The following is a 225,826-nucleotide window of genomic DNA, read 5'->3' on the forward strand; positions in this document are numbered from 1 at the left end:
CGGTGGTGCGCTGCTGATAGTCGGCCTTCTTCGCCGCGTGGCCCGCCAATGCCTTTGCATTGAAGGTCTGGAACTTGACGATGTCGGCGCCGGCATCTGCCGCCGCTTCGACCAGGGCCAATGCCTTTTCCAGGCTGCCGTCGTGATTGACGCCGGCTTCTGCGATAATCAGCGTGTGCGTCGTCATGGCCGCGCTCCGCTTGCGGGAGGTTCGTAGAAGCCCTTTTTCAGAAGCTGTCCGAAATCCGGGATACCGGCGATGATTTCCGCAAACCTCCGGCTCGATTCGCCGTCGCCGTAGGGGTTGATGGTGGCTTGGCGGCCGCGCTGGAGTCCCGCCGAGATGGCGGCGGCAATCGCGCTCCGTTCGGACGCTGCATGAAATACAGAGGCCGCGCGCTCGCGACCCTTCTGGCGGTCACCGATATCCACCGTGGGAACGCCGAAGGAGGGCGCTTCGAGCACGCCACTCGAGGAGTTGCCGATCACCAAGTCCACCTGGCTCATCAGGCTGAGATAGCGAAGCTGCCCGAGCGAGGCGACCGCGATCGTGTTCGGCCGGCCAGCTGCGAAAGCCTTGGTTCGGTCGTTCAGCGCGCGCCCTTCGGCATCGGCATTGGCTAGCGTGAAGACGAGACGGAAGGTGGGATCGAGCGTCGACAGTGCGGCGAACAACTCCTCCAGCTCGGCCACCGACCGCCCCGCTTCGACCGTGACGGGGTGGAACGTGACGAGCGCATTGCGTTCGCCGAGCGGCATGCCGATCGCGGTGCCTATGTCGTCGCGGTTCATCAGATCGAGATGCCTGATGGCGTCGATCCCAACCGAGCCGATGGTATGGATACGGGACGGGTGCTCACCAAGCTGCATCAACCGCCGCGTCGAGCTCTGATTGCTGGTGAAGTGCAGATGCGACATCTTGCTGATGGCATGGCGCGTGCATTCGTCGATCGCGCCCTCGGTGACGTCGCCTCCGAACAGATGCGCCATCGGCAGCCGCATGAACATCGCGGCCTGCGCAGCCGCGAACATTTCGAAACGGTCGCCGAGCACGACGACGAGATCTGGTTGCAGCCGCGTGAAGGCGTCGGCAAAACCGATCACGCCGAGCCCGACCGATTTGGCGACGCCGGCTCCGGTGTCGCTGCTGAGCAGCGTCTCGACGCGCTCGTCAACCTCGAAACCTTCCTCGCGGATGGCGTTGAAGGTGTAGCCGAACTCTGGCGCGAGATGCATGCCGGTGGCAACGAGCTGGAGCGTCAGGCCGGATGTCTCGCGTATCGCGCGCATCGGCCAGACCAGCAGCCCGAAATCGGCGCGGCTGCCGGTGACGAAACAGATTTTTCGTGCGCCACTACTCATCGCGGGGCCTGATGCTGGCGCTGCTAGGCAGGTTGATCAGCCGGCGTTCTATGGATTCCGCGGCGGAAAGATCGCCGCGGGGGTTTTGCGCGAACATCGGCAGCCTGTGCATCAACGTCCAGGCCGGGCGCGCGCCGAAGCCGGCTTCGTTGAGCGCCGCGAGCACGTTGTCCCGCTGCCCGGCATTAGCCTCGTTGAGCAGGATCGCGTTCAGCCAGTAATTGCTCGTGGTGCCCTTGGGCTCGCGCGAGAACTGGACGCCGGGAACATCCGCAAAAGCGCTCTGATAGGCTGCAGCCAACTTCCGTTTGCTGGCCAGGAAGCCGTCGAGCTGCTCGAGCTGCGCGCAGCCGAGCGCGGCGTTCAGGTTGGGCAGGCGGTAGTTGAAGCCGATCTCGTCGTGGATGAAGGCCCATTTGTGCGGCAATTTTGCCGTCGTCGTGAGGTGCTTGGCGCGGCGCCCCAGCTCCTCGTCGTTGGTGAGGATGGCGCCGCCGCCACCGGTGGTGACGATCTTGTTGCCGTTGAAGCTCAATGCTGCGAGGCGTGCCTGCGATCCGACGGCGTGGCCCTTGTAGGTCGAGCCGAGCGATTCCGCGGCATCCTCGACCAGCGCAATACCCCAGCCCCGCGCGACCGCGGTGATCTCGTCGAGCTCGACAGGGTGCCCAAACGTGTGCATCGGGGCGATCGCCGCGATGCGGCGGCCAGTCTCGCGATTGATGGTGCCGGTCGCAGTTTTCTGCGCGATCGCATCGAGGCGCACCGCGAGTGCGTGAGCGTCCATGCCGAGCGTGGCAAGCGAGCTGTCGACGAAATGCGGCGTTGCGCCGCAATAAGCGATCGCGTTCGTGGTCGCGATGAAAGTCAACGCCGGCGAGACGACCTCGTCGCCGGGCTCGACGCCGGCGAGCCTGAAGCAGGTATGCAATGCGGCCGTGCCGTTGACGACGGCTACGGCGCGCTTGGCGCCGGTGATCTCCTCCAGCATGCGTTCAAACCGATCGACGAAGGGGCCGACCGAGGAGACGAAGGTGCTCTTGATGCACTCCTCGAGGTAGGAGATCTCGTTTCCGGCGAACACCGGCTCATGCAGGCCGAGGATGCCATTAGGCGTTCCCACGGCGTGCCGCACGGCGTCGACGATCGCCCCCGGCTTGAATCGTGAGTTGTCCACCGTTTCAGACATTGTAGACGTCGGCCTTGTAGCGGCTGAGATTGGCCGGGTTGGTGAACCATTTCACCGTCTCGGCCATGCCGCGGCGCATGCCCTCGACACCGGCGTATTCCGGGCGCCAGCCGAGCTGTTGGCATGCCTTGGAATTGTCGGCCCAGAGCCGCTCGACCTCGCTGTTGGCGGGACGCAGTCGCGCCTCGTCGGTCTCGATCTCGATCGTGGTTCCCATCACGTCGGCGATCATCTGCGCGGTCGCGCCGACCGAGATCTCAAAGCCGCTGCCTAGATTGATGGTCTGGCCGACGCATTGCTCGGCCGGCGCGGTGAGGCCCGCGATCAGGCCGCGCGCGGTGTCGGTGACGAAGGAGAAATCGCGCGTCGGGCTGACGGCGCCGAGACGGATCTTGCGCTTGCCGGTCGCGATCTGGCTGATGATTGTGGGAATCACCGCGCGCGCCGACTGCCGCGGGCCGAACGTATTGAACGGCCTGATGACGATGACCGGCATGTCGAAGGAGGCATGGAACGACAGCGCCATCTGGTCGGAGGCGATCTTCGAGGCCGAGTAGGGCGATTGGCCGACCAGCGGATGGCTCTCCTTGATCGGAACGGTTTGCGCCGTGCCGTAGACCTCGCTGGTCGAGGTCTGCACGAAGCGCCGTACGCCGGCCATGCGCGCGGCCTGGAGCACGTTCACCGTGCCCTTCACGTTGGTGTCGACGTAGGAGTCGGGCGCGACGTAGGAGAAGGGGATGGCAATCAGCGCCGCCAGGTGCAGCACGTCGGTGCAGCCGGCGGTCGTCTGGATCATGAAATGCGGATCGCGAATGTCGCCGGCGACGACCTCCACGGACTGCATGATGTCGGCGGGAACCGTGTCGAGCCAACCCCAGGAGTTGAAGGAGTTGTAGTAGACGATCGCCTTGACGCGGGCCCCGGCCTTTACCAGCTCCTCGACGACATGCGAACCGATGAAGCCGTCGCTGCCGGTAACGAGGACGCGGGCGTCCCTCAGATCTGCCATGCCGGACCCCAGAAGGCGATTAAGCCAGTGTTCGCAACGAGATGGCGCTATAGCACACTGGCGGTTGCGCGCAACAGAGCAGCGTCCGATAGCTGCCAAATGTCCGGGGATGCAGCAGTTTTCGTGACGCGCGCCTGGGTCTAGCCGTCCAGGCTGAGGCACTGTCTCACGAAGGTCTCCAGATTGCCGCCTTCGAACAAATAGCCGGGCAGGCCGGCCGCGCGAGCGGCTTCGATGTCGCTGGGCTTGTCGCCGATCACCATGCTGCGCGTCATGTCGACCGGAAAACGCCGTGCGAGATCGGTGATCATGCCCGGGGCCGGCTTGCGGCGGTCGCTCGTTCGGCAATAGCGTGCGACGGTTCCGTCGGGGTGATCGGGGCAATATTCGAAGGCATCGACATGTGCACCGATCAGGGCCATCTGGTCTGCCATCCAGCGGTGCAGCGCGACAACGTGATGCTCCTCGTAATAGCCTCGTGCGACGCCGGATTGATTGGTGATGACGAAGGCAAAATAGCCGGCGTCGTTGACAGCCTTCACGGCCTCGCGCGCACCAGCGATCCATTCGAGTTTGTGCGTCTCGAAAGTGTATCCTGAATCATGATTGAGCACGCCGTCGCGATCGAAAAATACGGCCGGTCGCCGCAGCTTGTCCTGTAATTCGCGGTCGGCGCGCGCAAAATCGTCGGGAATGCCGATGTCAATGAAGTAGCCGCGATAGGCCGTGCCGCGCAGCTCGCCGGACCGGGCCAGGCCGGGGAACACGTCCTGCTCGAGCGAAGCGGGGAGCTTCGCGATGTCTGCGACGACGGATTTGTCGACGACGTAGATCCCGGCATTGACGGGGCCGGTGGCGCCTGCACCCGGAGCGATGAAATCGCGCACGACGGTGCCGTCGAGGACGACGCGCCCGTAGCGATCTCCGACAACGCCGTCGCGCAGTGCCATGTGAACGCGTCCGCTCTGCGCTCGCGCGATCAGGTCGAGAAAGTTGAAGTCGAACAGCGAGTCGCCGTTGAGCAGCAGGAAACGATCGTGCAGCAGGTCGCGTGCATGCACGAGCGCCCCGCCGGTGCCGAGCGGCTCGGTCTCGCGCGAGACCAGGATCTTTGCCCGGCCCGTGAACGCGCCGGCATAATGGCTCTCGACGATCTCGGCCTTGTGGCCGGCAAGCAAAAGGATTTCGTCGAAAACGTGATAGCGCGCGAGTTCATCGATCAGCGTGTCGAGAAACGGCCGGCCGCCGATCTCGAGCATCGGCTTCGGCACCGCCTTGGTACGCGCGCCAAGCCGCGTACCCAACCCTCCGACGAGGATGACGGCCTGTCTCAACATGAAGGTTCCTTTTCACACCGTGAGCGCTGGAGCGTGACGCCAATCTGCGACAATGCAAAGGGCATTGTTTACTCCATATCAGTGCGAGCAGGGAATGCGAACGACGACGGTCTGCCTGTTGGCGAACAGGACCGGAAACGGGCTGGCGCGAAGCGCGTCAGTGATACCTGGCTCCATCGGCTCCGACGGAGGAAAGTAGCTGAGACGCTGGTCGGCTGCGAGATGGGTCCACTCGATCGTGCGGGGCGTGATGATCGCGACCAGCTTCCAGGCGCTTTCGCCGGTCCCCAGAAGACTCTGGATCGTGGATATGGCCTGCTCAGGCGGAATTTCAGAGCCGATTAGGTCGGAAGGGGGCTGGGCCGCTTCCAGGCTCGTCGCCGGCACGCCGCGGACGGATCGCATGATTCCGCCCAATGCATCGGTCCTGCGCATCTGGAAGAAGGTCTCCGAGTTGATTGCCCCCACTAGGGGGGCGATCAGGCTGCAAGTGTTTGCAAGCCGCTGATCGCCCTCGGTCGGCTGCAGAATCGTGCGCACAACCGACTTTGCCCGGTTTGCAACCGTCTCGTTCACAGTATCCAGATTGGAGAACAGATACACGGCCGGCGCGCCCGTGACCGCCTGGACTATGCCCAACGTATACGGATCCGAGAGGATGACTCCATTCTGCAGATTTTCGCGGAGCCAACGAGCCAATTCAAGTTCTTCGGCGTTGTAGTGTGACACCACCGCAGTGCGATCGGGAATCGCACCGTAACTGTAGCTCCTGATGATGCCGGACAGACCAACTTTATCGACGGCCATGCCCAAGCCCACGATCCCCACCAGAGCGTAGGTGTAGACTCGTTGCGACTGGATCGGGGTCAATAGCGCGAGCGTGATGAGTAGCGCGACGCCTGAAATTTCCATCGGTCGCAGGAACGTCTGATAGCGGGCAAAGGGCAGGTCCGTTCGCCAAGCAAACGCGTAGACCAGAACCACGAGAACGGTCGCAAGCAGCGTGACCGTCGTGGCAACGAGGACCCGCCGATATCGAGAGGGTCTGAAATCGATCAGCAGCTGACAAAAAACCTCAGTCGCCGTGATCGCGAACAGCGACAATATGATTGCGCTGGTGCGATACAAGAATGGGAAGCCGGAGAGCACGGCAAGGCTCATCCCGCAGCCGCCGATCCAGGACCACACCAGCGTCACGAAACCTTCGGGTTGCGAACCGATCGCACCCGACGCATCCCGACGCACAGGTCGGGTCATCCACCACCAGGCAACGCCCAGCGTGACGCAGATGGAGAAGAGGGGGCCTATCGCCCGGCCAAGTTCGATCGTGGCGACGAGCGGTCCAGAGCCCAGGAACAGCTCTTCTCCCCCTTGGATCCTTCTGCCCAGGATCAGTTCCGTAATCGAGGAAAAGGTATCGTTGGCGCTCATTGGCGCAATGTAGCCGAAGCGCATTCCCGCAACGCAGACGACAACTCCGAGAATTATCGGGGGCATCACGAAAGACAGAAATCGCAGGCCCGCGATGCTGGACGCCGGCCAGACGGAAATCATCCGCACGACGGCAAGATACAGAAGCCAGCCGACCAGAACGGTCGGGACGAACAGGTAGGAGCCTCGATGAGCAAGCAGGAGCGTCGCCGGCCAGATGCAACCAAGAAAGATAGCCCCGCCATACCTTCCGGTGCCGCTCAGCATCCTGAGCAGGAACAGCCCGGCTAAAAGTAGCGCAAGCACGAGCGTGTTGTTGTTGAAGGCGAAAGCGAGCAGCAGCGTTGTGCCGGCGCTAACGGTCAGCAGCAGAGCGGATCGCGTCGACCCGCCGTTTGTGCCATGCTGCGCATTGCCTATCAGCACGCCAAGAAACACAACACTGCTGGCGACGGCGAGGCTGCCGTTTGTCATCAAGACGGCGGCGTTGCTGGTCGCGGCGAAGAAGAAGGCGATCCATTTCCGTTGGGAAGTGGGATAGAAGCCCTGCACGAAGGCATAGGAGGCCAACAGGAAGAACAGGATCGAGCAGAGGCGATAGGTCCAGCTAAATCTCAGGAGATCGAGGCCGAGCGTTCCAGCGAGGGCGCCTGCGACCGCCGAACGAAGATCGACATAGGACTGGGCCGCGTACGGATTGATGACACCGCCGTCGGCGTACTCCTGCGCAGTCTTCATCCAGTGAACATCCGCGCCGATGTCCGCATAAGGAAAGCTGGAAAATGCGCCGAACGACCACCACCATGTCATGAGGGCAATCGGTATCGACAGAATGCACCAGGTGGCCGCCGTGCGCGCTTCGTCGAGGCCTGGGCACCAGTTGCGCCATGAGCAGGCAAGTCCGAAGCAGGACACGACAACCATCGTCGCGAATTGAAGCCATATATCGCTCACCAATAGCGATAGTGCTCCGAGCAGGATGCCGGCTGCAGAGGCGCCGACGGTAAACCCGAGAACAACGAACTGCGTCTTCGTGAGCCGACATTCCGTGACGAGTTTCGCCGGCGCAATGGCCAAAATCGAAAGCCCGGTGCCGAGCTGGATCAGGAAGAACAGCAAGGTGAGGGCAAATGTGGTGGTCCACATCGCGAGATCTCTAGTGTGGGGGCCGCCCGGGCGGCCGAGAATTGGCGATCTTCAATTTCCTTTCGATGGATCGGCGGGGCGGCCGACAATCAGGGATCCCAGCGTGAACAGATCCTCGGGGGAGAAGCTTCTGAAGCGCGGTGCCAATCGTTCCAGGATCTGCTGCTCCGGCGGCCGGCGGTCTGGTTGGTCGCTGAGCAGCTCAAACCCGGCCTCTCGGAGCAGCTGGAGATACTCGCTGTGGCGCAAACGATTGACGTATTGAAAGCGCGACTGGAAGGGCGCCCAATCATCGTCGGAATAGGTCAGGAAGTTGAATGAGCTGATCGACGGATCGAAGCCCTTGAAGTGGTCGCCGTAGTCGATTTGCATGAGTACCACTCCGTCAGGACGCATGATGCGCCGCAGCTCCTTCAAGATGGCGGCGATGTCGCCTTTGGGAATGTGCTCGAGCGTTTCGACTGAGACTGCGCAGTCGATCGAACCGGCCGGCAGCCCCGTACTCCGGGCATCTCCCGGTGCGCGGTAGTCGATCCGCCAGTAACGCTCGAGGTCCTCCAGGGAGTTCAGATCGGGGTGGTCGGTCCCGCTCAGTCGAGAAATGACGGTTGCGTTGGAGCGGATCAGCTCCAGCTTGGCCAGGCGTTCGATGTCGACAGTGATGAAGCGCTCGGCCCCATGTGCGCTGAAGGCGAGTGGAACGATCAGATCTCGTCCGGTGCCGAACTCGAAGCAAGTCGACTCTCGCAACGGTCGAAGGCTGAACCTCTCGTGGACGCCTAGCAGCCGCCGCGCAAGGGTGTAGATGGATCTGACCTGCTTTTCGGGGCGCGGCAGTCGTCGTGTGACGTAGCGTTGCAGGGCGTAGTGCAGGTCTTCGCCCCCTGGGATCCTCGACAACACCGAGAACGCTCGCGCCTTTGTTTGCCAGCGCACGTCAGCATTTCCTCGCCGGAATGGTCGTGATCGAAGTGATGCTGACGAGCGATGGTTGAAGCACGATGCAGGTCCAGGAAGGCCGATGTTCCGGCATGTTTCGGGCGTTTACCAGGTCACGCAGCCGGCTCGGTCATACGGGAGCCGCAGCGGCAATGCAAGGTTTCCAGGGCAGGCAGGATCGCGTGCACTCGTAGAGGTAGCATAGAGTGTCCTCATGTCTGGATGTACTGCGACCGAGGGCTGCTCTCGAGCATTGACCACGGACTGGTGGCCTGACGCTTTGCGAATCGCTGGGTACGGCGTCGTTCCCGGTTGATTCCCTTGTGGGCTCAGCGTAAACAGGCGCTGAATCGCGTCGACGTTTTGGCATGCGGGCAAGAACATCGCGTCTGATTTGTGAAAAGCCGCCGGCCGGCTCGGTTTGTGCCGATCCCTTGTCTCCCGCCGAGTCTTTTCGAATGCCCGGTGATTTGCTGATTGGCGAGGCTGTCGCAAGAGGCTATCCGCCCGCTGTGCTCTACCTGCGCAACGACGAGACCGTCACGACGGAAGTCTGCGCATTCAACTACTTCTCGATCTTCATGAAGGATCATCCCGACGTGGATGCGCATGTCTGGTTCTTCGATGGAGCGGGTACGCCAGCCGGGTACTTCCATAGGGAACTCGGCATCAACGGACAGCTGCAATTACAGACTTCGGAGCTGTGTCCGCGGGTTTCCGGAACCGTGGCCATGACGCTGATCCCGAAGCATGAGACCAAGCTTCGTCCGGGCCGGAAGGTGACCACTGGCTATTACGCACAATATTTCTCGCAACGCGGCGCGGTGACCTTGTCGCACGAGCGCGAGCCAGTCGCGGCAGCGCCGTTCCCCACTTCTGCCTGGATGCAATCCTATCTCACGCGACTCCTGAAGGAGTCGGGCGTGGTACTCGTGAACTCCTGCATGGCCTCCGAAGGCGTCTCGGTTGGCACGGCCCGGCTCATGGCCCTGAACGGCATGGAATTGGGTCAGAGTGCGTTGCCGGAGATCGCTCCGATGGGTGCCGCGCGCATCGGCACGCTGGACCTTTTCCCCGAGGCCGAAAGGTTGATTGGCGCAGCCGAAGGTTTTGCCCTGGAGTTCAAGGGCACCAACATCGCCAGCCCGTTCAGCTACTATGAGTTCGCCAACGGCAAGTTCAGCTTGCATCACTTTTAGGGCGCATCCGTGACCCGTTTTCCCTCCAGTCCCTGGAAGCCGTATGAGCCCAGATTCATGTTCCCGACATTTGCGGGCATCGAGTCGCGTATGGGTTTTTCGATCCCTGCTTGGTATCGTCCGGTCGACATCAGGTATCTCCGCAGCCTTGTCGCCGGCAGCCTTCGAAAGAATTTTCGCGAAACCGTCAAGGATCTCGTTCCCGAGCTCGCCAGCCTGGTTGCTTCGGGCTTCAGCAAGAAGCTGAGGTTCAAGCTGCACATTCTCTCGCGCGACGGCGACTACCGCGCGACCTACGATTTTCCGGAGGACTACGCGCCGGGCGCTTCCGTCGAGGTCGAGCTGTCGCGTCTTTTTGCCTCGCTCAAGCTGCCGCAGGACGATTATCTGGTCATCGCCGTGATGTCGCGCGGACGTATGGACGGCTTCCGGTCCTCGCCTGCCAGCTATTCGATGACCTATATCGATCAGGATAACGTCGCGATCTACCGCACCGGTGCGTTTGCCCGGCCCTTGAACGAGGGCCGACTCAAAGCGCATGTCGGATTCACCGGCATCAATCCGAAGATCATCGCGACCAGCGACATCGTCAGCAGCGTGATGCTGATCAATCACTCCTCCGATCCTGAATATGCTCATTCGGCGCGGCCGACGTCGAAGCTGATCCGCGGAGACGGCGAGCAGATCGAGGCCGACTTCGGCGAGATCCCGCCGCTCGGGGCGCGTGAGATGTCGGTCGTCGACATGTTCGGCGGTCGCGTCTTCGACTTTCTAAAGCCGTTTGGAGGCCGCGGATCCACAGTCACAACCTGCGCCGGCGTGACGCTCGCGAGCCTGCATTTGCAGCGTACGAACGATAATCGGCGGACGTTGCTGGGTATCGAGCACTCGCGACCTGCGCACATGAATCTCGCTGGTATTTTGCAGCATTAGCTGGGTGGCCAATTTTCGGGCAAGGGTGATGCCGTCATGGAATGGCGCACTTGGACGATGTGGAGCTCCAACGAGGGCACGAAGACCCCACCTCTCGGATTGGTGCTGGGGTTCTGGATCGTCTCGAACGTTCTGGTCGTCGCCTGGTGGTGGGCGGACATTTCCGACAGGTTTGTCCCGGGCGTGCTGCAGTATGGCCAGATTGCCTTCATTGTCTTTGCGGCGATTGCACCGCTGGTGCTACTATATAGAGGCAGAAGAGTTTTTCTCGATCCAGTCGTGCTGGGATTGCTCGTTAGCTGCTGTCTCGCCTTGTCCGTCACGGCACATGAAGCCAATTTGCTGCGAGACCAAACGCAATACAGCCTCGATCGCGAGATTCAGTTCGGCAGATCCAATGCTGTCGAAGGCCTTATCCGACCGCTGATCGCGAGGATCACGGAGACTTACGTTGAGATCCTCGGCGACGACCACACCGAAGGTGGGTCGGGCTTCTATACTCACATCGTCATCAACTACATGTTCGATTCCCTGTCGTTCCTCGCGGTGTTTGCGTTGGCGACGTTGCTTCTTTCACCGATTTCGGCGTGGCTGTGTCTTATTACCTTTGCGTTCTATGCACAGATGGCAATATATCCGGGTCGAGTGGGCGCTCTCTTTATCGCCGGCGGATTGTTCTGGCAGCTGTTTCTGTTGGCTTCGCGACGATATCCAGCGGCGATCATTTCAGGGCTAATCATCAGCTTCGGGCGAGCCGACATCGTGTTTGCTTCGACCTTTGCGCTCATCGGCATTGCGGCGTTCGAGAGGCGATGGCCAACACTGATCGAAGCCTGTGTGCTCGCCTTGCTGATCATCTTTTCGCTGCTGGTGCCGCAGATGTTGATCTGGATGCGTCCCGACGCGGATTTCTCATCCTTCTTGGTCACCGATGGCGACTTCAGCAAGCTGGTCGGCAATCTTAAAGGCATGAAGCTTGTAGTCGCTATTGCAAGTCCGGTGCTCGCGATCGCAATCGTGAGACTAGCTCCGCTCACCCGGACGACTGCAGTCGTCGTTCCAACTGCGCTGATTCATGTCGGGCTTGTCTTGCTCATAGCGGACTTTTCCGAGACACGCCTCGTCATACCTGCACTGGGTGGACTTGCTTTCGTAGCCAGCGAAGCACTCGGGAATCTGTTGGAGCGCAAGGGTGACGTTCAGGCCGGAAGCAACTGAGATGGGGCGATCACGCGCCGCTCGATACGTATTATTCTCTCGACCACGCAGCCAGCTGGACTGCACACGAAGAATGACTGCCGGAGCTTGCGTTTACTTCCCAGAGGGCGTGTCCCTCATAAGGAGCGCCTTCAGGTATCTTCCAATGATGCGTTCCCCGCAGACACTGAGATGGTCGAGATCTCTGTACATTAGGCAATCGCCCTCCAGAAGGCCCATCGCGGCCTGATCTACGACAGTTGAGAATGATATGTAACGGAAGTCCTGGCTTCGCCGGTCAATTTTACTATGAAGATGCTTCTCGAGTGCGGAGAAGATGTCCACCGTCACAGCATTGAGGTGGAACCCTCGCCGGGCAACTCGTTTCATGTTCTCGAGATCGCGGAAATCCATTCGTGGCTCAACAAAAGGACCCAGCCAGATTGTATTGGTCATTTTGGACATGGCTTGGAGATAATCGATCGTCATGGCGATCGGACGATCGTTGAAGTGGTATTTGCCTCCAAACCTCAAGACGTCCGCAGGCTCCTGCCGATCATGCTCGTCGACCACGAGGTGCGATCCGGAGAAATGCAGAATCGCCGTCCCGACAACGTCTCGGTGAGAGTCCATGAACTTGTCGAATTCAAGATAGGGACATTCGGGAATCCTGGCCCAGGGCCGACATCCAGGGCCGACCAAGCCTACGACGAACTTGGCATAGTTGTTCCTGAACAGCGCATTGTAGATATTCATCGCATGTGAATCGCCGAGAACAATGGTTGCAGGTCCGAATCTTTTCGAACAATCGATGATCCGGTTCCATGCGGCAGGTTCCAATTGCGTTGTCCAAAATACGCAATCGCCGTCTGAACCCATGTCCCTGATGAAATCGCCCCCAGTGTTGCGCTCCAGCAATTCGGATAGACGGCGAGTTTCGTCGCTGCTGAAGTATGGTCGTTGTTCTTCGAATCCGTTCGTGGCGATCGCGGCGATGCCGATGCCGGCAAGGCAGGACATTCCGAGCGAGCAAAGTGCAACCAGTGTCGGCCCTCTCAACCACTTCCGATCTCTGGCCGGCTGCTCGATAAAGCGGTAGGTCGCGACGGCAAGCACGAGAGAGATCGCGGTCAGCGCCAAAGACAGCTCGACGCTAGGCCGGTCGAAGCCGCTCAATCGAGCGAAAACAAACACCGGCTGATGCCACAAATAGGCGCTGTAGCTAATGAGGCCGATCGATACCGGAATTCGACTTCCCAGGAGCTTGCCGGTTCTCGTCTCGGCGCTTGCAAATGCGATGATTAGGGAAGCCCCAAGGACTGGTGGCAGCGCGCGGAACCCGGGGTATCGAACTTCCCCATGGTCAAGAAGGCTGTAACCGATAAGCGCGATGCCGACGACAACGAAAATGTCGAGCGCGGTATTTGGCAGCTCAGCCCTTAGTTTCGTCACTGGCCATAACGCCAGAACGGCGCCAATGAGCAACTCCCAGAGCCGGCTCGGAATCAGATAGAACGTAGCTTCCTTGGTCTGAGGGCCCCATTGGGCATAGGCAATGCTCGCGAGCGCAATCGCGGCGAACAGCATGCCTGCTCGCCTGCGGCCAAATCGCAAGGCGCCCATCAGTACAATGGGGAACGCCAGGTAAAACTGCTCTTCGACGCCGAGGCTCCACGTATGCAACAGCGGCTTCAGTTCGGCGGCCCTGTCGAAGTAACCACTCTGCGCCCAGAAAAAGACGTTCGACGCGAATGCGCACACCGCGATCACGCTTTTCGAGAATTCGGTCACCTCGCGTGGAAGCATGAAGATGAGAACGAAAGGAACGCAGGCGAGTAGAACCACGATGAGTGCGGGCAATATTCTCCGGACCCGCCTTTCGTAGAAGGCTGCGAACGTGAATCTGCCGTCCTCCATCTCCGTGCTGATGATGGATGTGATCAGATAGCCGCTGATGACGAAGAATATGTCGACGCCGAGGTAGCCTCCCGGGATCGCATTCAGTCCGGCGTGGAAGAGAATAACCGAAAGAACGGCGATCGCTCTAAGGCCATCGATTTCGGGACGATAATGCACTTGGTGCCGCTACCACACGCTTCGTCCGCCGTCCATGACGAGGTTCTGGCCCGTCATGTAGCTCGAGGCATCCGAGCACAGGAATTGCACGGCGGCGCGGTACTCGTCGACATCGGCCATGCGGCCCATCGGGATCAGGCGCGTCAGTCGCTCAACGAAGGCGGGATCCTGGTTGTTGAAGACGCCGCCGGGAGAGATCGCATTGACGCGGACGCCGTGATCGGCCCAGTAGGTCGCCAGATACTTCGTCAGCCCGATCAAACCGTGCTTGATCACGGAGTAGGTTACCGGTTTCACCGGCTGTTCCTCCTCGCGCGTCACCTGCGGCTGGCGGTAGAGCCGCTGGTCCGGCGCGATCACGCCGAGATCGGAGGCGATGTTGAGGATCACGCCGCGGCCGCGCGTTGCCATCGCGCCGCCGAACACCTGGGCGCACAGCATCGCACCGGTCAGGCCCACGGCGATCTCGGTCTGCCATTGCGGCACCGGAAACGCCTCGAAGCGGGAAGAATGCATCACGCCGGGCGCGGAGGTCACCTTGGGGTCGATCGCCGCGTTGTTGACGAGGATGTCGACGGATACGCCGCGGCCGGAAAGCTGCTCGTTTGCAGCCCGCACCGAGTCGAGTGTGGTGACGTCGATCGCAAGCGCGATCAGGTCGGCGGACGGCGCGTTCTGCTTGAGCGCGGCAACCGCTGCTTCGGCCTGCTTAAGTCCGACGTCAGTGACGACGACGCGCGCGCCGGCCTCTGCCAGCGCGGCGACATGCTGCCGCCCGAGCAGGCCGCCTGCGCCGGTCACGAGGGCGGTGCGGCCGGTCAGGTCATAGCGTGAGGACGGGCTTGCCATCGGAAGGCTCCTGTTCAACTGCGCAACTGACCGCCGTCGGCGACCATCACGCTGCCGGTGATGAACGAAGCTCGGGGCGAGGCGAGAAAAGCCACGAGGTCGGCGATCTCTTCCGGCTTACCCAGCCGGCGCAGCGCCACATCACGGACGAGCATCTCCTCGACCGCAGCACTGTCCTCGGCGAGCTTGCGCGCCCAGGTGCCGTCCACGGCCAGGATGTTGCCCGGCGCTACCGCATTGATGCGGATGCCTTCGAGCGCCAGCGGCCGGGCCAGGCCGCGCACGGTCGCATTCAGCGCGGCTTTCGCTGCGGAGTAGGTGACGGGCGCGCCAAGCGCTGCCATGCCCGCGATCGAAGAGATGCAGACGATGGCCCGATCGCCGCCGCCGCGTGCCATCAGCGGCCGGCCCGCCTCGATCATGTTGGTTGTGGCGAAGAGATTGAGGTCCATCACCCGCGACCACTCCGCCGCAGTTTCCTTCCCGGGGGGTACGGAGGTGCCGCTACCGACGTTGCAGACCAGGATGTCGAGGCGCCCCCACTGCCGTTCGACCTCGTGCATCAGCGTCGCGACAACAGCCGGATCGGTGACATCGGCCACGTGTACCGATGTGCTGCCGCCGACTGCAGCCCGTGCGGCATCCAGCGCGTCTGTGCCTCGCGCGGCGAGCGCGACCTTGGCGCCTTCCCCGGCGAGCGTCGTCGCGATCGCAAGGCCGATCCCACGGCTGGCGCCGGTGACGAGAGCGACGCGATCGTTCAGCTCGAGCTTCATCGCGCCGCGTCCTCGATCCAGCGAACCGTCATGTCGCGATATTTCGCGAGCGCGCCTGCGTGATCGCCATCGCTGGCTCGTGCGGTTTGCAGGATGTACTGGCCCTTGTAGCCGGATCGCTCGATCAGCCGGATCGTGTTCGCCAGATCGGCATCGCCGGTGCCGAGCGGAACGGTGGTGCCGCCCCTGACACGGTCCTTCACGTGCACGTTGAGAATGCGCGGCGCGTAAGCGTCGATCTCCTCGGCGCTGTCGTAGCCGAGCGAAGCGCTGTTGCCGCTGTCGTAGTTGATTCCGAAGACCTCTGCCGGAAACGACGTCATGAAGTGCGCGAGCTCGCGCGGGGGCAGATCGGACTCGAAGACGATCCTGACATTGCGCCTTGCAAGTGTCTCCGATCGCGCGAGCAGCACGCGCTTCAACGTGTCGCTCTCCCTCTGGCGCTCGATCTTGCCGTTGTCGACCAGTGGGACCACGACGAACTCGATGCCGACGCGGCTACAGGCGGCGATCAGGAGGTCGAGGTCGGCGACGAGCGCGTCGCGCACGACGGCGTCGACCTTCCAGAACGGCGCCTGCATGAAACAGTCGCCGGTCAAGCTCGGGATCCGCACGGTGTTCTCCCGCGACAGTGCCAGAATCTCCTGCTGTCCCGGCTCGGTCATCAACGGATTTTCGCGAAGCCGCTCCTGATCGATGGTCCACTCCATCTGCGTCAGGCCGAGCGCCTTGGCGCGAGGAAATTCCTCGCGCCATTCATTCCACGGGAATGCCTGGATCTTGCCGTCGACCAGTGCCGACAGGCGTCCCTGCATGAAACCGATGCGTTGCAGTGTTGCGGTCACGATGTGCTGTCCGAGCTGATGGCGAGACCCTTGCTGGTCCAGCCGCCGTCGACGAAGATCTCCTGGCCGGTCACATAGGCGGAGGCTTCCGACGCCAGAAAAACGGCGGCGCCGACCATGTCGGCCGGCTGCCCCCAGCGGCCGAGCATGGTGTGGCGGCGCCTCGCCTCGTGCATGACGGGGTCGGCAAAGCTCTTCGCGGTCATCTCGGTCGCGACGTAGCCCGGCGCGAGCGCGTTGACGCGGATGCCGTCGGCGGCATAGTCGGCGGCGAGTGCGCGCGTCAGCCCGGCAAGACCCGCCTTCGCCGCCACGTAGCCGGGATTGCCGGGAAAGCCGCGGACAGAGTTGATGCTGGTGACGTTGACGATCGCCGCAGAGCCCGCGTTCTTCAGAAGCGGATAGGCGGCAAGGATGGTGGCGTAGACGCCGGTGAGGTCGGTTGCGACCGTGGCGCGGAAGCGCGCGAGCTCGCTTTCGGTGCTCTGCACCGGAAGACTGATGCCGGCGGCATTCACGAGTGCGTCGATGCGCTCGCCCTTTGCCGCAATGGTGCGGAACGCGTGTTCGATTGCTCCGTCATCGGAAAGGTCGCAGCCAATGGCGGTGACGCCCTGCGGCGCGGTTCCGGACCGGCTGAGGCCGAACACCATGGCACCCGCATCCTGCAGGCCGCTCGCAATCGCCGCGCCAATCCCGCGCGAGGCGCCGGTGACGACCGCGATCTTGCCTGCGAGAGAGAACGCGCTGAGATCAGGCATAGCCGTAACTGCGCATGATGGCGGCGCACAGCTTGACGTCTTCAGGGCGGTCGATCTGGAACATCTTGTGACGCTCCATCACGTGAAAGCCGATCTTGCCGCCGAGACGATTGTTGTGCTCGCGCAGGAGGGATGGGATCAGGACGTAGAACGAGCCGTTCTCGAGATAGCGCTTCTCGATCTGCTGTCGCATCCGGCGGTTGCGATAGTCGTAGTTGATCGGCTCCGGTCCGCTCGCACCGATCCGCCAGTTGAAGTAGTCCTCGACCTCACAGACCGAGAGCAGGCTGTCGAGTTGGTCGCGATCGAAGGTCGCAAGCGCGCTCTCTATGTCGCCGGGCTCGCGGATCGGCGATGTGGCCTGAAGTGCGACGATGCGCTCAAACCGTCCCATTCGCGCCTCGGTCGCGTCAAGGGCATGCAGCCAGGCGGATTCGGAGGAGGCGAGGTCACCCGAAATGTCATCCGGACGCCGCACGCCGACCGCTCCTGCGGCCTCGGCGGCGGCGAGGATATTGTCGCTGTCCGACGAGACCGCCACAACGTCGACGCCACGCGCGGCGCGTGCCTGCTCGACCGTCCAGGCGATCAGCGGCTTGCCGCAGAGATCAAGCAGGTTCTTGTGCGGGATGCCCTTGGAGCCGCCGCGCGCAGCGATCACGGCCAGCGTCTTGCGCGCCATCAGATGTGTCCCTCGAGACGCTCGAGCGCGGTCCAGAAGCCTTCACCCATGTTCTTGTGGCCCTGCCATATTTCGGGAATGAACGACGCCGTCGGCGCATGCTTGCGCAGCACCTGTCCGATCTCGTCGAAATCGATCTCGCCTTCGCCGATCTGGAGACCTTCGCCGTCGAGCCCCTTGGCGTCGCCGAAATGCAGATGCGCGGTGTGCGGCCCGAGTTGGGCCAGGCCTTGCGCAAAGTCGAAGCCGAAATGGTTGGCGGCGAGCTTGGTGTGGGAGATGTCGACGCACATGCGCAGATCATGCTTGGCGCAGAACGCGGCCGATTCCTCCGGAAAGATGAAGATGTTCTGATGACGCTGGCCGCCGAAATGCCAGGGGAACGGCGCCATGGTCTGCGGCGTCAGCTCGACGCCGTCCATGTCGAGCTCGGTCAAGCTCTGGGCAAAGATGCGGTAACGCTCGGCTTTCTCCTCCGGCGACAGCGGCTCGTCCATGGTGAAGCCGCCGATATTGGCGACGATGGGTGGACGCCCGGTCTTGGGAAAGAACTTCTTGAGTCCGCGGGTGATGTCGATCACCGCCTGCGTCTGCTCCAGCGAGTAGCGACGCAGCGCCTCGTCGGGAGTGGCGAGATCCATGAGCTTGGAGCCGGCAAACAGCTCCGGCGCATGCACGACGAAGCCGAGATCATAGGTGCCGGACAGATAGGTTGCGGGATCGCGTTCCATGTCGCTGTAGCTGAGATGGAATTCGATAATGTCGGGCTCGCAGATGTCCAGGAAGCGTGCGGTGTCGTGATAGCGCACCGGCACACCCCAAGGGCGGTCGAAGCGGTAGCGCCGTGCCTTTGCGACGCCCTCGTCGAGATCGCTCTGGAAGAAATAGTCATCCGCAGCCATCGTTCGCGTCAGCTTGCGGCCGAGCAGTGCCGGCATCTTCAGCGGCGACAGTCCCTGTCCCGGGCTCTTCACGGCGATGTCGCCTTCGGAGATCACCGTGCCGGCCGAGAGGTCGCGCGCGGCCACCAGGCTCTTGGCGAGGTTTTCGCGGTTGATCAGCTCGCCCTGGCTCAGTGCACGTTCCGCGAGCTTCTCGCCGCGCGCCGCCTCGACCTCGCGGATGCCGGAGACGAGTGCCTTGAACTCCTCCGGCTCCAGGCTCGCGGCATGGTCCGGGCCTTCCATCTCGCGGTCGAGCGTGATGTGGCGTTCGATGACGACGGCGCCGAGCGCGACAGCCGCAATCGAAACGGCAATGCCGCGCTCGTGACCCGAATAACCGACGACAGGGTGGATCTCGCGCAGCGTCTCCATGAAACGCAGATGGATGTTGTGGAGCGCTGCCGGATAGGTGCTCTGGCAGTGCAGGAGCACGTAGCTGGCATTCCGGTCGTCGAGGAATTTCGCGGCGGCCTTGATCTCGTCCGTCGTGCTCATGCCGGTCGAGACGATCAGCGTCTTGCCAGTCGCGGTGAGGCGAGCGAGCAGCGGCAGGTTGGTGAGGTCGGCCGAGGCGACCTTGTAGGCCTGTACGCCGAAGCCTTCGAGTACGGCGACGCTCTTCGCGTCCCAGGGCGTGCAGAGGTACTGGATACCCTTCGTTGCGCAATACTCGGCGATCTTCTTCTGTTGCGCGGTCGGCAGCTCGAAGCGGCGCAAGAGATCCAGCGTATACTCGACCGCGAGGTCGTCATCCTTCCCCGACAGGCTCGAGGCGCGATAGACCTCGTCGAGCTTGCGCATCTGGAATTTGGCGCAATCGGCGCCGGCGGCGACCGCGGCATCGACCAGCGCAATGGCGCGCTCGAAATCGCCATTATGGTTGTTGCCGATTTCGGCGATGACGTAGCAGGGCTCATCGTCGCCCAGAAGACGGTTGCCGATGCGAACCAAGGCGGGCTGTTTGGGCGATGTCATCAACATTCTCGTCTCATATGCGTCAGGCCAGCCGCGCGGGAAAACGCGACTTCCACGTGCGCAGCCCGTTCTCCTCGAACATGATGCGCGAGCAGCTATGCCCCTCCTGTTCCAGCGCCGCAATGAGCTGGTAGCGCTCGAACGGACGTACGAAGAACAGGAAGTATCCGCCGCCGCCGGCGCCCAGCAGCTTGCCGCCGACCGCGCCGTGCTGCTTGGCGAAATCGTAGATCGCGTCGATCGCGTCCGACGAGATCTTCGAGCTCAGCTTCCGCTTGGCGTGCCAGGCCTCGTCGATCAGCCGGCCGCATTCCAGGAGCTGGCCGCGCAGCAGATGACGCCTTATGTCGCGCGTCACTTCCTTCTGCTTGGCGGCCGCGGCGACGGCGTCGCTGGTCTCGTGCTGGGCCTTCTGGTCGCGGTGAATGGCGCCGGAATCGCGGCCGGAGCCGGTGTAGCAGAGCACCAGGCTTTCCTCGAGCTCGGCGATGATGTTGGGATCGAGGCGAAGCGGCACGATCGTGTTCTGGTCGGAGAAGAACTCCATGTGGTTGAAGCCGCCGAACACGGTGGCGTACTGATCCTGCCAGCCGCCGGGAATGTTGAGCATCAGCCGCTCGGCCTGGAACGCCATCTCCGCGATCTCGTGGCGGTCCCACTGATCCCCGCGGAATTCGTTGAAGCAGCCGATGATCGCGGACGAGACCACCGCCGAGCCGCCGAGACCGGAGCCGACCGGGAAATCGGCGGACACCTCGAGCTCGAATCCGTAAGTCGGCTTGATCAGGCGCACGACCGACTTGATCAGCGCGAGATCTCCGCCCGTTTCGAGTTCTGCGAGATTGTCGGCCTCGACCGTGCAGCGGAAGTCGTGCGAGTAGATGCGGATGCTCGGATCGCTCCGGCGCCGCAGCGTCGCGTGAGCGTACATCTTGATCGTGGCGCTGATCACCGCGCCTCCGTCATTGGCCACGAAGTAGTGCGTCAGGTCGGTGCCGCCGCCGGAGAAGCTGATCCGCACCGGCGAGCGCGCGCGGGCGAACACCTCGCTCTCTTCCGACAGGTTGAACAGCTCGCGGCTGAAGACGTCGACCAGCCGCCCGTCGCCATCGAGGATCGGCACGACGTGCACGCGCTGGTCGAGCAGCTTGAGGATCTGCTCGCGCGGCCCGCCGGTCGGCGCCCAGACGAAGTTGCGATTGACGCAAGTCGCAACCCGGTCGTGGATCGTGATGCCGGTCAGCATGCGCCTGCGGATGTCGCCGTCCGTCACGGCACCGACGATTCGTCCGCTCGCGTCCTGCGCGAACAGGATGCCGAGCATGTTGGCATTCAGGCGCCGGAAGGCTTCCTCAATGGTCTCGGTCTCGGCGATGGTGACGAGGGTTCGTTCAAGCACGTTTTGGGGTCCAGGAAGGGCCAATTCCAGGCCATATCGCAGCAGGTTGGTAATACGGGAGCCGCAGGGTCGATGCAAGGTTCCTGCGCCCCGGGGCATCGCGCCAGTATGACTGCCGTCAAGCACTCCGGCCGGGCCGTAGCCGATTTACATTGGCGGTGGTTTCTATAGAAGGCTCCGCAAGGGGTCTACACGACATGTATGTGATCGGAATCAGCTCGGGGATCAAGCACGGGCACCATGACGGTGCGGCGGTGCTGTTGCGGGACGGCGAGTTGATCGCAGCCGCGGAGGAGGAGCGCTTCACGCTGGCGAAACACGCGCGCGGCGAGCTGCCGCGCGGCGCGATCGGATTCTGCCTGAAGCAGGCCGGCATCACCATGCGTGAGGTCGACTGGATCTGCTCGCCGCTGAAGACCTATACGAACTACGCGCAACGCCTCACCGATTATTTCAAATACCAGTTCGGCCACAGCCCGAAGATCGAACTCTACGACCATCATCTCTGTCATGCCGCGAGCTCGTTCTACGGCTCCGGTTTTTCGGAGGCGACCGTCGCCTGCTTCGATTTCTCGGGCGATTCCAGCTCCGGCCTCGTGGCGCATGCGCGCGGCAATGATTTCCGCGTGCTGACCCGATTTGGTCGCCACAACAGTCTTGGTCTCTATTACGGGATGTTGACGCAGTATCTCGGCTATCAGATGACCAATGACGAGTACAAGGTCATGGGCCTGTCGTCCTATGGCAGCCCGGACTATCTCGACAAGTTCGCCAAGCTCCTGCGCCCATGCGGCATCAGCTACGAGCTGGATCCCGATCTCGACAAGCGCAGGCGCGACGCGGGCATCTTCACCAGCGATTTCTCGACGCGGCAGGAGCGCATCTTCACCGAGAAGATGGAGGAGATTCTGGGTCCTCGGCGGCTGCGCGGCGAGCCGCTCGACCAGCGGCTCACCAACATCGCCGCGAGCGGCCAGAAACAGCTCGAGATCGTCACCACCGAGGTAATCCGGTCCGCGATCGCCGAGACCGGCTGCGCGGACGTCTGCATCGCCGGTGGTGTCGGCCTGAATTGCAAGATGAACATGGAGATTGCGGCCGAGCCGTCCGTGAAGCGTCTTTACGTGCCTCCGGTGCCGCACGATGCGGGCGTGGCGCTCGGTGCCGCGATGATGAAATGCGCCGAGGCGGGCCACGCAATTGCGCCGCTGACCCATGCTTACTGGGGACCGGAATATTCCAACGACACGATCCGGGAGACTCTGGACAAGATCGGCGCGCGGTTCGAGCGGCTCGACGATCCCGTGTCGCGCTGCGTCGCAGACCTGACGGAGCAGAAGACGGTGGGCTGGTTCCAGGGACGGATGGAGTATGGTCCGCGGGCGCTCGGCAACCGCTCGATCCTGGCCGACCCGCGCCAAGCGGGCATGAAGGACCGCATCAATCTCACCATCAAATACCGCGAGGAGTTCCGTCCGTTCTGCCCTTCGGTGCTGTATGAACGCCAGGCCGACTACTTCGAGGACACGTTCGACGCGCCGTTCATGGTGGTGACGTTCCCGGTCAACGAGAAGGTCGCCGAGACCATGCCTGCGGTGGTCCATGTCGACAACACCGCGCGCATCCAGAGCGTCCATGCGAACACCAATCCGCTCTACAGCCGCCTGATCGGCGAATTCGCGAAGGCGACCTCTCTGCCGGTTCTGATCAACACCAGCCTAAACATCAACGAGCAGCCGACGGTGAACGCTCCGTTGGAGGCGTTGCACACGTATTTCTGCTCCGGTCTGGACGTGCTCTATCTCGGCAATTACCGGCTGTCGAAATCGAATTGACCTTAAGTGGAATATCGCCCCGAAATAGATGGACTTAGAGCGATCGCCGTTCTCTCGGTCATGCTCTTCCATGCGGGCATCAAGGCGCTGCCGGGCGGCTATCTCGGTGTCGACATATTCTTCGTCATCAGCGGCTATCTGATCACCTCCATCATCAGCACCGAGATGGAGCAGGGCAGGTTTACATTCGCGGCATTTTACGAAAGACGGGCGCGGAGAATATTGCCGGCACTCATCGTGGTTGTGCTGGTGTGCACCCCTCTCGTTGTCATTCTCATGCTTCCGCGCGAGGTGCTCGAGTTCTCGAAGAGCGTGATCGCGGTGTGCGCGTTCGTGTCGAATGTATTTTTCTGGTCGCAGAGCGGCTACTTCGACCGGATAGCCGAACTGAAGCCGCTGTTGCATACGTGGAGCCTCGGCGTCGAAGAGCAGTTCTACCTGATCTTCCCCATTCTCCTGATGGGCGCTCTGAAGTTCGGTCGGAAGTGGGCCGGAGTGCTGCTCGCCGCGATCGCCGTTGCAAGCATCAGCTACGCCCAATGGGGACCCCAGACCAAGGAAGCCACCTTCTATTTGATTCCGAGCCGCCTCTGGGAACTGCTAATGGGCGCTGTTCTGGCCTTGTGGCCCGTCACGAAGTTGCGGGCCCGGCTGTCAAACGCAACGCTCGACACTTTGGTCCTCGTCGGCATCGGGCTTATTGCGTTCGGCCTTTTTGAGCGCGGCGGATTCAAATATCCGGGTTTTCGCGCTCTGACCCCCGTGGCCGGAGCCTGGCTCGTCATTGCGTTCGCGACCACTCGGACGACGGTCGGAAGGGTGCTCGGAAGTCGGATCCCGGTCGCGATCGGGCTCGTCAGCTACAGCGCCTATCTGTGGCATCAGCCGGTGTTGGTGTTCGCCAGATTGAGCGGCTTTGATCGCCCCAGTATAGGTGTCGCGCTTGCGCTGACGGCTGGTTCTTTCGTGCTTGCCGTCTTGACCTATCGCCTGGTCGAGCAGCCGGCCAGAGATCGCAAATGGCTGAGAAAGCCGGCGCTGATTGCGGCTTGCTCGCTCGGCATATTCTCTCTCGCCGGCACCAGTATCGCTGCGATCGCCACCAACGGATTCGAAAAGCAAGGTCTTTACTTCAGCGGAGACGATACGCGTCGTCTCTACCAACTGCTCATGCGTGACACCGGGGGCGAGCTCACGCGCGACATGGCCACGGATGGCAATTGCGTTTTCTGGATGACGCAGCTCGAACCTGCCGCCTGGGGCCGGCTCGTCGATTGCTCGAAGAGGTTTGGACCCGGGACAGTCGTTATCGGCGACTCCCACGCGATGAACATCTACAACGCACTGTCCAGGAACAACTATGGCAAGTTCGTCGTTGGGCTGGTCAACCCTGGCTGCCGCCCTTGGGACAACACGAGACGTGAATGTCCCTATATTGGATTCGGCGAATTCATGGATGCGCATCGGGAAGTTGTCGGGACGGTCATCCTGCATTTCTCCGGATCCCATCTCGTGCTCGACGAAAATGATCAGGAAGAGCCCGGCGAGGTGCTGAAATTTGACGGCAAGTACCATTTCAACGATAACGCGATCACCCAGACCATCGGCTATCTGCAAGCCATGTCTGGGATGACCAGGACAATCTGGCTTGGTCCCTTCGTCGAACCGAGACTCAATTTCGCCGACTTTGAAGGGATGAAGAAGGTCGCGCGAGAGGGGTATCCCGTCAGTCCCGTGACGGCGGGTATCTTTTCGGCGCTCGAGAAGCACTTGCGTAGCACCGTTGACCTGCGACGCAGGAACTTCGACTACGTATCGTTCTTCGATATCATCAATCCCGATGCGATGAATCTGCTGAGCGGCGATTGCTTGATGTACAGGGATTTCGATCATCTCAGCGTTTGCGGCGAGACCGTCGTCGGCAAGGATTTGAAGGCGCGCCTTTCGCGATATGCCTCTCCGGAGCGGTGAGCGGGGACGGGCGGCTTCAGACGCCTCTCAGGGATGCTACCGCTCGTCCGCGATCACCTTGCCGTCGTTCGGCAGCACGCCGGGGCTGACCAGTTCGACGGTGCCGCCGAGTTTCGTTACGGCGCGCAAAGTGTCTGCGACCTCTTCGCGTAGCGTTTCGTTCGCTGCCGCCGTCTCCGCTCTCAACGTCATTGCGTCGGTCTCGCCTTGGCGTGTGACGACGAGGCGTAGCCTTCCGAGCGCAGAGTGGCGCTTGCCGATCTCGGCGACCTGCTCGGGCCGGACGAACATGCCCTTCACCTTGGTGGTCTGGTCGGCGCGTCCCATCCAGCCCTTGATGCGCATATTGGTGCGCCCGCATGGGCTCGTACCCGGCAAAGCCGCGGTGAGGTCGCCGAGGGCGAGCCGGATCCAGGGATGGTGCGGATCGAGCGAGGTCACCACGATCTCGCCGACATCGCCCGGCACTACCGGATCCCCGGTGCCGGGCTTGACGATCTCCAGGATCAAGTCCTCGTTCACGACCATGCCTTCGTGCGCCTCGGTCTCGAAAGCGATGAGGCCGAGATCGGCGGTGCCGAAGGCCTGGTAGGCATCGATGCCGCGCGCCTTGATCTCGGCCTGGAGCGAGGGCGGAAACGCGGCGCCCGAAACCAGCGCGCGCTTGATCGAGGAAATGTCGCGCCCCGAGCTTGCTGCAGCGTCGAGCAGGATTTTCAGGAAATCCGGTGTGCCGCTGTAGCCGACCGGCCGGTAGGCTTCGATCAGCTCGAATTGCTGCTCGGCATTGCCCGGACCCGCCGGGATCACCGCGCAGCCCAGGGCGCGCGCGGACGAGTCGAAGATGAAGCCGCCGGGGGTCAGGTGGTAACTGAAGGTGTTGAGGACGATGTCGTCGGGACGGAACCCGGCTGCGAACAGCGCCCTTGCACCGCGCCAGGGATCGGCCTGCCGCCCTTCCGGCTCGAAGATCGGGCCGGGGGAGGTGAAGAGGCGGGCGAACGAGCCGGGGGCGCCCGCCACGAAGCCTCCGAAGGGCGCAGAGGCCTTGTGCAGGGCGGGCAGTTCCGACTTGCGCAACACCGGCAGGCCTGCCAGAGCCGCCCTGGAGGTCACGGCGGCGGGATCGAAACCTCTGAGCCGCTCGGCATAGGCCGGGGCGGCCGTCGCGGCGCGCAGCACCTCCGGAAGGCGGGAGAACAGGTCGGCCTCGCGCGCGGCCTGCTCACGCGTCTCGCGGGCGTCGTAATGGGCGGTCATGGCTGTTCTTTCCGTGTTGGCATCCGTTGCGCGCCGCCGCCGGCATGGCTATCAGACCGCGATGGGCGAGGCTTGAAGAGGACGCGATGGCGGACGAAGGAATCATTGCGGCGGACGAGGCGCCGGGTGTCGTCGCACGCCTGAAGCGCCGCATGATCGACGAGGCGCTGCCGCTGTGGTCGACGGTCGGCTGGGATCACGCCGCGGGCGGCTTCATCGACAGGCTGCACCCTGACGGCGCGGCGGATGCGGCCGCGCCCCGGCGCGTGTTCGTGCAGGCGCGCCAGATCTGGTGCTATGCCAAGGCCGCTCAGATGGGCTGGTACCCTGAGGGGCGCGCCATCGCGCTGAAGGGGCTGGAGCATCTGCTGGCCCGTGCGAAGGCGCCCGATGGCCGGCCCGGCTACGTCCACCGGCTGACGTCGGAAGGATCGGTGCTGGATGCCCGGCGCGATGCCTATGACCACGCCTTCATCCTGTTTGCACTCGCGAGCGTCTACGCGCTCGACCAGGACGCGCAGGTGCGCGCCGAGATTGATGCGCTGCTCGCCTTCCTCGACGGCCATCTGCGTTCGCCGCATGGCGGCGTTCACGAAGGCCTTCCGGTCTCGCTGCCGCGCCGGCAGAACCCGCACATGCATCTGTTCGAGGCGATGATCGCGTGCTTCGAGGCGACTCACGACCTGTCGTTCCAGAACCGAGCCGGAGAGTTCTTCGCACTGTTCCTGGCCAGTCTCTACGACAAGCAGAAGCGCATCCTGACAGAGTATTTCGAGGAGGACTGGTCGAAGATCGAGCCTGTCAGCGTCGAGCCGGGCCACCAGGCGGAATGGGTGTGGCTGCTGAAGGGTTTCGAGCGCATCACAGGCTGTCCGACCGGGCCGCGGCGCGCCGAACTGCTGGCGACCGCGCTGCGCTATCGCGACGAGGCCACCGGCTGCCTGTTCGACGAGGGGGACGACGCCGGCAACATCCGCCGCAGCACGCGCCGGTTGTGGCCGCAGACCGAGATCGCGAAGGCGTGGATCGCGCAAGCCGAGTCCGGGGAGGCGGGTGCGGCGGATGAGGCGCGCGCATCGCTGGTGCGGCTCGAACGGCATTATCTCAGCCATCCCGTGAAGGGCGGCTGGTATGACCAGTTCGATCGCGACGGCAGATCGCTGATCGACACCATTCCTGCGTCGTCGTTCTATCATGTTCTCTGCGCAGTCACGGAAGCGGAGCAGGTGCTCGAAAGCTAGAGCTCTTTTGTATCGACGCGTCTTCTTCACGCGAACCGGTCCTACTTCGCTTGAAAATGCTACAGCCAGCGCTTGCGCCGCTTGAAGCTCTTGAGGTTCTTGAAGCTCTTGCGCTGGTCGCCGGCGCCGCCGAGATAGAACTCCTTGACGTCCTCGTTGTCGCGCAATTCGTCCGCGCTGCCGTCGAGCACGACCTTGCCCTGTTCCATGATGTAGCCGTGGCTTGCCACCGAAAGCGCAGCGCGCGCGTTCTGCTCGACCAGCAGGATGGTGACGCCGAGGTCGCGGTTGATCTTCTGGATGATCGAGAACACCTCCTTCACCAGCAGCGGCGACAGGCCCATCGAAGGCTCGTCCATCAAAATCATCTTCGGGCGCGCCATCAGCGCGCGGCCGATCGCGAGCATCTGCTGCTCGCCGCCGGAGAGATAGCCGGCAAGGCCAGTGCGCTCCTTCAGGCGCGGGAAGTAGTTGAAGACCATGTCGAGATCGGCATCGACCTCGCGGTCCCTGCGGGTGAAGGCACCGAGCTTGAGGTTCTCCAGCGACGTCATGTCGGCGATGATGCGGCGGCCCTCCATCACCTGGAAGATGCCGCGGCGGACGATCTTGTCGGGGTCGATGCCGTTGATCCGGTCACCTTCGAACAGGATCTCGCCGCGGGTAACCTCGCCGTCTTCGGTCTTGAGCAGCCCGGAAATCGCCTTCAGCGTCGTCGACTTGCCGGCGCCGTTGGCGCCCAGGAGCGCCACGATCGCACCCTTGGGCACGTCCAGGCTCAGGCCCCGCAGCACCAGGATGACGTCGTCATAGACGACCTCGATGTTGCGCACGGCGAGGAGGGACGGGGCGGGGAGGACCGTAGGCGAGGGACGGGCTGCTTCAATGGTCGGGGACATGCGTCTTCGTTCTCCGCTGTCGTCACCCGCGAAGACGGGTGACCCGGTATTCCACAGCCGCCGGAGATTCATCGAGAAGCTGCGGCGCGCTGGATCCCCCGCTCCAGCGCGCATTGCGCACAAGGCGGGGGATCACAGTTGTGCGTCAGGAAATACTGAGGCTCACCACCCCAGCAATTCCGGCTTGCGCGGCAGTTCGACGGTCTTGACCTTCTCGAGCTTGATCGTGCCCTTGGTCATGAGGTCGTTGAGGTCGCCGTCGGTCGGGCCGGATACCTTGGTACGATAGAGATCGACCTTCAGCGTGCCGCGATGGTCCTTCTCGGTCCAGGTCGACGCATTGCAGACGCCTTCCATTCCGGCCGGCACCCAGTCCTTCTTCTGGTGAAAGCCCTTGGCGACGTTCTCGCCGGTGGCGCCGCCGTTCTTGGCGGCCCACTCGACCGCCTCCTTCATGTACAGCGACGAGCAGACGGCCGCGACGTAATGCACGGGGCGGTAGACCTTGCCGGTGGGATCGGACATCTTCGAGATCTCCATCAGCGTCTTCATGCCCGGCGCGTCGCCGCCCCAGCTCACCGCGGTGCGCAGCGGGAAGATCACGCCGTTGGCGGCATCGCCCGCGGTCTTGGCGGCGTTCTCGTCCATGCCCCAGACGTTGCCGAGGAACTGGATTTCGACGCCGGCGGTCTTGCAGGCCTTCATCACCGAGATGTTGGAGGCGGCGGTGTTGCCGAGATAGGCGTAGTTGGCGCCCGACGATTTCAGGCTCAGGCACTGTGCGCTGTAGTCACCCGGCGCGAGCGCGAACACCAGCGGCGGCAGCACCTCGAAGCCGAGCTCCTGCGCCATCGCTTCACCGGCGGCCTTCGGCGCGTTCGGATAAGGATGGTTGGCGCCCATGTGCACGAATTTCGGTTTGCCGGGCTTGCCCTTGGCCTTCCAGTCCTCGGCTGCCCACATCAGCATCGCGCGCAGAGCGTCGGAATAGCTGGGGCCGTAGAAGAAGTTGTAAGGCGCAGGCTTGGCCTTGCCGCTGACGCCCTGGGGATCGGTGAGGGCGGCGGCATAGGAGCCGGACATGTCGGGGATCTTGTCCTGCGCAAGGAAGCCGGTCAGCGCCTCGGTGTCCGCGGTGCCCCAGCCCATGATCGCAGCGACCTTGCTGTCCGGCGCCGACCACTTCTTGTAGAGCGCGATCGCACGGGGGACCTGGTAGCCATAGTCGTTGGTGTCGACGTTGAGCTGCTTGCCGCCGACGCCGCCGTTCTTGTTGACCCAGGCGAACGTATCCGCGACGGCCTGGCCGTACGGCGTGCCGACGTCGGAGGTGCCGCCGGAGTAGTCGGCGAGATGCCCGATCGCGATCTGCGCCTGCGCGCCCGCCGAGAATGCGGCGATCGCAAGCGCGAGCGATGCGGTGCTCAAAAGGGATTTTGTCTTCATGGTTCGCTTCCTCCTGTTTTATTGTTTAAGTGAAGTTGCCCGCACTCAATGCGAGAACGGGTAGAGTTTCCAATACGCCTTGATCTGCCGCCAACGATGAGCGAGCCCGTCGGGCTCGAACATCAGGAATGCGATGATGATAACCCCGATCGCGATCTCGCGCAGGAAAGTGATGTTGGTGTTGAGCGAGAGCGCCTGGTCGATCGCGCCGCCCTTCAGATGATGGCTCAGCCACTCCATCGATTCCGGCAGCAGCACCACGAAGGCGGTTCCCATCAGTGTGCCCATGATCGAGCCGGTGCCGCCGATGATGATCATGGCGAGGAACAGGATCGAGCGCTCAATGCCGAAGCCCTCCTGCGACACCACGAGCTGGTAATGCGCGTAGAGCGCGCCGGCGATGCCGGCGAAGAAGGCGGCAAGACCGAACGACAGCGTCCGGTACTTGGTGAGGTTGATGCCCATGATCTCGGCGGAGAGATAATGGTCGCGGATCGCCACCAGCGCGCGGCCGTCTCTGGTGCGCATCAGATTGGTGACGAGGACGTAGCTCACGAGCACGTAGGCCAGCACGACATAGAAGTACTGCCTGTCGCCGCGCAGCGTATAGCCGAAGATCGAAAAAGGCGCGGCGCTTGCCGGCACCGAGCCGCCGGAGAACCATTCGGCGCGCGAGAAGAAGTCGAGCAGGATGTATTGCGCGGCCAGCGTAGCGATGACGAGGTAGAGGCCCTTCAGCCGCGCCGCCGGAATGCCGAAGATCAGCCCGACCAGCGCGGTCACGACTCCGGCAAGCGGGATCGCGAAGAACACCGGGATCGGCGCGTTGTTGGAGATGTAGGCCGAGGTGAAGGCACCGAGCAGGAAGAAGGCGGCGTGGCCGATCGAGATCTGGCCGGTGAAGCCGACCAGGATGTTGAGGCCGAGCGCCGCGATCGAAAAGATGCCGATCTGGATCAGGATGCTCAGCCAGTAACCGCTGAAGAATTGCGGCGCAAGACAGAGCAACAGCACGCCTGCGATGGCGAAGTTGCGGCTCGTCGCGGTCGGGAAGATTGTGGTGTCGGCCGCGTAGGAGGTGCGGAAATCACCAGCAGGAATGAGGGCAGGGCCGGCCATGGTCAGATCCGTTCGATGTCGTGAGTGCCGAACAGCCCGTAGGGCTTGATCATCAGCACGATGATGAGGACGTAGAACGGCGCGATCTCGTAGAGATTGCCCCAGTGCAGATACTCGCTGTCGACGTATTGGGCGACGTTCTCGAGCAGCCCGATGATGATGCCGCCGAGCACGGCGCCGCCGATGGAATCGAGGCCGCCGAGGATCGCTGCCGGGAATACCTTGATGCCGTAGGCGGCAAGGCCTGACGACACGCCGTTCACGACGGCAACGACGACGCCGGCCACGGCCGACACCGTCGCCGAGATCGCCCAGGCCATCGCGAACACGCTCTTGACGGAGATGCCGAGCGACTGCGCGACCTGCTGGTTGAAGGCGGTGGCGCGCATCGCGAGGCCGTATTTCGAGGCGCGGAAGAACCAGGCCATCCCGATCATCATGGCGACGGAGACGACGAGGCTCATGACATAGACGGTCTGGATCTGGAGCCCGAACGCGCTGACGGATTGGCTTTCGAACACGCGCGGGAACGGCTGCGGATTGACGCCGAACATCCACTTCAACGTCGCCTGCAGCACGGTGGAGAGGCCGATCGTCACCATGATCACCGAGATGATGGGCTCGCCGATCATCGGACGCAGGATGAGCACCTGGATCGCGATGCCGAACACGAACATGAACACGAGCGTGATCGGCATGCCGATCCAGAACGGCACCTGGTACTTCGCCAGCAGCGCCCAGCACACCCAGGCACCGACCAGCAGCAATTCACCTTGCGCGAAATTGACGACCTGCGTCGCCTTGTAGATCAGCACGAACGACATCGCGACCACGCCATAGAGCGTGCCCACCACGAGGCCGTTGACCAGGAGCTGGATGAGGAAGGCGGTGTTCATTCAATGATGCTCGCTGACAAATCCGGCGCGCTCTTCCTCTCTCCCCTTGTGGGAGAGGGTGGCTTCGCGAAGCGGAGACGGGTGAGGGGGTCTCTCGGCGGCGACGGCAGGGAGAGAGGATCCCTCACCCGAGCGAGCGTGTGGTTGGCTGCGGAGATGCCCTCTTCCAAAAGGGGAGAGGGCGCATCGGCTGGCATCGCGCGCTCGGCCGGAAGGCTCATTCCGCCGCCTCCGCCATGTGGCCGTGACCGCCGAGGTCCACCACGCGCAGCGTGGTGCGCACCCGTTGCGTGGTGCCGTCCTGGAAGCGGATCACGGTGTCGACGGGAATATCCGCGACGCCGCGGTAGATGGCGTCGATGATCCCTTCGTATTTCTCGTTGATGACGCTGCGGCGGACCTTTCTGGTCCGCGTGAGCTCTCCATCGTCGGCATCGAGCTCCTTGTAGAGCAGCAGGAAGCGCGAGATGCGCTGGGCCGGCGGCAGCGTGGCGTTGACGGTCTCGACCTCCTTCTGCAGCAGCGCGTAGACCTCGGGCCGCGAGGCGAGGTCGCTGTAGGTGGTGAACGAGAGCCGGTTCTTCTCCGCCCATTTCGAGATGATGGAGTAGCGGATGCAGATCATCGCCGCGAGCGTATCGCGACCGGCGCCTAGCACCACGGCCTCCGCGATATAGGGCGAGAATTTCAGCTTGTTCTCGATGAACTGCGGCGAGAAGCGCTCGCCGCGAGAGGTTTCGGCGAGATCCTTGATGCGGTCGATGACGACGAGTTGCTGGTCGGCGTTGAAGTAACCGGCGTCGCCGGAGCACATCCAGCCGTCCTTGATGTCGGCAACGCTGGCCTCGGGACTCTTGTAATAGCCGAGAAACATGTTGGGATGCCGCACCACGATTTCACCGACGCCGTGGACGTCGGCGTTGTCGATGCGGATTTCGATGCTGTCGGCCATCGGCACGCCCGTTGTGTCGGGATCGACCTTGCCCTCGGGATGCAGCGTGTAGGCCCCCAGCAGCTCGGTCTGGCCGTAGAGCGTGCGCAGCGGGACGCCCATGGCCTGGAAGAACTTGAAGGTTTCGGGGCCGAGCGCTGCGCCACCGGTGGCGGCCGACCGCAGGCGGGAGAAGCCGAGGCGGTCGCGCAGCGCGCGGAACAGGATCGCGTCGGCGAAGCCGGAGCGCTTGCCCTGTTGGAGTGAGGCGAGGCCGCTCTTCATGCCGATGTCGAACAGGCGCTGCTTGAAGGGCGTTGCGTCCATCACCTTGGCGCGGACGTCGGCCGCGATCGATTCCCAAACCCGCGGCGCAAACAGCACGAAGGTCGGCGCGATCTCGCGCAGATCGTTCATCATGGTGTCGGGCTCTTCGACGAAGTTGATCTTCATCCGGCACAAGAGGCCTTTGCCGAGCACGTAGACCTGCTCCATGATCCAGGGCAGCGGCAACACCGAGACGTATTCGTCATCGGGTCCCTTCGGATCGAAAGCAAGATAGGTCGCGCAATGGCCGAGCACGCGGCCGGCGGCGAGCATCGCGAGCTTCGGATGCGAGGTGGTGCCTGACGTCGTGCAGAGGATCGCGACGTCCTCGCCCTTGGTGGCATCGACCAGCCTGTCGTAAAGCTCCGGCTCCCGCGCAGCACGTGCCCGGCCGAGTTCGGCAAACTTCTCGGCCGACATCAGGCGCGGGTCGTCATATTTCCGCATGCCGCGCGGATCGGAATAGATGATGTGCTTCAGCTTCGGGACGCGGTCGGCCAGCGTGAGCACCTTGTCGACCTGTTCCTCGTCCTCGGCGAAGACGAGCTGTGCCTCGCCGTAGTTGAGGAGATAGGAGGCCTCTTCGTCCAGCACGTCGCGATAGAGCCCGAGGCTCAATCCGCCGATCGCGTGGGTTGCGACTTCGGCCGCGACCCAGTCCGGACGGTTGTCGCCGATGATGCCGACGACGTCGCCGCGGCCAAGGCCGAGCTCGACGAGACCGAGCGCGAAATCGCGCACGCGGATCTGGTAGTCATTCCAGGTGAAAATGCGCCAGAGCCCGAGATCCTTCTCCCGCAAAGCGATCTCGTTGCCATGCTCCCCGGCGTTGAGCCGAAGCATCTTGGGATAGGTGTCGGCCTGCGCGACGCGGCCTGCATAATCCATCATGCCGCGCTCTCCTGCGCCGGCGGCGCGTCGTCAGGATCGACCAGCACCTCGTCCTCTTCGCCGAGATAGGCGCGCCTGACGTGGGGATCGGCGAGCACGGCAGCCGGATCGCCCTCGGCAATCTTCTTGCCGAAATCCAGCACCATGACGCGGTGAGAGATGTCCATCACCACGCCCATGTCGTGCTCGATCATCACCACCGTCATCCCGAACTCTTCGTTGAGATCGACGATGTAGCGGGCCATGTCCTCCTTCTCCTCGAAGTTCATGCCGGCCATGGGTTCGTCGAGGAGAATGAGACGCGGCTCCAGCGCCATGGCGCGGGCGAGCTCGACGCGCTTGCGCAGGCCGTAGGAGAGAGTGCCGGCGGTGGCCTTTCGTACCGACTGGAGATCCAGGAAGTCGATGATCTCCTCGACCTTGCGACGGTGCTCGAGTTCTTCCTTGCGCGCGCCGGTGAGCCAGTACAGCGAGCCCGTGAGGAAATTGTTCTTCAGCAGGTGATGGCGCCCGACCATGATGTTGTCGAGCACGCTCATATGGTGGAACAGGGCCAGGTTTTGGAAGGTGCGGCCGATGCCGAGCGAGGCGCGAGCATTCGGCGTCAAACCGGTGATGTCGCGGCCTCGGTAGAAGAGCTGGCCTTCGGTCGGCTTGTAGCGACCGGAAATACAGTTCACGATCGAGGTCTTCCCGGCGCCGTTGGGGCCGATGATCGAGAACAGCTCGCCCTCTCTAATGGCGAAGCCGACGTCGGTCAGCGCTCGGACACCGCCGAATCGCAAGGACACGCCGCGCACTTCAAGACTGGTAGCCACCAAACGAATCCCTCCCGGTCATGGCGCATTTTAGCGGCGCTCTTCGTCCGTTCTGTCGAGCGATCCTAGTACGGCGGTGACGGTGAGGCCATGCAGCAGATGGTCTCGACCGGAGCCGCGCACTCCCGTTCCCGTCCGGGATCGAAAGCCGTATCGCCCAAGGTGGTCCTCAATAGGGGAAAGCGCTATTTTGAAATGTCTCCCGGCTGACAATTCTGCGACAAAGTTTGCAGGGCGGCAGCGGCGTTCATCTTTGGTCGAATGGCGGTCGAAACCATCATGTTGCAGTGCAGTAGACGGCGGAGTGAGGAAACCGTGCGGCCGGCCGCGAGATCATGATTTCAGAAGATCATCTGAAACGCGTCGCCGCCTGGTCGCGCGAGCTCACGCAGGCGGAGATCGAGGTCGCGCGAGCCGGAATCACGGAGCGGTCCTACGGCACCGGCGAGACCGTGTTCATGCGCGGTGATATTTTTGCCTATTGGGCCGGCATGGTGGGCGGCTTGGCCCGCATGGGCGGGGTCTCGCGCGACGGCAAGGAGACCAGCCTTGCCGGGCTGACGGCAGGGGCCTGGTTTGGCGAGGGCAGCGTGCTCAAGAACGAGCCGCGCCGCTATGATGTGGTTGCACTGCGCGACAGCCGCGTCGCGCTGATGGAGCGCAGCGCCTTCATGTGGCTGTTCGAGAACAGCGTCGGCTTCAACCGCTTTCTGGTGCGCCAGCTCAACGAGCGGCTCGGCCAGTTCATCGGCATGCTCGAGGTCAACCGCACCCTGGATGCCACCGCACGCCTCGCCCGCAGCATTGCCTCGCTGTTCAACCCGATCCTCTATCCCGAATCGACCACGCATTTGGAGATCACTCAGGAGGAGATCGGGGCGCTCTCCGGCATGTCCCGGCAGAACGCCAACCGCGCGCTGAACCGGCTGGAGAAAGAGGGGCTGCTGCGGCTGGAATATGGCGGCGTCACCATCCTCGATATCGAGCGGCTGCGCGGGTACGGGGACTAGGCGGTTATTTCCTCATCGCTCATTGGCGGGGGCATGGACTGGCCAGAGGTCGGCGCGCCAGCGCACGGCGATCGCCAGCATCGCGATGAAGCCCGCGGCAGCATAGAGCGAGCCAGTCGCGGAATAGCCGATGATGTCGATCAGGCTGCCGGCCGCGAGCAGTCCGATCGGCAAGCCATAGATGACCATCATGCGCACGCCCATGACGCGGCCGCGCAGATGCGCGCTGGCCGTCCGCATCAGGATCACCGCTGCCGAGATCATCGACATGCTCTGGGCGATGCCGGCGAGAACGAGGCAGGCCATCGCCACCGGCATGGTCCCGGCCCCGACGAAGACCAGCAGCATGGCGTACCAGGCCAGCGTCGCGCCTATCAGGAGCCGGGCAATGCGCACTCCGCTGACCAGGCTGAGCGTGACGGAGCCGATCAGCGAGCCGACGGCGAAGCTCGCCGAGAGATAACCGAGGCCGGTCTGGTCGGTATGAAAGATCTCCCGCGCGATGTAGGGCAACAGTCCGCCGGTAAAGGGAAAAGCGGTGAGATTGGCCAGAAAGGCGACGCAGAGCGCGGCCCGCATTCCCGCGCCAGTCCAGGCGTAGACGAGCCCCTCCTTGAGGTCGCCAAGTAACCGCGAAATGGCGTGGCTGTTCGCCGGAAGGTTCGTCATCGTGACAGTGCGCTTCGGCCGGGTCAGGCAGAGCATGAGAAGCGCAGCCGCGAGGTAGAGGGAGGCAATCGCCACATAGACGAGGCCAATGCCGAGCACAGCGAACAATCCGGCGCCCGTCAACGCTCCGGCGATGCGGGCGCTGTCCTGGGTCGTGCGCGCAACGCTGATGGCGCCGACCAGCTGCTCGGCCGGCATGATCTCGGCAAGCAGCGCGCCCCGGACGCCGAGATCCGAAGGGCGGATCAGGCCCATGATCGCGACGATGACCATGACGCTCAGCGGCGACAGGTGACCGGTCAGCGCCAGAACCATGATGGTCGACGACAGCACCGTGTAGGCAAGACGCATCGCGACCAGGAGATCGCGATGACCGATGCGGTCGCCGATCATGCCGAACACAGGCGCGACCAGCGTGCCGACGAACTGGAGGGAGGCAAGGACGGTGAGCAGCAGCACCGAGCCGGTCTCGACCAGGATGTACCAGCCGAGCACCAGCGTCTCGACCTCGAAGGCCCAGGACGTGAGCAGGTCGGACGGCCACTGGAAGCGATAGTTGCGGATGCGGAATGGCGCGAGCGCCGAAGGTCGCGTAGTGGCGCTCACGACGCGATGACGCGTATCACGGCGATTCCCTTGCCCTTGTTGTTTCTTCTTGCGGTCGCGGGCAACCTAGCGCCGGCGATGCTTGTGTCAATCGCAGCCGCCGCAGGTCGCCCCCGCGCTCCGCTCTTACCTTCCGGCGGTTCTCGGCTTTCGCTCCGCGAGCGCAGCGGCCATCGCGGAGATCAGCGGACGCATGAAATACGCTTCATCCGCCGGCGAGACGTCCGTGCGCAGACCGTGCGCGGCGAGCTCACCGGAGACCGCAGGTCCCACCGAGGCGATCAGCGTCCGCTCCAAGCCGCTGCGAAGGCGCAGCTCGCTGCCATGCGCCTTCGCGGCCTCGATCAGGCGGCGAACCTGGCCGAGATTGGTCAGTGCAAGGGAGTCGATCCGCCCCTCGGCCATGTCGTCGATGGCGGCGACGATGTTCGCATCCGCCGCCTTGGAATCGTAGACATAGGGCAGCACGCTATCGACCTCGGCGCCTTGCGTGGCAAGCGCGCCTGTCAGGGCGCTGTGGTCCTTGTCCGGATAGAGCTGGAGACCGAGGCGATGTCCTCCGAGGTCGAGCCTGCCCAGCATCTCGATCATCCCTTCGGTGGTCGGCTTCTCGGTGGTCTGCTGCGCCTCGAGGCCGATCTCGCGCAGTGCCTTGCCGGGCTTCGGGCCACGGGTGAACTTTCGCGCTTTGGCGAGTGCCGCGACAAGGGCGGTGTCGAGCCCGCGGGCGCGGGCCAGCTTCATGATCCGACGCAGGCCTTCGCCCGTCATCAGCACGAGATCGTCGAAGGGCTTGTCGATGGCACGGCGGATCCAGGCCTCCACCGGAGCCGGGTCCGGTGCATCATGGATGGTGAACATCGGGCACTGCACGACTTCGGCCCCTTGCTCGACCAGAAGCTTCGAAAACTGCGCCTCCTCCCGCGTTTCCAGAATTAAGATGCGGTAGCCGTTCAAGCGGTCGGCCATGGGTATGCTCCGGTCATGAATTGCAATCGTCCGTTCATCCTGACTCTGCGCGCGGGATTGGCGCAAGGGCGGGGTCGGTGCTAGAGCAGGGCGCAAATCGCGGATAGTTCCGCTGCACAAACCTTCATCAAGAGCCAAGCCTGTTCATCAAATGCCCGACCATCAATATGTCCTGACCCTGTCCTGTCCGGATCGCCCTGGCATCGTCTCGGCGGTGTCGACGTTTCTTGCCCACAACGGACAGAACATCCTCGACGCCCAGCAATTCGACGACGTCGAGACCAGGAAATTCTTCATGCGGGTTGTGTTCACCGCGGCCGATCTCGCCGTGGAACTGTCGGCGCTCCAGACCGGCTTCGCCGCGATCGCCGAGCGTTTCGGCATGGAATGGCAGATGCGCGACCGGGCTGCGCATCGCAAGGTGATGCTGCTGGTGTCGAAGTCCGACCACTGCCTGGTCGACATCCTCTATCGCTGGCGCATCGGCGAATTGCCGATGATTCCGACCGCGGTCGTCTCCAACCATCCCCGCGAGGTCTATGCCGGGCTCGATTTCGGCGGCATCCCGTTCCACCATCTGCCCGTGACCAGGGAGACCAAGCGCGAGCAGGAGGCGCAGATCATGGACCTCGTCGGCAAGACGAAGACCGATCTGGTGGTGCTCGCCCGCTACATGCAGATCCTGTCGGACGACCTGTCGGCAAAGCTGTCGGGGCGCTGCATCAACATCCACCACTCGTTCCTGCCGGGCTTCAAGGGCGCCAAGCCCTATCACCAGGCGCATGAGCGCGGCGTCAAGCTGATCGGCGCCACCGCTCATTACGTCACGCGCGACCTCGACGAGGGCCCGATCATCGACCAGGACGTCGAGCGCATCAGCCATCGCGACACGCCCGAAGATCTGGTCCGCAAGGGCCGCGACATCGAACGCCGCGTGCTGGCACGCGCCATCCGCTACCATCTCGACGACCGCGTCATCCTCAACGGCCGCAAGACCGTGGTGTTTGTGGATTGATGCGCTGTCATTCCGGGGCGCCTCAAAGAGGCGAACCCGGAATCTCGATATTCTCAGGGGCGCAATTGCGCCCCATAGTTCGATGCTGACGCATCGCCCCGGAATGACGGCCTAGCGCACCGCGTTGCCCGACGCCGTTCCCGTTGCGCCCTTCTGGGCCTGCTCCTCCTTCTCGCGATCAGCCGCCGGCAGCAGGCGTTTGCGTTCGCGCTCCTTCATGTAAGCGTCGTATTGCGGCGTGCCCGGTCGCGGCGGAGCATCGGCGGGCAGGCCACCGGCCCATTGCGGGACGTAGTCGCCCACGCCGGTCGAGAGCCTCTCGTTGACAGTGCCGCAGCCGGCCAGCCCCGCAGCGAGCGCAACAAGGGCGAGGACGGAACGGAATGGCTTGGGCATTATGGGCGCGCGTGGGTTCGGTCGTTGGACACCAGATCGATCTGGCGGGAGGAGCCTAGCCTTCAACAAGGTAAAATAGGCTTATTCGAGGGCGGGTATTTTATTACCAGGTTGCGGCCGGGTGAGACGCGCTGGTGTACAAATTCTCCAAATGAATGGTGAAATCCTCCATCAACGCGATCGCCTGGCATTTCTAGACTCGGGGCGAAGCTCGCGACAACATGGCTTGTTCCGCGGCGGGTTTTCGTTGACAGGTCCATTTTCTTTGTACATTCGTACAAATTAGTGGGTCGCGGCGAGTTGCGGGTACCCCGACGTAAGCGCGGCACCGCTCCCGGTCACGGGCATTCGGAACGCTCGGGTTGAGCTGAAGGGCCGCCGAACGTCCGATTGACAAGCAGGGCGCGAAAGACGCCCATGAGGCGCCCGAGAGCACTCGCGCGCAGTCTAAGATCAAGGCAAGGGCCGGGCACTCGGTCCAGGGCACAAAAGTTAGGAATGAAGGGGAGGGACATCTGATGTTCGAACGCAAACAACTGCCGCATAAGGCGACTTGGGCCGCTGCCGCCATTGTAAGTCTTGCCGGCCTCGCATCTGCCAAGGCCGCGGACAGCGTCAAGGTGGGCTTGATTCTGCCGATGACCGGCGGCCAGGCCTCGACCGGCAAGCAGATCGAGAACGCGATCAAACTCTACATGCAGCAGAAGGGCGATACCGTCGCCGGCAAGAAGATCGAGATCATCCTCAAGGACGATGCTGCGATCCCAGACAAGACCAAGACCGCCGCGCAGGAGTTGATCGTCAACGACAAGGTCAACTTCATCGCCGGCTTCGGCGTGACGCCGGCCGCGCTTGCCGCCGCGCCGCTCGCCACGCAAGCCAAGATTCCGGAAGTCGTGATGGCGGCTGGCACTTCCATCATCACCGAGCGCTCGCCCTATATCGTGCGCACCAGCTTCACGCTGGCGCAGTCCTCGACCATCATCGGCGATTGGGCGGTCAAGAACGGCGTCAAGAAGGTCGCGACGCTGACTTCGGACTACGCGCCGGGCAATGACGCGCTCAACTTCTTCAAGCAGCATTTCACGGCCGGCGGCGGCGAGGTGGTCGAGGAGGTCAAGGTGCCCTTGCAGAACCCCGACTTCGCGCCGTTCCTCCAGCGCATGAAGGACGCCAAGCCCGACGCGATCTTCGTCTTCGTGCCGGCCGGCCAGGGCGGCAATTTCATGAAGCAATATGCCGAGCGCGGCCTCGACAAGGCCGGCATCAAGGTGATCGGGCCGGGCGACGTCACCGACGACGACCTGCTCAACAACATGGGCGATGCGGTGCTCGGCACCGTCACTGCGCATCTCTACTCCGCGGCGCATCCCTCGCAGATGAACAAGGATTTCGTTGCGGCCTACAAGAAGGCCTTCGGCAACCGTCCCGGCTTCATGGCCGTGGGCGGCTATGACGGCATCCACCTGATCTACGAGGCACTGAAGAAGACGGGCGGCGACACCAACGGCGACAAGCTGATCGAAGCCATGAAGGGCCAGAAGTGGGAGAGCCCGCGCGGCCCGATCTCGATCGATCCCGAGACCCGCGACATCGTGCAGAATATCTACATCCGCAAGGTCGAGAAGGTCGACGGCGAACTCTACAACGTCGAGTTCGCGACCTTCGAAGCCGTCAAGGACCTCGGCAAGACCAAGAAGTGACGCGCGAAAGCGTGTCATCCCGGAGCGCGCTTAGCGCGCATCCGGGATCTCGCGCCGGCTCTCGTCATGCCCGGGCTTGACCCGGGCATCCACGCGAGAGCCGAGACAAGAACGAGGATGGCCGGGACAAGCCCGGCCATGACGATAACACCAAGCTGAGACGATGACCGCAATCCTCACCAATCTGTTCGACGGCGTCGCCTACGGCATGCTGTTGTTCGTGCTCGCCTGCGGGCTCGCGGTCACGCTCGGCCTGATGAACTTCGTCAATCTCGCCCATGGCGCTTTCGCCATGGCCGGCGGCTATGTCTGCATGGTGCTGGTCAACCGGATGGGCTGGCCGTTCTTCGCCGCCTTGCCGCTCGCTTTCGTCTCCTCTGCTGCAATCGGCATCGCGCTCGAGCGCACGCTGTACCGCCACCTCTATGCGCGCAGCCATCTCGACCAGGTTCTATTCACGATCGGCCTGACCTTCATGTCGGTGGCGGCCGTGGACTACATCCAGGGCTCCTCGCGCGTCTTCATCAATCTGCCAGCGGCTCTCCAGGGCCAATTCGACGTGTTCGGCGTCGGCATCGGCCGCTATCGGCTGATGATCATCGTGATCTGCGGCCTGCTCACCATCGCGCTTCAGATGGTGCTGGCCAAGACGCGCTTCGGCAGCCGCCTGCGCGCCGCGGTCGACGATCCGCGCGCCGCCAGCGGCCTCGGCATCAACGTGCCGCAGGTGTTCGCCTTCACCTTCGCCTTCGGATGCGGGCTCGCCGGCCTCGGCGGGGCGCTCAGCGCCGAGATCCTCGGCCTCGACCCGTATTTCCCGCTGAAGTTCATGATCTACTTCCTGATCGTGGTTACCGTCGGCGGATCGTCTTCGATCACCGGGCCGTTCCTGGCCTCGCTCCTGCTCGGCATCGGTGATGTCGCCGGCAAATATTACGTGCCGAAGATGGGCCCCTTCGTGATCTACACCATCATGATCGTGATCCTGATCTGGCGCCCGAACGGCCTGTTCGGCCGCACGGCTGCGCGTTGAGGACGCCGATGAGCGCTGCTACCGAGGTCGGCTATCATGCCCAGCGCCAGGCGCGCTGGCACTACGGCGAAATCGCGTTCTGGCTCATCGTGCTGGCCTGCGGCTTCGCATTTCCCTCGCGCTACCTGATCATGACCGACATCCTGCGGCTGGCGCTGTTCACGATGTCGCTCGATCTCATCCTCGGCTATGCCGGCATCGTCTCGCTCGGCCATGCCGCCTTCTTTGGCGTCGGTGCCTATGCGGCGGGACTTCTTGCGTTGCACGGCATCGTCACCGAGCCCGTGCTGGCACTGATCGTCGCCGGCCTTGCCGCGATGGTGCTCGGCTTTGCGACCAGCTTCCTCGTGATCCGCGGCGTCGATCTGACGCGTCTGATGGTGACGCTCGGCATCGCGCTGCTGCTGGAGGCGCTCGCCGAGCGCTTCTCCAACATCACCGGCGGCACCGACGGCCTGCAGGGCATCGAGATGCAGCCGATCTTCGGCGAGATCCCGTTCGACATGTTCGGCAAGACCGGCTTCTTCTATTCGCTGGCTGTCCTGTTCCTGCTGTTCCTGTTCGCCCGCCGCGTCGTGCACTCGCCGTTCGGCCTGTCGCTGCGCGCGATCAAGAACAATCCGCTCCGGGCCGCCGCCATCGGCATCCCGGTCAACCGCCGCCTGATCGCGATCTATACGCTGGCGGCGTTCTATGCCGGCATCGCGGGCGCGCTGTTCACCCAGACCACCGCGATCGCCTCGCTCGACGTGTTCGCCTTCGAGCGATCCGCAGACCTGATGCTGGTGCTGGTCATCGGCGGCACCGGCTATCTCTATGGCGGGCTGATCGGCGCGGTCGTGTTCCGCATGCTGCAGGAATTGTTCTCCACCATCACCCCGCAATATTGGCAGTTCTGGATCGGCCTCGTGCTGGTCGTGATCGTGCTGGTCGGCCGCCAGCGCCTGCACCGCTGGGTGCTCTATGTGCCCAACCTGATCATCAGGCAGGTCGCCGGGCGCAAGGCCGTGGTCGCCGTGCCGGAGGGCGATGCATGACCATCGCGCTCGAAACGAAGAATCTCGAAAAGCAGTTCGGCGGCCTTCGCGTCACCCGCGATCTGTCCTTGAGGATCGAGCAGGGCGCCCGCCACGCGCTGATCGGCCCGAACGGCGCGGGCAAGACCACCGTCATCAACCAGCTCACCGGGGTGCTCAAGCCGAACTGCGGCCGCATCCTGCTCGAAGGCCAGGACATCACCGATTTGCCCGTGCACAAGCGCGTGCTGCGCGGGCTGTCGCGCACCTTCCAGATCAACCAGCTCTATCCCGACCTGACTCCGCTCGAGACCATTGGCCTTGCCGTCTCCGAGCGCCTCGGTCATGGCGGCGACTGGTGGCGACGCATGGGCACGCGCAATGACGTCAATGACGAGCTTGCCGATCTGCTCTCGCGATTCCATCTGCTCGACGTCATGAACGAGCAGACAGTGACGCTGCCTTACGGCAAGCAGCGCCTGCTCGAGATCGCGGTCGCCATCGCCGCCAAGCCGCGCGTGCTGCTGCTGGACGAGCCCGCCGCCGGCGTACCCGAGAGCGAACGCCACGACATTCTGGCGGTGGTCGGCGCGCTGCCGCGGGACGTCACCGTGCTCCTGATCGAGCACGACATGGACCTCGTGTTCTCCTTTGCCGACCGCATCTCGGTTCTGGTCTCGGGCGCGCTGCTCACCGAAGGACCGCCCGAGCAGGTCGCGCGCGACCCGCAGGTGAAGGCGGTCTATCTCGGCGAGGAGGCGGTCAATGTCTGACCTGCTCGCGATCGAGTCACTTCGTGCCGGCTATGGCGAGGCGGTGGTCCTGCCCAACATGTCCTTGCGCCTCGCGGAAGGACAGGTGCTGGCGCTACTCGGCCGCAACGGCACCGGGAAGACCACCCTGATCAATTCCATCGTCGGCGTCACCCGCCGTTTCGCAGGCTCGATCGCGCTCGCTGGCACCGACGTCACGATGCTGCGTCCTGACCAGCGGGCACGTGCCGGCATCGGCTGGGTGCCGCAGGAGCGCAACATCTTCCGCTCGTTGACGGTCGAGGAGAACATGACCGCGGTGGCGCAGCCCGGCCCCTGGACGGTCGAGAAGGTGTACGAGATGTTCCCGCGGCTGGAGGAGCGGCGAAGCAATTTCGGCAACCAGCTCTCCGGCGGCGAGCAGCAGATGCTCGCGATCGGCCGCGCGCTCACGCTCAACCCGAAAGTCCTGCTGCTGGACGAGCCAACCGAAGGCCTTGCCCCCATCATCGTCGAGGAGCTGCTGAAGGCGATCGGGACCATCACCCGGGCGGGCGGCATCTGCTCGATCATCGTCGAGCAGAATGCCCAAAAGATTCTGGGGCTGGCCGACCGCGTTGTGATATTGGAGCGCGGAACGATCGTCCACGACGCCCCGAGCGCCGCGCTGAAGTCCGACCCCTCGGTCCTCGAGCGCCACCTCGGCGTCGCAGGGGCGGCGGCCCACTAAAACATTTCGGGAGTAACACATGCAGCGAACCAGAGCCCCCTTCCGCGCCGACGAGGTCGGCAGCCTTCTGCGTCCGGCCAAGATCAAGGAAGCCCGCGCCAGGCTGGAGAAGGGCGAGATCTCCGCCGACGATCTGCGCAAGATCGAGGACATGGAGATCGAGAAGGTCGTGCATAAGCAGGCCTCGATCGGGCTGAAGCTCGCAACCGACGGCGAATTCCGCCGCTCCTGGTGGCATTTCGACTTCCTGGCCAAGCTCACCGGCTGCGAGCTGTTCCACCCCGACAGCGGCATTCAGTTTGCGGGCGTGCAAACCCGTCACGACGCGGTGCGCGTGATCGGCCAGCTCGATTTCCCCGACGACCACCCGATGCTGGACCACTTCCGCTTCCTGAAGAAGTACGCCGACCAGGCCCACGTCACCGCCAAGATGACGATCCCGTCGCCGGCGGTGCTCCACTTCCGCGGCGGCCGCAAGTCGATCTCCAAGGACGTCTATCCGGATCTCGACGCCTTCTACGAGGACCTCGGCAAGACCTACCGCAAGGCCGTGAAGGCGTTCTACGATGCCGGCTGCCGCTATCTTCAGTTCGACGATACCGTCTGGGCCTATCTGTGCTCGCAGGACGAATTGCAGAAGGCGCGCGAGCGCGGCGACAATCCCGATGGCCTCCAGCAGATCTATGCCCGCATCATCAACTACGCGCTGGCCGAGAAGCCCGCCGACATGGTGGTGACGACGCATGTCTGCCGCGGCAATTTCCGCTCCACCTGGATCTCGTCGGGCGGCTACGAGCCGGTGGCCGAGACCATGCTCGCGGGCACCAATTACGACGGCTATTTCCTCGAATACGACAGCGACCGCGCCGGCGGCTTCGAGCCGTTGCGCTTCCTGCCCAAGGGCAACAAGGTTGTCGTGGTCGGCGTCATCACCTCGAAGTTCGGCGAGCTCGAGAAGAAGGACGACATCAAGCGTCGCCTCGAAGAAGCCGCCAAGTTCGCTCCCCTGGAGCAGCTCGCACTCTCGCCGCAATGCGGGTTTGCCTCGACGGAAGAGGGCAACGTCCTCTCCGAGGAGGAGCAATGGGCCAAGCTCAGCCTGGCGGTGGAGATCGCCAAGGAAGTGTGGGGTAACTAGCCCCACGCGCTCCGCCAAGTATGGCGAGGCCTCCCCGCATGCACACGGTCATTCCTCGCGAAGGCGGGGAATCCAGTATGCCGTGACTTTGTCGGCTCAATCACGGACGCCACAGAGTGCTGAATTGCCCGGTCAAGCCGGGCGATGACGGCTGAGGGTTGAGCGAGAGCCGCGGGTCACCGGAAGCCCGCCCTCACTTTTCCGGCCAAGTAACCTCGCTCAGCAGCGACGAGTTCGAGCCCGGCACCTGCTTGTTCGTCGTGCCCGACACGACCTCAGCCCTGCCCAGGCCAGCACACCTCCTGCACCTCGAGGCCTCGCACGCGATAGTGGCCGCCTCGTGAGGGTCGGATCGATCCGCGCTTCCCAGGGTGGGCAGAGTTTGCTAGGACGTGGGTACCCAATCGGTCTGCCCACCGCTTCCCACTCATGAAAAACGACGAAATCCTGAGCCAGATCACCGAGTTCTGCCGCAAGGCGGACATGGCGGAATCGACCTTCGGCCGCCGCGCGGTGAACGATGGGAAGCTGGTGCATCGCCTGCGCGAGGGAAAGCGCATCACCATCGACACCCTGGACCGGATCCAGGCCTATATGGCCGCGTCGATGGCCGGCGGCGTGCCGCCGCCGCGGGGCCTCCAGGTGCCGCCGGAAAAGCGCGACCCGCGCGGCAATTTCCGGTTCTTCGAGAACCGCCAGAAATATTTGCTGTTCGTCCACACCTGCAGCGAAAAGCGGGTGATCGCGGATCGGGTTGCGCTGGAGCTTGCCTCGATCCATCCGCGGCCGCCGGCGCTGCGCCTGTTCGACGCGGGCGTCGGCGATGGCACGGTGCTGGCGCGGGTGCTGCGTGCAACGCACCAGCGCTTTCCACACATGCCGTTCTATGTCGCCGGCAAGGAGCTCAGCCTCGAGGACCTGCGCCTGACGCTCGAGAAGGTGCCGGATCGCATTTTCGAGCATCCTGCCTCGGTGTTCGTCTTCACCAACATGTTCTACGCGGAGGCGCCCTGGCTCACGCCGGCATCGCCTGCGGCGGCGGCTGCGACCGTCTGGCATGAGGTGCCGCTGCGCGGTGCGTCATCGGGCGAGTTCGAGCAGCAGATCGCCGAGCTGAGGCCGTTCCTGGAGCAGAACTGGCGCGCCGCGATCAGCCCACGCACGGCCATGCCGCTCTACGAGCGGCCCGTCGTCCTCGTGCTCTATCGAGAAGACCACAGGTTCCTGCTCGATTCGACCATTCCGCGGCCGGGCCAGACCGAGGCCAATTTCGACCTCGTCATCGCATCCCAGCCCTACCGGGCCCTGTCCTCGGTCAATTTCCGGGCCAAGCGGATCATCGCACCGCTGGCGCGGGCGCTTAGGCCCGGCGGCAGGCTGATCGGAATCCACTCCCACGGCCAGGATCCGGGCATGGAAATGATCCAGGCGATCTGGCCGGGAGAAAATCCTTTCTCGGTCAGCCGTCATGAGCTACTGCGTGCAGTTAAGTATGAACTTGGATCGGTGGGCCGCGACTTAAATTTTAATGCCTACGCGGATAACCGTTCGATCTTCCGGTATGATATGGAAGCGCTGCCCAACGAGGTCACCGGTACCATCGGGACCTCGACGGCCTTTGCAGCGTGGAATGCGGCGGTGTATGTCGCTCAGATTGAGGACGACCGGTTGACGGAAATGACTCAAAACGGCCGCACTCTGGATGCCGCCAGGGACGTGCTGCGAAAGTACAACGGGCTTTGGTTTCTCGACGAATCCTACGTCATCTCGCGTCGGCGTGATTGACATCATCCAAAGTAAACATCGCAAACGCCCGCCGGGTAGCGGCGGAACAAGGGGTTACTGATGCGCGCGTCCTATCTCTTCACCAGCGAGTCCGTGTCCGAGGGCCATCCGGACAAGGTCTGTGACCGGATCTCCGATGAGATCGTCGACCTGTTCTATCGTGAAGGGCCGAAGGCCGGCATCGATCCCTGGGCCATCCGCGCCGCCTGCGAGACGCTCGCGACCACCAACAAGGTGGTGATCGCCGGTGAGACCCGCGGTCCGAAGTCGGTGGACAACGAGCAGATCGAGAGCGTCGTCCGCGGCGCGATCAAGGACATCGGCTACGAGCAGGAAGGCTTCCACTGGAAGACCTGCGATATCGAGATCCTCTTGCACCCGCAGTCGGCCGACATCGCCCAGGGTGTGGATGCGCTGCAGCCGGGCGAGGTCAAGGAAGAAGGCGCGGGCGACCAGGGCATCATGTTCGGTTACGCCACCAACGAGACGCCCGACCTGATGCCGGCGCCGATCTTCTACGCCCACAAGATCCTGCGCCTGATCTCCGAAGCCCGTCATTCCGGCAAGGAGAAGGTGCTCGGTCCGGATTCCAAGAGCCAGGTCACCGTGCAGTACGAGAACGGCAAGCCGGTCGCCGTGCGCGAGATCGTGGTCTCGCACCAGCATCTGGTCGAGGACCTCACCTCCCAGCAAATCCGCGACATCGTCGAGCCCTATGTGCGCGAGGCGTTGCCGAAGGACTGGATCACGCCGAAGACGATCTGGCACATCAATCCGACCGGCAAGTTCTTCATCGGCGGTCCCGACGGCGACACCGGCCTCACTGGCCGCAAGATCATCGTCGACACCTATGGCGGCGCGGCCCCTCACGGCGGCGGCGCGTTCTCCGGCAAGGATCCGACCAAGGTGGACCGCTCGGCGGCCTACGCTGCGCGCTACGTCGCCAAGAATATCGTCGCCGCCGGTCTTGCCGACCGCTGCACGCTACAGCTCGCCTACGCCATCGGCGTCGCGCGTCCGCTGTCGATCTACATCGACACCCACGGCACTGGTAAGGTGTCGGAGGACCAGCTCGAGAAGGCCGCCGCCAAGGCGATGGACCTCACGCCGCGCGGCATCCGCACCCATCTCGACCTCAATCGCCCGATCTACGCGCGCACCTCGGCCTACGGCCATTTCGGCCGCACGCCCGACAATGAGGGCGGCTTCTCCTGGGAGAAGACCGATCTCGTCGAGCAGCTCAAGCGCGCGCTCTAGTTTTCTCTTGCGTCGTTCCGGGGCGCCGCGACAGCGGCGAACCCGGAATCTCGAACCTCCGGATTCCGGGGTCGCTCGTTTCAGAAGCGCACCGGGACGACGGCCAAACAGACAGGAACCCCCAATGAACGCGAAGCCCGGCTTCAACGATTACATCGTCAAGGACATTTCGCTGGCCGATTTCGGCCGCAAGGAACTCTCACTGGCCGAGACCGAGATGCCCGGCCTGATGGCCACCCGCGAGGAGTACGGCCCGAAGCAGCCGCTGAAGGGCGCGCGTATCGCCGGCTCGCTGCACATGACGATCCAGACCGGCGTGCTGATCGAGACGCTGGCAGCCCTCGGCGCCGACATTCGCTGGGTCTCCTGCAACATCTATTCGACGCAGGATCACGCCGCCGCCGCGATCGCGGCAGCCGGCATTCCCGTCTTCGCCGTCAAGGGCGAGACGCTGACCGAGTACTGGGATTACACCGCGAAACTGTTCGACTGGCACGGCGGCGGTCACCCCAACATGATCCTCGACGACGGCGGTGACGCCACCATGTATGTCCATCTCGGCCTGCGCGCCGAGAATGGCGACACCGCTTTCCTCGACAAGCCCGGCTCCGAGGAAGAGGAAGTCTTCTTCGCGCTTCTCAAGAAGCAGCTCAAGGAAAAGCCGAAGGGCTACTTCGCCGCGATTGCCAAGAGCATCAAGGGCGTTTCCGAAGAGACCACGACCGGCGTGCATCGTCTCTACGACATGCAGAAGGCAGGCACGCTGCTGTGGCCGGCCATCAACGTCAACGACAGCGTCACCAAGTCGAAGTTCGACAACCTCTATGGCTGCCGTGAATCGCTGGTCGACGGCATCCGCCGCGGCACCGACGTGATGCTGTCGGGCAAGGTCGCGATGGTCGCGGGCTTCGGCGATGTCGGCAAGGGCTCGGCTGCTTCGCTGCGCCAGGCCGGCTGCCGCGTCATGGTCTCCGAAGTCGATCCGATCTGCGCGCTCCAGGCGGCGATGGAAGGCTACGAGGTCGTGACCATGGAAGACGCCGCGCCCCGCGCCGACATCTTCGTGACCGCCACCGGCAACAAGGACATCATCACCATCGAGCACATGCGCGCGATGAAGGATCGTGCCATCGTCTGCAACATCGGTCATTTCGACAACGAGATCCAGATCGCGTCGCTGCGCAATCTGAAGTGGACCAACATCAAGCCGCAGGTCGACGAGATCGAGTTCCCCGACAAGCACCGCATCATCCTGCTGTCGGAAGGCCGTCTCGTGAACCTCGGCAACGCCATGGGCCACCCGTCCTTCGTGATGTCGGCGTCCTTCACCAACCAGACGCTGGCGCAGATCGAGCTGTTCGCCAACAACAAGGACGGCAAGTACGAGAAGAAGGTCTACGTGTTGCCCAAGTCTCTCGACGAGAAGGTCGCCCGCCTGCACCTCGCCAAGATCGGCGTCAAGCTCACCGAGCTGCGCAAGGACCAGGCCGAGTACATCGGCGTGAAGCCGGAAGGCCCGTACAAGAGCGATCACTATCGCTACTGAGCCATCGGTTCACAGGCCGTCGACGCGAAGCCCCGGAGCGATCCGGGGCTTTGTTGTTTCGGCGCATGGAATTAGCTCGCTTTGCAGTTGCTGCCCGGCTGATTGTCAATTGACGGCCAGCAGCGAGGAGCGGACAATTGTCGGTGGCGGAGGAAACCATGCAACCAGAACATTTCGACGTGCTGATCGTCGGCGCCGGCTTGTCCGGCATCGGTGCGGGCTATCATCTTCAGACCAGGTGCCCCAGCAAGAGCTACGTCATCCTCGAGGGCCGAGACTGTATCGGCGGCACCTGGGACCTGTTCCGCTATCCCGGCATCCGCTCCGACAGCGACATGTTCACGCTCGGCTATTCCTTCAAGCCGTGGACCGATCCGAAGGCGATCGCCGACGGTCCGCAGATCCTGAACTATGTGCGCGAAGCAGCGAGCGAGAACGGCATCGAGAAGCACGTTCGTTTCCGTCACCGCGTCAAGCGCGCGTCGTGGTCGACGCCTGATGCACGCTGGACCGTCGAGGCCGAGCGCATGACGGGCGAGGGGGCGATCGAGATGGTGCGCTTCACCTGCAATTTCTTGTTTCTGTGCTCGGGCTACTACAAATACGAGGAAGGCTACACGCCGGAGTTCAAGGGCACGCCGGATTTCGCCGGCCGGATCGTGCATCCGCAAAAGTGGACCGAGGACATCGACTACGCGGGCAAGCGCGTCGTCGTGATCGGCTCCGGCGCGACCGCGGTGACTCTGGTGCCGGAACTCGCCAAGAAGGCCGCGCAGGTCACCATGCTCCAGCGTTCGCCGACCTACGTGGTGTCGCGCCCGGCGCAGGATCCCCTCGCCAACAAGCTGCGCCGCAACCTGCCGGCACGGCTTGCGTATCATCTGATCCGCTGGCGCAACGTGATGTGGGGGATGTTCTTCTTCCAGCTCAGCCGGCGCCGGCCCGCGAAGGTGAGGGACCTCATCCTCGACGGCGTCCGCATGGCGCTCGGCCCCGACTACGACGTCGCGACCCATTTCACGCCGCGCTACAACCCCTGGGACCAGCGGCTGTGCCTCGTGCCTGACGGCGATCTCTTCAAGGCGATCCGCGAGCAGCGCGCCAGCGTCGTCACCAGCGAGATCGACACGTTTACAAGCGAGGGCATCCGCCTGAAGGACGGCCGCGAGCTTGCCGCCGACATCATCGTCACTGCGACCGGGCTGGTGCTCCAGGTCGTCGGCGGCCTCGAGATCAGTGTCGACGGCCGCGTCGTCGATTTCGCCAGTACGCTGACCTACAAGGGCATGATGTATGCCGACGTGCCGAACATGGCCTCAGCCTTCGGCTACACCAACGCGTCCTGGACGCTGAAATGCGATCTCACCTGCGAGTACGTTTGCCGGCTCATCAACTACATGGACCGGCACAATTTCCGCCAGTGCATGCCGCACAACGACGACCCGGATGTCTCTCTTCAGCCTTCGCTCGACTTCACCTCGGGTTACGTGCAGCGCTCGATTGCGAAGATGCCGAAACAAGGCTCAAAGCGGCCCTGGCGGCTGTACCAGAACTATGCGCTCGACATCGTTTCCCTGCGCTTCGGCCGGATTGACGACGGCGTGATGCAATATTCGTGATCGCGCCGCTGGCCTCTATGCCGTGCGCGTGGTGAGCGCGAGCAGGTTGTTCGTGAGGCCGAGCCCGCCGCGGTTGGGGACGAGTATCAACGTGTCGCTTCGTGTCTGGCTTGGTCATGTCATCCTCCTGCGGGCAAGGGGGCGCGGATCATCCGGTCCGGGCCGCGCGGCGGCGCCTGAATTCCTGCACCGGCAGGCCGCCCCAGCCCCAATTGTCGGTGTCCACTTCCTCGATCACCACAAAGGTGGAATCGAGCGGCTTGCCGAGCACGTCCAGCAGGAGCTGGCTCGAACCATTGATCAGCGCGGCCTTCTCCGCCGCAGTGAGCGACGCCGCTCCCGGCGTCGTTCCCTCGCGGGTGACTTGAATGGTGACGATGGGCATCGTGCTTCTCCTCGTCTCAATGGCCGGCGCTCTGGCCGCCGTCGACATGCAGGATCTCGCCGGTGACGAAGGAGGCCCCCTCGAGATAGAGGACCGCATCGACGATGTCGGACATCTCGCCCATGTGACCGACCGGGTGCAGCGCACTGAGCTGCGCATGCGTCGCGACCGGATGCATTGGCGACTTGATGATGCCGGGTGAGACCGCGTTCACGCGGATGCCGCGCTTGGCATATTCGATTGCGAGCGATTTGGTCGCAGCGTTCAGCCCGCCCTTGCTCAGCGAGGCCAGCACAGATGGTACGTTGGAATTGGCCTGATCCGCCAGCGTGGTCGTGATCTGCACCACGTGGCCGGACCCCTGCTTCTCCATCTCGGCGATGGCGAGCTGCGTGATGTTGAAGAAGCCCACGACGTTCGTTCCCATCACCGCCGCATAGTCCTCGGCCGTGTACTGCGTGAACGGCTTTGCGACGAAGATGCCGGCGTTGTTGACCAGCGTGTCGACCCGGCCGAAGCGGGCGAGCGCCTGCGAGACTACGCGCTCTGCGGTGGAACGGTCGGCGATGTCGCCGGGAACGGCGAGGACGTCGTCGTCGCCCGACGGCTTGATGGAGCGCGCCGTGGCGACGACGCGGTAGTTGCGATCGCGAAAACCCTGGACCAGGCCCGCACCGATACCCTGGGATGCACCGGTGACGATGGCGACCTTCTGCTCGATACCCATGATGGGCTCCTGTTGTTGGCTTTGAGAACCTGCGCCAGCAGCGGCTGGCTTGCGTGCTGAGGTACGCCGCGGCGGCCCGGGCGCGAATATCCGCTGTCCGGCAGACACTCTTTCGCCGCGCGAACGAATGCGGGGTCGGCGCCCGGCGGTAGTTGTCGAGATTGCGGCGGACGCCTAGCCTGCGAGCGGGAGCTCAGGGTGCGACGGAAAGCAAATGGATCGCCTGGATGCGATGAAAGTGTTCGTTCTGGCAGTGGACGAGGGCAGCTTGGCTGCCGCAGGACGCAAGCTCGGCCGCTCGCCGGCGGCGGTGAGCCGGGCAATCGCCTTTCTGGAAGAACGCGTCGGCGCCGAACTGCTGCACCGGACCACGCGCTCGATCAAGCTGAGCGAGGAGGGGGAGCGCTATGCCGCGGTCTGCCGCCGAGTGCTCACCGAGCTCGAGGAAGCCGACGACATCGCGGCTGGACCGCGCACGGCGCCGCGCGGCCTGCTCACGATCACGGCCCCCGTGGTCTCGGGGGAGATGGTCTTGCGGCCGATCCTCGATGCATTTCTCGATGCGTATCCCACCGTGTCGTCGAAGCTCCTGCTGTTCGATCGCGCGGTCAATCTGATCGAGGAGGGCATCGACGTCGCGCTTCGCATCGGTCCCTTGGCGGATTCGGCGATGATCGCCATGCGGGTCGGCGAGATCAGCCGTGTCGTGGTGGCAGCGCCGCGCTATCTGAAGCAGCATCCGCGCATCGCCGAGCCCGGCGATCTCGCCAAGCACCAGATCGTCGCCATGGCACATCTGCCCAATTCCTGGACCTTCGCGCCGCAGGCGGGTTCATCGGTGCCGCGCTCGGTGCAATTCACCCCGCGGCTCCTCGTCAACAGCACCTATGCGGCAGTGGCCTCTGCCGTCGCCGGACGCGGTGTGGCGCGGATGTATTCGTACCAGGTGGCCGAGCAGGTCGCGCGCGGCGAGCTCGAGATCGTGCTGGCCGGTGACGAGGACCCGGAGATGCCCGCGCATTTGATCTGCCCGCAGGGCCGGCTCTCAGTGCCGAAGGTGCGGGCCTTCACCGACTTCGCGGTGCCCCGGCTGAAGAAGCAGTTTGCGCTGCTGAAGGAGAGCATCAAGGCGCGCTGAACCGCTTCGCGCCCCCGCAATGCGTTATTTTGCGTATACGGCGGCGGGGCTGAATCGGCGATGGTTCCAAAACGGTTAACGCCGATTTAACGGATGAGTCCTAGCCTGTCTCGGCCGGGGTTACTCGTAAGGCCGAGGTAAGCCCAATGGAAGCCCAGAGAATCGCAGTGGACGCGGTCGTCGCGCTGACCGATTGCGACCGCGATGCCGTCATCGCCTTCATCCGCCGTCTCTATCTCGCTGGCATCACCGATCCCAAGCGCCTGACCTTCAAGGGCCTTCAGGCTCTGTCCCGGGCCTGATCGGGCGGTTCCGGCCCTATCGGCCCAGGTTCCTCTGTGCGTTCTCCCCAACGCGATTTGCAACCCCCCGGTGAAAATCTTGTCGCTCGAACCGGGCGGGAGTAGATGACGTCCCCGGCTGGGTTCACTCGGGAACTGGGGAAATGCTGAAACAGCTTTTTGCGCCGCAACTTGTCATTCTCTATGTGCTGGCGGCCTCGACGATCTACGTTCACTTCCGCGGCAAGCAACGGCTGCGCTTCGCGCGCCAGCTCGGCGATCACTCCACCTACCTCGCACCCTACAATGTACTGATGTATGCGGGCTCGGCCGTGCCGAACAGGCCGGTGATCTCGGTCGATCAGTTTCCCGAGCTGAAGCCGCTCAGCGAGAACTGGGAGATGATTCGCGAGGAGGCCGTCCGGCTGTTCGACGAAGGCTTCATCCGCGCCGCCGCCAAGAACAACGACTGGGGCTTCTACTCGTTCTTCAAGAGCGGCTGGAAACGCTTTTACCTGAAATGGTACGACGACTTCCTGCCCTCGGCACGCACACTGTGTCCGAAGACGGTGGATCTTCTCAACTCCATCCCGAGCGTGCATGGCGCGATGTTCGCGATGCTGCCGCCGGGCGGCAAGTTAGGCGCCCATCGCGATCCCTTCGCCGGCTCGCTGCGCTATCACCTCGGCCTCGTCACACCGAACTCGAACAAGTGCCGGATCCTGGTCGACGGCGTCGAATGCGTCTGGCGCGACGGCGAAGCCTTCATGTTCGACGAGACGTTCATCCACAGCGCGGAGAATGCGACCGACGTCAACCGCATCATCCTGTTCTGCGACGTCGAGCGCCCGATGAAGTTCGGCTTCATGACCGCGATCAACCGCTGGGTCAGCCACCACATCGTCAAGGCGTCGGCGACCCAGAATGTCGACGGCGAGAACGTCGGCGTTCTCAACAAGGTGTTCGGCAAGCTCTACGAGATCCATCTCGCCAGCCGCAAGGTGAAGGAGTGGAATCGGAACGTCTACTACACGCTGAAATACTCGCTGACGGCGCTGATCCTCGGTCTCATCGTGCTGTCGGCGTTGCGGTGATCGGAGCGGTGCGATGAGCTCCTTGCCGGTCGCGAAGACGGAAATCCTGCAGTTCTTTCGCGGCTGGCTGGAGACTTTCGCGGGCCATGTCCGCGAGGTCGATTATGCTGCGGCGCGTCCGCTCTTCCATCCGGACGTGCTGGCCTTCGGCACGCACAACGATGTCATCCCGGGCCTCGATCAATGGGTCGCGACGCAATGGGACAACGTCTGGCCGAAGACGACCGACTTTCGTTTCGTCCTGGAACAGACGTCCGTTCTGGCGTCCGCTGACGGCATGATGGCGACGGTGATCGCGCCATGGACGAGCACCGGCTATCATCCCGATGGCAGCGCGTTTCCACGTCCAGGCCGGGCCACCATGGTGTTTGCCAGGAATGCCGACGGTTGGCTGTGCGTGCATTCCCACATGTCGCTCAACCGCGGTGTGCCGCAGGCAAGCCACGCCAACCGGCCGGTGAGGGCCCGGTAGATGAGCGCAGGGTGATCGAAATGCAAAAGGCCCCGGACAGAGCCGGGCCTTTCGATTTGAAACGCCGCATGGCTACTCGGGCTGGCCGATGCTCACCTTCAGCGTGCCGACGCCGTCGACGCCACATTCGAGCTTGTCGCCGGGTTGGAGCTGCGACACGCCGGCGGGCGTGCCGGTCATGATGATGTCGCCGGCGGCGAGCTTCACCTGCTGCGAGAGTTGCCAGATGATCTCCGGCACGTTCCAGATCAGCTCGGTGAGGTCGCCCTTCTGCGCTTCCTTGCCGTTGACCGTCAGCCAGATCTTGCCCTTGGAAGGATGACCAATCTTCGAGGCCGGCTGCACCGCGGAGCAGGGCGCCGAATAGTCGAACGACTTGCCGATCTCCCAGGGACGCTCCTTCTTGCGCGAGGCGATCTGGAGATCGCGGCGGGTCAGGTCGATGCCGACGGCGTAGCCGTAAACGTGGTCCAGCGCCTTGTCGGCGGGGATGTTGAGGCCGCCGCTCTTCATCGCGACGATCAGCTCGACCTCGTGATGCAGGTCCTTGGTCAGCGGCGGATAGGGAATGGTGGCGCCGTCGGGCACCAGCATGTCGGCGTGCTTGGCGAAGAAGAACGGCGGGGCGCGCTCGTCATTGCCCATCTCGCGGATGTGCTCGAGATAATTGCGGCCGACGCACCAGATGCGGCGCACAGGATAACGGCCGCTCTCTCCGGCGACGGGAAGCGAAGCCTGGGGCGGAAGCGGGATGACGTAGGGGGCGGCGTTCATGCAGGGTCTCGCTGCTCTTGAGGTGGAACGAACTCTATGCGGTCGCACTGATCGGCGCCAGAGCGCCGGAACCGTGGTGTTGCAGACGGAAGAACGAGGCGTAGCGGCCGGAGCGGCGCAGCAGATCGTCATGCCGTCCCTGCTCGACGATCTCGCCGCCCTCGACGACCAGGATGGCGTCGGCGTGCATGATGGTGTGCAGACGATGCGCGATCACGATGGTGGTGCGGTTCTGGCAGAGATGCTCGATCGCCTCCTGCACTTGCCGCTCGGACTCCGAATCGAGCGCGGCCGTGGCTTCGTCGAGGAGGATGATCGGCGCGTTCTTGATCAGCGCGCGCGCAACCGCGATGCGCTGGCGCTGACCGCCGGAGAGCTGCGTGCCGTGCTCGCCGACCGGCGTGTCGTAGCCGAGCGGGAAGCTCATGATGAAATCATGCGCGCAGGCGGCCTTGGCGGCGTCGACGATTTCGTCCTCGCCCGCGCCCGGCCGGCCGAAGGCGATGTTGTTGCGGATGGTGTCGCGGAACAGATAGACGTCCTGGCCGACATAGGCGGTCTGCGCGCGCAGCGATTTGCGCGAGACCGAAGAGATCGACTGGCCGTCGATCACGATGTCGCCCTGCGTCACCTCGTAGAAGCGCAAGAGCAACGCCAGCACGGTCGACTTGCCGCCGCCGGAGGGGCCGACCAGCGCGGTGACCTTGCCGGGTTCGGCCGTGAAGCTCATGCGGTTGAGCACGGTCTCGCCGTTGCGATAGGAGAAGCTGACGTCGCGCAGCTCGATGCGGGCATCTGACAGCTTCAGCGACGGCTTGTCGTCGTCGGACTTTTCGCTCGCCGGGCTGTCGACGACTTCGAGCAGCATGCGCGCACCAACCAATTGGCTGTTGAGGTCGATGTTGAGCCGCGCCAGCCGCTTGGCCGGCTCGGTCGCCATCAGGAACGCGGTCATGAAAGAGAAGAACGCGCCGGGCGTGGCGTTGAGCGCGACCACGGCATAGCCGCCATACATCAGGCAGCCGGCGACCGCGAAGCCGCCGAGCATTTCCATCAGTGGGTTGGAACGGTTGGCGACACGGGCCATCTTGTTGGCGTTGCGCTCGACGACCGCGATATTCTCGTCGATGCGCTTCTGCATGGTCTCTTCGAGCGTGAACGCCTTGACGGTGCGGATGCCTTGCAGCGATTCCTGCATCGTCTCCATGATGTCGGCGGTGCCGGTGAACTGGTTGTAGGCGAGGCCCTTGATGCGCTTGACCAGCCTGCGCAGCACCAGCATTGCCGGCGGCACCGCGACGAGGCCGATGAACGACATCAGCGGGTCCTGCCACACCATCACGCCGATCATGGCGAGCAGCATCAAGAGGTCACGCCCGACGGCGTTGACCAGCATGTTGAGGACGTCGGTGATCGATTTCGCGCCGGCGGTCAGGCGCGCCAGGAATTCGGAGGAGTGCCGCTCGGAGAAGAAGCCGACGCTCTCGCGCATCAGCTTGGCGAACAGTTGGCGCTGGTTGGTGGCGAGGATGGCGTTCGAGATCTTGGTCAGTATCACCATGTGGCCGTAGGTCGCCACGCCCTTGATGAACAGCAACACGACCGTGATGCCCGAGAACATAGCGATGCCCGGGATGTTCTTGTCCACATAGGCCTGGTTGATGACCTGGCCGAGCACATAGGTCGCGCCTGCGGTCGCGCCTGCGGCCAGCGCCATCAGCGCGAAGGCGACGAGATAGCGCCGCCAGTAGACGATGCCCTGTTCCGTGACCAGGCGGCGAATCAGGACCGCCGCCGCGTAGGGATCGTCGGTAATTTTCTTTGGAAACTGGGCCATCCGGTGTCCATTGACGGCGCGGGACAAAGCCTGCCCGCGCGTCAGGGATCGATGGGCCTCTGTGCCCGCTCAAGCCGGGTTTTTCAAGCCCAATTGAGGGCTTGCGCTTGGGATGATTCTAGGCCGAAGCGGCGTGGCGGAGGTCGCCGTCGCGCTCGCGGTACAGCTTGTCTTCCCAGGCCAGCGCGTGCGCCGCGATGGTCTCGAGGTCGTCATATTGCGGCCGCCAGTCGAGCAGGCCGCGGATGCGGCTGGTGTCGGCGACCATGGTCATGATGTCGCCGGGCCGGCGCGGGGCGTATTGCACGGCGAAGCTGCGTCCCGACACCCGGCGCACGGCGTCGATGGTCTCCAGCACCGAATAGCCGCGGCCATAGCCGCAATTCAGCGTCGTGGAGGCGCCGCCATTGCGCAGGTAGGCGAGCGCCGAACGATGCGCCTGCGAAAGGTCGGTGACGTGAATGAAATCGCGAATGCAGCTGCCGTCGGGGGTCGGATAGTCGGTGCCGAACACGTCGATCTTGGCGCGCTGCCCGGTGGCGGCTTCCACCGCGATCTTGAGCAGATGCGTGGCGCCGGCGGTGGCGAGCCCGATGCGGGCCTGCGGATCGGCGCCGGCGACGTTGAAGTAACGCAATGTCACGTATTGCATGCCGTAGGCGGCGGCGACGTCATGCAGCATGATCTCGGTCATCAGCTTCGACGAGCCGTAGGGCGACAGTGGCCGCGTCGGCGCGTGCTCGGGCACTGGCACCTGGTCCGGATTGCCGTAGACGGCGGCGGTCGAGGAGAAGATGAAGCGGCCAATGCCGCGCTTCACGGCGACATTGAGCAGATTGCGCGCGGTCGTAAAATTGTTGCGGTAATAGCCGAGCGGATCGCGCATCGAATCCGGCACGACGACCGAGCCCGCGAAATGGATGATGCTCTCGATGTCGTGCTGGGCGATCACACCTTCGAGCAGGTTTTCATCGCCCGCATCGCCGATGAACAGCGGCACGCCTTCGGGCAGGTAAGTGGAGAAACCGGTGGAGAGATCGTCGATCACGACCACGTCCTCGCCGGCTTCCGCCAGCGCCAGGACCGTGTGACTTCCAATGTAGCCGGCGCCGCCGGTGACTAGCACAGTCATGATCTCACCCGTCTTCGATCAACGCGCGAAACTAGCGTTTGCGTGGTGAAGAGGGGGTATCGGCGCGGCTGAACTGGTCACTATGCTTAATGTTGCGTATAGGGACTTTGCGAAACGGAGCATGACGTGGCGAATTCCCCTGATGATCTCGACGTGATCGTGCCAAATCTGCACAGGCGCTATTCCGGGGTCACCGCGACCAACCGGATGGTGGCGCCGCGGCTGGCGAAACTGTACCGCGCCGCCTGGTTCGGCTCGGACGCGCCGGAGGGAATTGCTCGGCTGAGCGTTGCCGATCTTCTGAAGCTGTGGCGCCGCAAGCGGCCCGTGATCTGGCATGCGCGCCGGAACAACGAGATGATCGCCGGCGTCGTGTTGCGCGCGCTCGGCTTGCCGCTCAAACTCGTGTTCACCTCGGCGGCGCAGCGGCATCATAGCTGGATCACGCGCTGGCTGATCCGGCGCATGGACGCGATCATCGCGACATCAGACATCTCGGCCTCGTTCCTGAAAGTGAACGCGACGGTGATCCCGCACGGCGTCGACACCGACGTCTACGCGCCGCCGACCGATCGGGCCGCGGCCTTCGCGGAAGCCGCGCTGCCGGGCCGCTACGCCATCGGCTGCTTCGGCCGCGTGCGGGCGCAGAAGGGGACCGATGTGTTCGTCGATGCGATGTGCCGCCTCTTGCCGCGCCATCCCGATTTCACCGCCGTCATCGTCGGTCAGGTCACGCCGGAACAGACTGGCTTTGCCAATGACCTGAAGAGGCGGATCGAAGCCGCCGGGCTGCAATCGCGCATCGTCATCACCGGCGAGCTGCCGATCGAAGCGGTGCAACGCTGGTATCAGCGATTGACGATCTACGCCTTCACCTCGCGCAACGAAGGCTTCGGCCTGACCCTGATCGAGGCGATGGCGGCCGGCAGCGCGCTGGTCGCCGCACGTGCCGGTGCGGCCGAACTCGTGGTGGAGGATGGCGTCACCGGTGTGCTGATCCCGACGGGTGATGCCGACGCGCTCGCCGCGGCGCTCGAGCCGATGATGCGCGATGTGGCCGCTGCGACGGCGATGGGCGAGCGGGGGCGAGCACGGGTGCTCGAACGCTTCAGCCTCGATGCCGAAGCCGCTCGGATCGGCGAGGTCTATCGGCCGCTGCTCTGACGCGGTTTTCGCCGGTCGCAAACAAGACTGCGAAAACAACCCCATGCACAGTAGCCGGGGTCAACAAAATCAATGACTTGGCGGGAGCGTCGATTTCATTGCGGATTTTTCGAATTCCGTTTTGACTTGTCGGGCAAAACACCGGCATGATGCGACCATCGGCGCTGCCCGGGTCGCTTCACGTCATCGCCTTGCCTCCGCCTCTCGCAGCACCCGCTCCGCGATCCCCACCACGTCCGCTGCCGCGATGTTCCGCATGCACCTGTGGTCGTTCATTTTGCAGATCGTGCTCTGGCAAGGCTGGCAGGACAGCACTTCCTGGTCCTGCACCACCGTCGCGGCGAGGCCGTTCAGCGGGGCCCAAAGGTAGGGGCTGGTGGGACCGAATATCCCCATCGTGGGCGTGCCCAGGGCGGCTGCGATGTGCATCAGGCCGGAATCGTTGGAGATCGCGACGCCGGCTGCGGCCATGGCCAGCACGCCGTTGCGCAGATCGGTGCCGGTGAGGTCGCGCACCCCAAGGCCACCGGCGGCGGCGATCTCCTGGGCGAGCCCCTTCTCGCCGGGGCCGCCGACCACCCAGACCTCCAACCCGCGCTCGACCAGCAGCCGCGCGGCCTCTGGATAATAGGTCCAGCGCTTTGAGACCCCGACCGACCCCGGGGCGAGCGCCACGGCGGTTCCGGCGCTGAGGCCGTTGGCCTGGCGCCAGCGGACGATCTCCTCGGCCGGGACGCGCAATTGCGGCACCGGCCATTCGGGGGGAAGGGGCGCGCCGTCCGGTTGGGCCAGGGCAGCGTTCTTGTCGATGAAACGGGGCAGTTTCTTCTCGCCCCAGCGCCAGCGGTTGATGAGGCCGAAGCGAAACTCGCCGACGAAGCCGACCCGTTCAGGAATACCGGCCAAGGCCGGCGCAATGGCCGCCTTCCAGGTCCGGGGCAGCACCAGGGCGGTGCCGTAGTTCCGCTTCCGCAGGAGCTTTCCCAGACCGAACTGGCGGCCAATTGCGAGCTGGCCGCGCGGCAGGTCCCAAGCGATGCCCTCGCGCACGCCGGGCATGTAGTCGATCAGGGGGGCGCACAGCGACGTGGTCAGGAGATCGACCGGCCGGTTGGGCCAGCGCTCCTTCAGGACCCGCACCACGGTGTGATTTCGCACGAAGTCGCCGATCCACATGTAGGGAATGATCAGGATCGGGCGGGTATCGCTCCGGTCTGCATCTCCAACAAGTTGCGAATCAATATTCATTCGTTATTAGACTGAAATCGTGCTGCGGTTGGCGGTTCGGTAGCCGCTCCCGGCCGGCAGGTAAAGCCGGCAGAAGCAACGATCCCAAAACCGCTTACACTTTGGTGGATCATGCGCTACGGCAGGGCCGGGCATTAAGAAAATCGGGCAGGTAGTTGGAATGTTGCTGGTGACCGGCGGGGCCGGTTTTATCGGGTCGAATGTCGTGGCCGCGCTGAACGAGGCCGGCCGCAGCGACGTCGCGGTCTGCGACCTGCTCGGCACCGAGGGCAAATGGCGCAACCTCGCCAAGCGGCAGCTTGTGGATATCGTTCCCCCGGCCGAGCTGCCCGATTGGCTGACGGGCCGCAAGCTCGACGCCATGATCCATCTCGGGGCGATTTCCGAGACCACCGCGACCGACGGCGACCTCGTGTTCGAGACCAATTTCCGCCTGTCGATGCGCCTCCTGGACTGGTGCACGATGAACGCGGTGCCGTTCATCTATGCCTCCTCGGCCGCGACCTATGGCGACGGCGAGGCCGGCTTCGGCGACGACGCTTCGTTACCGGCACTGAAGAAATTGCGGCCGATGAATCTCTACGGCTGGAGCAAGCACATGTTCGATCTCGCGGTCGCCGGTCGCGTGGCGAACGGTCATCCGCTGCCGCCGCAATGGGCCGGGCTGAAGTTCTTCAACGTGTTCGGCCCCAACGAATACCACAAGGGTTCGATGATGAGCGTGCTGGCGCGGCGCTTCGACGACGTCAAAGCCGGCCGCGTCGTGCAGCTGTTCAAGTCGCATCGCGAGGGCATCGAAGACGGCGACCAGCGCCGCGACTTCATCTATGTCGACGACGTCGTGCGCGTCGTCATGTGGCTGCTGGCGACGCCGTCGGTGTCCGGCCTGTTCAACGTCGGCACCGGCAAGGCGCGCAGCTTCAAGGATCTGATGCTGGCTGCCTACGCCGCGCTCGGCACCAGGCCCAACATCGAATACATCGACATGCCCGAGAGCATCCGCAACAGCTACCAGTACTTCACCCAGAGCGAGGTCGATCGCCTCTGCCGCGCCGGCTATAACGGCGGCTTCACGACGCTCGAGGACGCGGTGAAAGCCTATGTCGGGAATCATCTCGACCGGCCCGACCGTTTCCGCTGAGGCCCTTGATCATGGCGACCCCCATTCTCGATTTCGACGCGCTCGCGCAAACCATCTCAGGCCGCACGGTTCTCTGCATCGGCGACATCATGCTGGACGAGTTCGTCTATGGCGAGGTGTCGCGGATATCGCCGGAAGCGCCGACGCCGGTCATCGTCGCCCAGCACAGCGAGATTCACATCGGCGGCGCCGGCAACGTCGCGCGCAACGTCGCTTCGCTCGGCGCGAGCTGCATCTTCGTCGGCCTCGTCGGCGAGGACGATGCAGGCAGGCGGCTGGCATCGGCGTTGGGTGGGCAAGCCGGCATCGAAAGCGTTCTGGTGTGCGATCCCTCGCGGCCGACCACGCGAAAAACCCGCTTCGTCTCCGAGCATTTTTCCACGCACATGCTGCGCGCAGATTGGGAGCAGGCGGCGCCTGCCTCCGATGACATCGAAACGAGATTGATCGACGCGATCCTGCCGCAGATCGTGCGCGCCGACATCGTGCTGCTGTCCGACTACGCCAAGGGCGTGCTGACCGCGCGCGTGATCCGCCACACCATCAATGCCGCACGAAAGCACGGCAAGCCGGTGGTGGTCGATCCCAAGAGCCTGAACTGGGCGATCTATCGCGGCGCCACGCTGCTCACGCCCAATCGCAAGGAATTCTCGGAAGCGACCCGCAGCCGTGCCGAGACGGTGCAGAGCATCGTCGAGGCCAGCGAGGACGTGATGCGGCTCGCCGACTGCGAGGCGATCCTGGTCACGCAAGGCGAGCACGGCATGACGCTGGTGCCGCGCAATGGAGCGGCCGTGCACGTTCCGGCCTTCCCGGTGAAGGTGCGCGACGTCTCTGGTGCCGGTGACACCGTCGCCGCCGCGCTCGCAGTATCGCTTGCGGCCGGCGCGGACTGGGATACGGCGCTGCGCGTGGCCAATGCCGCCGCCGCCGTCGCGGTCGGCAAGCAGGGCACCGCCAGCGTGAGCGCGGCCGAGCTGCGCCGAAAGATCCTGCCGCACGCCACTCTCGCGGCCGAGGAGAAGATCGTGCTCGATCCGGCCGCGCTCGATGCCCAGCTCGCCGAATGGAAGAGGCAAGGCCAGCGCGTCGGCTTCACCAATGGCTGTTTCGACATCCTTCATCCCGGTCACGTCAAGGTGCTGACCGCGGCGCGCGCCGCCTGTGATCGCCTGATCGTCGGACTCAACAGCGACGCCTCGGTGCGCCGGCTGAAGGGCGCCGATCGTCCGGTGCAGGACGAGCGCGCGCGCGCCGAGGTGCTCGCGGCCTTGGAGGCGGTCGATCTCGTCGTCATCTTCGCGGAGGACACGCCGATCGACCTGATCACCAGGATCAAGCCGGGCGTGCTGGTGAAAGGCGGCGACTACACCCGCGAGCAGGTCGTCGGCCACGAGGTCGTCGAGGCCGCCGGCGGAACGGTCGTGCTGGTGGACATTCTCCAGGGCTTCAGCACCACGGCGCTGGTTCATCGCGCCCGGGGAGGGGGCAAGTGACGGCGCTGGTCCGGGAGACCTCCGGCCAGATGCTGAGGCGGCGCCTGCGCAGCCCGGCAGCCTGGCGCGAGACCGTCGATCTGTTTGCGATCCTGACCGCGGCCTCGCTGCCCTGGTCGACGTCGCTCGCGGGGATATTCAACGCGCTGATGCTGCTCTGCATGGTGCCGTTCCTCGACGTGCGCGCCTTCCTGGAATCGCTGAAGCGTCCGATCTGTGTGGCGCCGATCGCGCTTGTGCTGCTCGCGCTGGCGGGGACGCTGTGGTCGGATGCGTCGTGGGGCGCGCGCTTCTATGCGGTCAACCCGACGGTCAAGCTGCTCGTGCTGCCGGTCCTGCTCTACCATTTCGAGCGCTCGCCGCGCGGCCAATGGGTCTTCGTCGCCTTCCTGGTATCCTGCGCCCTGTTGTCGGTGATGTCCTGGCTGGTCGCCTTCTATCCGAACCTCACGCTCAAGACCGATCCCATGGAGCGCGGCATCTTCGTCAAGAACTATATCGACCAGAGCCAGGAATTCGCGCTCTGCGCCGTCGCGCTCGCCTATCCGATCGTGATGCTGCTGCGCGAGAAGCGCTACTGGTTCGCCGGGCTGCTCACCGCGCTTGCGCTCAGCTTCGTCGTCAACATGGCCTTCGTCGTCGTATCGCGCACCGCGCTCGTCACCATCCCCATCATGTTCGGCGTGTTCGCGCTGCTTCACCTCAAATGGCGCAACATTGGGATCCTGGCCGCCGCGCTTCTCACCGGTGCCTTTCTCGCCTGGCAGATATCGCCGCAATTGCGACATACTGCCGAGCGGTTTTCCGACGACTACACGCGCTATGTGGAAAAGGGCGAGCCGACCTCGCTGGGTCTGCGGCTCGAATTCTGGCGGAAGTCGCTCGGCTTCTTCGCGGAGGCCCCGATCGTGGGACACGGCACCGGCTCGACCCGTGGATTGTTCGAACGCGTCGCGACCCCCAGCGGCCTGTACCAGGCCTCCGCCGAAGTGGTTGGCAACCCCCATAACCAGACGCTGAACGTCGCCGTGCAATGGGGCGTGATCGGGATCATCATCCTCTACGCGATCTGGATCCTGCATCTGCTGTTGTTTCGCGGCGACGGGCTTGCCCATTGGATCGGGCTCCTGGTCGTGGTGCAGAACGTCTTCACCTCGCTCTTCAACTCGCATCTGTTCGACTTCCACGAGGGCTGGATGTACGTCATCGGCGTCGGCGTCGCCGGCGGCATGGTGATCCGCGCACAACAGGCCGGGGCGAAGATGGGGGAAGCCGGTTCCTGAGCGGTCGCGCGGCTGGCAAGTCTTGTCCAGATGGGCTATCAGCGCGGTCAGGTTGCATCTAACTGGGTTTCCATCGGTCGGCGGATGACGCGACTTTCGCATCTCACCTTGCGCAATTTCCTGATCGCGCTCCACGACCTGCTGGCGACAACGGCGGCGCTTTTTGCCGCCTTCTATCTGCGATTCGAGGGTGGCGACGGCTTCTTCGACCGCTTGCCCCTGCTGTTCCAGATCCTGCCCTACTTCCTCGCCTTCAGCGTGGTCGTGTTCTTCATCTTCAACCTGACCACGACGAAGTGGCGCTTCATCTCGCTGCCCGACGCGCTGAACATCATCCGCGTCGCGACCGTGCTGACCGTCACGCTGCTCGTGCTCGACTACATCTTCGTTTCCCCCAACGTCCGCGGCGCCTTTTTTCTCGGCAAGGTGACGATCGTCCTCTACTGGTTTCTCGAGATCTCCTTCCTCAGCGCCCTGCGCATGGCCTACCGCTACTTCCGCTATACGCGAGTGCGCCGTCATGCGAGGACCGAGGATGCCGCGCCGACGCTGCTGATCGGCCGCGCCGCGGATGCCGAGGTGCTGCTCCGCGGAATCGAGAGCGGGGCGATCAAGCGCATCTGGCCGGTCGGCGTGCTGTCGCCGTCGAGCTCCGACCGGGGCCAGTTCATCCGCAACGTGCCGGTGCTGGGCGGCATCGACGACGTCGAGGACGTCATCGCCGACTTCGCCAAGCGCAACAAGCCGATCGCGCGCCTCGTCATGACGCCGTCGGCATTCGAGCCGGAGGCCCATCCGGAATCGATCCTGATGCGGGCGCGCAAGCTGGGTGTGATCGTCAACCGCATGCCCTCGCTCGAGAGCGGCGACACGCCGCGGCTCACGGCCGTCGCGGTCGAGGACCTCCTGCTGCGGCCGAGCGAGAGGATCGACTATGGGCGCCTGGAAGCGCTGATCAACGGCAAGGCGGTGATCGTCACCGGCGGCGGCGGCTCGATCGGTTCGGAGATCTGCGAGCGCGTCGTCGCCTTCGGCGCGGCGCGGCTCCTGATCGTGGAAAACTCCGAGCCGGCGCTCTATGCGATCACGGAATCGCTCGTCGCGCACGGAGCGGCAGCCGAGATCGAAGGGCGGATCGCCGACATTCGCGACCGCGAGCGCATCATGCGCCTGATGGCGGAGTTCAAGCCGGACATCGTGTTCCACGCCGCGGCGCTCAAGCACGTTCCGATCCTCGAACGCGACTGGAGCGAAGGCGTCAAGACCAATATCTTCGGCTCGATCAACGTCGCGGATGCCGCCGTGGCGGCCGGCGCCGAGGCGATGGTGATGATCTCGACCGACAAGGCGATCGAGCCGGTGTCGATGCTCGGCCTGACCAAGCGTTTTGCCGAGATGTATTGCCAGGCGCTGGATCACGACCTCGCAGCCGGGGTGCGCGGGGGCAAGCCGCCAATGCGGCTGATCTCGGTCCGGTTCGGTAACGTGCTGGCCTCGAACGGCTCGGTGGTGCCGAAATTCAAGGCGCAGATCGAGGCCGGCGGCCCGGTGACGGTGACGCATCCCGACATGGTCCGCTACTTCATGACCATCCGCGAGGCCTGCGATCTCGTCATTACCGCGGCCACACATGCGCTCGGAACGCAGCGTCCCGACGTCTCGGTCTACGTGCTCAACATGGGCCAGCCGGTCAAGATCGTCGATCTCGCCGAGCGCATGATCCGCCTTTCCGGACTGCAACCCGGCTACGACATCGAGATCGTTTTCACCGGCATGCGGCCGGGCGAACGCCTGCACGAGATCCTGTTCGCCTCGGAGGAGCCGACCCGCGAGATCGGCGTCGCCGGGATCATGGCCGCGCAGCCGAATGAACCGCCGATGCAGACGCTGCGCAAATGGATCGCGGCGCTGGAGCAGGCGATCGCGCGCGACGATCGCGCCACCATCAGGACCATCCTGAAGGATGCGGTGCCCGAATTCGGGTCGACCGCGGCTTGACCATGGAGCCCTCCGGCAAGATCGTCGTCGCGAGCCAGCATTATCCGCCTGATCCGAGCACGACGGCGGCGATCATGGCCGAGATCGCCTGCCGTCTCGCCATCGAGCATGAGGTCCTCGTGCTCTCGGGCTCGCCGGGCGCGTTGCCGGCCGCGCAGACTGACCCGGGCAAGCCGCGCGTCCTCATGATCAGGAACCGCATGGCAGGCAAGGCGGCGCTGGTGCGGCGCGGTGTCTCCGAGCTTTTGTTCGCGGCGCGCACGTTCTTCGCGTTGGTGCGGGAGCTGAGGCGAGGAGACGTCGTGCTCACCGTGACCGCGCCGTTCATGCTGCCGTACGCGGTGGCGGCGGCAGCGAGGGTCAAGGGCGCGCGCTCGGCACTGATCATGCACGACCTCTTTCCCGACGTGCTGGTGATGGCGGGCCTGCTGAAGCCCGGCTCGTTCGTGACGCGGACGATGCGCGCCGCCAACAGCCTGATGTTCCGCGCGCTGAATGCCGTCATTACCATCGGACGAGACGCGGAGCGGCCGCTGCTCAGCTATTCCGGGATGAGGCGGAGCAAGATCCGCTTCATTCCGAACTGGGCGACGCTGGTGCCGGCGCCCCGGCCGGTCACGCCGGACAATCCGTTCCGCAAGGCGCTCTCCGCGCGCTTCATCGTTGGCCTGTCGGGCAATCTCGGCTTCACACATGACCCGGAGGTCGTGTTCGAGGCTGCGCGGCTCCTGAAGGACGAGGCGGACATTCACTTCCTGCTGTCCGGATGGGGCATCGGCTTCGAACGGCTGAAGCAGTTGCAGGCGGCGGCGAACCTCTGCAATGTCTCCTTTGTCGGGCGCGTCGAGGATGGCGAGCTCGAAGCGTTTCTGGCCGCTGCCGATCTCTGGATCATTCCCTACCGGAAGAACGTTGCCGGGGTGTCGGTACCGAGCCGGTTCTACAATCTGCTGGCGGTCGGCCGTCCCGTGGTGCTGGTGTCCGAGCCGGAGGCGGAGGCCGCGCTGACGGTCGTGGAGAGCAGGCTCGGCTGGGTCGTGCCGCCGGGCCGCGCCGATCGGCTCGCTGAAGCGATCCGCGCCGCGTCCCGTTCCGACGACGGCACCATGGCGGCGCGCGCGGTGAAGGCGGCGTCGCGGTTCGACAGAACGACCGCGATGAACGCCTATGCCGCGCTGATCGACGAATTATTGCGCAACCCCGATCTTTCGGAGCAACGATGAGCGAGCGCAGGCCGATCGTGCTGGTGACGGGAGCGAACGGCTTCGTCGGCCGTCATCTCGTGCCGGCGCTCGTGCGCGGGGGGTGGTCGGTCCGCCGCGCGGTCCGCAGTCCGGAAGGCGTCGACGGCGAGGCCTTGATCGAATCGATCGGTCCCGAGACCGACTGGCATGCTGCGCTGGAAGGCGTCGATGCCGTCATCCATCTCGCCGCGCGGGTGCACCACAAGAACGAGGAGCACGCCGTCCAGCTCTACCGCAACGTCAACATCGCCGGCACGCTGCATCTGGCGCGCTGCGCGGCGACGGCCGGCGTGCGCCAATTCATCTTCATCAGCACCGTTCTCGTTCACGGCCGCAGCAATGAAGGCCGTGCACCCTTCAGCGAAAACGACGTCCTGACTCCGCGCGGCCTCTACGGCATGTCCAAGGCCGCGGCCGAGGCTGGCCTGAGGAGCCTGGCGCGCGAGAGCGACATGAAGATCTCGGTGATCCGGCCGCCGCTGGTCTATGGCGCGGGTGCCAAGGGCAATTTCGCGCTGCTGACGCGTGCGGTAAGCCTGGGGCTGCCGCTGCCCTTTGCGGCGATCGGCAACCAGCGCGCCTTCCTTGCCGTGCAGAACCTCTCGTCGTTCGTCCTGCATCGGCTCGGCCATCCCGATCCCGCGAGCAATTTCGAGATCTTCCTGGTGGCCGACAGGGAACAGGTCTCGACGCCCGAATTCATCAGGCGCCTCGCCGCCGCGTCCGGCAAGAGCCCGCGTCTGTTCGGCGTGCCGCTGCGCCTGCTCTCCACGCTGCTCAGCGCGATGGGGCGGCAGGATACGCATGACAGCCTGATCGGCTCGCTCGAGCTCAATATCTCCAAGGCGCTCGCGACCGGCTGGCAGCCGCAGGTCTCCCTGGACGAGGGGTTGCAGCGCGCGCTCGCGGTTCAGGATCCCTGAGCGCGGGCGAAGCGCCGCAGCACGAGTGCGACCGCGCCCGCGCCCGCGAACAAGCAGACGATCGTGATCGCCGTCGAGCCGGCGCGGACGGTGGCGATGGCGAGCAAGGCCAGCACGAGATTGAGCGCGAACGTCTCGCCGACCACCCGCTTGACCGTGAATCCGTTGTCGGTTGCGCGCTGATAAAAGTGCGTCCGGTGAGCCGACCAGAACGGCTCGCGCCTGATGATGCGCCGAAACAGCGTGATGGTGGAATCCGCAAGATAATAGGCGGGCAACAGCAGCGCCGCGGCCGATTGGCCCCGAAAGGCGAGCTCCAGCAGGCACCAGCCGAGCAAGAGGCCGATCGGCAGGCTGCCGACATCGCCCAGGAAGACCTTTGCGACGGGACGGTTGAACGGCGCAAAGCCGAGCATGGCGCCGCACAGCGCCGTGGCGATCAGCACGGCCGGCCATGAGAGGTCGCCGAGCCATCCGAGCAGCAGCAGCGCAGCGGTGACCGGCACGACTTCCGCCACCGTCATCAGGTCGAGCCCGTCCATGAAGTTGACGAGGTTCACGAACCAGACTCCGGCAAGGACGATGAGGCCGCGCTCCAGCGGAAGCGGCAGCGCCGGCACGATGCGCGCGGTCTCGGGCGCTGTGAACACGATTGCACCGACGCAGGCCGCCTGCAGCACCAGCCGCACGAGCACCGGCAGCGACACGATGTCGTCGGCGAAGCCGACCAGCGCGATCACGACCGTCGCAGCAACCAGCGCCGGCGGGATCGCGACATTGGCCGAGGCTGCCCAGAGCGAGGCGACGATCAGCGTCGCGGCGATCACCGCGATGCCCGCGCCCTGCGGGGTCGGGATGCGATGCGAGGACCGGGCATTCGGCCGCGCCAGCGCATAGCGCTGGAGCAGGGGCCGGCTGATCCAGGTGACGAGTGCCGAGATCAGTGCGGCGATCGCAAGAGCAAGCAGCAAGGGCGCGCCGGCGAGCGCATCGGCGGCCAGGCTCACTCCGGCACTCCGATCGGAGCCGACCCTTGCGCGGCCTTCTCGGCGCTGAGGATCCAGACCAGTCCGCCGAATGCGCCGACAATGAAGAACACGGCGCCGAACAGCAGCGAGACGTTGACGCCCTCGTTGGGGGCAAGCCCGGCGAAACCGAACGCAAGGCTCATCGTGGCTTCGCGCACGCCCCAGCCGGCGATCGAGATCGGCATCATCGTGATCAGCATCACCGGCGGCACGAGCAGAAAGACGTCGCTGAAGCGGACCGGGGCCGCGATCGACTGCACGACGCACCAGGCGATGACGACGGCCAGCACGTGAACGAGGACCGAGAGGATTGCTATGATCGGCCCACGGGTGCGGCTGAAGATCACGCGGTTGGCGATGACGGCGCAGGCGTGAATGTGATGCGTCGCCCACCAGGTCTTCAGCCAGCGCCATTTCAGTGCGCCGAAAATCAGGAAGCCGAGGCCGCCGGCGAGCGCCAGGAGGTCGATCAGCAGCAGCGCCGAGCGCCCGTGCGGATCGGTGATGAGGGTGTAGCTCCAGGGCAGGCTTGCGACGATGACGATCGCGAGCGCGATCAAGCCGATCGCGCGGTCGACGAAGATCGAGTAGGTCGCCGCACGCCATCCGGCGCCGGCGCGCGCGACCAGCCACAGCCGGACCGCATCGCCGCCGATCGCCGAGGGCAGGGTCTGGTTGAAGAACGAGCCGATCACGTTGTAGCGCATGGCGCGGCCGAGCTCGAGCGGCGCGCCGCAGACCGCGCTGATCTCGCGCCAGCGCAGCACGCCGACGAAGAGCTGGAGGAACGTGACCGCGATCGCGACGCCGATCCAGAGCAGGCTGGTCACGGTGAAGCGCGAAAACAATTCGGACAGATCGACCTTGCGCAGCGCCAGATAGAGCAGCGCCGCGGAAATCATGATCTTGGCCGTCGACAGCAGGATTCGGCGCATCTCGTCCGCATGACAGGGTTTGCGAAGATTTGAGGCAACCCGACGCGAGGCGCCGAATTCGGTCGCTTTGGTATGGTTTTGGCGCCGATCTTGCAATAGCCGTCGTTGGAGCGTGAAGAGGTGGCGCTCACGAGGCCGGAGGGCCTATTGCGACCCCGTCGAGGGGGCGGCTAAACAGGCCCGGGCCAGGAACCCCAGGGGAACAGGATGACGGATCAGGCGATTTTGGTGACGGGGGCGGCCGGCTTCATCGGCTTCCACGTCGCCCGCCAGCTTCTCGGCGAAGGCCGCTCCGTCGTCGGGCTCGACAATCTCAACAGCTATTACGATCCGGCGCTGAAGAAAGCGCGGCTCGCCCTGCTCAGGGACGACTCCGGCTTCTCCTTCGTCGAGGCCGATCTCGCCGACCGCGAGACGATGGCGGCGCTGTTCGCGCAACATCGTTTTGCCAAAGTCGTGCACCTGGCGGCGCAAGCCGGCGTGCGCCACTCGATCGAGCAGCCGCACGCCTACGCTGATTCCAATCTCCACGGCTTTCTCAACGTGCTGGAGGGCTGCCGCAACAACGGCTGTCGTCATCTCGTCTACGCCTCGTCATCCTCCGTTTATGGCGCCAACACAAAACTGCCATTTGCGGTTGCGGACCGTACCGATCACCCCGTGAGCTTCTATGCCGCGACCAAGAAGGCGAACGAGGTGATGGCGCAGTCCTACAGCCACCTCTATCGCCTGCCGGTCACGGGACTGCGCTTCTTTACCATTTACGGCCCGTGGGGCCGGCCCGACATGGCCATGTTTCTGTTCGTGAACGCCATCATGGCCGGCAGGCCGATCCGGCTCTTTAACCACGGCAAGATGCGTCGCGACTTCACCTATATCGATGATGTGACCCGAGTCGTATCCAAGCTGGTCGATCTTGTGCCTGCGGACGATCCGGCTGCCGCAAATGCGCCGTTTAAGCTCTACAATGTCGGCAATCATCATCCGGAGGAACTGATGCACGTCGTCGGTCTTCTGGAGCGGGAGCTGGACCGGACGGCGATCAAAGAATTGCTGCCGATGCAACCGGGAGATGTGCTGGAAACGTTCGCGGATGTCGAGGATTTGATGCGCGACACCGGCTTTGCACCGTCAACGCCGATCGAGCATGGGGTCCATAATTTCGTCACCTGGTATCGCGACTACTTCAAGGTTTGAGATCACGATGGACAAACGCATAATCCCCCTGATCATGTGCGGCGGTGCCGGCACGCGGCTGTGGCCCGCTTCGCGCGAAGTGCGCCCCAAGCAATTCCTGCCGCTCTTCGGCACACGCTCGACGTTCCAGGACACGCTGCTGCGCGTGTCAGATCCCTCGCTGTTCGATCGTCCGATCGTCATCACCAATGCGGCCTATCGCTTCGTGGTGCTGGAGCAGCTCGCAGAGATCGGCATCGAGGCGGACGTGCTCCTCGAGCCGATGCGGCGCGATTCCGGCCCCGCGATCGCCGCGGGCGCGGTGTTCGCGCAGAACCGCGACAGCGAAGCGATCGTGCTCGCGCTCGCCGCCGACCACGTGGTGCAGGACAATGCGGCCTTCGTCGCGGCCTGCCGCGAGGGCCTTGCAGCCGCGAGCACCGGGCGCATCGTCACCTTCGGCGTCAAGCCGGAGCGGCCGGCGACCGAATACGGCTACATCAATCCGGGTGAGGTGATTTCCGGCGAGGTGCATGCGGTTGCGCGCTTCGTCGAGAAGCCGGACGCGGTGAAGGCATCCGACTACGTCAATTCGGGCTATCTCTGGAACAGCGGCAACTTCATGTTTCCCGCCAGCGTGCTGCTCGACGAATATCGCAGGGTCGATGCTGCGAGTGTCGAGGCCGTCACGAGCGCCGTCAACAATGCCGGCCGCGATCTCGGCTTCGTCACGCTGGAGCCGCAGGCCTTCAGTTCGGCGAAGGCGATCTCGATCGATTACGCCGTGATGGAGAAGACCGCGCGCGCGGCCGTGGTGCCGGTGTCGTGCGGCTGGTCCGACGTCGGCTCCTGGCTCGCGGTGTGGGAGCTGTCGGAGAAGGACGCGCAAGGCAATGCGGCGCATGGCACCGCCGTGTTCGAGGACTCCCGCAACTGCAACGTCACTACCGATTCCGCGCTGGTTGCGCTCGAAGGCGTCGACGATCTTGTCGTGGTCGCCACTGCCGACGCGATCCTGGTCTCGCGCCAGAAGGATGCCAACGGCCTGAAGCGCCTCGTGACCAAGCTGAAGGCGGTCGCGCCGAAGGTCACCGAGGAGCATCTGAAGGTGCACAGGCCCTGGGGCAGCTATCAGTCCGTCGACAATGGCGAGCGTCACCAGGTCAAGCGCATCGTGGTGAAGCCGGGCGGGCGGTTATCGCTGCAGAAGCACCATCATCGCGCCGAGCACTGGATCGTGGTGCGCGGCACGGCTCAGGTCACCGTCAACGAGACCGTGAAGACGGTCCACGAGAACGAGTCGATCTACATCCCGATGGGCGCCGTCCACCGGATGGAGAACCCCGGCAAGATCCAGCTGGAGCTGATCGAGGTCCAGACCGGCTCTTATCTCGGGGAAGACGACATCATCCGGATTGAAGACGACTATCAAAGGTCGTAACCAGCAAGCTCCGAATCACGCGACCCGGGCCGCGAAGGCGGTATCTTGTGCGGCTTAAGGCCCGGGGAACGTGTAACTTTTTGAATCAAATCGTGTCCGGACTGCCAGTTCCGCATTCGCCACAAATGTGGCGGCCGTGCTAGGAGAGGCGCCGGGGATTTGGGTTGAATCGGGGTTTGCTCAGATGAGTTCGAAAGGGTCTGCGCCGGCAAAGGCCGGTTTGCGCGTCGGCGTGATCGGCGCCGGCGTGATGGGCAGCAACCACGCGCGGGTGCTTGCGGGGCTCCCCGGCATCAGCCTTGTCGGCGTCGTCGATCCCTCGCCGGCACATCGCACGCGGGCAACGGAACTTGCCAATTGCGAAAGCTTCGAGACGCTCGACCAGCTCTTCGCCGAAGGCGTCGATGCCGTCACCATCGCTGCTCCCACCCATCTGCATCACGAGCTCGCGCTCGCCTGCATCGCCAAGAACATTCACGTGCTGGTCGAGAAGCCGATCGCATCCACAGTGGAGGAGGGCCGCGACATCGTCGCCGCGGCTCGGAAGGCCGGCGTGACGCTGATGGTCGGCCATGTCGAGCGCTTCAATCCGGCGGTCGCCGCGGTCAAGCAGGCCATCGCGGGCGAGGACATTCTCTCCATCGCGATCACGCGCGTCGGCCCGTTCCCGCCGCGCATGTCCAATGTCGGCGTCGTCATCGATCTCGCCGTGCACGACATCGATCTGATCCGCTGGTTCACCGAATCGGACATCGTCGAGGTTCAGCCGCAATTGTCGAGCGCGGTCGCCGAGCGTGAGGACATCGCGCTGTTGCAGTTCCGCACCGCCAACGGCGTGCTCGCCCACATCAACACCAACTGGCTGACGCCGTTCAAGGCGCGCAGCGTCACGGTCGCGACCCGCGGCAAATACGTGATGGGCGATCTGCTCACGCGCCAGGTCACCGAATGCTTCGGTTTCAAGCCGGATGGCAGCTATTCGATGCGGCATCTTCCGGTTGGCCATGACGAGCCGCTGCGCGCCGAACTGATCGCGTTCCTGAAGGCCGTGCGCAACGGCGAGACGCCGGCGGTCACCGGCGACGAGGGCGTCGCCAGCCTCGAGATCGCGACGCAGTGCCTGGAGACACCGTCGCGGCCTGCGGCCACCGCGCCCGCCCGGAAGGCTCCGCGCCGCGTCGCGGTCTGATCCCTCTCCATGTCGACCACTCCAGAAGTGCAAGGCGCCATGAACCAGCATCTGCGTTCCGATCCCATTCCCTTCATCGACGTCGGCACGCAGCGGCGCCGGCTCGGTGCTTCGCTCGATGCGGCCGTGACGCGGGTTCTCGATCATTGCCAGTTCGTGAACGGCCCCGAGGTCTTCGAGCTCGAGAAGCAGCTTGCGGCCTATTGCGGCGCCAAGCACGTGATCGGCTGCGCCAGCGGCACCGACGCGATCCTGATGGTGATGATGGCGAAGAAGTTCGGTCCCGGCGATGCCGTATTGTGTCCATCCTTCACCTTCATCGCGACGGCCTCGCCGGTGGCGCGGACCGGCGCGACGCCGGTCTATGTCGACGTGGACGAAGCAACCTTCAACATGAGCCCGGAGTCGCTGAAGCGCGGCATCGCGAGCGCCCGCAAGGCCGGCCTCAAGCCCGTCGCAGTGATTCCTGTCGACCTGTTCGGCCAGCCCGCCGACCACGATTCCATCGCCGAGATCGCGAAGGCCGAAGGCCTGTTCGTGCTCGACGACGCCGCGCAAGGCTTTGGCGCGAGCTACAAGGGCCGCAAGCTCGGCACCATCGGGCATGCCACCGCGACCAGCTTCTTCCCGGCCAAACCGCTCGGCTGCTTCGGCGACGGCGGCGCGATCTTCACCGATGACGACGAACTCGCAACCACGCTGCGCAGCATCCGCGTGCACGGGCAGGGCGTCGACAAATACGACAACGTCCGCCTCGGCCTGACCGGTCGGCTGGACACCATGCAGGCCGCGATCCTGATCGAGAAGCTGAAGATCTTCGACGACGAGATCGCCGCCCGCAACAGGGTCGCGGAACGCTATGCGCGCGGCCTGTCCAATGTCGTCACCGTGCCGCGGCTGGCGGCCGACAACACGTCGGTCTGGGCGCAATACACCATCCGCCTCCCCAAAGGCACCGATCGCGACGGCTTCGCGGCCGCGCTGAAAGCCCAGGGCGTGCCGACCGCGATCTATTACGGCAAGTCGATGCATCAGCAGACCGCCTACAAGCACTATCCGGTCGCCGAGGGCGGGCTGCCGGGTTGCGAGAGCCTGTCGCAGGACGTCATCAGCCTGCCGATGCATGCCTATTTGACCGAAGCCGACCAGGAGCGGGTGATCGCCGCCGTCCGCGGCGCACTGGCGGGCTGAGGTCCACCTCTCCCGCGTGAAGCGGAACAGGTCGCGGCGAAGGCGCGGGTGAGGGCTATGTCCTCTGGGGGAGTCTTCGTCGTCGAGACACCCTCTCCCCGACCCTCCCCCGCAAGCGGAGGAGGGAGCACACCTTCCCCGCCGCTTGCACCTAGACCTAATCGCGCCATGCTCTAAAACAGGCGCATGCTCGGACGCATCTTCACGGTTGGTGGCTTTACGCTGCTCTCGCGGGTGACGGGATTTGCCCGCGACATCATGCTCGCGGCGATTCTCGGCGCCGGCCCCGTGGCCGACGCCTTTTTCGTGGCGCTGCGGCTGCCCAATCATTTCCGCGCGATCTTCGCCGAGGGCGCCTTCAACGCGGCCTGGGTGCCGGCCTATGCGCACGTCAATGGCGAGAAGGGCCCGGCCGCGGCAAGCCTGTTCGCCGACCGCATCTTCACGCTGCTCCTGGCCTCGCAGGTGGTGCTGCTGGTTGCCGCCTGGCTGTTCATGCCGCAGGCCATGAGCATTTTGGCGCCGGGCTTTTCCGAGGACGCCGAGCAGCGCAAGCTCGCGATCGAGCTGACCCGGATCACCTTTCCCTACCTCCTGCTGATCACGCTGGTGACGCTCTATGGCGGCATGCTCAACGTGATGCAGCGTTTCGCCAGCGCGGCGGCGGCGTCGATCTTCCTCAACGTCGCGATGATGATGACGCTGGCGCTCGCCGCCTGGTTTCCGACCGCGGGCCACGCCGCCGCCTGGGGCGTGCTCATCTCCGGCTTCCTGCAATATTTCCTGCTGGCCGGCGATCTCGCGCGCCATGGCGGCCTGCCGCGCTTTGCACCGCTCAAGCTGGACGAAGACGTCCGCGGCTTCTTCAAGGCGCTCGGGCCTGCGACGCTGGGTTCTATGGGCACGCAGGTGGCAATGTTCGCCGACACCATTATTGCGACGTTCCTTCCCGCAGGTGCCCTTTCGGCGCTCTATTATGCCGACCGGCTGTATCAGTTGCCGATCGGCGTGATCGGCATCGCCATCGGCACGGTACTTCTGCCGGAGATGTCGCGGCGGATCACGGCGAATGACCAGGACGGCGCGATGAAATCGCAGCGCCGTGCCTTCGATTTCACGCTCCTCTTCTCGGTGCCGTTCGTCGCGGCTTTTCTCACGGTCCCTGGCGAGATCATGCGCGCCCTGTTCGCCCACGGCGCTTTCTCCAAAGCGGACGCAGCCGCGGCCGGCGCAACGCTCGCGGCCTATGCGATTGCCTTGATCCCGGCCGTGCTGATCCGCAGCGCGATCGCGACCTTCTATGCGCGCAAGGATACCGCGACGCCGGTCCGCGCCTCACTGACGGGCATCGCCGTCAACGTCGCGTTAAAGTTCGCATTGATGGGCTCTCTTGCCCAGATCGGTCTTGCGCTGGCGACCGCCGTTGGGATCTGGACGAATCTCCTGCTCGTGCTCTTTTTTGCCGTGCGGCGAGGCTTTCTCGTGCTGGACCGCGCCTGGCTGTTGTCGCTCGCCAAATTCCTGCTGACCGGACTGATCCTGGCTGCCGCGTTCTGGCTGATCGCGCACTTCAGTCCTTCTTGGCTGGGCCCGATGCACTTCCGGGACGAGGCGACGCTGCTCCTGCTGGCTGTCGGCGGCACCATCGTCTACGCGCTTGCAATCTTCGTGCTGTTCGGTCGAAGCTGGTTGATCGCACTGATACGCGGATAAGTCTCGGAGCGAAGCGCTCGCCCTTAGGATGCAGTGGGCATCCGCACATCTCTTGATTTTGCGCGGCGGTTGTGGTACATGCGGCTCATGATCAAATCGTCGCGCAAACTCAACCGCAACCACGTCACCCGCTTCGGCTGGGCGGTGGGAGGAGTCGTGCGCTAGGAATTCGACGACGACATCTTTTCCACCAGGCCCCGCCGGCATCGGACGGGGCCTTTTCTTTGGCCACGCTCCCTGCCGGCTCAACAGCAGGAGCATCCGATGCCACCCCAACAGACGAACACCGTGGCTGCGACGGAGCGCGATGCCGCGAGACTTCGCCTCGACCTCTCCGTCGTCCTGAGCCTGCTCAGGCGATACTGGCGCGCGCTTCGGGAGCGGCGGCAGCGCTCACGGGTCACCTTGCAGGACCTGAATGACAGGGAGTTGATGGACGTCGGCCTGACTCGTGGCGAGATCGACCACATCACGCCTGAACGCGCGATCGAGAGGCTGAGAGATCGCGCCGCGGATATTTGGAGCCGTGGTGGGATGTAAGTGAGCTTGGCGGGGTGTTTCTTTGCGGCCGATCCTCCGAGACGCCCGCCTTTGGCGGGCTCCCCAGGATGAGGTCTTGTTTGCGGCGCAATTCTGTATCCACAAGGTAAGGGGCGCGGCGCGTTCCCGGGCCAGCGGCCAATGCGCATGCCCAAACCCGTTTGCCTTGCCAGTTTTTCCACGGCAATATGGCCCGCAAAACAACCATGAGAACGGGAAAACAAAATGGCGGCTCCCATCAAGTTCGGCGTTGGCCAAAGCGTGCTGCGCAAGGAGGATGACGCGCTCATCCGCGGCAAGGGCCGCTATACCGACGATTACGCGCCGCAAGCTGCGCTCCGCTGCCTGATGCTGCGCTCGCCGCATGCGCATGCCAAATACAGCATCGATGTGAGCCGCGCCCGCGGGCTCCCCGGCGTCGCGCTGATCCTGACCGCCGAGGACGTTGCGGATCTCGGCAATCTGCCTTGCCTGTTCAATCTCGAGACCGATCCGTTCACCGGACCGCCTTACCCGATCCTCGCCAAGGACGAGGTGCGCCATGTCGGCGATGCCATCGCCTTCGTGGTCGCCGAGACCATCGACCAGGCCCGCGACGCGATCGAGGCGATCGAGGTCAAATGGAGCCCGCTTCCGGCGGTGACCGGCGTCGTCAACGCCGTGAAGAAGGGCGCACCGCAGGTCTGGCCGGACAAGCCGGGCAACGTGCTGTTCGACGTCTCGATCGGCGACAAGGCGGCGACGGAAGCTGCCTTCGCCAAGGCGCATGCGGTGGCCGAGATCTCCATCGTCAATCCGCGCGTGGTCGCGAACTTCCTGGAGACGCGCGCCGCGGTCTGCGAATACGATGCCAAGCGCGACCATCTGACGCTGACGATCGGCAGCCAAGGCAGCCATCGCCTGCGCGATATCCTCTGCCAGAACGTGCTCAACATCCCCACCGACAAGATGCGGATCATCTGCCCCGACGTCGGCGGCGGCTTTGGCACAAAACTGTTTCCCTATCGGGAATACGCCCTGATGGCGGTCGCGGCGCGGCAGCTGAAGAAGGCGGTGAAGTGGGCGGCCGATCGCACCGAGCATTTCGTGGGTGATGCGCAGGGCCGCGACAATGTCACCACCGCGAAGATGGCGCTGGCCGAGGACGGCAAATTCCTCGCCATGGACTGCGACCTGATGGGCGACATGGGCGCGTATCTCTCGACCTTCGGGCCCTACATCCCCCACGGCGGCGCCGGCATGCTGCCGGGCCTCTATGACATCCAGGCCTTTCACTGCCGGGTGCGCACCATCTTCACCAACAGCGTGCCGGTCGATGCCTATCGCGGCGCGGGCCGGCCTGAGGCGGCCTACGTCATCGAGCGTCTGGTCGATGCCTGCGCGCGAAAACTCGACATGACGCCGGACGCGGTCCGCCGCAAGAACTTCATCCAGCCGAAGGCGCTGCCGTACAAGACCGCCACCGGCAAGGTCTACGATTCCGGCGACTTCGCCGCGCATCTGAAGCGCGCGATGGAGATCGCCGAGTGGAAGGAGTTTCCGAAGCGCGCGAAACTCGCCAAGAAGCATGGCCTGATCCGCGGCATCGGTCTTGCGAGCTATGTCGAGGTGTGCGGCACCATGGGCGAGGAGACCGCCAATGTGCGGCTCGATCCCAATGGCGACGTCACCGTCCTGATCGGCACGCAATCGAGTGGGCAGGGGCACCAGACCGCCTATGCGCAGATCGTCGCCGAGCAGTTCGGCGTCGCACCCGAGCGCGTCCACATCCACCAGGGCGACACCGACGAGATCGCAACGGGCCTCGGCACCGGCGGCTCGGCCTCGATTCCCTCGGGCGGCGTCAGCGTCGAGCGTGCCACGCGCGAACTCGGCCAGAAACTAAAGGAGATCGCGGCGCAGGCGCTGGAAGCCAGCGCGGGCGACCTCGAGATCTCCGAGGGTGTGGTGCGCATCGCCGGTACGGACCGCTCGATCTCGTTCGCCGATCTCGCCAAGCGGCCGGGCGTCGATCCATCGAAGCTGAACGGCAGCGCGACCTTTGCCAGCGCCGACGGCACCTATCCGAACGGCACCCATGTCGCGGAGGTCGAGATCGATCCGGCCACCGGCATCATCAAAATCGTCAACTACGTGATCGTGGACGATTTCGGCAAGACGCTCAATCCGCTGCTGCTGGCGGGACAGGTGCATGGCGGCGCCATGCAGGGCATCGGCCAAGCGCTGATGGAGCAGGTGGTGTATGGCGCCACCGACGGCCAGCTCATCACCGCGACCTTCATGGACTACGCGCTGCCGCGCGCGGCGGACGGGCCGGCCTTCGTGTTCGAGACCAACAACGTCCCCTGCAAGACCAATCCGATGGGTGTGAAGGGGGCGGGCGAGGCCGGTGCGATCGGCTCCTGCCCGGCGATCGTCAACGCCATCGTCGACGGGCTCTGGCGCGAATACAAGATCGACCACATCGACATGCCAGCAACGCCGGAGCGGGTGTGGATCGCGATCAACGAGCATCACCGGCGTCATAGCCTGTGATGCCCCAGCAAACGCGGAACGCGTTTTAGGGGCGAACGCAAGCGCGTTTGCAGGACATGATGTTCCACCAACAATCCCAAGCGCGACGATCTGTCGTCGCGCTCGGATGGAATGAAATCTGTCAAGCGGTGTTGGCCACATCGAGGGGTCGGCACGATCCTGCATCAGAAAAAGGATTTGCGAATGAAGCGAGTGTTGGTTGTTGGGGCCGCGCTGTTGCTCGGCATGGGCGCCGTTTGGGCGCAGCAGGACTCCGCCAAGGAAGTCCAGACCCTGATGAAGGGCAATGGCAAGAACGCCGGCGCGATGTCGGCGATGGTCAAGGGCGACAAGCCCTACGACCAGGCCACGGTGGACAGCGCGCTGGCGCAGTTCGAGGATACCGCCAAGAAGCTGCCGAACCTGTTTCCGGCCAGCGCCAAGGGCGTCAAGCTCGACGGCGACTACAGCGCTTCGCCGAAGGTCTGGGAGGACAAGGCGGGCTTTGATGCGAAGGTCGCGAGCTTCGCCAAGGTCGTCGGCGAAGCCAAAGGCAAGATCAAGGATCTCGACTCGCTCAAGGCGAGTATGCCGGCGATCGGCAAAGAATGCGGCGGCTGCCACGAAACCTATCGCATCAAGAACGGCTGAGTTCGAGCCACTGGAATGATGACGGGCGGTTGCGAAGGCAACCGCCCATTTCCGTTGCGTAATCGTAGCCCGGATGAGCGAAGCGAGATCCGGGGACTCCAGCTGAGCTGACAGTTGCCCCGGATGTCGCTTCGCTCATCCGGGCTACAAGCCTCGTGATCAGTCCATGGGAGCCTTGCAGCTCGACGGGAAATACTGTTCGCAAGGTCTGACGGATCGCAGGCGGAGCGGTTATCTTGGCTTCAGTTACCGCGGCGTTGACGGGAGCTGTCGGAACCGGCGCATCCGCTTCAGATTGCCTCATCATCGCGAGTGATCAGAGCGCCGCGAGCGAATCAACAACGAGGCAGGCCATGGTAAAACCGTTCCCGTCCAAGACCCATATCGGCAACCATATGCTGCATCCGGAAACCTTGATGCTGACCTATGGCTATGATCCGCAATTGTCGGAAGGCGCCATCAAGCCGCCGGTGTTCCTGACTTCCACCTTCGTGTTCAAGACGGCCGAAGACGGGCAGGATTTCTTCGACTACGTCGCCGGCCGGCGCGAGCCGCCGGAAGGCATGGGCGCGGGCCTCGTCTATTCGCGCTTCAATCATCCCAACAGCGAGATCGTCGAGGACAGGCTCGCGATCTACGAGCGCACGGAGAGTTGCGCGCTGTTCTCATCCGGCATGGCGGCCATCTCAACCACCATCCTGGCGTTCGTTCGCCCCGGCGACGTCATCCTGCACTCCCAGCCGCTCTATGGCGGAACGGAAACCCTGCTGACGAACACGCTTGCACGCCTGTCGATCGGCGCCGTCGGCTTTGCCGACGGAATCGACGAAACGGCGGTCAAGCAGGCGTCGGAGGAGGCCATGGGGAAAGGGCGGGTTTCGATGATCCTGATCGAGACGCCGGCCAATCCGACCAACGGCCTTGTCGACATCGCGATGATCCGCCGTGTTGCCGACGCGATCGGAAAGGCGCAGGGGCACACACCGATCATCGCCTGCGACAATACCCTGCTCGGACCGGTGTTTCAGCGGCCGATCGAGCACGGTGCGGACCTCTCGCTGTACTCGCTGACCAAATATGTCGGCGGTCATTCCGATTTGATCGCGGGCGCAGCGCTCGGCTCGAAGGCGTTCATGAAGGGGATCAAGGCTCTGCGCGGCGCCATTGGGACCCAGCTCGATCCGCATTCCTGCTGGATGATCAACCGTTCGCTGGAGACGCTGAGCCTGCGGATGGAGAAGGCCAACGACAATGCGCGCCTCGTGGCGGACTTCTTGCGCGATCATCCGAAGGTCGCCAAGGTCCATTACCTCGGTCATCATGAGGAGGCATCGCCAGCCGGGCGCGCATTTGCGAGGCAGTGTCTCGGTGCGGGATCCACCTTCTCCTTCGACATCGAAGGCGGCAAGGAGGCGGCGGTGAAGTTCCTCAACGCGCTGCAGATCCTCAAGCTGGCGGTGAGCCTCGGCGGAACGGAATCGCTTGCCAGCCTGCCCGCAACCATGACCCATTCCGGCGTCCCCGCCGACATCCGCCGGAAAATCGGCGTCCTCGATTCCACGATCCGACTATCGATCGGCATCGAAAATCCGTCGGACCTGATCGCCGACCTCGCGCAGGCGCTGAACGCGGCCTGAGCGCCCTCTGGAATCGAAGAGGCCGGACGTCCGCTCCTGCGTCCGGTCTTCCCCGACGAAGCAGCCTTGATTCCTACTTCGTCACCTGACCGCGGATCTCGCCGCCCGGGTTCGCCGCCGTGTGGATGTTGATGTAGTACTTGCCGCCGAGCAGATCGGCGGCCTGCGCGTCAGTCAGGGTCGCTTCGCCCTTGACCGGGCTTGAGGCCGCGTTCGGGATCGGGACAGCAACGCCTGCGTTCTTGCCGGCCTCGGCCGGCCCGTGGAAATGCGCGGCGGTGGCGGGCCCGGAGAGGCCGGAATAAGTGACGGTCCAGGACAGTTTCTTGCTGGCGGCATCGTAGTTGAGATCGGCCGTTCCCGTGGCGCTGCTGGTCGTCGCCGGCACCTCGGCCTTGCCGTCCAGCGTTGCCTTCAGCTTTTCAGCGTTCGCGGACCCTGCAAAGGCAACGGCGCCGAGCGCGAACACGGCAATGACGGACTTGTTCATGACATTCTCCCTGTTGAATCCGACGGGGCTGCCAAACTTCCAACAGCCGGCTTTTCAGTTTATTCCCGTCTTCGGCCAGGGCGGGCTAAAATCTTCGTGGCTGGAGCCGCGACGACTTCGGTCATAAGTTCGCCGTAACGAGTGAATGGGTGCGCATGTTGCAACGAACAATTTTCGTGGCGCTGCTCGTCGCGATCGCCGCTGCCGGCCTCTACTGGTGGCTCAGTGCGCCCGTGGTGGCGGCTGCGAGCGCCATCCCGGCCCGTTCGCCTGATCTCGCCAATGGCGAGGCGATGTTCAACGCCGGCGGCTGCGCATCCTGCCATGCCGTTCCCAATCAACCCGATCGTCTCAGGCTTGGTGGCGGCGTCGCGATCAAGTCGCCGTTCGGAACGTTCCACGCACCGAACATCTCGCCGGATCCGAACGACGGCATCGGCAAATGGACGGACGCCGATTTCATCAACGCGGTGATCCACGGGGTCTCGCCGTCCGGGCAGCACTACTTTCCGGCGTTTCCCTACACCTCGTACCAGCACGCCAGGCGGGAGGACGTGCTCGATCTCTTTGCGTATCTGAAGACGCTGCCGGCCGTTGCGGGCAAGGTGCGTGACCACGATGTCGGCTTTCCCTTCCACATCCGCCGCAACATCGGGATCTGGAAGTTCCTGTTCATGGACGGCAAGCCTTTCGTTGCCGACGGCAGCAAGTCGCCGCAGTGGAATCGCGGTGCGTATCTCGTCAGCAGTTTCGGCCATTGCGCCGAATGCCACAGCCCGCGCAATGCGCTCGGCGGCATCATCTCCGGCGAGCGCTTTGCCGGCGGGCCAAATCCGGAAGGTGAGGGCTGGGTTCCGAACATCACCCAGAAGCGGCTCGGCGAGTGGAGCGCGAAGGACCTCGCCTATTTCCTCAAGACGGGGGAATTGCCTGATGGCGACAGTGTCGGCGGCGCGATGACGCGCGTGATCAAGAACACCTCGCACTTGCCGGACGAGGATCTCGCGGCGATGGCGGAGTACCTCAAATCGCTGCCGCCGGTGGACGGACCGACGCCGCCGAAGCGCAAGCAGGGGAGCTAGGACAGCTCGAGCTAGCCGGTACCGAACGCCTTGAAGGTGATGATGGTGAGGGTGTCCTGGATGCCCGGCAGCACCTGCACCTTCTCGTTCACGAAATGGCCGATGTCGGTGTCCTTGTCGACGTAGAACTTCACCAGGAGGTCGTATTGGCCGGCCGTGGAGTAGATCTCGGAGGCGATCTCGGCTTCGGCAAGCGCATTGGCCACCGTGTAGGACTGGCCGAGCTTGCATTTGATCTGGACGAAGAAAGGGACCATCGCGGGCACTCCGAAAGCGTATCTGGCGACTAATAGGCCAAAACCGCCCGGATTTAGCAAGCGAACTTGCTGGGGTCGGCGCGGGCTTGCTAAAATGGTTCATGGCTCGAGAACGCGGAAAACCGTCATGACGACCCCGGTCGCACTCACCATCGCAGGCTCCGATTCGAGCGGCGGCGCCGGCATCCAGGCGGACTTGAAGACCTTTGCCGCGCTCGGCGTCTACGGCGCCTCCGTGATCACGGCGCTGACGGCGCAGAACACGCGCGGCGTCACCGGCATCCACGCGGTGCCGGCCACGTTCGTGACCGAACAGATCGACGCGGTGTTCTCCGATCTCGAAATCGGCGCGGTGAAGATCGGCATGGTGGCCCAGGTCGCCAGCATCGATGCCATCGCGGCCGCACTGTCACGCTGGGCGCCCCGGCACGTCGTGCTCGATCCCGTCATGGTGGCGACCTCGGGCGACCGCCTGCTGGCCGCCGAAGCCGTCGACGCCCTGCGCACCAGGCTGATCCCGCTGGCCGCCGTGATCACGCCGAACCTGCCGGAGGCCGCGGCTCTGCTCGAGGAGCCGGTGGCGGCAAGCGAGGCGGAGATCGAAGGGCAGGGGCGCCGCCTGCTGGCGCTCGGCTGCCGTGCCGTCCTGATCAAGGGCGGGCATGGCGAGGGCGCGGAGAGCATCGACTATCTGGTCGACGCCGAAAGCACGATCGCGCTCGCTGCGCCGCGCGTCCCCACCCGCAACACCCATGGCACTGGCTGCTCGCTATCGTCGGCGATCGCGGCGGGGCTCGCCAAGGGCGAGGATCTGGACAACGCCGTGCGCAATGCCAAGGCCTGGATCAGCGCTGCGATCGGCGCCGCGGACCGCTTCAGCGTCGGCCACGGCCACGGGCCGATCCATCATTTCCACAGGTTCTACTGACGCAGGCCGCCCGCGGCAGCGCGGCCGTCCATCCGTTCAACGCTGGCTTTCACCCTCCCCCCTCCCGGGGTTCCTCCAGGGGGAGGGTAGTTTCTTGCGATGCCCCGCGGCACCATGTCGCCTGATTGTCGCATGCGACTGATATTCGCGGGGAGGGCGAGGCGAAGTTTGATTCGTATCTGAGGTGCCTCAAGGTTCAATCGGTCATCCCCCTGTCACGGGACATTGTTACAGGCTGGCGCATGGGAAGTTACGCTGTGAGTGACGAGAGCCCTGAGCGGCGCTTTCGCACCTTGTTCATCTCCGACGTTCATCTCGGAGCCCGCGGTTCTCAAGCCGACCTTCTGCTCGACTTCCTGCGCTACCACGACGCCGACACGATCTATCTCGTCGGCGACATCGTGGACGGCTGGGCGCTGAAATCGAGCTGGCACTGGCCGCAATCGCACAACGACCTCGTCCAGAAGCTGCTGCGCAAGGCGCGCAAGGGCGCCAAGATCATCTACATTCCCGGCAATCACGACGAGTTCCTGCGCAACTATTACGGCACGCATTTCGGCGGCATCGACGTCGTCGAGAACACGGTTCACGCCGGCGCCGACGGCAAGCGCTATCTCGTCATCCACGGCGACATCTTCGATCTCGTGGTGCAGAACGCGCGCTGGCTCGCCCACCTCGGCGACAAGGCCTACGACTTCGCGATCCAGATGAATCGCTTCGTCAACTTCTTTCGCCGCCTGTTCAAGGTGCCCTATTGGTCGCTGTCGCAATGGGCCAAGCAGAAGGTCAAGAACGCCGTCAATTACATCGGCGCGTTTGAGCAGGCGCTCGCCGCCGAGGCGCGACGCTACGATGCCGATGGCGTGATCTGCGGCCACATCCATTATGCCGTAATCCGCGAAGAGTCCGGCATCCGCTACATGAATTGCGGCGACTGGGTCGAGAGCTGCACCGCGCTGGTCGAGCACGACGACGGCCATTTCGAGATCATCACCTGGGCGGACCAGGTGCAGAAGCCGGCAACCGTCCCGCAGGTCGCGGCAAGGGCTGCCTGATGCGCATCCTGGTCGCGACCGACGCCTGGCACCCGCAAGTCAACGGTGTGGTTCGGACGCTGACCAAGCTTGCTGATGCCGGCAAAAGCCTCGACCTCGAGTTCGCCTTTCTGACCCCGCAATCGTTTCGTACCTTCGCGATGCCGAGCTATCGGGACGTGCGGCTCGCCATGCCGCGCCCGGCGCGGATTGCAGAGCTGATCGAGGAGGCGCGTCCCGACAGCATCCACATCGCGACGGAAGGGCCCATCGGCCTGATGGTCCGCCGCTACTGCCGCCAGCGCAAGCTGCCGTTCACGACCAGCTTCCACACCCGTTTCCCCGAATATGTGCGGGCCCGCGTTCCGGTTCCGGGCTCGCTGATCTGGCGGGCGCTGCGCCGTTTCCATGGCACCAGCAGTGCCGTGATGGCGGCAACGCCCGCGCTTGCCCGCGAGCTGACCGAGCGTGGTTTCGACAATGTCGTGCTGTGGCCGCGTGGCGTCGACACCCATCTGTTCCATCCTCGGTCGATCGATCTCTGCCTGCCGGCACCGGTGTTTCTGTCGGTCGGGCGAGTGGCGGTGGAGAAGAATCTCGAAGCTTTCCTCGATCTCGACCTGCCCGGCACCAAGGTGATCGTCGGCGACGGCCCGGACCGGGCCGGGCTCGAAGAAGCCTATCCCGATGCGATCTTCCTCGGCGAGAGGCACGGCGAGGAGCTGGCGGAAATCTATGCCGCCGCCGACGTCTTCGTGTTCCCGAGCAGGACCGACACGTTCGGCCTGGTCCTGCTGGAAGCGCTCGCGAGCGGCCTGCCGGTGGCGGCCTTCCCGGTGAAGGGTCCTCGCGACGTGATCGGCGATGCCCCCGTCGGCGCGCTCGACTGCGATCTGCGCAATGCCTGCTTTGCCGCGCTCGACATCTCCCGGCAGGACTGTGTCGCTTTCGCTGCCAACTATACCTGGGAGGCCTCGGCCCGGGCTTTCGTGGCCAGCATCGAGGCGGTCGGCGCCGTGCTGCCGGGCCGGAACGAGGCGGAACAGCCGCGCTTCGTCGCCTGAAACGGGTGTTTTTCTGCTTTGACGCGCCTTCTTGACGCGAACCGGTATCCTCTTCGCTCGAAAACGCTTCCGATCCTCGCGCGGAGGTGTCTTGCCCGCGGCGCAATCGCCGCGATAATGTCTGACATGACAGAACAGCTCCTCCCGATCGGCCCTGCCGACATCGATGCCGCAGCGCGCGTGATCGCGCCCTACGCCATCCGCACCCCGCTGTTGTCCTTTCCCGTGCTCAACGAGCGCGTCGGTGCGAAGGTCTTCCTGAAGCCGGAAATGCTCCAGCGCACCGGCTCGTTCAAGTTCCGCGGCGCCTTCAACAAGGTGTTCTCGATCCCGCAGGACAAGCGCGCCGGCGGCGTCGTCGCGTTTTCCTCCGGCAACCACGCCCAGGGCGTGGCGGCCGCGGCAAAGATCCTGGACATGCAGGCGACCATCGTGATGCCTGCGGATGCGCCGCTGTCGAAGCGTGAGCGCACCAAATCCTACGGCGCCGAGGTCGTGCTGTACGATCGCGACAAGGACGATCGCGAGGCGATCTCGCGCGGCATTGCCGAGAAGCGCGGTGCGACGCTGGTCAAGCCCTATGACGATCCCTTCGTGATAGCAGGGCAGGGCACCGCCGGTCGCGAGATCGCCGAGGACATGGCGAGCCTCGGCCTCGCCCCTGATATCGTGGTGGCACCGGCCTCCGGCGGCGGCCTGATCGCCGGGGTCGCGACCGCCGTGAAGGCGCGCTATCCGCTGGCCGAGATCGTGGTGGCCGAGCCCGAGGCATTCGACGATCACGGCATTTCGCTGAGCGCCGGCCATCGTGAGCCGCATCGGCCCGCAGGCCGCACCATCTGCGATGCGCTGATGGCCCTGATGCCCGGCGAGATGACGTTTGCGATCAACAGCAAGCTGCTCGCGCGCGGCGTGACCGCCTCGGACAAGGAAGTCGGCGCGGCCGTCGCCTTCGCCTATCGCGAGCTCAAGCTCGTGGTGGAGCCCGGCGGCGCCGTCGGCCTCGCCGCGCTGCTCGCCGGACGCCTCGACGTCGCGGGCAAGAACGTCGTCATCGTGCTCTCGGGCGGCAATGTCGATGCGGACCTGTTCGCCGAGCTGGTGGCCTAGCCGTCATTCCGGGGCTCCCGAAGCGAGAGCCCGGAATCCATTGCTCCGCCGAATCTGCCGCTTCCGGGCCTGCGCCTTTCTGCGCATCCCGGAATGACGGTGCTCAAGAGCTGACATGGAGAAAAGGAGCGGAGCATCGCTGCTCCGCCCTTTTGTCGTGTGCGCTTTCCGCGCGATCAGCGCATGAAGCCGCCGCGGCGATTGCCGCCGCCGTTCATGCTCGGCGCCTGGTTCATGGACTGGCGGAAGTTGCTGTTGCTGCTGCTGCTGACCATGCGGCTCGGCATCGTGTTGAGCTGCGGACGATGCACGTTGGTCTGCACCTGCACCTTGTTGACCGGATTGTTGTTGAGCTTCACGATGCCGGTGTTGCCGTTGTTGACGCGGATCGGGCGGTTCTGCGTCTGAACGTTGATCGGCTTCCCGTCGATCTTCGTGCCGCCCTTGCCGACATTCACCGGCATGGTCACGATCTTCCCCGGCTTGACGCCGCTGGCGTCCGGCTTGTTGTTGGTCGCCGGCAGGGTCACGATCTTGCCGATGCCGCCATTGCCGTTGGTCGTGTTGGTCGGCGCAGGCAGTGTGACGATCTTCCCCGGGGTCTGCGACGGCGTGCCGTTCTGCTGGTTCGGCTGGTTGCTGCCCGAGGGCAGGTTGATGATGTGGCCGCCATTGCCGAGCTTGCCGATGACGTTGCCGTCGATCGGTTTCTGCACGAGGGGCAGGTTGCCGTTCGCCTGCGCGCCGTTGCCCTGCTGCATCAGCGGCATGTATTTGGGCTGGCCGAGATTACCGATCTTGAGGATCGGGGCAATGTTCTGGGGCGCGAGGAACTTGGTCGCCTGCATCAGGGGGATCTGCTTCGGCTGCTCCTGCAGCTTCAGCGCCACTTGCGCGTAGGGGCTGTTGCCATAGCTGTCATGGAAGCTCTTGTAGGCAAGCGGCGAGTTCGTGAGCACGGCCTTGTGCCAGGCCTGTGAGATCAGGATATTCTTGAGCAGCCAGCGCACGTGATCGCACAGCGGATCGTGCGGATACATCCGGATGAACTCCTGATAGTATTCCGGACGGCCCTCGGACACGACGTAGTCATAGGCCTGGCGCGTCGAGCGGCTCGGCAGGTTGGAGGCCATCTGCACCACCGGCGCCTTGATCGGCGCGCGGTTGGCGGCAACCGCGGTGTCACCGAAGAAGGTGAAGTCGCTCGTCAGCGACGAGCTCTCCCACGGGATCTGCGCGCCGCTGGTGGTCTGGTTCACTTGAAGGCGCACGCGCTTGAACAGCTGCTCGATCGGCACGTTGGGCTCGCGCGCGACGTTCAGGAAGGCCTGCGTGTAAGGGCTGTGACCGTTGGTGCCGTCCAGCGCTTCGGCGCCCGGCGCGGTCGAGTAGCCGACGATCGAGCCGTTTGGTGCGTCCACGATGGCAAGGCCCCGGCCGGCGTCATTGACCTGAGGGAACGGGTTGTTGCGGCAGGCATCGAGGATGACGATACGCATGCGGCTCGGGATCGTCTCCAGGGTCGCCATCACGTCGACGAGGCGCACCGAATTGTTGACGAGCTCGGTGGGGCTGGAGATCTTCGCGTCCACGGGAACGAGATAATTCTCGCCGGCGAGCTGCACGCCGTGACCGGCATAGTAGACCATCGCGACGGTGTTCGGACCGCGCGAGGCGACCTTGGCGGAAAAGTCCTGGACGACGCGGAGCATGTCGTTCTGGGTCAAATCGGTCGCGGCGACCACTTCGAAGCCGGCGGAATTCAAGAACTGCGCCATCGATTGCGCGTCATCGTCAGGGTTCGCAAGCTGCGGCGCGTTCAGGTAGTTCGCATTGCCGATCACCAGCGCCACCCGCTGCTCCGGCCCTTGCAGCGCGGTGGGAGCCGGGGCAACCGGGGCGACTTGCGCGGAAACGGGCCCGCAGGTGAAGCCGAACAGGCTTCCCAACAGGCTCGCCGTCATCAGGAAAGGCTTTAGGCGGAACATGGCGTGCTCCTTTGGCACTGATCTCGATGCGAGATTGGTTGCGAGGAAGCTTGGCCGCGTTCGAGCTCGTGGTCCGTGATCCCTATCACCATGGCCGCGTACGTGATCTGAATCACGCTTGGAACCTGCTATGGTTGGCGATTGATTGGGAGGATAGTCCGCCACATGCTGAAAACGATCGATCCGATCCTGACGCCCGATCTGCTCTGGCTGCTCGCCGCGATGGGCCATGGCGACGACCTCGTCTTCGTCGATGCCAATCACCCGGCCACCCGCATCGCGCAAAGCACGCCGTCGCAGCGTCTGATCCAGCTGCCGGGCATGAGCATGGAGACCGCCATCCGCGCCATCATGTCGGTCTATCCGCTCGACGATTTCGACCCGGATCCGGTGCGTGTGATGGCGCCGGTGGACGATCCCGACCGCGTGCCCGAGGTGCAGCATGCGGTGCTGGCGGAGATCGCGCGCGCAGTTGGCCGCACCGTCAGTCCCGGCAAGCTCGCGCGGACGGATTTTTATCGCGTGGCGGCGGCGGGCTTTGGCGTGGTGCAGGTGGGAGACAGCAGGGGCTATGGCTGCTTCCTGATCAGGAAGGGCGTGATCAGCTAGGTGATCGCATCAGCGCTGAGGGCCAGCCGATCCGGACGAGCAGACCGTCAGGTCCGTTGATGCCGACTTCATACATGCCCCATTCGCGGTGGCGCAGAACGCCGCCGGGACGGATGATCAGGTCGTCCACGCGCGCGGCGATGGCCTCGACATCAGGCGTGCGAATGAAAACGCCGAAGGGGTTGTGCTCAGGCACCCGCCACGGGTCGTCGCCAGCTTGCGTGAGATGCACTTCGCATCCCCAACCGGTCATGATGACGTAGCCGGCATCGCCGCCCGTGGGCGCGAAGCCGAGACGTTCCCAAAACGGAATCGCGGCGGCAAGATCGTTGCTTGGAATGATCGCGAAGGCGCCGATGCGCGGGGGCTCAGACATGGGTCCACTCCGGAACTTGTTATGCGTCCGCGCAGCTCTCGTGGCGCGCCTCGGCAGACTATCGAGAGAGGCAACTGAGCAGAAGCGGCGAAAAGCCTCGCATTCGAATTTGAGTGGCCTTCTCGCATTCGCCTGTTTATGGTCGATCCATGTCTCGCCTTGTGTGTCTATTCGTTGCTGCCATCCTGTCGCTGCTGCCCGCTATCGCGCCCGCTGAGCCCGTGCAAAAGCGTCCCAAGCCGGTCTGGAAAGGCTACGGCTTCCTGCCGGGCTATCGGCAGCCGCTGAGCAACAGCATTCCGCTCTACAAGCAGAAGGACGCGATGCGGCGAATGTCGCGCGCCGACCGACGTCACTGGTACATCGACCCGGTTCCGCAATATTACCGATGGAACGGCGAGTGGCATTATTTCGGCAGGCCAGGCTTCAACGGGGGCCGCTACAATGGCGGCAGTTTCGGTCCGTGTTGGACGCGAACGCCGATCGGGCCGATCTGGAATTGCGGGTGATGTTGCAGTTGCACTCATGATTTCTGGGTCCCGGATCTGCGCTTCGCTTGTCCGGGACACGAGAGCGAACGGCGCGGCAAGAAACTTGCCCCTTACGAGAAGAACGCGATCTTCTCGGCCTGGGTCATGCGGCGGATCGGCGCGAGCGGGTCGTTGGCCGGTGCGCGGGGCTTTTGCAGGATGCCGCTGGCAAGGATGGTGGCGCCGAGCGAGCGCTCGGACAGGGGTGAGGGCATCGGCAGCGTTGCGGTCGGCGCTGCGGCGAATGTAGCCGTGGCGGCCATGGCCGGCTGTTCCATCACCTCGGCGGCGGCCTCCGCAATGGCGTCGGTGAGGCGGGCGAGCGAATCCATCGCGATCGGCGCGTCCGCGGCGGGCTCGTCCGCGACCGCTGCGACGACCGGCTCGGGCGCGACCGGCTCCGCGGCAACGGGAGGTGCCATTTCCGCAGCCATCGGCTCCGGCATGGCCGCCTCCATCTCCACCGGCTCGATGATCTCGTCGAATTCCGGATCGGGCGCGGCCATCTCCAGCGCGATGGCATCGAGGATCGCTTCGTCTTCGGCTTCCGCGGCGGGGTCGAGCGAGAACTCGTCGGTCACTTCTGCGAAAGCAGCCGGCTCAGGCTCTGCGATCAGCGCTTCGTGAGCGACGTCGTCACCCGCGGAATTGCCGCGCGCGGCATCATGGAGCGCAGTATCTTCAGAGGCAGTGTGGCTTTCGAGCGCGCTCTCCGGCGCGGCGGCGGCGTTCATTCCCTGCTCGGCAGCGGCAAACGTGTCAGCGACGCCAGCTGCTTCGGCTTCCTGAGCCACCGCGATGTCCTGCGGCGTCTCCGCAGAAGCCCCGGGGGTTTCGTTTGCCATCGCGCCAAGCGCAATCTCCGCACGCGGCACGTCCGCCGTTGAAGACGGTGCCTCCTGCCTCGGAGAAGGCGCCGCCTGCGGCGTTGCGCCGCCGTCGAGCTGCTCGACCCGATCCTTCAGCAGATCGAAGGCGGCCTTGAGCTCGGCGCGGGGGTCGATCGTCGAAATCTGTTCGCAGGCGGCCTCGATCGAGGCGAGCTGCGAATCAATGAGGTCGCAGATTCGCCCGTCGGCGCCGATCTCGCGCCAGCGCCACGAGATCTCCTTGATGATTCGCACCCCGCGCGGGATCGGTGCGAGGCTCGCCTCGATCGCAGCGGGATCGACCGCCGCGATCGCGATCGCCTCGGCCTCGCCGATGGCGCGGCGGATCTCGACCAGCGCCTCGGGCAGACGGTCCTCGACGACGGGTTGACGCTGTGCCGCAAGGGTTTCTTCGATCCTTGCGACCGCGTCCAAGACCATGCGGGTGTCGGCATTGCGGTTGCGCTTGGCGTATTCGCCGAGGAACCAGCGGCCGCGCGCGGTCTCCATGAAGGCTTCGCGGATCGCGTCGTAATCCTGCTCGTTCGGCTCGGCCGCGCGGGCAGACATGGGCGAGAGGGCGAATGCTTCGTTGGCCATGACAATCTCGTCGCGCAAATCAGTACGCGTTACTGTAACGATCACCACGATATCGACCGAATCGCAATTGGTTTGATGGCAGGCGAATCACAAATCCCCATCGCAACGGCGCAGAGGCGGCGATTCGCCGTGAGCCTTGCGGTGTTCTATTCGGCCGTCTTCGCGGTTTCGGGCACGCATCTGCCGTTCTTCCCCGTCTGGCTGAAGGCGATCGGCATCGACGCGGCCTGGATCGGGCTCATCAATGCGTTGCCAGCGATCACGCGATTCACCACGCTGCCGCAAGTGACCGCGTTCGCCGAAAAGCGACAGGCCATTCGCGCCGCCATGATGGCGTCGGTGCTGGCGACGGCGATCGGCTTCACCGCCGTCGGCCTGCAGCAGCAGCCGCTCGCGCTGTTCCTGATCTATGCGCTGACCTGCATGATGTGGACGCCGACGATGCCGCTGACCGATGCCTACGCGCTGCGAGGCGTCGCGCGTTACGGACTCGATTACGGGCCTTTGCGGCTGTGGGGCTCGGCGGCGTTCGCCGCGGGCTCGCTCGCCTGCGGTTATATCGTCGACGTCATCGCATCGCGCGACCTGATCTGGGTCATTGTCGCATGGGCCGTCGTTGCGGTTCTCGCCAGCCTGCTGCTCCAGCCGCTCGACGATGTCAGGCGCAGGACTGCGGAGACGCATGCCGGCAAGGCGCTGCTGCGCGACGCTGGCTTCTGGGCGATCATCGCCTCGGCGGCACTGATCCAGGGCAGCCACGTCGCCTATTACACGTTCTCGGCCATCAACTGGCAGCTCCATGGGATCAGCGGGCTGACGATCGCCGGCCTGTGGACACTCGGCGTGATCGCCGAGATCGTCGTGTTCGCGCTGTCGCCGCGCTTCACGCTGCATCCGTCCACGATGATGGCGATCGGGGGGCTCAGCGCCGTCGTACGCTGGATCGTCACGGCGAGCGAGCCGCCGCTGGGACTGCTCGCGATCGCCCAACTCGGCCACGGCTTCAGCTTCGGCATGACCATCCTCGGCACCATGAACTTGCTGGTGCAGCGCGTGCCGCCGCACCAGATCGCGCGCGGGCAGGGCTATTACGCCGCGTGCAACGGTCTCCTGGGCGCCGCGACGTCGATCGCGTCGGGCGCGATCTACGCCCGCATGGGCGAGGGCCTGTATTACGTGATGGCCGCGATGGCAGCCGCCGGTGCGTTCGTGATCTGGTCGGCGCGGCGGCGCCTCACGGCTCATCCCCAGAGCGAAGAATCCGGCGGATAGACCAGACTGCCATCGTAACGCAGCCCATGGTCGCGGTCGCGCGCCAGCAGCAGCGGGCCGTCGAGATCGACGAAGCGGGCCTGCGGGGTGATCAGCATGGCCGGGGCCATCGACAGCGAGGTCGCGACCATGCAGCCGATCATGATCTCGAAGCCGAGCGCCTGGGCAGCGTCGGCCATGGCGAGAGCCTCGGTGAGGCCGCCGGACTTGTCGAGCTTGATGTTCACGGCGTCGTATCGGTCCCGAAGCGGCGCCAGCGATGAGCGGTCATGCACGCTCTCATCGGCGCAGACCGCAAGCGGGCGCCTGATCCGCGCCAGCGCCTCGTCTTGGCCTGATGGCAGCGGCTGCTCCACCAGGGTCACGCCCGCTGCGGCGCAGGCGGCGAGATTGTGCGCCAGATTGGTCTCGGTCCAGGCCTCGTTGGCATCGACGATCAGCTCGGATTCGGGAGCGGCCTTGCGCACCGCCGCGATCCTCTCCGGATCGCCGTCGCCGCCGAGCTTGATCTTGAGCAGCGGCCGGTGCGCCGCCTTGGCGGTTGCCGCCGCCATGGCCTCGGGGGCCGCCAACGAGATCGTGTAGGCGGTGGTGCGCTCTCCGGGCGTCGGGCGGCCCAGCAGGTTCCAGGCCCGCAGGCCTGCCGCCTTGGCCTCGAGATCGATCAGGGCGCAGTCCAGGGCGTTGCGAGCGGCGCCGGGCGGCATGGCGGCCTGGAGGGCCTGCCGCGTGAGCCCGCCCGCCACGGCTTCCCGCATGCCCAGGATGGCGGCCAGCGTCGCCTCGGGCGTCTCGCCGTATCGGGGATAGGGTACGCACTCGCCGCGGCCGGTCAGGCCTTCCCGGCTTACCTCTGCCACGACGGTCACCGCCTCGGTTTTGGCCCCTCGGCTGATGGTGAAGCTGCCCGCGATCGGGAAGCGCTCGATTCGCGCCGCCAGGGCTGCAAGTTTCATGGAAGTCATTTTGAACTCTGGCGAAATCTGAACCTGCTAGTTACCTGTATCAACTAACATTAACCACTTGGGGATACCTTTTCTGGGTAAGGGCGCGTGCGCAACCATCTGATTTTCTCCGCCCCGGTACGGGAGCGGACATCTTGAGCAGCGATCCGAAGCTGGAGCGGATTGCCAAGGGCAACGCGCTGGCACTTTGCGCTACCGGCACCTGGACCGCGAGCTTTGCGCCGGTCCTGGAGCGAATGGTGGCCGATGCCGAGAAACTCGCAGGTAGCCCGCAAAGCATCTTCATCGACGTCTCCGAGGTCGCCAAGCTCGACACGTTCGGCGCCTGGCTGATCGAGCGGCTGCGCCGCAGCCTCACCCAAGGCGCTGTCGAGGCGCAGATCGCGGGCCTTTCCGCCAATTATTCCAGCCTCGTGGACGAGGTGCGGCGGGTCAGGGCGGCGCCCGTGGCCGACAGCAACACGATCACCATCACCGGCATGCTGGAGCAGATCGGCCGGGGCGTGGCCGGCGTCGCCGGGACCGTGGCTGGTCTCGTCGACATGCTCGGCGCGGTGCTCGCGGCCGGCTTTCGCGTCCTGATCCATCCGAGCTCGTTCCGCCTGACCTCGACGGTCCACCACATGGAGCAGGTCTGCTGGCGGGCGGTGCCGATCGTCGTGCTGATCACGTTCCTGATCGGCTGCATCATCGCGCAACAAGGTATTTTCCATTTCCGCCGCTTCGGCGCCGACATCTTCGTCGTCGACATGCTCGGCGTCCTGGTGCTGCGCGAGATCGGCGTGCTGCTGGTCGCGATCATGGTCGCGGGCCGCTCGGGCAGCGCCTATACCGCCGAGCTCGGTTCGATGAAGATGCGCGAGGAGATCGACGCGCTACGCACCATGGGCTTCGACCCGATCGAGGTTCTGGTGCTGCCGCGCATGCTGGCACTGATCCTGGCGCTGCCGATCCTCGCCTTTCTCGGCGCGATGGCGGCGCTCTATGGCGGAGGCCTCGTCGCCTGGCTCTATGGCGGCGTCCAACCCGAGGCATTCCTGCTGCGCTTGCGCGACGCCATCTCGATTGATCATTTCATCGTCGGCATCGTCAAGGCACCCGTGATGGCGGCCGTGATCGGCATCGTCGCCTGCGTTGAGGGGCTCGCCGTGCAGGGCAGCGCCGAGTCGCTGGGCCAGCACACCACGGCATCGGTGGTGAAGGGCATCTTCTTCGTCATCGTCATGGACGGCGTGTTCGCCATCTTCTTCGCCTCGATCGGGATGTGACGATGGCAGGCGAAATTCAAAATCCCATCATCCGTGTCCGCGACATCACCGTGCAGTTCGGTACGACGCGGGTGCTCGACGGGCTCAATCTCGACGTCAAGCGCGGCGAGATCCTTGGCTTCGTCGGCCCCTCGGGCGCGGGCAAGTCGGTGCTGACGCGCACCATCATCGGCCTTGTGCCCAAGGTCGCAGGCTCCATCGAAGTGTTCGGCGTCGATCTCGATTCCTCCAGCACGTCGCAGCGGCGAAGCGTCGAGCGGCGCTGGGGCGTGCTGTTTCAGCAAGGCGCGCTGTTCTCCTCGCTCACCGTACGGCAGAACATCCAGTTTCCGATGCGCGAATATTTGCGCGTTTCGCAGCGGCTGATGGACGAGATCACCATGGCCAAGCTGACCATGGTCGGGCTCAAGCCCGAGGTCGCCGAACGTTTTCCGTCCGAGCTCTCCGGCGGCATGATCAAGCGCGTGGCGCTGGCGCGCGCGCTGTCGCTCGATCCGGACCTCGTCTTTTTGGACGAGCCGACCTCGGGCCTCGACCCGATCGGCGCCGGCGACTTCGACGAGTTGGTACGGACCCTCCAGCGCACTTTGGGGCTGACGGTTTTCATGGTAACGCACGACCTCGACAGCCTATACACAGCATGCGACCGCATCGCCGTTTTAGGGAACGGTAAGATCATTGCGGCAGGGTCGATCGCCGACATGCAGGCCTCGCAGCATCCCTGGCTGAGGCAGTATTTTCATGGCAAGCGCGCCCGCGCGGTCATGGGTTGAGTAGCTGGGTCGAGTAGCCGGAGCACCTGATGGAAACGCGGGCGAATTACGTCCTGATCGGATCGTTCACGCTAGCGGTGATCGCCGCCGCGATCGGCTTCGTGCTGTGGTTCCAGTCGCTGCACACCACCAAGCAGCGCAGCCCCTTGCGCGTCGTGTTCGAGGGGCCTGCGGCAGGCCTGCGCAACGGCGGCAGCGTCAATTTCAACGGTATCAGGGTGGGCGAGGTGGTCTCGGTGAAGCTCGACAACCCGCGGCGGGTTGTCGCGCTCGCGATGATCGAGAACAACGCCCCGATCCGCAAGGACACGCTGGTCGGTCTGGAGTTCCAGGGCCTGACGGGCGTCGCCGCGATCTCGCTCAAGGGCGGCGAGGAGGCCGCGGCGCCGCCGCCGCTCGACCAGGACGGCATCCCGACGCTGACGGCGGACCCGAACAAGCTCCAGGACGTCACCGAGGCGATCCGCGGCACGCTGCAGAACATCAACAAGATCGTCGCCGACAATCAGGAAACGGTGAAGAACTCGCTGAAGAATCTCGAGACCTTCACCAACTCGCTGGCGCGCAATTCCGAGAAGATCGACGGCGTGATGGCCAAGGTCGACGGCGTGATGCTCAAGGCCGACAATCTCATGGTCGGCCTCAACACGCTGGCCGGTGGCAAGGACGGTGGCGAGCTGTTCCAGGCGGTGAAGTCGATCCGCGAGCTCGCCGAGGACTTCGACAAGCGCTCCGGCGCATTGATGGCCGACGGCCGCCGCACCCTCGGCGACATCAGCCGCGCCGTGAACAATTTCGACCGCAACCCGACCCGCGTGCTGTTCGGCGCCAGCAACAGCAGCGCGCCGCCGGCGCCGCCACCCGAGCCGCCAAAGCCGGCCGCCGCACCCGCGCCCAGGCGGCAGTAGGCGGAGAGTCTTTCCTCGTCATTGCGAGCGAAGCGAAGCAATGACGACTATTTCCGAGGAGGCGGTCTGGCTGCGCTCCTCCCGGCTCGGCCGCCACGTTAAGGATTATACGGCGAGGGATCTCCGATCTCGTGACGTTGGAGCCTCCTGCAAGCATTTCAACGCAGCGCGGACGTGGCGGGCGGCTTCTTGCTTGCCTGCTTTTTCGATTTCCTCGACAGCCCAGCACAAATACTGAATCGCGGCCTTGCGGTGGGGATTATCTTGGTCTGACATCGAGTACCTTGGACAGCACGGGTGGTCGCCTCTACCTTCAACCAAACCGTAACGCTCCAACGCGGCAGTCGGATCAGCTTCGGACTTGCTCAAACCCGCCAATCATCCGCTTTCGCAGCCGTGCGGAGCCGGTGGAGGTGCTCACGGTGGAGCCGGGAGCAGACGCGGCCAACGATGGCCGGGATCCAAGGTATGTGGATGCTTCCCTAGCGGAGAATGTGCCGCGAAGCGCCGGTGAAGGGTTGCATCCTCATACTCGACTGAGAGACATGCGAGCCGCGACAGACCCATATCCGGCGCGCTGCGCACTTATCACAGCTGCGATTGCTCTTTGCGGGGACAGCCTGGATTGCTCATCGCTTACGATCTCGCATCCAATGAGAAGCTCAAACAAAACGGAGGCCATGAGGCCTCCGTTCTCGTCTGCGTTTCGCTGAAGCTATCCGCCTGTCACCCCAGCCGGCCCGCCGCGTGCGCGAGTAGCGTGTACACCAGCCCCGTCTCGGAGGTCAGGTGGCTGCGCAGCTCGTGCGGGCCGCGGCCGTCGCGGGCGACTTCGTCGAGCAGGCGCTCGAACTCGGCGACGTAGCGGTCGACCGTGCCCTTGAAGCTGCGGTCGGCGCGGTACTTGCGGGCGACCTCGTCAAAGGCCTTCTGGCCGGCGGGCGTGTAGAGGCGCTTGGTGAAGGCCTTGTTCTCGCCGCGCTGGTAGCGGTCCCACATCTCGGCAGCAAGGTTGCGGTCCATCAGCCGGCCGATGTCGAGCGACAGCGATTCCAGCGGATTGCCGCCACCTTGCGGTGCCTGCGGCTGCGGAGCGGGAGCGGGTGCAGCGCGGCCACGGGGAGCCTCACGTCCGGTCGGAGCGCCCTGGTTTGCGTCCGTGCGGTTCAACAGATCCGACAGCCAGCCGTCGCGGGCCTGGTCGTTGGTGCTGGGGGCGACCGGCGGCGCGTCGGTGCGGCGCGCGGCCGGCATGCCGAGGTCCGGCGGCGGCAGCGTCGAGGCGCTGCCGGTGTCGCGCACGCGGGTCTCGGTGACGCGGCCGCCGACGGCTGCCAGCACCGGCTCCTCCTGGCGCTGCACGCTGGCGCGGCCCGCCGTGGTGACGTCGAGCCCGCGGCCATGCTGGGCCACGATGCGGTTGAGCTCGGCGAGGGCCTCGATCTGGTCGACGATCACCTTGCGCATCTGCGCCGTGCTCTCGGCGGCCTCTTGCGGCATCTCGAGCACGCCGCGGCGCAGCTCGTTGCGGGTGGCTTCGAGCTCGTTGTGCATCTCGAAGGCCATCTGCTTCATGCTGGAGACGAGGTTGGTGAACTTCTCGGTCGACTGCTTGAACATCGCATCCGCCTCGTCGGTGGTCTGGCGGTAGATGTCGTGCATCGCCTCGACGGTCTGCCGGTGCTCCTCCTCGGACGCCGCGCGCACCGCCTCGAACTGGCGGGTGATCGCGGCGGAGCCTGCGCCGGCGGTCTCCGCGACGACGCGGGCGATGTCGCGGGCGCGCTCTTCGGCCGCGGCAAGGGATTCATCGAGCAGACCGGTGAAGCGCGACAGCCGCTGGTCGAGATCGGCCGTGCGCAGGTCGATCGTGGTGACGAGGGATTCCAGCGCCTGCTTGCGTTCGGCGAGCGAAGCAGTGGTGTTCTTGTTGCTCTGCTCGACGACCTGCGCGGCCTCGACCAGCGCCTGGCCGTGCTTGTCGAACTGGGTCGACAGCTCGCCGAGATCCTGGAGCGCCTTCGTGGTCTTGCTGTTGAAGACGTTGAGCTGTTCTTCCAGGTTCTGCGTCGCAGCGCCGTTGCGCGAGGTGACGTCGTTCATGGCCGAGACGAAGTCGGCGACACGCGTCACCAGCGCCCGCTCGAGCGAGTTGAGATTGTCGTGCGCACCGGTCAGCACCTCCTGGAGCAGGATGTTGCCTTCGCGCAGACGCTCGAACAGAGCCACCGTGTCGGTGCGCAGGATCTTGCTGGTCTCCTGCATCTCGGTGACGGCCGCGATCGAGACCTGCCGCGACTGATCGATCGCGGAACGCGAGGCCTGCTCGAGGTCCTTGAGGGATTTGCCGACCGCGTTCGTGGCGATCTCGCTCGCCGCGTTGATGGTGCGGGCGACTTCCGAGCCGTTGCCCATCATGGTCTGCGAGAAGGCCTGGCCGCGCGTCTCGATCGACTTCAGCGCGTCGGAGGTGACGCGGTCGATGTCGAGGGTGAGCTGGCTGGCCTTGGACCCGATCGCATCGACCAGCGTGCCGCGCTTGGCGTCGATCATATTCGACAGACGGTCGGCCTGTTGCTGCACATAGGTGACGATCTCGTCGGTCTTGCCGGTCATGGCCTGGCCGAAGCTGCTGCTTGCGGCGAGCACCGAGCGTTCGACGTCGGACGAACTCGACTTGACCCGCGAGCTCGCCTCGTTGGAGGCGGATACCAGCGCGTTCTGGGCGTTGAGCGCGCTGGTCTGAATGTCGTTGGTCGCGTTGGCGGCGGCCGCGCTCAGCGTACGCTCGATCTCGCTCGAGATCGTGCGGATCTGACTTGCGGCGTCGGCCGAGGTCGAGGTCAGCGAGATCTGCGCCTCACGTGCGCTGTTGAGGATGGTCGAGGCGGTATCGGCGCCGACCGCGGTCAGCGTGCGCTCGATGTCCGTCGTCAGCGACTTGATCTGGCTCGCCGCATCCGTCGAGGCGGAGATCAGCGTGCCCTGGGCCTCGCGGACGCCGCTGGTGAGCGCCTCGATGGTGGCGCCGCCGGCGGTCGCCAGCGCGCGCTGCATCTCGGCCGCGAGCGAACGGACCTGGCTGGTCTGTTCGGCCGAGACTGCGAGCAGGGTGCTCTGGGCGTCCCGGGCGCTGGTGGTGATCGTCTCGGCGGTGGACTGGCCGACCTGCGAGAGCGAACGATGCACTTCGGCCGCGAGCGACTTGACCTGGCTCGCCGCATCCGAGGACGCCGTGACCAGCGTGTTCTGGGCCTCGCGGGCGCCGCTGACGATGGTCTCGGCCGTCGAGGTACCCGCCATCGTGAGCGAGCGCTGCACGTCCGAGGACAGCGTCTTGATCTGGTTGGCGGTTTCGGTCGACGCCGCGATCAGCGCGCTCTGCGCATCGCGGGCGCCGGCGGTGATCGATTCCGCCGTGGTGGTGCCGGCCATGGTGAGCGAACGCTGCACGTCGGCGGTGAGCGTCTTGACCTGGTTGGCAGCATCCGAGGATGCCGTGACGAGGGTGGTCTGCACCTCGCGGGCGCCGGCCAGGATCGAGGCTGCGGTGGCAGCGCCTGCCGACGACAGCGTGCGTTCGACGTCGGCCGCGAGCCCCTTGATCTGGGTGGAGGCATCGCCCGACGCCGCAACCAGCGTCGATTGCGCTTCGCGGGCGCTGGTCAGGATCGAGTTTGCCGCGCCGGTGCCGACCGCGGTCAGCGCGTGCTCGACTTCTGCAGCAGTCATCTTGAGCTGGGCGTTGACGTCGGAGGAGACCGTCATCAGCGACTGCTGAGCGGTGCGCGCGCCGGTCTGGATCGTCTCGCTGGTGTTGACGACGAGGTTGGTGAGCGAGCGCTCGGCGTCCTCGACATGCGAGCGGATCGCGGTCGAGATCATCTCGGCGCGGGACATCATGTCCTCGCTGGCCTGGCGTCCGCTGCTTTCGATGCGGCCGGCGACGGCCTCGACGCGCGAGCCGAGCAGGTCCTCGAACTGCGCCACGCGCACGTCGATGTCGTTTGCGACAGAGCCGACCTTGGTCTCGATCGCCTGGTGGATCTCCTGGAAGCGCGCGGTGACCGTGTCGGTCAGGTGCGCGCTGCGGCCGTCGATGATCTCGGTGACGCCGGTGATGCGGCGATCGACCGCCTCGATCGCCTGCGCGGTGCCGTCCGTGAGCGTCGAGCCCAGCAGCGTCAGGCGCATGTCGATCGACTGCACGGCCTGCGTGGCGCCGTTCGTCACGGCGGTGGTCAGGTAGGTGAGGCGGGAGTCGATGGATTCGAGCGCCTGCGTCGCGCCGCCGGTGAGCGTCGTCGTGAGGTGCGTCAGCCTGGTGTCGATCGACTGGATCGTCTGGGATGCACCGTCGGTCAGCGACGTCGTGAGATAGTTGAGGCGCGAGTCGATCGTTTCGATGGCCTGCGTTGCGCCGCTGGTGAGCGACATCGTGAGGTGGGTGAGACGGGAGTCGATCGACTGGATCGCCTGCGCGGCGCCGTCGGTCAGCGACGTCGCCAGCGTGTTGATGCGGCCGTCGATGGTCTCGGTCATGGAGTGGGCGCGGTTGTCGAGCGACTGCTCCAGCGCGGCGACCCGGCCGACCAGCTGCTCGTCGAAGGTCCTGATGTGGCCTTCGATCGTGCCGTCGAGGCTGGCGATCTTGCCGTTCAGCGAGGTGTCGAGGTTGGAGACGCGTTCGCCGATCGTGGTCTCGAACTGCACCAGCCGCTGGTCCAGAACGGCGGTGATCTGGCCGCCGTTCGACGTGAAGCGCGTGTCGAAATTGTCGACGTAGGTCTTCAGCGTCTCGGCGATGTCCTGCGTGCGCTGGCCCATGCGCTCGACGATCTCGCCGCCGAAGGTCTTCACGGTGCGGTCGAACTCGGAGATGTGGCGCGTGATCAGCGCGCCCAGCGTGCCGGAATCGCGGGCGAACTTCTCGACCAGCTCGGTGCCCTGATTCCTGACGAGCTCGTCGAAGGCGCTCATCTGCAGCGACAGCGAGTCGTGCGCGGTCTCGGTCTGGCTGACGACCTTGGCGACCAGGGTGTTGACGGTGGCGTCGAGCGCATCGCTCGCCTTGTCGCCGCTCGTCATGATGTGGCTGGCGAGCCGGTTGCCGGCGTCGTCGATCTTGGCCGAGAGGTCGTTGGAGCGCAGCTCGAGCTCGAGTAGCAGCGAATCCGACGAGTTCTTCAGGCTGTCATGCACCTGCTCGGTGCGCTCGGAGATGCCGTCGACGATCGCGGCGGAGCGCTGCTCGAATTCGCCGGTGATGCGGTCGATGCGCTCGTTCAGCATCTCATGCACGCGATCGGCGAGATCGACGAACTCGTCGTGGACGTGGCCGGTCTTGAAGTTGAGGCTGGTGGTCAGCCGCTCGCTGGCATCGAGCACGGCGCGCGTGGTCTCGGAGCTGGCTTCCTCCAGGCGGTCGAGCAGATCGCCGCCGCGCTCGCCGAGCGCGAGAATCATGTTGTCGCCGGCATTGCTCAGCGCCTGGGTGATGTGGGCGCCGCGCTCTTCCAGTGCGCCGGTGATGGACTTCGCGACTTCGTCGACGCGCGAGGCGATCGCGTCGGAAATCAGAGCGATGTCGTGGCGAAGGTCGATCTGCACGCCGGAAATGGCGCTGCGGACCTGCTCGGCCTGGCCGACCAGGTTGTCGCGCTGATGCGCGATGTCCTGGAGGAGGGCGCGGATACGCACCTCGTTGTCGGAATAGGCGCGTTCGAGCGCGGCGACCTCATTGGCGACCAGAGTCTCGAGCTCGCCGGCGCGCGCGATCGCGCGCTCGATGCCATCGCCCATCGCCGCAACCTCGCGGCGAATGGCCTGGCCCACCGTGACCATGGAATCGGAGGCAGAGCCTTCCGGCTCGGAGAAGCGGATTGCGACCTGCGCCATCGCCTGCGCGATCATGCGCATTTCCTGGCCGCGCCAGACGAGGCTGGCGAGGAAATAGAACAGCATGATCGGCGCGAAGAACATCGCGACGAGACCGGCGATGACGAGCACGCCGCCGCTCTGGCCCATGGCGGCCTGGATCGAGGGCAGGAAGCCGACGGTGAGCGCGGCGCAGGCGGCGAGCCAGATGCCGGCGAAGATGGTGGCGAAGGTGTAGACGCTGCGGGCGGGGCGGCCCTTCTGAAGCGCCTGGAGCAGCTGGCCGATGGTCTCGCGGTCGTCGTTGGCGGCGCGGCGCGAGGTCCGCGGCTCCTCGACCGGGTCGAACACGGTTGCCCGCTCATTGGCGGCCGGTCGCGGCTCGAAGTTCGGCTCGTCGAAGATCGGAGGCGCAGGCGGCGCCACTGCGGGCGCCGTTTCGTTGCGCATCGTGGCGTTGCGGCTCGTATCCGCAGCGGTGTCGCTGATGTTCAGGGCTTCCTGGATCGCAGAAAGCGCAACTTCTGTGGGGTCTTTGACCTTTTTCGGAGTGTTCGCCATGTTCAGTCCGAGCCCTCGTTACTTGTACGCGTCCCCCCGCGAGCCCTGCGCGCGGCGCAAGCCCACAGACCGGATCATGCCGCTTGCGCGGATCTCCGAGCCGTCCCCACCCGGACGGCTTGTCCGCCAATTTCCGCAACATCCTATTGGCAGAGCGTCGCGAATGAAATGCCCGCGATTAAGACAATCTTAATCATCGTTAACAGGATCGCGCCGTAACGCCTTAGCAATAAATGCAATTCTCCACCGGACTCGGCCGATTGCGGCAACTTTTCGTCAATAAGCAGGCATATCTACGTCAAACAGCGCGAACATTTCGTTAACCATTTCCATGCTTGGGTGAGGGGAACTGACCGCCGGACCGGCGGCCGCCGCGCGATGCCGGGGCCTGCGCCATGACGCCTGAACTGCAACGGATGGACTGGATGCCTTCGCCCCCGCTTGCTCCCATCGATCGTCCGCTCGACCTCGATCATCTCGCCCGGATGACGCTCGGCGACACTGAACTGGAACAGGAAGTTTTGGCGATGTTCGCCGAGCAGGCGGTCCGCCTGCTGGCAGCAATGGCAGCGATGCCCGCCGAGACCGGCGCGCTTGCACACAAGCTCAAGGGTTCGGCGCGAGGGATTGGTGCCTTTGCCGTGGCCGATGCCGCCGCCAGCCTCGAGACCGCGATCCGGACCGGGCATGGCCGGCCCCATGCTCTCGCCGCGCTGAAGGAGGCGGTGACGGACGCCCGCGCCGCAATCGCGGCGATCCTGAAGCCGTAAGCCGGTACGGTCGGAATCGGCCTCTACTCTCTTGTTTTGACGCTTTTTCTTCCCGCAAAGCGGGATTCATTTCGCATCAAAACGCTATGGCGCCGGGCTAATCGACCCGTTATAGGACAGCCGGACCCTCCTTCATTCCAAGCACCGCGGCAGCACGAGCAGACATGGCCAAGATTCACTTTGTCGACCACAAGGGCGAAACCCGCACGGTGGAAATCGAGAACGGCGCAACCGTGATGGAAGCCGCGATCCGCAACAGCATCCCCGGCATCGAAGCCGAATGCGGCGGCGCCTGCGCTTGCGCGACGTGCCATGTCTATGTCGACGAAGCCTGGCGCGAGAAGGTCGGCAGCCCGACGCCGATGGAAGAGGACATGCTCGACTTCGGCTTCGACGTGCGTCCGAATTCGCGTCTGTCCTGTCAGATCAAGGTCTCTGACGATCTCGACGGGCTGGTGGTGGCGACGCCGGAACGCCAGGCCTGATCCTCACAGACCTGATCTCTTACGACTGAATCATGCGCTCGGCGGCGCGACCTCGATGCCGCGCTTGTGCCAGGGTTTGAGCCTCGCGATCACCTCCGCAGTGAGCGGCGTCGGCCGCCGCGAGGCTTCGTCGATCATGACGCCGACCGAATTCGCCGACGCGATGCACTTTCCTTGCGAGAACACCGCCTGCTCGAACGTGACTGACGTTCGCCCCAGCTTGACCACGCCGAGGCCGAGCTCGATCGTGTTCGGCCAATGCAACTCGGCGCGGAAATGGATGTCGAGCCGCACCATGATCCAGGCAAGGCCCGGCGGCGTCAGTCCGTACTCGGGGAGCTTCATCAGCGTGACACGGCCGGTCTCGAAATAGGTGGCGTAGACCGCGTTGTTGACGTGCTGATTGGGATCGAGATCGCCGAAGCGGACGTTGTCGCTGAGGCGGTAGGGGTAGTCCTCCAGGCGCGGCGTCGTATCGAGGCGGCTTGGTGCGTTCACCGATTGATCTCCGTCATATCCCTGCTCGTTACAGCCCAGTTATTATGGCCCGGCAAGTGGGTGCGGCTGCGGGGCGCTCCCGCTTTTATGCCTTCCCTGATCCATCCCCGTTGGCTAGACAGGCAGGGTCACCTCTGCCCGCCGGGCGCCGTCCAACCGATAAAGAGACGACATGAGCGACGTGATCAAAACCGATGTGCTGATTATTGGCGCCGGCCCTTGCGGTCTGTTCGCCGCCTTCGAGCTCGGCCTTCTCGACATGAAGGCGCACTTCGTCGACATCCTCGACAAGGTCGGCGGACAATGCGCCGAGCTCTATCCGGAAAAACCGATCTACGACATTCCCGGCATTCCGCAGGTGTCGGGCCAGGGGCTGACCGATGCGCTGATGGAGCAGATCAAGCCGTTCCATCCGACCTTCCATCTCGGCGAGATGATCGAGACCGTGGAGAAGATCGGCGATCCCGCCTTTCGCTGCACCACCGATACCGGCAAGGTGTTCGAATGCAAGGTGGTGGTGATCGCGGCCGGTGGCGGCTCGTTCCAGCCCAAGCGCCCGCCGGTGCCCGGGATCGAGGCCTATGAAGGCACCTCGGTGCATTACGCCGTGCGCAAGATGGAGACGTTCAGGGACAAGAGCGTGCTGATCGTCGGTGGCGGCGATTCAGCGCTCGACTGGACGCTCAATCTGCATCCGCTGGCCAAGCGCATCACGCTGTTGCACCGACGCGACGAGTTTCGCGCCGCGCCCCACAGCGTCGAGCAGATGCGCGCGCTGGTCGCCAGCGGCAAGATGGATCTCAGGCTTGGCCAGGTCACCGCGCTCTCGGGTGCCGACGGCAAGCTCACAGGTGCGACCGTCAAGGGCAATGACAACAGCATCACCGAGGTCGCCTGCGACACCATGCTGCCATTCTTCGGGCTGACCATGAAACTCGGCCCGGTCGCGAACTGGGGCATTGCGCTCGAGAACAATCTGGTGCCGGTCGAGACGTCCGCGTTCGAGACCAACGTGCCGGGCATTTTCGCGATCGGCGACATCAACACCTACCCCGGCAAGATCAAGCTGATCCTGTGCGGCTTCCACGAGGGCGCGCTGATGTCGCAAAAAGCCCATCGTTACGTCTATCCGGAGAAGCGGCTCGTGTTCCAGTACACGACTTCGTCCTCCAGCCTGCAAAAGAAGCTCGGTGTCAACTGACGCAGGCGGGGCTGGAATGCGATGCCCCATGTTTCTGGTGCTGGAGCCGTTCGCGAAATCGCCGTAGTCTGTGGCCATTCCGGTCGCGGCTAGCAATTGATTGGCATAGCAAGGTGATGATTATGCGGACACTTCTTTCCAGCTTTCGGCTGCTCCCCTTCGTCACGCTCGCCTTGTCGCTCGCGACGGTGACGCCGTGTGCGGCGCAGACCGCCGAGCCCACGGCGGCGGGACTCTGGCAGAAGGTCGAAGACGGCAAGACGGTCGGATGGTTCCTCTTCATCGACCGCAACGGCATCTTCGAAGGTGTGATCGCAAAGACCTTCCCGCGGCCAACCGACGATCCGAACGAGGTTTGCAGCAAGTGCACCGACGATCGCAAGAACGCGCCCGTTCTCGGCATCTCCTTCGTCCGCAACATGAAGCGCGAAGGATTGAAGTACGAAGGCGGCAACGTGCTCAATCCGCGCGACGGCCAGATCTGGAAGGCCAACATGAAGGTCAGTCCTGATGGCCAGACCCTGACCCTGCGCGGCTATCTCGGCATCGCGTTGCTCGGCAAGGACGAGACCTGGACGCGCCTGCCGGATGCCTACATCGCCCAGGTGGATCCTGCCATCGTCGCAAAATACCTGCCCGCGCAGGCAGCAGCCACCAAGCCGCCGGCACCCGCGGCGAAGAAGGGGGGCGGGATGATGGCGCCCGCGCCCAAGCAGTAAGGTCAGCGGCGACCATCCCGCCGAAAGACGAACGCGGGCCCGGTCCGCTTCAGTCATTGCCCGGAATGCATGCTGGCGCCGGATTTGCATAGCTGTCCGCAAGCGGCGGGAGAAGGAGTCGCTGCCCTTCAACCCTTTCGCTGAGCCGCGGAAGGCGGGCGCGGCGCGTTGTCCCTCGCGACGATCACTTCGATCCGCGGAGACGATATGCGATCTGCAAGATTGTGTGCGGCGCCACTGCTCGCACTGACGGCGCTGGTGGCGACGTCGGCGCTGGCGCGCGACGACGGGCGTTTCGCCAACTCGCCGCTCAAACCCTGGTTCGAGAGCCTGCACAGCGAATTCGGGCAGTGCTGCTCGGATGCCGACGGCTATGTCGTCGCCGACGTCGACTGGGAGTCCAATCAGGGACGTTACCGCGTGCATCTCGACGGCGAGTGGGTCGTCGTCCCTGACGGTGCCGTCATCACCGTGCCGAACAAGATCGGCCGCACGATGGTGTGGAAGCACTATATCGACGGCCATCCGCGCGTACGCTGCTTCATGCCGGGCAGCATGACGTAAGCGCAGCAAGTCCTGCGATCTCATTCCGGGGCGACGCGCGAGCGTTGCACCCGGAATCTGGAGGTCGCTATGCGGGATTCTCGGGCGCGCAAATGCGCACCAGGGTCCGCACTGCGACCCGGAATGACGATGAGCGGCTCAACGCGCCTCGCTGTCCGAACTCGCACGCGCGAGCCGCTTGACCCGCGGCGACAGCACCGAAACCTGTGTGGGTGAGGCGGGCATGCCGGCGACCATCATCGCGGGCGCGGCCGACTGCTCCTGGACCCCTGCGCCGCCGAGCACCTGCACCTGCGTCGCCGAGATCGGGAACGACGTCACTTCGTAAGAGGGAAGCTCGTTGGCGAAGGCGCCAGTCGAACTCGCAATCATGGCGCCGGCAACGGCAAACATCGAGAGAATGCGCATTGGAAAATCTCCGTGGAGGATGTCAATCGGAGGTTTGGTCGCATCGATGCCGGAACAGGTTCGCTCCTGTGCGAGCATTCCGATTGCCTTCGGCGAAGATACTTGGTTGCGCAATGCGAACGCGATGAAGCGAAGACGAGACTTTCTGCGGTTCTGTTTCAGAACGGTTTCGTCGCGCTCGCCTCGCTCAGGTCACCGGCGCCGGATTGAAAAGCGTGAGATCGTTGTGGATGCCCCAGCGGTCCGACCATGGCTTGGTGCGACCGCTGGCGACGTCGAGGATGAGGCGGAACAGGTCCCAGCCGCATTCCTCGATGGTCTTCTCGCCGGTGGCGATGCGACCGGCATCGAAGTCGATCAGGTCCTTCCAGCGGCGGGCGAGCTCGCTGCGGGTGGCAACCTTGATCACAGGTGCGGCCGCGAGGCCATAGGGCGTGCCGCGGCCGGTGGTGAACACCTGCAGCGTCATGCCGGAGGCGAGCTGGAGCGTGCCGCAGATGAAGTCCGATGCCGGGGTTGCCGCGAACAGCATGCCCTTCTGCGTGGCCTTCTCGCCGGGCGAGAGCACGCCGGTGATGGCGCTCGAGCCCGACTTGACGATCGAGCCCAGCGACTTCTCGACGATGTTGGCGAGTCCGCCCTTCTTGTTGCCGGGCGTGGTGTTGGCGCTGCGATCGGCGCCGCCGCGGGCGAGGTAAGCGTCGTACCAGGCCATCTCGCGCACCAGCGCCCGGCCGACATCCTCGTTGATGGCGCGGCGCGTCAGAAGCTGGATGGCGTCGCGCACCTCGGTGACTTCCGAGAACATCACGGTGGCGCCGGCGCGCACCAGCAGGTCCGCGGCGAAGCCGACGGCCGGGTTCGCAGTGACACCGGAGAAGGCGTCGCTGCCGCCGCATTGCAGGCCGATGACGAGATCGGAGGCCGGGCAGGTCTCGCGCGTGCGGGTGTTGAGCACCTTCAGCCGCGCCTCGGCCTGGGTCATGATCGCGTCGACGATGGCGCCAAAGCCGTCGAAGGCTTCGTCCTGCATGCGGACGATGGCATCGCGCATGCCTTCCGGTACCAGACGCTCGGGCGCGAGCTTCTCGCAGCCGAGGCCGACGACCAGGATCTCGCCGCCGAAATTGGGATTGAGCGCGAGGTTCTGCAGGGTGCGGATCGGCACCACCGCGTCGGGGGCATTGATGGCGACGCCGCAGCCATAGGCATGGGTCAGCGGCACGACGTCATCGACGTTCGGATATTTCGGCAACAACTCGGCGCGGATGCGCTTGACCGCATATTCCATCGTGCCCTTGACGCATTGCACGGAGGAGGAGATGCCGAGGATGTTCTTGGTGCCGACCGAGCCGTCCGGATTGCGATAACCCTCGAAGGTGAAACCTTCGAGCGGCGGCAACGGCGCGGGGACGGCGGTCGAGATTTCCAGCCTGTCGAGGGCAGGGGCCTCCGGCATGCGGATGCGGGCTTCATCCACCCATTCGCCGGCCTGGATCGGCGACAGCGCATAGCCGATCACCTCGCCGTAGCGGACGATCGGCGCGTCTTGCGCGATGTCGACCAGCGCGGTCTTGTGGCCTTGCGGCACGAAGGCGCGCAGCCTCAGTCCGCAGGCGAAGCGGGAGCCGGCCGGAAGCCCGAAATCATTGACCACGATCGCGACGTTGTCGCGCTCGTTGAGCTTGATGTAGCGGGGCTGCTCTTTCGCCGTGACGTCCTGGTCCATGCGGACTCCGAAATGTAGGGTGGGTTAGCGCAGCGTAACCCACCACAGTCTGCATCCGTCGAACCAGAGGAGGTGGGTTACGCTGCGCTAACCCACCCTACGATACCTGCCCATCAGCCGGGATACGTATAGGCGGTCTTCACCGTGGTGTAGAACTCGCGCGCATAGGAACCCTGCTCGCGGGCGCCGTAGCTCGATCCCTTCCGGCCGCCGAACGGGACGTGATAGTCGACGCCGGCGGTCGGCAGGTTGACCATGACCATGCCGGACTCGCTGTTGCGCTTGTAGTGCGAGGCGTATTTCAGGCTGGTGGTGCAGATGCCGGAGGCGAGGCCGAACTCGGTGTCGTTGGAGATCGCCAGCGCCTCCTCGTAGTTCTTGGCGCGGATGACGGCGGCGACGGGGCCGAAGATCTCCTCGCGCGCGATGCGCATGTTGTTGCTGGCTTCGGTGAACAGCGCCGGCTGGAGATAATGACCGGGGTTCTCCCGCTTGAGCAACTCGCCGCCGAAGGCGAGCTTGGCGCCCTCGTCCTGGCCGATCTTGATGTAGCGCAGGTCCTGGTCAAGCTGGCTCTGATCGACGACGGGGCCGATATGCACGCCGGCCTTGAGCGCGTCGTCCACCGACAGGGCCTTCAGCCGCTCTGCCATCGCCGCGACGAAGCGGTCATGGATGCCTTCGGTAACGATCAGGCGGGAGGAGGCCGTGCAGCGCTGGCCGGTGGAGAAATAGGCGCCGTTGACGGCGACTTCGACGGCGGTCTTGAGATCCGCGTCGTCGAGCACGACCAGCGGATTCTTGCCGCCCATCTCGAGCTGGAATTTCTTCATCGGGTTCGAGAGCACGCAGGCTTGCGCGATCTTGCGGCCGGTCTGCACCGAGCCGGTGAAGGAGATCGCCGCGACGTCGGGATGCTCGAGCAGCGTCTGGCCGACCACGGAGCCGGAGCCGACCACGAGATTGAACACGCCGGCCGGAATGCCCGAGCGGGTGATGATCTCGGATAGCGCATGCGCCGAGCCCGGCACCAGCTCGGCTGGTTTGAACACCACGGTGTTGCCGTAGCAGAGCGCGGGCGCGATCTTCCAGGCCGGAATCGCGATCGGGAAATTCCAGGGCGTGATCATGCCGACGATGCCGACCGGCTCCCGGGTGAGCTCGACGTCGAGGCCGGGACGGACCGAGGCGCCCTTCTCGCCCATCAGGCGCAGCGCTTCGCCGGCGAAGAACGCAAAGATCTGGCCGGCGCGGGCGACCTCGCCGATCCCTTCCGGCAGGGTCTTGCCTTCCTCGCGGGCGAGCAGGCGGCCGAGCTCTTCCTTGCGGGAGAGGATCTCGGCAGAGATCTTGTTCAGCGCGTCATAGCGCTCCTGCGGCGTCGAACGTGCCCAGGCCGGGAAGGCGGCTTTTGCGGCGGCGATCGCCTTCTCGGTCTGCGCCTTGTCGGCCTTGGCATATTCGCCGACGACGTCGTTGGTGTTGGAGGGGTTGATGTTCCTGGTGACGCCGGAGCCGTCGACCCATTCGCCGCCGATGAAGTTCTTCAGGATCGCTGTCATCTTTTTCCTCCTTGTTCAAGGAGCATGATCCTATCGGAAAACCGGTGTCCACTTTTCCGGGATCATGCTCGACGTTCTTATCGCACGAGGCAGGGACGCTTGTCGTCGAAGGTCCAGCCCGGGATCAGGTCCTGCATGGCCATAGCGTCATCCCGGGCGCCAAGTCCATGCTTCTTGTAGAGCTCATGCGCAGCCTCGATGGCGGCGCGGTCGATCTCGATGCCGAGGCCCGGCCTGTCGGGGACGGCGATCTTGCCGCCCTTGATCCGGAGCGGCGCCTTGGTGAGCGCCTGGCCGTCCTGCCATATCCAGTGGGTATCGATCGCAGTGACCTTGCCGGGGGCGGCGGCGCCGACATGGGTGAACATGGCGAGCGAGATGTCGAAATGGTTGTTGGAGTGCGATCCCCAGGTCAGGCCGTTGTCACGGCAGGTCTGGGCAACGCGCACCGAGCCTTGCATGGTCCAGAAATGGGGATCGGCGAGCGGAATGTCCACCGATCCCAAGCGCAGCGCGTGGGAGAGCTGCCGCCAGTCGGTCGCGATCATGTTGGTGGCTGTAGGCAGTCCCGTGGCGCGTCGGAACTCGGCCATGATCTCGCGGCCGGAGAAGCCGGCCTCGGCGCCGCAGGGGTCCTCGGCATAAGCGAGGATGCCGTGCATACCCTTGCAGAGACTGATCGCTTCATCCAGCGACCAGGCGCCGTTGGGGTCCAGCGTGACGCGTGCCTTGGGGAAGCACCTGGCGAGGGCGGTGACCGCCTCGATCTCCTGCTCGCCGCGAAGCACGCCGCCTTTCAGCTTGAAGTCGGCGAAGCCGTAATGGTCGTGGGTGGCTTCCGCGAGCCGCACCACAGCCGCTGGCGTCATCGCCTCCTGATGGCGGAGGTTGAACCATTCCGCCTTGCCGGTTTCGCCCGCGACATAGTCGAGCTTCGACTTGCGCCGGTCGCCGACGAAGAAGAGATAGCCGAGCGTCTCGACGCTGGTGCGCTGCTGGCCTTCGCCGAGCAAGGCCGCGACGGGCAGGTCGAGATGCTGGCCGAGCAGATCGAGCAGCGCGGACTCGATCGCCGTGACCGCGTGGATCATCACCCGGAGGTCGAAGGTCTGCTTGCCGCGGCCGCCGGCGTCGCGGTCGGCGAAGGCGGCGCGGATGTCGGCGAGGATGTTGTTCATCGCGCCGACGGTCTTGCCGATGACGAGATCGCGGGCGTCCTGCAGGGTCTGCCAGATCTTCTGGCCGCCCGGCACCTCGCCAACGCCGGTGTGACCGGCATTGTCGGCGAGGATAACGATGTTGCGGGTGAAGAACGGGGCGTGCGCACCGCTGAGGTTGAGGAGCATGCTGTCACGGCCCGCGACCGGGATCACCTGCATCGCCGTGACGACAGGTGCGCCAGAGATATCAGTCCGGGCCATCGCACGCTCCTCCCGTTGTCGTCCGTTATTCTGCCGCCTGTTGTGTCGATCGGATGGCGGGCAGATTCTTCACCAGCGCCGTCAGTTCCGCCATCTCCCGTTCGGTGAGATCGGTGAGCGGCGGGCGGACCGGACCGGAGTCGCGGCCGATCACTTTCATGCCGGCCTTGATGATCGAGACCGCATAGCCCTTCTTGCGGTTGCGGATCGCGAGCAGCGGCAGGATGAAGTTCTTCAGGCCTGCATGGATCGTCTCATGGTCGCGTTGGCGTACGGCGGCGTAGAAGTTGGTGGCGAACTCCGGGACGAAGTTGAACACCGCCGAGGAATAGGTCGTCACGCCCATGTCGAGATAGGGCAGCGCAAAAGTCTCCGCGGTCGGCAGGCCACCGATATAGGTCAGGCGATCGCCGAGCTTGGTGTGGACGCGGGTCATCAGCTCGATATCGCCGATGCCGTCCTTGTAGCCGACGAGATTCGGGCAGCGCTCGGCGAGGCGGGCCAGCGTGTCCGGCTGGAGGATGGCGTTGTCGCGGTTGTAGACGATGACGCCGATCTTCACGGAGGCGCAGACGGCCTCGACATGGGCGGCAAGGCCGTCCTGCTCGGAATGGGTGAGGTAAGGCGGCAATAGCAGCAGGCCGTCAGCGCCGGCCTTCTCGGCACCGACGGCAATCTCGCGCGCGATCGCGGTGCCGTAGCCGGTGCCGGCAAGCACCGGCACGCGGTCCTTGGTCTCCTCCACGGCGACCTTGACGATCTCGGGAACCTCGACCGGAGTCAGCGAGAAGAACTCGCCGGTGCCGCCGGCTGCGAAAAGGCCGGCAACGTCATAGCCGCACAGCCAGTCCATGTTGGCGCGGTAGGCCGTCTCGTCGAAGGAGTAGTCAGCCCTGAACGGCGTGACGGGGAAAGACAGGAGGCCGGATCCGATCTTTCGGGCCATCTCCTGCGGGGTCATCTTGCTCACGGGCGCTGCTCCCTTGGTGCGTGTTGTGGAGGACGCAAGCCTGCGCGTCCATGCGCCGTGGTTTAGGAGACCGTTCGATGCGCGTCCAAGCCAAAGCCTATATCGACCGATGCGGATTGAGCATCAATCGTCCGTCGCCTCCGCGGAGGACAGTTCGCCGGCGATCTTGACCAGTGCCGGCAGCAGCGGGTTCTCGTCGTCGCGGCGCCACACCATGAACAGCTCGACGGGCACGCGGGTGCGCAACTTCAGGGGCCGAAGCCGCACGTCGGAGATCTTCAGGTTGGCGGCTGCGGCCGGCACGATGGCGAGGCCGAGGCCCGCGCGCACCATCGCGAGGATCGAGTGGATCTGGCTGAGATGCTGGACGTAGCGCGGCAGCACGTCGGCGCGGGTGAACAGCGCCACCAGCAGGTCGTGGAAATAGCGGCTCTCATAGGGCGAGTACATCACGAAGGGCTGGTCGTCGAAGTCCTTGATGGTGATGCTGTCGGCGCTGGCGAGCGGATGCTTCTTCGGAATCGCCGCGAGCAAGGGCTCGGCGACGACGCGGCGGCTGGCAAGTTCGGGGCGCGCGATCGGCGGTCTCAGCAGGCCGGCGTCGATCTGGCCCGAGGTCAGCGCCTCGAACTGATCGCCGGACACCATCTCCTTCAGCGAGAAATCGACCTCAGGCAGCTTGGCGCGGCAGGCGGCGACGAGCTCGGGCAGGAAGCCGTAAGCAGCGGCCGCCGTAAATCCGATCTTCAGCGATCCGATCTTGCCGAGCGCGATGCGGCGGGCGACCTGAGAGGCGCTTTCCGCAAGCTTGAGGATGCGTCGGGCCTCGGGCAGGAAGCTGCGCCCCGCAGGCGTCAGCCGCACCGAGCGGCTGGTGCGCTCCAGGAGCGGCGCATCGATGATGTGCTCGAGCACCTGGATCTGCCGGGACAATGGCGGCTGGGTCATGTTCAGCCGCGCGGCGGCGCGGCCGAAGTGCAGTTCTTCCGCCACCGTGACGAAACAGCGGAGCTGGTTGAGATCGAACATCGATACATGCCTTAGATGGATAAGGCGTTTCCCCGGCACTTCTAACATCGGTTACCTCCCAAACAAAGACGGCGGCCGTGGGCCGCCGTTGAGTTACCTGGTCAAGCTCCATGGGAGCTCTCAGGAGGAACGCTGTGTCACCCGCTCGATCTTGCCGACGACCTGGGCCGTAGTCGTAGAGGCGCGCGCAGCGAGGTGTCCAAGTTCAATGAAGCATCGATCGATGCCGTTTTTGAATTGATGAAACGCGGCTCACGCGACGATGAGCGCGCCTGTGGAGGCAGCGCGACCTACTGCTGGGCGCTCGGCAGCAGCTGCGGCAGGAATCCGCGCGTCACGTTCGGCGGCACCGCATCGAGCCCCAGCACGGTGCTCGCGGCCGGCAATGCGGCATCCGCCATTGCGGCGTGGCCTTCGGCGCTGGGATGCACGGCGCCGCCATAGACGGCGGAGAGCACGCCCCAGGTCGCATCGTGAATGTCAGTGGGCTGGCTCGCTGCCGGCAAGCCTTGCGGATAGGTCATCGCAGCGAAATAGCTGTCGTTGGCGTCGCGGATCCAGCGCGCGCGCGGCAGGTAGGCGCGATATTCAGAGGCGCCGCGGCCGCACAGCATCGGCTGGCTCGCCGCGCTGACGATGTCCGGATTGAAGCTCTGGCCGTTCTCGGCAAAGCAGGCCCGGTCGAATTCGGGATCGTTGCCCGAATGGGCGCAGAAGCCGTGATCGGCGAACGCGGCCTGGTGCGCGTCGACGAAGGTCATGCGGTCGGCTTCGGGATCGCGGCACAGCGCACCGCGGGTGCAGGTGGCGAGCCCTTTCAGCTGCGGCAGGAATTCCGTGTCGACGTAGGTGGAGACCCGGGCGAGGCGCTGCGGATCGGCGCTGAAGGCCGGATGGATGTCGAATCCGGCGCGGCCGCCGCGGCAGGGCACGCCGCCCTCGGCGAGCGCGGGATTGGCGTAAGAGACATAGACCACGCGCGAGAGGTCGCCGCCGACGAGCGGTTTCAGCGTCTCGCGCAGCTTGGCGAAATTCTGCGGCAGCTCGCGCGTCAGCGCGTCCCGGGAATCGTCGACGCTCGCCATCACGCCGGAGCGGCGGAACAGCGCCCGCTCGGTCGCGGTGTCAACGATGACGTCGGCGACGAGACCGGAGAAGTAGACGTCGTTGGCGCCGACCGAAAGCAGAACGAGGTCGAGCGTGCGGTCGGGTTGACGTTTCTTCGCTGCGGTAAGCGCCTCGCGCAGTTCGGCAACCTGGGCATTGACGCTGGTGTTGCAGACGCCGGTCTTGCCGGGCGGGCATTCGCGGGCGCGCTGCGACCCGAGCAGCCCGTCGCTGATGCTGGCGCCGGTGCAGGCTAGCGGCAGGAAGGTCACCGCGATGTGGGTGTAGCGCACCGCGAGCGCCAGCGCGGCGCGGGCCTGATAGCTGTAGAGCGAACGGTGGCAGGGCGCGTTGAACCAGAGCGCGCTGTAGCGTTGCCAGTTGGCGAGCGTATCCGGCGCCTCGCAGGCGCGGCCGCCCTTGAAGCCGGCGCGGCTCGGCCGGTAGTACTGCGCGCCGGCGGTGCCGAGATAGGAGCGGAAGCAAAATCCGTCGTCCGACAGCGCCAGCGGCCGGTCCGGATTGCCCTCGCCGGAGGCGATGCTGTCCCCGAGGCCTGCGACGAAGATGTCGCGAACCTTGATCTCGGTCTGGATGCGCTGGGTCGGATCGGAGCCGGAGGAGACGTCGACGGTCGCGACCGTCTGCCTGCCGTAGCGGACGCGCAAATTGATCGGCTCGGCGCAGTCGAACGTCGATTGTTGCGGGCCGTCGCCGTCGTCGAACGACCAGGCGCAGGTGGCGCCGACCGGCACTGCCCCCGCGAGGCGCACCGTGACGGGATGGTCTATCGGGGTGATGTAGTTCTCTTTGACGTTATCGCGGGTGCAGGGCTGGTTGACCCGGCCCTGGAGGTCGATGCAGAGCCGGTTGACCATGTTGCGGGCCCAGCCGCGGCCCTCGCTCTGAAGCTCCAGCGATTGCTCGGCGGCGAGGATGCTGCGATTACGCGCGTTCTCGACATGGAGCAGGAAGTCGCGTTCCTCGCGAAACAGACGGAAGCGGTTACGCACCTCCCAACTGATCTGCATCGCGCCGGCGTCCTGCGCGGCGGACGGCTCGGGCAGTAAAGCGGTCAGAATGCCGGCAAGCAGCAGCGCGGCTGCAGGGAGGGTGCGAAATAGGAGAGGGATCATGGCCCGGCTCTTCAACGGCAAAGTTGAGGCGGAAATAAGAGATGATTGCACCTCCGCCTGCAACCTTCGTCTGACGGCTTCGTGGTTCGGTCCTACCGCTTGCCGGCCTGCCGCAGTGTCCGTTCGCGCTCCATTGTGGCCACCTGCTTGGGCAGGTTGGCCTGAGCGCAGGCCTCCGCCAGCCGTCGCCGTTCCTGCCAGGGCTCGACCACGTTCATCCAGAGTTCGCGCGCGCCCATGATGGAGATGGCGAGGCCGAAGGGGATCACGAAATAGAGGATGCGGAACACCAGCAGCGTCGCCAGAAGCTGCTCGCGGCCGAATTCGGGCAGCGCCACCAGCATCGCGGCATCGAATACGCCGATCGAGCCGGGCGCATGGCTGGCAAAGCCGATCAGGGTCGCCAGGATGAACACCACGGCGAGCGACATGAAGTCGATCGGCGGATTGGCAGGCATCAGCAGGTACATTGCCATGGCGCAGAAGCCGAGATCGACCACGCCGATCAGGATCTGCACCAGCGTCAGCGGCGCCGAGGGCAGCACCACCTTCCAGCCCTTCTGGCCGAGCTCGCGCCGCTTCTCGCCCATGCATAGCCAGATGAGATAGGCCCCGATCGAGGCAAGGCCGCCGAGCGCGATCAGCCGGTTGATCGATGGGGGCAGCTGATCCATCGAGGACGCCGCATCCGGATGGATGGCCAAGCCGATCGAGAGCACGAAGATGTTACCGAGCCAGAAGGTCAGGCCTGACAGGAAGCAGATTTTCGCGACGTCGATCGCGTTCAACCCGTAATCCGAATAGATCCGGAAACGGATCGCGCCGCCGGTGAAGACGGTGGCGCCGATGTTGTGGCCGATCGAGTAGGACGTGAAGCTCGAGAGCGCAGCGATGCGATAGGGCACGTGCTTCTTGCCGATCGTTCGCAGTGCAAAAAAGTCGTAGAAGGTCAGCGTGCAGAACGCGAAGAAGACGCAGATCGCCGCCAGCCCGATGCTCCCGCGGGGAATCTCGGTCAACGCGGTCAGGATGACGCCGGTGTCGATACCCTTGAGGGTCCGCACCAGCGTGGTGATCGCGAAGGCGATGATGAAGATGCTCGCGGCAATTCCGAGCCGTCGCCAGCCGATCCATCTCTTGAAGCCGCGTTTCAGCGCAGGCAGCAGTCCGTGCATTCATCCTCCCGGCGGGGGGCAAAAGCCGACCGGGCCAGGCATTGGCCGGTCGGGCGCGATCACGGCCAAAGGCAGGCATCGATCGCTAGGCATGATCCAGCTCATTTAAGGCAAAACCAGCGGCTTGTGCAGCCCTTGACAAGAATAGGTTCTGCATCGGACCGCCACTTTTGTCATACGCGGTTCATATCGGCGGCGCGTTAAGCATATGAGTCGTGAAACCCGCTCCGCTCGCGCATCTGTGTGCCGACATGAATTCATATCCTGGCGCCGTCCGCCTTGTTCCAGCGCAAATGGTCATAGGCGATTTTTGGAACGTCGATGCCGCGTGCTCGTTAGGCTCCATCAGCAATCGAACATGGCGGAATATGCGGCTTCTCATGCAAGCCGACGCTCCCGTGTTCCCCAAAACCCTTAGAGGATTCGAACGATGGGACTGTTCACAAAAGACATCAAAACCATGAACGACCTGTTCGTGCACCAGCTCCAGGACATCTACTACGCCGAGCAGCAGCTCACCAAGGCGCTGCCGAAGATGGCAAGCAAGGCCACCGATCCGCAGCTGAAACAGGGCTTTTTGACGCACCTTGAGGAAACCAAGCAGCACGTCGCTCGACTTGAGGAAGTGTTCAAGATGCACGGCGTCCCCGTGAAGGCGGTCGATTGCCCGGCCATCGACGGCATCATTGAGGAAGCCGACGAAACCGCCGGGGAAGTCGCCGACAAGGCGGTGCTCGACGCTGCTCTGATCAACGCAGCGCAGGCCGCCGAACATTACGAGATCGTCCGCTACGGCAGCCTGATCGCCTGGGCCAAGCAGCTCGGCCGCAACGACTGCGCCAGCGTCCTTGCAAAGACGCTGGAGGAGGAGAAGGCGACCGACAAGAAGCTGACGACGCTCGCCGAGAGCAAGGTGAACCTGCGCGCGGCGAGCTAGCAGTCGCAGTGAAAGCCGGGAAGCGCCGCGCGGCCAACGCGCGGCGCTTTCCTTTTGAAGTGGATCATTGGCCACCCTTGGTGAGTCTCGGCGGCGGCTCGGCGCAATAAGGTCAGCCGCGCCTTAACGCGAAATGCGCGCCGCAGAATGCCATCACCGCACCGAGACACAGCGCGGCAAGCCCGGCGAGCATACCCGAGACGGTGGGGATCGGGCTCGGCGCCGAGGCCGTCTGGCCGGCTCCCGCAAGCAGCAGCACGCCGACCGCGATCAGGAATTGCCGCATCCGTTGCGGGATCTGCCCGGAGACGGCGCTCTGCATCAATGTCGCCGTGAAATAGCCGCCGGAGAATCCAACCGTGGCGATCAGCCACCACGCGATCGCCGCGCCTGCGGGTATGAACTCATGTGTGTCGGAGCGCCAGAGGCCGCCGAGATCGAGCCCGTAGCGTGCGCCGAGCATGTGCACCGCGAGGGCGAGCAGCACACCGGAGATCACGGCGGCGCCGAGGATCAGGCGGCGCGGAAAATAGGTCGTCTCAGCCATGTCCCGCTTGTAGGATGGGCGAGGGCGTCCGCGCAAGCGGATCGCGAATGGGACCTGTGATCGATATGCCGGGAGCCGAAGCCGATGCGGCCACGCGCTACGCCTACAAGGCCTCGCTGATCGGCTCGGCGCATCGCTTCGAGCTCACGGACGAAGGGCTGTCTTGGCACACTCCAGGACGCTCCGGCCTGTGGCGCTACGACGAGATCTCGGCGGTCCGGCTGTCGTTCCGCCCGGTCTCGATGCAGCAGCACCGCTTTCGTGCCGACGTCAGCCGCGCCGGCGGCGGCCGTATCGCGATCCTGTCGACGAGTTGGCAGACGGCGGCCCTGATGGCGCCGCAGGACAACGGCTTTCGCCAGTTCATCGTCGCGCTTCATGAGCGTTTGGCGAAGGCGGACAGCCGGGCGACGCTGACTGCAGGGCTTGGCCGCAAGACCTATGCGGCAGTGCTGGCGTTCCTGGCGATGCTGACGGTGGCCATGACGGGGCTGCTGATCCGCGCCCTCATGATCGGCGAGTTCGCGGGCGTGCTGTTCATCCTCGGCTTTGCCGCTCTGTTCGCCTGGCAGGTCGGCGGCTTCGTGTGGCGCAACCGGCCGCGGAGCTACAGCTTCGGTCGATTGCCCCGATCCTTGTTGCCATAGAGCGGTCGCTACTCCGTCGAGTCGAAATCCTCTTCCTTGGTGCCGAGCAGCGAGGCGATCGTGCGCAGGCCGGAATCGAGCTGCTCGGGCGTGGGCGGGGCGAGCGCGAGCCGCACCGCATTCGGCGCATGACCGTGGGCAATGGCGAAGGTCGAGGACGGCGTCAGCGCGATGCCGCGCCTTGCTGCTGCGGCGACGAAGGTCTGCGAGCGCCAGTGCGGGGGCAGCGTCAGCCAGAGATGATAGGCGCGCGGGTCGGCGGCGAGCTGGTAGCCGGACAAGAGCCTTGCGGCGGTCTGCTGGCGGCGCGCGGCGTCGATGCGCTTCAGTCGGGTCAGCTCGGCGACAGTGCCGTCGGCCATCAGCCGTTGCCCGGCCGCCAGCGCGTGGCCGGAGGCGATCCAGCCGCCGGTGCGCACCGCGCTCATCACGCTCTCGCGCAGATGCGATGGCGCGACGAGGATACCGAGCGCGAGGCCGGGCGCGACCTTCTTGGACAGGCTGTCGATCACGATGCAGCGGTCCGGCCCGAGCGCCGCGAGCGGCGTGTCGTCGGCGAGGAAGCCGTAGACGGCGTCCTCGACGATGGTGAGATCGAGCTTCTCGGCGACGCGCATGATGTCGCCGCGCCGCGTCGCGTTCATGGTGACGCCGAGCGGATTCTGGATGATGGGCTGGAGATACAGCGCCGACAGGTGGGCCTCGCGATGCGCCTTCTGGATGGCGTCGGGCCGCGCGCCGTGCTCGTCCATCGGAATCGGGACCAGCGTCACACCCAACCGCGCGGCGATGCTCTTGACGTAGGGATAGGTCAGCGCCTCGACGCCGCAGCGGCCGCCGGTGGGAACGAGCGCCGCAAGCGCGGCCGCGAGCGATTGCTTGCCATTGGCAGTGAAGAAGATCTGTTCGGCCTGTGGCGCGAAATCCTTGCGCGCGAGATAGGCGGCCGCCGCATGGCGCGCGCTCCTGGTGCCCGTGCTGGTCGAGACGCGCAACGCGGATTCGAGCGCGTCGACGCGTTCGAGTCCTGCAAGGCTCTTGGCGATCATCGCCCATTGCTGCGGCAGCAGCGGGTAATTGACCTCGAAATTGATGCGCGCCTCGGCCGGCTCGCTGAGCGTCTGCACTTCGCGCCTGACGTCGCCCGAGATGAACGTACCGCGTCCGACCTCGCCGACCACGAGCCCGCGGCGGAGCAATTCCGTATAAACCCGGCTCGCGGTCGAGACCGCAATGCCACGGTCATAGGCAAAATTGCGCTGCGGCGGCAGCCGGTCGCCGGGCCTTAACGTGCCGTTAGTGATATCGGCCGCAATGGCATCGGCAAGCTTCACGTACTCGAACTTGGACATTATTGCACCGAGAGCAATGTTTTACTTGCTCCGAGTAGTGTACTGGAGCATTTAAGTTCCATCAAGTTCCGCGATTGAGCCGAGGTGAGCGAGAGCAATCCGACGGCAAATGAGGTGCAGGCGCTGACAGCGCCCGCGCCAACGGCATCGGCTGCGCCGCGCGGAACGACACGCCGGAGAAGAAGAAAATGATCACGATCTCCCAAACTGCCGGGCGGAGTTTACGCCCATCCTCATCGGGCCGATTTTTCACTGCGATTGCCAACGCTGCCTCTGCCCTGTTCAACCGCCTGGAGCGCCGCTCCGCCGTCAAGACGCTGAACGAGCTCGACGACCGCGCCTTGCGCGACATCGGCATCACGCGCAGCCAGATCGAGGATGCGGTATACGGGCAGTTCAAGGCCGAACTGACGCGGTACCTGTGAGCTTGCTGTCTTGTGGACAATGCCGTCTAGAGCCTTTCCCGTTCCGATGAAATCGGAACGGGGCTCTAGATTCTTGTTTTGACGCGTTTTCTTGACGCGAACCGGTGTCCACTTCGGTCGAAAACGCTCTAATGCAATGTCTCGGCAGCGGCTTCGTCGATGGCCGCCATCAGGTCCGGTGTCGCAGATTGATGGATCATGTGACCTACTCCGGCGATCCGATGCAATTTGCTCTGCTTGATCTTCTCGTGGAGTCTGACGGACTGCTTGTCGATGTCGATCAGACGGTCGTCAGCCCCCCCGATGATGATCGTGGGCATCCTAAGTTCGCTGTAGGTCTTCGCAGCTGCAAAGGCCGCGGGGACCATCAAGGCCGCTTCCGCAGCACTGGCATGCATCTGTGCTGGCCGTACGGCCATTTCCTTGGGAAAATCAGCGAACTTCTCGGGGACTTCGCGCGGGCCGAATAATTTGCGCAACATCGCAGGCCACATCAGCCGCCCGAAGATCGGGGATACGGTGTAACTGATGATATCTCCGAGCCCGGGTATTGCAGATGGAAAAGAGGCCACGGCGTCGGTGCGGGCGGTTGGGAAATAGTATCCCGACGCCAGCACCAATGCTTCGACGAACGAGGGATGCCTGATCGCCAGCGCCACTGCGACCGACGCTCCCCACGAATGCCCCAGCACAATCGCGCGCTGAACGCCCAGATGAGCGAGTGCTTCCTTGAACAGATCTGCTTGCGCCTCGGGCGTCCAAACGGCACTCCGGGGTCGCAAGCTATGTCCGAATCCGGGGCGATCGAACACGATGACGCGGTAACTCTGCTCTGCCAGATCAATCAAGCCGCTCGACTCGAAATCCTGGATCATGCTGCCGTTGCCGTGAAAGAGAACCAGCGGTCGACCGTTGCCCCGCTCCACATAGTGCAGACGTACGCCGTTGACCTCGATGAATCGTCCCTGCGGGGGATTATCGCGTTGCGCCTTCCTGGCAAGCTGCCGATTGACGAGAGCCGCCCCCGCCATGACCGTTACTGCACCAGCAATGGCGGTGAGCGTAGGATATCGCCTGAAGGCGGTCAGGCAGCGGGAAAGAAGCGAGGGGAAGCGAGCTTGCAGAAAGGCCATTGGCAGTACCTCGGGCGGGTCTGCACGATACCTCACAGCAGAATGAGAAATGTTGCAGCTGATCTAAACGAGGGCGAGGTGCGTTCGTTCCTGTCTCAGCAGATGCTGGCCTGGTGTTAGTTCGGGCCCGCGGGATCGTCCTTCGGAGGTCGCAAGCCAGGAGAGGCGAGCCAATCATCCATGTGAGCCGCTATCTCGGCCTGCCGGGCCCTTTTGGTGACAGCTTCCCGCAGAGGGCCATGCGGTAGCAACTTCGCTTCCTCTGCAAGCCTTTTGGCCTCTTCGAGGAGTCGGTCTTTGAGTGATTTCGTGTGCGTCAACGGGCGGCGCTGCATGCGGCGTTCCTTTCCGTGAGGGCGGGAGCGCGATCAGGCGTTCTCATCACCGATAGAAAAGCCGAGGGCCGAGCGGCGACGATCATTAACGTTCCAACCCGGGAACGGTTCCATGGGGTCGGACGGACGTCGTATGCAGTACGAACTCGCCGACAGGAATGAACTGCAAGGCCGATGCTACCAAACAAGCCGCGTGGACTCGCGTCGATGAGGTTGCGGTTGCGCCTTGCTGTTGCTGTACCTTGCTGAGTCCGCGCGCCCTAGTGCCTGACCACCAGCACGGAGCACTTGGCATAGCGCACCACGTGTCCGGCGTTGGAGCCGAGGAAATAGGTGCGCATCGCCGGCCGGTGCGAGGTCATCACGATCAGGTCGGCCTTCATATGCACCGCTTCCTCCAGGATCTCGTGGTAGATGCCGCCCTGGCGCACCACGCTGGAGATGCGACCTGGCTCGATGCCCGATTCGCGCGCGACGATGGCGAGGGCTTCCTCCGAGGTCTGGCGCTGCTGCTCGTCGAAATCCGCCGGCACGTATTCGGCGAGCATCACCGGCGTCATCGGCAGCACGTTGAGCAGGCGCACCGTGCCGCTCCAGGTCTGCGACAACGTCGCCGCGGTTGCGATCGCCGGCTTGGCCAGATCGGTATCGGCGAGGTCGATGGGCACGAGGATGGACTTGAACATCTGCGCCTCCAAATCTTTCGGTCAGCACGTCTTGCCGGTAGGTCCCGCGATCATCCCGGTCGAAGCAGCTTGGGGCTGACGAACAGCACCAGCTTGCCGCGGCGGTACGCCACGTCACCCCAATCCTTGACGTCAAAGTCGAAGATCGCAAGCCCTGCGGTGGGCAGATTGTCGCCGAGTGCCCTGGCACCGGCCGGATCGCCGCTGCCCATCAGCATCAGCGCGACCTCGTGCATGCCGGGATTGTGGCCGATCAGCAGCAACTGCTTTGGGTCGGCCGGCGCGGTCGCCGTGCGAATCGCTGCCAGGATCTCCGCAGGATCGGCGCCATAGAGTTCCGGCAGGACCTCGACCTGCGGCGCTGCGACGCGGTCCTTCATCGCCTCCCAGGCGATGTCCCAGGTCTGCCGGGCGCGGACGGCATGCGACACCAGCACGGTATCGGGGAAGGGCGGATGAGCGGCGATCCAGTCGCCAATTCGCGCTGCATCCTTGTGGCCGCGCTCGTCGAGGCGGCGATCCTGGTCACGGCCGCTCGGCGCGTCGGTCTCGGTCTTGGCGTGACGCAGCAGCATCAAACGGCGCATGGCATTCTCGAATCGCTCCACGTCCAGAATAATCTAGGGGCGCCGGTTGAGGACAAGGTGACAGGCGCCCGGTTGGTATCTTAAGAAACGCCATGAGCGAGACTTTCACAAGCGTGTCCCAGGAAGAGGCCGGCTTTCGCGAGCGGCTGTCGTTCGATCTGGACGCAGACATCTGCGTCATCGGAGCGGGGCTTGCCGGCCTTTCCGTCGCGCTGGAAGCCGCCCGGCTCGGGGCCAGCGTTGCGGTGCTCGAGGGCCGGCATATCGGCTGGAACGCCTCCGGCAACCAACTCGGCACCGTGATGCCGGGCTTTGCATTGCCGCTCACCGACCTGATCGAGCGCATCGGCTTCGACGACGCGCGCGAGTTGTGGACGCTGTCGAAGGAGGGGGCCGAGATCGTCCGGGCAAACGTCACGGAAGAGAACATGCCGGGAATTGCCCTGAGCGAGGGCGTGCTGGAAGTCTCCAACGTCGATGCCGGCGACCGGCTGATCAGCCGGTTGCAGATGCTGAACGAGGATTTCGATACCGAGGTCGAGGGCTGGCAGGCCGAACGCGTGCGCGAGTTGCTCAAGACCGATCGCTACTTCCACGGCGTGTACTATCCCAGGGCGTTCCAAGTCGACGGCCGCAAATATGTGCACGGCCTTGCGGCGCTGGCGCGGCGGGCCGGGGCCCGCATCTTCGAGGATACGCCAGTCGTCAGCATCGATCATTCCGGCATCCGCAAGCGCATCGTCACGCCCTCGGCGCGCCTGCGGGCAAGCCATATCGTGCTCGCAGGCAACATTCATCTCGGTGCGCCCTTGGAGCGTCTGTCGGACACGCTCCTGCCGGTCTGGCGCTACGCCGGCGTGACCGCGCCGCTGGGCGAGCGCCTTCACGAGATCATCGCCTTCAAGGGATCGGTGACGGATTCCGACGGTGTCGACCATTTCCGGATCGTCGATGGCGACCGGCTGATGTGGGAGAGCCCGGAGACCACCTGGGCGGCACGTCCGCAGCGCTTCGCGGGCGCCGTTAGACGCCGGATCCGCACGATTTTTCCTGCGCTCGGCAACGTCGAGATCACGGACATGTTCGGCGGCGCCACCGGCCAGACTGTGCACGGCATGCCGCAGATCGGCCAGCTGCGGAAAGGCCTGTGGGTCGCGAGCGGGTTCGGCCGCCAGGGCATGAACACCGCCGCCTTGGCCGGACAGATGATCGCGCGCAGCATTTTGCGCGGCGATGAGCGCTGGCGGTTGTTTTCGCCATTCGAACTGGTCTGGGCGGGCGGCACCACGGGCCGCGTTGCGGGCCAACTGGTCGGGATCTGGAGCAGGGCGAGTTCCGCCGCCGCAGGCTCGCTCGCCCGCTACCGCGAGCGAGCTCGCGTCAAGGACAGGAAGCGCGAGGCGCGCCTCGCCGAAGCCAATCGGGCCGCCGGCACGGGCCCGCGCCGCGCGCCGTCCGGCGTCCGGCCACGACAGGCTCCGCCGCCAAGAGCGGCGGCACAGAGCGTGGAACCAGCCTCGCAAGGCGACGGCGTACCGCAATAGACCCTGAGAAAAATTCCGCCCGGACGTGTAACGTCGGCCGTTAGAACCCGTATCTCAGGGCGTGGGAGCTCCCACACGGAGAATGAGATGTTTGACCGCCGCATCCTGCTATCGACCGTCGCCGGCCTGTTTGGCCTTTCGGCCTTCCGCTGGCTGACAGCATCCCCCGCCGAGGCTGGCGAGAAGGCCGCGGGAAAGTTCGAAATCGTGAAGACGGAGGCCGAATGGCGTGCCCAGCTCACGCCGCAGCAATATGAGATCCTGCGCAACCACGGCACCGAGCGGCCCGGCTCCAGCCCGCTGCTCAAGGAGAAGCGCAAGGGCATTTTCGCCTGTGCCGGCTGCGACCTGCCGCTGTTTTCGTCCGAGACCAAGTTCGAGAGCGGCACGGGATGGCCGAGCTTCTATGCGCCCATCGAGGGCAATATCGGTAAGACCGAGGACCGCGCCTATGGAATGGTCCGCACTGAGGTGCATTGCCGCCGCTGCGGCGGTCATCTCGGCCATGTCTTCGACGATGGCCCGAAGCCGACCGGATTGCGCTACTGCATCGATGGCTTCGGGCTGGTCTTCCACCCGGCTGCGGCGTCGGCGACTTGAGGTGTCGTTCCGGAGCGATGCGTCAGGACCGAATCCGGAATCTCGAGATTCCGGATTCGGTCCTGCGGACCGCTCCGGAATGACATCATGCCCCGGCAATTGTTGCCGGCCCGGCAATTGTGCCCCGGTCATCCGACCGGGGCATGTCTATTTAAGTCATTGATTTCCTGAGAATACCTGCATTGGCATAGCCTTTGCGACGTCTCTCCCGATTGCGGCCATGGTCGACCGGCCGCCGAGATCGGATTTGGAGACAAAGTTATGGGTATCTTCGATGCAATGAACACCTCGGTGGGTGGCCTGCAGGCGCAGTCCTTCGCGCTTCAGAACATCTCGGGCAACATCGCGAACTCGTCCACCACCGGTTACAAGGGCATCGGCACCAGCTTCGTCGACCTCATTCCCGACTCTTCCGTCCCCAGCAAACAGGTCGCCGGCGGCGTGACCGCCAATGCGAAGGCCACCATCACCACGCAGGGCACGATCTCGTCCTCCACCGTCGCCACCAACATGGCGATCACCGGCGACGGCTTCTTCTCGATCCAGAAGGCGAGCGGCGTCGTCGACAACGTGCCGGTGTTCACTGGCGTCACCTACTATACGAGGCGCGGCGACTTCCAGCTCAATGCCAACGGCAATCTGGTCAATGGCGCCGGCTATTACCTGATGGGCGTCACGGTCGACCCGAAGACCGGCAACCCGACCGGCAGCGTGGCAAACGTGCTGCAATTCCAGAACAACTTCATTCCGGCGCAGGCGACCACCTCGATCCAGTACGCTGCGAACCTGCCGACGCAGCCGAACACGGTGGCGAAAACGACAGCGGCGGCCGGCACGCTGCTGGCGGCGGGCGGACTGAACCCGTCCGACTTCACCGCGAATCCGCTGCCGGTCGGCACACCGCCCGCGCCCTATGCCAACGCCACGGTGTCAGGCGCAGCCGCCACCGGCAACATCCGTTCCGCGTATTCGTCGACCACGGCCACCGGCACGGTCGCGCTCCAGAACAATTCGTCTGCGGTCGCCTCGACCACCACCTCCCTCGACAATACCGTCGGCACGCATCTCGCCTCCAGCATTCTCACCGCGTTGAGCGGCCAGACGCTGACGATCAATGGCAACACGATCACCTTCAACGCCGGCACGACGGTTTCGACGGTCGGCAACAACACCACGATCGGTCTGGGCGCGGGCACGACGGCGACGGTTGCGGACATCCTGAACGCGATCCAGACCGCGGGCGGCGCCGGCGTCACGGCTTCGCTCTCCGCCAGCGGCAATATCCAGATCTCGAGCGGCACCGGCACCGACGTGGCCGTCGGCAGCGGCACGGCCGCCACCGCACTCGGCATCAGCAGCGTGACCCGCGGCGGCAACGTGCTGTCCTCGCCCGCGATCTCGGGCGCAACGGTGCTGAGCGGCTCGGCGACCGCCGGCGGCGCCCAGGTGCTCACGTCCAGCTTCGCCGCCGGCGATACCATCACGGTCAACGGTCAGACGCTGACCTTCATGGCCTCGGGCGCCTCGGGTCCCAACCAGATCAACATCACCGACAACATCACGACCCTGCTCGGCAAGATCGACGCGCTGTCCGGCGCGTCGGGATCGTCGATCAGCAGCGGCGGCGTGATCACGCTGAACACCGGCACCGTGTCCAACCTGTCGGTGTCGAGCTCGAACAGCGCCGCCTTCGCCGCGCTCGGCTTCACCTCGACCATCACCAAGAACCGCGACGGCGGCGGTACGGCCGGCACCGGCGGCGTGATCGGCAACGACATCGCCACCTTCACCAAGGAATCGATCAGCGGCGGCGCGGTGACCGCCTACAACGCCGCCGGCACGCCGGTGAACCTGCAATTGCGCTGGGCCAAGACCGACAGCGCCTCGCTGGGCGCCGGCCATTCCGACACCTGGAACCTGTTCTACCAGACCGATCCCAATGCGACCGGCACGACGGTCGGCTGGGTCAATACCGGCCAGGCCTTCACCTTTGCCGCCGACGGCTCGCTGACTTCGCCGAGCGGCTCGGGCATCACCATCAACAACGTCAGCGTCAGCGGCCAGTCGCTCGGCTCCGTCGCCTTCAACATCTCCTCTGGCGGACTGACGCAATATGCCAGCACCAGCGGCGCGGTGACCATCAACACCATCACGCAGAACGGCTATGCCGCCGGTCAGCTTCGCTCGGTTGCCGTCAACAACAACGGCATCGTGGTCGGCACCTTCTCGAATGGCCAGAACCTCAACCTCGCGCAGGTTCAGCTGTCGCACTTCAATGGCACCAACTATCTGAAGGCGATGGACGGCGGCGCCTATGCTGCGACCGAGCAGTCGGGAGACGCCATCGACGGCGCCTCGGGCACCATCAGCGGTTCGTCGCTGGAGGGATCCAATACCGACATCGCCGACGAATTCACTAAGCTGATCGTGACCCAACAGGCCTATTCGGCCAACACCAAGGTGATCACGACCGCGAATTCGATGGTGCAGGACCTCTTGAACGTGTTGCGCTGATCGGCGCGCAACGTAACCAAAGGCGGCCAGTGATATGGGTTTGAGTTCAGCCCTCGCCAGTGCGATGAGCGGCCTGCGTGCCAACCAGGCCGCGCTCTCTATCGTCTCCTCGAACGTCGCGAATTCGCAGACGCCGGGTTACGTCGTCCAGAGGGCGAACCAGATCGAGGTCACCACCGGCGAGTTCGGCGCGACGGCGATGACCACCGGTGTCACCCGTGAGCTCGACACCTACGTGCTGAACCAGCTGCGTACCGAGACCGGCGGCAGCGGCTATGCCGACCAGATGGCCAACATCCTGAAGCAGCTTCAGAATGTCTATGGCACGCCCGGCAATGCCGGCACGCTCGAAACTGCGCTGAACAAGTTCACCAGCGCGCTTCAGGCGCTTTCGACCAGCTCGGGCGCGTCCTCGGCGCAGACCGTCGCGCTTGGGGCGGCGCAGGCGCTGGCGCGGCAGCTCAACGTCACCACCACGGGTATCCAGTCGCTTCGCTCCAATGTCGAGCAGGATCTCAGCAACTCCGCGCAAGCCGCCAATGCCGCGATGAAGCAGATCGCCGATATCAATACCAGGCTCCAGGGCCTGTCGGCGACCGATCCATCGGCCGCCACACTGATGGACCAGCGCGACCAGGCCATCAACACGCTGTCGAACTATGTCGACGTCCGCGTCACCACCGACGGCTCGAATCAGGCCAACATCTACACCACGACCGGTATTCAGCTGGTCGGCGCAGGGCTCGCCTCGGAATTCTCCTTTGCTTCCGCCGGCGCGCTGTCGGCGACCTCGCTCTACAACATCGACCCGGCCAAGTCCGGCGTCGGTGCGTTCAACATCAAGCTGCCGAACGGCTCGCAAGTCGACGTCGTCGCCAACAACGTGGTTTCGTCCGGCCAGATCGCGGCCGACCTGAAGCTGCGCGACGAGCTGCTGGTGCAGGCGCAGAACCAGATCGACCAGCTCGCCGCCACGATGTCGAGCGCGCTGTCCGATAGGACCACGTCGGGCAGCACGGTCTCCGGTCCGCCGGCCGGGTTCGATCTCGAGCTCGCGGGTTCGCTGCCTGGCAACACGGTCAACATCACCTACACGGACACGACCACCAACACGCAGCGCCAGATCACGCTGGTCAACGTGACCGATCCGGCGGCGCTGCCGCTCCAGAATGCGACCAATGCCAATCCGATGCGGATCGGCATCGACTTCGCCGGCGGCATGGGGGCGATCGCCTCCGCGCTCAATACCGCGCTTGCCGGCACGCATCTTTCGTTCGCCGCCGCTCCGTCGCCGGCGACGGCGACGACGCTGCGGGTGACCGACGACAACACCGGCCTTGCCAAGGTCAGTTCGGCCGCGACCACCAAGACCATCTCGTCACTGACCTCGGGCAACCCGCAACTGGCGGTGTTCACCGACGGCGGGCAGGCGCTCTACACTGGCGCAATCACCGCGTCGGGCTCGCAGATGACCGGGCTTGCCGGGCGCATCGCCGTGAACACGCAGCTGGTCAACGATCCGACGAGGCTGTCGATCTACAACACGTCTCCGGTGACGCCCGCGGGCGACACCACGCGTTCGGATTATCTCTATTCGCAGCTCACCAATGCGGTGTTCTCCTATTCCCCGCAGAGCGGCCTCGGCTCGGCAAACCAGCCCTTCTCCGGCAGCGTTTCGAACTTTCTCCAGCAATTCCTGAGCGTGCAGGCCAATGCCGCGACCCAGGCGACCCAGCTCCAGCAGGGCCAGAGCGTCGTGGTCTCGACGCTCCAGGCCAAGTTCGACTCGACCGCCAGCGTCAATCTGGACTCGGAGATGTCGAGCCTGATCCAGCTTCAGAATGCCTATGCCGCCAACGCCCACGTCATGTCGGTGGTGCAGAGCATGATGAACACGTTGCTCCAGGCTCAAGTGTAACAAGTAACAGGGCTCTGACAGATGTCGATCAGCAGCATCAACTACTCTTCGTCGGTTCTCGGCGCGCAGATTCGCAACATCAATCAGCAGCTCACCGATCTGTCGACGCAGCTTTCGACCGGCAAGCTGTCGCAGAACTATGCCGGCATGGGCACCAACGAGGGCTTTGCGATCGCCGGCCGCGCGCAGCTCTCCAACATCGCCGCCTATACCGACACGATCACCAACGTCAACGTCAGCATCAACCTCGCCAACACGGCGCTGCAGTCGCTGACGAAGATCCGCAGCACGGTGCAGACGGGCTCCGCCAACACCGCGCAGGATCTCAACGTCAACGGCCAGACCATCGCGCAGAACACCGCCGCCGCCCAGTTCGGCTCGATGGTCGGCGTCCTCAACACGCAGACCGGCAGCCGCTATCTGTTCTCGGGAACGGCCGTCAACACGCAGTCGGTCGCGGATGCCGGCGACATCATCAACGGCACCACGACGCAGGCAGGGTTCAAGACCGTGATGGCGGAACGCCAGGCCGCCGATCTCGGCGCCAACGGCATGGGTCGCCTGGTGCAGACGCAGCCGACGCCGAGTTCGGTGCAGGTGTCCGAGGACGTCGCCGGATCGCCGTTCGGGCTTAAGCTCAAGGCGGTGTCCTCGACCTTGACGGGCGCGACCGTCACCGGCCCGAGCGGCTCGCCGGTGTCGTTCTCGGTCGATCTCAACGGCATCAATCCGAACAATGGCGACAAGCTCAGCATTCAGTTCACCCTGCCGGACGGCACGACCGAGCAGATCGACCTGACCGCGTCCACGGCGACGCCGACTCCGCTCGGCAGCTTCGCGATCGATGCGAGCGTCCCGGTCAACCCGAACAATACCGCCGCGAACCTCAACACCGCGCTGAACACCGCGATCACCAAGTTGGCCAACACGTCGCTGGTGGCCGCATCCGCGATCGTCGCCGGCGACAACTTCTTCAACACCGCCAGCTCTGCGATCGGCACGCCCGTCAACAACCAGGCAGCGCCGCCGACTCCCGTCACGGGCGCGACGGCGCTGTCGGGCGCGAGCCCTTCGGACTCGATCTCGCCAGGCTTCGTCGCGGGCGACACGATCACCGTCAACGGCACCACGCTGACCTTCGTCAGCTCGGGCGCGACCGGCAATCAGCTCAACGTCACCGACAGCATCCAGACCCTGCTGAACAAGGTCGACCAGATCACGGGGACGTCGAAGCCGTCGACCGTCCATGGCGGTTCGATCACGATCAACACCGACGATGCGGCGAGCCTCAACATCACGACCTCGAACACGGGGGCGCTGAGCTCGCTCGGTTTCAGCGCGACGCCCGTGACCGCCACGCAGCCGCCGTTACGGGTCGGCTCGTCACCGGCGAGTTCGGCAACCACGCTGGTGAACGGTTCGGCCACCACCGTGAAGTGGTACCTGGGCAATGACGAGCCCGGCTCGGCGCGCTCGACCGCGATGGCGCGGGTCGACGATGCCGTCACGGTGCAATATGGCGCCCAGGCCAATGAGGATGCGATCCGCCGGCAATTGCAGGCGATCGCGGTTTTCGGGACGTTCTCGACCTCGCCGACCGGGCAGTATTCGGGCGGGCAGGTGTCGGCGCTGAGCCTGCGGGTGACGCAGGCGCTGACCCAGCAGCCCGGCCAGCAGCGCATCGAGGACATCCAGACCGACATCGCGATGGCCCAGAACACGATGAAGGACGCGACCACGCGGCAGACCCAGGCGAAGGCGCAGCTCCAGGGCATCATCGACCAGGCGGAATCGGCCTCGCCGGACCAGGTCGCGAGCGAGATCCTTGCGCTCCAGAACGCCCTCCAGGCGTCCTACCAGGTGACCTCGAACCTCGCGCAGCTCTCGCTCGTCAAGTTCCTGTAAAGCCGCGTTAAGACGCCGTTAACCATGCCTCTTTACGTCTTGGTGAGGATTGGAGCGGGGCGGAGCTGCCGATGTCGGACAAGATGCAATTGGTGGTGGCCACGCCGTGCTTCGGCGGGCAGGTGTCGAGCATCTATGCGAGCTCGATCTTTGCGCTCCAGCGCGCCGTACACGGCATGTCCAATCTCGAGCTCAAGGTGCACTTGCGCGATGGCGACGCCCTGATCACGCGAGCGCGGGCCAACCTTGTCGCGATGTTCCTGGACGATCCCAAGGCGACGCATTTCCTGTTCATCGATGCCGATATCGGCTTCAAGTCGGAGCAGGTATTCCGGCTGATCGAATGCGGCGCGGACGTCGTCGCCGGCTGTTACCCGATCAAGCGGGTCAACTGGGACAAGGCGAAGCGCGCGATCGAGGCCGGCCGCGCCGACGTGCCGGCGGCCTCGCTCGACTACGTGCTCGAGATCGAGGATCCCGACCGCATCGTCGTGGTGAACGGCTTCACCCGCGTGCGCTATGCCGGCACCGGCTTCCTGATGATCCGTCGCCACGCGCTGGAGGCGATGTGCCGCCACCCGGCCTATGCGGGCCTGCAATTCATCCGCGAGCATTCGCACGATACGCTGGCGGCGAGCCAGAACCGGTTCGCGCTGTTCGAATGCATGATCGACCCGGCCACCGGCACGTATCTTTCCGAGGACTTCGCCTTCTGCAAGCGCTGGACCGACATCGGCGGCGAGATCTGGGCCGACATCCAGAGCTCGCTCGATCACGTCGGACCATCGGTGTTCCACGGCGACATCGCCTCGCAATTCGCACCGGCGCCCGTGGCGGCAGCCAATGCCGCGGCGTGAGCCTTCCGGGATGAGCGGCGGCGCATCCCGTTTGTCTGAGCCGGAACGCGCGTCCGACGCGTGCCAACAAAGCCCGCGCTGGAGGTGTGAGATGCAGCATCCAGTTTCCGCGCCGATCAGCTTGACCGCGGCGAATTATGCCGACCGCATCGGCTTTGCTCAGCTGACGCGCCAGGCCTTCGAAGGCGTCGATCTGCACCCGCTGCGCGACCAGCTCGTGGCGCGGATCGCGGCGGGGACCGCGCTGGCGGGCGAAGGGCTGGATCTGTCGTTGATCACCCAGCTTCTGGGCGACAAGGATCAGGGCCTTGCGATCCAATCCGAGGTGCTCGGCTTCCACCAGCTGTTCCGCACGCCCAGCGCAACCCCGGAAGCCGGCTTACGCGTGCTCGCGCTTGCAGCCGACATCGACATGGGCGGCAATACGCCGATCGATTTCCTGCTCGAAGGCTCCGACATCGAACTGCTGACCCTTTACGTGGTCAAGGGCGTCGGGCTGCCGGAAACCTTGCCCGAGCACGACGTTGCCATCGTCGTCGCTTCCGACTCCGAGGAATGCCGCGAGGCGCTCGCGCTGATCGAAGAGGCCGCGCCGCATTGGCCGCGGCCGCTGCTCAATCGTCCGGATCGCATCGGCAACCTGGATCGCGACAAGCTGTATCGGCTGCTGGCTGGCGTGCCTGGTCTGGACATTCCCGCGACCATCCATGCAACGCGTGCGCAATTGTCCGATCTCGCCCAAGGCCAGATCGCCTGCGAGGACATCGCAGGCGAACTGCACTTTCCGATCATCGCGCGGCCGCGTGGCTCGCATGCCGGCGTCGGACTCGCGAAGCTCGACGATGCGGCGGGGCTCGCGGCCTACCTCGCCGAACGGAACGAGCAGGATTTCTTCGTCGCACGCTTCGTCGACTATGTCAGTCCCGACGGGCTCTACCGCAAGTATCGTCTCGCCATGGTCGCCGGCAAGCCGTACGCCTGCCACATGGCGATCGCCGACCGATGGGACATCTGGTATCTCAACGCCTACATGGCATTCAGCGAGGAGAAGCGGGCCGAGGAAGCCGTCTTCATGCGCGATTTCGATCACGCCTTCGCCGCGCGCCACGAGCGTGCGCTCGACGAGTTGAGCCGGCGCGTCGGCCTCGATTATTTCATCGTCGATTGCGCCGAGAACGAGAAACGCGAGCTCCTGGTTTTCGAGGCCGACAACACCGCCGTCGTGCACAACATGGATTCGCCGGTCGTGTTCCCTTACAAGCCGCCGCAGATGCGTAAGATCTTTGCCGCGTTCACTGCGATGCTGTCGCGGTACGCACAGACGGGCAGGGAGAGCGCGGCATGAACGAGATCATCCGCAACACGAAGGCCGCCGTCACGAGCACCTCGCTCGATCCGCAGGACTGGAGCGAATTTCGCGCGCTGGCCCATCGCATGCTGGACGAGGCGATCGACGGCATTGCCAACGTTCGGTCGCGCCCGGTCTGGCGGCCGATCCCCGATGAGGTCCGAGCGGCATTCAGGGCCGACGTGCCGCGCGAGGAGGGCGACCTCGCCGAAGTCTACCGCGAGTTCAGTGAGCATATCGCTCCGTATGCGACCGGCAACGTCCATCCCGGCTTCATGGGCTGGGTGCATGGCGGCGGCACGGCGGTCGGGATGCTTGCGGAAATGCTCGCGGCAGGCCTCAACGCCAATCTCGGCGGGCGCGATCACATGCCCATCGAGGTCGAGCGGCAGATCGTCGATTGGATGCGCCGCCTGTTCCTTTTTCCCGACAGCGCGAGCGGCATCTTCGTCACGGGCACGTCGATGGCAAACCTGATGGCAGTGCTGGTGGCGCGCACAGCTGCGCTCGGCGCGCTGGCGCGGCAGCACGGCATCGGCAACGACGGTGCGCTGCTCACGGCCTACACGTCGCAGGCTGCGCATGGCTGCGTCTCCAGGGCGATGGACGCTGCCGGGCTCGGCACCGATGCGCTGCGCAAGATCGATGTCGATGCCGATCATCGTATCGGCGTCGCGGCGTTGCGTGCGCAGATCGCCATTGATCGCGAGGTCGGCTTCAAGCCTTTCCTGGTCGTCGCGTCCGCCGGCACGGTCGATATCGGTGCGATCGATGATCTCAGGGCAGTCGCTGAGCTGTGCCGGGAGGAAGGAATCTGGTTTCACGTCGACGGCGCTTTCGGTGCGCTCGCGGTCCTGTCGCCCGAGCTGGCGCCGCTACTCGCCGGCATCGAGCTCGCGGATTCCATTGCGCTCGACTTCCACAAATGGGGACAGGTGCCCTACGACGCGGGCTTCCTCCTTGTGCGCGACGGCGAGCGGCATCGGCAGGCTTTTGCGCAGCCGGCGGCCTATCTGCGCCGCGAGGCGAGGGGGCTTGCAGCGGGCGCCGTCTGGCCTTGCGATCTCGGCCCCGATCTGTCGCGCGGCTTTCGCGCGTTGAAGACGTGGTTCACGCTGAAGACGTTCGGTACCGATCGACTTGGCGCGGCAATCGCGCGAAGCTGCGCGCTTGCAAAATATCTCGAGGCGCGCGTGCTGGCCGAACCCCGGCTGGAATTGCTGGCGCCGGTCAATCTCAACATCGTTTGCTTCCGCTACCGCGCCGACGATGCGGTCAATCGCGAGATCGTCGCCGATGTCCAGGAGTCCGGCATCGCAGCGCCGTCGAGCACGACGCTGGACGGCCGGTTTGCGATCCGCGCCGCGATCGTCAATCACCGCACCGAGGAGTCCGATATCGATGCGCTGGTCGGGGCCGTGCTGGAGTTAGGTGGACGGCGGAGCAGTTGCGGACTGATCGAGGTCGAGGCGCCGCCGCTTGCGGCGCAGTAGCATTGATGCATGCCTGAAACGACAACGGCCCCGGAGGCGATCCGGGGCCGTTGTCGTTCGGGCGGCTCGAGCGCGTGAAAGCGTATTGTCAGGCGGCGGAGCTCACGTCGGCTGTGTCCGCGTCCGCCTTGGGATGCGTGGCCGCGTACTGATCCCGCAGCTTCTCTTCATAGGCAATCAGCTTGCGGGCGTCCTTCAGCGCCCGGTAGAGGTCGCCGTTCAGGATGTTGTTGTTGATGGCTTCGATGATCGGCCAGGAGCTCGGCACTGCGGTGACGATGTCGCGCACCAGGTTGAAATAGGTGCCGTGCTGGGTCTGCGGATCCGGCGAGATGTACATGAGCTGGACCGCCAGATAGACGAGCTTGGCGGGCGTATCGGCGGTCTCCGGCGTGAGGATGTCGCGCTCGCGCAGGATCGGCACGTTGTCGCCGTCGATCAGGAGGCGGGCGCGCTGGTCCGTGTTGGTAATCACGCAGTTGCCGACGATGATGCGTTCGTGCGGTCTGAGCTCGACCTTGAGGGCCATTGCCTGTTCTCCATCAACGCTTTCGTAACCGAGCGTTCGTTGCGGCTCATCAAGTCCCGATTCTCGCTCGGAATAAGTTAACGAGTTGTAAATTCCGCGCCTTTGCCAGAAAAAGCTCAATGCTTTCAATGCCGCGCTTGTGTAGCGCTGCGGCGATGCGCGCACCTTCCGTGCCCGAATCACGCGCGAGCCGACAAAAGCGCGGATTTCATTTCATGTTTCGTTAGAGGTCTCGGCGCCACGGTCCGCCGGTCGCTGGGTCAATCTCGATCCAAGCAGACGCGTAACAGTAGCGTCGTTTACCAGAAAGGTAACAGAGTCATGTCCGGTATCGTCCTCTCCTCGTCGGTTCGTCAGAACCTGCTCTCCCTCCAGTCCACCGCTGACCTTCTCGCCACCACGCAGAACCGTCTGTCGACCGGCAAGAGCGTCAACTCGGCCCTGGACAATCCCACCAACTTCTTCACGGCACAGTCGCTCGACAACCGCGCCAGCGACATCAACAACCTGCTCGACGGCATCGCCAACGGCGTCCAGGTGCTGCAGGCTGCCAACACCGGCATCACCTCGCTGCAGAAGCTGATCGACAGCGCCAAGTCGATCGCCAACCAGGCGCTGCAGACCACCGTCGGTTACTCCACCAAGTCCAACGTCTCCACCACGATCTCGGGTGCGACCGCGGCCGACCTGCGCGGCACGACGTCCTATGCCAGCAACACGGCGCTCAGCAACGTGCTCTACAGCGGCGCTGCCGGTGGCGCGACCGCTGCAACCGGTACGACCACCCTCGGCGCGACCCAGGGCACGTTCTCGAACGCGGTGGCCGTGACCGCCGCCGACGGCACCACCGCCGTGACCGGCACGATGACCCTGATCGGCACCACCGCCGCCTCGAAGATCGGCTCGGCTCCCGCCGACGGCGACACGCTGACGGTGAACGGCAAGACCATCACCTTCCGGTCCGGCTCAGCGCCGGCCGCCAGCGCGGTCCCGACTGGCTCGGGCGTCAGCGGCAACCTCGTGACCGACGGCAGCGGCAACACCACCGTCTATCTCGGCACTGCCGGCACCCCGGCTGCGACCGTCAACGACCTGCTGACCGCGATCGATCTCGCCAGCGGCGTGAAGACCTCGACGATCACCAGCGGTGCTGCGACCATCGGCGTTGCCTCCGGTGCGACGGCGTCGTCGATTGCCGCAGGTATCGTGACGCTGAAGAGCTCGGCGGGTGCGGACGTGTCCGTGACCGGCAAGGCTGACCTGCTCAAGGCGGTGGGCCTGACCACCGCGACGGGTGGCGGCAACGTCACGGCGACGGCGACCCGCACGACCAGCTCGGGCTCGCTGGGCGCTCTGATCACGGACGGTTCGACGCTGAACGTCGACGGTCACGTCATCACCTTCAAGAACGCGCCGGTCCCCGGCTCGACCAACGCCCCCTCGATCCCGACCGGCTTCGGCAAGAGCGGCAACGTGATCACCGACGGTAACGGCAACTCGACGGTCTACCTCCAGGCCGGCACCGTGGCCGACGTGCTCAACGCGGTCGACCTTGCCACCGGCGTGCAGACAGCCACCATTGACGCCAACGGCGCCGCGACGCTTGCGGCCGCCTCAGGTCAGATCGCCTCGTCGATCAACGCCTCGGGCCAGCTCAAGCTCTCGACGGGCGTCAATGCCGATCTGTCGATCACCGGCACCGGCAACGCGCTGAATGCGCTTGGCCTTGCCGGCAACACCGGCACCGCCACCGCGTTCTCGGCGGCCCGCACCTCCGGCATCGGCGGCATCAGCGGCAAGACCCTGACCTTCACCTCCTTCAACGGCGGTACGGCGGTTGACGTCACATTCGGCGACGGCACCAACGGCACGGTCAAGACGCTGGATCAGCTCAACTCGAAGCTTCAGGCCAACAACCTGTCGGCGACGATCGACGCCAACGGCCTGCTGACGATCTCGACCACCAACGACTACGCGTCCTCGACCATCGGTTCGAGCGCCGCGGGCGGTGCGATCGGCGGCACGCTGACCTCGTCGCTCACGTTCTCGACGGCTTCCACCCCCGTCCAGGATACGGTTGCGCAGACCTCGCGTGCCAATCTGGTCTCTCAGTACAACAACATCCTGAACCAGATCGACACGACAGCGCAGGACTCCTCGTTCAACGGCGTCAACCTGTTGAACGGCGACCAGCTCAAGCTGGTGTTCGACGAGACCGGCAAGTCGAACCTGAGCATCACGGGCGTGACCTACAACTCCAAGGGTCTGGGCCTTGCTGCGCTGACCAGCGGTGTCGACTTCATCGACAACGCGGCCACCAACAAGGTGCTCACGAACCTGAACGCTGCGTCGAGCACGCTGCGCTCGGAGGCGTCGAGCCTCGGTTCGAACCTCTCGGTGGTGCAGGTGCGCCAGGACTTCAACAAGAGCCTGATCAACGTGCTGCAGACCGGTTCGGCCAACCTCACGCTGGCCGACACCAACGTCGAAGCGGCCAACAGCCAGGCGCTCTCGACCCGCCAGTCGATCGCGGTCTCCGCGCTCTCGCTGGCCAACCAGTCGCAGCAGAGCGTGCTCCAGCTGCTCCGCTAACAAGCGGAAGACATAAGACGATCATGGCGGCGGGGCTTCGGCCCCGCCGCTTTTTTCTGCGCCAGCGTTCAATGGTGGTAAGGGGCGACGCCAGGTGATGCATTCGAATGCAGCCAATTGCCCACTCTGAGTTATGGTTGACAAGTGGCAAATGCGCGGCGACTGCCTGAAAAAGCACCGCCCAATCATGACGATACGCGCAGGCACGATTTTCCTTCGACGACTCTTATGGTGAATCCGCGCAAGGACTGGCGCGACACGCTTCATGCTTTGTTAGCCCTCAACGTTCACCGTCCCGCACATCGATTAATCCTAATCGAAGTTTGTTGCGTTGCGTACCAGAAGGGTAACACTCAATGTCCGGTATCGTCCTCTCCTCGTCGGTTCGTCAGAACCTGCTCTCCCTCCAGTCCACCGCTGACCTTCTCGCCACCACGCAGAGCCGCCTGTCGACCGGCAAGAGCGTCAACTCGGCCCTGGACAATCCCACCAACTTCTTCACGGCCCAGTCGCTCGACAACCGCGCCAGCGACATCAACAACCTGCTCGACGGCATCGCCAACGGCGTTCAGGTGCTGCAGGCTGCCAACACCGGCATCACCTCGCTGCAGAAGCTGATCGACAGCGCCAAGTCGATCGCCAACCAGGCGCTGCAGACCACCGTCGGTTACTCCACCAAGTCCAACGTCTCCACCACGATCTCGGGTGCGACCGCGGCCGACCTGCGCGGCACGACGTCCTATGCCAGCAACACGGCGCTCAGCAACGTGCTCTACAGCGGCGCTGCCGGTGGCGCGACCGCTGCAACCGGTACGACCACCCTCGGCGCGACCCAGGGCACGTTCTCGAACGCGGTGGCCGTGACCGCCGCCGACGGCACCACCGCCGTGACCGGCACGATGACCCTGATCGGCACCACCGCCGCCTCGAAGATCGGCTCGGCTCCCGCCGACGGCGACACGCTGACGGTGAACGGCAAGACCATCACCTTCCGGTCCGGCTCAGCGCCGGCCGCCAGCGCGGTCCCGACTGGCTCGGGCGTCAGCGGCAACCTCGTGACCGACGGCAGCGGCAACACCACCGTCTATCTCGGCACTGCCGGCACCCCGGCTGCGACCGTCAACGACCTGCTGACCGCGATCGATCTCGCCAGCGGCGTGAAGACCTCGACGATCACCAGCGGTGCTGCGACCATCGGCGTTGCCTCCGGTGCGACGGCGTCGTCGATTGCCGCAGGTATCGTGACGCTGAAGAGCTCGGCGGGTGCGGACGTGTCCGTGACCGGCAAGGCTGACCTGCTCAAGGCGGTGGGCCTGACCACCGCGACGGGTGGCGGCAACGTCACGGCGACGGCGACCCGCACGACCAGCTCGGGCTCGCTGGGCGCTCTGATCACGGACGGTTCGACGCTGAACGTCGACGGTCACGTCATCACCTTCAAGAACGCGCCGGTCCCCGGCTCGACCAACGCCCCCTCGATCCCGACCGGCTTCGGCAAGAGCGGCAACGTGATCACCGACGGTAACGGCAACTCGACGGTCTACCTCCAGGCCGGCACCGTGGCCGACGTGCTCAACGCGGTCGACCTTGCCACCGGCGTGCAGACAGCCACCATTGACGCCAACGGCGCCGCGACGCTTGCGGCCGCCTCAGGTCAGATCGCCTCGTCGATCAACGCCTCGGGCCAGCTCAAGCTCTCGACGGGCGTCAATGCCGATCTGTCGATCACCGGCACCGGCAACGCGCTGAATGCGCTTGGCCTTGCCGGCAACACCGGCACCGCCACCGCGTTCTCGGCGGCCCGCACCTCCGGCATCGGCGGCATCAGCGGCAAGACCCTGACCTTCACCTCCTTCAACGGCGGTACGGCGGTTGACGTCACATTCGGCGACGGCACCAACGGCACGGTCAAGACGCTGGATCAGCTCAACTCGAAGCTTCAGGCCAACAACCTGTCGGCGACGATCGACGCCAACGGCCTGCTGACGATCTCGACCACCAACGACTACGCGTCCTCGACCATCGGTTCGAGCACCGCGGGTGCTGCGATCGGCGGCACGCTGACCTCGTCACTGACGTTCTCGACGGCTTCCACCCCCGTCCAGGATACGGTTGCGCAGACCTCGCGTGCCAATCTGGTCAACCAGTACAACAATATCCTCCAGCAGATCGACTCGACTGCGCAGGACTCCTCGTTCAACGGCGTCAACCTGTTGAACGGCGACCAGCTCAAGCTGGTGTTCGACGAGACTGCCAAGTCGAGCCTGAGCATCACCGGCGTGACCTACAACTCCAAGGGTCTGGGCCTTGCTGCGCTGACCAGCGGTGTCGACTTCATCGACAACGCGGCCACCAACAAGGTGCTCACCAACCTGAACACGGCCTCGAGCACGCTGCGCTCGGAGGCCTCCGCTCTGGGTTCGAACCTGACCATCGTGCAGGTTCGTCAGGACTTCAACAAGAACCTGATCAACGTGCTGCAGACCGGTTCGGCCAACCTCACGCTGGCCGACACCAACGTCGAAGCGGCGAACAGCCAGGCGCTGTCGACCCGCCAGTCCATCGCGGTCTCCGCGCTCTCGCTGGCCAACCAGTCGCAGCAGAGCGTGCTGCAGCTGCTCCGCTAAATCGCGGACAACATCGCAAGCAAGATCCGGCGGCGGGGCTTCGGCCCCGCCGTTTTGTTTTTGAAGAGCGAGGTTCCATTTTTAACATTTGTTAGAAGATCGAGGGCAAGGTCCTACAGTCGGTTCGATCAGTTGCGATCGTGAGTGTAGACGCGTTCCCAGAAGGGCGAGTATGTCTGGAATTGTTCTTTCTGCGTCGGTTCGCCAGAACCTGTTGTCGCTGCAGTCGACTGCCGATCTTCTCGCCACCACCCAGAGCCGCCTGTCGACCGGCAAGAGCGTCAACTCGGCTCTCGACAATCCCACCAACTTCTTCACGGCGCAGTCGCTCGACAGCCGTGCCAGCGACATCAACAACCTGCTCGATGGCATCGCCAACGGCGTGCAGGTGCTGCAGGCCGCCAACACCGGCATCACCTCGTTGCAGAAGCTGATCGACAGCGCCAAGTCGATCGCCAACCAGGCCCTGCAGACCACCGTCGGCTATTCCTCGAAGTCGAACGTCTCCACCACGATCTCGGGTGCGACGGCGTCCGACCTGCGCGGCACGACCAGCTACACCAGCGAGGGCGCCTTGGGCAACGTGCTCTATAGCGGTGCTGCAGGTGGCGCGACTGCCGCTGCTAGCGGCACCACGCTGGGCGGCATTTTGGGCACTTACACGGGGTCGGTCATCAGCGGGACGACGACTGCGGGCAAGCAACTGAATGGTTCTGCTCCTGCCGGCGACGCCACCGCCGGCGTTGTTGCGGGTGACACGCTCACCGTCAACGGCAAGACCGTGACGTTCGTTGCGGGCGATGCGCCTGCCACGGCGCCGACGGGCCTCACGCAGGTTGAGTTTGTTACGGCCACGACGAGCGGTAACGTCTTCACCGACAGCAGCGGCAACGTGTCGGTTTACCTTGGCTCCGTCGCGACGGCTACGATCGGAGACGTGCTGACCGCCATCGATCTCGCCAGCGGCGTGCAGAGCAACGACGCGGGCACTCTCACACCAAACGCGGGACAGACCCCGTCCACCGTCACCCTTGGCGGCGCGGTGAAGCTGCAAAGCACGACCGGTTCCGACCTGAGCGTGACCGGCAGGGCCGACATCCTGAAGGCCCTCGGCCTGACGGCTGCGACCGGTGCGGGCAAGGTCACAGTTTCCGCGATCCGTACCACGAGTGCCGCGACCCTGTCGTCGTTCATCTCGTCGGGTTCGACCCTGAACGTCGATGGCCATGTCATCACCTTCAAGGATGGCCCGACGCCGGCCGCGGCTTCGCTCGCCTCCACCCAGGGTGTGTCCGGTAACGTCGTCACCGACGGCAACGGCAACTCGACGGTCTATCTGCAGAGCGCGACGATCGCCGACGTGCTGAAGGCGGTCGACCTCGCCACGGGCGTGCAGACCTTCACGCTCAACGGCAGCGGCGGTGGTACGCTCGCGACCGCGTCGGGTCAGACCAACTCGTCGATCAACGCCTCCGGTCAGCTCAAGATCTCGACCGGCGTCAATGCCGACCTCTCGATCACCGGCACTGGCAATGCGCTGAATGCGCTTGGCTTTGCCGGCAACACCGGGACCTCGAGCGCGTTCACCGCCGCGCGCACCTCCGGCGTCGGTGGCCTTACCGGCAAGACCTTGACCTTCTCCTCCTTCAACGGCGGCACGGCGGTCAATGTCACCTTCGGCGACGGCACCAACGGCACGGTCAAGACGCTGGATCAGCTCAACACGAAGCTTCAGGCCAACAACCTGTCGGCGACGATCGACGCCAACGGCCTGCTGACGGTTTCGACCACCAACGACTACGCGTCCTCGACCATCGGGTCGAGCGCCGCGGGTGGTGCGATCGGCGGCACGCTGACCTCGTCGCTGACGTTCTCGACGGCTTCCAGCCCCGTCCAGGACACGGTAGCCCAGACCTCGCGTTCGAACCTGGTCAACCAGTACAACAACATCCTCCAGCAGATCGACTCGACCGCCCAGGACTCCTCGTTCAACGGCGTCAACCTGCTGAATGGTGACCAGCTCAAGCTGGTGTTCGACGAAACTGCCAAGTCGAGCCTCAGCATCACGGGCGTGACCTACAACTCCAAGGGTCTGGGCCTCGCTGCGCTGACCAGCGGTGTCGACTTCATCGACAACGCTGCCACCAACAAGGTGCTGACCAACCTCAACTCTGCGTCGAGCACGCTGCGTTCGGAAGCCTCGGCTCTGGGCTCGAACCTCACGATCGTGCAGGTTCGTCAGGACTTCAACAAGAACCTGATCAACGTGCTGCAGACCGGTTCGTCCAACCTGACCCTGGCCGACACCAACGTCGAAGCGGCCAACAGCCAGGCGCTGTCGACCCGCCAGTCCATCGCGGTCTCCGCGCTGTCGCTGGCCAACCAGTCGCAGCAGAGCGTGCTGCAGCTGCTCCGCTAAATCGCGGACGACATCGCAAGCAAGATCTGGCGGCGGGGCTTCGGCCCCGCCGCTTTCTTTTTGGCTGCGCGCGATTGCGCGAAGGGCAGGGGGCGCTCGAAAAAGTAACCATCAAAAGTAACCAGCGGTTATGGTTAATGGAACGTAAGCGCCGGGAATTTCCAATGATTTCAGCGGTATTGCGACCCGCGTGCGCGCCGTCTGACCGGTCATGGTGAACCGGCGCTTATGCGTGCCCCACGCGCTTCACCCTTTGTTAGCCATGTCGCTGCACGCTGGCCCTGTCACTCGATCCAGAAGCGATCGAACGAAGACGCGTAAGCCAGAAGGGTAAAGAGTCATGTCCGGTATTGTTCTCTCTGCGTCGGTTCGCCAGAACCTGCTTTCTCTCCAGTCCACCGCCGATCTTCTCGCCACCACACAGAACCGTCTGTCGACCGGCAAGAGCGTCAACTCGGCCCTGGACAATCCCACCAACTTCTTCACCGCACAGTCGCTCGACAACCGCGCCAGCGACATCAACAATCTGCTCGACGGCATCGCCAACGGCGTGCAGGTGCTGCAGGCCGCCAATACCGGTCTGACCTCGCTGCAGAAGTTGATCGATAGCGCCAAGTCGATCGCCAACCAGGCACTGCAGACCACCGTCGGTTACTCCACCAAGTCCAACGTCTCCACCACGATCGCCGGTGCGACCGCGGCCGACCTGCGCGGCACGACGTCCTATGCCAGCGCGACCGCCTACAGCAACGTGCTGTATAACGGCACTGCAGGTGGTGTCACCGCGGCCGTCGCAACGACCACCCTCGGCGCGACCCAGGGCACGTTCTCGAACGCGGTGGCCGTGACCGCCGCCGACGGCACCACTGCCGTCACCGGCACGATGACCCTGATCGGCACCACCGCCGCCTCCAAGATTGCCTCGGCTCCCGCCGACGGCGACACGCTGACGGTGAACGGCAAGACCATCACCTTCCGCTCCGGTGCGGCGCCGCTTGCCAGCGCCGTTCCGGCAGGTTCGGGCCTCAGCGGCAATTTGGTGACCGATGGCAACGGCAATACCACCGTGTACCTCGGCACAGCCGGCACTCCGGCTGCGACGGTCAACGACCTGCTGACCGCGATCGATCTCGCCAGCGGCGTGCAGACCTCCGTCATCGCAAGCGGGCTGGCGACGATCGGGGCCAGCACTGGCCAGACGGCCTCCTCGATTGCCGCGGGTATCACCACGATCAGGAGCTCGACGGGTGCGGATCTGTCCTTGACCGGCAAGGCCGATCTGCTCAAGGCGCTGGGCCTCTCCAGCGCAACCGGCGGAGGCAACGCATCGCTCAGCGTCACCCGTACGACGAGCTCGAGCTCGCTGGGATCGCTGGTGTCCGATGGCGCGACCCTGAATGTCGACGGCAAGGTCATCACCTTCAAGAACGCGCCGGTCCCCGGCTCGACCAACGCTCCGGCGATCCCGGCCGGCTTCGGCAAGAGCGGCAACGTGATCACCGATGGTAACGGCAACTCGACGGTCTATCTCCAGGCCGGCACCGTCGCCGACGTGCTCAACGCGATCGACCTTGCCACCGGCGTGCAGACCGCGTCGATCGCAGCAAACGGCGCCGCGACGCTGAGTACCGCAACCGGCCAGAGCAACTCGTCGATCAACACTAGCGGCCAACTCCAGCTCTCGACGGGCATCAACGCGGATCTGTCCATCACGGGCACCGGCAACGCGCTGGCCGCGTTTGGTCTTTCGGGCAACACCGGCAATGCGACCGCGTTCTCGGCGGCCCGCACCTCCGGTATCGGCGGCATTGCCGGCAAGACCCTGACCTTCACCTCCTTCAACGGCGGTACCGCGGTTGACGTCACCTTCGGCGACGGCACCAACGGCACGGTCAAGACGCTGGACCAGCTCAACTCGAAGCTCCAGGCCAACAACCTGTCCGCGACGATCGACGCCAACGGCCTGCTGACCATCACCGCGTCCAACGACTATGCCTCCTCCACGCTGGGCTCGACTGCAGCGGGCGGCGCGATCGGCGGTACGCTCACATCGGCGCTGACATTCTCGACGGCTTCCACTCCCGTTCAGGACGCGGTCGCGCAGACGTCCCGTGCGAACCTGGTGTCTCAGTACAACAACATCCTGAACCAGATCGACACGACGGCGCAGGACTCCTCGTTCAACGGCGTCAACCTCTTGAACGGCGATCAGCTCAAGCTGGTGTTCGACGAGACCGGCAAGTCGAGCCTGAACATCACCGGTGTGACCTACAACTCCAAGGGCCTCGGTCTCGCCTCGCTGACCGTGGGCGTCGACTTCATCGACAACGCCGCCGCCAACAGGGTGCTGACCAATCTGAACGCCGCCTCGAGCACGCTGCGCTCGGAAGCCTCGAGCCTCGGTTCGAACCTCTCGGTGGTGCAGATCCGTCAGGACTTCAACAAGAACCTGATCAACGTGCTGCAGACCGGCTCCTCCAACCTGACCCTGGCCGACACCAACGTCGAGGCGGCGAACAGCCAGGCGCTCTCGACCCGCCAGTCGATCGCGGTCTCCGCGCTGTCGCTGGCCAACCAGTCGCAGCAGAGCGTGCTCCAGCTGCTTCGGTAATAAGTAACTGAAATTACGAGATAAATTCGAGCGGCGGGGCCATTTGCCCCGCCGCTCTTTTTGCGTTTGGATGCAGGCAGGAGGCGTTCACTGGCCATTAACCCTATCCCTTAAACCGGCGTTAACCATACTTTAAAGGACAGCCCCTAAGACTGGACAAAAGCCCGCTTTCCGACGGCGCGGCCGATTCGTATCCGGTTCAAGAGGAAGACTCGCCAATGTCCAACATCGTTCTCTCGGCGTCAGTTCGCCAGAACCTGTTGTCGCTGCAGTCGACGGCCGACTTGCTGGCCACGACGCAGGAGCGGCTGTCGACCGGCAAGAAGGTCAACACGGCGCTCGATAATCCCACCAACTTCTTCACCGCGCAGGGGCTGGACAACCGGGCGAGTGACATCAGCAACCTGCTCGATGGCATCAACAACGGTGTGCAGGTGCTCCAGGCCGCCAACACCGGCATCACCTCGCTGCAGAAGTTGATCGACAGCGCGAAATCGATCGCCAACCAGGCGCTCCAGACCACGGTCGGCTACTCCACCAAGTCGAACGTTTCGACGACAATTCCCGGCGCGACGCCCGCCGATCTGCGCGGCACGACCTCCTATGCGAGCGCGACCGCCAACAGCAACGTGCTCTATACGGGTGCACCCGGTGGCGTGACGCCGGTGACGGCCGCCGCCGCACTCGGTGCATCGCTCGGCTCGACCGCGGGCACGTTGACCGGCGTTGCCACAACCATGGCAGACGGCACCACTGCTCTGACCGGCACCGCGACGCTGATCGGCACCACGGCGGCCAGCACCCTCGGCTCGTCGCCGGCCGACGGAGATTCGATCACCGTCAACGGCAAGACAATTACCTTCCGGACCGGCGCCGCGCCCGCGGCGCAGCCGACCGGCTGGGGCCTGGATGCCAGCGGCCACATCGCCACCGACGGCAACGGCAACTCGATCGTCTACATGGGGACGGCCGCCGCGCCCACCGGCACCGTCAACGACCTGTTGAGCGCGATTGACCTGGCGAGCGGCGTCAAGAGCGCGGCGATCAGCGCCGGCGCCGCGACCATCTCCGTCAGCGGTTCGGCCGGTCCCGTCGGAACGCTTCAGGTGGCATCGTCGATCGCGGGCGGCCAGATCACGTTGAAGAGCTCGACCGGCGCCGATCTGAGCGTGACCGGAAAGGCCGACTTCCTCAAGGCGCTCGGTGTGACCTCCGCAACCGGCGCCGGGAATGCCAGCGTCACTGCGGCCCGCTCGACCACGGCTGGTTCGCTCGGGACGCTCGTTCAGGACGGCTCGACGCTGAACATCGACGGCCACACCATCACCTTCAAGAACGCGCAGACGCCGCAATCGGCCACGAGCGTCACCTCGGGTGGCGTCAGCGGCAATATCGTCACGGACGGCAACGGCAACTCCACCGTCTACATCCAGAGCGCAACGCTGACCGACCTGCTCAACTCGATCGACCTTGCGACCGGCGTCAAGACGGCCAGCATCTTCAACGGCGCGGCGACGTTGTCGACCACCTCGGGTCAGATCCCGTCGTCGGTCAACAGCAGCGGTCAGCTTGCGCTCTCCACCGGCGTCAACGCCGACCTCTCGATTACCGGCACCGGCAATGCGCTCAGCGCATTCGGTCTCAGCGGCAACACGGGAACGGCGACCGCCTTCACCGCGGCCCGCACGTCCGGCGTCGGCGGCATCAGCGGCAAGACGCTCACCTTCACCTCGTTCAACGGCGGCACCCCGGTGAACGTCACTTTCGGCGACGGCACCAACGGCACCGTCAAGACGCTGGACCAGCTCAACGCGCAGCTGCAGGCCAATCACCTGACGGCGACGATCGATGCCAACGGCGTGCTCACGGTGACCACCGTCAACGAATACGCCTCCTCGACGCTCGGTTCGACGATCGCGGGCGGCGCAGTCGGCGGCACGATCACGGGTGTTCTGGCCTTCACCACCGCGCAGCCGCCGGTCCAGGATCCCGTCGCGCAGACCGCACGCTCCAACCTGGTCAACCAGTTCAACAACATTCTGGCCCAGATCGACACGACCTCGCAGGACTCTTCTTTCAACGGCGTCAATCTGCTCAACGGCGACACGCTGAAGCTCGTCTTCAACGAGACCGGCAGCTCCACGCTGAGCATCAATGGCGTGGTGTTCAATGCGGCGGGCCTCGGTCTCAGCAATCTCGTCAACGGCGTCGACTTCATCGACAACGGCGCCACCAACAGGGTGCTGGCCAGCCTCAATGCAGCCTCGAGCACGCTGCGCTCGGAAGGTTCGACGCTCGGTTCGAATCTGTCGATCGTGCAGGTGCGTCAGGACTTCTCCAAGAACCTGATCAACGTTCTCCAGACCGGTTCGTCCAACCTGACGCTCGCCGACACCAATGAGGAAGCGGCGAACAGCCAGGCGCTGTCGACCCGCCAATCGATCGCGGTCTCCGCGCTGTCGCTGGCCAACCAGTCGCAACAGAGCGTGCTGCAGCTGCTGCGATAGTATCGCAGCGCAAATTCGCTATTCGAGATTCGCGGCGGGGCTGACGCTCCGCCGTTCTTTTGAGGGAGATCGCTAAGACAAGATTAGCTGCGATCGATGCGCATCACGCCGAGCGAGTTTACATCGTGCATGCGTGCATCTAGCGTTGCGTCGACGAAGTCCTCCGCGCCCCGTAATTGTCCGGAGTGCTTCAAGCACAACACGTAAGCAAATCTTAAGCGGTGCTGCCTAGGGTTGGGAAAGAAATCCTTAAGCGCTTACAACGCGCTAGGTAACCTCCAGGGTGTGATTGATGTCGAATTCCGCTGCCTCGGCTTATGCGCGTGTTGCAACCACCACCGCATCTCCTCGCGACATCGAGGCGCAGACCCTGCTCAAGGCCGCCAACAAGCTTCAGGACGCCGTGAACAACGCAGATCCGCTCAGCGAGCAGACCATGCAGGCCCTGATGTTCAACCGCAAGCTCTGGACCATCTTCCTGAGCGAGGCGATGCGTGACACCAATCCGCAGCCGATCGACGTCCGGCAGAAGATCGCTAACATCAGTGTGTTCGTGCTTAGCCAGACCGCTGCGCTGCAGATGAGCCCGCAGTTCGATCACTTCCGCCCGCTGATCGAGATCAACCGCAATATCGCCGCAGGCCTATCCGGACGGCCGTGACGGAGAGCTGTCGCGGTCGAGCATTTTCCCCACCCCGGACCAGGTTCACGCGGATGGGCACGGGTGAGGGTGGAGATCAACGACATCGTCATCGAACTTGCGGCCGGCTCGACTGACGTCGATCCGCCGTTACGATGCTCGATGCCCAATCGTCAGGCGCTGACGTCCGTGCTGAGCGGACGAGACGGCTCGGACTTCAGATCCAGGGCATGGAAATAGGCGCGCCGGCGCAGCATCGCCTCGTCTGGGAACTGGTTCACCACCGCGTCGGTCTTGTCGTTGACGACCTGGAAGACGAAGGACGCAGCCGCCTGATCGAACACGACCTGGCGCGACACGTTCTCGTGGTTTGGCAAATCATTGCGCGCGGGCGCGCTCGTATCGGCCGCGGCGACCGTTTGGCTCACCGGAAGATCCGTTTGCACAGCCTCGTTCGCCGCCGCGTTGGACGGCGTTACGATATGCGTGGGCGCCGGGATCCCCACCGGCCTGATGCTGAAATCTGTACTCATGGCAGCCTCCTGGTTGCCTCACGTGAGTCAAATCCCAACCCCTCTCATAGCGCAACCATGGAACACCAGGTTTGAAGACCCGGTAAGGAAACGTGCCTAACTGCGCGACGACATCGCCGCGCAATTTCTCGTAAAATTATCGCTTGTTTCTGTGCGCTCAGAGCGAGCGGCTGACCGCGAGCGGGGTGATGTGGCGCGGACCCGGCGCGGCGCGGCGTCCGGCGGCCGTATAGGTGTTCGGTACGTTGCGTTTCTGGATCTCGGCGTTGACGCCGCGCACGACGCTCTCGGAAACCGCGTGCGCGGTCGCTAGGACGGTGAGATTGACCTGGAGCATCGCGCGAAACGCATCGTGGTGACGATGCAGCGTCGAGAGCAGTTCCGGCGCGGTTTTCGCGAACTGCGCCTGGTTCGCCTTCAATTGGCTGACGGCGCCGACGTAATTGCGCGACAGCTCCTGCTTCTTGCTCTCGAGCGTCATCGCCTCGCGGACGTTGCCGGCGCGAACGAGCTCGGTCTCGCGCTCGATCAGTCCGAGCAGGGCGTTCATCGCATCCATCAGGTCCTCGGCGAGCTTGCGCGCCTCGGCGCTGCCGGGCGTGGCGTTCGGACGCTGGGCTTGCATCGGCTGGCGTGAGGCGTTGAAGTGGTTCATCTCGTTTGACCTTATGCCGTGCGGATCGTTTTCGCCTGCTGCAGGATGAGGGTGCGGTAGACTTCGGAGGCAACACCGACGCCGCCGGCCTTGGCGAAATTCTGGGAGTACTGCTCGGTCAGCATCGACCGCCACACGCCGGTGCCGGGCGTATCGCCGAATGGGCCTTCGCCCTTCAGGCCCGAGGTCAATTGCGCGAACATGCTGTTGAGGAACATCGCCTCGAAATCCGTGGCGGTCTTCTGCGCCTTGGCCTGTTGCTGCGGAGGGACCTTTTGGAGTGCGGCGGCGAGGTCGAAATCCGGCCGGCCGTTGCGGCTCTCGACCGAGAAGGCGGACGAGCTGGCGACGCGCGGGGTGTTGATCGCGCCGGTCTGCATCACATCACCTCGATGTCGGCTTCGATGGCGCCGGCGGCCTTGATCGCCTGGAGGATGCTGATCATGTCGCGGGGGCCGATGCCGAGGCCGTTGAGGCCGTCGACGAGCTGCTGGAGCGAGACGCCGTCCTTGACGAGTGCCAGCTTCTTGCCGTCCTCGGTGACGGTGACACTGCTACGCGGCGCGACCACGGTGCGGCCGCGCGAGAGCGGGTTGGGCTGACTGACCTGCGGGCTCTCGGAGATCGTCACGGTGAGATTGCCCTGCGCCACCGCGACGGTGGCGACGCGGACGTCGCGGCCCATCACGATGATGCCGCTTCGTTCGTCGATGATGATCTTGGCGGCGAGATCGGGGTCGACCTGAAGCTGCTCGATCTCGGTGAGGAAGGCGACGACGTTGCCCTTGAACTCCGGCGGGATCGACAGCTGCACCGTCGAGGGGTCGATCGGCTCGGCGGTCTTGACGCCGAGATAGTCGTTGACCGCGGCCGCGATGCGCTTGGCGGTGGTGAAGTCGGGATTGCGCAGCGCCAGGCGCACGTTCGGCAGCCGATTGAGCGCAAACTCGATCTCGCGCTCGATGATGGCGCCGTTGGCGATGCGTCCCACGGTCGGAACGCCGCGCACGATCTTGGCCGCCTCACCCTCGGCCTGGAAGCCGGAGATCGCGAGCGAGCCCTGCGCCACCGCATAGACGTTGCCGTCGGCGCCGAGCAGGGGGGTCACGAGCAGGGTGCCGCCCTGGAGATTCTTGGCATCGCCGAGCGCGGAGACCGTGACGTCCATGCGCGTGCCCTGGGTGGCGAAGGCCGGCAGGTTGCCTGTGACCATCACGGCTGCGACGTTGCCGGTGCGGATGGTGGCGCCGCGGATGTTGACGCCCATGCGCTCGAGCATCGCTTGCAGCGACTGCTTGGTGAAGGGGATGTTGTTGAGCGTGTCGCCGGTGCCGTTGAGGCCGACGACGAGGCCGTAGCCGATGAGCTGGTTCTGCCGCACGCCTTCGATATTGGCGAGATCCTTGATGCGCGATGTCGCGCTTGCAGGCGTGACCGAGAGCGCCAGCGCTGACAGCACGGCGCAGGCCATCCCGACAATCCTCACCCAACGAACGCCTGGCATCCTCTGCTCCCCAAGGCTCCCAAATAAAGGCTCCTCAAATCGGATGGACCTGCACGACACTCCCATGACGAGCTGGTCCGACGCTTTCCTTGCGAGCGCTGTGCCAATCCGTGGAGCGGGGATAGGTCGCTGAATAGGTTGAATAAATCTGTTTCGACCGATGTCAGCGGTCGTTCGCCCTGGGGACCGAAACTGCCGCCTGTCGGCAGATTTTGCCGGGCTGTTTACGCGTCGTTAACCATAAAACGGCGAAGCTCAGGCATCGATCACCCGGATTCCTTCCGATGCGCATCTACGGACCGAACGGAACCACGCTTGGAACGCCGGCGAGCCAGGCCAGGCGGACCGGCTCCGGCACCTTCGCGCTGCCCGACACCTCGTCGGCGCAGGAGACGCGGAGCGCTTCTGCACCGAAGGCTGCCGCCAACATCGACGCGCTGCTGGCATTGCAGGGCGTCGAGGAGGATCCGGTCGAGCGCCGCAAGCGCTCGGTCGCCCGCGGGAGGACCGCGCTCGACGTGCTCGACGATCTCAAGATGGGCCTGCTGTCCGGAAATCTCGACGCTTCGACGGTGTTGCGTCTGCGTGATGCTGCGGCGAACCTCAAATCCTCGTCGGGCGATGCCGGTCTCGATTCCGTGCTCTCAGAGATCGAGTTGCGCGTCGAAGTCGAGCTCGCGAAGGCCGGGCAGGCCTAGCGTCTAGGCCGCTTCCTCCTTTTGCTGCGCGTCGTAGCGGCGCTGCGCCGCGAGCACGTCCTTCAGATTCTGCTCGGCCCAATCGCGCAGGGGATCGACCGCCGCAGCCAGCGTCAGACCGAGCGGCGTGATCGAATATTCCACCGTGACAGGCACGGTCGCGATGGCATGACGCCTGATCAGGCCGTCGCGTTCGAGCGACTTGAGAACCTGACTCAGCATCTTCTGCGAGATGCCTTCAATCGTGCGGCGCAACTGATTGAAGCGCATCGGCTCCTCGCGCAGGAGCAAGAGGATCAGCACCGCCCATTTGTCGCCGACGCGATCGAGGATTTGGCGGGTGGGGCAGTTCGCTGCGTAAACGTCGGGCTTCATCGTCGGTCCTCGGACAGTCTCTGGTCGAATATGCATGGCCAGTCACTCCAGCGTAATCAGGTAAGCACAAAGTGCTCTCTTAACACCAGCATCCTTTGCGATATCTAGTCACTGATAGTTACTTTAGCAGCAAAGGAGCCTTTCATGAAAATCGCAGTTGCCGGCGCCTCAGGCCGGGCCGGGTCGGAAATCACCAAGGAACTGTCCCGCCGTGGCCACGCGGTCACAGCCATCGTCCGGAACCCCGACAAGATCGCAGTCCTGCCCAACGTCACGCCGACCAAAGGCGATGTGCTCGACCAGGCCGGACTTGCGAAGCTGTGGGCCGGCCACGACGTCGCCGTGAGTTCCGTGCACTTCCTCGCCAGTGACCCGCTCAAGCTGATCGGTGCGGCAAAGGACTCCAAGGTCGGTCGTTACATCGTGGTCGGCGGCGCCGGGAGCCTCGAGGTTGCCCCAGGCGTGAAGCTGGTCACGACCCCCAATTTTCCTGCCCAATACAAGGCCGAAGCGGAGGCAGGAGGGGCCTTCCTCGATCTGCTGCGGCAGGAAAAGGATCTGAACTGGACCTTCATTTCGCCGTCGGCGCTGTTCGTCGAGGGGGAACGTACGGGTAAGTTCCGGCTTGGGACCGACCAGCTTCTCGCAGATGCGAACGGCAGGAGCTGGATCACCTTCGCCGACTACGCCATCGCGCTTGCCGACGAGATCGAGCGGCCCGCCCATCTGAGGCAGCGCTTCACGGTCGGCTATTGAGCCGCCAGCCGCCCCCGATCCCTCCAGGATAAACCTTCCTGTGCAAGGGCTTGGGGGCGGCACCCGGGCGATGAGGGAAATATTGTCTGTCACAGGAGGCCGCTATATAACGCCCCGCTCGACGGACCGCGTTCCGTTGCGAGTCGTTGCTTAGACAGATAGGCCGCCCTTTGGAAAAGTTGAAAAACTACCGACCGACCGAAAAAGAGCCTTTCATGAACGACAGGCAGAAGGAGTACTTCCGCTTGAAGCTCCTCGCCTGGAAGGATGAGATCCTCAAAGAGTCCAAGCTCACCCTGCAGGCCCTGCAGGAGGAGAACGTGAACCACCCCGATCTCGCCGATCGGGCATCGTCCGAAACCGACCGCGCCATCGAACTCCGCGCCCGCGACCGCCAGCGCAAGTTGATCGCCAAGATCGACGCCGCGCTCCAGCGTATCGAGGACAACACCTACGGCTATTGCGAGGACACCGGCGAGCCGATCTCGTTGAAGCGGCTCGAGGCCCGGCCCATCGCAACGCTCTCGGTGGAGGCGCAGGAGCGCCACGAGAAACGCGAGAAGGTCTATCGCGACGAATAGAGTCCGAGCCGCAGAGTTGCGGCTCTTTGTTTTTGGACGCAAGGCGCCGTTTCGCGCCGTGACCACCATTTTGTCCGTCGCTTGCAGCCGCGCGGCAACGCGCGAACGTGATCGCGAAAAGTGAATCTCGATCAATGGGCTAGACTCGATTCCTCCGAGCTCACGTGAGTACGGATGAGAAACAGCGTTCACTTCAGGTAAGGAAGATTTCGCGAGTCGCATCAACGGGATCGACTCGGGTGCTGAGACGCCGATCCAGCTGCATCAAGCATCACTGCAATCAGGTCTGCCGCGACGCCAAGAGGCGCACGTCCCCATAAAGCCTGGACCAGCTCAAGATTTCCTTAAACGCCGGCAAGAGGCCGTAGGCCGCATCCGTCAGCTCGTACTCGACCCTCAGGGGTTTCTCCGCGAGGACGATGCGCGCTACGAGGCCATCCTGCTCGAGCTCGCGAAGCTGGGTGGTCAGCATGTGCTGGGTGATGCCGCCGATCGATCGTCGAAAGGCACCGAAGCGAACGGCACCGTTCATCAGCGTAAACAGGATCTCCAGTTTCCACTTGCCGCCGAGGGCGTGGATGGCCCTCTTGAAGTCGGTGAGCAGGGCAGGGTCTGGGCTGCAGTCGCAGCCGACATCGCAGTTGCTGGTCAGGTTTTCCATACCGGTCTCGAAATCCATTCTACTTGTCGCCTTGGAGATAGTGACCAGATGCGGCCTTGAGCAGGGTCGCGGCGAAACCGATCGTCGCCTGCGCATCGAGGGGAATCTGGCAATGAGCACTGTTCTGGTCACCGGCGGGTCGGGCTTCGTCGGCATTCACGTCGTCCTGCAACTTCTGGCCGCGGGCCATGCCGTGCGGACAACGGTGCGCCGGCCCGATCGTCGGGACGAGGTGCTGGCGATGCTGCGCGAGGGCGGGGCGGCTTCGCCGGAAACAGTGTCCTTCTTCACGGCGGACCTCACGGCTGACGGGGGCTGGCGCGAGGCGGTCGCCGGGTGCGACTACGTCCTGCACGTCGCCTCGCCGCTGTCGACCAGCGTGCCCAAGGACGAGAACGAGATGATCGTCCCGGCCCGCGACGGCACGCTGCGGGTGTTGCGCGCCGCACGCGACGCCGACGTCCGGCGCGTCGTCATCACCTCGTCGCTGGGCGCGATCGGCTACGGCCATCAGCCGCGTGAAAAACCGTTCGACGAGACCGACTGGACCAATCTCGATGGTCCCGACGTGCAGCCCTACATCAAATCCAAGACGCTGGCCGAGCGGGCCGCCTGGGATTTCATCGCGCGGGAGGGCGGCGGCCTCGAACTGTCAGTGGTCAATCCCGCCGGCATTTTTGGTCCCGTGCTGGGGTCGGACTTCTCCGGTTCGATCGAGATCGTCAAATCGCTGCTCGACGGCGCCATGCCGGCGGTGCCGCGGGTCTATTTCGGCGTGGTCGACGTGCGCGATGTCGCCGATCTGCATCTGCGCGCGATGACGGCGCCAGAGGCCAAGGGCGAGCGCTTCATCGCGGTCTCCGGGGAAATGATGTCGATCCTCGATATCGCGAACGGGCTGCGGCGGGAACTCGGGCCGTCCGCACGCCGGGTTCCGCGGCTTCAGGCCCCCGACTGGCTGGTGCGGCTGGCCGCGACCCGGATTCCCTTGCTGCGGGCGGTCATTCCGATGCTCGGCAGGGTGCGGCATTCCACCAGCGCCAAGGCGAGGTCGCTGCTCGGCTGGCAGCCCCGTTCCAACCATGAGGCGATCCTTGCGACCGCCGAGAGTCTGATCCGGCTCGGCCTGGTCAAGGCGTGAGGTTGCCCGTGGCTTGTCACGCCCGGGCGGGAATGCTGAAGTGCCGCTCCCGATTGCGTTAAGTGGGAGGCGGCGCCGATGGACAATATTCTCGCAGCCGCAAAGGCGATCGCGCTGGCGCGCCGCAACCATGCGCCGCTCGCGGTACTGGAGCGTCCTCCCGCGGATGAAGCCGAGGGCTATCAGGTCCAGCGCGCGCTGCACGATCTTCTGCTACCGCATGTCGGCCCGCTGGTCGGCTACAAGATCGGCTGCACCAGCCAGGTGATGCAGGACTATATCGGCATCCCGCATCCCTGCGCCGGCGGTGTGTTCCAGAAGGGCGTGCACGACAGCGGCGTGAAGCTCGCGGCCTCCAACTATGTCCGCGTCGGCGTCGAATGCGAGATCGCGGTGCGGCTGAAGCGGGACCTTGCCGCCGGCGAGGCGCCGTTCACCGCCGAATGGGTCGGCGAGGCGGTCGAGGCCTATCATCCCGCAATCGAGATCGTCGACGATCGCTACGTGAAGTGGGAGACGATGGGCGCGCCGACGCTGATCGCCGACGATTTCTTCGCCGCCGGCTGCGTTCTGGGACCTTCAGTGCCGCGCTCGTCGGTGCCGGACCTGAGGGCGGTCAAGGGCCGCGCCCTCATCAACGGCGAGGAGGTCAGCCAGGGCACGGGCGCCGACGTGCTCGGCCATCCCCACAACGCGCTCGCCTGGCTCGCCAACCATCTCGCCGCGGAGGGCAAGGGTTTGCACGCAGGGCAGCTTGTGCTCACCGGCAGCCTGGTCAAGACGCTGTGGCTGAAGGCCGGCGACAAGGTGCGGATGGAGCTGGACGGGCTGGGCGTCGTGGAGGCGGAGTTTGCGTGAGCTCTCGCCATCGGAGCGCGAGGCAGCGATATCGCGACGATTCGCGGATCATGAGCCGCTGCTCGCAGCCCGTATGTCGGTGCCAGAGGCAAAATACATGCGGCCCTCGCCAGGGGAGCTAGCGAGGGCCGCGTAGTACACCGTCGTTCGCGCCTAGGTTCGCGAACACGATGTGGGAGCTCTCAAAGAAGGTTAGAAAGGCAGCAGCACGTCCATCACTTGCTGGCCGTAGCGCGGCTGCTGCACGTCGGTGATCTGGCCGCGGCCGCCATAGGCGATGCGGGCCTGGGCGATCTTCGTGGAGTCGATGGTGTTGTCGCTCTGGATGTCCTCGGGACGCACGATGCCGGCCACGATCAGCTCGCGAATTTCGAAGTTGACGCGTATCTCCTGCTTGCCTTCGACTACGAGGTTGCCGTTCGGCAGCACCTGGGTCACCACGGCGGCGACGTTGGTTTGCAAGGCTTCCTTGCGGTCGACGCTGCCCTTGCCCTCGCTCGACGAGGTCGAGTCGGCGGTGAGGATGCGGCCGGGCAGGATCTTGTTGGCCTGGGTGATCGTCTGGGAACCGATGAAGTCGGTGATCCCGGAATCTTCCTTGTTGCTACGGCTGCGAGAGCTGTCGTTCTCGATGTTGGCCTTGTCCGTGATGTTCACGGCGACGGTCAGGAGATCGCCGACCTGGCGGGCGCGCTGGTCCTTGAAGAAGGCGCGGCTGCCGTTGCGCCACAGCGAGTTCGGATTGTACGAGGCGACTTCCGGCTTCGGCATCGGCATCTGCACCGGCTTGTAGCCGGGCTGCGTGGTCGGATTGTCGATGGCCGACAGCTTCGGCTGCTCGCCGATCTGCGACAGGCGGTCGATCGAGGAGCAGCCTCCCGCCAATGCGCAGGTCGCAAGCAGCAGGGCAGAGATCGCGATGCGACGAAGACGGGAAGCCGAACTGAACGGGGACATGATCTACTCTGACTTGGCTGGAGCTTGCGAGAAGCGAACTTGCGGAAGCTGGGCTTGGGCGATCTGGGCGGCGGACGCGGGCGGCTGGACCAGGCTCTGCGCAAGGGCTGCGGCCGCGGGCACGTCGTCACGCTTGACTGACGAGGTCTGCTCGACTGCGGGCGTTATCGGTGCGGACTGGCTCGCGCCCTGGACCGTCACCTGGCCCCGACCGGTGACGACACCGGTCAGCGTACGCTTGGAGTGCAGATTGAGCACGCTGATGCTGTCGCCCTCTGCGCCGCTCTCGATCGCCTTGCCGCGCGTGGTGAGATAGAGGCCGGGCACCTGGTAGATGATGGTGACGGCCTGATCGCGTAGTACGAAGTCAGGCTTGACGATGTCGGCGACGCGGATCGGGGTGCCCGCGCGCATCGGCCGGCGCAGCTGCATGCCGAGGCTGCGATCGCGTGAGGCGGGCTCGCCGGTGACCTCGGCCTTCGGCCGGCGCTCCAGCGAGAGGTCGGAGGATTTCAGCAATTCGGTGCGGTCGATGTCGCGCGACAGCACGGCCACCTCCACCGTCTCGATCGCGGTGCCGGTGAAGCGGAGCTTGGTCGGCGCCGGATTGCTGTCGTTGCCGATCTCGAAGGCGATGTCGAAGCGCCCGCTGCGGGCGTCGTAGCGGGTTGCGACCGGCTGGAGTGCACCGGTGTTGGAAGCGTCCAGCCGCATGTCCGCAATGCCGCGGTCGAAGGTGACGGTCAGGTTGGCGGCCTCGCCGAGGCCGAAGCGGCGCTCGAGCGCGGCGGCGATGGCGTTCTCGAGGTCCTTGCTCGCGAGCGTGCGGGCGAGGCGGGTGACCTGAACCTCCCTGATGTCGCCGGTCATGACGCCGATCACCTGCTTCGCGCGCAGCACCTGCAGCACTTGGCCGACCGTCAGCGTGCCGGTGGTGCCGAGATCGGGCGAGCGATAGACCGGGATCAGCGCGGCCGAGCCGGCGTTGTCGACGAGATCGCCGACCCGCACCACGTCCGAGGTCACGGCGACGCTTGCGCGCAGCGTCGGCGAAGCGATGAATTCGTCGGCCGCCGCTGCCGGCAGCGCCAGCAAGAGAAGGGTGGAGATCGAGGCGAGCGTGATGCGGATCATCGTCATCACCTCAGCGGAACAGCGCCGTGGTCGACTGCATCATCTGGTCGGCCGCGCTGATGACCTTGGCGTTCATCTCGTAGGCGCGCTGCGCGGCGATCAGGTCGCTCATCTCCGAGACGACGTCGATATTGGCCTGCTCCAGGCTGCCCTGCGTGATCTTGCCGTAACCCTCCGAGTTGGCGGTGCCGTCCTGCGGCGGGCCGGAGGAGGGGGTCTCGATGAACTGGTTGTTACCGACGGGCTGAAGGCCGGCCTTGTTGATGAAGCGCGTGACGCCGATCTGGCCGATGATCGACGAGGTCGATGAACCCGGCAGCGTCACCGAGACCTGGCCCTGCTCGCTAACGGAGATCCCCGAGGCGTTGTTCGGAATGGTGATGGTCGGCTGCACCGGGTTGCCCTGCGCGGTGACGACGCGGCCCTGATTGTCCATCTGGAAGGTGCCGTCGCGGGTGTACTGGTAGGTGCCGTCCGGCATCAGGATCTTGAAGAAGCCATCGCCCGAGATCGCGAGGTCGAGGTCGTTGCCGGTCTGCGACAGCGTTCCCTGCGTCATGCTGCGTGGCGTGCCGACGGTCTTGACGCCGCCGCCGATGTCGACGCCGACCGGCAGTATGGTGCCCTGATCGGACGACTGGGCGCCAACGCGGCGGACGTGCTCATAGATCAAGTCCTGGAATGCCGCGGTCTGCTTCTTGAAGCCCGTGGTGCGCAGGTTGGCGATGTTGTTGGAGATCACCTGAACGTTGAGTTCCTGTGCCGCCATTCCGGTCGCTGCGGTGTGAAGCGCCTGCATGTCAGTTCTCCCTCAATCAAGCCGGAACGTCGGCGAGCTTGTCGATCGCCGATTTGTGGAGGTCGCTCTGCTGCTGGAGCAGGTTGGCGATCGCGGTGTAGCTGCGCATCACCTCGACCATGCGGGTCATCTCGCCGACCGCGTTCACGTTCGACTTCTCGACGTAGCCCTGGCGGATGCTCGATTTGGTGTCGGCCTGCGGGACGGCGGAGCCCACGTCATAGAGATTGGCGCCGAGCTTGGTCAGCTTGGCCGGATCGTCGAACGAGACCATGCGGATCTTGCCGCGGATCGAGTCGTTCCTTGCCGTGCCCTCGAGCACCGTGACGGTGCCGTCGGGTGCGATGTTGATGTCGTGATCGGTCGGCTGGAAAGTGATCGGACCGGCGGCGCCGAGCACGAGATTGCCGTCGGAGGTGACGAGCTGGCCGGTGCTGTTGAGAGAGAATTTGCCGTCGCGGGTGTAGCGCTCTCCGCCATTGGCCTGCACCGCGAAATAGGCGGCGCCGTCGATCGCCATGTCCAGCGGGTTGTTGGTCGCCTCCATCGGCCCCTGGCCGACGTCGCGGAAGGTGCCGCGGTCCTGGACATAAGAGACCCGGCGGTCGCGACCGATGAAATTGTCCTCACGCGCGTTCGAGTTGAGGTGCTCCTCGAACAGCGAATGGTCGGCCTTGAAGCCGTTGGTGTTGGCATTGGCGACGTTGTTGGCGATGACAGCCATCTGCCGTTCCAACGTCATCTGCCGTGACAAGCCGATCAGAAGCGCGTTCTGCATCGGAAATCTCCCCTGAGTGAGATCTGCCATCTCGCTCTCCCAAGCGACTTGGCGGACCCCGTGAATGAGACATCAGGTTCTCCCAAACCGTGAGGTCTCGGTTCTCCCTCAGCGAAAGCCGTGCCAACCCGAAAGATTATGTAATTTCAACTGCTTGCTGATTCCTGATGGGCGCGGGAGGGCGGCAGAAAGGTTCTGTTAGCCATGTTTGCCCGGCAGATTTTTCCTAGCGGAGGCCCAATCGAAAGGTTCCGTTAACCATTATTACCGTAGCGTTTGCGCATCAGAGGAGCGCATTGCGCTGGGACATTTGTATCGCGTTACTGTCTGCCAGGAGACTTCGCTCTTTCGACCCCTTTGAGAGATGAACGAGCGCGGCAATCATGGCAGAGAACGAGGAAGGCGGCGCAGCCAGCGATGGCGCAGAGGCCGCTCCGCCGAAGAACAAGCTCAAGCTCATCATCATGGCCGTCGGTCTGCTCGCCGTCCTCGGCGGCGGTGCGGCGACCTGGTTCTTCTTTTTCCGTCACGGCGAGGGCGAGCACCATGCCGAGGCCGCGCCGCCGCCGAAGCCGCCGGCCTTCGTCGATGTCCCCGACTTGATGGTCAACCTCGCCGGCTCGCCCGGCGAGCGCGTGCAATATCTGCGGCTGAAGATCGTGCTGGAACTGAAGGAAGAGAAGCAGATCGAGGCGATCAAGCCGACGATGCCGCGCGTCACCGACATCTTCCAGACCTATGTGCGCGAGCTGCGCCCCTCCGACCTCAACGGTTCCGCCGGCATCTTCCGCCTCAAGGAGGAGCTGACCAAGCGCGTCAACGCGGCGGTCGCCCCGATCCAGGTCAGCGCGGTGCTGTTCAAGGAAGTCGTGGTCCAGTGAGCATGACGGGCTAGGGATCATGGCGGGCAACGACCAAGTCGACCAGGATGCAATTGCCGCCCAGTGGGAGGCCTCGCTCGATTCCGAGGATCCCGCCGAGGCCGCAAAGGCTGCCGCCGAGAACGAGCTATCGGAGACCATGGCCCTGCAATGGGCGGCCATGGTCGAGGACGGCAGCCGCGATCTCGGAAGCGGCAAGAACTCCGGCGAGCGGGTGCTGTCGCAGGAGGAGATCGACAATCTTCTCGGCTTCACCGTTGGCGACGTCACGCTCGACGATCATTCCGGCATCCGCGCGATCATCGATTCGGCGATGGTCTCCTACGAGCGTCTGCCGATGCTCGAAATCGTCTTCGACCGCCTGGTGCGGCTGATGACGACGTCCTTGCGCAATTTCACCTCGGACAACGTCGAAGTCTCGCTCGACCGCATCACCTCGGTGCGTTTCGGCGACTACATGAACTCGATCCCGCTGCCCGCCGTCCTCACCGTCTTCAAGGCCGAGGAGTGGGAGAATTTCGGCATGGCGACGGTCGATTCCAACCTGATCTATTCGATGATCGACGTGCTGCTCGGCGGCCGTCGCGGCACGAGCCAGCTGCGCATCGAGGGCCGGCCCTACACCACGATCGAGACCGAGCTGGTCAAGCGGCTGGTCGAGGTGGTGCTGTCCGACGCCGAGCAGGCGTTTCGGCCGCTGTCCCCGGTGACGTTCACGATCGACCGGCTCGAGACCAATCCGCGCTTCGCCGCGATCAGCCGTCCCGCCAACGCTGCGATCCTGGTCCGCCTGCGCATCGACATGGAAGACCGCGGCGGCAACATCGAGCTGTTGCTGCCTTACGCGACCATCGAGCCGATCCGGGGCGTCCTGCTCCAGATGTTCATGGGCGAAAAATTCGGCCGCGACCCGGTGTGGGAGGGCCATTTCGCCACCGAGATCGTGCAGGCCGAGATCGCCGTCGATGCTGTGCTCTACGAGGCCGACATTCCGCTCAAGCAGCTGATGCGGCTCAAGGTCGGCGACACGCTGCCGCTCGACATGCGCGCCGACGCCAACGTCACCGTACGCTGCGGCGACGTCACGCTGACCGAGGGGCGGATGGGCCGGGTCGGCGATCGCGTCGCGATCCGCGTGACGAAACCCTTGCGCAAGCCAAGTACGACACTTGCGATGTTCGAGAAGGTGGACGAGCAGAACAAGATGATGGAGGCCCCATGAACCACTCCCTGGGAATGGCGATCGAGTCGCTGGTGGCTATCCTGCTGATGCTGACGATCGTCTACTGCGTCATGCTCAACAAGCGGCTGACGCGGCTCAAGGCGGACGAGCATTCGCTGAAGGCGGTCATTGGCGAGCTGATCACCGCGACCGAGATCGCAGAGCGCGCGATCGGCGGGCTGAAGCTGGCCGTGCGCGACGTCAACGAGAACCTCGGCAGCCAGCTCGCCGCGGCGACGCAGATGTCGGACCAGCTCTACAAGCAGCTCGGCGAGGCCGACAACGTGGTACGGCGCCTGTCCAAGATCGCGATCGCCGCGCGTCCCATGACCAATCCGGAGACGGTTGCCCCGTCCGCGGCCAAGCCTTCGTCGGCGAAGGCGGTCGCGGCCGCGGCCGAAGCCTTCTCCGAGCGCCGACGATCCAACGGCATTGCCGCATAAAGCCCGGGCATGAAGTCCTTTCGTAACATCCGCGTCATTCCGGTCGTCCTGGTCGCCGTCGCAGGCCTTGCCACGCTGAAGGTGGCGGGCCTCGCGATCAACGGTGGCTATGTCTTCGACTACAAGCCGAACCAGACCAAGAAGTCCTGGGCCGAGGAGAACCTGAATTTCCCGACCGGTCGCGAGGACCCCGACATCACCGGATCGACCCATGGTGCGCCGAAGGAGCCGCCCAAGCCGGCCGCGCCCGAGACCAAGCCCGAGGGCACCGTGATCAAGATTGAGGAAGGTCAGCCGCAGGTCTCGGCCTCGGAGCGCGCGATCCTGGAACGGTTGCAGGCGCGGCGGCAGGAGATCGAGGCCCGCCAGCGAGAGATCGACATTCGTGAAAGCCTGCTGAAGTCGGCCGAGAAGCGCATCGAAAACAAGGTCGAGGAGATGAAGGCGGTGGAAACCCGCATCTCCGCGACGCAGGCCGAGCAGAAGGCCGCCGAAGCCCAGCGCATGAAGGGCCTCGTGACCATGTACGAGGGCATGAAGCCCAAGGACGCCGCGCGGGTGTTCGACCGGCTCGAGATGGGCGTGCTGATCGAGATCGCCTCGGCCATCGCGCCGCGAAAGATGTCGGACATCATGGGATTGATGTCGCCGGAGGCCGCCGAGCGGCTGACGGTCGAGATGGCGCGTCGCGCCAACGGTGGCGGCGATCAGTCCGCCTCGGCCGGCGATCTTCCCAAGATCGACGGCAAGCCGACGCAAAAGCCGAATTGAGGGCTCATACTTAAGAAGTCCTTAATTGCCAAAACCTACATTCGAAGGCAGGGCCGGCGCAGTGCCGGCATGACCGCCGAACCGGAAGAAATGCCGCCAATGGCGCGAGAGGCTGCCGCTGGATTTGTGTCGCGAGCCCGCGCAATGGCGCGGGGGCTATCGCGTCATGTCCGCAAGGCGGCCGTCCTGGCGGCCTGCCTGCCGATCGGCCTCAGCGCGCCTGCGCGGGCGGCCGACCCGATCCGCGGCGAGGCGAGCTTTTCGGCCGGCGGCGGCTTCGCCCGTCTGGTCATCAAGCTCGGCGAGGATGTTCCCTCCGAGGTCACGACCGCAGGCTCCATTCTCGTGATCCGTTTTGACCGGCCCGTCGATGTTCCCGTCGACAGGATTCCGGAAGGCGCGCCCGATTACGTCAACTCCGCCCGCCGCGATCCCGATGGCAGCGCCATCCGCCTGTCGCTGGCGCGGCGCGTCACCGTCAACACCATGAACGCCGGCGAGCGCACCTTCGTCGATCTGCTGCCAGAGGGCTGGAAGGGACCGCCGCCGAGCCTGCCCATGGACGTGGTCAAGGAACTCGCCGAGCGCGCACGTGTGGCCGAGCGCGCGCTGCGCGCCCAGCGTGCCGCCGCCGAGGCCAGGAAGCGTCCGCAGATCCGCGTGCGTGCCTCGGTGCAGCCGACCTTCGTGCGCTTCGTGTTCGAGATGCCCGACGGCGTCGGAGTCTCCTCCGTCCTCAACGAGCAGAAGCTCACGCTCGTCTTCAACGCCAATCTCAATTTCGACCTGGCGGACGCGGTGGTCGCGGCGCCGCCGAACGTCGCCTCGATCAAGCAGAAGGCCGACATCGACCAGACCAGTATCGAGATCGCGCTGATCGGCGATTCGGACGTGCATTCGTTTCGCGACGAGAAGAACTACGTCGTCGACGTCGCCTTCCAGCCCGACAAGAACAAGGCGGCCGCGACGCCCGAGGCGTCGATCGCGCAGATGAAGCCTGCCACTCAGGCACTGGCGCCGATGCCTGCGCCTGTCAACCCGGCCGCCGAGAAGCCGAAGGAGGTCCTCCGCGAGATCGCGCCGCCGACTTCCGAGACGATTGCGCGCGAAGCCAAGATCGACGTCAAGCCCGAAGCGAAGCCGGAAGCGCCCGCCGCGCTGCCGCCCGCCCAAGCGCAGAAACCGGCTGTCGCTCCCGCGATCGAAGCCGTGCGTCCCCCGGAAGTGTCCAAGGAAGCTGCAAAGCCCGTGTCGCCTGCTTCCGAAGCTGCGGCCGGGCCTGCCAAGCCGGCGCCGGCCGAAGTGTCGACGGAGGCCGCGAAGCAGCCGGTCAGGGAGGCCGTCAAGGCTGCGCCCGCCGAGGTGCCGGTGGCGCCGCAACAGACCGCTGCCAGCGTGGATGTGCGTCGCGACAGCGACGGCCTGCGCGTCACGTTTCCGATTCCGGTCGCAACGCCTGCGGCGGCGTTCCGCCGCGGCGACACCGTCTGGCTGGTGTTCGATACGCCGAAGCCGATCGATGTCGAGGCGATCCGCAGCAAGGGCGGCGCGATGATCGGCGAGGTCGGCCGCATGCCGCTCGACAAGGGGCAGGCGGTGCGAATCCGCCTCACCCGACCGCTGGTCTACTCGCTGGCGAGTGAGGAGGTCGGCAAGGAGACCAACTGGCTGTTGACGCTCGCCGACAAGATCCAGGCGACGCCGCTGCCGCTGATGATATCGCGCAACATCACCGACCCCGCGCTTGCCAATATCGCGATCCCCTTCGCCAATCCTGGCCTCCTGCACAAGCTCACCGATCCTGATGCCGGCGATGCGCTCTATGTCGTCACCGCGCAGCGGCCGGTGCGCGGCTTCATCAAGCGGCAGGATCTCGTCGATCTCTCGCTGCTGGAATCCGCGCACGGCATCGCGATCCGGCCGAACTCCGACGAAGTCGGTGTCGAGGTCGGGGCCGAGAAGGTGATCCTCGGCAAGAAGGGTGGATTGACGCTGTCGCCAGTCGACATATCGGCCGAGCGGGCGCCGACCGCGGTGCGTCCGGTCTTCAGTCCCGAGGGTTGGCGCAAGGGCCAGTCGGATAACTTCATGGCGCGCCAGAGCGAACTGATGGCGGCTATCGCGGCCGTCGAGCCCGCGCTGCGTTCGCTGCCGCGGCTCGACCTCGCGCAGTTCTACATGTCGCGCGCCATGTATCACGAGGCCAAGGCCGTGACCGACCTCATGCTGAGCGATCCCCTCAACAAGGAGGAGAGCGGTGCGCTGATCATGCATGCGATCGCGAGCATCCTGATCGGCCGGCCGGCGCAGGGCCTGAAGGACCTCGCCAATCCCGTGATCGGCAACAGCCACGATTCCCAGCTATGGAAGGCGCTCGCCTACGCGCGCCAGGGCAAATGGGCGGACGCGCGCGAGAAGTTCAAGAACGTCGAATTCGCCATCGCCTCACTGCCGCTCGACATCCAGCGCATCGTGACCATGGACGCGATGCGCGCCTCCCTCGAGGTGAAGGACTATGCCGGCGCCTCCAAGCGCCGCAGCGAGCTCGAGGTGGTCGGTGTCCCCCCCGAGGCTGCGCCCGGCTTCGCCGTGCTGCGCGGGCGGCTCGCCGAGGCACTCGGCCACGACAAGGATGCGCTCGACGATTACAAGCTCGCGGTCGCCTCGAGCGACCGGCCGGCGGCGGCCGAGGGCAAGCAGCTCGAGATCGCGCTGCGTCAGAGGCGCGACGAGATCGGCAAGGAAGAGGCGCTGCGCGAGCTGGAGACGCTGTCGATGACCTGGCGCGGCGACGCGGTCGAGGTCAAGACGCTCCAGATGCTGTCGCGGATGTATGCCGAAAGCGGGCGCTACCGGGACGCGCTCACCGCCGCGCGCGCCGCGACGAGGCTCCAGCCGAACGCCGAAGCCTCGCGTCAGGCGCAGGATCTCGCCTCCGACCTGTTCACGCAGATATTCCTCGGGCCGAAGGGCGACGAACTGCCTCCGGTCGAGGCGCTCGGATTGTTCTACGAGTTCCGCGAGCTGACGCCGATCGGCCGCCGCGGCGACGAGCTGATCCGCCGTCTCGCCGACCGTCTCGCCTCGATCGACCTGCTCGATCAGGCCGCCGAGCTCCTGCAATACCAGGTCGATCACCGCCTCGAAGGCGCGGCGCGCGCCCAGGTCGCGGCGCGCCTGTCCATGATCTACCTCGCCAACCGCAAGCCCGACATGGCCATCACCGCGCTGCGCGCGAGCCGCATCAGCGATCTCTCCGGCGAGCTCCGGCAGCAGCGCCTGCTGCTGGAAGCGCGCGCGCAGAGCGACGTCGGCCGTCACGATCTCGCGCTCGACATCGTCTCCAACGTCTCCGGGCGCGAAGTGCTGCGGCTGCGCTCAGACATCTTCTGGGCTGCGCGGCGCTGGCGCGAGTCCGCCGAGCAGATCGAACTCTACTACGGCGAGCGCTTCCGCGACTTCAAACCACTCAATGCGGTCGAGAAGAGCGACATCATCCGCGCTGCAGTCGGCTATGCGCTCGCGGACGATTCGATCGGCCTGTCGCGCTTCCGCGAGAAATATGCGCCGCTGATGAGCGAGAGCGCCGACCGTCTCGCCTTCGACATCGCCAGCAAGCCGGCCGCAGCCTCCAGCGCCGAATTCGCCGAGATCGCCAAGCTGGCCGCCAGCGTCGATACGCTCGACGGCTTCCTGCGCGAGATGAAGCAGCGTTTCCCCGACGCCACGGCGCGCGCACCCGGCGCGCCGCAGGCCAAGGACGAGTCCGACCACACCGGCTCGCTGCCGACGATTCCCGTGGTGCGGCAGATCAAGATGACGCGCTAGGATGCGGCTGCCGCGCCAAGCGTGGCCCGAGACGGCTCCGCCCGCGTCATTGCGAGCGCAGCGAAGCAATCCACAGTCTCTCCGCGGAGAGAGTCTGGATTGCTTCGTCGCAAGGGCTCCTCGCAATGACGGGGAGAGGTCGGGAGTTATCATTCAGAGCGGAGGGGGCGTCGATGATGTCGCCTGCATGCTCTTCACCCCCCGTAGCTCTGCACCAGGCTGCCCGCCACCAGCGACCAGCCGTCGACCAGCACGAAGAAGATCAGCTTGAACGGCAGCGAGATCGTCGCCGGCGGCAGCATCATCATGCCCATCGACATCAGCACCGAGGCGACGACGAGGTCGATGATGAGGAAGGGGAGGAACAGCAGAAAGCCGATCTCGAAGGCGCGCTTCAATTCGGAGATCATGAAGGCGGGGACGAGGATACGCAAGGCGAGGTCGTCGGGAGTGGCCGGCGGCGCCTCGCCGGACAGATCCAGGAACAGCTTGAGGTCCTTCTCGCGCACGTTCTTCTGCATGAAGCCGCGCAAGGGGACGGAGGCGCGCTGGAGCGCATCCTCGACGCCGATCTGGTTGGCGACAAGCGGACGAATGCCGTCGTCGTAGGACTTTTGCAGCACCGGCCCCATCACGAAGAAGGTGAGGAACATCGCCAGCGCAATGATCACCGAGTTCGGCGGGGCGGTTGCGGTACCCAACGCGGTGCGCAGCAGCGACAGCACCACCACGATACGCGTGAACGATGTCATCATGATCAGGATCGACGGCGCGATCGACAGCACCGTCAGCAGCGCGATCAGCTGGATCGCGCGCTCGGTGACGCCGCCGCCACCCGCGCCGCCGCCGAGATTGATGCTGATGTCCTGGGCATGCGCCGGCATCGCGAGCGAGGCCGCGCCAACCAGGACAGAAAGGACAAGAACTCTACGCGGGAGGGCCGGCAGCCTCACGAAGACGGCTTCGGACGGCCGAGCAGCGAGGCCATCTCGTCTTCGAGGTTTTCAAAGCTGGTCTTCTCCACGGCCGGCTTTGCGGGCGGGGCCGGTGGCTCGCTGCGTGCGGCGCGCGGGGGAGCAGGCATCGGCTCCGGGGCAACGGGGGGCGCGACCGCTTCGCCGGCGGGGCGGCGCAGGGCAGCCTCTAGCCGCTGGGCCATTTCGGCGAGATTCTGCTCGGCGCTCGAGGGCGCAGGAGCAGGTGCCGGCGGCGGAGCCTGCGGCACAGGCGGAGGAGGCGGGGGTGCAGCGGCCCGCTCGGCGCGCACCGGCGGCATCTTCACTGGCTCGCTACCACGGGGCGGACGCGGCATCAGCGGCGGCTCGCCCCGGGCGATGCGCGGCGGCAGCGGCTCGGGCCGGGGTTCGCGCTCCGCACGCGGCGCGATCGGCTCGGGCATAAAGCCACCCAGGGCCGGCTCGCTGCGACGTTCGGCCAGTGCAGGAGCGGGTCGGCGCACCTCGTCGGCGAAGGATGGGCGCGCGGGCCGCGGCGGCGGCTCGGGCATATGCGGCTCGGGATGATCAAGCAGTTCCGGTCGCGGCGCTTCGTCGGCCCAGCCGCCCGCGTCGGGCATGGGGGCGAGACGCGGCGGTTCGGCGGTGTTCGGACGTTGCGGGAGCTGGTCGCGGCTGGGCGCGGCGCGAACGATGTTGGGTTCGACGACGATGTCCGTCGGGCCGCCGATCATCAGCAGGTGCTCGACATTGTCGCGCCGGACCAGCACCAGCCGGCGCCGGCCGTCGACCGCGGCAGCGTCGATCACGGCAAGGCGGGGCATCCGGCCGCGCTGGGTATTGGCGCCGATCCGGCTGCTGGCGAATCGGCGAACCAGCCAAGCAGCGACGCCGATCAACGCCAGAACGACGATGAACGCGACGATGAAGGTGATAGGGCTGCCTTGCATGCTTGTCCCCGACAAATAGCGCTTCTCTCGTGCCCGCGGTCAGATTCGCCAACCACCGGCATACGATGCCCCAACCTGCGATTTCTTAACGTTCCACGGCAAGTTTTGCCGTCCCCAACTCTTAATAACCTATGAATCGTCCGATCCAAAATGACTTCTTGCCCTGTGCACGCGCCGCCAAACGGTTGGGTTAATGCCGTTTTTCGCGGCGTAGAATCACGGGGGTACGAAATCATGTCTCGACCGGGGACATGCATCGCCGGTGTCCTTAACCAGCTGTTAACCATACAGGCGGCAAATTCTGCCTAGCTTCGGACGTCAGCGTCCGCAAGAGGCGGAAGGAGCCGCGACGATGTCCATCAACGATATCCCGGAGCTTTCGGTGCTTCGGACCAAGATGCAGTGGCACCAGGAGCGCCAGCGCGTCCTGTCCGAGAACGTCTCCAATTCCGATACCCCCAAATTCCGGCCGCGCGATCTGGTCGAACCGAAGTTCGACAGGTCCGGGGCGGTCACGGGCTCGATGGGGCCCCTGACGCTCACCCGCACCAGCGCTTCGCACATGACGCCATCCGGCGCGGCCTCCGCATTCGACCAGAACAAGGACGCCGGTTTCGAGACCCGCCCTGCGGGCAATGCCGTCAATCTCGAGGAGGAGATGATGAAGGCCGCCAGCAACCAGATGGACTACGCAGCGGTGACCTCGCTCTATTCGAAGAGCCTGCGCCTGCTCAAGACCGCGATCGGCAAGGGCTAGGCGTGATCGGGGAACCAGGAGAGCCAGAGGTGCATCATGGCGAATGACAGCAGCGACTTTGCCCGCTCGATGGCGATCGCCACCTCCGGACTGCGCGCGCAGGCCGGACGGATGCGGGTGATCTCGGAAAACATCGCGAATGCCGACTCGACGGCGCAGGCCGCCGGCGGCGATCCCTACCGGCGCAAGGTTCCGACCTTCTCCTCCGCGCTCGACCGCACGCTCGACGCGCAGGTCGTCACCCTCGGCAGGATCAAGCCGGACCAGTCCAACTTCCGCGTCAAGTACGAGCCGAACAATCCGGCGGCGGATGCGAGCGGCAACGTCAAATATCCCAACGTGAACTCGGTGGTCGAGATGACCGACATGCGCGACGCGCAGCGGTCCTACGAGGCCAATCTCAACATCATCAGTGCGACGCGCCGGATGATCCAGCGCACGCTCGACATCCTCAAGAGCTGAACAGGACATTTGAGCCATGGCATCACCGACAATCGCCGCGAATGCTTACGCCAATCTCGCCCGCGTGCTGGAGAACAGCGGCGCCAGCAAGGGCAGCGAGCCGAACGGGCAATCCTTTGCTTCGCTGCTGAAGGACGCCGTCGGCAGCGTCATGGAGTCCGGCCGCAAATCCGATGCGCAGACGGTTGCGATGGCAGCCGGAAAGGCGAACGTGATGGACGTGGTGACGGCGGTCGCAGACACCGACGTCGCCGTGTCCACGCTGGTCTCGGTCCGCGACCGCGTGATCGCGGCGTATGAAGACATCATGAAGATGCCGATCTGAATTGGGGAGTGGTGAATGGCGAGTAGCGAGTGGGTGCGTCTCCCATTCGTCGTTCGCTACTCGCGATTCGCCTCCTTCGAGCCATCAACGAACAGCGGAATTGCCAAATGACCGGACCCGAGACCCTCGACGTCGCGCGCGATGCGATCTGGACCATCGTGATCGTGTCATCGCCGCTGATGGTGGTAGGCCTGGTCGTCGGCGTCATCGTGTCTCTGTTCCAGGCGCTGACGCAGATTCAGGAGCAGACGCTGATCTACGTGCCGAAGATCCTGGCCATCTTCGCCACGATGCTATTGGCATTACCGTTCATGGCCGACTCGCTCCACGCCCACATGCTGCGGATCTCGTCGCGAATCATCGGTGGCTGAGGCACAATGCGTAGATGCGCATCGACGTCTCGCTGCTGCCGGCGCTCGCCGCTTCCTTCATGCTCGCTTTCGCCCGGGTCGGCGCGATGGTGATGCTGCTGCCTGGGCTCGGTGAGACCAACATTCCGACGCGGATAAAGCTGTCGATCGCGCTGCTGCTCACGCTGATCATCCTGCCCCTGCATCGAAACGCCTACCAGGTCGACATGGGCTCGCTCGCGCCGCTGCTGGTCATGATGTTGCATGAGATCGCGATCGGCATCGTGCTGGGCGCGACCGCGCGTGTGACCTTGTCGGCGCTCCAGGTTGCGGGATCCGTGATCGCGCAGCAGATGGGGCTCGGCTTCGTCACCTCGGTCGATCCGACCCAGGGACAGCAGGGCGTGCTGGTCGGCAACTTCCTGACCATGCTGGGGGTGACGCTGCTGTTTGCCACCGACAGCCATCATCTGGTGATAGCGGCGCTGAACGACAGCTACACGATCTTCGCGCCGGGCGAGACCGTCTCGAGCGGCGACGTCGCCTCGCTGGCGACGCGCGCCTTCGCCGCAGCATTCCGCCTCGGCTTGCAGCTCTCCGGGCCGTTTCTGGTGTTCGGCCTCGTCTTCAACATCGGGCTGGGTGTGCTGGCGCGGCTGATGCCGCAGATGCAGGTCTATTTCGTCGGCGTACCGCTGTCGATTTTCGCGGGGTTCCTGGTGCTCGCCGTGGTGCTCACCGCGATGATGGGCACCTATCTCGACTACTTCATCGGTGTCATGCACCAGATGATGCCACTCAAGTGACCGGGGCGATCGATGGCGGAAGACAACGATCCCGAAAGTAAAACAGAAGACCCGACGCAAAAGCGCCTCGACGATGCGCTCGAACGCGGCGACGTCGCCAAGAGCCAGGAGATCAACACCTGGTTCATGATGGCGGGCGGCACGCTCGTGGTCTCGACCTTCTCGGGCTCGGTTGGCAGCGGGCTGCTGACGCCGATGCGCAACCTGCTCGCCAATTCCTGGATGATCAAGACCGACGGCAAGGCCCTGATCACGCTGATGCAGCAGATCGAATTCGCCGTTCTCGCGGCGATCGGCGTTCCCCTCTTCATGCTGATGCTGGCGGCCATTGCCGGCAACATGCTCCAGCACCGCCTGGTGTGGTCGGCGGAGTCCCTGAAACCCAAATTCAACAAGATATCGCCCGGCGCCGGCTTCAAGCGCATCTTCGGCAAGCAGGCCGCGGCCAATTTTCTCAAAGGCGTCGGCAAGCTGGTCCTGCTCGGCGCGGTCATGACCATGATCCTGTGGCCGGAGCGGCATCGCATGGAGGCGATGGTCAGGCTCGATCCGGCCGCCATGCTCGGCGCCACGACCACCCTGACCATTCATCTGCTCGGCGCGGTGGTCGCAGCGCTCGCTATCGTCGCCATCGCCGATTATTTCTTCCAGTACCGCAGCTGGTTCCAGCGGCAGAAGATGTCGCTCCAGGAGATCAAGGAAGAGTACAAGCAGTCCGAAGGCGACCCGCACATCAAGGGCAAGATCCGGCAGTTGCGGCAGCAGCGCGCCAAGAAGCGCATGATGGCGGCGGTTCCCAAGGCTTCCGTGATCATCACCAATCCGACCCACTATTCCGTGGCGCTGTCCTATGAGCGCGGCATGACCGCGCCGATCTGCGTCGCCAAGGGCGTCGACAATCTCGCCTTGAAGATCCGGGAGATCGCGCGCGAGCACGACATCCCGATCGTGGAGAACGTGCCGCTGGCCCGCGCGCTCTATGCCACCGTCGAGATCGACCAGGAAATCCCGACCGAGCACTATCATGCGGTCGCCGAGGTCATCGGCTACGTCATGCGGCTGAAGCGCGGATTCAGCGCCGGGCGGGGATAAAACTCCCGAAAGGTACCGGAAATGGCCGTATTCTGGGAATCAGCGTACCTTTCGCCCCTGCTGCCCTTGCACCTCAGGGTCCGATTGAGGCAGGGAGGACCCTGCGCGCCCCGTAGCGCGTTGATTCTCTGTCGACAGGCTGCGCCAGCTTGATATGACCGTCGAAACCGACCACGACCTCACACGCGAGCCCGTTGCGGCGCACGAGCCGTCGCAGCGCTCGGGCAGCATTGCGCTGGTGCTGCTGGTGGCTGCCGGTCTGGTTGCTGTCGCCATCGGGTTGATGACGCTCGGGCGCGCGCAGGCGCAGCCCTACATCCTCGGCATCCTCGCCGTGCTGGCGATGGTCGGCCTGTTCAACCTGTTCGCCTTCGCCGCCGGCATCATCCGCTTCGCCGACCGCAATCTCGATGATCCGATCATTCGTCGCATCTCCGATCATTCGTTCGACGGGCTTGCAGTCACCGATGCGCGCGGCCACGTGGTTTATTCCAATGCCGCCTATCTGACCCTGACCGGCGCCACCAGCCCGCAGGACGTGCGCCCCGTGGAGCGCGTCTTCATCGGCAACCCCGACGTCTCCGAAGCGGTGTTCCGGCTGCTGAAGGCCGCCCGCGAAGGCAAGCGGCAGCAGGAAGAGGTGCGCATCTCCGGCCAGGATGGCAGTCAGGGCCGCTGGTTGCGCATGCGGGTGCGCCCACTCGGCACCGGCAAGCGCGAGGCGAAATATGCGGTGTGGTCGATCGCCGACATCACGCGCGACCGCGAGCGCCAGGAAGACGTATTCCAGGAACTCCAGCACGCGATCGAATACCTCGACCACGCGCCCTGCGGCTTCTTCTCGGTCAATCCGGCGGGCGAGCTCGCTTATGTGAACGCGACGCTGGCGAACTGGCTCGACTACGACCTCGCCGAGATCGGCTCGGGCGGCCTGAAGCTCACCGACATCGTCTCCGGCGACGGTGCCTCGCTGCTGACCTCGATCGTGGCGGTGCCGGGTGAGGTGAAGACGGAAATCTTCGACATCGACCTGCGCATGCGCACCGGCAAGACCATGCCGGTGCGGCTCTATCACAAGCTCGCCTTCGGCGCCGACGGCGCGCCGGGGCCCTCGCGCACACTCGTGATCAGCCGTGCCCGCGACGAGCGCAGCGACCCCGACCGCGCCGCCGAAGTTCGCTTCATGCGCTTTTTCGACCACACGCCGATGGCGATCGCGACCGTCGATCGCGCCGGCAACGTCGTTCGGGCCAATGCGCGCTATGCCAAGCTCGGACAGGCCCTGGGGCTGGACAACGCCTCCAAGTCGATCTTCCGCGCGGTCAATTCGCGCGACCGGCACCTCTTGATCGCGGCCATCAATCAGGCCGCCGAAGGCAAGGCCGACATCGCGCCGGTCGAGGTGGCGCTGGAAGGGGCCAAGGAGCGCTGGGGTCAGTTCTTCGTCACACCGGTCGATTCGGCCGAGAACGACGCGGAAGCCGCCATCGTGCACATGCTCGAGACCACCGAACGGCGCGCGCTGGAGAACCAGATCAATCAGTCGCAGAAGATGGAGACGGTCGGCCAGCTCGCCGGCGGCATCGCCCACGACTTCAACAACGTGCTCTCCGCCATCATGATGGCGAACGACTTCCTGCTGAACGCGCACAAGCCGACGGACCCGTCGTTCCAGGACATCATGCAGATCAAGCAGAACGCGACGCGCGCCGCGACCTTGGTGCGGCAGCTGCTGGCGTTCTCGCGGCGGCAGACGCTGCGGCCGCAGGTGCTCGATCTCGGCGACGCGCTGTCGGACCTCACCATGCTGTTGCGCCGCCTGATCGGCGAGAAGGTCAAGCTCGACCTCGTCCACGGCCGCGATCTCTGGCCGGTGAAGGTCGACGTCTCCCAATTCGAGCAGGTGATCGTCAACCTCGCGGTGAACGCGCGCGACGCCATGCCGGACGGCGGCAAGCTGATCATCCGCACCGCCAACGTCGCCACCGAGGACGCCGGCAAGCTCGCCTACAAGGGCATGCCGGCTGCGGATTATGTCCGGATCGAGGTCGCCGACACCGGCACCGGCATTCCCGCCGACATCCGGGACAAGATCTTCGAACCGTTCTTCTCGACGAAGGAAGTCGGCAAGGGCACCGGGCTCGGGCTCTCCACCGTCTATGGCATCGTCAAGCAGACCGGCGGTTTCATCTACGTCGATTCCGAGCCGGGGCAGGGCACATCGTTCCATATCTTCCTGCCGCGCCATCACGCCGAGCAGGAAGCGCAGGTCGAGCAGCCCGCGGCCGTGGCCGGCGCGATCAACGGCGCCGCGAAGGAAGCCGCCCCGGCCGAGGCGAAGCCGCGCACCGATCTCACCGGGCAGGGCACCATTCTGCTGGTCGAGGACGAGGAAGGCCTGCGCGCGCTCAACGCCCGCGGCTTGCGCTCGCGCGGCTACACCGTGGTCGAGGCCGAGAACGGCGTCGAGGCCATGGAGGTGCTGGAAGAGCAGAGCGGCGCGATCGATCTCGTCGTTTCCGACGTCGTCATGCCCGAGATGGACGGCCCGACGCTGCTGAAGGCGATGCGGGAAAAGAACCCCGACATCAAGTTCATCTTCGTCTCGGGCTATGCCGAGGACGCGTTCGAGAAGAGCCTGCCCGAAGGCCAGCAATTCGACTTCCTGCCGAAGCCATTCACGCTCAGCCAGCTCGTGGCGGCGGTGAAGGAGACGATGACGAAGCAGGGGTGATGAGCGCCCTCACCAGTTTTTCGTCTTACGCTCAACGCCCTGCCGTCATTGCGAAGTGTCTCTTGCGGCGAAACGATCCAGGCTGTCTCTGCGGAATTGTCTGGATTTGCTTCGCTGCGATCGCAATGACGAGGAAAAAACGGAAACTCCCTCGCATGATCGCCGGTAGCCCGCGACCTCGGTTCCCTGCCGCGTCGGGCCAAACCCCCACCAAATATGGGCTTTTGCCACATCCCCGCGACTGAGGGCCGCAGCCACAGTTTCCGAAACCGGCTTCACTTTTCGGGAAGTCTGCCCATCTTAAGCGCACATCCCCATGCCGGGGATTTGGGAAACGCAAATGACTTTCTCGCTACGCTCCCGCAGCCTCTTCAAGACGATCGCCGTCGTGCTGGCGCTTGCGCTGCCGACTGCACTGGCGATCTCGTCCGCCGACGCGCGCGTCGGCGGCGGCTCCTCGTCGGGTTCACGCGGCTCGCGCACCTATACGGCGCCGCCCTCGACCACGACGGCGCCGGGGTCGGCCTCGCAGTTCAACCGCACCTACACCCAGCCGGGTGCAGGCATGAATTCAGCTGCTTCCGCGCCCGCGCGCGGCGGCCTGTTCGGCCGCGGCGGCGGTTTCCTGGGCGGCCTTGCGGCCGGCTTCCTCGGCGCCGGCCTACTCGGCATGCTGTTTGGCGGCGGCCTGTTCGGCGGCCTCGGCAGCCTGTCCTCGATCCTCGGCCTGATCATCCAGATCGCGCTGGTGGTGTTGGTGGTGCGGCTGGCCATGTCGTGGTGGCAGCGCCGTCACGCCCCGCGGGCGGCTTATGCCAACGCCAACGCCAATGCTGATGCAGGCGCAGCGCCTGGACCGCAGACGAACTATCGCAGCGGTCTTGGCGGTGGACTTGCCGGTGGTCTTGGCGGCTTCGGCTTCGGTGCCAACAACGCGCCGCTCGAGATCAAGCCGGACGACTATGAGGCGTTCGAGCGCCTGCTCGGCGAGGTCCAGACCGCCTGGTCGAACGAGGACGTGGCCAAGCTGCACACGCTCGCGACGCCGGAAATGGTCTCCTACTTCGAGCAGGACCTCGCCCAGAACCGCGCTCGCAACGTCGTCAACAAGGTCACCGACGTGAAATTGTTGCAAGGTGACCTCGCGGAAGCCTGGCGGGAAGGCGAGACCGACTACGCCACGGTGGCGCTGCGCTTCGCGCTCACCGACAAGACGATGGACCGCAACACCGGCGCGATCGTTGCCGGCAGCGAGCAGCCGGGCGAGGCGACCGAGATCTGGACGTTTGCCCGCAGGCCGGGCAGCGGCTGGGAATTGTCGGCGATCCAGCAGACCAACTGATCGCAAGCGATTTGACAAGGAAGGGCGTCGTGCTCAGGCACGGCGCCCTTTTCGTTCGGCCCATCGCTCACTCTGTGCGTCATCGCGAGCGCAGCGTAGCAATCCGGAAGGCTTCCGCGGAACGACGCCGGATTCTTCGCCGCGCGTGGAATGATGGTGTGTTTTGCGACAGCTGTCGCAACGACGCTGACGGAACCTTGGGGCGAGTGATACATTGGCTCCGTCGCCCCACGTTCACGGACTCCCCCATGAAATACGAGCTTTACTACTGGCCTGAGATCCAGGGCCGCGGCGAATATGTGCGGCTGGCGCTGGAGGAGGCGGCTGCCGCCTACGTCGATGTCGCGCGCGGCCCGCGCGGGACGGCTGCGATGATGAAGGTGATGGACGGGCACAAGGGCACGCCGCCTTTTGCGCCGCCGTTCCTGAAAGCGGGCAAGCTCGTCATCGGCCAGACTGCGAACATCCTGCTCTACCTCGGCGCCCGTCACGGCCTCGCGCCGAAGACGGAAGGCGGCAGGCTCTGGGTGCATCAGCTTCAGCTCACCATCTCCGACCTCGTCGTCGAGATCCACGACACTCATCATCCGCTCGGGCCGTCGCTCTATTATGAGGACCAGAAGGCACCGGCGAAGAAACGCACGGCCGACTTCTGGGACGAGCGCGTGCCGAAATATCTCGGCTATTTCGAGCAGCTTCTCGCCGAGAGCGGCGGCACCTATGTCACCGGTCGCCGCCTGACCTACGTCGACCTCTCGCTGTTCCAGATCGTCGATGGGCTGCGCTATGCCTTCCCCAGGCGCATGAAGGCGTTCGAAGCGGATGTCCCGGGCCTTGTCGGCCTGCACGACCGCATCGCCGCGCGACCGAACATCAAGGCCTATCTCGAAAGCGAGCGCCGCATTCCCTTCAACGAACAGGGTATCTTCCGCCGCTATCGCGAGCTCGACGGCTAGACTAGCCAGTTCGATTTGAGAGTGGCAGCCCTGACCGGACGTCGGGCATCAGGCGACGACGCTCCCGCACCGCATAGTCGGTATTGCGCCCATTCCGACGACGAAGATCGTGTTCTGCAGCAGCAGGCGTGCGATCATGCGGAGAGTCCCGGGATTGCCGCTCGCGATCATCGTCCTGCTATCCGGCAAAGATACGGCCGGACGCGCGAAAGGCCCGATCGACCGGATCGGGCGCTTTGGCCTTGGCAAGTCTTGTCAGGCGATCTGATCGATCCGCGTTCCTTGACCCGGCGGCAGCGGCGCAGGCGGCTGCGGCTTATAGGTCGGACTCTCGTCCTTGATCTTGGTCTGAACGTCCTGCTGCTTGGTCGAGTCGTAGTTCGGAACCACGATCGCGATCGGTGGGGGCGCAACGGTGGAAACCTTCATTCGCAAATCCTCACATATGGAAACAATCGAGCGTGCCCTGCGAGGAGCGAAATTTCCTTCAAGGCAATCGCTAAAATGCGAGGGATTCGCGCGGTTTGATGCGCCGTCGTCAGCTTCCGCGCGCGGAAGATTTGAGAGAAGAGCCGCTCTCTCCATCGCCATGCGGAACAGCGGGCATTCCTATTCGTCCTTGCCGCGGGTGATCGCGATGGACGCCTCCGTCTTGGTGCGTGTGCATTCCATGTTGAGCCGGCGGTAGCGCATGCTGACCTTGTCGCCGCGCAACAGGCCCATCCGCTTCAGGCAACGTGTCGCGCCCGTCGTGGTATCGTCCTTCGTCACGGTGAAGACGATCGCTGCCATCGATCCCACCAGCGTATAGAACTCCGGCTTCGGCTTGCGATCGCCCTTGGCGTAGAGCTCGATGGAATACTTGTCGCCTCGGCAGGCGACGGACAGTTCCTTGGCCGCCGGATGCGTCATGTAAACGACATTGGCGGCGCGGAAGTTCACCTTGAGGCGATCGACCTGGTTTGCCAGCTCCTTGGCGCCGTCGTCGCAGCGGTCGGCGTGGGCGGGAGAGACGAGGGCCACAAGGCCGGCGATGGCGGCGACCAGGATCGCGCCGCGGACGTTCAAGTTCAATGTCATGATGAAAAGCCCCTTAGCGCGCGCATTCAAGCGTCGGCGGGCCCGAAGCGCAAGGGCGGGGAACGGGCTTTCCACGTGCTGCGCCAATGTCTTCCTGAGCCCTATCCATCCTTTCCATGCCCATCGGTCCCTTCCTTTTCCGTCCAAAATGGGCTTAGAACGCTTCTACGCCGAGGCCCCGCGAGGCCCAAACCCGAGATCCGCCCCATGAACGCGCCCACCGCCTTCCCCGACCAGTCGAAACCCGTCCCGCCCTACAAACACACCCCGCTGTTCCCGCTGGGCAAGGACGAGACGCCCTACAAGAAGATTTCCTCCGAGGGTGTCAGGGTCGAGAAGGTCCTCGGCAAGGACATGCTGGTGGTGTCGCGCGAGGCGCTGCGTACGCTGTCGGAGGCGGCCTTTGGCGACATCAACCATTACCTTCGACCCGGCCATCTGAAGCAGCTCCGCGCGATCCTGGAGGACGGCGAGGCCAGCCCGAACGACAAGTTCGTCGCGCTGGATTTCCTGAAGAACGCCAACATCGCGGCCGGCGGCGTGCTGCCGATGTGCCAGGACACCGGCACCGCGATCATCATGGGCAAGAAGGGCTGCAACGTCATCACCGACGGCGACGATGAGGCGGCACTCTCGGAAGGCGCGCGCGATGCGTATCTCCGCCGCAACCTGCGCTACTCGCAGGTCGCGCCCTTGTCGATGTATGAGGAGAAGAACACCGCCAACAACATGCCGGCGCAGTGCGAGATCTACGCCGAGGGCGACGATGCCTACAAGTTCATGTTCATGGCAAAGGGCGGCGGTTCCGCCAACAAGAGCTTTCTGTTCCAGGCCACGCCCTCGGTCCTGACCAAGGACCGGCTGCTTGCGTTCCTGAAGGAAAAGATCCTCACCCTCGGCACCGCAGCCTGCCCGCCTTATCACCTCGCCATCGTGATCGGCGGCACCTCGGCCGAGCTCTGCATGAAGACGGTGAAGCTCGCTTCGGCGCGCTATCTCGACGCGCTGCCGACCCACGGCTCGCCGGACGGCAACGCCTTCCGCGACCTCGAGATGGAGCAGGAAATCCACAAGATGACGCAGTCGCTTGGCGTCGGCGCGCAGTTCGGCGGGAAATATTTCTGCCACGACGTGCGCGTGATCCGCATGCCGCGTCACGGCGCCTCACTGCCGATCGGGCTTGGCGTGTCCTGCTCGGCCGACCGCCAGGTGCTCGGCAAGATCACCAAGGACGGCGTCTATCTCGAAGAGCTCGAGCACAACCCGGCGCAGTACCTGCCGCAGGTCGAACAGTCGCTCGGCGGCGAGGTCGTCAAGATCGATCTCAACCAGCCGATGAAGGACATTCTGGCGACGTTCTCGAAGTATCCTATCAAGACCCGCGTCTCGATGACCGGCACCATGATCGTCGCGCGCGATAGCGCGCATGCCAAGCTGCGCGAGCGGCTGGAGAAGGGCGAGCCGCTGCCGGACTATTTCAAGAACCACCCGGTCTACTATGCCGGCCCCGCCAAGACCCCCGAAGGCTACGCCTCCGGCGCGTTTGGCCCGACCACCGCAGGTCGCATGGATTCCTTCGTCGACCAGTTCCAGGCCGCCGGCGGCTCGATGGTGATGGTGGCCAAGGGCAACCGCGCGCCCGCGGTGCGCGAGGCCTGCAAGAAGTACGGCGGCTTCTATCTCGGCTCGATCGGCGGCGCCGCCGCGAACCTCGCCGAGCACTGCATCAAGAAGGTCGAGGTGCTGGAATATCCCGAACTCGGCATGGAAGCGATCTGGCGCATCGAAGTCGTTGACTTCCCCGCGTTCATCATCATCGACGACAAGGGCAACGACTTCTTCAAGGAATTGAATTTGGGTTGAGGCTGCGTTCCCCGGACGCTGCGCAGCACGAAGTGATGCGCTGCTGATCCGGGGTCCATAGAGGTCTGGGTCCCGGCTCTGCGCCGCGTCACTGCGTGCCGCGTCGCGTCCGGGACACGAGGAAGGCGCTTAGCCTACGGTGCCCTAACTGCAATTCGTGACCTGGTTGGAGCACAGCGCGCGCCACCAGCCGCGGACGCGGTCGTGGCTCTCGACGAGACCCCAGAAGCCGCTGCAGGCCAAGAGGCGCTTGGGACCACCGTCGGTGTCGATCGCGCCGCCAAGCTCGCGCTGGGCCGGCATCCATTTGGCATCGACGAAGGGAGCCTGGAACAGCCCGCCCATGCGCGTGGCGCCGTTGGCATAGGCTGCGCCGACCTTGTTGGAGGCGACCCAGCCGCGCCCGGCATAGGGCTTTGGCGCGCTGCGCGGATATTGCTTCTCGTCCTCGTAATCCTTGCCCGGCGGCTTGGCGCCTTCGATCAGAAACCAGCCGTCCTTGAAGCCGATGATGCGGAATTCGGTGAGCCAGCCGCCCTCAGGCGTGTTCTCGCTGCCGCCAAGCTTGAGTTGGTAAGGCGGCGGCAGCGTGCCGAGCACGCGCGCCCTCGCTGACGGCTCGGCGCGCACGTTGAGGCCATCAGGATCCCTGTCGATCGACCAGGCGCCGAGATCGCAGGGCTCGGTGCCATCAGGCAGCGTCGGACGCTTGGCGGCGAGATCGGCGTGCAGCTTTGCGAAGTCTGTATCGTCGTTATCAGGATCAGGCCCGGTGCGCGGCTTCAGCTCGGCCGAGACGGCGCGAGTCGCATCCGGCGTCAGCGTGACCACGAGCACCTGGCGCGCCGCGAACACGCTTGCGGGCGTCTTCGGATCGTTCGATGTCACGGGATCAACGGCGAGGTAACCGGTCGAGCCATCGGTCCGATAGGCGGTGCCGGCCACAAGGCCTGACGGCACCATGGCGAGCGCGCTTGCGCGCCACGCCGGTTCGGTGTCTTCCGCGCGCGCCAGCAACGATACTGCGACACACAGCATCGTCGCCGCGAAGAGTCGGATGGTGGGCATGTGCCGAAAGCGCGGCGTTACGCCCGTACGCCCGTAAACGGAAAGCTGCCCATCGGGCCGATGCCCATCTCGCCGCTCATGCTGTCACCCGAGACCTTGCCGATGAACTCGAGCGTCAACGGCATCGGATTGGTGATGGAAACCTTCCAGTTGACGGCGTCGCCGCTGATGGTGCCGTCGAAGATCTCGGCGGTATTGCCCTCTGCGCCCTGCGTGCCCGTCAGCGTGCCGCCGGAGCTCAGCAGGGTCAGCGTCGCCTGGCGCTCGCCCATGGGCGTCGTCATGGTCAGATTCCAGTTGCCGTCTACGGCCATTCCCGTCTCCCGAACAGATTTCCGCGGTCCGCGACGATCCGCGGCCCGTCCTGAGCGAGGCTATAGCTCAACTTGCAGCTCCTGCCTAACCCTGCGATAGGGCATTTAGGCGCGGGCGGCGGCACGCCGGCGGCTGGTGACGATGAGGCGCAGAACGACGTATTGAAGGGCAAAGGCCAGAATCTTGCCGCCGCCTGCGACCACCGTGAGGTAGAACGCCCACAGCTTCAGATCGCCGGTCGATGCGACAGCGATCATCCCGGCGCCGATGACGAACATCAGCGCCGCCCAGGCATAGCCTGCAGCCGTCACATATTCCGGAACGGTCTCGACGACGATCGGCGGCATGTAGCGCAGCATCCATCCGCGCTTGAGCATGATGAGACCGATCGCGAAATGCGCGATCGCGGGCTTTGCCAGCATGAAGCGGGGATCATTGGTCAACAATGTGATCGCGCCCAGTCCGACGACGAGCGCGAGGCTCGCATAAGTCATATAGTTGAGCTGCTGCCCCTTGACGCGGGCGTAGATCACCTGCGCGAACGCACCGGCAATCGCTACCGACGTCGCCAGGATGACGTTGTCGGTGATGAGATAGATGACCAGGAAGAGGATGGCGGAGAAGAGATCGGAGGCGAGGCGGGAGAATACGTCCTTCATCGTCAATCCTGTTCAGCGCGCGCTGGGCAAGGTGCGGGCAGGCGTACCGTACTTGATCTGGCAATATTCAGGATACCACTTTGTGAAGTAAATCGCACTGTTCCGGGCTGCAAGAGCAACCGCAAGGCTCGACCAGAGCGGCAGGCCGGGAACGTAGAGCAGCACGAGGTTGGCGGCCGCCATCAACAGCGCGGCCGCGGTCCATGCGCCGGTGATGATGTAATTGGCGCGGAGGAAGCCGGGCATGGCCGCGGTCTCTGCCGGGACCGATTCAAGCGCATATTGCAGCGTGAAGGGGCGGCGAACCAGCATCGAGCCGAGCGAGATGACGAAGATGCCGACATCGACCGACAGCTTGACGCCGAGCGTGCCGAGCGCAGGATCGATCAGCGCGAGATAGAGACCGATTGCGGCGAACACAATTGCCGACCCTGCGGCCAGGATCTTCACGGAGCGACCGCGCGCGAGGTCGATGACGACGGCGGCGAGGCAGATTGCAGAGGCCGCGAATACGCTGATCGTGGCCGAGGTCGCCAGCGTCAGGAACGTATAGGCGCCGTAGGGCGCGAGGATCAGGAAAATCGCCATTGCCCACCTCGGTCAGGCCAATCTTTACAATGTAAAGATAAATAGTTCGGCAGCGGAGTGGAGTCAAGCTAGATCTTTACAATGTCAAAATGGTATAGGCGGCCTGCAAAAGCTCAAATGCAGCAAGCGCTTGTTCGGATGCTTCTTGCGCGATTTCCGTCCAAGGCAGGCGGGCGAGAGCCGGCATCGTCCAGGCGATCAGGAAACCGGCGAACAGCAGGATGCCGCCATTGAAGTTGGGTTGCCCGCTCTGCCGCAGCCGGACCATCTGCGGTGTGAGCGTGGCGCATGTCATGACGAGGACGGCGAGGCAGTCTGCGGTGATCGAGGGCGTGTACATGCGAGGCCTCATTGCTGAGATGCCGATGTCATTGCGGGCACGCGGCTTCCGTACGCCCCGGAATGACGAATGGAGAGCTACACCGCTCCCACCCAATTGCCGTGGAAACCGTCGGGCACGCGGTGCCCGAGCTGCACGAGCGCGACGGGGCCGACCTCGACGTCGGTGGCATTGAACACGGCGAGGTCGCTGCGGTTCTCGCGCGCCCGCCAGATTACCGCCAGCAGCCACCCGTCACCCTCGGCGGCATCCTTCGACCGCTCGACGAAGACGGGCTCGGAGATGGTGTCGCCGGCGGGCAGCAGATAATGGCCCAGCCTTCGGCCGCCGCCGTCGACGTGCACGATGCCCGACAGCGCGCCGAACATCGGCTGTTTCGGATTGGCGCAGGCGTACCAGCCGTGACGGCTCTTCAGCCCGGCACGGCGATCGTCGATGCGGGGGAATTCACCGGTGAGGTCGTCGAGATACGTCTGCTGGAAACGGTCGGTATTCCCCGACAGATCGAACGTCCAGCGGCAGTGGCGGGCGCGCGACTTCTCCGGATCGGTGGGCCGGCCGTCCGGATGTGGAAACAGCGGCGCCTCCTCGAACTGCATGACGTCGGCGATGATGCGGTTACCGTCTTCCCACGCATTCATGACGTGAAAGACGTAGCAGGCCTCGGCACGGAACCAGACGATGTCCTTGACGGTGCCGCTGCGCTTCATCACGCCGACATAGGAGCCCTTGTCCGGTTCCCAGGCATAGGGCGGCCGTCCGCGCATCGCGCGCTCCATGCTGCCGGTGATCGGAAGGATCGGGAACAACACGTGGTTCGCGGTGACGATGAAGTCGTGCACCATGCTGGCATAGGGCGCCTCGAACCGCTCGAAGCGCGTCGCCCTGCCGGATGCGTCGATCGATCCATAGGAAATGGCAGACGTCAGCGGTCCCGCCGCGTTGTAGCCGAAGAACACCAGTTCGCCCGTGACGGGATCGACCTTCGGATGCGCGGTAAAGCTGCCGGCGACGCGGCCCTGATAATTGTGATAGCCGCGCGTCGCCAGCGTGCCCGGCTCGATCTCCGTCGGCAGGTGCGCCTCCTCCAGCGCGAGCAGCTTGCCCGCATGGAAGATGATGTTGGTGTTGGCGACGCCACCATCGGAGAGATCAGCCGGTGCGTCAGGCAGCTTGCGGCCGAAGCCGCCGAACAGCGCGCGACCGGCGTCGTGCTCGGCCAGCCATTTTGGCGTGCGGACCCAGCGATTGCGGTAGCTCGCGCGTCCGTTCTCGAGGTGGAAGGCGTGCAGCATGCCGTCGCCCACGAACCAGTGCGCGCCGGGAGAATCGAATTGCGGATTGGGACCGTTGCGATAGAGCGTGCCGTTCAATTCGCGCGGCAATTCTCCGACGATCTTCAGGAAAGGCGCGTCGGCCTCGAACGGGATCGGCGCGATATTGTTGCGGCGCTCGGCGATGGCGTCCTGCTGCACGGCTATCCCTCCCTATCTTTACATCGTAAAGATCACATAGCGCCGATAACCGTTCCGGTCAAGTGAAATCTTTACACTGTCAATATTGCGCTTTATAGCTTCTCCGATGGGCAAGAGCGAAACCAGGACCGAATCCGCGCGCGCCGCGCGCACGCCGCGAAAGTCATTGTCGTCGGGGGGGATGCGGACGCGCTCCGCGCGCCGTCCGGCCAGTGCGAAGACCGAGACACCCTATCACCACGGCGCCCTGCGCGAGGCGCTGCTCCAGGCAGCCGAACGGGTGCTGGAGCGCGACGGGCTGTCCGGGCTCACATTGCGCGCGGTGGCACGCGAAGCCGGCGTCTCGCATGCCGCACCCACCCATCATTTCGGCGACCTGACCGGCCTGCTCAGCGAACTCGCAGCTGTCGGCTTCCGCCAGTTCAACGCGGCGATGGCCTCGTCGTGCGACGCGGCCGCCACGCCGCTCGAGCGCGCGCTGGCGCGGCCGAAAGCCTATGTCGCTTATGCGCAGGCTCATCCCGGCATGTACGGGATCATGTTCCGTACCGAACGGCTCGACTATTCCCGGCCCTCGCTCCATGAGGCAGCCGAAGCTTCGTTCGCCGGACTTGCGAATGCCGTCGGCACAATGCGGCAGGAGCAGATCAGCGGAGATGCGCTGACGCTGAACCAGGGCGCTGCGATCGCACGGGCCTGGTCGCTGGTGCACGGATTCACCATGCTGCTGCTGGATGGACGGCTCGAGGACATCCTCGATCGCTTGCCCGAGGGGACGACTGCCGAACGCCTGCTCGAGGCGATGCTGACGGCGCCGATCACGGGAAAGCCGACGGGTCTTTGATCGATCGGGGTGACGCAACCCTTGCAATCATTTAGCGCATCGTCGCAAGCTCGACGGCGCGGCCGCGCGTGCCGATGATCTTCACCTCGTCCTTGCCGCACGTGAAGCCCCGGGCGAAATCATCGGCGGCCTTGCGAGCGAGCTCATTGGGGGTGGGGTTGGCAACCGCATCGACATAGGCGATGTGGCAGACCGGGCCCGGCGGCAGCCGGGTCACGACCAGCATGGCTTTGGTCTTCGGCCGTCCCTGCTTGTCGGGATCTGTGTTGTCCGCGATGTGCCAGCGCTGGATGATCGCGAGCGGCTTTTCACCGGCAGTGCGCCATTCGACGGTGCTCTCCGAAGAGTTGAACGGCGCGAACCAGACGTTTGCTGCCGGTTCTTCCGCCGCTTGCTTGCGATTGCGGCCGACGGAGACGATTTCGCGCAGATCATCCTCGGCGATCAGCACCACGAGCCGGTCCTTGCCCGGGCATACCCGCGTCGTGCTGCCATCGAGGTCGCTGGGCTTGCCGATTTGGCGGCAGTCCTTCGGCGCCGTCGAGGTGTAGCTGCTGCCCACGGATTGGGCGTTGGCGCCGTTCAGTCCGATGCTGGTCGTCAGGACAGCCAAGGCTATGCGGATAATATGGTTCATATGAAGCTTTGAGACTGCGGGAACTCCGTCCCGTCAGACGTCTTGATTGTGGGCAAGGTTCAAACAGGGGCCCGATATACCTGACAGCGGCGCGGAATCGTTCTAGAAGAGCGGCTTCGCTTGGGCTCATCCAGCCTCGTCCGCGTCCTCGTTCTTCTGATCATGCCAGCCACATCCTCGAACAAACCTTATCGCGTCGGCCGTTCCAAGACAGGTCTTGGCCTCTTCGCCACCAAGCCGATCAAGAAGGGCACCCGGATCATCCGCTATTTCGGACCGATCCTGGATTCCAGGATTCCCGAGCACGACGAGATCGAGAACAAATACCTGTTCGAGCTCAACGGGCGCTGGACCATCGATGGCTCCGTGCGCAAGAATCTCGCCCGCTACATCAACCATTCCTGCCGGCCCAACGCGGAATCCGACGTCCGCCCGCGCGAGCGCAAGGTCTATATCCGCGCCATCAAGAACATCGAGCCGGGCGACGAGATCAACTACGACTACGGCACCGATTATTTCAAAGCCTATCTGAAGCCGATCGGCTGCAAGTGCGAGTCGTGCGAGAAGAAGCGCAAGAAGCTGCGCGCCGAGGCACGGGCGGAAGCCGCAAAGGTGAAGGCGCGCACCGCCAAGAAGGTGGCCCCGAAGAGCACGGCGAAAAAGAAGAAACTTAACGGCAAGCGTTTCGCCGGCAAGGCCGGCCGCGCCAAGGCGTAACGCTTCTTTCGTGGTCTGACATCGTCTGCATCGTCACGAATTAACTGATGCGGGTCCCTTTTCGCGCCCTGCTCAGTCCTCATCCTGCCACCTGCGTAGATCTGTCTGGTCATGATAGGCCATGCGGTCCGGCGTGGTGATGAATTCCATCGTCGTGCCCCAGGGCATGCGGCAGTAGCAGACCTTGTTTCCAGGACCTTTCTCGGTTGCATAGGGAATTGCGCGCGGCGCGGTGAGGGGCGTGCCTCCCGCCTTCGCGAAGCGCTCGACCGATGCGTCGATGTCGTCGGTGTAGAGAGCGAAGTGCGTGATGCCGAAGTCGCTCGCCCGGATCGGCTTGGCTTGCTCGGGACCGTGCATTTCGAAGAGCTCGATATCGGGTCCGGTGCCGATCTTGACCATCGCCTGCGCGCGCACGACCGTTCCGGGAAAAGCGCCGACGGCGCGCTCGAATTCGGGTCCTTGCCGCGGCGGATGCTGCGGTCCGAAGGACTGGTAGATCACCTGGCCGCCGAAAGCTTCCACCAGGAACGATTTTGCTGCTTCGATGTCGGGCACCGTGATGCCGATATGATTGACGCCGCGAATGACGGGTGCGGTCATGACAGTCTCCTTTGTTTTATTCGATCCGCCCGGCCCAGGACGGCGCGGGCGCTGACTTTCCATTGGCCTTCAGGAACTCGATCAGGGCGGCTGCGACTTCATCCGGTCGCTCGTCCGCGACATAGTGGCTGCACCGCGTGATCGAGCCGCCTCTCACATGGGTGGCGAATTCCTCGAGCATCGGCACCATCTGCGCACCGAACCGCTGGTCCCCACCCAGGCCAAGCACCGGCATCTCGAGCGGTTGCTTCTTGTAATCGAGCGCTGTCGCATGATCGGCGGCGAGCGTGCGGTACCATTCCATGCCGCCACGCGTGCGGCCAGGAAGCGCCATCGCTCTGGCGTAGATCTCGATGTCCGCCGGATTGAAGGTGCTGTGATCGTAGAACCGCTCTGCCATGAAGGTCGAAACATAGTCGTATTCACGGCCATGAATCAGGCGCTCGGGTAAGTCCCGGTTCATATGGAAGCTGAAGTGCCAGAGCCTTGCGGTCGTCGCCTCCCATCCGGTCCAGCCGGGAAGCGGAACGTCGAGGACGGCAAGGTGGGTAACGGCCTCCCGATAGATGGCGGCCTGTGCCAAGGCGACCATTGCGCCGATGTCATGTCCGCACACGGCGTAGCGTTCGTGCCCAAGGGCAACCATCACTTCATGCGCGTCGCGCGCCATCGTCGCCTTGTCATAGCCGTCGAGCGGGCAGTCGGAAAAGCCCGCGCCGCGCAGATCCATGGCGACCACGCTGAAATGCCCGGCCAGCAGCGGCATCACTTTGTGCCATTCCCACCATGTTTCCGGCCAGCCGTGAAGTAGAAGAATCGGCGGGCCTGAGCCTCCCGTGACGACGTTGATCTTGATGCCATTCACCGGCACCAGCTGCTGGGTAAACCCCTTCAAGGTTGCGATCATGATCGCCTTCCAGTCAGATGTTGACGTTCAAACAAGGCTGGTGACCAGCGCTCAGGGTTGGTCGAAATCGGTGGCGATCGTGATGTCGCGCCAGGCCTCGATATCGTTGCGGAAGGCAGCCAGCTTTCGCTCGGCGATCGCGTGCGCGACCGGGCCGAGCGGCAGATGAAGCGGGGCGTCATCGGCGTCGACTGCCTGCAGGATTACCGCGATCGCTTTGTCGGGATCGCCCGCCTGATTGCCGTTGTTGGTTTCCCGATAGTGCTTGCGCGAGCTCGTGGCGTATTCCGGCATCTCCTTGGCCGCCATCGTGATCGAACGGCCAAGGAAATCGGTGCGAAACGGCCCGGGTTCGACGATCAGCACGCGAATGCCGAACGGCGCCAGCTCGCCGGCGAGCGCTTCGGAAATCCCTTCCACGGCAAACTTGGCCGCGTTGTAATAACCTCCGCCACCGCCGCCCGCGATGCCTGCGCCTGACGACATGTTGACGATCGTTCCGCCGGAACGTCGCAGGACGGGCAGGGCGGCTCTGGTGGTTTCGATCAGACCGAAGACGTTCACCTCGAACATCGGCCGATATTCCTCGGGCGTGCCTTCCTCGATCGCGCCGAACAGTCCGTAGCCGGCATTGTTCACGAGCACGTCAAACCCGCCGAAGGTCTCGACCGCCTTTGCAACCGCTGCCTTGGCCGCCGCCGCATCGGTCACGTCGAGTGGCAAGGTGATCATCCGGCCGCCGAAAGGCTCAGCCATTTCCTCGATCGTCTTGACATTGCGGGCCGTCGCGATGACCCGATCTCCGCGCTGTGCCGCAGCGAGCGCGAGCCGGTGGCCGAAGCCACTCGAGCAGCCAGTGATGAGCCAGGTTTTCATGACTTCTTCTCCGAGTTGTTTTCCGACGACGCCACGCCGTCGCCGCCGCGAACCGTCGAGCTTCCCTTGGGTTCCACACTCAGGGTCGCCCAAGCGGCTGCCCTCACGGGTCGGGGGAAGCCGCAGAAGGACGCACCAGACGATGGCGGGGATTTAGGTGCTTAGATTTGTTCTTGAACTGACATAAATGTACTGTCGGCGTTCAGTTTTGTGCGGGTGGTCGCGATGGAATGGAGTGACGTCAGAATCTTTCTTGCTATCGCGCGAACCGGCACGCTCGGAGGCGCCGCGCGTTCTCTTCAGACAAGCCATCCGACCGTCGGCAGGCGCCTTCGCGCACTTGAGCAGGCAATCGGTCACACGCTCTTCCAGCGCACAGCGGACGGTCTTGTTCTGACCGACGAGGGCCACGGGATCGTCGCGCTGGCCGAGCAGATGGAAGAGGGCGCGCTGGCCATGGAGCGCCGGCTTGCGGGGCAGGAGCAGAATCTCAAAGGCAGTCTGCGCATTTCGTCAACGGACTGGTTCGGCGCCTATCTCCTCCCTCCTATCCTGGCGGATTTCTCGAAAGCCTATCCGAACGTCGACGTCGAGATCCTGACCGGCACGCGCCGATTCAGCCTCGCCCAGCGGGAAGCTGAAGTCGCTTTTCGTGCCGTTCCGTTCGACACTGCCGATGTCATTCAGCGGCGGCTCTTCAGGCTCGACTACGGCGTCTACATCGCGGAGGAGGCGGCTGATCCCAAATATGGCGATGGGACTGGTTTCCGGCTGATCACGCCATCCACGCCCCACTTTCCCGACAGCGCGTGGCTCATCGAGAGTTTCCCCAACGCAAAACCGGTCCTGCGATCGAACAACCGCAACGTCCAGGGGCGCATGTGCAGGCAAGGCGTCGGCATCGCTGTCCTGCCCCGCGTGGTCGGCAACCAGATTCCGGGTATCCGCAGACTGAACCTGCCGACGCCGCCGCCAGCGCGAGACATCTGGATGGGATACCACCGCGACCTGCGGCGTCTTGAGCGCCTCCGCGCGTTCATCTCGACGGTATCGGACCATCTTGTGGAAGCGGCCGCATAGCACGAAAAGAAGAAGTGATGTGACGTCTGCAACTGGCCCCATCGGCGAAGTGGCGGCACCTCTTACAAGGTCCGTTCACTGAGGAATAACAGACGAGATTTGCTCAGGTTGAGTTCTTCGCGTTGTGACCCGTTGCGGACAATATGGTCCCGAAAAATTATGCACCCTGAAACGGTGACGGAACGCCTCCGGTGCGGCGTACCTCTGGTTTGATCGGGTTCTCTCGGGGGCGCTTCATTTGGGTCCAACAACGACTTCGGGCGGTCAATCCGACGTGAGGCTGAAGATAGTGACGGTCCTATTGGAACTCCCCCGTGATAGGCAAGACATCAGGCAACAAAAGAAAGGACCGACCGTATGATCAGCCTAATAAATGTCTTCACGGTAGATCCCGCCAACCAAGACCGGCTCCTCGTTTTGCTCGCGCGCGCAACCGATGAATTCGTCAGCCGGGCACCGGGCTTTGTTTCCTCGACCCTTCATCGGAGCCTCGACGGCACGAAGGTGACCATGTATGCGCAGTGGCGCAGCGCGGAAGACTATGAGTCCATGCGCCAGGATCCTGGACCGCTACCCTTTCTCGAGGAGGCGCTCACGATCGCGAAATTTGAGCCGGGCATATATGAGGTCGTCCGCACATTCTCGCCCATTGATAGGTAGGCCTCGCCCCCGCGCGCGAATCCGGAATTCCGCTGTTGGCCCGGGGTCGACGTCAGCCCAGAGCGCGGCGATGTCCACTTCCGAGAGATCACCCGATCAAGGGCATGCTGGCTGTCGACGGCAGCCTCTGACCCGTTGCAGACGTTTGTCAGGTTCGGCTTGGTGCAGCGTTAGCAAATCCAGGTTATACGAGCCACGACGCCCCGAACGGATTGCCTTCGAAGGTCCGTGACCTAATGAAACGCATTTTTACATTTCTCATAGTGGGACCGCTGCTTCTTGGCGGAATGCTCGAGTTTCTGTTCGGATCGACGAGTGCCCTCGGTTGGTTGGTTGGGCTTCCGTTCCTAGGTTTTTTGGTCGCGTTTCCTAGTGCGGTGGTCGATTACTCTCTGGAAGGGCGGCGCTGGCAGCTCGCTCTCGTGGCGATGTCTGGCGTGGTTGGATCGGCTCTTGTGGGTTTCTCGTCCCAAAGCCACCTGCTTTGGATTGCCGCTGCTGGAGGGGGCTCGATGGCGTTCTGTTCATGGATGACAAATCAGAGTTGGTCGCCGGAACACAAGACGTGATAGCGACCGTCTTTTTGTGTGCTTCCGCTCTGGCCCTTCAGCGACCTCGGGAGACGTCAGCTTTCCCGCCGTTGTTAGAGGCTGGGCGGACATCAGGCGGCCAGCTGATTAATAAGCCCATAGCCTAAAGCGGACGCGGCATCCGGATGTTGGGCGCCGTCTCCTGCCGGCTCTGACTGGCGCGGGGCGAGGCGTCGGGCAAAACACCGAAACCCGTCAATCCCTCCCGACATAAATATATCGCTTTTCCGAATTTCGGATTTGTGGCATACACCCGCCATCCCGGCCCTGCCAGAGGGGCGCTTCGCGATCGTCACGAGATGCGGGCCGGGGTGCGGTGGACGCGGTAGCGCCGGCGCGATTGCGTGGGGACAGGGACGGGAGACCGTTGAGTCCCGGCGCGATGCGCATACGACACGGTGCGGTCACAGCGGTTTGGTCGATGGTCGGGGGTGCGCACACCAAGCCCCGGGCGCTGAGGCCAGGCCGTCCGCGGACGGAGAAGTCGTGTGGTCCCGACGCCCGGGGTTCTGGCGTCAAGTCTTGCGGTGATGCGGCGGCCCGACCGGGTCCTCACATCGATCGGCCGCAAGGGGACGGGGGCAATAGTGCAACGCTCCCCGAGGAGAGCACGAAGGACACCGTTAAAACCATCCGCGCAGGGAAGGCCGGGCGACCGGCATCACCTGTAGTCCACCCCGTGTGCATATCGTTGTACACGGACTCGGGTGCCGCCGGCGCCCGGCCTTCCCTGCGCCCTCCGGCAACGAAGGGTGCGATCGATCGGGCAAAGCTCGGGCGAAATGCGCCGCGAGAACGCGAGGCCATGCATGCTTTCGGATGCGATGCGATTTGATGAGACGTTCGCGTTCCCGCGGGCCGTGCCGCGTCATGTCACCAAGCCATCACGCCGCCACCATACTCCCGCTCTTCCGCAATCCCACATATTGCAGCTCGGCAAACACGCCGGTCGCGATTGCCTGCGCCACGACCATGAGCGCGCCGGCGAGGTTCGGCGACACCGCGCCCGAAATCAGCAATGCGATGCTGCCGACCGTCCAGGCCGCATTGCCGACAACGACCAGCAGGACGAGCAGTTTCGGTACCGAGGCGCGCGAGGCGAGCCAGCCGACCAGCGCGCCGTAGGCGATCAGGAACAGGCCGGTTTCAAGCAGCAGCGTTTCCGGCAGATTGAACAGCCTCGCGAACGCGCCTGCACCGAAGGTGAAGCCGAGCGCGGCGATGCCGCTGAAGGCGGCGTCGGCGAGAAGTGCGCGGCGCAGGAAGGTGGATGATTCGATCATCTTGGGTCTCCTTGGTTGGGGTGGGCTCTGGTTGGAACTCAACGCCGCCCGCGCCAGCAGGCGCGGAGCAGGCGAGCGAGGCGGAACGGGCAGAGGCTCCTGCCAACGTCGTGCTCGAAGGCGATGACCCGGGCGACGACATAGTCGCCGGTCGAATGCACCAGCGGCTCCGGCACGTTGAGGCCGCGCGCAAGCATCCGCGTTGCGAAAGTCATGGCCCAGGGAACGAGGTGGTCTGCAATGGTCCGGTAGAGCAACAGTGCGATCATGGTCATCTCCTGTTGCTGCCGAAGATGCGCGCGGTTGCGCCCCAATTCGATTACCTCGCGGGTAATGGAAGGGCGGAAATCCACATGCTAGATTTTCGACCATGAACGCACATGCTTCCACGGCACGGACCGAACGCAGCCAGCCCGTCCATATCGGCGACCATTTGCGCGAATGGCGGCAGCGCCGCCGCATGAGCCAGCTCGATCTCGCCGGCGAAGCCGAGATATCGGCGCGGCACCTGAGCTTCGTCGAGACCGGCCGTGCCGCGCCCTCGCGCGACATGGTGCTGAGGCTCGCCGAGCGCCTCGACGTGCCCTTGCGCGAACGCAACGTGCTGTTGGTCGCGGCGGGTTACGCGCCGGCATTCCCGCAGCGCACGCTGGAGGATCCCGCCTTGAAGTCAGCCCGCCGGGCGATCGACCTCGTGCTCAAAGCGCATGAGCCCAATCCCGCGCTTGCAGTAGACAGGCACTGGAATCTGGTCTCAGCCAACCGCATGGTGGCACCGCTGCTCGCGGGCATCCCGCCGCATCTGCTCGGTCAGCCCATTAACGTGCTGCGGCTCGCCTTCCATCCCGAGGCGCTGGCGCCTCGCACGGTCAATCTTGCGGAATGGTGCGGACATCTGCTGGAGCGGCTGCACCGCCAATGCGAGACCACCGCCGATCCCGAGCTGATCAAGCTCTACAATGATTTGAAGAGCTATCCCATTCCGGCGCGTTCGGCGCCGCTGTCGAGCGACAATGTCGCGATCCCCTTCAAGCTGCGGCACGAGGGCGAGATACTTAGTTTCTTCTCCACCACCATGGTGTTCGGCACGCCCGTCGACATCACGCTGTCGGAGCTGGCGCTGGAGACGTTCTTTCCGGCCGACGAGCGCACGGCCGAACGGCTGAAGCAGATGGCAGCAGCCATGACCTAGCGCTCTTGCCTCGGGGCGGGTTCTGCTTATCTTTGGGCAAACCCGCACCGGCCCGAAGGAGGCGCCTGACATGAGCACGCTGAAACCGCTCCAGATCGACGTCGTCTCCGACGTGGTGTGCCCCTGGTGCTACATCGGCAAGCACCGGATCGAGAGCGCGCTCGCGCTCGTGCCTGACGTTCCGGTCAAGCTCAATTTCCGTCCCTTCTTCCTCAATCCCTGGGTGCCGCCCGAGGGCATCAGCCGTGAGGCCTATCTCATCCAGAAGTTCGGCTCGGTCGAAGCCTATAAGGGCATTGCCGGGCGGGTCGTCGCGGCCGCGGGCGAGGAGGGCCTCGTCTACAAGCCCGAGCTTGTGGCGCGCCAGCCCAACACGACCGACTGCCACCGCCTCATCCTGTGGGCCGAGGCGATCGGCAAGGCGCCGGAGATGAAGCAGCGCCTGATGGAGCTCTATTTCCGCGACGGCGGCGATCTCACTGATGTGAACGTGCTGGTGCAGGCGGCCGCCCATGTCGGTCTCGATGCCGACGAAGTGCGCAAGCGCCTCGCCACAGACGAGGACGTCGCGCGCGTCTCGGCGGATGCGCAGGAAGCCGCCGAGAAGGGCATCTCCGGCGTGCCGACCTATGTCTTCGCGCAGAAATACGCCGTCTCCGGCGCGCAGGATCCGAACCTGCTCGCCCGTGCCATCCGCCAGGTCTCGGCGGAGATCAACGCGCAGGCGGCGGAGTAGCTGTTCTATTTACGAAGTAGGTGAACTGCGCGGCGCGCCGCTGCGTAGGCGATGCCGTGCGCCGCGAGCGCGCCGTGAACCAGCGTCACGACCGGATCGTACCGCCGCAGCGGGATCAGCACGTCACCGATCGCGAAGCGCCCGCGCCAGATCGGATTGATCATGGGGTGATCGGCGCTCGCCGTCGAGTCCGCGCTGGCGATGGCGGGATCGGCGCAGAGATGGCGGGTGAGGTCGAGCGTGAGCTGCACGCCCGGCGAATATCGTGCAAAGCGCTCGTCGATGCCGAGCTTGAAGAAGAAAGCGCGGTCCTGGTGACGCAGCACGATGCCGGCGGCGACCGGAGTCGTGCCGGCGCGCAATGTGACGATCTCGCACTGCGCGGTCTCCGCCAGCGCCGGCACGGCGCGGCGGATGAAGGTCGCATCGCCCACATGCTGGATCAGCGCGGTGCCGCGCTTGCCTTTCCAGCCGCCGGCTTCGAGCTGCAGGAATGTTTCGAGCGCCGGCCCGATCTCGTCGGGCCTGCGCGCAACCTCGAACATGACGGCGCCGTGTTCTTCGAGGCGATGGCGCTGGCGCCGCAGCTCCTTGAGCTTCTTGGCGCCGAGCGCCTCGCGCAGCAGCGTCTCGCCATCCCGCGTCGCATCGAGGCTGGCGCGGATGTAGGAGGAGAGGACACGCGGCCGCAGGCCGTCGCGATCCAGGACCTGCTTCAGCGAATTCATCGCCGCGCCGTCGAGCGCGACGTCGGTCAGCACGAGCGCATGCACGCCGGCCGCGCGCGCCTGCTGCAACAGGCGCGTGGTGGCCTCGAGCGGCGCGTCGCGATCGATCAAAGGGCTGCACAGCGTGCCATAGGGATGCGCGGTCGCCAGCGCGGGCAGGGGAATTTTCCAGGCGCGCCAGAGCGAGATGACCGGCATCAGCCCGATCAGCCGCGTTCCAGATCCGTTGAAGGCTGTCAGCGCCAATGCGTCCGTGCGGCCGCGCGCGGTGGCACTGACGGCGAGCTCCCAGCCGGGCAGGTAATATCCGTTCGGTTCGACAGCCCGCTGTGCGAGCGCGCGCCATTGACCGGGTTCGATCGCCGTCACCGGCACAGGCGCCCGCACCTTCGCGGCATCCCTTGCCGATGCCGGATTGATGGCTGCCTGATGCGCGATGTCGACCACGTTCCGTCGTCCCCGTTTACGCGGGCAATGCCCGTCTCAGGAGGACCATCCTTAGCGCAAAGATTGGAAAGATAGCGTTGGGACCCAGAATCAATCCGAGCGGTTCTGTTAACGTCCCGTTGAGGATACTGCATCCAGACCGGGCGCCGCCGTGCCCGCTTCCTCGGGCTCCGGTCTGGTCTCGGTCTTCACGTTGACCGCGACCTCCATTCCGAGCTCATCGTCCGGCTCCCCCCAGTAGGACCCCGAGAGCGGGATCACCTGGGCCGGCGTGCGGGCAACTCCGACCCTGATCAGATCGCGGTTTCCGACAATCCCGTTGGTCGGATCGAACTCGACCCAGCCCGAGCCCGGGACGTAGATCGAGCACCATGCGTGGGTCGAGCCTCCGCCCAGCCGCGCCGGGCCGTCACGGTCCGGCACGTAGACGTAACCGGTGATGAAGCGCGCCGCAAAACCGAGCGATCGGGCGGCCTCCATCATCAGCAGGGCAAAGTCGCGACACGTTCCCTGCTGCAGTTCGAGCGTTTCGGCGGGGGTTTGGGTGCCATGCGAGGTTCTCCTCCGATAGGAGAAACCTTCCGCGATCGCTTCGTTGAGCGTCATCAGCAATTGCCCTGTCGGACGGCTCGCCGAGGGCGCAATGAACTTCGACAACCAGTCGTCGACGGCAACGTCGCCGGGATGATGCCGGAGCATGTACGGTGCGAGATCCGGCAACTCGGTCTCGTCGTAGGCGAACGGATGCTCGTGGGCATATGGCTCGATCCGGAAGTCCGGCGCGTTCTCGGGTGTATGGTCCAGCCGGATCGTGGTGTCGAATTCCAGCACGTCGGTCCGGGCCGCAAAATCGACGATGGTTACGCAATTGCCGAACACGTCGTGGATCCAGCGGATTTCCGACGGCTCGGGGCGCACGTCGAGTCGGCACGCGAGCAGGCGCTGATCGAAGCTGTCGCGCGGACGAAACAGCAATTGGTGCTGCCCGAGCCTGACGGGGTGCCGGTAGCGGTAGATCGTGCTGTGGTGGACGGAATAGAGGGGCATCTGGTGTACTCGGGCTCGCGCCATATGAGCCTGCTTCTGCATCGGTTCCAAGAGCCCAATTGTCCGTGCAAACCGCACAAGTGCCTTGCATTTCGGCAGATTCGCAGGAGCGCACGCGGAACCAATGATCCCGCCCCGAGCTTGTCGACGACATCAGCGGCGATGCAGAGGACACGATCTTGAAGATCCGGGCAGGCTACGACATTGCGTTCAACTGTTTCCAGGACGTGCCGACGGTGCTGATGCTGAGCGTTCATCCGTCACGGCAAGGCGACCTCCTGACCGATCATGCCATCCGGGTGTCGCCGAACGTTGCGCTCAGGGACTACAAGGATGGGTTCGGCAACGTCTGCACGCGGCTTGTCGCCCCTGTTGGTCAAATCAACATCCGCAACGAGTTCATCATCGAGGATAGCGGGTTGCCCGACGAGGTTGCGCCTGATGCCGAACAGATCCCGTTGGACCAGCTCCCCGATGAAGCGCTGGTGTATCTTCTCGGCAGTCGCTACTGCGACACTCAGCGGCTGACCGATTTGGCGTGGTCGACGTTCGGTCAAATCAAAGGCGGCTGGCGCCGTGTCCAGACGATCTGTGATTACGTTCACGGCCATATCAAGTTTGGCTATCAGTTCGCACGAAGTGACCGGACGGCTTCCGAAGGCCACCAGGAGCGTATCGGCGTTTGCAGGGACTTCGCGCACCTGGCTGTCACCTTGTGCCGCTGCATGAACATCCCGGCCCGCTATTGCACTGGTTACCTCGGCGATATCGGCGTGCCGCCGGATCCGGCGCCGATGGATTTCAGCGCCTGGTTCGAAGCCTACGTCGGCGGACGTTGGTACACGTTCGATGCGCGGCACAATCATCCCCGAATCGGCCGCGTCGTGATCGCGCGCGGCAGGGATGCAGCCGACGTCGCCATTTCGACTGCTTTTGGCCCGGCGGAACTCGTGCGATTCAAGGTGATCACGAACGAGGTGCGCGACTGTGATGCCATCCCCATCCAACCTGCGATGGCACTGGAGCAGCCGCTGTTCGCTTGAATCGGCGAAAGCGCCTGGCGTCCCGGTTCCGGTAGTGACCGGCCTGGCTGTCCATCGGTGGCGGCGAGGTCCCACCGGTGGCTATTTCTCACCCGGGACGAAATGGTCGCGGGCACCTGCGCGTTCGCCGCTGACCGTGTCAGTGATGGCGATATCGATGTCGCGCGAAGTCTTCGGCAGATCGGTCGGGCCGACCTGCACCGACAGCCGGACTTCGCTGGTCTGATCCTGCCCGACCTCGACGACGGGCTTGCCGTCGGAATTCGGCGCCATGCCCGCGACGCGGACGGTCGCGCCCGGCAGGCCTGAGACTTCGATTGCGAACGATCGTTGCGGGCCCTTGTTGAGGATGCGGACGGTGTAGTCGTTGCGCACACCACCATCCGAGAGCTGGACGAACAGCGGATTGCGCTCGTGCAGCACGTTGACGTCCAACGTCGCGCGCGTGGCGAGCGTGTACAGCATGATGCTGCCGACGAGCGCGATGGCTGCGGCATAGACCAGTGTGCGCGGACGGATGATGCGGTAGATCGGCGGCTTGCCTTCGCGCCGGCGCTGCATGTTGATGTCGGTGTCGTAGCCGATCAGGCCTTTGGGCCGTCCGATCTCGCCCATGACGTTGTCGCAGGCATCGATGCACAAGCCGCACTGGATGCAGCCGAGCTGGATGCCGTTGCGGATATCGACGCCGGTCGGACAGACATTGATGCACTGATGGCAGTCGACGCAATCGCCGGCGGGACTGCCGTGCGCGCGGGCGGCATCCGCTTTCTTCACCGACATGCGCGGCTCGCCGCGGTCGCGGCGATAGGTGACGTTGAGCGCCCATTCGTCGGTCAACGCCGCCTGGATCCGCGGCCACGGACACATGTAAATGCACATCTGTTCGCGGGCGTGGCCGGCGAAGACATAGGTGGTGGCGGTGAGAATGCCGATCCAGAGATAGGCGATGAAGGGCGCCTGGAAGGTCGCGAGCTCCCTCACCAGCGTTGGCGCATCTGCGAAATAGAGCACCCAGGCGCCGCCGGTCCACCATGCGATCATGATCCAGAGGAAGTGCTTGAGTGCGACCTTCCGGAGGTGATCGAACGTCCAGTAACGCTTGTCGCCCTGCATGCGCTCGCGCCGGTCGCCTTCGACCCAGCGCTCGACCGCATAGAACAGATCGGTCCACACGGTCTGCGGACACATGTAGCCGCACCACAGCCGCCCCGCGACCGCGTTCATCAGGAAGAGCGTCATGGCCGCGATGATGAGGAGGCCGGTGAAGTAGTAGACCTCCTGCGGCCACAGCTCGATGAAGAAGAAGTAGAAGCGCCGATGCGGGAGGTCGATCAGCACGGCCTGATCGGGCAGGCCGGGCCCGCGATTCCAGCGCACGAACGGCAGGAGATAATAGGTCCCGAGCGTGACGCAGAGGATCGCCCATTTGATACGGCGGAAAGGGCCGTGGACCGACTGCGGATAGACCTTCCTACGCTTCTCGTAGAGAGGTCCCTCGATGAAGGTGTCGTCGGTCATGGCAAGTTCCCCCGTATCACAGGCTGGATTGCGCGTTCAGGAGAACGCGCAACCGCTGCTCAGGCCCAGCTTCCTGAACACGATCGCCGCCGGGCAGAAGCCGGTGAACGAGGCCTGCAACATGTTCAGTCCGGCAAATGCCGTCAGCAGGTACCAATACGCATTCACATAGGCGCCGAGTGCGAGACCGAGCAGGACGACGCATCCCGCAAAGGCGAGAACGGCTTTATCGACATTCATGGCAGGCTCCTTCTTTCTGGCTAAGTTACGAACGGGTCAGGCCGGCTTCAGTCCAGGCGACGATGCTGCGTGCATCCATCGCGCCGGAATGCCGGGCGATCTCGCGGCCGCCGCGCATCAACAGCAGGGTCGGTATGCCGCTGATGTTGAGGCGCGACGACAGTTCAGGTGCATTGTCCGAGTTGAGCTTCAACAGCCGGACGTTCGGCTCCAGCTGCTGCGCGGCGCGCTCGAACATCGGTGCCATGGCGCGGCACGGGCCGCACCACGGTGCCCAGACGTCGACCAGCACGGGAATGTCGCTGTTGGCGACATGGCGGCCGAAGGCCTCCTCGTCCACCTCGATCGGATGAGCGGTGAACATGGGCTGGTGACAGGCGCCGCAACGCGCACCTTGCGCCGCGCGTTCGGCAGGCAGGCGATTGATGCGTCCGCAACTGCCGCAGACGATCTGGCGTGTCGTGCTCATGTGCCGGTTCGGACCTCCTTGAGCTTGGTGATGTTCAGCTTGTCGAGAACGAAGCGCTCGTAGAACGGCTCGCTCTCGCCGCGCCGCATCTTGCGCAGGAAGTATTTCTCGAAGGCCACCTTGGCGAGGTGCACCCATTCGCCCTTGGAGGACCAATTGACGTTTCGCGGCGGGATCTGCGGCTGAGCCAGGAAGGCGACGCCGGAGTCACCGAAGTCGGCGAGGCAAATCGCGTTCCAGGTCGGCTCTGCCGTGGGCGCCTTGCCGCGGAGCAGGGCGCCGATGTTCATCGCCGTCGCCGTCACCATGGATTCGATCATGAAGCCCGTCTTTGGGACGCCGACCGGCACTGGGGTTGCGCCGACCGGCGCGATCGCGACGCAGACACCGACCGCGAACACGTTGGGAAAAGCGGGGTTCTGCTGGTGCTTGTCGACGACGACGAAGCCGCGCGGGTTGGTCAGTTTCTCGATGCCGCGCACCGCCTCGACGCCGCGGAAGGCAGGCAACATCATCGAATAGGCGAATGGCAGCTCATGGGCCTTGCGAGACGTGCCGTCGTCAGCGAACTCCTCCACCGACATCAGGCCGGGGGCGACTTTGTCGACGCGGGCGTTGGTGATCCACTTGATGTGCTTCTCCCGCATCTCGCTCTCCAGGAGACCCTTGGTGTCTCCGACGCCGTCCAGACCGAGATGGCCGATATAGGGCTCCGAGGTGACGAACGTCATCGGCACCCGATCGCGCAGCTTTCGCCGGCGCAGCTCCGTTTCGAGGATGAAGAGGAATTCGTAGGCCGGCCCGAAGCAGGAGGCGCCCTGCACGGCGCCGATGACGACGGGGCCGGGGTTCGCCGCGAGCTTCTCGAAGGCCTCGCGCGCATGGGTGGCATGATCGACGTGGCAGATCGACTGCGTATGGCCTTGTGGGCCGAGACCCGGAATCTCATCGAACGCCAGTTCGGGGCCGGTCGCGACGACCAGATAGTCGTAGTCGATCGACGTGCCGTCGCCGAGATCGACACGGCTCTCGGTCGGGTGGACGCGACTTGCGCCCTGCGTGAGCAGTCGCACGCCCTTGCGTTTCATGACGTCCGCCAGATCAATCTCGATCTCTTCGCGCTTGCGCCAGCCGACGGCGACCCAAGGATTGGATGGGACGAAATGATAGACGGCGCCTTGCGAGACGACGCTGACGCGATCCTCCTTTCTCAGCTGCGGCAACAATTCATAGGCCATCAGTGTTCCGCTCAGGCCGGCTCCGATTACGACAACTTCCGCCATGGGTTACCTCCGTTGGATCAAACCGCTTCGCCTGTTCAGTTCCGGCTGTCGTGCGGCGCTTGACTATATATTCGTAAGTTCGTATATACGCAACTATGAAAGTAAATGCTGAAATCATGGAGCGGGCGGCGGATCAGGCGAGCGAGCTTTTGAAGGCGCTCGCGAACCGACACCGTCTGCTGATTATCTGCCAGTTGATCGATGGCGAGCGATCGGTAGGCGAGCTCGCCGAATTCTTGAGCCTGCGGGACTCCACGGTGTCCCAGCATCTAGCGCTCCTTCGCAAGGACGGTCTGGTGTCGGCCCGGCGCGAGGCGCAGACGATCTTCTATTCGATCGCAAGCGAGCCGGCGCGCGAGGTATTGAAGACGCTCTACCAGGCGTTCTGCGCGCCGAAGTCCGCCAGGACCAGATGAACCTAAGAGAGTTCGGAGGAGGGCGCCTTGACCAGGATCAACACGCCCCTTTCCGATGCAGATGAAATGAGCTGCGCAGCGGCGTGGTGATGTTTTGCTCATGACACGGAAAAGTCCCATGCGATGTATGGCGAGTTATTTGGGCCTGCTGGCTGCCTTCGCGGCGATAGGCTTGTCTGAAACAACGGCGACGGCCGCCGAAGCATTCGTGGTCACGCCGCAATCGATCGCTGATCAAAAGGCCGTCTTCGCCACGGTCGAAAGCACCAGCGTTGTGCCGGCGCGCGGACGGATTGGCGGTACGGTGGTTCAGCTCAAGGTCAGGGAAGGGGATCGCGTTGCCGCCGGCCAGGCAATCGCGACCATCGGGGACGAAAAGCTCGTGCTGCAGATGAAATCGCTCGATGCACAGATCGAGGCGCTGCAGGCGCAGGCGAACCAGGCGCAGCTCGACTTCACCCGGACCGAAGGGCTGGTCGAGCGCGGCATCCTGCCGCGGATCAAGCTCGACGAACAGCGCACCGCGCTGAACGTCGCTGAGAACGGCCTGCGTGCCAAGACGGCCGAACGCGCGGTGATCAACGAGCAGCTCAACCAGGGGCAGGTGCTCGCGCCGGCAGACGGCCGCGTGTTGAAGCGGTTGATCACGATCGGATCCGTCGTGCTCGCCGGCGATCCGATCGTCACCGTCGCTCAACAGAATTTCAAGCTGCGGCTTCGCGTGCCGGAGCGGCACGCGCGCTTCCTCAAGGCTGGCGACAAAATTCGGATCGATGGCGCGGAGTTCGTCGGAGAAGCCGCCAAGTCGGGCGTCATCGACCTCGTCTATCCTCAAATCGAGGAGGGGCGCGTCATTGCGGATGCGACGGTCGAGGGCCTCGGCGAATATTTCGTCGGTGACCGCCTGCGGGTCTGGATCTCCGGCGGCACGAGAGCGGCCTTCGTCATCCCGTCGAGCTATGTGTCGACCAGGTTCGGCATCGACTACGTTCGGCTTCAGAAGGATAGCGGAACGATGGACGTGCCGGTGCAGCGTGGGCGCGAATTGCCGACGCCGGCGCTGTCCGACGGACTCGAGATCCTGTCCGGCATTTCAGCCGGCGACCAATTGGTGCGGCCATGAATCTCGGGCTGTCGGGCCGGTTGACGAGTGCGACGATCGGATCGCCGCTGACCCCGCTTTTCCTGCTCGCGGCGCTCGTCGTGGGGCTGATCGCCGTGGTGGTCATCCCGCGCGAGGAGGAGCCGCAGATCAGCGTTCCCATGGTGGACATCCGCGTCAATGCCGATGGCCTCCGAGCGCCGGACGCGGTGGAGCTGGTGAGCAAGCCGCTGGAATCGATCGTCAAAGGCATCGACGGCGTCGAGCACGTTTATAGCCAGACCGAGGATGATCGCGTGATGGTCACCGCGCGTTTCCTGGTCGGCACCAAGTTCGAGGACGCCATCCTGCGGGTGCACGAGAAGATCCGCGCCAATCTCGACCGAATTCCCGTCGGCATTCCCGAGCCGCTGATCGTCGGCCGGGGCATCAATGACGTCGCGGTGGCGGTATTGACGCTATCGCCGAAGCCGGAAGCTGCTGGCCGCTGGTCCGACAAGGATCTCTACGAGCTCGCCGACAAGCTGCGCGCGGAGCTGATGAAGGTCGACGATATTGGCCTGACCTACATATCCGGAGGCGCGGCGCAACAGATCCGGGTCGAGGCCGATCCGGAGAAGCTGTCGTTGTTCGGCGTTACGCTGCAGCAGCTCGTGGCCAAGGTGAAGGATGCCAACCGCTCGTTCCTGGCGGGGCAGGTCCGCGATGCCGGCATCGTGCGAAGCGTCGCGGCGGGCCAGACGCTGTCCGGGGTTCCCGATATCGGACTATTGCTCATCACGAGCCGCGACGGCCGGCCGGTCTATGTCAAGGACGTCGCCTCCGTCGTCGTCGGCCCGAGCACCGTCGAGCATCGCGTCTGGACGGAATCTCGCGATGCCGCCGGACAGTGGGCGCGTACGCCTGCCGTCAGCCTGGCGCTAGCCAAGCGGGCCGGCGCCAATGCGGTCGTCGTGTCCGAGAACATCGCCGAACGCCTCGCCGCGTTGAAGTCGCGCCTGATACCCGAAGATATCCAGGTGACGGTGACGCGCGACTACGGCGAGACCGCCAACGAGAAGGCCAACGAGTTGCTGTTCCACCTCGCCCTCGCGACGATCTCGATCGTGGTGCTGATCGCGATCGCGATCGGCTGGCGCGAGGCGCTGGTGACATTCGTCGTGATTCCCACGACGATCCTGCTCACGATGTTCGCCGCCAATTTGATGGGCTACACCATCAACCGCGTCAGCCTGTTCGCGTTGATCTTCTCGATCGGCATTCTCGTCGACGATGCCATCGTCGTCGTCGAGAACATCGCGCGGCACTGGGCCATGCGCGACGGCCGGCCGCGCTTGCAGGCGACCATCGAGGCGGTTGCGGAGGTCGGTAATCCCACCATCGTGGCGACCTTGACCGTCGTCGCTGCGCTGTTGCCGATGCTGTTCGTTTCGGGCCTGATGGGACCCTACATGGCGCCTATTCCGGCCAATGCGTCGGCTGCCATGCTGTTCTCGTTCTTCGTGGCAATGGTGGTCGCGCCCTGGCTGATGCTCAAGCTCGCGCCGAAGGGCGACGTTGCGCCGACGCATGCGGGCCACGACGAAGGCCGGCTCGGCCGCGTCTACCGACGCTTCGCCGCGCCGATCGTGCGGAGCAAGCGGTCGGCCTGGATATTCCTGATCGGCGTCGGCGTCGCGACGCTGCTGTCGACGACGCTGTTTGCGACCAAGTCGGTGACGGTCAAGCTTCTGCCGTTCGACAACAAGTCCGAAATCGCCGTTGTCGTCGATCTGCCGGAAGGGGCGAGCCTGGAGGCGACCGAGCGCACGCTGTTCGGCGCGGCCGAGATTGCGCGGCAATTGCCTGAGGTCACCTCGCTGCAATCCTACGCCGGCACGCCGGCTCCCTTCAATTTCAACGGCCTGGTGCGGCACTATTACTTGCGGGAGAGGCCCGAACTCGGCGAAGTGCAGGTCAACCTCGCTGCGCGCGGCGAGCGCAAGCGCGCGAGCCATGAGATCGCGCTCGATCTCCGCGAGAAGCTGAAGGCGCTCGGTCCGCCCACCGGCACCAGCGTCAAGGTGGTCGAAGTGCCGCCCGGGCCGCCCGTGCTGTCGACCCTGCTCGCCGAGGTCTATGGTCCCGATGCAACCACGCGCCGTGCGGTCGCGGCCGAGCTCAAGAAGGTTTTCGCGGACGTGCCGTTCATCGTCGACATCGACGATTCCATCGGCGACAAGCGGCCGCGGTTGCGGCTTTCGATCGACCAGGACCGGCTCGAATTCTTCGGCGTCGAGCAGCGCGACGTCTACGATACCATCCAGACGTTGTTCGGCGGCACCTCGATCGGCTACTCCCATCGCGGCGAGGACCGCAACCCGATCGAGATTGCGGTGCATCTCGGAAAGCGCGAACTGGTCTGGGACGAGGCGCTGGCCTCAACGCCGGTGCCGGCCAATACGCTGCCGGGCAGCAAGACGGTGGTCGAACTCGGCCAGATCGTGAAGGCGACCGTGGAGGAAGGCTCGCCGACGATCTTCCGCCGCGACGGCCGCTTCGCCGACATGGTCATGGCCGAGCTTGCCGGGCGCTTCGAGGCGCCGCTCTACGGCATGCTCGCGGTCGCCGATCGCGTGGATGCCCATGATTGGGGCAAGCTGCCGAAGCCCGCAATCAGCCTGCACGGCCAGCCATCGGACGAGTCCCGTCCGACGCTGCTGTGGGATGGCGAGTGGGAAATCACCTGGGTGACCTTCCGCGACATGGGTGCAGCCTTCGGCGCGGCCATCCTCGGGATCTACGTGCTGGTCGTCGCCCAGTTCAGGAGCTTCCGTCTGCCGCTCGTCATCCTGACGCCGATTCCGCTGACGCTGATCGGCATCCTGATCGGGCACTGGCTCCTGGGTGCGCCGTTCACCGCGACCTCGATGATCGGCTTCATCGCGCTCGCCGGCATCATCGTGCGCAATTCCATTTTGCTCGTCGACTTCATCCGGCACAGCGGCGCCGAAGGCAAGTCGCTGCGCGAAGTGGTGCTGGAAGCGGGCGCCGTCCGCTTCAAGCCGATCCTGCTTACCGCGCTTGCAGCCATGATCGGGGCGGCAACCATCCTGCTCGATCCGATCTTCCAGGGATTGGCGATCTCGCTCCTGTTCGGGCTTGCGTCGTCGACGCTGCTCACCGTGCTGGTGATTCCCGCCATCTACATCGCCTTGCGCGCTCCGCGCGAGGAGCTTCAGCCATAGCCAAGTTCAGCCAATGAGGATCCGATGGACAAGAACTACGTCGACATCACCAGGAACATCTCGACCAATCTGAAGAAACTGCGGAACGACATTCCCGACACAATGAAGGGATTTGCCGTGCTCGCGCAAGCGGCCACGCGCGACGGCGCGCTGGACAAGAAGACCAAGGAATTGATCGCGCTCGCGCTCGGCGTCGCCGCGCATTGCGACGGCTGCATCGGCTTTCACACCGAAGCGCTGGTCAAGCTCGGTGCGACGCGGCAAGAGATCGAAGAGACGCTCGGCATGGCCGTCTACATGGGCGGTGGGCCGTCGCTGATGTATGCCGCGGATGCGATCGCGGCCTACGAGCAGTTCCAGCAGCAATCGGCCGCCGTATAACGGCGTCACCCGATACGATTATACGAACGGGACCGGGCGACTAGTCTCGTCCGGTCCCGCCATCGAGCCTGACCGATTACCAGCGGTCGTCGACACCGACGCCGACGCTCACGCCGGGCGCGCGAATGCCGACTCCGCCGCGCGGGCCGTCGTCCCAATGGCGATGATAGCTTCGGCGCTCGTGATAGCGTTCGCGCGGCATGTAGTTATAGGAATCGCGTACGATCACGCGCGAACCGCTGCGCGTGCGATAGCAGCGGCCGGCGTCGTTGCAGACGAGCCGTACCTGCTGGACGAGATCTGGATTGGCGTACTCGCTGCTTGTGTAGATATCGGAAGCCTTCGCACTCGACGCGGCAGCCAAAGCACCCACGCCCGCCAGCAGCGCAATCGTAAACGTCCTCATCATGTCCTCCTCCGAGACTGCCCTCGGCGGTACAAGAAGGGGAGGCTGCGATCGTTCCCCGCCGCGATGCTTGTTTTTCCCGGAACCGTACCCTCATGCGGTTCCTAGATCCGCTCGTAAGGCTCCGTCCCGCAGATGTCGTCGGCTTCCGCCCGCCGGCGGTCCACGACCTTGCCGCCGTTGATCGTTACGACGTAGGTCTGGGGGCCGAGCGACGTGCCGGTCGCGGAGGTGAGCTGCGCGCGGACGCAGGCGGTCCAGCCCGGTCCTCGAGCCTCACGATGGGGCGGGGCGACGTGCACCTCTCGCGGATAGGACGCTGCGAGAAAGACCACGTCGATCTGCTCGCGCACCACACTCTTGACGTCGGGAGGCGGTTCGGGCGGCGGCTGCTCGGCCTCCTTCATGCGCATGAACTCGGGCACCGGCGCGCGGCTGTCGGCAACGCCGCAGGCACTGAGTCCAAGCGCGCCAATGACAAGCGCTGTATGAGTAATGATCCGCAACATCCCTGGAGGGTCCCCGCGGGCCAACAGATAGACACGAATGCGATCCGACGAAGTCCCGGCCGATCAAGATTTGCTGAAGTCCTGGAACCCGCGGCCATTTGCTATTCCGCGATTGCGGGCTAGTTTGTACCCCAGACGAGGGGGATTGCGCCGATGAGGATTTTGGTGACGGCGGCCGCGGTTCTGGCACTGGCAGCCGGATCGGCCGAGGCGCAAGGGCGCCGCCAACCCAATGACGGACCCAAGCCGGCGGACAACAGCCCCAAGGTCGACGAAAAGGCCTACAAGGCAGCGCTCGAGCGCATTCCCGAACCGAAGGACAAGTACGACCCGTGGGGCGGGGCCCGCCCGAGCGAGCCTGCCAAGAAGCCGAGATGAAGTGAGGTGGATGGTGCGGACCCGCCTGTGGATTTCGGTCGGGCTCGCACTTCTCTTGCTTGCAGTTCGGCCGTGCTTCGCCTGGGACAGTTGGGGCGGCGATGTCGGCGGCTCGCGCTTCTCGCCGTTGCGGGAGATCACGCGCGACAATGTGGGGCAGCTCGTCCGCGCGTTCGAATATCACACCGGCGATCTCGCCGTGCGCCCACGCGAACTGATGCGGCGGACCAAATTCCAGGCGACGCCGCTGTTCGTCGAGGACAGCCTCATCTTCTGCTCCCCCTTCAACGAGGTGATCGCGCTCGATCCCGGCACCGGTGCGCAGAAATGGCGCTTCGATCCGAGGATCGCTACCAATCAACGGCCCGCCAATCGCTATGTCTGCCGCGGTGTCACGTACTGGATTGACGACGAGGCACCCCGGGACGCCGTCTGCCGTTCACGCATCTTCATGGGCACCAACGATGTCCGCCTGATCGCGCTCGATGCGAAGACCGGAATTCCCTGTGCCGATTTCGGCAAGGGCGGCGAGATCGGGCTCGACATCGGCATGCCGCTGGAACGGCCCGGCGAATTCCAGATCACTTCGCCGCCCGCGGTCGGCCGCGGTGTCGTCGTGGTCGGATCCGCGATCGCCGACAACCGCCGTGTCGACGCGCCGAGCGGCGCGGTGCGCGCGTTCGATGCGCGCAGCGGCGAGCCGCGCTGGACCTTCGAGCCGCTCCGGCGCGACGGCATCGAAGCCGGCCATGCGAATGTCTGGGCGCCGATGTCTGTCGACGACGTGCGGGGCCTGGTGTTCCTGCCGACATCCTCGTCGTCGCCCGATTTTTGGGGCGGCAAGCGGCCGGGCAACAATGAGCATGCCAATTCGGTGGTCGCGCTGCGCATCGAGACCGGCGAACTGGTATGGGCGTTCCAGACGGTGCATCACGACGTCTGGGACTACGATCTTGCGGCACAACCGACGCTGACGCGCATCGACACCGGCGAGGGGCAGCGCGATGTGGTGATCCAGCCCACGAAGCAGGGCTTTGTCTTCGTGCTCGACCGCGAGACCGGCAAGCCGGTCTGGCCGGTCGAAGAACGTGCGGTGCCGCAGGGCGGCGCCGAAGGCGAAGCGTTGTCGCCGACACAGCCATTCCCGACGCATGTGCCGGCACTGACGCCGCAGACGATCTCGACCGATGATGCGCTCTCTCTATTCCCCGGCCTTGGCAGTTCGTCATGCGAACGTCAGTTCGCGCAAGCACGCAACGAGGGTCTGTTCACGCCGCCGTCGGTGCAGGGCACGCTGGTGTTTCCGTTCACCGGCGGAGGTGTGAACTGGGGCAGCGCCGCGTTCGATCCGGAGCGCCAGATCCTCTATGCCAACACCAGCCGCGCCGCTCATCTCATCAAGCTGATCCCGCGCACCGAGGCGAGCGGATTCAATCCGCCGTCCGGTCACGATTTCGGCCCGCAGCGCGGTGCGCCATTCGCGGTGTCGCGTGCGGTGACGATGTCGCCGCTCGGACTGCTCTGCAACAAGCCGCCCTGGGGTGAGATGGTCGCCGTCGATCTGAAGGCCGGCAAAGTGCTGTGGCGCTCGACGGTCGGCACCACCGAGGATCTGGCGCCGCTCGGCCTGTCGCTGCCCTGGGGCGCGCCGCTCGTCAACGGCCTCGCGGTCACCGCCGGCGGCCTCGTCTTCACCGGCGCGATGGATGCCTATTTGCGGGCCTTCGACGTGCGCAACGGCAGGGAGCTGTGGCAGGGCCGGCTGCCGGTGCCGGGTGTCGCCAATCCCATGACCTATCTCTGGAAGGGCGAGCAATATGTCGCGATCGGCGCCGGCGGCCACTCCGAGGCAGGCACCTCGATCGGCGACAGCGTCGTTGCATTCCGACTGGCTCGACCGGGCGAGGCGCCGTCATTGTGGTCGCGCACGATAGATCGTCCCGGCGGACGATTCGTTGCGGCATCAGCGGCGATCGTGATCGCGCTCGTCGCGCTCGCATTCGCCATGATGCGCTGGCGTCGCCGCCGTCGCGTCACGCGATCATGACCGTGTTGTGCATGCGATACGAACGTTCGTTCACATCGGGCGCGCTATTGCACAAAGGCGAGTCCAAGGCGCTTGTCGCTGCGCCAGACTGTGCGACAATCCTGTACGAAATGGTCGCAGGCGATCGATAGCGTGAACGATTGCGGCAATGTGACGGGGGTGTCGAGGTCGATCGCCACGCCGCCCGCCGACATGTTTCGCACCGTGCAAGGGATGCCGCTTGTCTCGAGGGTGATCGTTCCACCCTTGAAGACACGGTGACGTTGCGCTGCGCGTTTCTCGATCATTCGCGTTGGTTCTGTTGATGGTTGTAAGGTAGTGCTTCGAAATTGAGACCAACTAAACTCAATACTGGCGCTACTTGCACCGCGCTTCAGACTTTGTTTACGACGTTGAAGCGGAGAGCCGCTTCAACGGACTTGCCTGCGAGCCTTTCTTTTATGGCGTATGCGCCGATGGAGATACTGATGAAGACCACGCTTTCGCTTCTGTTCGCCGCAGCGGTCTCGCTGTCGTCTGTGCCCGCCCACGCCGTCAAGTGGGACCTCTCGACCATGAGCTGCAAGCAGTTCCTCGAGAGCGGTGAAGACAACATCCAAATCGTGCTGACCTGGATGGACGGCTGGTACAAGGGGGACGAAGACAACGCGATCATCGATACCGACGTCTTCATCGAGAACGCCAAGAAGTTCGGTGCCTATTGCGGAAAGAATCCGACTGCCAGCATCGTCACCGCGGCCGACGAAGTGCTCGGCAAGTGATTTCCTGAAATGTGCCGGCAGAAGCGCGGATGCAATCGCGCTTCGGCCTCTCGCGTCGATGCGAAATCGTGATGGAGAGCCGCGTTGCGCCTTGCGCTCACGCGGCTCTCTTTCTTGGGCGTGACGCTCAGCCGGGCAGCATCGCGAACGCGCTCGACACCATCGCGGCCGGCTTGCCGTCGGTGGCAGAAAGCAGCGTGACGCGGCCGAAGCTCATGGTGCGCCCGAGCCGTACCACGCGCGCGTCCGCCAGCACGTCCGAGGAGGAGACCGCGCGCATGAAATGCGTGGTCTGGTCGACCGTGGTCATCGGGCGATAGCCGCGATTGGCGGCGAGGATCGCGATCACCATCGCGGTGTCTGCGAGCGCCATGAGGGCCTGGCCGCAGACCACGCCGCCGTTGCGGCACAGTCGCTCCGAAAACGGCATGCGCAGGAGCGCGCCCGGCTGCCAGTCCGCTACGTCTGTCGGCTGCGCATGCTCGATGCGCTCGACCGCGAGGTTGAGGTCCTGGACCCAGGGCGCGAAAACCTCACCCAGGATGCGTCGGGCGTCGGCGAGGCCGAACTCGGCTTCTGGCTTCACTTGCATTGCTGTCGTGCTCTCCTGTGTTCCCGGATGTTTCGCCTCATTGTGCGCGCATCGGCGCGGCAAAGTCACCCGGTCTCGCGCCGGCCTCCTCGGCTTGAAAATGCCTGACTTGGCCCGGTATGATGCCTTGCTTGGGTCCCGGTGGATGATGTTGCGTCGGTGCGTCCTCGTCTTTTGCATGGCCGCGCTCGGCCTTACGCTGAGCGGGTGTACCAAATGCGGCCCGATCTGGGACGACTGGCTGCATGCCCCCAAATCGTGCAGATCCGACCGGCACTAGCGGGCCCTCGCGGCCTTGAACGGTCCCGGGTCGCGGCCGGGCTGAGCAAGGATGACACGGCGCGGGGCAATCCGCGCCTCATGGAATGATCAAGGAGTGGATGATGAAGCTTTTCCGTTTGGCCGCGGTGCTGGCCGTGCTGGCCGGACCGGCCTACGCGCAAATGCCGCAGCTCAATTTGCTGCAGGACGGTCCGAGCAAGACTCCCGAGGAGAAGGCCGCGGAAGCCGAGCGTGAAAAGGCCTACAAGGAAACGCTAAAGAAGATCCCGGACACCAAGGCGTCCAACGATCCCTGGGGCGGCATGCGCGCCGATCCGCCGAAGCAGCCGGCGGCACCGAAGGCGTCGGCCGCAACCAGCGCGCCGAAGAAGAAGTCCGGCACGGCCGCGAACTGAGCGCAGCGCCCGCTCGCAGGCCCGCGATGCCGCCTCCGATTGGGACTCCTCCTGATCCGCTCCGCTCCCTACATTTGGCTGAGCGTATCGCGTAGAGGAGGAGCGGGACATGGCCGATCGTCCGCGGGATCTCGCCGAGCGGATGGCGCGCCGGCGCAAGATGGCCGGCAAGCCCGGCCAGACGGTTGGCGACGGCTATCTGCGCGAGACCTTCACGCTGCCGCGCGCGGCGGCGCGCGAGAAGGCGCAGGCCTTCTTCGCCCGCTACCCAAAGGCCGGCTATATGAGTGCCGTCGAGACCTGGCGCGAACTGCCCGGCGGCGACATCGAGTTCACCATGCGGCGGCTGCCCAGCGCGGACTGACGCGGGCCCGGTCCGGCAGGCTTCGTTAATCGAAGGTTTCGGCAACGATCCTGATCCGGAACACCGGCACCTTGGCCTCGTCCAGCAGCTCCATGTGCCATTCGGAATTTTCCTGGAGCTTGCGGGCGATGCCGGCCGTCATGGCGGCGCAGACACTGGTCATCTCCTTCCAGGCGGCATGGCGATCGGCAAATTCCGTCGCCTGCTCGGCGCAGCCGGAATAAGGGCCGTTGCGGATTCTAAAGAAATAGAGCGGCATGACTGGTACCGATCGCGCATGATGCCTCGCCCCCCAAGGCCCTGGGAGCGCGCAGTCCAATCCCAAACCATCGTCAGATCAATTCCGGGCGGCTACGGACACTCCGCATGACCCTGCCCCCCGCAGGACGCTGCGACAGGGCGCGCGAGCTCCGTGGTTCTCCGACCATGAACAGAGTTCCTGAATTCCATATCGATCCGGGCGCCAAGCGGGGCGTACCGCTCCCCAAGGAGTTCCGGAGTCCTCCAGGTGACGGCATGTGCCTTGCTTGGCTTGACGGCAGCAAGCAACCTTGGACGCCTCATGCTCGGCATTCCCCGCCGCTACGCTCATTTCGTCTTCGGCATCATCCAGTCCGGACTGACCTCGCTGATCGCGGCGGGAATCGCCAGCTTCCCCGCCGCAAGCGCGATGATCTTCGTTCGGCACTGGATGGTATCGTGGCTGATCGCATGGGCCGCGATGGTGCCCGTCGTGCTGCTGGCGGCGCCCGCCATCCGCGTCTTCTCGCTGCGCCTGACGCAGGAGGAGAGGGACCCGCGAGCCGGCCGGCAGGCATGAAAAGCGGGGCAGGGGCTGCAGTGCTGGGCTGCACACCTATCGGCAGCAATAGGCCGCGATAGCAGGGCCGCAGACTGGCCCCGCACCCGTCCCAATTTCGACATGCGCTCGCACAATTGCGGACACACCCGTCGGCAAGATTTTGTCCGTTCGGCGCGGCCATGGGGGAAACGTGGCTCGCCGAAAACGGGGTAGCATCATGGATAACGTAGAGCGGTCATTTGCCGCCGCGACGGCGGCTGGCTTCGTGGTGCTGGTGATCGGCTTGGTGCTGCTGGCGCTGCTGTAGAGGCGTGCGCATGCCGGGACGGCGGCCGTGCTTTCTGACGCATGGCGGCGCTCGCACTCCAAAACTGCAAAACAACCCCATGCACAGTAGGCCACTTTGCAATTCCCGTGATTTTCCAATGGGTTGCAAGAGGTATTTGGATACCCAAAACGTCGCGGACCTTCTTCGCGGTCCATTCACCTGACATTTAATGCCTGATCGGTCGGCGGTCGCTCCGGCCAAGGGACGGGCGGGCTGCTGCGCGCCGAGAATCGCTCGCGCGTCTCCGGAACGAGGCTCAGTGGATCTTGGCCTCGTTCAGGGGAAGATGGAGCTCTGCGGCCCGTTCTGCACGGTCCTTCCTGCGGAACTCGTTCTCGTGGCGCTCGAACTTCACCATCTCCTCGTGCGCCGCTTCGAGCAGGCGATTGCGCCTGATGGCGCCGTGCATGTGTTCCGTCATGACTGAAGTCCCAGAGTTGCGGTCCCATCCTGGAGAAGGCCGGAGACCCCGAAAAGGTTCGGTGCAGCAGGCTTGCGAGATCATGACCGCGCGCCGGACGCGCGTCTTTGATGCGCGTCATCCTTCGTGCTTGGGACGAGGATCCCGGCAGATGCCCGGCTATTTCGGAGGCTGAAGCCCGGGCGATTTGACCCAGTCGTGCAGATGATTGGCGACGTCGGCCTGGCGAGCCTTCTTGAGCAGAGCGTCTCGCTCGGGACCAGGCGGAAGGTTGGAGGCCTGCTGCCGGACCTGCTTTACCCATGCGGAAAGCCGGTCTTGAAGCGTCAGCTGCTGCTTGAAACGTCGCCGCTTGAACATGGCGCTCTCCATGCGAGGAAGGCGGAAGCGCAGGAACGGCGTTCTCGTCACCGATAGCAGCCACGGTCCGTGCGGAGATGATCCATTAGGATCCATAAATGGATCCGCGTCTGTTCAGTTGTGCACGGAATCCAGGACCGACGACGACGGGGAATTCATCCCAGCACGCCGGAGCCTAAGATGGATGGCCGCAATCGTCGCACGAGGCCGGAATTTCGCTGCCGTCCTGATCAAGGCACATTCTGCCGGATGGGATGGTGCAAATTTTTAGGGCAGCCGATTCACATTTGTTGTGGCAACAATTCTTAAACCGGGAAAAAGTGGCATTCCGGGGCTGGCTAAGCGATTTCAGTTCGGAATAATTGAAACCCGGAAAGCATGAGGGGCCGTTGTCTCGGAACAGCGGCCCTTTGCTTTGGGACCCGCGGAAGGGAATCGGGACAACTGAACTTTGCCGTTATCGTCACCTGGTGCAGGTCGAGGGCCGGACTTCCCCCTTAAAGAACATATTGCGAACCTAGAACAAATGGGGTACATTGCTTTTATCGCCGAGCTGCCTCGCCAATTGTTTGTCCCTCACGCGAATCCTCGCCATAAGGAGCACGACCCAATGTCCGCAACTGCCCTGCGTATCGTCGAAGGATCTTCCATGGACAAGAGTAAAGCTCTGGCCGCAGCGCTCTCCCAGATCGAGCGCCAGTTCGGCAAGGGCTCGGTGATGAAGCTGGGCAAGAACGACCGTTCCATGGACATCGAGGCGGTGTCGTCCGGCTCGCTCGGGCTCGACATCGCGCTCGGCATCGGCGGTCTGCCCAGGGGGCGCATCGTCGAGATCTATGGGCCGGAATCCTCGGGCAAGACCACGCTGGCACTGCATACGGTGGCGGAAGCGCAGAAGAAGGGCGGCATCTGCGCGTTCATCGATGCCGAGCACGCGCTCGACCCGGTCTATGCCCGCAAGCTCGGTGTCAACATCGACGAACTCCTGATCTCCCAGCCGGACACCGGCGAGCAGGCGCTGGAGATCTGCGACACGCTGGTGCGCTCCGGCGCGGTCGACGTGCTGGTGGTCGATTCGGTTGCGGCCCTGGTGCCGAAGGCCGAACTCGAGGGCGAGATGGGCGATGCGCTGCCGGGCTTGCAGGCCCGCCTGATGAGCCAGGCGCTGCGCAAGCTCACGGCCTCCATCAACAAGTCCAACACCATGGTGATCTTCATCAACCAGATCCGCATGAAGATCGGCGTGATGTACGGTTCGCCCGAGACCACCACCGGCGGCAACGCGCTGAAGTTCTACGCTTCGGTCCGTCTCGACATTCGCCGCATCGGCGCGATCAAGGAGCGCGACGAAGTGGTCGGCAACACCACGCGCGTCAAGGTGGTGAAGAACAAGCTGGCGCCGCCCTTCAAGCAGGTCGAGTTCGACATCATGTACGGCGAGGGCGTCTCCAAGATGGGCGAGATCCTCGATCTCGGCGTCAAGGCCGGCATCGTCGAGAAGTCTGGCGCCTGGTTCTCCTATGACAGCCAGCGTCTCGGTCAGGGCCGCGAGAATTCCAAGGCGTTCCTGAAGGCCAATCCCGACATGACCGCCAAGATCGAGACGGCGATCCGCCAGAACTCCGGCCTGATCGCCGAGCAGATCCTGGCCGGCACGCCCGAGCGCGACGCCGACGGCGAGGAGCCGACGGAGGAGTAAGGCTTAACGCGAAGGCTTTTCGCGAGGAGCGGGCGCTGAGGACGTTGAGTTGCCGACGTCGTCAGTGCCCGTTTCGTTTTGGGCTGTCGTGATCGGGTGATGCGATGAAGCTCTGATCCTGACCAGTTCGTCCGGAGTTGGGCTCGCCAAACCGGGATTGGCCGAAAGCTGTGGCGTTGGGATCGCGAAAGCCGGTTGTTGATTGCGCCTTAGGTCCAGATTCGTAGGGTGGATTGGCCGAAGGCGTAGTCTTCCACTGTTCGTCTCTGCGGACGCAGACGTGGTGGGTCACGCCGGCGGACTGCGCTTCGCGCCGCCGCCAGCTCCCCCCTTTGCGAACCTTTACTCCGCCGCTTCCGCGTAATCGCTCACCGGCGGACACGAGCATACCAGGTTGCGGTCGCCGTAGACGTTGTCGACGCGTCCCACCGGGCTCCAATATTTGTCGGTGCGTGAGGTGCCCGCGGGGAAGCAGCCCTCGCTGCGGCTATAGGCGCGCTTCCAATCATCGTCCGCGATGTCGTGCACGGTGTGGGGGGCGTGGCGCAGCGGCGAGGCTTCGATCTTGAAGCGGCCGGCCTCGACTTCGGCGATCTCCTTCCGGATCGCGATCATGGCGTCGCAGAAGCGGTCGAGCTCGGCCTTGGATTCCGACTCGGTCGGCTCGATCATCAGCGTGCCCGGCACCGGGAAGCTCATGGTGGGCGCGTGGAAGCCGTAGTCGATCAGCCGCTTGGCGATGTCGTCGACGGTGACGCCGGACGTGGTCTTGAGCGCGCGCGGATCGACGATGCACTCGTGTGCGACGCGACCCCGGGCGTTCTTGTAGAGCACCGGGAAGTGCGGATCGAGCCTTGCTGCGATGTAGTTGGCGTTGAGGATCGCAATCTCGGTGGCGCGCTTCAATCCTTCGCCGCCCATCATCAGGATGTAGATGTAGGAGATGGTCAGGATCGACGCCGAGCCGAATGGCGCAGCCGAAACCGGTCCGACCGGGGCATCCGCCTTCGTTGCCGGATGGCGATTTTCAGGATGACTTGGCAGGAACGGCGCGAGATGCGCCTTGACGCCGATCGGGCCCATGCCGGGGCCGCCGCCGCCATGGGGGATGCAGAAGGTCTTGTGCAGGTTGAGATGGCTGACGTCGGCGCCGTAATCGCCAGGCCTGCTAAGGCCGACCTGCGCGTTCAGGTTGGCACCGTCGAGATACACCTGGCCGCCATGGCCATGCACGATGTCGCAGATCTCGCGGATATGCTCCTCGAACACGCCGTGGGTCGAGGGATAGGTGATCATGATCGCGGCGAGATCGTTGGAATGCTTTTCCGCCTTGGCACGGAGGTCGTTGACGTCGACGTCGCCGTTCTTCTCGCAGGCGACCACCACCACCTCCATGCCGACCATTGCGGCCGAGGCCGGGTTGGTGCCATGGGCGGAGGAGGGAATCAGGCAGATCTTGCGATGCGCCTCGCCGCGCGCGACATGATAGCCGCGGATCGCGAGCAGCCCGGCATATTCGCCTTGCGCGCCGGAATTCGGCTGCAGCGAGATGGCGTCATAGCCGGTGATGTCGCACAGCCATTTTTCCAGACGCGCGAACAGCGCGTGATAGCCGGCGGCCTGCTCGCGCGGGACGAACGGATGCAGTGAGGCGAATTCCGGCCAGGTCAGTGGCATCATCTCGGTGGTCGCGTTCAGCTTCATGGTGCAGGAGCCGAGCGGGATCATGGCACGGTCGAGCGCGAGATCGCGATCGCTGAGCTTGCGCATGTAGCGCAGCATCTCGGTCTCCGAGCGATGCGCGTGGAACACCGGATGGGTGAGGAACGGCGTGGTGCGCTTCAGCGTCTCCGGCAGCGCCTCGCGCGTCTCGGCGTCGATTTCGGCATAGGCGAGCGTGCCGCCGAAGGCGCGCCAGACGGCTTCCACCGTCGCAGGCGTGGTAGCCTCGTCGAGTGCGATGCGCAGCGCCGTGTCGCTGACGCCGAGATTGATCCGTTCGGCCGCGGCGCGCGCAACGATCTCGGCGCGCTTGGCCCCGGCATCGATGCTGAGCGTGTCGAAGAAGCTTTCGGACCGCGGCGCAAAGCCGAGCTTGCGCAGGCCGCTCGCGAGTACGGCGGTGCGGCGATGCACGTTGCGCGCGATCTGCGAGAGTCCCTCGGGTCCGTGATAGACCGCATACATCGAGGCGATCACGGCGAGCAGCACCTGCGCGGTGCAGATGTTGGAGGTCGCCTTCTCGCGGCGGATGTGCTGCTCGCGGGTCTGGAGCGCAAGCCGGTAGGCCGGCATCCCGCGGGAATCGACGGAGAGGCCGACGATGCGGCCGGGCAGCGAGCGCTTGAGCGCATCGCGCACGGCCATATAGGCCGCGTGCGGCCCGCCATAGCCCATTGGCACGCCGAAGCGCTGCGCCGATCCGATCGCGATGTCGGCGCCGAGCTCGCCCGGCGAGGCGAGCAGCGTCAGCGCCAGCAGGTCCGCCGCGACGATCGCGAGCGCGCCCTTGGCCTTCAGCGCCGCGATCGCGGGCCTGAGATCGCGCAATGCGCCGGAAGAACCCGGATACTGCAGCAGGGCGCCGAGCACGTCTGCCTGGCCGAGATCGGTGAGGGGGTCGCCGACGATCAGCTCCCAGCCCAGCGGCTCGGCGCGGGTGCGCATCACGGCAAGCGTCTGCGGATGCACGTCCTTGTCGACGAAGAAGGCCTTCGCCTTGACCTGCGAGTGCCGCTCCGCCAGCGCCATGGCTTCGGCCGCCGCGGTGGCTTCGTCGAGCAGTGAGGCGTTGGCGACGTCGAGCCCGGTGAGGTCGCAGATCATGGTCTGGAAGTTGAGCAGCGCCTCCAGCCGGCCCTGGCTGATCTCGGGCTGGTAGGGCGTGTAGGCCGTGTACCAGGCCGGGTTCTCGAGGATGTTGCGCTGGATCACCGCGGGCAGGATGGTGCCGGAATAGCCTTGGCCGATCAGCGAGGTGAAGACCTGGTTCTGACGCGCGAGCTCGGCCATGTGCGCGATCGCCTCGGTTTCGCCGAGCGGCTTGCCGAGGTCGAGCGGAGCGGCCTGCCGGATCGAGGCCGGCAGCGTCTCGTCCATGAGCGTGTCGACGCTTTTCGCGCCGACGGTTTCGAGCATAGCGGTGACATCGCGCGCCGAGGGGCCGATGTGGCGGCGGACGAAAGAGGCGGCGTTGTCGCCGTTGGATTTGCGGTGCGCGGTCATCATGGGTCCTCGCTTTAGGAGTTGCTGTCATGCCCCGCGAAGGCGGGGCATCCAGTAAACGCCGCCGCCAGTGCTCGAAACGAGAGGCCGCGGCGTACTGGATCATCCGCCTTCGCGGATGATGACAGTGAGTATGTTGAGACGGCTCGGCTCATATCCTCACGC

The 225,826-nt window shown here is 64.5% G+C and carries 205 protein-coding genes (2 of these 205 only partly in view); 109 read left to right on the plus strand and 96 right to left on the minus strand.

Translation table 11 applies throughout. From position 1 onward, the window contains the following. The 7 genes from neuB to ACYCVF_RS04570 all read right to left on the minus strand — a co-directional run. A protein-coding gene (gene neuB, locus ACYCVF_RS04540) for an N-acetylneuraminate synthase (RefSeq protein ID WP_459597336.1) crosses the window boundary here: on the minus strand, nucleotides 1-187 show its 5' portion. It extends 884 nt beyond the left edge of the window; only the first 187 of its 1,071 coding nucleotides appear in the window; its start codon is at nucleotides 185-187; the stop codon falls past the left edge of the window. Further along, nucleotides 184-1,362, minus strand: coding sequence for a UDP-N-acetylglucosamine 2-epimerase (gene neuC / locus ACYCVF_RS04545; protein ID WP_459597337.1), 1,179 nt, complete (start codon nucleotides 1,360-1,362; stop codon nucleotides 184-186). The genes neuB and neuC overlap by 4 nt, the downstream gene beginning before the upstream one ends. Beyond that, nucleotides 1,355-2,551: a LegC family aminotransferase gene (locus ACYCVF_RS04550; RefSeq protein WP_459597338.1), complete on the minus strand. Its 1,197-nt coding sequence runs from the start codon at nucleotides 2,549-2,551 to the stop codon at nucleotides 1,355-1,357. The genes neuC and ACYCVF_RS04550 overlap by 8 nt, the downstream gene beginning before the upstream one ends. Further along, complete coding sequence (locus ACYCVF_RS04555; RefSeq protein WP_459597339.1) at nucleotides 2,544-3,563, minus strand: NAD-dependent 4,6-dehydratase LegB; 1,020 nt, start codon at nucleotides 3,561-3,563, stop codon at nucleotides 2,544-2,546. Before ACYCVF_RS04555 ends, ACYCVF_RS04550 begins: the two co-directional genes overlap by 8 nt. Nucleotides 3,564-3,703: 140 nt before the next feature. Next, nucleotides 3,704-4,900, minus strand: a complete 1,197-nt coding sequence (locus tag ACYCVF_RS04560; RefSeq protein ID WP_459597340.1) for an HAD-IIIA family hydrolase — start codon at nucleotides 4,898-4,900, stop codon at nucleotides 3,704-3,706. Between the two features lie 78 nt (nucleotides 4,901-4,978). Then, the gene (locus ACYCVF_RS04565; protein ID WP_459597341.1) at nucleotides 4,979-7,477 is read right to left on the minus strand and encodes a hypothetical protein; all 2,499 of its coding nucleotides are present in this window, start codon (nucleotides 7,475-7,477) and stop codon (nucleotides 4,979-4,981) included. Nucleotides 7,478-7,528: 51 nt separating this feature from the next. Further along, a complete protein-coding gene (locus tag ACYCVF_RS04570; protein WP_459597342.1) occupies nucleotides 7,529-8,413 on the minus strand; it encodes a class I SAM-dependent methyltransferase in 885 nt (294 codons plus the stop codon). 371 nt (nucleotides 8,414-8,784) lie between these two features. On the opposite strand from ACYCVF_RS04570, the gene ACYCVF_RS04575 reads away from it, so the two are divergent. From ACYCVF_RS04575 to ACYCVF_RS04585, 3 genes are all read left to right on the plus strand, one after another. Further along, on the plus strand, nucleotides 8,785-9,615 hold the full coding sequence (locus ACYCVF_RS04575) for a hypothetical protein (RefSeq protein WP_459597343.1): 831 nt from the start codon (nucleotides 8,785-8,787) through the stop codon (nucleotides 9,613-9,615). A 90-nt stretch (nucleotides 9,616-9,705) separates the two neighbouring features. Further along, nucleotides 9,706-10,548 (plus strand): hypothetical protein, encoded by an 843-nt coding sequence (locus ACYCVF_RS04580; protein WP_459597344.1) that lies wholly within the window; start codon nucleotides 9,706-9,708, stop codon nucleotides 10,546-10,548. A 36-nt stretch (nucleotides 10,549-10,584) separates the two neighbouring features. Then, nucleotides 10,585-11,766, plus strand: coding sequence for a hypothetical protein (locus tag ACYCVF_RS04585; protein ID WP_459597345.1), 1,182 nt, complete (start codon nucleotides 10,585-10,587; stop codon nucleotides 11,764-11,766). A gap of 93 nt (nucleotides 11,767-11,859) precedes the next feature. On the opposite strand, the gene ACYCVF_RS04590 is transcribed toward ACYCVF_RS04585, so the two are convergent. Genes ACYCVF_RS04590 through ACYCVF_RS04625 form a run of 8 tightly spaced genes read right to left on the minus strand, consistent with a single transcriptional unit; the run spans nucleotide 11,860 to nucleotide 21,052 of the window. Continuing rightward, nucleotides 11,860-13,821 (minus strand): acyltransferase family protein, encoded by a 1,962-nt coding sequence (locus tag ACYCVF_RS04590; RefSeq protein ID WP_459597346.1) that lies wholly within the window; start codon nucleotides 13,819-13,821, stop codon nucleotides 11,860-11,862. Nucleotides 13,822-13,830: 9 nt separating this feature from the next. Next, a complete protein-coding gene (locus tag ACYCVF_RS04595; RefSeq protein WP_459597347.1) occupies nucleotides 13,831-14,670 on the minus strand; it encodes an SDR family oxidoreductase in 840 nt (279 codons plus the stop codon). 14 nt (nucleotides 14,671-14,684) lie between these two features. Next, a complete protein-coding gene (locus tag ACYCVF_RS04600) occupies nucleotides 14,685-15,446 on the minus strand; it encodes an SDR family NAD(P)-dependent oxidoreductase (protein ID WP_459597348.1) in 762 nt (253 codons plus the stop codon). Then, nucleotides 15,443-16,291, minus strand: coding sequence for a sugar phosphate isomerase/epimerase family protein (locus ACYCVF_RS04605; protein ID WP_459597349.1), 849 nt, complete (start codon nucleotides 16,289-16,291; stop codon nucleotides 15,443-15,445). The genes ACYCVF_RS04600 and ACYCVF_RS04605 overlap by 4 nt, the downstream gene beginning before the upstream one ends. Next, on the minus strand, nucleotides 16,288-17,052 hold the full coding sequence (locus ACYCVF_RS04610) for an SDR family oxidoreductase (RefSeq protein WP_459597350.1): 765 nt from the start codon (nucleotides 17,050-17,052) through the stop codon (nucleotides 16,288-16,290). Before ACYCVF_RS04610 ends, ACYCVF_RS04605 begins: the two co-directional genes overlap by 4 nt. Continuing rightward, nucleotides 17,045-17,734, minus strand: a complete 690-nt coding sequence (locus ACYCVF_RS04615) for an acylneuraminate cytidylyltransferase family protein (RefSeq protein WP_459597351.1) — start codon at nucleotides 17,732-17,734, stop codon at nucleotides 17,045-17,047. The genes ACYCVF_RS04610 and ACYCVF_RS04615 overlap by 8 nt, the downstream gene beginning before the upstream one ends. Beyond that, nucleotides 17,734-19,653, minus strand: coding sequence for an N-acetylneuraminate synthase family protein (locus tag ACYCVF_RS04620; RefSeq protein WP_459597352.1), 1,920 nt, complete (start codon nucleotides 19,651-19,653; stop codon nucleotides 17,734-17,736). The genes ACYCVF_RS04615 and ACYCVF_RS04620 overlap by 1 nt, the downstream gene beginning before the upstream one ends. Before the next feature lie 22 nt (nucleotides 19,654-19,675). Further along, complete coding sequence (locus ACYCVF_RS04625) at nucleotides 19,676-21,052, minus strand: GHMP family kinase ATP-binding protein (RefSeq protein WP_459597353.1); 1,377 nt, start codon at nucleotides 21,050-21,052, stop codon at nucleotides 19,676-19,678. Nucleotides 21,053-21,249: 197 nt separating this feature from the next. Here ACYCVF_RS04625 and ACYCVF_RS04630 point away from each other — a divergent pair, with 197 nt between their 5' ends. Further along, on the plus strand, nucleotides 21,250-22,887 hold the full coding sequence (locus ACYCVF_RS04630; protein ID WP_459597355.1) for a carbamoyltransferase family protein: 1,638 nt from the start codon (nucleotides 21,250-21,252) through the stop codon (nucleotides 22,885-22,887). Nucleotides 22,888-22,893: 6 nt separating this feature from the next. Further along, entirely contained in the window at nucleotides 22,894-24,858 is a 1,965-nt protein-coding gene (locus tag ACYCVF_RS04635) for an acyltransferase family protein (RefSeq protein ID WP_459606471.1), read from the plus strand. A gap of 36 nt (nucleotides 24,859-24,894) precedes the next feature. On the opposite strand, the gene ACYCVF_RS04640 is transcribed toward ACYCVF_RS04635, so the two are convergent. Continuing rightward, nucleotides 24,895-26,118: a phenylacetate--CoA ligase family protein gene (locus ACYCVF_RS04640; protein ID WP_459597359.1), complete on the minus strand. Its 1,224-nt coding sequence runs from the start codon at nucleotides 26,116-26,118 to the stop codon at nucleotides 24,895-24,897. An 86-nt stretch (nucleotides 26,119-26,204) separates the two neighbouring features. Between ACYCVF_RS04640 and ACYCVF_RS04645 the strand changes: the two genes are divergently transcribed. Continuing rightward, nucleotides 26,205-27,359, plus strand: a complete 1,155-nt coding sequence (locus ACYCVF_RS04645) for an AGE family epimerase/isomerase (protein WP_459597361.1) — start codon at nucleotides 26,205-26,207, stop codon at nucleotides 27,357-27,359. A gap of 59 nt (nucleotides 27,360-27,418) precedes the next feature. Here the strand turns inward: ACYCVF_RS04645 and ACYCVF_RS04650 are convergent, their stop codons facing one another. The 6 genes from ACYCVF_RS04650 to ACYCVF_RS04675 all read right to left on the minus strand — a co-directional run bounded on the left by ACYCVF_RS04650 (nucleotide 27,419) and on the right by ACYCVF_RS04675 (nucleotide 34,686). Continuing rightward, nucleotides 27,419-28,258: an ABC transporter ATP-binding protein gene (locus ACYCVF_RS04650; RefSeq protein WP_459597363.1), complete on the minus strand. Its 840-nt coding sequence runs from the start codon at nucleotides 28,256-28,258 to the stop codon at nucleotides 27,419-27,421. A 162-nt stretch (nucleotides 28,259-28,420) separates the two neighbouring features. After that, nucleotides 28,421-29,704, minus strand: a complete 1,284-nt coding sequence (locus ACYCVF_RS04655; protein WP_459597365.1) for an ABC transporter substrate-binding protein — start codon at nucleotides 29,702-29,704, stop codon at nucleotides 28,421-28,423. Between the two features lie 45 nt (nucleotides 29,705-29,749). Continuing rightward, the gene (locus ACYCVF_RS04660; RefSeq protein ID WP_061021472.1) at nucleotides 29,750-30,823 is read right to left on the minus strand and encodes a branched-chain amino acid ABC transporter permease; all 1,074 of its coding nucleotides are present in this window, start codon (nucleotides 30,821-30,823) and stop codon (nucleotides 29,750-29,752) included. Nucleotides 30,824-30,825: 2 nt separating this feature from the next. Continuing rightward, complete coding sequence (locus ACYCVF_RS04665) at nucleotides 30,826-31,719, minus strand: branched-chain amino acid ABC transporter permease (protein WP_459597367.1); 894 nt, start codon at nucleotides 31,717-31,719, stop codon at nucleotides 30,826-30,828. A 217-nt stretch (nucleotides 31,720-31,936) separates the two neighbouring features. After that, nucleotides 31,937-33,868, minus strand: coding sequence for an AMP-binding protein (locus ACYCVF_RS04670; protein ID WP_459597369.1), 1,932 nt, complete (start codon nucleotides 33,866-33,868; stop codon nucleotides 31,937-31,939). After that, the gene (locus tag ACYCVF_RS04675) at nucleotides 33,865-34,686 is read right to left on the minus strand and encodes an ABC transporter ATP-binding protein (RefSeq protein WP_459597371.1); all 822 of its coding nucleotides are present in this window, start codon (nucleotides 34,684-34,686) and stop codon (nucleotides 33,865-33,867) included. Before ACYCVF_RS04675 ends, ACYCVF_RS04670 begins: the two co-directional genes overlap by 4 nt. Nucleotides 34,687-35,021: 335 nt before the next feature. Here ACYCVF_RS04675 and ACYCVF_RS04680 point away from each other — a divergent pair, with 335 nt between their 5' ends. Further along, entirely contained in the window at nucleotides 35,022-35,696 is a 675-nt protein-coding gene (locus tag ACYCVF_RS04680) for a Crp/Fnr family transcriptional regulator (RefSeq protein WP_459597373.1), read from the plus strand. 12 nt (nucleotides 35,697-35,708) lie between these two features. Here ACYCVF_RS04680 and ACYCVF_RS04685 read toward each other — a convergent pair whose 3' ends face one another. Continuing rightward, nucleotides 35,709-36,971, minus strand: a complete 1,263-nt coding sequence (locus tag ACYCVF_RS04685; protein ID WP_459597375.1) for an MFS transporter — start codon at nucleotides 36,969-36,971, stop codon at nucleotides 35,709-35,711. 126 nt (nucleotides 36,972-37,097) lie between these two features. Continuing rightward, entirely contained in the window at nucleotides 37,098-37,940 is an 843-nt protein-coding gene (locus tag ACYCVF_RS04690; RefSeq protein WP_459597377.1) for a uroporphyrinogen-III synthase, read from the minus strand. A 151-nt stretch (nucleotides 37,941-38,091) separates the two neighbouring features. Between ACYCVF_RS04690 and purU the strand changes: the two genes are divergently transcribed. Further along, entirely contained in the window at nucleotides 38,092-38,955 is an 864-nt protein-coding gene (gene purU / locus ACYCVF_RS04695) for a formyltetrahydrofolate deformylase (RefSeq protein ID WP_459597379.1), read from the plus strand. A 111-nt stretch (nucleotides 38,956-39,066) separates the two neighbouring features. Here the strand turns inward: purU and ACYCVF_RS04700 are convergent, their stop codons facing one another. After that, nucleotides 39,067-39,351 (minus strand): hypothetical protein, encoded by a 285-nt coding sequence (locus tag ACYCVF_RS04700; protein WP_459597381.1) that lies wholly within the window; start codon nucleotides 39,349-39,351, stop codon nucleotides 39,067-39,069. Between the two features lie 518 nt (nucleotides 39,352-39,869). Here ACYCVF_RS04700 and ACYCVF_RS04705 point away from each other — a divergent pair. From ACYCVF_RS04705 to ACYCVF_RS04750, 10 genes are all read left to right on the plus strand, one after another. Next, nucleotides 39,870-41,054: an ABC transporter substrate-binding protein gene (locus ACYCVF_RS04705; RefSeq protein WP_459597383.1), complete on the plus strand. Its 1,185-nt coding sequence runs from the start codon at nucleotides 39,870-39,872 to the stop codon at nucleotides 41,052-41,054. Between the two features lie 163 nt (nucleotides 41,055-41,217). After that, entirely contained in the window at nucleotides 41,218-42,087 is an 870-nt protein-coding gene (locus ACYCVF_RS04710) for a branched-chain amino acid ABC transporter permease (protein ID WP_459597385.1), read from the plus strand. An 8-nt stretch (nucleotides 42,088-42,095) separates the two neighbouring features. After that, nucleotides 42,096-43,124 (plus strand): branched-chain amino acid ABC transporter permease, encoded by a 1,029-nt coding sequence (locus ACYCVF_RS04715; protein WP_459597387.1) that lies wholly within the window; start codon nucleotides 42,096-42,098, stop codon nucleotides 43,122-43,124. Continuing rightward, a complete protein-coding gene (locus tag ACYCVF_RS04720) occupies nucleotides 43,121-43,876 on the plus strand; it encodes an ABC transporter ATP-binding protein (protein WP_459597389.1) in 756 nt (251 codons plus the stop codon). Before ACYCVF_RS04715 ends, ACYCVF_RS04720 begins: the two co-directional genes overlap by 4 nt. Beyond that, complete coding sequence (locus ACYCVF_RS04725; protein WP_459597391.1) at nucleotides 43,869-44,585, plus strand: ABC transporter ATP-binding protein; 717 nt, start codon at nucleotides 43,869-43,871, stop codon at nucleotides 44,583-44,585. Before ACYCVF_RS04720 ends, ACYCVF_RS04725 begins: the two co-directional genes overlap by 8 nt. A 19-nt stretch (nucleotides 44,586-44,604) precedes the next feature. Continuing rightward, a complete protein-coding gene (locus ACYCVF_RS04730; RefSeq protein WP_459606470.1) occupies nucleotides 44,605-45,723 on the plus strand; it encodes a cobalamin-independent methionine synthase II family protein in 1,119 nt (372 codons plus the stop codon). Between the two features lie 429 nt (nucleotides 45,724-46,152). After that, entirely contained in the window at nucleotides 46,153-47,508 is a 1,356-nt protein-coding gene (locus ACYCVF_RS04735; protein ID WP_459597395.1) for a hypothetical protein, read from the plus strand. A gap of 60 nt (nucleotides 47,509-47,568) precedes the next feature. Next, nucleotides 47,569-48,765 (plus strand): methionine adenosyltransferase, encoded by a 1,197-nt coding sequence (metK, locus tag ACYCVF_RS04740; protein ID WP_459597397.1) that lies wholly within the window; start codon nucleotides 47,569-47,571, stop codon nucleotides 48,763-48,765. 124 nt (nucleotides 48,766-48,889) lie between these two features. Next, a complete protein-coding gene (gene ahcY, locus ACYCVF_RS04745) occupies nucleotides 48,890-50,311 on the plus strand; it encodes an adenosylhomocysteinase (protein WP_459597399.1) in 1,422 nt (473 codons plus the stop codon). Nucleotides 50,312-50,469: 158 nt separating this feature from the next. Beyond that, entirely contained in the window at nucleotides 50,470-51,930 is a 1,461-nt protein-coding gene (locus ACYCVF_RS04750) for a flavin-containing monooxygenase (protein ID WP_459597401.1), read from the plus strand. A 148-nt stretch (nucleotides 51,931-52,078) separates the two neighbouring features. Here ACYCVF_RS04750 and ACYCVF_RS04755 read toward each other — a convergent pair whose 3' ends face one another. Both ACYCVF_RS04755 and ACYCVF_RS04760 read right to left on the minus strand, forming a co-directional pair. Further along, entirely contained in the window at nucleotides 52,079-52,315 is a 237-nt protein-coding gene (locus tag ACYCVF_RS04755; RefSeq protein ID WP_459597403.1) for a tautomerase family protein, read from the minus strand. A 16-nt stretch (nucleotides 52,316-52,331) separates the two neighbouring features. Further along, nucleotides 52,332-53,042 carry an SDR family NAD(P)-dependent oxidoreductase gene (locus ACYCVF_RS04760; RefSeq protein ID WP_459597405.1) on the minus strand — a complete coding sequence of 237 codons (711 nt, stop codon included), beginning with the start codon at nucleotides 53,040-53,042 and terminating at the stop codon, nucleotides 52,332-52,334. Nucleotides 53,043-53,256: 214 nt separating this feature from the next. Between ACYCVF_RS04760 and ACYCVF_RS04765 the strand changes: the two genes are divergently transcribed. The 4 genes from ACYCVF_RS04765 (at nucleotide 53,257) to ACYCVF_RS04780 (ending at nucleotide 56,027) form a co-directional block, all read left to right on the plus strand. Further along, nucleotides 53,257-54,180: a LysR family transcriptional regulator gene (locus tag ACYCVF_RS04765; protein WP_459597407.1), complete on the plus strand. Its 924-nt coding sequence runs from the start codon at nucleotides 53,257-53,259 to the stop codon at nucleotides 54,178-54,180. A gap of 146 nt (nucleotides 54,181-54,326) precedes the next feature. Continuing rightward, the gene (locus tag ACYCVF_RS04770; RefSeq protein WP_197433550.1) at nucleotides 54,327-54,482 is read left to right on the plus strand and encodes a hypothetical protein; all 156 of its coding nucleotides are present in this window, start codon (nucleotides 54,327-54,329) and stop codon (nucleotides 54,480-54,482) included. Nucleotides 54,483-54,625: 143 nt separating this feature from the next. Further along, nucleotides 54,626-55,555 (plus strand): aspartyl/asparaginyl beta-hydroxylase domain-containing protein, encoded by a 930-nt coding sequence (locus ACYCVF_RS04775; RefSeq protein WP_459597410.1) that lies wholly within the window; start codon nucleotides 54,626-54,628, stop codon nucleotides 55,553-55,555. Nucleotides 55,556-55,568: 13 nt separating this feature from the next. Beyond that, nucleotides 55,569-56,027 carry a YybH family protein gene (locus ACYCVF_RS04780; protein WP_459597412.1) on the plus strand — a complete coding sequence of 153 codons (459 nt, stop codon included), beginning with the start codon at nucleotides 55,569-55,571 and terminating at the stop codon, nucleotides 56,025-56,027. A gap of 72 nt (nucleotides 56,028-56,099) precedes the next feature. On the opposite strand, the gene ACYCVF_RS04785 is transcribed toward ACYCVF_RS04780, so the two are convergent. The 3 genes from ACYCVF_RS04785 to galE form a co-directional block, all read right to left on the minus strand. After that, a complete protein-coding gene (locus tag ACYCVF_RS04785) occupies nucleotides 56,100-56,801 on the minus strand; it encodes a fumarylacetoacetate hydrolase family protein (RefSeq protein WP_459597414.1) in 702 nt (233 codons plus the stop codon). Between the two features lie 34 nt (nucleotides 56,802-56,835). Next, on the minus strand, nucleotides 56,836-58,638 hold the full coding sequence (locus tag ACYCVF_RS04790; protein WP_459597416.1) for an ABC transporter ATP-binding protein: 1,803 nt from the start codon (nucleotides 58,636-58,638) through the stop codon (nucleotides 56,836-56,838). A gap of 118 nt (nucleotides 58,639-58,756) precedes the next feature. After that, entirely contained in the window at nucleotides 58,757-59,770 is a 1,014-nt protein-coding gene (gene galE, locus ACYCVF_RS04795; RefSeq protein ID WP_459597418.1) for a UDP-glucose 4-epimerase GalE, read from the minus strand. 126 nt (nucleotides 59,771-59,896) lie between these two features. On the opposite strand from galE, the gene ACYCVF_RS04800 reads away from it, so the two are divergent. Then, nucleotides 59,897-60,934 carry a glycosyltransferase family 4 protein gene (locus ACYCVF_RS04800; protein WP_459597420.1) on the plus strand — a complete coding sequence of 346 codons (1,038 nt, stop codon included), beginning with the start codon at nucleotides 59,897-59,899 and terminating at the stop codon, nucleotides 60,932-60,934. Between the two features lie 183 nt (nucleotides 60,935-61,117). On the opposite strand, the gene waaF is transcribed toward ACYCVF_RS04800, so the two are convergent. Continuing rightward, nucleotides 61,118-62,182, minus strand: coding sequence for a lipopolysaccharide heptosyltransferase II (gene waaF, locus ACYCVF_RS04805; protein ID WP_459597422.1), 1,065 nt, complete (start codon nucleotides 62,180-62,182; stop codon nucleotides 61,118-61,120). Between the two features lie 160 nt (nucleotides 62,183-62,342). On the opposite strand from waaF, the gene rfaD reads away from it, so the two are divergent. The 6 genes from rfaD (at nucleotide 62,343) to ACYCVF_RS04835 (ending at nucleotide 70,267) form a co-directional block, all read left to right on the plus strand. Beyond that, nucleotides 62,343-63,323 carry an ADP-glyceromanno-heptose 6-epimerase gene (rfaD, locus tag ACYCVF_RS04810; protein ID WP_459597424.1) on the plus strand — a complete coding sequence of 327 codons (981 nt, stop codon included), beginning with the start codon at nucleotides 62,343-62,345 and terminating at the stop codon, nucleotides 63,321-63,323. A gap of 11 nt (nucleotides 63,324-63,334) precedes the next feature. Then, on the plus strand, nucleotides 63,335-64,819 hold the full coding sequence (gene rfaE1 / locus ACYCVF_RS04815; protein WP_459597426.1) for a D-glycero-beta-D-manno-heptose-7-phosphate kinase: 1,485 nt from the start codon (nucleotides 63,335-63,337) through the stop codon (nucleotides 64,817-64,819). Continuing rightward, on the plus strand, nucleotides 64,816-66,102 hold the full coding sequence (locus ACYCVF_RS04820; protein ID WP_459597428.1) for an O-antigen ligase family protein: 1,287 nt from the start codon (nucleotides 64,816-64,818) through the stop codon (nucleotides 66,100-66,102). Before rfaE1 ends, ACYCVF_RS04820 begins: the two co-directional genes overlap by 4 nt. A gap of 84 nt (nucleotides 66,103-66,186) precedes the next feature. Then, nucleotides 66,187-68,100 carry an SDR family NAD(P)-dependent oxidoreductase gene (locus ACYCVF_RS04825; RefSeq protein ID WP_459597430.1) on the plus strand — a complete coding sequence of 638 codons (1,914 nt, stop codon included), beginning with the start codon at nucleotides 66,187-66,189 and terminating at the stop codon, nucleotides 68,098-68,100. 2 nt (nucleotides 68,101-68,102) lie between these two features. Then, a complete protein-coding gene (locus tag ACYCVF_RS04830; protein WP_459606496.1) occupies nucleotides 68,103-69,323 on the plus strand; it encodes a glycosyltransferase family 4 protein in 1,221 nt (406 codons plus the stop codon). Then, nucleotides 69,320-70,267, plus strand: coding sequence for an NAD-dependent epimerase/dehydratase family protein (locus ACYCVF_RS04835; RefSeq protein ID WP_459597432.1), 948 nt, complete (start codon nucleotides 69,320-69,322; stop codon nucleotides 70,265-70,267). The genes ACYCVF_RS04830 and ACYCVF_RS04835 overlap by 4 nt, the downstream gene beginning before the upstream one ends. Here ACYCVF_RS04835 and ACYCVF_RS04840 read toward each other — a convergent pair. Further along, on the minus strand, nucleotides 70,255-71,274 hold the full coding sequence (locus tag ACYCVF_RS04840; protein ID WP_459597434.1) for an MraY family glycosyltransferase: 1,020 nt from the start codon (nucleotides 71,272-71,274) through the stop codon (nucleotides 70,255-70,257). The two genes, ACYCVF_RS04835 and ACYCVF_RS04840, sit on opposite strands and share 13 nt — an antisense overlap. Then, the gene (locus tag ACYCVF_RS04845; protein WP_459597436.1) at nucleotides 71,271-72,230 is read right to left on the minus strand and encodes a lysylphosphatidylglycerol synthase transmembrane domain-containing protein; all 960 of its coding nucleotides are present in this window, start codon (nucleotides 72,228-72,230) and stop codon (nucleotides 71,271-71,273) included. The genes ACYCVF_RS04840 and ACYCVF_RS04845 overlap by 4 nt, the downstream gene beginning before the upstream one ends. A gap of 207 nt (nucleotides 72,231-72,437) precedes the next feature. Here ACYCVF_RS04845 and ACYCVF_RS04850 point away from each other — a divergent pair, with 207 nt between their 5' ends. From ACYCVF_RS04850 to ACYCVF_RS04890, 9 genes are all read left to right on the plus strand, one after another. Next, nucleotides 72,438-73,427: an SDR family NAD(P)-dependent oxidoreductase gene (locus tag ACYCVF_RS04850; RefSeq protein ID WP_459597438.1), complete on the plus strand. Its 990-nt coding sequence runs from the start codon at nucleotides 72,438-72,440 to the stop codon at nucleotides 73,425-73,427. A gap of 7 nt (nucleotides 73,428-73,434) precedes the next feature. Further along, nucleotides 73,435-74,847, plus strand: a complete 1,413-nt coding sequence (locus ACYCVF_RS04855; RefSeq protein WP_459597440.1) for a mannose-1-phosphate guanylyltransferase/mannose-6-phosphate isomerase — start codon at nucleotides 73,435-73,437, stop codon at nucleotides 74,845-74,847. Nucleotides 74,848-75,031: 184 nt separating this feature from the next. Further along, a complete protein-coding gene (locus ACYCVF_RS04860) occupies nucleotides 75,032-76,036 on the plus strand; it encodes a Gfo/Idh/MocA family oxidoreductase (RefSeq protein WP_459597442.1) in 1,005 nt (334 codons plus the stop codon). Nucleotides 76,037-76,075: 39 nt separating this feature from the next. Then, nucleotides 76,076-77,227: a DegT/DnrJ/EryC1/StrS family aminotransferase gene (locus ACYCVF_RS04865; RefSeq protein WP_459598007.1), complete on the plus strand. Its 1,152-nt coding sequence runs from the start codon at nucleotides 76,076-76,078 to the stop codon at nucleotides 77,225-77,227. Between the two features lie 186 nt (nucleotides 77,228-77,413). Continuing rightward, nucleotides 77,414-78,940, plus strand: coding sequence for a murein biosynthesis integral membrane protein MurJ (gene murJ / locus ACYCVF_RS04870; RefSeq protein ID WP_459597444.1), 1,527 nt, complete (start codon nucleotides 77,414-77,416; stop codon nucleotides 78,938-78,940). A gap of 264 nt (nucleotides 78,941-79,204) precedes the next feature. Beyond that, nucleotides 79,205-79,480, plus strand: coding sequence for a DUF1127 domain-containing protein (locus tag ACYCVF_RS04875; RefSeq protein WP_459597446.1), 276 nt, complete (start codon nucleotides 79,205-79,207; stop codon nucleotides 79,478-79,480). Between the two features lie 225 nt (nucleotides 79,481-79,705). Continuing rightward, nucleotides 79,706-82,015 carry a xanthine dehydrogenase family protein molybdopterin-binding subunit gene (locus ACYCVF_RS04880; RefSeq protein ID WP_459597448.1) on the plus strand — a complete coding sequence of 770 codons (2,310 nt, stop codon included), beginning with the start codon at nucleotides 79,706-79,708 and terminating at the stop codon, nucleotides 82,013-82,015. A gap of 183 nt (nucleotides 82,016-82,198) precedes the next feature. Next, nucleotides 82,199-82,645, plus strand: a complete 447-nt coding sequence (locus ACYCVF_RS04885; protein WP_459597450.1) for a c-type cytochrome — start codon at nucleotides 82,199-82,201, stop codon at nucleotides 82,643-82,645. A gap of 353 nt (nucleotides 82,646-82,998) precedes the next feature. Then, nucleotides 82,999-84,282, plus strand: coding sequence for a cystathionine gamma-synthase family protein (locus ACYCVF_RS04890; RefSeq protein WP_459597452.1), 1,284 nt, complete (start codon nucleotides 82,999-83,001; stop codon nucleotides 84,280-84,282). Nucleotides 84,283-84,355: 73 nt separating this feature from the next. On the opposite strand, the gene ACYCVF_RS04895 is transcribed toward ACYCVF_RS04890, so the two are convergent. After that, nucleotides 84,356-84,772, minus strand: a complete 417-nt coding sequence (locus ACYCVF_RS04895) for a CHRD domain-containing protein (RefSeq protein ID WP_028182282.1) — start codon at nucleotides 84,770-84,772, stop codon at nucleotides 84,356-84,358. A 155-nt stretch (nucleotides 84,773-84,927) separates the two neighbouring features. Between ACYCVF_RS04895 and ACYCVF_RS04900 the strand changes: the two genes are divergently transcribed. After that, on the plus strand, nucleotides 84,928-85,854 hold the full coding sequence (locus tag ACYCVF_RS04900) for a c-type cytochrome (protein WP_459597455.1): 927 nt from the start codon (nucleotides 84,928-84,930) through the stop codon (nucleotides 85,852-85,854). A gap of 11 nt (nucleotides 85,855-85,865) precedes the next feature. Here the strand turns inward: ACYCVF_RS04900 and ACYCVF_RS04905 are convergent, their stop codons facing one another. Beyond that, on the minus strand, nucleotides 85,866-86,111 hold the full coding sequence (locus tag ACYCVF_RS04905) for an Lrp/AsnC ligand binding domain-containing protein (RefSeq protein ID WP_018642903.1): 246 nt from the start codon (nucleotides 86,109-86,111) through the stop codon (nucleotides 85,866-85,868). A gap of 127 nt (nucleotides 86,112-86,238) precedes the next feature. Between ACYCVF_RS04905 and thiD the strand changes: the two genes are divergently transcribed. The 4 genes from thiD (at nucleotide 86,239) to ACYCVF_RS04925 (ending at nucleotide 90,247) form a co-directional block, all read left to right on the plus strand. After that, nucleotides 86,239-87,039 (plus strand): bifunctional hydroxymethylpyrimidine kinase/phosphomethylpyrimidine kinase, encoded by an 801-nt coding sequence (gene thiD, locus ACYCVF_RS04910; RefSeq protein WP_459597458.1) that lies wholly within the window; start codon nucleotides 86,239-86,241, stop codon nucleotides 87,037-87,039. Between the two features lie 242 nt (nucleotides 87,040-87,281). Continuing rightward, on the plus strand, nucleotides 87,282-88,094 hold the full coding sequence (locus ACYCVF_RS04915; protein ID WP_459597460.1) for a UDP-2,3-diacylglucosamine diphosphatase: 813 nt from the start codon (nucleotides 87,282-87,284) through the stop codon (nucleotides 88,092-88,094). Then, complete coding sequence (locus ACYCVF_RS04920) at nucleotides 88,094-89,137, plus strand: glycosyltransferase family 4 protein (protein ID WP_459597462.1); 1,044 nt, start codon at nucleotides 88,094-88,096, stop codon at nucleotides 89,135-89,137. The genes ACYCVF_RS04915 and ACYCVF_RS04920 overlap by 1 nt, the downstream gene beginning before the upstream one ends. A 126-nt stretch (nucleotides 89,138-89,263) precedes the next feature. Next, nucleotides 89,264-90,247, plus strand: coding sequence for a threonine/serine dehydratase (locus ACYCVF_RS04925; RefSeq protein WP_459597464.1), 984 nt, complete (start codon nucleotides 89,264-89,266; stop codon nucleotides 90,245-90,247). A 176-nt stretch (nucleotides 90,248-90,423) separates the two neighbouring features. Here ACYCVF_RS04925 and ACYCVF_RS04930 read toward each other — a convergent pair whose 3' ends face one another. After that, nucleotides 90,424-92,235, minus strand: coding sequence for a caspase family protein (locus ACYCVF_RS04930; RefSeq protein WP_459597466.1), 1,812 nt, complete (start codon nucleotides 92,233-92,235; stop codon nucleotides 90,424-90,426). A 165-nt stretch (nucleotides 92,236-92,400) separates the two neighbouring features. Between ACYCVF_RS04930 and ACYCVF_RS04935 the strand changes: the two genes are divergently transcribed. Further along, a complete protein-coding gene (locus tag ACYCVF_RS04935) occupies nucleotides 92,401-92,844 on the plus strand; it encodes an RbsD/FucU family protein (protein WP_459597468.1) in 444 nt (147 codons plus the stop codon). Here ACYCVF_RS04935 and ACYCVF_RS04940 read toward each other — a convergent pair. Beyond that, nucleotides 92,837-93,220 (minus strand): VOC family protein, encoded by a 384-nt coding sequence (locus tag ACYCVF_RS04940; RefSeq protein ID WP_459597470.1) that lies wholly within the window; start codon nucleotides 93,218-93,220, stop codon nucleotides 92,837-92,839. The genes ACYCVF_RS04935 and ACYCVF_RS04940 overlap by 8 nt on opposite strands. A gap of 149 nt (nucleotides 93,221-93,369) precedes the next feature. On the opposite strand from ACYCVF_RS04940, the gene ACYCVF_RS04945 reads away from it, so the two are divergent. Beyond that, complete coding sequence (locus tag ACYCVF_RS04945; protein WP_459597473.1) at nucleotides 93,370-93,729, plus strand: hypothetical protein; 360 nt, start codon at nucleotides 93,370-93,372, stop codon at nucleotides 93,727-93,729. 92 nt (nucleotides 93,730-93,821) lie between these two features. Here the strand turns inward: ACYCVF_RS04945 and ACYCVF_RS04950 are convergent, their stop codons facing one another. Further along, the gene (locus ACYCVF_RS04950; RefSeq protein WP_459597475.1) at nucleotides 93,822-95,219 is read right to left on the minus strand and encodes a hypothetical protein; all 1,398 of its coding nucleotides are present in this window, start codon (nucleotides 95,217-95,219) and stop codon (nucleotides 93,822-93,824) included. 75 nt (nucleotides 95,220-95,294) lie between these two features. Between ACYCVF_RS04950 and ACYCVF_RS04955 the strand changes: the two genes are divergently transcribed. Beyond that, nucleotides 95,295-96,491 carry an MFS transporter gene (locus ACYCVF_RS04955; protein ID WP_459597477.1) on the plus strand — a complete coding sequence of 399 codons (1,197 nt, stop codon included), beginning with the start codon at nucleotides 95,295-95,297 and terminating at the stop codon, nucleotides 96,489-96,491. Here the strand turns inward: ACYCVF_RS04955 and dgcA are convergent. Next, the gene (dgcA, locus tag ACYCVF_RS04960) at nucleotides 96,461-97,456 is read right to left on the minus strand and encodes an N-acetyl-D-Glu racemase DgcA (protein ID WP_459597479.1); all 996 of its coding nucleotides are present in this window, start codon (nucleotides 97,454-97,456) and stop codon (nucleotides 96,461-96,463) included. The two genes, ACYCVF_RS04955 and dgcA, sit on opposite strands and share 31 nt — an antisense overlap. A 134-nt stretch (nucleotides 97,457-97,590) precedes the next feature. On the opposite strand from dgcA, the gene ACYCVF_RS04965 reads away from it, so the two are divergent. From ACYCVF_RS04965 to ACYCVF_RS04975, 3 genes are read left to right on the plus strand one after another with little or no spacing between them, the layout of a single operon-like run. Then, on the plus strand, nucleotides 97,591-98,724 hold the full coding sequence (locus ACYCVF_RS04965; protein ID WP_459597481.1) for an MlaE family ABC transporter permease: 1,134 nt from the start codon (nucleotides 97,591-97,593) through the stop codon (nucleotides 98,722-98,724). A gap of 2 nt (nucleotides 98,725-98,726) precedes the next feature. Further along, nucleotides 98,727-99,497: an ABC transporter ATP-binding protein gene (locus ACYCVF_RS04970; RefSeq protein ID WP_459597483.1), complete on the plus strand. Its 771-nt coding sequence runs from the start codon at nucleotides 98,727-98,729 to the stop codon at nucleotides 99,495-99,497. Nucleotides 99,498-99,526: 29 nt separating this feature from the next. Next, nucleotides 99,527-100,405: an MlaD family protein gene (locus ACYCVF_RS04975; RefSeq protein WP_459597485.1), complete on the plus strand. Its 879-nt coding sequence runs from the start codon at nucleotides 99,527-99,529 to the stop codon at nucleotides 100,403-100,405. A gap of 726 nt (nucleotides 100,406-101,131) precedes the next feature. Here the strand turns inward: ACYCVF_RS04975 and ACYCVF_RS04980 are convergent. Next, the gene (locus tag ACYCVF_RS04980; RefSeq protein WP_459597487.1) at nucleotides 101,132-106,843 is read right to left on the minus strand and encodes an apolipoprotein A-IV repeat region-like domain-containing protein; all 5,712 of its coding nucleotides are present in this window, start codon (nucleotides 106,841-106,843) and stop codon (nucleotides 101,132-101,134) included. 395 nt (nucleotides 106,844-107,238) lie between these two features. Between ACYCVF_RS04980 and ACYCVF_RS04985 the strand changes: the two genes are divergently transcribed. Together ACYCVF_RS04985 and ACYCVF_RS04990 are read left to right on the plus strand one after the other, a co-directional pair. Further along, nucleotides 107,239-107,613 (plus strand): Hpt domain-containing protein, encoded by a 375-nt coding sequence (locus ACYCVF_RS04985; RefSeq protein ID WP_459597489.1) that lies wholly within the window; start codon nucleotides 107,239-107,241, stop codon nucleotides 107,611-107,613. Nucleotides 107,614-107,777: 164 nt separating this feature from the next. Then, nucleotides 107,778-108,098 (plus strand): 2Fe-2S iron-sulfur cluster-binding protein, encoded by a 321-nt coding sequence (locus tag ACYCVF_RS04990; RefSeq protein WP_018642875.1) that lies wholly within the window; start codon nucleotides 107,778-107,780, stop codon nucleotides 108,096-108,098. 30 nt (nucleotides 108,099-108,128) lie between these two features. On the opposite strand, the gene ACYCVF_RS04995 is transcribed toward ACYCVF_RS04990, so the two are convergent. Continuing rightward, nucleotides 108,129-108,596 carry an acyl-CoA thioesterase gene (locus ACYCVF_RS04995; RefSeq protein WP_459597491.1) on the minus strand — a complete coding sequence of 156 codons (468 nt, stop codon included), beginning with the start codon at nucleotides 108,594-108,596 and terminating at the stop codon, nucleotides 108,129-108,131. Between the two features lie 172 nt (nucleotides 108,597-108,768). Between ACYCVF_RS04995 and ACYCVF_RS05000 the strand changes: the two genes are divergently transcribed. From ACYCVF_RS05000 to ACYCVF_RS05010, 3 genes are all read left to right on the plus strand, one after another. Next, a complete protein-coding gene (locus ACYCVF_RS05000; protein ID WP_459597493.1) occupies nucleotides 108,769-109,797 on the plus strand; it encodes an NAD(P)/FAD-dependent oxidoreductase in 1,029 nt (342 codons plus the stop codon). A 122-nt stretch (nucleotides 109,798-109,919) separates the two neighbouring features. Next, the gene (locus tag ACYCVF_RS05005) at nucleotides 109,920-110,516 is read left to right on the plus strand and encodes a DUF2147 domain-containing protein (protein ID WP_459597495.1); all 597 of its coding nucleotides are present in this window, start codon (nucleotides 109,920-109,922) and stop codon (nucleotides 110,514-110,516) included. Between the two features lie 207 nt (nucleotides 110,517-110,723). Next, nucleotides 110,724-111,080, plus strand: a complete 357-nt coding sequence (locus tag ACYCVF_RS05010) for a hypothetical protein (protein WP_061025911.1) — start codon at nucleotides 110,724-110,726, stop codon at nucleotides 111,078-111,080. 138 nt (nucleotides 111,081-111,218) lie between these two features. Here ACYCVF_RS05010 and ACYCVF_RS05015 read toward each other — a convergent pair whose 3' ends face one another. The 8 genes from ACYCVF_RS05015 to ACYCVF_RS05050 all read right to left on the minus strand — a co-directional run bounded on the left by ACYCVF_RS05015 (nucleotide 111,219) and on the right by ACYCVF_RS05050 (nucleotide 121,617). Further along, nucleotides 111,219-111,488, minus strand: coding sequence for a hypothetical protein (locus ACYCVF_RS05015; RefSeq protein ID WP_459597498.1), 270 nt, complete (start codon nucleotides 111,486-111,488; stop codon nucleotides 111,219-111,221). A 187-nt stretch (nucleotides 111,489-111,675) separates the two neighbouring features. Then, nucleotides 111,676-113,217 (minus strand): galactarate dehydratase, encoded by a 1,542-nt coding sequence (gene garD / locus ACYCVF_RS05020; RefSeq protein WP_459597500.1) that lies wholly within the window; start codon nucleotides 113,215-113,217, stop codon nucleotides 111,676-111,678. Nucleotides 113,218-113,330: 113 nt separating this feature from the next. Continuing rightward, nucleotides 113,331-114,779, minus strand: coding sequence for an aldehyde dehydrogenase family protein (locus ACYCVF_RS05025; protein WP_459597502.1), 1,449 nt, complete (start codon nucleotides 114,777-114,779; stop codon nucleotides 113,331-113,333). A 77-nt stretch (nucleotides 114,780-114,856) separates the two neighbouring features. Further along, nucleotides 114,857-116,200, minus strand: a complete 1,344-nt coding sequence (gene gudD, locus ACYCVF_RS05030; protein WP_459597504.1) for a glucarate dehydratase — start codon at nucleotides 116,198-116,200, stop codon at nucleotides 114,857-114,859. Between the two features lie 25 nt (nucleotides 116,201-116,225). Next, nucleotides 116,226-117,170 (minus strand): 5-dehydro-4-deoxyglucarate dehydratase, encoded by a 945-nt coding sequence (gene kdgD, locus ACYCVF_RS05035; protein ID WP_459597506.1) that lies wholly within the window; start codon nucleotides 117,168-117,170, stop codon nucleotides 116,226-116,228. A gap of 123 nt (nucleotides 117,171-117,293) precedes the next feature. Next, on the minus strand, nucleotides 117,294-118,199 hold the full coding sequence (locus ACYCVF_RS05040; RefSeq protein ID WP_459597508.1) for a LysR family transcriptional regulator: 906 nt from the start codon (nucleotides 118,197-118,199) through the stop codon (nucleotides 117,294-117,296). A 290-nt stretch (nucleotides 118,200-118,489) separates the two neighbouring features. Beyond that, a complete protein-coding gene (locus ACYCVF_RS05045; RefSeq protein WP_459597510.1) occupies nucleotides 118,490-120,442 on the minus strand; it encodes an SGNH/GDSL hydrolase family protein in 1,953 nt (650 codons plus the stop codon). A gap of 92 nt (nucleotides 120,443-120,534) precedes the next feature. Then, nucleotides 120,535-121,617: a lysylphosphatidylglycerol synthase transmembrane domain-containing protein gene (locus ACYCVF_RS05050; RefSeq protein WP_459597512.1), complete on the minus strand. Its 1,083-nt coding sequence runs from the start codon at nucleotides 121,615-121,617 to the stop codon at nucleotides 120,535-120,537. 430 nt (nucleotides 121,618-122,047) lie between these two features. Between ACYCVF_RS05050 and ACYCVF_RS05055 the strand changes: the two genes are divergently transcribed. Next, a complete protein-coding gene (locus tag ACYCVF_RS05055; protein ID WP_459597514.1) occupies nucleotides 122,048-122,554 on the plus strand; it encodes a YciE/YciF ferroxidase family protein in 507 nt (168 codons plus the stop codon). Between the two features lie 112 nt (nucleotides 122,555-122,666). Here ACYCVF_RS05055 and ACYCVF_RS05060 read toward each other — a convergent pair whose 3' ends face one another. Further along, nucleotides 122,667-123,101, minus strand: coding sequence for a hypothetical protein (locus ACYCVF_RS05060; protein ID WP_459597516.1), 435 nt, complete (start codon nucleotides 123,099-123,101; stop codon nucleotides 122,667-122,669). Nucleotides 123,102-123,148: 47 nt separating this feature from the next. On the opposite strand from ACYCVF_RS05060, the gene ACYCVF_RS05065 reads away from it, so the two are divergent. Next, nucleotides 123,149-123,748 (plus strand): hypothetical protein, encoded by a 600-nt coding sequence (locus ACYCVF_RS05065; RefSeq protein ID WP_459597518.1) that lies wholly within the window; start codon nucleotides 123,149-123,151, stop codon nucleotides 123,746-123,748. An 8-nt stretch (nucleotides 123,749-123,756) separates the two neighbouring features. On the opposite strand, the gene ACYCVF_RS05070 is transcribed toward ACYCVF_RS05065, so the two are convergent. Then, on the minus strand, nucleotides 123,757-125,100 hold the full coding sequence (locus tag ACYCVF_RS05070; protein ID WP_459597520.1) for an aminotransferase-like domain-containing protein: 1,344 nt from the start codon (nucleotides 125,098-125,100) through the stop codon (nucleotides 123,757-123,759). Nucleotides 125,101-125,288: 188 nt separating this feature from the next. Here ACYCVF_RS05070 and ACYCVF_RS05075 point away from each other — a divergent pair, with 188 nt between their 5' ends. After that, on the plus strand, nucleotides 125,289-125,525 hold the full coding sequence (locus tag ACYCVF_RS05075) for a DUF1127 domain-containing protein (protein ID WP_459597522.1): 237 nt from the start codon (nucleotides 125,289-125,291) through the stop codon (nucleotides 125,523-125,525). Nucleotides 125,526-125,653: 128 nt separating this feature from the next. Here ACYCVF_RS05075 and ACYCVF_RS05080 read toward each other — a convergent pair whose 3' ends face one another. From ACYCVF_RS05080 to ACYCVF_RS05090, 3 genes are all read right to left on the minus strand, one after another. After that, nucleotides 125,654-126,658 carry an alpha/beta fold hydrolase gene (locus ACYCVF_RS05080; protein WP_459597524.1) on the minus strand — a complete coding sequence of 335 codons (1,005 nt, stop codon included), beginning with the start codon at nucleotides 126,656-126,658 and terminating at the stop codon, nucleotides 125,654-125,656. A gap of 595 nt (nucleotides 126,659-127,253) precedes the next feature. After that, nucleotides 127,254-127,679, minus strand: a complete 426-nt coding sequence (locus tag ACYCVF_RS05085) for a universal stress protein (protein ID WP_128926751.1) — start codon at nucleotides 127,677-127,679, stop codon at nucleotides 127,254-127,256. Between the two features lie 50 nt (nucleotides 127,680-127,729). After that, nucleotides 127,730-128,266: a SixA phosphatase family protein gene (locus ACYCVF_RS05090; RefSeq protein ID WP_459597527.1), complete on the minus strand. Its 537-nt coding sequence runs from the start codon at nucleotides 128,264-128,266 to the stop codon at nucleotides 127,730-127,732. A 92-nt stretch (nucleotides 128,267-128,358) separates the two neighbouring features. On the opposite strand from ACYCVF_RS05090, the gene ACYCVF_RS05095 reads away from it, so the two are divergent. From ACYCVF_RS05095 to ACYCVF_RS05130, 8 genes are all read left to right on the plus strand, one after another. Continuing rightward, nucleotides 128,359-129,810, plus strand: a complete 1,452-nt coding sequence (locus tag ACYCVF_RS05095) for an NAD(P)/FAD-dependent oxidoreductase (protein ID WP_459597529.1) — start codon at nucleotides 128,359-128,361, stop codon at nucleotides 129,808-129,810. A gap of 87 nt (nucleotides 129,811-129,897) precedes the next feature. Continuing rightward, nucleotides 129,898-130,410 (plus strand): peptide-methionine (R)-S-oxide reductase MsrB, encoded by a 513-nt coding sequence (gene msrB, locus ACYCVF_RS05100; RefSeq protein WP_459597531.1) that lies wholly within the window; start codon nucleotides 129,898-129,900, stop codon nucleotides 130,408-130,410. A 261-nt stretch (nucleotides 130,411-130,671) separates the two neighbouring features. After that, on the plus strand, nucleotides 130,672-132,924 hold the full coding sequence (locus ACYCVF_RS05105) for a flagellar hook-basal body complex protein (protein ID WP_061025878.1): 2,253 nt from the start codon (nucleotides 130,672-130,674) through the stop codon (nucleotides 132,922-132,924). A 34-nt stretch (nucleotides 132,925-132,958) separates the two neighbouring features. Next, nucleotides 132,959-134,842, plus strand: a complete 1,884-nt coding sequence (flgK, locus tag ACYCVF_RS05110; protein WP_459597533.1) for a flagellar hook-associated protein FlgK — start codon at nucleotides 132,959-132,961, stop codon at nucleotides 134,840-134,842. Between the two features lie 21 nt (nucleotides 134,843-134,863). Beyond that, nucleotides 134,864-136,747: a flagellar protein gene (locus ACYCVF_RS05115; RefSeq protein WP_459597535.1), complete on the plus strand. Its 1,884-nt coding sequence runs from the start codon at nucleotides 134,864-134,866 to the stop codon at nucleotides 136,745-136,747. A 71-nt stretch (nucleotides 136,748-136,818) separates the two neighbouring features. Then, nucleotides 136,819-137,604 (plus strand): hypothetical protein, encoded by a 786-nt coding sequence (locus ACYCVF_RS05120; RefSeq protein ID WP_459597537.1) that lies wholly within the window; start codon nucleotides 136,819-136,821, stop codon nucleotides 137,602-137,604. Between the two features lie 91 nt (nucleotides 137,605-137,695). After that, the gene (locus tag ACYCVF_RS05125; RefSeq protein ID WP_459597539.1) at nucleotides 137,696-138,949 is read left to right on the plus strand and encodes an ATP-grasp domain-containing protein; all 1,254 of its coding nucleotides are present in this window, start codon (nucleotides 137,696-137,698) and stop codon (nucleotides 138,947-138,949) included. Continuing rightward, the gene (locus ACYCVF_RS05130) at nucleotides 138,946-140,445 is read left to right on the plus strand and encodes a pyridoxal phosphate-dependent decarboxylase family protein (protein ID WP_459597542.1); all 1,500 of its coding nucleotides are present in this window, start codon (nucleotides 138,946-138,948) and stop codon (nucleotides 140,443-140,445) included. Before ACYCVF_RS05125 ends, ACYCVF_RS05130 begins: the two co-directional genes overlap by 4 nt. A gap of 88 nt (nucleotides 140,446-140,533) precedes the next feature. Here ACYCVF_RS05130 and flbT read toward each other — a convergent pair whose 3' ends face one another. After that, nucleotides 140,534-140,974, minus strand: coding sequence for a flagellar biosynthesis repressor FlbT (flbT, locus tag ACYCVF_RS05135; RefSeq protein ID WP_459597544.1), 441 nt, complete (start codon nucleotides 140,972-140,974; stop codon nucleotides 140,534-140,536). Nucleotides 140,975-141,295: 321 nt separating this feature from the next. Between flbT and ACYCVF_RS05140 the strand changes: the two genes are divergently transcribed. From ACYCVF_RS05140 to flaF, 6 genes are all read left to right on the plus strand, one after another. Next, nucleotides 141,296-143,566: a DUF1522 domain-containing protein gene (locus ACYCVF_RS05140; RefSeq protein WP_459606469.1), complete on the plus strand. Its 2,271-nt coding sequence runs from the start codon at nucleotides 141,296-141,298 to the stop codon at nucleotides 143,564-143,566. Between the two features lie 356 nt (nucleotides 143,567-143,922). After that, nucleotides 143,923-146,193 carry a DUF1522 domain-containing protein gene (locus ACYCVF_RS05145; RefSeq protein ID WP_459606468.1) on the plus strand — a complete coding sequence of 757 codons (2,271 nt, stop codon included), beginning with the start codon at nucleotides 143,923-143,925 and terminating at the stop codon, nucleotides 146,191-146,193. Nucleotides 146,194-146,365: 172 nt separating this feature from the next. Then, nucleotides 146,366-148,612: a DUF1522 domain-containing protein gene (locus ACYCVF_RS05150; protein WP_459597550.1), complete on the plus strand. Its 2,247-nt coding sequence runs from the start codon at nucleotides 146,366-146,368 to the stop codon at nucleotides 148,610-148,612. Between the two features lie 340 nt (nucleotides 148,613-148,952). Then, complete coding sequence (locus ACYCVF_RS05155) at nucleotides 148,953-151,223, plus strand: DUF1522 domain-containing protein (protein ID WP_459597552.1); 2,271 nt, start codon at nucleotides 148,953-148,955, stop codon at nucleotides 151,221-151,223. A gap of 218 nt (nucleotides 151,224-151,441) precedes the next feature. Then, the gene (locus tag ACYCVF_RS05160) at nucleotides 151,442-153,730 is read left to right on the plus strand and encodes a DUF1522 domain-containing protein (protein WP_459597554.1); all 2,289 of its coding nucleotides are present in this window, start codon (nucleotides 151,442-151,444) and stop codon (nucleotides 153,728-153,730) included. Nucleotides 153,731-154,022: 292 nt separating this feature from the next. Continuing rightward, on the plus strand, nucleotides 154,023-154,391 hold the full coding sequence (gene flaF, locus ACYCVF_RS05165; RefSeq protein WP_028181463.1) for a flagellar biosynthesis regulator FlaF: 369 nt from the start codon (nucleotides 154,023-154,025) through the stop codon (nucleotides 154,389-154,391). Between the two features lie 152 nt (nucleotides 154,392-154,543). Here the strand turns inward: flaF and ACYCVF_RS05170 are convergent, their stop codons facing one another. From ACYCVF_RS05170 to ACYCVF_RS05185, 4 genes are all read right to left on the minus strand, one after another. Beyond that, nucleotides 154,544-154,903 carry a hypothetical protein gene (locus tag ACYCVF_RS05170; RefSeq protein WP_459597557.1) on the minus strand — a complete coding sequence of 120 codons (360 nt, stop codon included), beginning with the start codon at nucleotides 154,901-154,903 and terminating at the stop codon, nucleotides 154,544-154,546. A gap of 157 nt (nucleotides 154,904-155,060) precedes the next feature. Then, entirely contained in the window at nucleotides 155,061-155,558 is a 498-nt protein-coding gene (locus tag ACYCVF_RS05175; RefSeq protein WP_459597559.1) for a hypothetical protein, read from the minus strand. Nucleotides 155,559-155,569: 11 nt separating this feature from the next. Further along, a complete protein-coding gene (gene flgJ / locus ACYCVF_RS05180; RefSeq protein WP_459597561.1) occupies nucleotides 155,570-155,938 on the minus strand; it encodes a flagellar assembly peptidoglycan hydrolase FlgJ in 369 nt (122 codons plus the stop codon). Then, on the minus strand, nucleotides 155,938-157,062 hold the full coding sequence (locus ACYCVF_RS05185) for a flagellar basal body P-ring protein FlgI (protein ID WP_459597563.1): 1,125 nt from the start codon (nucleotides 157,060-157,062) through the stop codon (nucleotides 155,938-155,940). The genes flgJ and ACYCVF_RS05185 overlap by 1 nt, the downstream gene beginning before the upstream one ends. Before the next feature lie 284 nt (nucleotides 157,063-157,346). Here ACYCVF_RS05185 and ACYCVF_RS05190 point away from each other — a divergent pair, with 284 nt between their 5' ends. Further along, the gene (locus tag ACYCVF_RS05190; RefSeq protein WP_459597565.1) at nucleotides 157,347-157,760 is read left to right on the plus strand and encodes a flagellar assembly protein FliX; all 414 of its coding nucleotides are present in this window, start codon (nucleotides 157,347-157,349) and stop codon (nucleotides 157,758-157,760) included. A 3-nt stretch (nucleotides 157,761-157,763) separates the two neighbouring features. Here the strand turns inward: ACYCVF_RS05190 and ACYCVF_RS05195 are convergent, their stop codons facing one another. Beyond that, a complete protein-coding gene (locus ACYCVF_RS05195) occupies nucleotides 157,764-158,135 on the minus strand; it encodes a winged helix-turn-helix transcriptional regulator (protein ID WP_061023262.1) in 372 nt (123 codons plus the stop codon). Between the two features lie 144 nt (nucleotides 158,136-158,279). Between ACYCVF_RS05195 and ACYCVF_RS05200 the strand changes: the two genes are divergently transcribed. Together ACYCVF_RS05200 and dksA are read left to right on the plus strand one after the other, a co-directional pair. After that, nucleotides 158,280-158,891, plus strand: a complete 612-nt coding sequence (locus tag ACYCVF_RS05200; protein ID WP_459597567.1) for an NAD(P)-dependent oxidoreductase — start codon at nucleotides 158,280-158,282, stop codon at nucleotides 158,889-158,891. 215 nt (nucleotides 158,892-159,106) lie between these two features. Then, nucleotides 159,107-159,472, plus strand: coding sequence for an RNA polymerase-binding protein DksA (gene dksA, locus ACYCVF_RS05205; protein WP_008554760.1), 366 nt, complete (start codon nucleotides 159,107-159,109; stop codon nucleotides 159,470-159,472). Between the two features lie 280 nt (nucleotides 159,473-159,752). Here dksA and ACYCVF_RS05210 read toward each other — a convergent pair whose 3' ends face one another. Then, a complete protein-coding gene (locus tag ACYCVF_RS05210; RefSeq protein WP_459597569.1) occupies nucleotides 159,753-160,151 on the minus strand; it encodes a winged helix-turn-helix transcriptional regulator in 399 nt (132 codons plus the stop codon). A gap of 94 nt (nucleotides 160,152-160,245) precedes the next feature. Here ACYCVF_RS05210 and ACYCVF_RS05215 point away from each other — a divergent pair, with 94 nt between their 5' ends. Together ACYCVF_RS05215 and ACYCVF_RS05220 are read left to right on the plus strand one after the other, a co-directional pair. After that, nucleotides 160,246-161,274: an SDR family oxidoreductase gene (locus ACYCVF_RS05215; protein ID WP_459597571.1), complete on the plus strand. Its 1,029-nt coding sequence runs from the start codon at nucleotides 160,246-160,248 to the stop codon at nucleotides 161,272-161,274. A 78-nt stretch (nucleotides 161,275-161,352) separates the two neighbouring features. Continuing rightward, nucleotides 161,353-162,132 carry a 2-keto-4-pentenoate hydratase gene (locus ACYCVF_RS05220; protein ID WP_459597573.1) on the plus strand — a complete coding sequence of 260 codons (780 nt, stop codon included), beginning with the start codon at nucleotides 161,353-161,355 and terminating at the stop codon, nucleotides 162,130-162,132. A 192-nt stretch (nucleotides 162,133-162,324) separates the two neighbouring features. Here the strand turns inward: ACYCVF_RS05220 and flgH are convergent, their stop codons facing one another. From flgH to flgF, 4 genes are read right to left on the minus strand one after another with little or no spacing between them, the layout of a single operon-like run. Then, the gene (flgH, locus tag ACYCVF_RS05225; protein ID WP_459597575.1) at nucleotides 162,325-163,089 is read right to left on the minus strand and encodes a flagellar basal body L-ring protein FlgH; all 765 of its coding nucleotides are present in this window, start codon (nucleotides 163,087-163,089) and stop codon (nucleotides 162,325-162,327) included. 3 nt (nucleotides 163,090-163,092) lie between these two features. Further along, nucleotides 163,093-164,223, minus strand: coding sequence for a flagellar basal body P-ring formation chaperone FlgA (gene flgA / locus ACYCVF_RS05230; protein ID WP_459597577.1), 1,131 nt, complete (start codon nucleotides 164,221-164,223; stop codon nucleotides 163,093-163,095). A 10-nt stretch (nucleotides 164,224-164,233) separates the two neighbouring features. Continuing rightward, nucleotides 164,234-165,022: a flagellar basal-body rod protein FlgG gene (gene flgG, locus ACYCVF_RS05235; protein ID WP_024341025.1), complete on the minus strand. Its 789-nt coding sequence runs from the start codon at nucleotides 165,020-165,022 to the stop codon at nucleotides 164,234-164,236. A gap of 16 nt (nucleotides 165,023-165,038) precedes the next feature. Further along, the gene (gene flgF / locus ACYCVF_RS05240) at nucleotides 165,039-165,800 is read right to left on the minus strand and encodes a flagellar basal-body rod protein FlgF (RefSeq protein WP_459598009.1); all 762 of its coding nucleotides are present in this window, start codon (nucleotides 165,798-165,800) and stop codon (nucleotides 165,039-165,041) included. 383 nt (nucleotides 165,801-166,183) lie between these two features. On the opposite strand from flgF, the gene fliL reads away from it, so the two are divergent. The 5 genes from fliL to ACYCVF_RS05265 all read left to right on the plus strand — a co-directional run bounded on the left by fliL (nucleotide 166,184) and on the right by ACYCVF_RS05265 (nucleotide 172,945). Beyond that, nucleotides 166,184-166,681, plus strand: a complete 498-nt coding sequence (fliL, locus tag ACYCVF_RS05245) for a flagellar basal body-associated protein FliL (protein WP_459597579.1) — start codon at nucleotides 166,184-166,186, stop codon at nucleotides 166,679-166,681. Between the two features lie 19 nt (nucleotides 166,682-166,700). After that, nucleotides 166,701-167,903, plus strand: coding sequence for a flagellar motor switch protein FliM (gene fliM / locus ACYCVF_RS05250; protein WP_061023276.1), 1,203 nt, complete (start codon nucleotides 166,701-166,703; stop codon nucleotides 167,901-167,903). Then, a complete protein-coding gene (locus ACYCVF_RS05255; RefSeq protein ID WP_061023277.1) occupies nucleotides 167,900-168,346 on the plus strand; it encodes a DUF6468 domain-containing protein in 447 nt (148 codons plus the stop codon). The genes fliM and ACYCVF_RS05255 overlap by 4 nt, the downstream gene beginning before the upstream one ends. Before the next feature lie 9 nt (nucleotides 168,347-168,355). After that, the gene (locus ACYCVF_RS05260; RefSeq protein WP_459597582.1) at nucleotides 168,356-169,117 is read left to right on the plus strand and encodes a MotE family protein; all 762 of its coding nucleotides are present in this window, start codon (nucleotides 168,356-168,358) and stop codon (nucleotides 169,115-169,117) included. A gap of 99 nt (nucleotides 169,118-169,216) precedes the next feature. Then, a complete protein-coding gene (locus ACYCVF_RS05265) occupies nucleotides 169,217-172,945 on the plus strand; it encodes a tetratricopeptide repeat protein (RefSeq protein ID WP_459598011.1) in 3,729 nt (1,242 codons plus the stop codon). A gap of 194 nt (nucleotides 172,946-173,139) precedes the next feature. Here ACYCVF_RS05265 and fliP read toward each other — a convergent pair whose 3' ends face one another. Both fliP and ACYCVF_RS05275 read right to left on the minus strand, forming a co-directional pair. Then, nucleotides 173,140-173,898, minus strand: a complete 759-nt coding sequence (gene fliP / locus ACYCVF_RS05270) for a flagellar type III secretion system pore protein FliP (protein WP_459597584.1) — start codon at nucleotides 173,896-173,898, stop codon at nucleotides 173,140-173,142. Further along, nucleotides 173,895-174,851 (minus strand): flagellar biosynthetic protein FliO, encoded by a 957-nt coding sequence (locus ACYCVF_RS05275; RefSeq protein ID WP_459597586.1) that lies wholly within the window; start codon nucleotides 174,849-174,851, stop codon nucleotides 173,895-173,897. The genes fliP and ACYCVF_RS05275 overlap by 4 nt, the downstream gene beginning before the upstream one ends. A 352-nt stretch (nucleotides 174,852-175,203) precedes the next feature. Here ACYCVF_RS05275 and flgB point away from each other — a divergent pair, with 352 nt between their 5' ends. The 9 genes from flgB (at nucleotide 175,204) to ACYCVF_RS05320 (ending at nucleotide 183,675) form a co-directional block, all read left to right on the plus strand. Continuing rightward, nucleotides 175,204-175,608: a flagellar basal body rod protein FlgB gene (flgB, locus tag ACYCVF_RS05280; RefSeq protein ID WP_459597588.1), complete on the plus strand. Its 405-nt coding sequence runs from the start codon at nucleotides 175,204-175,206 to the stop codon at nucleotides 175,606-175,608. 36 nt (nucleotides 175,609-175,644) lie between these two features. Continuing rightward, entirely contained in the window at nucleotides 175,645-176,070 is a 426-nt protein-coding gene (flgC, locus tag ACYCVF_RS05285) for a flagellar basal body rod protein FlgC (RefSeq protein ID WP_459597590.1), read from the plus strand. Nucleotides 176,071-176,086: 16 nt separating this feature from the next. Beyond that, nucleotides 176,087-176,395 carry a flagellar hook-basal body complex protein FliE gene (gene fliE, locus ACYCVF_RS05290; protein WP_459597592.1) on the plus strand — a complete coding sequence of 103 codons (309 nt, stop codon included), beginning with the start codon at nucleotides 176,087-176,089 and terminating at the stop codon, nucleotides 176,393-176,395. Nucleotides 176,396-176,502: 107 nt separating this feature from the next. After that, nucleotides 176,503-176,766, plus strand: coding sequence for a flagellar biosynthesis protein FliQ (fliQ, locus tag ACYCVF_RS05295; protein ID WP_011088555.1), 264 nt, complete (start codon nucleotides 176,503-176,505; stop codon nucleotides 176,764-176,766). A 14-nt stretch (nucleotides 176,767-176,780) separates the two neighbouring features. Beyond that, entirely contained in the window at nucleotides 176,781-177,551 is a 771-nt protein-coding gene (gene fliR / locus ACYCVF_RS05300) for a flagellar biosynthetic protein FliR (protein WP_459597594.1), read from the plus strand. Between the two features lie 12 nt (nucleotides 177,552-177,563). Then, nucleotides 177,564-178,643, plus strand: coding sequence for a flagellar biosynthesis protein FlhB (gene flhB / locus ACYCVF_RS05305; protein ID WP_459597596.1), 1,080 nt, complete (start codon nucleotides 177,564-177,566; stop codon nucleotides 178,641-178,643). A gap of 154 nt (nucleotides 178,644-178,797) precedes the next feature. Then, nucleotides 178,798-181,377 carry a cell cycle histidine kinase CckA gene (gene cckA, locus ACYCVF_RS05310; protein WP_459597598.1) on the plus strand — a complete coding sequence of 860 codons (2,580 nt, stop codon included), beginning with the start codon at nucleotides 178,798-178,800 and terminating at the stop codon, nucleotides 181,375-181,377. 316 nt (nucleotides 181,378-181,693) lie between these two features. Beyond that, on the plus strand, nucleotides 181,694-182,719 hold the full coding sequence (locus ACYCVF_RS05315) for a Tim44 domain-containing protein (RefSeq protein WP_459597600.1): 1,026 nt from the start codon (nucleotides 181,694-181,696) through the stop codon (nucleotides 182,717-182,719). Between the two features lie 248 nt (nucleotides 182,720-182,967). Continuing rightward, a complete protein-coding gene (locus ACYCVF_RS05320; protein WP_459597602.1) occupies nucleotides 182,968-183,675 on the plus strand; it encodes a glutathione S-transferase in 708 nt (235 codons plus the stop codon). Between the two features lie 255 nt (nucleotides 183,676-183,930). Here the strand turns inward: ACYCVF_RS05320 and ACYCVF_RS05325 are convergent, their stop codons facing one another. Then, a complete protein-coding gene (locus ACYCVF_RS05325; protein ID WP_459597604.1) occupies nucleotides 183,931-184,104 on the minus strand; it encodes a hypothetical protein in 174 nt (57 codons plus the stop codon). A 180-nt stretch (nucleotides 184,105-184,284) separates the two neighbouring features. Further along, nucleotides 184,285-184,755 (minus strand): hypothetical protein, encoded by a 471-nt coding sequence (locus ACYCVF_RS05330; protein ID WP_459597606.1) that lies wholly within the window; start codon nucleotides 184,753-184,755, stop codon nucleotides 184,285-184,287. Nucleotides 184,756-184,962: 207 nt separating this feature from the next. Here ACYCVF_RS05330 and ACYCVF_RS05335 point away from each other — a divergent pair, with 207 nt between their 5' ends. After that, nucleotides 184,963-186,618, plus strand: a complete 1,656-nt coding sequence (locus ACYCVF_RS05335) for a fumarate hydratase (protein ID WP_459597608.1) — start codon at nucleotides 184,963-184,965, stop codon at nucleotides 186,616-186,618. A gap of 144 nt (nucleotides 186,619-186,762) precedes the next feature. Here ACYCVF_RS05335 and ACYCVF_RS05340 read toward each other — a convergent pair whose 3' ends face one another. The 6 genes from ACYCVF_RS05340 to ACYCVF_RS05365 all read right to left on the minus strand — a co-directional run bounded on the left by ACYCVF_RS05340 (nucleotide 186,763) and on the right by ACYCVF_RS05365 (nucleotide 191,063). Continuing rightward, nucleotides 186,763-187,686 (minus strand): SH3 domain-containing protein, encoded by a 924-nt coding sequence (locus ACYCVF_RS05340; RefSeq protein ID WP_459597610.1) that lies wholly within the window; start codon nucleotides 187,684-187,686, stop codon nucleotides 186,763-186,765. A gap of 17 nt (nucleotides 187,687-187,703) precedes the next feature. Continuing rightward, on the minus strand, nucleotides 187,704-188,000 hold the full coding sequence (locus tag ACYCVF_RS05345; protein ID WP_028181202.1) for a hypothetical protein: 297 nt from the start codon (nucleotides 187,998-188,000) through the stop codon (nucleotides 187,704-187,706). 105 nt (nucleotides 188,001-188,105) lie between these two features. Continuing rightward, on the minus strand, nucleotides 188,106-188,660 hold the full coding sequence (locus ACYCVF_RS05350; RefSeq protein ID WP_459597613.1) for an inner membrane-spanning protein YciB: 555 nt from the start codon (nucleotides 188,658-188,660) through the stop codon (nucleotides 188,106-188,108). 12 nt (nucleotides 188,661-188,672) lie between these two features. Continuing rightward, nucleotides 188,673-189,248, minus strand: coding sequence for a hypothetical protein (locus tag ACYCVF_RS05355; protein WP_459597615.1), 576 nt, complete (start codon nucleotides 189,246-189,248; stop codon nucleotides 188,673-188,675). A gap of 76 nt (nucleotides 189,249-189,324) precedes the next feature. Further along, entirely contained in the window at nucleotides 189,325-189,588 is a 264-nt protein-coding gene (locus ACYCVF_RS05360; RefSeq protein ID WP_459597617.1) for a hypothetical protein, read from the minus strand. 77 nt (nucleotides 189,589-189,665) lie between these two features. Continuing rightward, a complete protein-coding gene (locus ACYCVF_RS05365) occupies nucleotides 189,666-191,063 on the minus strand; it encodes a carotenoid oxygenase family protein (RefSeq protein ID WP_459597619.1) in 1,398 nt (465 codons plus the stop codon). Between the two features lie 106 nt (nucleotides 191,064-191,169). Between ACYCVF_RS05365 and ACYCVF_RS05370 the strand changes: the two genes are divergently transcribed. After that, nucleotides 191,170-191,907: a TetR/AcrR family transcriptional regulator gene (locus ACYCVF_RS05370; RefSeq protein ID WP_459597621.1), complete on the plus strand. Its 738-nt coding sequence runs from the start codon at nucleotides 191,170-191,172 to the stop codon at nucleotides 191,905-191,907. Nucleotides 191,908-191,938: 31 nt separating this feature from the next. Here ACYCVF_RS05370 and ACYCVF_RS05375 read toward each other — a convergent pair whose 3' ends face one another. Next, nucleotides 191,939-192,544, minus strand: a complete 606-nt coding sequence (locus ACYCVF_RS05375) for a hypothetical protein (RefSeq protein ID WP_459597623.1) — start codon at nucleotides 192,542-192,544, stop codon at nucleotides 191,939-191,941. A 162-nt stretch (nucleotides 192,545-192,706) separates the two neighbouring features. Between ACYCVF_RS05375 and ACYCVF_RS05380 the strand changes: the two genes are divergently transcribed. Then, complete coding sequence (locus ACYCVF_RS05380; RefSeq protein ID WP_459597625.1) at nucleotides 192,707-193,261, plus strand: SET domain-containing protein; 555 nt, start codon at nucleotides 192,707-192,709, stop codon at nucleotides 193,259-193,261. Between the two features lie 72 nt (nucleotides 193,262-193,333). On the opposite strand, the gene ACYCVF_RS05385 is transcribed toward ACYCVF_RS05380, so the two are convergent. The 3 genes from ACYCVF_RS05385 to ACYCVF_RS05395 are packed head-to-tail and all read right to left on the minus strand — an operon-like array spanning nucleotide 193,334 to nucleotide 195,647. Beyond that, on the minus strand, nucleotides 193,334-193,864 hold the full coding sequence (locus tag ACYCVF_RS05385) for a VOC family protein (RefSeq protein WP_459597627.1): 531 nt from the start codon (nucleotides 193,862-193,864) through the stop codon (nucleotides 193,334-193,336). A 16-nt stretch (nucleotides 193,865-193,880) separates the two neighbouring features. Beyond that, on the minus strand, nucleotides 193,881-194,771 hold the full coding sequence (locus ACYCVF_RS05390; protein ID WP_459597629.1) for an alpha/beta fold hydrolase: 891 nt from the start codon (nucleotides 194,769-194,771) through the stop codon (nucleotides 193,881-193,883). Between the two features lie 51 nt (nucleotides 194,772-194,822). Beyond that, nucleotides 194,823-195,647, minus strand: coding sequence for an oxidoreductase (locus ACYCVF_RS05395; protein WP_459598013.1), 825 nt, complete (start codon nucleotides 195,645-195,647; stop codon nucleotides 194,823-194,825). A gap of 225 nt (nucleotides 195,648-195,872) precedes the next feature. On the opposite strand from ACYCVF_RS05395, the gene ACYCVF_RS05400 reads away from it, so the two are divergent. Together ACYCVF_RS05400 and ACYCVF_RS05405 are read left to right on the plus strand one after the other, a co-directional pair. Continuing rightward, nucleotides 195,873-196,727 (plus strand): LysR family transcriptional regulator, encoded by an 855-nt coding sequence (locus tag ACYCVF_RS05400; RefSeq protein WP_459597631.1) that lies wholly within the window; start codon nucleotides 195,873-195,875, stop codon nucleotides 196,725-196,727. 357 nt (nucleotides 196,728-197,084) lie between these two features. Beyond that, nucleotides 197,085-197,387: an antibiotic biosynthesis monooxygenase family protein gene (locus ACYCVF_RS05405; RefSeq protein WP_459597633.1), complete on the plus strand. Its 303-nt coding sequence runs from the start codon at nucleotides 197,085-197,087 to the stop codon at nucleotides 197,385-197,387. A gap of 1,474 nt (nucleotides 197,388-198,861) precedes the next feature. Here the strand turns inward: ACYCVF_RS05405 and ACYCVF_RS05410 are convergent. Both ACYCVF_RS05410 and ACYCVF_RS05415 read right to left on the minus strand, forming a co-directional pair. Beyond that, nucleotides 198,862-199,260, minus strand: a complete 399-nt coding sequence (locus ACYCVF_RS05410; RefSeq protein WP_459597635.1) for a hypothetical protein — start codon at nucleotides 199,258-199,260, stop codon at nucleotides 198,862-198,864. Nucleotides 199,261-199,298: 38 nt separating this feature from the next. After that, entirely contained in the window at nucleotides 199,299-199,529 is a 231-nt protein-coding gene (locus ACYCVF_RS05415; RefSeq protein WP_459597637.1) for a hypothetical protein, read from the minus strand. 101 nt (nucleotides 199,530-199,630) lie between these two features. Here ACYCVF_RS05415 and ACYCVF_RS05420 point away from each other — a divergent pair, with 101 nt between their 5' ends. Both ACYCVF_RS05420 and ACYCVF_RS05425 read left to right on the plus strand, forming a co-directional pair. Beyond that, on the plus strand, nucleotides 199,631-200,452 hold the full coding sequence (locus ACYCVF_RS05420; RefSeq protein ID WP_459597639.1) for a helix-turn-helix domain-containing protein: 822 nt from the start codon (nucleotides 199,631-199,633) through the stop codon (nucleotides 200,450-200,452). 70 nt (nucleotides 200,453-200,522) lie between these two features. Further along, a complete protein-coding gene (locus tag ACYCVF_RS05425) occupies nucleotides 200,523-201,188 on the plus strand; it encodes a DsbA family oxidoreductase (protein WP_459597641.1) in 666 nt (221 codons plus the stop codon). Between the two features lie 5 nt (nucleotides 201,189-201,193). On the opposite strand, the gene ACYCVF_RS05430 is transcribed toward ACYCVF_RS05425, so the two are convergent. After that, a complete protein-coding gene (locus ACYCVF_RS05430) occupies nucleotides 201,194-202,363 on the minus strand; it encodes a GNAT family N-acetyltransferase (protein WP_459597643.1) in 1,170 nt (389 codons plus the stop codon). Nucleotides 202,364-202,471: 108 nt separating this feature from the next. Further along, complete coding sequence (locus ACYCVF_RS05435; protein WP_459597645.1) at nucleotides 202,472-203,410, minus strand: transglutaminase family protein; 939 nt, start codon at nucleotides 203,408-203,410, stop codon at nucleotides 202,472-202,474. 179 nt (nucleotides 203,411-203,589) lie between these two features. Between ACYCVF_RS05435 and ACYCVF_RS05440 the strand changes: the two genes are divergently transcribed. Continuing rightward, a complete protein-coding gene (locus ACYCVF_RS05440) occupies nucleotides 203,590-204,453 on the plus strand; it encodes a transglutaminase-like domain-containing protein (protein WP_459597647.1) in 864 nt (287 codons plus the stop codon). A gap of 81 nt (nucleotides 204,454-204,534) precedes the next feature. On the opposite strand, the gene ccoG is transcribed toward ACYCVF_RS05440, so the two are convergent. From ccoG to ACYCVF_RS05460, 4 genes are read right to left on the minus strand one after another with little or no spacing between them, the layout of a single operon-like run. Next, a complete protein-coding gene (ccoG, locus tag ACYCVF_RS05445; protein WP_459597649.1) occupies nucleotides 204,535-205,974 on the minus strand; it encodes a cytochrome c oxidase accessory protein CcoG in 1,440 nt (479 codons plus the stop codon). 36 nt (nucleotides 205,975-206,010) lie between these two features. After that, complete coding sequence (locus ACYCVF_RS05450; RefSeq protein WP_459597651.1) at nucleotides 206,011-206,214, minus strand: YgaP family membrane protein; 204 nt, start codon at nucleotides 206,212-206,214, stop codon at nucleotides 206,011-206,013. A 25-nt stretch (nucleotides 206,215-206,239) separates the two neighbouring features. Further along, nucleotides 206,240-206,683 carry a thioredoxin TrxC gene (gene trxC / locus ACYCVF_RS05455; protein ID WP_459597653.1) on the minus strand — a complete coding sequence of 148 codons (444 nt, stop codon included), beginning with the start codon at nucleotides 206,681-206,683 and terminating at the stop codon, nucleotides 206,240-206,242. Next, nucleotides 206,680-207,966 carry an NAD(P)/FAD-dependent oxidoreductase gene (locus ACYCVF_RS05460; protein ID WP_459597655.1) on the minus strand — a complete coding sequence of 429 codons (1,287 nt, stop codon included), beginning with the start codon at nucleotides 207,964-207,966 and terminating at the stop codon, nucleotides 206,680-206,682. The genes trxC and ACYCVF_RS05460 overlap by 4 nt, the downstream gene beginning before the upstream one ends. A gap of 116 nt (nucleotides 207,967-208,082) precedes the next feature. On the opposite strand from ACYCVF_RS05460, the gene ACYCVF_RS05465 reads away from it, so the two are divergent. The 4 genes from ACYCVF_RS05465 to ACYCVF_RS05480 all read left to right on the plus strand — a co-directional run bounded on the left by ACYCVF_RS05465 (nucleotide 208,083) and on the right by ACYCVF_RS05480 (nucleotide 213,092). Then, a complete protein-coding gene (locus tag ACYCVF_RS05465) occupies nucleotides 208,083-208,382 on the plus strand; it encodes an ArsR/SmtB family transcription factor (RefSeq protein ID WP_371740165.1) in 300 nt (99 codons plus the stop codon). Between the two features lie 127 nt (nucleotides 208,383-208,509). Continuing rightward, a complete protein-coding gene (locus ACYCVF_RS05470; protein WP_459597658.1) occupies nucleotides 208,510-209,505 on the plus strand; it encodes an efflux RND transporter periplasmic adaptor subunit in 996 nt (331 codons plus the stop codon). Further along, nucleotides 209,502-212,711 carry an efflux RND transporter permease subunit gene (locus ACYCVF_RS05475; RefSeq protein ID WP_459597660.1) on the plus strand — a complete coding sequence of 1,070 codons (3,210 nt, stop codon included), beginning with the start codon at nucleotides 209,502-209,504 and terminating at the stop codon, nucleotides 212,709-212,711. Before ACYCVF_RS05470 ends, ACYCVF_RS05475 begins: the two co-directional genes overlap by 4 nt. Before the next feature lie 24 nt (nucleotides 212,712-212,735). Beyond that, nucleotides 212,736-213,092, plus strand: coding sequence for a carboxymuconolactone decarboxylase family protein (locus ACYCVF_RS05480; protein WP_459597662.1), 357 nt, complete (start codon nucleotides 212,736-212,738; stop codon nucleotides 213,090-213,092). 76 nt (nucleotides 213,093-213,168) lie between these two features. On the opposite strand, the gene ACYCVF_RS05485 is transcribed toward ACYCVF_RS05480, so the two are convergent. Next, nucleotides 213,169-213,501 carry a hypothetical protein gene (locus ACYCVF_RS05485; protein WP_459597664.1) on the minus strand — a complete coding sequence of 111 codons (333 nt, stop codon included), beginning with the start codon at nucleotides 213,499-213,501 and terminating at the stop codon, nucleotides 213,169-213,171. Nucleotides 213,502-213,602: 101 nt separating this feature from the next. Further along, nucleotides 213,603-214,007 (minus strand): hypothetical protein, encoded by a 405-nt coding sequence (locus ACYCVF_RS05490; RefSeq protein WP_459597666.1) that lies wholly within the window; start codon nucleotides 214,005-214,007, stop codon nucleotides 213,603-213,605. 153 nt (nucleotides 214,008-214,160) lie between these two features. Between ACYCVF_RS05490 and ACYCVF_RS05495 the strand changes: the two genes are divergently transcribed. Together ACYCVF_RS05495 and ACYCVF_RS05500 are read left to right on the plus strand one after the other, a co-directional pair. Continuing rightward, complete coding sequence (locus ACYCVF_RS05495) at nucleotides 214,161-214,385, plus strand: hypothetical protein (protein ID WP_459597668.1); 225 nt, start codon at nucleotides 214,161-214,163, stop codon at nucleotides 214,383-214,385. A gap of 10 nt (nucleotides 214,386-214,395) precedes the next feature. Then, on the plus strand, nucleotides 214,396-216,432 hold the full coding sequence (locus tag ACYCVF_RS05500; RefSeq protein WP_459597670.1) for a pyrroloquinoline quinone-dependent dehydrogenase: 2,037 nt from the start codon (nucleotides 214,396-214,398) through the stop codon (nucleotides 216,430-216,432). Nucleotides 216,433-216,476: 44 nt separating this feature from the next. Here the strand turns inward: ACYCVF_RS05500 and ACYCVF_RS05505 are convergent, their stop codons facing one another. Further along, on the minus strand, nucleotides 216,477-216,719 hold the full coding sequence (locus tag ACYCVF_RS05505) for a PilZ domain-containing protein (protein WP_459597672.1): 243 nt from the start codon (nucleotides 216,717-216,719) through the stop codon (nucleotides 216,477-216,479). Between the two features lie 180 nt (nucleotides 216,720-216,899). Between ACYCVF_RS05505 and ACYCVF_RS05510 the strand changes: the two genes are divergently transcribed. Further along, nucleotides 216,900-217,193, plus strand: coding sequence for an HdeA family protein (locus ACYCVF_RS05510; protein ID WP_459597674.1), 294 nt, complete (start codon nucleotides 216,900-216,902; stop codon nucleotides 217,191-217,193). Between the two features lie 127 nt (nucleotides 217,194-217,320). Here ACYCVF_RS05510 and ACYCVF_RS05515 read toward each other — a convergent pair whose 3' ends face one another. Continuing rightward, nucleotides 217,321-217,785, minus strand: coding sequence for a PaaI family thioesterase (locus tag ACYCVF_RS05515; protein WP_459597676.1), 465 nt, complete (start codon nucleotides 217,783-217,785; stop codon nucleotides 217,321-217,323). A 383-nt stretch (nucleotides 217,786-218,168) separates the two neighbouring features. Here ACYCVF_RS05515 and ACYCVF_RS05520 point away from each other — a divergent pair, with 383 nt between their 5' ends. Both ACYCVF_RS05520 and ACYCVF_RS05525 read left to right on the plus strand, forming a co-directional pair. Further along, complete coding sequence (locus ACYCVF_RS05520; RefSeq protein WP_459597678.1) at nucleotides 218,169-218,462, plus strand: hypothetical protein; 294 nt, start codon at nucleotides 218,169-218,171, stop codon at nucleotides 218,460-218,462. Nucleotides 218,463-218,571: 109 nt separating this feature from the next. After that, a complete protein-coding gene (locus ACYCVF_RS05525) occupies nucleotides 218,572-218,826 on the plus strand; it encodes a hypothetical protein (protein WP_061026213.1) in 255 nt (84 codons plus the stop codon). 25 nt (nucleotides 218,827-218,851) lie between these two features. On the opposite strand, the gene ACYCVF_RS05530 is transcribed toward ACYCVF_RS05525, so the two are convergent. Continuing rightward, complete coding sequence (locus ACYCVF_RS05530; protein WP_459597680.1) at nucleotides 218,852-219,085, minus strand: DUF6894 family protein; 234 nt, start codon at nucleotides 219,083-219,085, stop codon at nucleotides 218,852-218,854. A 303-nt stretch (nucleotides 219,086-219,388) separates the two neighbouring features. On the opposite strand from ACYCVF_RS05530, the gene ACYCVF_RS05535 reads away from it, so the two are divergent. Continuing rightward, nucleotides 219,389-219,646, plus strand: coding sequence for a DUF2798 domain-containing protein (locus tag ACYCVF_RS05535; RefSeq protein WP_459597682.1), 258 nt, complete (start codon nucleotides 219,389-219,391; stop codon nucleotides 219,644-219,646). 566 nt (nucleotides 219,647-220,212) lie between these two features. On the opposite strand, the gene ACYCVF_RS05540 is transcribed toward ACYCVF_RS05535, so the two are convergent. Continuing rightward, nucleotides 220,213-220,377 (minus strand): hypothetical protein, encoded by a 165-nt coding sequence (locus tag ACYCVF_RS05540; protein WP_459597684.1) that lies wholly within the window; start codon nucleotides 220,375-220,377, stop codon nucleotides 220,213-220,215. 159 nt (nucleotides 220,378-220,536) lie between these two features. Then, nucleotides 220,537-220,737 carry a hypothetical protein gene (locus ACYCVF_RS05545; protein ID WP_459597686.1) on the minus strand — a complete coding sequence of 67 codons (201 nt, stop codon included), beginning with the start codon at nucleotides 220,735-220,737 and terminating at the stop codon, nucleotides 220,537-220,539. A 610-nt stretch (nucleotides 220,738-221,347) separates the two neighbouring features. Between ACYCVF_RS05545 and recA the strand changes: the two genes are divergently transcribed. Next, the gene (gene recA, locus ACYCVF_RS05550) at nucleotides 221,348-222,436 is read left to right on the plus strand and encodes a recombinase RecA (RefSeq protein ID WP_459597688.1); all 1,089 of its coding nucleotides are present in this window, start codon (nucleotides 221,348-221,350) and stop codon (nucleotides 222,434-222,436) included. Nucleotides 222,437-222,778: 342 nt separating this feature from the next. Here recA and gcvP read toward each other — a convergent pair whose 3' ends face one another. Together gcvP and gcvH are read right to left on the minus strand one after the other, a co-directional pair. Next, a complete protein-coding gene (gene gcvP / locus ACYCVF_RS05555) occupies nucleotides 222,779-225,661 on the minus strand; it encodes an aminomethyl-transferring glycine dehydrogenase (RefSeq protein WP_459598015.1) in 2,883 nt (960 codons plus the stop codon). Between the two features lie 159 nt (nucleotides 225,662-225,820). After that, nucleotides 225,821-225,826, minus strand: the 3' portion of a protein-coding gene (gcvH, locus tag ACYCVF_RS05560; protein WP_459597690.1) for a glycine cleavage system protein GcvH. Its footprint extends 363 nt past the window's final position; 6 of the gene's 369 nt are visible here — the last part of the coding sequence; its start codon lies off the right edge, out of view — the gene reads right to left on this strand; it ends in the stop codon at nucleotides 225,821-225,823.

The organism is Bradyrhizobium cedriense, assembly GCF_054602315.1.

Bases quoted from the DNA above. Each gene is read 5' to 3' on its own strand.
- ACYCVF_RS04940 (WP_459597470.1), bottom strand. From the start codon at position 93,220: ATGTCTGAGCCCCCGCGCATCGGCGCCTTCGCGATCATTCCAAGCAAC.
- gcvP (WP_459598015.1), bottom strand. From the start codon at position 225,661: ATGACCGCGCACCGCAAATCCAACGGCGACAACGCCGCCTCTTTCGTC.
- ACYCVF_RS04555 (WP_459597339.1), bottom strand. From the start codon at position 3,563: ATGGCAGATCTGAGGGACGCCCGCGTCCTCGTTACCGGCAGCGACGGC.
- ACYCVF_RS04980 (WP_459597487.1), bottom strand. From the start codon at position 106,843: ATGGCGAACACTCCGAAAAAGGTCAAAGACCCCACAGAAGTTGCGCTT.
- ACYCVF_RS04990 (WP_018642875.1), top strand. From the start codon at position 107,778: ATGGCCAAGATTCACTTTGTCGACCACAAGGGCGAAACCCGCACGGTG.
- ACYCVF_RS05090 (WP_459597527.1), bottom strand. From the start codon at position 128,266: ATGCGCCGTTTGATGCTGCTGCGTCACGCCAAGACCGAGACCGACGCG.
- flgF (WP_459598009.1), bottom strand. From the start codon at position 165,800: ATGCAGAACGCGCTTCTGATCGGCTTGTCACGGCAGATGACGTTGGAA.
- ACYCVF_RS05010 (WP_061025911.1), top strand. From the start codon at position 110,724: ATGCGATCTGCAAGATTGTGTGCGGCGCCACTGCTCGCACTGACGGCG.
- ACYCVF_RS04560 (WP_459597340.1), bottom strand. From the start codon at position 4,900: ATGTTGAGACAGGCCGTCATCCTCGTCGGAGGGTTGGGTACGCGGCTT.
- ACYCVF_RS05340 (WP_459597610.1), bottom strand. From the start codon at position 187,686: ATGCCCACCATCCGACTCTTCGCGGCGACGATGCTGTGTGTCGCAGTA.
- ACYCVF_RS05060 (WP_459597516.1), bottom strand. From the start codon at position 123,101: ATGGCTGAGACGACCTATTTTCCGCGCCGCCTGATCCTCGGCGCCGCC.
- ACYCVF_RS04880 (WP_459597448.1), top strand. From the start codon at position 79,706: ATGGCGGCTCCCATCAAGTTCGGCGTTGGCCAAAGCGTGCTGCGCAAG.
- ACYCVF_RS05475 (WP_459597660.1), top strand. From the start codon at position 209,502: ATGAATCTCGGGCTGTCGGGCCGGTTGACGAGTGCGACGATCGGATCG.
- ACYCVF_RS04885 (WP_459597450.1), top strand. From the start codon at position 82,199: ATGAAGCGAGTGTTGGTTGTTGGGGCCGCGCTGTTGCTCGGCATGGGC.
- ACYCVF_RS05545 (WP_459597686.1), bottom strand. From the start codon at position 220,737: ATGTTCAAGCGGCGACGTTTCAAGCAGCAGCTGACGCTTCAAGACCGG.
- ACYCVF_RS04730 (WP_459606470.1), top strand. From the start codon at position 44,605: ATGCAGCGAACCAGAGCCCCCTTCCGCGCCGACGAGGTCGGCAGCCTT.
- ACYCVF_RS04875 (WP_459597446.1), top strand. From the start codon at position 79,205: ATGCCACCCCAACAGACGAACACCGTGGCTGCGACGGAGCGCGATGCC.
- ACYCVF_RS05055 (WP_459597514.1), top strand. From the start codon at position 122,048: ATGGGACTGTTCACAAAAGACATCAAAACCATGAACGACCTGTTCGTG.
- ACYCVF_RS04620 (WP_459597352.1), bottom strand. From the start codon at position 19,653: ATGACATCGCCCAAACAGCCCGCCTTGGTTCGCATCGGCAACCGTCTT.
- ACYCVF_RS04930 (WP_459597466.1), bottom strand. From the start codon at position 92,235: ATGTTCCGCCTAAAGCCTTTCCTGATGACGGCGAGCCTGTTGGGAAGC.
- ACYCVF_RS05275 (WP_459597586.1), bottom strand. From the start codon at position 174,851: ATGCAAGGCAGCCCTATCACCTTCATCGTCGCGTTCATCGTCGTTCTG.
- ACYCVF_RS05525 (WP_061026213.1), top strand. From the start codon at position 218,572: ATGGCCGATCGTCCGCGGGATCTCGCCGAGCGGATGGCGCGCCGGCGC.
- ACYCVF_RS05485 (WP_459597664.1), bottom strand. From the start codon at position 213,501: ATGATGAGGACGTTTACGATTGCGCTGCTGGCGGGCGTGGGTGCTTTG.
- ACYCVF_RS05400 (WP_459597631.1), top strand. From the start codon at position 195,873: ATGGAATGGAGTGACGTCAGAATCTTTCTTGCTATCGCGCGAACCGGC.
- ACYCVF_RS05395 (WP_459598013.1), bottom strand. From the start codon at position 195,647: ATGAAAACCTGGCTCATCACTGGCTGCTCGAGTGGCTTCGGCCACCGG.
- ACYCVF_RS04725 (WP_459597391.1), top strand. From the start codon at position 43,869: ATGTCTGACCTGCTCGCGATCGAGTCACTTCGTGCCGGCTATGGCGAG.
- ACYCVF_RS05530 (WP_459597680.1), bottom strand. From the start codon at position 219,085: ATGCCGCTCTATTTCTTTAGAATCCGCAACGGCCCTTATTCCGGCTGC.
- ACYCVF_RS05405 (WP_459597633.1), top strand. From the start codon at position 197,085: ATGATCAGCCTAATAAATGTCTTCACGGTAGATCCCGCCAACCAAGAC.
- ACYCVF_RS05080 (WP_459597524.1), bottom strand. From the start codon at position 126,658: ATGGCCTTTCTGCAAGCTCGCTTCCCCTCGCTTCTTTCCCGCTGCCTG.
- neuC (WP_459597337.1), bottom strand. From the start codon at position 1,362: ATGAGTAGTGGCGCACGAAAAATCTGTTTCGTCACCGGCAGCCGCGCC.
- ACYCVF_RS05190 (WP_459597565.1), top strand. From the start codon at position 157,347: ATGCGCATCTACGGACCGAACGGAACCACGCTTGGAACGCCGGCGAGC.
- ACYCVF_RS04765 (WP_459597407.1), top strand. From the start codon at position 53,257: ATGGATCGCCTGGATGCGATGAAAGTGTTCGTTCTGGCAGTGGACGAG.
- ACYCVF_RS05490 (WP_459597666.1), bottom strand. From the start codon at position 214,007: ATGTTGCGGATCATTACTCATACAGCGCTTGTCATTGGCGCGCTTGGA.
- ACYCVF_RS05070 (WP_459597520.1), bottom strand. From the start codon at position 125,100: ATGTCCAAGTTCGAGTACGTGAAGCTTGCCGATGCCATTGCGGCCGAT.
- ACYCVF_RS05355 (WP_459597615.1), bottom strand. From the start codon at position 189,248: ATGGCGATTTTCCTGATCCTCGCGCCCTACGGCGCCTATACGTTCCTG.
- ACYCVF_RS04710 (WP_459597385.1), top strand. From the start codon at position 41,218: ATGACCGCAATCCTCACCAATCTGTTCGACGGCGTCGCCTACGGCATG.
- ACYCVF_RS04785 (WP_459597414.1), bottom strand. From the start codon at position 56,801: ATGAACGCCGCCCCCTACGTCATCCCGCTTCCGCCCCAGGCTTCGCTT.
- ACYCVF_RS05065 (WP_459597518.1), top strand. From the start codon at position 123,149: ATGGGACCTGTGATCGATATGCCGGGAGCCGAAGCCGATGCGGCCACG.
- ACYCVF_RS04970 (WP_459597483.1), top strand. From the start codon at position 98,727: ATGGCAGGCGAAATTCAAAATCCCATCATCCGTGTCCGCGACATCACC.
- recA (WP_459597688.1), top strand. From the start codon at position 221,348: ATGTCCGCAACTGCCCTGCGTATCGTCGAAGGATCTTCCATGGACAAG.
- ACYCVF_RS04760 (WP_459597405.1), bottom strand. From the start codon at position 53,042: ATGGGTATCGAGCAGAAGGTCGCCATCGTCACCGGTGCATCCCAGGGT.
- ACYCVF_RS05510 (WP_459597674.1), top strand. From the start codon at position 216,900: ATGAAGACCACGCTTTCGCTTCTGTTCGCCGCAGCGGTCTCGCTGTCG.
- galE (WP_459597418.1), bottom strand. From the start codon at position 59,770: ATGACTGTGCTAGTCACCGGCGGCGCCGGCTACATTGGAAGTCACACG.
- ACYCVF_RS04735 (WP_459597395.1), top strand. From the start codon at position 46,153: ATGAAAAACGACGAAATCCTGAGCCAGATCACCGAGTTCTGCCGCAAG.
- ACYCVF_RS04905 (WP_018642903.1), bottom strand. From the start codon at position 86,111: ATGGTCCCTTTCTTCGTCCAGATCAAATGCAAGCTCGGCCAGTCCTAC.
- ACYCVF_RS04585 (WP_459597345.1), top strand. From the start codon at position 10,585: ATGGAATGGCGCACTTGGACGATGTGGAGCTCCAACGAGGGCACGAAG.
- ACYCVF_RS04600 (WP_459597348.1), bottom strand. From the start codon at position 15,446: ATGAAGCTCGAGCTGAACGATCGCGTCGCTCTCGTCACCGGCGCCAGC.
- ACYCVF_RS05505 (WP_459597672.1), bottom strand. From the start codon at position 216,719: ATGATCGAGAAACGCGCAGCGCAACGTCACCGTGTCTTCAAGGGTGGA.
- purU (WP_459597379.1), top strand. From the start codon at position 38,092: ATGCCCGACCATCAATATGTCCTGACCCTGTCCTGTCCGGATCGCCCT.
- ACYCVF_RS05450 (WP_459597651.1), bottom strand. From the start codon at position 206,214: ATGAATGTCGATAAAGCCGTTCTCGCCTTTGCGGGATGCGTCGTCCTG.
- ACYCVF_RS05370 (WP_459597621.1), top strand. From the start codon at position 191,170: ATGGGCAAGAGCGAAACCAGGACCGAATCCGCGCGCGCCGCGCGCACG.
- ACYCVF_RS05465 (WP_371740165.1), top strand. From the start codon at position 208,083: ATGGAGCGGGCGGCGGATCAGGCGAGCGAGCTTTTGAAGGCGCTCGCG.
- ACYCVF_RS05390 (WP_459597629.1), bottom strand. From the start codon at position 194,771: ATGATCGCAACCTTGAAGGGGTTTACCCAGCAGCTGGTGCCGGTGAAT.
- ACYCVF_RS04715 (WP_459597387.1), top strand. From the start codon at position 42,096: ATGAGCGCTGCTACCGAGGTCGGCTATCATGCCCAGCGCCAGGCGCGC.
- flgG (WP_024341025.1), bottom strand. From the start codon at position 165,022: ATGCAGGCGCTTCACACCGCAGCGACCGGAATGGCGGCACAGGAACTC.
- flhB (WP_459597596.1), top strand. From the start codon at position 177,564: ATGGCGGAAGACAACGATCCCGAAAGTAAAACAGAAGACCCGACGCAA.
- ahcY (WP_459597399.1), top strand. From the start codon at position 48,890: ATGAACGCGAAGCCCGGCTTCAACGATTACATCGTCAAGGACATTTCG.
- ACYCVF_RS05515 (WP_459597676.1), bottom strand. From the start codon at position 217,785: ATGCAAGTGAAGCCAGAAGCCGAGTTCGGCCTCGCCGACGCCCGACGC.
- ACYCVF_RS05220 (WP_459597573.1), top strand. From the start codon at position 161,353: ATGGACAATATTCTCGCAGCCGCAAAGGCGATCGCGCTGGCGCGCCGC.
- ACYCVF_RS04690 (WP_459597377.1), bottom strand. From the start codon at position 37,940: ATGGCCGACCGCTTGAACGGCTACCGCATCTTAATTCTGGAAACGCGG.
- ACYCVF_RS05255 (WP_061023277.1), top strand. From the start codon at position 167,900: ATGAACCACTCCCTGGGAATGGCGATCGAGTCGCTGGTGGCTATCCTG.
- ACYCVF_RS04935 (WP_459597468.1), top strand. From the start codon at position 92,401: ATGCTGAAAACGATCGATCCGATCCTGACGCCCGATCTGCTCTGGCTG.
- ACYCVF_RS05040 (WP_459597508.1), bottom strand. From the start codon at position 118,199: ATGTTCGATCTCAACCAGCTCCGCTGTTTCGTCACGGTGGCGGAAGAA.
- ACYCVF_RS05170 (WP_459597557.1), bottom strand. From the start codon at position 154,903: ATGAGTACAGATTTCAGCATCAGGCCGGTGGGGATCCCGGCGCCCACG.
- ACYCVF_RS05155 (WP_459597552.1), top strand. From the start codon at position 148,953: ATGTCCGGTATTGTTCTCTCTGCGTCGGTTCGCCAGAACCTGCTTTCT.
- ACYCVF_RS04895 (WP_028182282.1), bottom strand. From the start codon at position 84,772: ATGAACAAGTCCGTCATTGCCGTGTTCGCGCTCGGCGCCGTTGCCTTT.
- ACYCVF_RS04855 (WP_459597440.1), top strand. From the start codon at position 73,435: ATGGACAAACGCATAATCCCCCTGATCATGTGCGGCGGTGCCGGCACG.
- ACYCVF_RS05175 (WP_459597559.1), bottom strand. From the start codon at position 155,558: ATGAACCACTTCAACGCCTCACGCCAGCCGATGCAAGCCCAGCGTCCG.
- ACYCVF_RS05265 (WP_459598011.1), top strand. From the start codon at position 169,217: ATGGCGCGAGAGGCTGCCGCTGGATTTGTGTCGCGAGCCCGCGCAATG.
- ACYCVF_RS05105 (WP_061025878.1), top strand. From the start codon at position 130,672: ATGGGTATCTTCGATGCAATGAACACCTCGGTGGGTGGCCTGCAGGCG.
- ACYCVF_RS05000 (WP_459597493.1), top strand. From the start codon at position 108,769: ATGAGCGACGTGATCAAAACCGATGTGCTGATTATTGGCGCCGGCCCT.
- msrB (WP_459597531.1), top strand. From the start codon at position 129,898: ATGTTTGACCGCCGCATCCTGCTATCGACCGTCGCCGGCCTGTTTGGC.
- ACYCVF_RS04830 (WP_459606496.1), top strand. From the start codon at position 68,103: ATGGAGCCCTCCGGCAAGATCGTCGTCGCGAGCCAGCATTATCCGCCT.
- cckA (WP_459597598.1), top strand. From the start codon at position 178,798: ATGACCGTCGAAACCGACCACGACCTCACACGCGAGCCCGTTGCGGCG.
- ACYCVF_RS04770 (WP_197433550.1), top strand. From the start codon at position 54,327: ATGGAAGCCCAGAGAATCGCAGTGGACGCGGTCGTCGCGCTGACCGAT.
- ACYCVF_RS05095 (WP_459597529.1), top strand. From the start codon at position 128,359: ATGAGCGAGACTTTCACAAGCGTGTCCCAGGAAGAGGCCGGCTTTCGC.
- flgA (WP_459597577.1), bottom strand. From the start codon at position 164,223: ATGATCCGCATCACGCTCGCCTCGATCTCCACCCTTCTCTTGCTGGCG.
- ACYCVF_RS05045 (WP_459597510.1), bottom strand. From the start codon at position 120,442: ATGATCCCTCTCCTATTTCGCACCCTCCCTGCAGCCGCGCTGCTGCTT.
- ACYCVF_RS05015 (WP_459597498.1), bottom strand. From the start codon at position 111,488: ATGCGCATTCTCTCGATGTTTGCCGTTGCCGGCGCCATGATTGCGAGT.
- ACYCVF_RS05150 (WP_459597550.1), top strand. From the start codon at position 146,366: ATGTCTGGAATTGTTCTTTCTGCGTCGGTTCGCCAGAACCTGTTGTCG.
- ACYCVF_RS04835 (WP_459597432.1), top strand. From the start codon at position 69,320: ATGAGCGAGCGCAGGCCGATCGTGCTGGTGACGGGAGCGAACGGCTTC.
- flgJ (WP_459597561.1), bottom strand. From the start codon at position 155,938: ATGCAGACCGGCGCGATCAACACCCCGCGCGTCGCCAGCTCGTCCGCC.
- trxC (WP_459597653.1), bottom strand. From the start codon at position 206,683: ATGAGCACGACACGCCAGATCGTCTGCGGCAGTTGCGGACGCATCAAT.
- flgH (WP_459597575.1), bottom strand. From the start codon at position 163,089: ATGTCCCCGTTCAGTTCGGCTTCCCGTCTTCGTCGCATCGCGATCTCT.
- ACYCVF_RS04985 (WP_459597489.1), top strand. From the start codon at position 107,239: ATGACGCCTGAACTGCAACGGATGGACTGGATGCCTTCGCCCCCGCTT.
- ACYCVF_RS04700 (WP_459597381.1), bottom strand. From the start codon at position 39,351: ATGCCCAAGCCATTCCGTTCCGTCCTCGCCCTTGTTGCGCTCGCTGCG.
- ACYCVF_RS05005 (WP_459597495.1), top strand. From the start codon at position 109,920: ATGCGGACACTTCTTTCCAGCTTTCGGCTGCTCCCCTTCGTCACGCTC.
- ACYCVF_RS05330 (WP_459597606.1), bottom strand. From the start codon at position 184,755: ATGACATTGAACTTGAACGTCCGCGGCGCGATCCTGGTCGCCGCCATC.
- ACYCVF_RS04925 (WP_459597464.1), top strand. From the start codon at position 89,264: ATGACAGAACAGCTCCTCCCGATCGGCCCTGCCGACATCGATGCCGCA.
- ACYCVF_RS05320 (WP_459597602.1), top strand. From the start codon at position 182,968: ATGAAATACGAGCTTTACTACTGGCCTGAGATCCAGGGCCGCGGCGAA.
- murJ (WP_459597444.1), top strand. From the start codon at position 77,414: ATGCTCGGACGCATCTTCACGGTTGGTGGCTTTACGCTGCTCTCGCGG.
- ACYCVF_RS04860 (WP_459597442.1), top strand. From the start codon at position 75,032: ATGAGTTCGAAAGGGTCTGCGCCGGCAAAGGCCGGTTTGCGCGTCGGC.
- ACYCVF_RS05325 (WP_459597604.1), bottom strand. From the start codon at position 184,104: ATGAAGGTTTCCACCGTTGCGCCCCCACCGATCGCGATCGTGGTTCCG.
- ACYCVF_RS05140 (WP_459606469.1), top strand. From the start codon at position 141,296: ATGTCCGGTATCGTCCTCTCCTCGTCGGTTCGTCAGAACCTGCTCTCC.
- rfaD (WP_459597424.1), top strand. From the start codon at position 62,343: ATGTTGCTGGTGACCGGCGGGGCCGGTTTTATCGGGTCGAATGTCGTG.
- fliE (WP_459597592.1), top strand. From the start codon at position 176,087: ATGGCATCACCGACAATCGCCGCGAATGCTTACGCCAATCTCGCCCGC.
- flgK (WP_459597533.1), top strand. From the start codon at position 132,959: ATGGGTTTGAGTTCAGCCCTCGCCAGTGCGATGAGCGGCCTGCGTGCC.
- ACYCVF_RS04825 (WP_459597430.1), top strand. From the start codon at position 66,187: ATGACGCGACTTTCGCATCTCACCTTGCGCAATTTCCTGATCGCGCTC.
- ACYCVF_RS05215 (WP_459597571.1), top strand. From the start codon at position 160,246: ATGAGCACTGTTCTGGTCACCGGCGGGTCGGGCTTCGTCGGCATTCAC.
- ACYCVF_RS04755 (WP_459597403.1), bottom strand. From the start codon at position 52,315: ATGCCCATCGTCACCATTCAAGTCACCCGCGAGGGAACGACGCCGGGA.
- ACYCVF_RS04950 (WP_459597475.1), bottom strand. From the start codon at position 95,219: ATGGCCAACGAAGCATTCGCCCTCTCGCCCATGTCTGCCCGCGCGGCC.
- ccoG (WP_459597649.1), bottom strand. From the start codon at position 205,974: ATGACCGACGACACCTTCATCGAGGGACCTCTCTACGAGAAGCGTAGG.
- ACYCVF_RS04720 (WP_459597389.1), top strand. From the start codon at position 43,121: ATGACCATCGCGCTCGAAACGAAGAATCTCGAAAAGCAGTTCGGCGGC.
- ACYCVF_RS05130 (WP_459597542.1), top strand. From the start codon at position 138,946: ATGAACGAGATCATCCGCAACACGAAGGCCGCCGTCACGAGCACCTCG.
- ACYCVF_RS05115 (WP_459597535.1), top strand. From the start codon at position 134,864: ATGTCGATCAGCAGCATCAACTACTCTTCGTCGGTTCTCGGCGCGCAG.
- rfaE1 (WP_459597426.1), top strand. From the start codon at position 63,335: ATGGCGACCCCCATTCTCGATTTCGACGCGCTCGCGCAAACCATCTCA.
- ACYCVF_RS05540 (WP_459597684.1), bottom strand. From the start codon at position 220,377: ATGACGGAACACATGCACGGCGCCATCAGGCGCAATCGCCTGCTCGAA.
- thiD (WP_459597458.1), top strand. From the start codon at position 86,239: ATGACGACCCCGGTCGCACTCACCATCGCAGGCTCCGATTCGAGCGGC.
- ACYCVF_RS04900 (WP_459597455.1), top strand. From the start codon at position 84,928: ATGTTGCAACGAACAATTTTCGTGGCGCTGCTCGTCGCGATCGCCGCT.
- fliQ (WP_011088555.1), top strand. From the start codon at position 176,503: ATGACCGGACCCGAGACCCTCGACGTCGCGCGCGATGCGATCTGGACC.
- ACYCVF_RS04595 (WP_459597347.1), bottom strand. From the start codon at position 14,670: ATGGCAAGCCCGTCCTCACGCTATGACCTGACCGGCCGCACCGCCCTC.
- ACYCVF_RS04680 (WP_459597373.1), top strand. From the start codon at position 35,022: ATGATTTCAGAAGATCATCTGAAACGCGTCGCCGCCTGGTCGCGCGAG.
- ACYCVF_RS05210 (WP_459597569.1), bottom strand. From the start codon at position 160,151: ATGGATTTCGAGACCGGTATGGAAAACCTGACCAGCAACTGCGATGTC.
- gudD (WP_459597504.1), bottom strand. From the start codon at position 116,200: ATGGCCCGGACTGATATCTCTGGCGCACCTGTCGTCACGGCGATGCAG.
- ACYCVF_RS05195 (WP_061023262.1), bottom strand. From the start codon at position 158,135: ATGAAGCCCGACGTTTACGCAGCGAACTGCCCCACCCGCCAAATCCTC.
- ACYCVF_RS04670 (WP_459597369.1), bottom strand. From the start codon at position 33,868: ATGATGGATTATGCAGGCCGCGTCGCGCAGGCCGACACCTATCCCAAG.
- ACYCVF_RS05500 (WP_459597670.1), top strand. From the start codon at position 214,396: ATGGTGCGGACCCGCCTGTGGATTTCGGTCGGGCTCGCACTTCTCTTG.
- fliR (WP_459597594.1), top strand. From the start codon at position 176,781: ATGCGCATCGACGTCTCGCTGCTGCCGGCGCTCGCCGCTTCCTTCATG.
- ACYCVF_RS04750 (WP_459597401.1), top strand. From the start codon at position 50,470: ATGCAACCAGAACATTTCGACGTGCTGATCGTCGGCGCCGGCTTGTCC.
- ACYCVF_RS05335 (WP_459597608.1), top strand. From the start codon at position 184,963: ATGAACGCGCCCACCGCCTTCCCCGACCAGTCGAAACCCGTCCCGCCC.
- ACYCVF_RS04655 (WP_459597365.1), bottom strand. From the start codon at position 29,704: ATGAAGACAAAATCCCTTTTGAGCACCGCATCGCTCGCGCTTGCGATC.
- ACYCVF_RS05380 (WP_459597625.1), top strand. From the start codon at position 192,707: ATGCCAGCCACATCCTCGAACAAACCTTATCGCGTCGGCCGTTCCAAG.
- ACYCVF_RS05470 (WP_459597658.1), top strand. From the start codon at position 208,510: ATGGCGAGTTATTTGGGCCTGCTGGCTGCCTTCGCGGCGATAGGCTTG.
- ACYCVF_RS05435 (WP_459597645.1), bottom strand. From the start codon at position 203,410: ATGCCCCTCTATTCCGTCCACCACAGCACGATCTACCGCTACCGGCAC.
- ACYCVF_RS04775 (WP_459597410.1), top strand. From the start codon at position 54,626: ATGCTGAAACAGCTTTTTGCGCCGCAACTTGTCATTCTCTATGTGCTG.
- garD (WP_459597500.1), bottom strand. From the start codon at position 113,217: ATGGACCAGGACGTCACGGCGAAAGAGCAGCCCCGCTACATCAAGCTC.
- ACYCVF_RS05385 (WP_459597627.1), bottom strand. From the start codon at position 193,864: ATGACCGCACCCGTCATTCGCGGCGTCAATCATATCGGCATCACGGTG.
- ACYCVF_RS04565 (WP_459597341.1), bottom strand. From the start codon at position 7,477: ATGTGGACCACCACATTTGCCCTCACCTTGCTGTTCTTCCTGATCCAG.
- ACYCVF_RS04660 (WP_061021472.1), bottom strand. From the start codon at position 30,823: ATGGCCGGCCCTGCCCTCATTCCTGCTGGTGATTTCCGCACCTCCTAC.
- ACYCVF_RS04780 (WP_459597412.1), top strand. From the start codon at position 55,569: ATGAGCTCCTTGCCGGTCGCGAAGACGGAAATCCTGCAGTTCTTTCGC.
- ACYCVF_RS04630 (WP_459597355.1), top strand. From the start codon at position 21,250: ATGTATGTGATCGGAATCAGCTCGGGGATCAAGCACGGGCACCATGAC.
- fliM (WP_061023276.1), top strand. From the start codon at position 166,701: ATGGCGGGCAACGACCAAGTCGACCAGGATGCAATTGCCGCCCAGTGG.
- ACYCVF_RS05460 (WP_459597655.1), bottom strand. From the start codon at position 207,966: ATGGCGGAAGTTGTCGTAATCGGAGCCGGCCTGAGCGGAACACTGATG.
- ACYCVF_RS05360 (WP_459597617.1), bottom strand. From the start codon at position 189,588: ATGTACACGCCCTCGATCACCGCAGACTGCCTCGCCGTCCTCGTCATG.
- ACYCVF_RS04610 (WP_459597350.1), bottom strand. From the start codon at position 17,052: ATGCCTGATCTCAGCGCGTTCTCTCTCGCAGGCAAGATCGCGGTCGTC.
- ACYCVF_RS04850 (WP_459597438.1), top strand. From the start codon at position 72,438: ATGACGGATCAGGCGATTTTGGTGACGGGGGCGGCCGGCTTCATCGGC.
- ACYCVF_RS05085 (WP_128926751.1), bottom strand. From the start codon at position 127,679: ATGTTCAAGTCCATCCTCGTGCCCATCGACCTCGCCGATACCGATCTG.
- ACYCVF_RS05345 (WP_028181202.1), bottom strand. From the start codon at position 188,000: ATGGCCGTAGACGGCAACTGGAATCTGACCATGACGACGCCCATGGGC.
- ACYCVF_RS05410 (WP_459597635.1), bottom strand. From the start codon at position 199,260: ATGATCGAATCATCCACCTTCCTGCGCCGCGCACTTCTCGCCGACGCC.
- metK (WP_459597397.1), top strand. From the start codon at position 47,569: ATGCGCGCGTCCTATCTCTTCACCAGCGAGTCCGTGTCCGAGGGCCAT.
- ACYCVF_RS04645 (WP_459597361.1), top strand. From the start codon at position 26,205: ATGGCGGACGAAGGAATCATTGCGGCGGACGAGGCGCCGGGTGTCGTC.
- flgB (WP_459597588.1), top strand. From the start codon at position 175,204: ATGTCCATCAACGATATCCCGGAGCTTTCGGTGCTTCGGACCAAGATG.
- ACYCVF_RS04550 (WP_459597338.1), bottom strand. From the start codon at position 2,551: ATGTCTGAAACGGTGGACAACTCACGATTCAAGCCGGGGGCGATCGTC.
- ACYCVF_RS05495 (WP_459597668.1), top strand. From the start codon at position 214,161: ATGAGGATTTTGGTGACGGCGGCCGCGGTTCTGGCACTGGCAGCCGGA.
- ACYCVF_RS04790 (WP_459597416.1), bottom strand. From the start codon at position 58,638: ATGGCCCAGTTTCCAAAGAAAATTACCGACGATCCCTACGCGGCGGCG.
- flaF (WP_028181463.1), top strand. From the start codon at position 154,023: ATGTCGAATTCCGCTGCCTCGGCTTATGCGCGTGTTGCAACCACCACC.
- ACYCVF_RS05145 (WP_459606468.1), top strand. From the start codon at position 143,923: ATGTCCGGTATCGTCCTCTCCTCGTCGGTTCGTCAGAACCTGCTCTCC.
- flbT (WP_459597544.1), bottom strand. From the start codon at position 140,974: ATGGCCCTCAAGGTCGAGCTCAGACCGCACGAACGCATCATCGTCGGC.
- ACYCVF_RS05315 (WP_459597600.1), top strand. From the start codon at position 181,694: ATGCCGGGGATTTGGGAAACGCAAATGACTTTCTCGCTACGCTCCCGC.
- ACYCVF_RS04975 (WP_459597485.1), top strand. From the start codon at position 99,527: ATGGAAACGCGGGCGAATTACGTCCTGATCGGATCGTTCACGCTAGCG.
- ACYCVF_RS04890 (WP_459597452.1), top strand. From the start codon at position 82,999: ATGGTAAAACCGTTCCCGTCCAAGACCCATATCGGCAACCATATGCTG.
- flgC (WP_459597590.1), top strand. From the start codon at position 175,645: ATGGCGAATGACAGCAGCGACTTTGCCCGCTCGATGGCGATCGCCACC.
- ACYCVF_RS04845 (WP_459597436.1), bottom strand. From the start codon at position 72,230: ATGCGCCGAATCCTGCTGTCGACGGCCAAGATCATGATTTCCGCGGCG.
- ACYCVF_RS05050 (WP_459597512.1), bottom strand. From the start codon at position 121,617: ATGCACGGACTGCTGCCTGCGCTGAAACGCGGCTTCAAGAGATGGATC.
- ACYCVF_RS05160 (WP_459597554.1), top strand. From the start codon at position 151,442: ATGTCCAACATCGTTCTCTCGGCGTCAGTTCGCCAGAACCTGTTGTCG.
- ACYCVF_RS05420 (WP_459597639.1), top strand. From the start codon at position 199,631: ATGAACGCACATGCTTCCACGGCACGGACCGAACGCAGCCAGCCCGTC.
- ACYCVF_RS04865 (WP_459598007.1), top strand. From the start codon at position 76,076: ATGAACCAGCATCTGCGTTCCGATCCCATTCCCTTCATCGACGTCGGC.
- fliL (WP_459597579.1), top strand. From the start codon at position 166,184: ATGGCAGAGAACGAGGAAGGCGGCGCAGCCAGCGATGGCGCAGAGGCC.
- ACYCVF_RS05200 (WP_459597567.1), top strand. From the start codon at position 158,280: ATGAAAATCGCAGTTGCCGGCGCCTCAGGCCGGGCCGGGTCGGAAATC.
- ACYCVF_RS05260 (WP_459597582.1), top strand. From the start codon at position 168,356: ATGAAGTCCTTTCGTAACATCCGCGTCATTCCGGTCGTCCTGGTCGCC.
- ACYCVF_RS04945 (WP_459597473.1), top strand. From the start codon at position 93,370: ATGTCTCGCCTTGTGTGTCTATTCGTTGCTGCCATCCTGTCGCTGCTG.
- ACYCVF_RS05025 (WP_459597502.1), bottom strand. From the start codon at position 114,779: ATGACAGCGATCCTGAAGAACTTCATCGGCGGCGAATGGGTCGACGGC.
- dksA (WP_008554760.1), top strand. From the start codon at position 159,107: ATGAACGACAGGCAGAAGGAGTACTTCCGCTTGAAGCTCCTCGCCTGG.
- ACYCVF_RS04650 (WP_459597363.1), bottom strand. From the start codon at position 28,258: ATGTCCCCGACCATTGAAGCAGCCCGTCCCTCGCCTACGGTCCTCCCC.
- waaF (WP_459597422.1), bottom strand. From the start codon at position 62,182: ATGAATATTGATTCGCAACTTGTTGGAGATGCAGACCGGAGCGATACC.
- ACYCVF_RS04665 (WP_459597367.1), bottom strand. From the start codon at position 31,719: ATGAACACCGCCTTCCTCATCCAGCTCCTGGTCAACGGCCTCGTGGTG.
- ACYCVF_RS05125 (WP_459597539.1), top strand. From the start codon at position 137,696: ATGCAGCATCCAGTTTCCGCGCCGATCAGCTTGACCGCGGCGAATTAT.
- ACYCVF_RS04955 (WP_459597477.1), top strand. From the start codon at position 95,295: ATGGCAGGCGAATCACAAATCCCCATCGCAACGGCGCAGAGGCGGCGA.
- ACYCVF_RS04705 (WP_459597383.1), top strand. From the start codon at position 39,870: ATGTTCGAACGCAAACAACTGCCGCATAAGGCGACTTGGGCCGCTGCC.
- ACYCVF_RS04575 (WP_459597343.1), top strand. From the start codon at position 8,785: ATGCGGGCAAGAACATCGCGTCTGATTTGTGAAAAGCCGCCGGCCGGC.
- ACYCVF_RS04615 (WP_459597351.1), bottom strand. From the start codon at position 17,734: ATGGCGCGCAAGACGCTGGCCGTGATCGCTGCGCGCGGCGGCTCCAAG.
- ACYCVF_RS05185 (WP_459597563.1), bottom strand. From the start codon at position 157,062: ATGCCAGGCGTTCGTTGGGTGAGGATTGTCGGGATGGCCTGCGCCGTG.
- ACYCVF_RS04915 (WP_459597460.1), top strand. From the start codon at position 87,282: ATGGGAAGTTACGCTGTGAGTGACGAGAGCCCTGAGCGGCGCTTTCGC.
- ACYCVF_RS05415 (WP_459597637.1), bottom strand. From the start codon at position 199,529: ATGATCGCACTGTTGCTCTACCGGACCATTGCAGACCACCTCGTTCCC.
- ACYCVF_RS05535 (WP_459597682.1), top strand. From the start codon at position 219,389: ATGCTCGGCATTCCCCGCCGCTACGCTCATTTCGTCTTCGGCATCATC.
- ACYCVF_RS05120 (WP_459597537.1), top strand. From the start codon at position 136,819: ATGTCGGACAAGATGCAATTGGTGGTGGCCACGCCGTGCTTCGGCGGG.
- ACYCVF_RS04580 (WP_459597344.1), top strand. From the start codon at position 9,706: ATGGGTTTTTCGATCCCTGCTTGGTATCGTCCGGTCGACATCAGGTAT.
- ACYCVF_RS05480 (WP_459597662.1), top strand. From the start codon at position 212,736: ATGGACAAGAACTACGTCGACATCACCAGGAACATCTCGACCAATCTG.
- ACYCVF_RS05075 (WP_459597522.1), top strand. From the start codon at position 125,289: ATGATCACGATCTCCCAAACTGCCGGGCGGAGTTTACGCCCATCCTCA.
- ACYCVF_RS05375 (WP_459597623.1), bottom strand. From the start codon at position 192,544: ATGAACCATATTATCCGCATAGCCTTGGCTGTCCTGACGACCAGCATC.
- ACYCVF_RS04640 (WP_459597359.1), bottom strand. From the start codon at position 26,118: ATGACCGCCCATTACGACGCCCGCGAGACGCGTGAGCAGGCCGCGCGC.
- ACYCVF_RS05350 (WP_459597613.1), bottom strand. From the start codon at position 188,660: ATGAAGGACGTATTCTCCCGCCTCGCCTCCGATCTCTTCTCCGCCATC.
- ACYCVF_RS05520 (WP_459597678.1), top strand. From the start codon at position 218,169: ATGAAGCTTTTCCGTTTGGCCGCGGTGCTGGCCGTGCTGGCCGGACCG.
- dgcA (WP_459597479.1), bottom strand. From the start codon at position 97,456: ATGACTTCCATGAAACTTGCAGCCCTGGCGGCGCGAATCGAGCGCTTC.
- ACYCVF_RS04920 (WP_459597462.1), top strand. From the start codon at position 88,094: ATGCGCATCCTGGTCGCGACCGACGCCTGGCACCCGCAAGTCAACGGT.
- ACYCVF_RS05425 (WP_459597641.1), top strand. From the start codon at position 200,523: ATGAGCACGCTGAAACCGCTCCAGATCGACGTCGTCTCCGACGTGGTG.